This window comes from Streptomyces sp. JL2001 (genome assembly GCF_050917515.1).
Lineage (GTDB): Bacteria > Actinomycetota > Actinomycetes > Streptomycetales > Streptomycetaceae > Streptomyces.
Genome location: NZ_CP169421.1, coordinates 899,864 through 1,127,907 on the forward strand (window position 1 = coordinate 899,864; position 228,044 = coordinate 1,127,907).

The following is a 228,044-nucleotide window of genomic DNA, read 5'->3' on the forward strand; positions in this document are numbered from 1 at the left end:
CGCCGAGCGGAACATCGAGAAGATCATCGCCACCGATCTGTGACCGTCCGCCCGTGACGACCGGCCCGTGACCGCCGGTTCGTGTCGGTGCGGGCGCGTACGAAGCCGGGGCGGCCGGGATCACCCAGCGGCCCCGGGGCCGGGCTCAGCGGCCGGGCAGCACGCACACGGAGTCGAGACCGAGGACGTGGTTGAGCCGGCCGAAGGCGAGCCAGGAACCGATGCTCATGCTCAGCTCCACGATCTCGGCCTGGCTGTACCGCGCGGTCATCCGCGCCCAGAACTCCTCGTCGAGGCCGTGGTGGTCCACGGCGTAGCGCTCGGCGTACTCGGCGGCGAGCCTGGTCCGCTCGTCGAAGGCGTCGGTCGTGCGCCACTCGGTGACCGCGTCCGCGAAACCGTCCTCGACCTTCTCGCCGTCCCGTTCCGTGCGCCAGTCCAGGCAGAACGCGCAGCCGTTGATCTGTGCGATCCGCAGCCGTGCGGCCTCGAACTCGCGCAGTCCCAGCGTCGTGTGTTCGTACACGGACAGCGAGAAGTTGGCGGCGGCCATCCCGATGCCGGGGACCATGTCGCCCCACACGTACCCGATCGGCTCCTGGCCCTCGGGAATGTCGATGATCACGGTTGTCTCCTTCCGAGCTTCCCCACCGCCGGGCGCAGTGGCACGTCGAGCGCGTCGTACAGTCCCGGCTTGGCGTCCACCAGCCAGTCGATGGCGTTCACCAGCCGGCCGACCGCGGTGGCGTTCCCGCCCGCGGACCGGTTCTCGCCCTCGTCGGTCGCCTCGACCGTGACCTCGATGCGCGGCCGGCCCTCGACGATCACCCGGTGCGCGCCTGCGCCGTCCGGCGGGCTCGGCCAGTCGGGGGCGCAGGACGGGTGGATGCGGGTGACGTGCTCGACGACGATGAGGGCCTCGCCGTCGACGACGCCCTGCACCTCGAAGCGCACGGCTCCCTGGGTCCCGGCCTCGAACACACCCATGGTGCGGGTGGTCACGGTGGTGTCGAGGGCGCGCCGCTCCAGGGTCTCGCGGATGTCGTCGAGCGCGACGCCGAGGGCGCGGGCCATCAGGCGTATCTGGCCGCCCCACACCATGGTCGGCACCGACGGGGCGAGCATCAGCGGCTCGTACTCCATGGGCTGCCCCATGCCGACCAGGTACCGGACCGACTCCTCCTGGTCGTAGGTGGAGTAGTCGAAGATCTCCTGGCAGCGGATCGCGTCCACGGTCGAGCCGAGGCCGCTCATCAGCAGCGGGAGCACGTCGTTGCCCCAGCCCGGGTCCACCCCCGAGACGAAGAGCGAGCCCCCGCCCTCGGCGACGGCGGTGAGGACCGGGTCGCGGAACTCCGGCGGGGCGTTCAGCTGGTCGTAGAGCGGATACAGCGCCGGGGTGACGACCACGGCGCCGGCGCGGACCGCCGCGACGACGTCGGCGAGGGCCTCGTCGGGGCGGATGTCGCCGGAGGCGGCGTAGACGACGGCGCCGGGGCGGGTGGCGAGGACGGCACCGGCGTCGTCGGTCGCCGCGACCCCGAGCGCGCGGTCGAGGCCGGCGAGCTCGCCCGCGTCGCGCCCGGTCTTGGCCGGATCGTGGACGAGTACGGCGGCGAGTTCCAGCGCCGGGTGGGCGTCGACGGCCCGGACGGCCGCGCGCCCGACGTTCCCGGTACCCCAGACAACGGTCGGAATCATGCGCGGAGCGTAGCCTGACGGACCGTCAGTTCCTAGGGTCGTGACAGGAACCGCTCCTCACCGCCGCTCCCCACGCCCCGTCCGGCAACGGTCCGGTCGTCCCTCGCAACCCGGTCGCAACCCCCGAGGGGCTGGACTGGACCCGGACGCCGACCGTCACGGAGCCGGCCGCGAGGAAGGGACCGCCATGGACCGAACCGCACCGCGCGTGGAACTGACCCCCACCGCCGCGGAACTCGTGCGGCGGCTGCGGGCGCTGCACGGGCCGCTGATGTTCCACCAGTCGGGCGGCTGCTGCGACGGCAGCGCGCCGATGTGCTACCCGGCCGGTGAGTTCCGCACGGGTGACTCCGACGTGCTCCTGGCCTCGCTGGAGGTGGCCGGGGTGGCGGAGCCGGTCGGCTTCTGGATGTCGAAGGCCCAGTTCGAGGTGTGGAGCCACACACGGCTCATCGTGGACGTGGTGGAGGGCCGGGGCAGCGGCTTCTCCCTGGAAGCCCCGGAGGGGGTCCGCTTCCTGGTCCGGTCCCGGCTGGTCGCCCCCTGAGGGGTGTCCGGGACGCCCGGCGGTTCACCGGAATGGCGGCTGGGCAACTCCGCGGGTGCTTGCGAGGGTTGCCCCGACCCCAGGGGGACATGTGAAGGTGCCGACCGGACCCGTGCGCGCGCTGGCGGCCGGCCTGCTGGCCTGGTGCGTGGCATCGGCCGGGGCACCGGCGGGCGCGGTCTCCCCGGCCGGGGGCTCCGCCGCACCCCCTCCTCCCGTGGTGCTCGCGCCGGGGGTGACGTACCGGACCTTCGTCGTGTTCGCCTCCCACGGACCCGCCCGGGTCCATCTCGTCTCCGCCGACCTGCGCGCACCGGGTGTCTCGGTGGACCTGCTGACGCCCGGCGCCGTGGCCGCGCGTGCCCCGCTGTCGTCCCTCGCGGACGCCCGTGCCGCGGTGGCCGGCGTCAACGGGGACTTCTTCGACATCACGGAGACCCAGCACCCCGGCGTCGAGGCGACCGGTGCCTCCGTCGGCCCCGCCGTCGGCGGCGGACGGCAGCTCAAGGCGGCCGTCCCCGACGGCCAGCGCTTCGGCCCGGCGCTCCCGGCCGGCACCGACACCCGCGCCGTGCTGGGCGTCGGCACGGACGGGCGCGCCCGGCTGGACCGGCTCGCCCTCGACGGCAGCGTGACCACCCCCGACGGCTCCTTCCCGCTGGGCGGACTGAACCAGTACGCACTGCCGGTGGACTCGGTCGGCGCGTTCACCTCCCACTGGGGCTCCGTGTCACGGCTGCGGGCCACCTGCGGCACGGACGAGGACCGGGCGGCGCCGTGCGGGACGGAGACCTACGAGGTGACGGTGCGCGACGGGCGGGTCGTCGCCGCGTCGGCGGTCCCGGGACGCGGCGCGATCGCCGAGGACACCGAGGTGCTGGTCGGCCGGGAGGCCGGTGCGCGCCGGTTGCGCGCACTGGCGGTGGGCGACCGGGTCGGGGTGCGGCACCGGCTGGTCGCGGAGGACTCCCGGATCCCGTACCGCTTCGCGGTCGGCGGGTATCCGGTGCTGCGGGCGGGGGCGGCGCTGCCGGGTCTGGACCCGCTCACCTCCGCCGTGCGGTCCGCGGCCGGTCGGACCGACGGCGGAAGCACGCTCCTCTTGATGGCGCTGGACGGCGGCCTCGGCTTCCGTGCCGGTCTGACGATCGCCGAGGTCGCCGAGGTGATGCGGGACGCGGGCGCCGAGGACGCGTTCAGTCTGGACGGCGGCGGCTCGTCCACGCTGGTCACCCGGGATCTCGCCGGCTCCGCGGTCACCGTGCGCAATCACCCGACGGAGGGCGCCGAGCGCCCGGTGCCGAACGGCATCGGGGTCTTCTCCCACGGGTGACGCATCGCCGCCACGCTGCGTCACCGCGCGAAGTGAGGCCGCCGTGGCTAGCGTGGCCTCGGGAACCCCATCGAAGTGCATCACGATCGGAAGAGGATCACCGTCATGGCCACACGACCTGAAGGCACGCCGGCCTGGACCGACGCCATGTTCACGGACGTCGAGGGCGCCAAGACGTTCTACGGCGAGGTCCTGGGGTGGACCTTCGGCGAGGCGTCCTCGGAGTTCGGCAATTACACGCAGGCCTACCGCGACGGGAAGGCGGTCGCGGCCGTCGTGCCGCCTATGCCGGGCCAGGAGGCACCCCAGTCGGCCTGGTGCCTGTACTTCTCCTCGCCCGACGCGGCCGCCACGGCGGAGCGGATCAAGATCAGCGGCGGCACGCTGCTCATGGAGCCGATGCAGGTCGGGGACTTCGGTTCGATGTGCCTGGCGCAGGACCCGACGGGCGTGACCTTCGGCGTCTGGCAGCCGGGCACGCACGAGGGCTTCGAGCTGGAGGGCGAGACCGGTTCCTACTCCTGGGCCGAGGTCTTCACCCGGGAGCCCGAGCGGTCCGACGCCTTCTTCGCCGCGGTCTTCGGCTTCAACACCAAGCGGATGAAGGACGACGAGGTCGACTACAAGACCTTCGACCTCGGAGGCGAGATGCCGGTCCTGGGCCGGATGACGATGACGCCGGAGGACTTCCCCGCGGAGATCCCCCCGTACATCCAGGTCTACTTCGCCGTCGACGACTGCGACGCGGCCGTCGCGAAGGCGGAGAAGCTCGGCGGGCGGAAGGTGTTCGGGCCGATGAGCAGCCCGTTCGGCCGCTTCGCGGCGATCGTGGACCCGCAGGGCGCGGCCTTCGCCGTCATCGACCTGAAGACGACCGAGGGCGAGATGCCGGAGTTCGACTGAAGCCCCGCTCCGAGGGTGCCCGGGACCGCGACGCGCGGCCCCGGGCACCTTCGTGCGGAGCGTGCGGGCTGTTCGGCGCTCGCCCCCGTGGGCGGCGCCCGGCCCGTTCCCGGCCCGCCCTCCGGTCGGTCAGGCGCCGTCGCGTACGGCGACGATGCCGTTGAAGACGCCGACGTAGGCGGTGCCGTCGGGACCGATGGTGATCGGGGCCCAGTTGTTGTCGTAGGCCACGCCCGTCCCCGTCAGCCGCCTGAAGGCGCGCTGCCCGGTGCGGAAGTCGACGGCGGTGAGGTACCAGGCGTCGATACCGAGGGCGTTCGGCTCCTTCTCGTAGAAGTACAGCAGGCCGTTCGCGGTCGACAGTTTGGGCACCGTGGACGGGGATCGGACCGCGCTCTCCCAGACGGTGTCGCAGCCGCTGCCGTCGGGGCGGACGTCGATCCGGGCGACACCGCCGGTGACGCTGCGGCCGAAGGTGAGGGTCGTCGGGTTCTCGTAGCCGTAGTTGTTCTCCACGATCAGGCTGTCTCCCCAGCTGATCAGGGAGTTGTCGGTGGTGGAGGCGCCGGAGCGGAAGACCGGGACCTTGCAGACGAGGCGCTCGGCGGCGGGGACGTCGGCGCCTCGCCGGTAGACGAGCACGTTCATCCGGTCGTCCGCGTTGTCGGTGATCGCGACGTAGTCCTCGCGCTCGCCGAAGAGGTCGGGGGTGGTGCCCGACCCCTGGTTCACCGAGCCGGGCTTGGTGCCGGTGCCGCGGTCGTAGGTCTGGCGCCACCGGATCTCGGGGGTGCCGTCGGCCCCGGCCCCGAAGCCGTAGAGGGCGTGGTCGGAGACGATCGAGACGCCGTCCTGGGCGACGGAGAAGGAGTTCTGGATCTCCTCGCCGTCGAGCCGGATCGCGCGCAGCGCGCCGGTGCCCGGGTCGACGGTGCCGACCCGGCCGAGTCGGGTGACCCACCAGATGCGGCCGTCCCAGTCCGGCATCACGGACGTGACCGGGTCGCAGACGCCGCTGGGGAAGAGGTTGGTCCAGGAGACGCAGTCGTGCGGCACCAGGGCGGTGAGGTCCCAGTCGTTCTCCACGGTGAACGCCCAGCGGCCGTCGGCACCTCGGGAGTGGGCGATCCGCAGGACGTGCTGCCGGGAGTCGGCGAGGACGACGCGGTCCCGGTCGTCGAGGTAGAAGTAGGCGCCGCCGGAGGTGTCCTTGAAGATCCTCTCGAAGTCGAGCCGCGTGACGGCCTCGACGGTCGAGGAGCGCTGCGGCAGCCGGTACTCGGCGAGGGTGTCCAGGCTCCTCGGGTCGAGCAGCTTGAGCAGGAAGCCGGAGAAGGTACCGCAGACGGTGAGGATCCGTCCCTCGGAGTCGAAGGTGACGGTGGCGCATTCGCCGCCGAGGGCGGCGATCTTCTCGCTGGTGACCTTCGGGTCCCGGCCGAGCGGCCCGGACCAGGGATGCGTGCCGCTGCCGGCCCCGTCGGCGTGCATGCCGCTGCGGCCGTTGGGAGCGAGGTACGGATGCTGGGCCGGAGGTGTGCCCGGTACGGGCCGCGCGGTGGCGGGGGCACCGTCGTAGTGGTCGACCAGCCGGTGGCCGGGAGCGAGGGGGATCTCGTCGGCCAGGGCGGCCGGTGTCGCCCACGCGAGCACCGCGGCGAGCGCGGCGATCAGGGCGAGCGCACGGGCTCTCCTACGGGGGGTGGTCAATGCGGCTCCTCGGATGCGTACGTCGGTCGCGCCGGCGGCCGACGTTAGGTCCGAGTGCGTGAGATGTACATGGAACCGCCCCTGGTTTCACGGGCACTTCATGCCGGCGCAATGCCGCGACGCCGGCGGCGCGGTGCCCGGGACGGCGTGGCACCCGGGGAGCCGCAGGGGCCCGCTGCCCAGGGCGGTCGGCGGTTCAGGGCTTGAGGCTGCTCACGACGTTGGCGGTGGCGGCGACGCCGTTCGCGATCGTCGGCGCCATGCTCGTACCGGCGAGGAAGAAGCCGAGCAGGGCGCAGACCAGCGCGTGGGAGAGCTTGAGTCCGCCGTTGCGCAGGAAGATCACCGCCAGGACGAGCAACAGCAGCACCACGGAAATGGAAACGGCCATGGCCACACCCTCCTTGCGCCGCACGGGAATTGCGGCGTTCGGCGGCCAGTGTGGCGCAGCGGGAGCTCCGTCCGGCCGAACGGCATGCCTGCCGAACGGGTGACATTGCCGTGGGGCGGTTCGCGCACGCCCGCCGCCACGCCGGTTCGCGGACCCGCCGGGGCCGCGCCTCCGCGGGCCCGGCGGGACACCCGCCCATCCCGGCGGCCCGCCCTGACGGGGGCGGGCCGGGGGGTTCCCGGCCGGGGGCGGCGCGGTGGCGCGCGCCGCCCCCGGCGGGCTCTCCCGCCCCGGTTACGCGGGGGCGGGCAGACCGACCAGGGCCGCGATCGCGTCCTGGTGCGCGCCGGCCGAACCCAGCGCGATCTGGTCGGACTTGGCCCGCTTGAGGGCCAGGTGCGCCGGGTGCTCCCAGGTCATGCCGATGCCGCCGTGCAGCTGCACGCACTCCTCGGCGGCGTGGACGGCCGCCTTCGAGCAGTACACCTGGGCGACAGCCACGGTCAGCGCGGCGTCGGGGCTGCCCACGGCCAGGGCGTCGGCGGCGGCGCGAGCCACCGCGCGGGCGTTGACCACCTCGAGCCAGAGCTGCGCCATCCGGTGCTTGAGCGCCTGGAAGGAGCCGACGGGCCGGTTGAACTGGTAGCGCTCGCGGGTGTGCCGGACGGTCTCCTCCAGGCACCATTCGGCGAGCCCGAGTTGCTCGGAGGCGAGCAGACCCGCCCCGGCGAGCAGGCCGCGCCGGATCGCCGCACGGGAGGTCGCCGCGTCGGCGAGCCGGGTCCCGGCGGCGCCGCTCGCGTCGACCGCCGAGAGCGGACGGGTGAGGTCGAGCGGGGTCAGCGGCTCGATACGGGCCTCGGCCGCGGGGACCGCGTAGAGCCCGTCGGCCCTCGGGACCAGCAGCACGTCGGCGGCGTCGGCGTCGGCGACGCCCGTCACCGTGTCCGTCGTGGGCGGCTCCGTGTCGGGTCCCGCCGAGAGCGGCACGGCGAGGACCGCGACGGTACGGCCGCTCGCGAGCGCGGCGAGCAGCTCGGCCACCGGGGCGCTGTCGGTGTCGAGGGCCAGCAGGGTCTCGACGGCCACCACCGCGCCGGTCAGGTACGGCACCGGGGTGACCGCCCGGCCCAGCTCCTCCAGGACGACGGCCGCCTCGCGGTGGCTCGCGCCCTGTCCGCCCAGCTTCTCGGGCACGAGCAGTCCGGCCGCGCCGATCTCGCCGGCGAGGGACTTCCAGAGGCCGGGCACGTACGGACCGCCGGTCTCGATCCGGCCGAGCAGCACCTGAGCCCCGGCGCGGTCGGCGAGCAGCGAGCGGACCGCGGCACGCAGGTCGTCCTCGGTCTCGGAGTAGAGCAGATCCGTCATCGCGCGAGGTCCTTCCAGGCGACGTCCTTGTCGTTGCGGGGCTCGGAGGGCAGTCCGAGCACCCGCTCGGCGACGATGTTGAGCAGCACCTCGGTCGTGCCGCCCTCGATGGAGTTGCCCTTGGAGCGCAGGTACCGGTATCCGGCCTCGCGGCCGGTGAAGTCGACCAGTTCGGGGCGGCGCATCGTCCAGTCGTCGTACAGCAGGCCCTCGTCGCCGAGGAGTTCCACCTCCAGGCCGCTGATGGCCTGGTTGAGCCGGGCGAAGCCGAGCTTCATCGCGCTGCCCTCGGGGCCGGGCTGGCCGGCGACGAGCTGCTGGCGCAGCCGCTCTCCGGTGAGGCGGGCCACCTCCGAGTCGACCCAGAGGTCGAGGAGCCGCCGGTGGAGGTCGTGGGTGCGCAGTTCGGGACGTGCGCGCCAGGTCTCGGCGACCGGGCCGATCATGCCGCCCTCGCGGGGGATGCGGGCTCCGCCGATGGAGACGCGCTCGTTCATCAGGGTGGTCTGGGCGACCCGCCATCCGTCGCCGACCTCGCCGAGGCGATGGGCGTCGGGGATGCGGACGTCGGTGAGGAAGACCTCGTTGAACTCGGCCTCGCCGGTGATCTGGCGCAGCGGCCGCACCTCGACACCGGGGTCGCTCATGTCGCAGATGAAGTAGGTGATGCCCCGGTGCTTGGGGAGGTCGGGGTCGGTGCGCGCGATGAGGATGGCCCAGCGGGCGACGTGGGCGCTGGAGGTCCACACCTTCTGGCCGTTGACGACCCACTCGTCCCCGTCGCGGACGGCGCGGGTGCCGAGGGCTGCCAGGTCGGAGCCGGCGCCCGGCTCGCTGAAGAGCTGGCACCACACCTCCTCGCCGACCCACAGCGGCTTGAGGAAGCGCTCCTTGACGTCCTCCGTGCCGTAGGCGAGGACCGTCGGGGCGGCCATGCCGAGGCCGATCCCGATGCGGCGCGGGTCGTTGTCGGGGGCTCCGGCGGACTGGAGTTCGGCGTCGACGACGGCCTGCAGGGAACGCGGGGCGTCGAGTCCGCCGAGCCCGACCGGGTAGTGCACCCAGGCGAGCCCGGCGTCGAAGCGGGCCCGCAGGAAGTCGGTGCGCGGCGTGGTGGCGGGCGGGTGCGCCGCGAGCAGCGCCCGCGTCAGGGAGCGCAGTTCCGCGGCGTCGGGCACGGCGGTCATCGGCCGGCTCCTTCCGGGAGGACGACCAGGCGGCCGGTGGTGGTGCCGTCGGCGACGCGCTGCACGGCGTCGGCCGCCGCGGCGAACGGGACGCGCTCGCTGACCAGTGGCCTGATGAGGCCCTTGGCGGCGAGGCCGGTGAGCGTCTCGTGGCAGCGCAGGATCGCCGCCGGGTCCTTGAGGTTGTACAGCCCCCAGTGCAGGCCGACGATCGAGTAGTTCTTGACGAGGGCGTGGTTGAGCGCGGGCGAGGGGATCGTGCCGCTGGCGAACCCGACGACCACGATCCGGCCCTCGAAGGCGACGAGCTTGGCGGACTGCGCGTAGGCCGCGCCGCCGACCGGGTCGTAGATCACGTCGGCGCCGCGGCCGCCGGTGGCCTCCTTCACGGCGGCGACGACGTCCTCGGCGTGGCGGTCGACCACCACGTCACAGCCGAGCTCGCGGGCGACGGCGGCCTTCTCCGGTCCGCCGACCACGCCGATGACCGTGGCGCCGGCGGCCTTGCCGAGCTGCACGGCGGCGCTGCCGACGCCGCCCGCCGCGGCGTGCACCAGCAGGGTCTCGCCCTCCTGGAGCCCGGCCCTGCGGTGCAGGCCGAACCAGCCGGTCTGGTAGCCGATGTGCAGGGCCGCCGACTCGGCGTCGTCGAGCGCGTCGGGGGCGGGCAGCACGGCCGAGGCGTCGGCCAGGGCGTACTCGGCCAGGCCCCCGTGGGGCAGGACGGGGGTGGCGATGACCCGGCGCCCGTCCTCGGTGTCGGCGCAGATCTCCACGCCGGGGGTGAAGGGCAGCGGGGGCCGCACCTGGTACTGGCCCCGGCAGAGCAGCGCGTCGGGGAAGTTGATGTTCGCGGCGCGGACCTTGAGCAGGATCTGGCCCTCACCGGGCGTGGGCCGGTCCACTTCGTCGCACTGCATCACCTCGCCCGGCTCGCCGTTGTCGTGCACTCGCCATGCCTGCATGGGGTTCCTCCACCAGCCGTCGTCCGTACTGAGCGGTCGGTCGCATACTAAGCGGTCGCTTGTGTTGACGGAACCGTGGACTCAGGACTTCTTCGGGCGCGCCCGCACGTGCATGCGCTCCCCCTGCGGCCCGAACAGGCTCAGGAACTCCACCGGCCCGTCCGGCGTGGGCCCGAACCAGTGCGGCACGCGGGTGTCGAACTCGGCGGCCTCACCCGCCGCGAGCACCACGTCGTGCCCGCCCAGCACGAGGCGCAGCTTCCCCGACAGGACGTAGAGCCACTCGTAGCCCTCGTGGACCCTCGCGTCGACCGGCTCGGCCTTCTCCTGCACCACCTTGTACGCCTGGAGGCCGCCGGGCTGGCGGGTCAGCGGCAGCATGGTGCGCCCGTGGCGCACGATCGGCTTGGCGCGAACCCGGGGATCGCCCACGGGCGGCGCGCCGACCAGCTCGTCGAGCGCGACCTGGTGGGCGCGTGCGATGGGCAGCAGCAGCTCCAGGCTCGGCCGGCGCTGCCCGGACTCCAGGCGGGAGAGGGTGCTCACGGAGATCCCGGTGGAGGCGGAGAGATCCCCCAGGGTCGCCCCGCGCTCGCGCCGGATGCGGCGCAGCCGCGGCCCCACTTCGTTCAGCACCTCGTCGATGCGTTCGTCCTCGGTCATGCCTCCATTGCAGAAACAGCAAGAAAGTTTGTCAAGCCGGCGGACTCGGAGGGAGCCTCGGGGCATGGACACGAACGAGCGGTACGACGTGGTGGTGGTCGGCGGCGGCGCGGCGGGGCTCAGCGCCGCCCTGGTCCTGGGCAGGTCGCGGCGCCGGACCCTGGTCGTCGACGCGGGCGAGCCGCGCAACGCCCCGGCGGCCCACATGCAGGGGTACCTGTCCCGGGACGGGATGAACCCGGCGGACTTCCTCGCGGCCGGACGGCGGGAGATCGCCGCCTACGGGGTCGGCCTGACCACCGGCGAGGTGACCGAGGTGCTCCCGGACGGGGACGACGGCTTCCTCGTGCGGCTCGCCGACGGCCGGACGGCGGGCGCGCGGCGCTTGGTGGTCACGACCGGGCTGGTGGACGAACTCCCGGACATCGCCGGGCTCGGCGCCCGCTGGGGGCGGGACGTGCTGCACTGCCCGTACTGCCACGGCTGGGAGGTCCGCGGCCGGGACTTCGGCGTCATCGCCCATCCGGTGATGGGCGCGCACCAGGCCCTGATCGTCTCCCAGTGGTCCGCGGACGTCACCCTGTTCCTGCACACGACGGCGGCGCTCCCCGAGGACCAGCGGGCGAGGGTCGCCGCGGCCGGCATCGAGGTCGTCACGGGCGAGGTGGCCGGCCTCGTGATCGAGGGCGACCGGCTGACGGGCGTGCGGATGGCCGACGGCCGGACCGTCGCCCGGTCCGTGCTCTTCGCGGGTACGCGGATGGTGCCCCGGGACGGACTGCTGACGGCGCTCGGCGCGGCCACGCGTCCGACACCGCTCGGGCCTCTGGTGACGGTGGACGAGACCGGCCGGACGAGCGTGCCCGGCGTCTGGGCGGCGGGCAACGCGATCGGCCTCGCCGAACAGGTGGTGAACGCGGCGAGCGGCGGCTACCGGGCCGGCGTGGCGGTCAACACGGACCTGCTGCTGACCGATCTGGACCGGGCGGTCGCCCTGGCAGGACCGGCGCGGCCGGCTTCGATCGGCTGACCGCCCTTCAGTTCTCGCGCCCGGCGCGCTATCGATGCGGCATGACGAGCCAAGCCACGCCCCCGCCCGGACTGCCCGCCCCTCCCCCGCTCGGCGCCAGCGCGCTGCCGGCGGGTACGTACGACGGGACGGTGGTCCTGGTCACCGGGGGCGGGTCCGGACTCGGCAGGGCGATCGCCGCCGAGTTCGGCCGGCTGGGAGCGGCGTTGATGCTCGTCGGCCGGACGGCCGCGCGCCTGGACGCGGCACGGCGGGAACTCGCGGAGGAGTGCGGCACACCGGTGGCGACCGCGGTCGGGGACATCCGCGATCCGGAGCGCGTCGCCGCCGCCTTCGACGCCTGCGAGGCCGGCCTCGGCTCCCGGCCCGAGGTCCTGGTGAACAACGCCGCCGCCAACTTCCCCGTCCCGGCCGAGGAGTTGTCACCGAACGGCTGGCGCGCCGTCGTGGACGTCACGCTCACCGGGACCTGGTTCGCCACCCGGGAGTTCGCCCGGCGGCACCTGGCGGCCGGCACCCCCGGCTCGGTGGTCAACGTGGGCGCCTCCTACGCCTGGACGGGCGGCCCCGGCTTCGCCGCCTCCGCGGCGGCGAAGGCCGGCGTGAAGAACCTGGTGGAGACCCTGGCCGTCGAATGGGGGCCGTACGGGATCCGGGTGAACGGCCTGGTCCCCGGCCTGATGCCGCACGAGGACATGACGACCGACATCCGCGGCACGCTCGCGCGGGCCGGCGACCCGGACGCACGGCAGCCCGCCCTGCGGGTGGGCCGGCCCCGCGAGCTGGGCTGGGCGGCGACCTTCCTGGCCTCCCCGTACGCCCGCTTCGTCAGCGGGCACACGCTGGTCGTGGACGGGGCGAACTGGCAGCGCAGGGCGCTGGTCAACGATCCCGTCGTGCCGGTGCGCGACCAGTTGGGGCGCGGGCCGTTCCGGCCCTGACCGAGGACCGGGCGGGCCACCCCCCGGGGGGGTCGAACTCGCGCCGGCCGCCCCCGGTGTGCGGCGCGGCACTGGGCCAGGCGGATGAACCGGTCCGTGTGCGGCTGCGCGGGCCGGGTCCGGGGGCGAGGATCGGCCATGGTGGCCGGACGACCCCACAGCAGCGGAAAGGCAGGGCGCACCAGATGCTCGGTACGGACTTCACGACGGGATCACCCAGCTGGCTCGACCTCGGCAGCCCGGACGTCGCCGCCGCCGCCACGTACTACGGCGGCGTCCTCGGCTGGGAGTTCGAGTCGGCGGGGCCCGACGCCGGCGGCTACGGCTTCTTCAGGCGGAACGGCCGGACGGTCGCCGCGATCGGCCCGCTCACGGAGGACGGCGCGACCTCGGCCTGGACGATCTACTTCCAGACGCCTGACGCCAAGGCCACGGCGGAGGCGGCGAAGGACGCCGGCGGGACCGTGCGGGTCGAGGCGTTCGACGTCATGGAGGCGGGGCAGATGGCCTGCCTGACCGACCCGGGCGGCGCCGAGTTCGCCGTCTGGCAGCCGGGGGCCGTCAAGGGCCTGGAGCAGACCTCGGACACCCACAGCCTGGTCTGGGCCGAGCTGCACGTCGGCGACCCGCAGGTCGCCCTGGACTTCTACGGCCGGCTGTTCGGCTGGCGCTCGCAGGAGATGGACGCGCCCGGGATGACCTACCGGGTGCTCTCCACGGCGGAGGGCGACCAGCAGGACGCCTCGTTCGGCGGGGTGGCACCGCTGCAGGAGGGCGGGCACGAGGCGCGCTGGATCCCGTACTTCGCCGTCGACGACGCGGACGAGATCGTCGCCAGGTCGACGGGGCACGGCGGGTCGGTGCTGATGCCCGCGGCGGACATCCCGGACGTGGGCCGCATCGCGTGGCTGGCCGACCCCTTCGGCGCCCCCTTCGCGATCCTCAAGCCGTCACCGCAGATGTGAGGCGGCACGGGCCTGCCCGGAAGGCAGCGCCGCGGGACCGGAAGGCTGCGTGAGACACACCACCGGGACAGGACCTGGGTCCTGTGCGGGCGATCTTCGCGGGCCCGAGAGGAACGCCCGGGACAGGACCTGAGGGCTGTCCCGGCATTCCCCGGCGGGCGCACGACGCCGGCTACGGGACTCCCCCAGCCTTCGGCCGGGGGCCCCACGCTCCGTTGTCGGATCGCCCGAATACGCCCAGTATGAGGACGACCCTCCGCCTTGCGATGCACCGCATCCGACGCCGTGCGCCAACCCACCGCGGATGACGGGACAGCCCTTAGGGGCGTGTTGCGAAAGCGTGTGCGGCGGTGGACGTGGCGTAGTACTCCTGGGGAGACACAGAGACACGTTTGTTCTCACTTGGAGGCGCATCGATGACCGTTCGCCGTGTCGTGCCCAACATCCAGTCGGAGGCGGCGCAGGAGAGCCGGGAGTTCTATGGCCTGCTGGGCTTCGAGGAGGTGATGAACCACGGCTGGATCATGACGCTCGCCTCCCCGTCCATCCCGGCAGCGCAGATCAGCGTCATGACCAGTGACAAGACCGCGCCTGTCACCCCCGACATGAGCGTCGAGGTGGACGACGTGGATGCGGCTTATGCGGTCATGCGGGAGAGCGGTGCGGAGATCGTGCACCCCTTGCAGGACGAGGAGTGGGGCGTGCGGCGGTTCTTCGTCCGCGATCCCAGCGGACGGGTGGTCAATGTGCTGGGCCACCGCTGACGGCCTCGCCCTCCCGCACCCTGGTGAAACTCGACTTTCACAACAGTCCCTAGTACCCCTCGAACCTCGGGGGCCGGCGCGCGGCCTTCGCCGCGTACCCCTCGCGGGCGTCCTCCGAGGTGAGGGTGAGCGCCGCCGCGAGCGCGGTGCGGTCGAGGGCGGCGGCCAGGCCCTGATCCGCGAAGGCGTCGACGTTCCGCTTGATCGCGCGGACGGCGAGCGGCGCGGCGGCGGCGATCTCCCGGGCCGTGTCGCGCGCGGCCTCCTCCAGGTCGCCGGGCGGGGTGACGAGCTGCACGAGGCCCAGTCTCTCGGCGGTGGCGGCGTCGATCCGGCGGCCGGTGAGAGCCAGGTACTTGGCCCAGCCCGCACCGGCGTCGCGGGCGATCCGCAGGTCGCCGCCCGCGTCGACGGACACCCCGATCCCCGCCTCGGGCAGGGCGAAGACGGCGTCGTCGGCGGCGATGCGCACGTCCGCCATCAGGGCCAGCTCGAAGCCGAAGCCCAGGCAGTACCCCTGCACGGCGGCGAGGACCGGCTGGGGTAGCCGGGCGAACACGGCGAAGCGCTCGTGGACCCAGCGGATGCCCTCGGCATAGCGCTGGGTCCGTTCGGCCGCCGACCGCCCCGTGATCGCGCCGCCCGGGGCCGTGACGTCGATCCCGGCACAGAACGCCCGGCCCTCGGCGCGCACCAGCACGACCCGCACACGCTCGTCGAAGCGGATGCGGTCGGCGAGGACGCCCAGCTGGCGACTGGCCTCCCAGCTCCAGCCGTTGAGCTTCTCGGGACGGCACAGCGTCAGAACGGCGATCCCGTCCTCGACCCGGAGGGAGAGCCGCTCCTCCCCCTCCGGGATCTCCCGGTCGAGTGTGTCGATCACCGCGCACCCCCATCGACTGACGGAGCGTCAGATTAGCGAGGGAACCGCTCGAAGGCCACGGCCGGGCGCGCCCCGAACCGTTCGGCGGGGCGGCGCGGGCTCAGACCGAGCGGAGCGAACCGGCCAGGATCACCGAGCGGGACACGTGGCGGGGCCGGTCCGGGTTGAGCCCGCGTCGGGCCGCCAGCGTGACGGCGAGGCGCTGGGCCCGTACCAGGGCGGCCACCGGGTCGATGGCGTCGGCGGCGAACAGCGCTCCCGTCGTCTCCACCTCGTCCCGCAGCCCGGCCGGCGCGGGGCCGAGGCAGCACACCAGGCTGGCCCGGTCGCTGACGCTGATCGGGCCGTGCCGGTACTCCATCGCCGCGTAGGACTCCGTCCACACGCGGGCCACCTCGCGCAGCTTGAGGGCGGCCTCGTCGGCGAGCCCGACGGTCCAGCCGGTGCCGAGGAAGGTGAACTGGCCGCGGCGCTCCCACGCCGTCGGCAGCGGTTCGTACAGGGCGAGTTCGGCGTCCACGATGGAGGGGTCGAGGTCCACCCCCAGCCCCGCGCGCAGCAGTTGGAGGGCCGTGGTGGCGAACCGGGTCTGCACGACGGAGCGTTCGTCGGCGAAACCGAGATCGATCACCCGGTCCGCCTGGTGGGCGGCACGGCTGTCGGCCACCCCGGTCAGGACGAGGGTCGGGATCCGGCCGGCGGCACGGGCGAGCAGGGAGGCCACCTCGGTCGTCGTGCCGGAGCGGGTGAGGGCGACGATCCTGTCGTACCCGCGGCCGAGCGGTGTCTCGTCGGAGGCCGGGAAGGCATCGGTCTCGCCCTCGCCGAGGGACTCCCGCAGGGCCGCGTACGCACGGGCGATGAAGTACGAGGTGCCGCAGCCGACGACCGCGATCCGCTCGCCCCGCCGGGGCAGTACGGCGGCGTGTCCGGAGGCCGCCTCTGCGGCGCGGCGCCAGCAGTCCGGCTGGCTGGCGATCTCCGCGGTGACGTGCGTGGTCATGTCCGGGTCCTCTCCTGGGGGGTGGTCCGGACCGAGTTCTATCCGTCGCCGTGAGGAGCGAACAATGAGCAATCCGTGCTCACTGCTTGGACTTTTGCACGCGAGCTCCGCCGCAGGAGGCCCGCACCACGAGCCGGGGCCGCAGCTGGACCTGGTGCAGCGGGGAGGCGTCCCCGTCGGTCAGACGGCGCAGCAGGATCTGCGCCGCGAGCCGCCCGACCTGGAACTTCGGTGGCGACACGGCGGTCAGCGGTGTCTCGGCGACGTCCGCGAACTCGTTGTCGTAGCTGATCAGGGCGAGGTCCTGGGGGACGCGCAGCCCGGCCCGGCGGGCCGCGCCGAGGACGAGGGAGGCCTCCCGGTCGCCGAAGCAGAGGGCCGCGGTGACCCCCGCGGCGCGCAGGCCGGCGACGGCCCGGTCGGCCCGCTCCGGGGTCCAGTCGTGGTGCCCGTCCCGGACGACGGGCGGTTCGGGGAGGGCGAAGTCCGCGGTCGCGCGGGCGAATCCGGACTCGATGGGCGCTGTGGTCGGCGCGTCGGAGCGCACCAGGAGGGCGAGCTTCCGGTGCCCGAGCGACCGCAGGTGACGCACGGCGTCGTAGGCGCCGCCCTCGTGGTCGGTGCAGACGTGCTCGGTGGGGTCGCCGGGACCGTACGCGGCGAGCCGCCGTTCGACGAGGACCGCCGGGACGGGCAGGGCGAGGAGCTCCTCCGCCCGCCGGCCCGGATCGGTGGCGGTGTGCAGGGTCGGGACGAGGAGCAGTCCGTGGACGCCGTCGGAGAGGAGCCTCTCGACGGCGGCGTCCTCCTCGGCGGGGTCGTAGTGCGAGCAGGCCAGGACGAGCCGGGCACCGGCCGCGGCCAGCTCCTTCTCGATGCCCTGGAGGACGCGCGGGTAGTAGAACGCGGTGTCGGGGACGAGGACGCCGACGACCCGGCGGCCGGCCGGGCCGGATTCCGGGCGGTGGGCCGCGAAGGTGCCGGCGCCCTGGCGCCGTTCGACCAGCCCCAGGGCGACGAGGTCCTCGTAGGCGCGGCGGACGGTGGTCACGGAGAGCCCGGTCTCGGCCGCCAGCGCGCGTTCCGTGGGCAGCTTGCTGCCGGGGGGCCAGGTGCCGTCGAGGATGCCGCGCCGCAGTTCGGCCATGAGCGCGCGGAACTTCAGCTCCCGGCCCGACGCCGGAACCCCGCCCTGTGCCATCCCGGCCCCCCGCGCACGCGCCCGGCATTGCTGACTGATTGCGCCGTGAATCCTATCCCCGGGCCCTTCCCCGCAATCGCCCCCGGGCGATCAGATCTCGTCCCGGGCGAGGGCCAGCAGGCGGTCCAGGACGCGCGGCCCGCCGGCCCGGACTCCGTCGTGCTCGAACTCGTCGGTCACCCAGGTCCTGAGCCCCCGGATCGCGCGGGCCGTCCGCAGCGCGTGCTCGGTGTCCACGTACATGTCGTCGTGGTAGACGGCGGCGGCCACCGGCACCTCGTTGGCGGCGAGCTGTTCGGCGTCGTAGAGCGCGGGCCAGTCGGTGCGTTCGGCGAGGATCGCGGCGGTCTCGCGCAGCGGGCGCAGGGCCGGGTCGGTCTCGAAGTGCCAGGGGTGGACGGTCTCGCCGGTGAAGAGCAGCGGCTCGTCGCCCGCCAGGGTCTTCGCGGCGTCGAAGCGGGGGAACTCGGCGCGGATCCGCTGGGCCGCCCAGCCGGTGGGGCCCCGCCCCTGGGCGTAGATCGCCTCGTGGAGCACGGCGTACAGCGGATGACCGGCGTACGACAGGACGGCCTGCACGTTCTCCAGGAAGGCGTCCGACAGGGCGGGCCCGTCGACGGTCGGGACGAAGGCGTCCTCCAGCAGGAGGTGGAGCTGGTGGGTGCCCTCGCCGCTGCCGAGGAGGATGCCGAGGGACTGGAAGGACTCCGCGGTCAGCGTCCCGCCGCCGGGCAGTGCGGCGGGGCGTTCCAGCAGGTGGGCGGCGATCCGGCGGGCGCGTTCGACGTCCTGCGGGTAGCGGGCGTAGTGGGCTTCGACCTTGCGGGTGATCCGCGGGTAGGCGGCCCGGTAGACCTCGTCGGCGCCGGCGTCCAGGGACGGGAGCCCGCCGGTGATGAGGACGGTGTGCAGACCGGCGGGGGCGGTGCTGAGGTAGTGGGTGGCGCAGAAGCCGCCGAAGCTCTGGCCGAGGACGGTCCAGCGGGCGCCGCCGGTGAGTCGCTTACGGATCACCTCGCAGTCCTTGACGATGGAGTCGGCCCGGAAGTGCGCGAGGTACGCGGCCTGCTGCCGGGGGGTGCCTCGCAGCGGCAGGGTCTGGCGGTTGGCGGGAGTGGAGTTCCCGGTGCCGCGCTGGTCGAGGAGGAGCACGCGGAACTCCTGGACGGCCCGGCCGAGCCAGGACTGTCCGCCGGCGCCGACGAAGCGCCGGGCGCCGAAGCCGGGGCCGCCTTCCAGGTACAGCAGCCACGGCAGGTCCGCGCCGCTCCGGCCGCAGGCGACGGCCTCGCGGGCGAAGATCTCGATCTGCTCGCCGCCGGGATCGGCGTGGTCGAGCGGGACGGAGAAGCGGCGGTCGGTGAGGACGAGGCCGGGCTGGCGGTAACTGGTCAATGCTGCTCCTGTTCCTGGCGCCCCCGTGCCGTGTTCCCCCGCCTGCCCAGTGGATCACAGGGCGGGGGCGGGGGCGCAGCGGGGAGGTCGGGAGGGCCCGGGCCCGGGCCCGGGCCGCCGATGCACCCGTCCTGCTGATGGACGAGCCCTTCGGCGCGGTGGACCCCGTGGCGCGCGAGCGGCTGCCGAACGAGTTCCTGAGCCTCCAGGCCACCGTCAGGACGTCAGGCCGAGCCCGCGGACCAGGGCTGCGGCGGTACGGGCGACGGCGACGCTGTCCGACGGGGCGGCGGCGGTCGTCCGGCGGGTGAGGATCGCGAGGACGACGGGTGAGCCGGAGCCGGGGCGCACCACGGCGATGTCGTGCGCGCCGCCGTACGCACCGCTGGTCCCCGTCTTGTCGCCGACGACCCACCCCTCGGGCATGCCGGCCCTGATCCGCTCGGAGCCGGTGACGGTGGCGCGCAGCCAGTCGTTCAGCCGTGCCCGGTCGTCGGGCACCAGGGCGGGGCCGAGGGCCACCCGTTCGAGGGCGCGGCCGGCGGCGGCCGGCGTGGTGGTGTCGCGCCGCTCCCCGGGGTGCCAGTCGTTGAGTTCGGGCTCCCAGCGGTCCAGCCGGGTGACCGGGTCGCCGAGCGTCCGGTGGTAGCGGGTGAGGCCGGACGGGCCGCCGATCTCCTTCAGCAGGAGGTTGCCCGCGGTGTTGTCGCTGCGTGTGACGGCCGCGTGGCAGAGTTCCGTCACGGTCATGCCGGCCGTCCCCCTGCCCTGCGTGGTGGCCGAGCCGCTCACCTCGTCGCGCGCCGTCCAGTACACCGTCCGCTCCAGCAGCCCCGGGGAGACCCGGCGGGCCCTGTCGAGGACGGCGGCGGCCACGAAGGCCTTGAAGGTGGACAGGACGGGGAAGCTCTCGTCCGCGCGGTAGGAGAGGGTGCGACCGCTCGCCGGGTCGTACGCGTAGGCGCCGATGCGCACTCCGCGGGCGGACTCCAGACGGCGCAGCTCGGCGGCGAGCTCCGCGGCGGGCGCGGCGGAGCCCGGCGGGCTCGCGTCGGTGGCGGAGGCGGTGGCGGAGGCGGCCGGCGCGGGGGCGCCGTCGGCAGGGGCGGGGTCCGCGCAGGCCGTCGGTCCGGCGAGCAGGAGGGCGAGGACGACGGCGCTCGCGCGCACGGCGCTCCGGGGACGGGCGGCGAAGGTGCGGTTCATCGCCCCAGCTCAACAGCCCCGCGGCGGCCGTGTCCACGAGCCCGGGCGGAAACGAGCCATGCCGGAACGGCTGTGACACCCGGTCGGACGCGGAGCCGGCGGGACGTGCGGTCGGCCCGTACGGACGGCCCGTACGGACGGCCCGTACGGTCGGTCCGGGCGGTCGGCTCGGAGGAGGTTCTTCGCGTTCGGGTAGGCGCGGGCGACGTCCTCGGGCGACCGGCGCCGGCTGTCGACCTGTTCGTTCAGATGGGCCGAATCCTCGCTCCGCGCGGACGGATAGGCTCCGCGGATCCACTCGTCGCGCGCGAGGCAGTCGTCGGGAGGCGCGGTCATTCCCCCCTTACAAGCGGTCCCGCGCGCTGTCGTCGCCCCCCACCCACGAGCATGGCGCCGAATGACGCCACGACACTCTTGCCATGGCGCCACGATGGTGCCAATATGGCGTCATGGACTTGATGCCGTATGTCGACAACCTCCGTCACGAACTCGCGGTCGCCGCGGCCGCGGGCGGCGACGACGCCCGCGCGCTCGCCGAGCGGCTCACCGCGCCGCTGGAGTCGGCCGCCCGGCTGACCCTGCTCAACGCGCTGTCCGCCGCCATGGACGAGATCACCAGCGAGCTGGCACCGGGGTCGGTCGACGTACGACTGCGGGGGCTCGACCCCGAGTTCGTGGTGACGCCGCCTCCGGCGCCCGAGGCGTACGAGGACACGATGGCGGACCGGACGGCCGGCGCGGCGGGGGCGGCCCGCGCGGCCGCGGCCGCGCAGGTGGCGGCCGACGGCGACGACGCCGGCACCGCACGGATCAACTTCCGCCTCCCGGCCCCCCTCAAGACCAGGATCGAGGAGGCCGCCGGGCAGGAGGGCCTCTCGGTCAACGCCTGGCTCGTCCGCGCCGTGGCCGGCGCCCTCGAAACGGGCGAGGCGCCGCGATCCGCCGCCCGCACCACCCGCCCCCGCGGCGGCCGCAGCTACACCGGGTGGGCCCGCTAGGGCGTGTTGCGAAAGTCCCGCCTGCCTCGCGACGCCTGGCACGCACTCCCCCGTAGCCCGTCGGGCACGGGAGGGGCCCCCACGCTGCGTTGTCGGATCGTCCGAGTACGCCCAGTACGAGGGCGACCCTCCGTCTTGCGATCGCACGCACCAGACGCCGCGAGGCCCGCCCTTCGGGCGGACGCCGGTACTTTCGCAACACGCCCTGGGGCGTGTCTTCGAAGCCCCTCCCCCTGGGCTTCGCCCGGGAGGCGCCCCCAGCTCGCGGCGCCACTTCGAGGACATGACCCAGAGCTCACCCCGGGACGTCACGGGAGGCGCGCGTGCTCCCCGTGGCGGTCCTCCCCACCCACACCTTCACCCGCCCCACCGGCGGGAACACCCACGAGTGCCACGAGGACGGGACAGCCATGCCTTCTTTCGACACCCCCGAACCCCTCTCCGCCACCGTCGAGTTCGACATCGGCACGGCGCGGATCATCGCGAGCAAGCGCACCGACACGGTCGTCGAGGTCCTGCCGGCGGACCCCGCCGAGGACGCCGACGTGAAGGCCGCCCAGCAGACCAAGGTCAGCTGCTCGAACGGCCGACTGCTGGTCAAGGGACCCCGGAAGCGGTCCGTCTTCGGCCGGAGCGGGTCCATCGCCCTCACCGTCGAGTTGCCCGCCGGCTCCCGGCTGCACGGTGAGGCGCCGATGGCCGACTTCCTCTGCCAGGGGCCGCTCGGGGACTGCGACCTGAAGACCTCGGTCGGCGACGTCCAGGTCGAGCAGGCGGCCGCGGTCCAGCTGCGGACCAGTCTGGGCACGGTCGGGCTGGACCGGGCGACGGGCGACGCCCAGGTCGCCGGGAACGGCCGGATCGACGTCGGCGAGGTCACCGGGACGGCGACCGTGAAGAACGCCAACGGCGAGACCCTGATCGCCGAGGTCGGCGGCGACCTGCGGGTGACGTCCTCCAACGGCCCCATCACGGTGGGCGTCGCGCACGGCGAGGTCGAGGCGAAGTCCGCCAACGGCGGGATCCGCATCGGGGTCGCGCACGCCGGCGTCGAGGCCAGGACCGCCACCGGCGGCATCCGGGTCGGCGAGGTGGCGCGCGGCACCGTCGCGCTGCACACCTCGGCCGGGGACCTCGACATCGGGGTGCGCGCGGCGACCGCCGCCTGGCTCGACCTGAACTCCCGGTTCGGCAGCGTGGAGAGCCTGCTCGACGAGGCGGCGGGCCCGGAGGGCGCCGACGGGACCGTGGAGGTACGGGCCCGCACCGGCGTCGGCGACATCGTGGTCCGCCGCGCCTGACCACGTCGCCCGGGGAGGGCGCCCGCCCGGACCGCCCTCGGCCCGCCCCGGACCCGACGTGCCGTCGGGCCTCAGTGCTCCTGGAGGACGGAGAGGACGTTCCCGGCCGGGTCGGTGAACCAGGCGATCGCCGGACCGCGCTCGTCCCGCACGACACCCTTGTCGTCCGCCTCGAAGCCGGGGTACCGCTCGAAGGTCACGCCGCGGCGCTCCAGCTCCGCGACGGCCGCGTCGATGTCGTCGACGGGGAAGTTGAGGATCGTGAAGCCGGCCGGCGTGTGGTCGTCCTTCGGGTAGACGAAGACCCGGGCCCCGCTGCCGAGGGTGAGGGTGAGCATCCGCATGTCCCCCTCGCCGGTCTCCTCGACCTGGAGGCCGAGCGTGTCGCCGTAGAACCGCCGGGCCTCGCCCAGGTCGTTCACGGAGAACCCGCTGAACGCCTTCGTCCGTCCGAACATGCCGTCGTTCCTTCCACCGGTGAGCAGGGGGCGATCCCCCGGCGTCACCATGCTCACCGGTGGGCGCGGGCGTGCCACGCGCAGACGTCCGGATGGGCCCGGCCCGTCACCCTCAGGGCGCGAGGGGCAGCCGGCGCTTGTGGTCGGTCAGCTCGTAGCGGCGGACGATGGCGGCGAACGCGGCCTCGCTCACCGGCTTGCCCTCCAGGAAGTCGTCGATGTCGTCGTAGGTGACCCCGAGGGCGTCCTCGTCGGGCTTGCCCGGGTCGAGGGTCTCCAGGTCGGCGGTCGGCGTCTTCCACACCAGCTCGGAGGGGGCGCCCAGGACGTCGGCGACGGCGCGCACCCGCCGCTTGGTCAGCCCGGTCAGCGGGACGACGTCGGCCGCGCCGTCACCGAACTTGGTGAAGAAGCCGGAGACCGCCTCGGCCGCGTGGTCCGTGCCGACGACCAGGCCGTCGTGCGCGCCCGCGACGGCGTACTGGGCGATCATCCGCTGCCGGGCCTTGATGTTGCCCTGGACGAAGTCCTGGTGGTGGGCGTCCCGGAAGGTCACTCCGCCGTCCAGGGCGGCGGCGAGCGACGCGTCGGCGGCGGGCTTCACGTCGACGGTCAGGACGTGGTCGGCCTCGATGAACCCGAGGGCGAGCTGGGCGTCCTTCTCGTCGGCCTGCACGCCGTAGGGCAGCCGCATGGCGTAGAAGGCGGCCTCGTGTCCCGCGGCCCGCACCCGCTCCACCGCGAGCTGGCACAGCCGCCCGGCCGTCGTGGAGTCGACGCCGCCGCTGATCCCGAGGACGAGGCCGCGCAGCCCCGTGGAGGTGAGGCGCTCGGCGAGGAAGGCGACCCGGCGCTCGATCTCGGCGCTCGGGTCGAAGGTCTCGGAAACCTCGAGTTCCCGGGCGATCTGCTGCTGCAGGGCAATGGGCGCCGGGTGGGTCACGGAGTGCTCCTCGTGGGGATTCGGTCGGCGGTTCGTGCGGCGGCGGGGTCCCGTGCGCGGGAGGCGGCGGGGCCCCGTACCGGGGACGACTCTATGCCGCCCGGCGGCGGCCCGGCGCGCTGCCCTCGAGGGCACCGCTCCGTGCCGGCCGACCGCGCGCCGGACGCGCCGGACGCGGACTGTGGACCGAGACTCGGGGTAGGAGGCCGTGATGAACGAGACGAAGATCGGGCGCCTGCGCGATGCGCTGGGCCTGGTGGACCGCAGGCTGTTCGAGCAGGTGGCCCGGCGGTCCTGGCCGGGCGCCGACCGGGTACTGCCCCGGCTGAGCACGAGCGCCAACCACGGACTCCTCTGGTTCGGCATCGGCGCCGGGATGTGGGCCGTCGGCGGGGTGCGGGGCCGGCGGGCGGCGGTCCGCGCGGTCGCCTCGCTGGCCGTGGCCTCGGCGACCGTCAACACACTCGCCAAGGGCGCCGTACGGCGGGAGCGGCCCATGATCGACGTGGTGCCGGTGGTGCGGCACCTGTCGCGCCGGCCGATCACCAGCTCCTTCCCCTCGGGGCATTCCGCCTCGGCCGCCGCCTTCACGATGGGCGCCGCGCTGGAGTCCCGGGGCTGGGGCGCCGTGCTGCTGCCGGTGGCGGGTTCGGTCGCCTTCTCCCGTGTGTACACCGGTGTGCACTACCCGAGCGACGTCGTGGTGGGCGCGCTGCTCGGGATGGGGGCGGCCACGGTCCTGCGGGGGCCCTCGCCCTCCCGGACCCGTCGGCCGCCGCCGGCCAGGCCCCGGGTGGAGGCTCCGGCGCTGCCGGAGGGCGAGGGGCTGGTCGTCGTCGTCAACCCCTCGTCCGGCTCCGCGCCCCAGCTGGTCGAGCCGGCCCGGCAGATCGAGAACCTCCTGCCGAAGGCCGAGGTGATCCGCTACGACGCGTCGGTGGGCCCGCTGCCGGAGGTGCTGGACCGCGCCGCCGCGGAGGCCGCCGAGCGGGGCGGCGCCCTGGGCGTGTGCGGCGGGGACGGGACGGTCAACGCGGCCGTGACACCGGCGTTGCGGCACGGCGTGCCGCTGCTCGTCCTGCCCGGCGGCACCTTCAACCACTTCGCCGCGGACCTGGGGGTGGAGACGCTCGCGGACGGTTGCGCGGCGCTGGCCGCGGGCGAGGCCGTCCAGGCGGACATCGGGCGGGTGCGCAGGCTGTCGTCGGCGCTCACCCTGGCCCAGGACGGTGCCCCGGCGTACTTCCTCAACACCTTCAGCCTCGGCATCTATCCCGAGTTGGTGCGGCTCCGCGAGCGGTGGTCGCCCCGGATCGGCGGCACGGCCGCGGCCGTTCTCGGCGCTGCCCGGATACTGCGCTCGTCCCGCCCGCTGCGTGCCAGGGTCAACGGCAGGCAGCGGTCGATGTGGCTGCTGTTCGCCGGCAACGGCGCGTACCGCAGCATCGGCGTCGCCCCGGTGCGCCGCAAGGAGATGGCCGACGGGGTCCTGGACGTCCGCGTCGCCGACGGCGGGCGGTTCGCCCGGACCCGGCTGCTGGCCACGGCGCTCGCGGGTGGCCTGGCCAGGACCCGTGTGTACGCCGCCGCGCGGCCGCACCGGCTCAGGATCACCGGGCTGCCGGAGGGCACCTTCATGGCCTGTGACGGCGAGGTCGTGCCCGCCCCGTCGAGCATGCTGATCGACAAGCTGCCGCGGGCGCTGACCGTCTACCGTCCGGCGGACGGCTGACACCGGCCTCTCCGAAAGGCGCCGCCCGGCGCGCGGCGGACGGCTGAGGGGACGTGAACGGGGCTCGCCCGGTTCACGTCCCCTCAGGGGCGCAGAGCACCTCGACGCGCTGGACCAGGTTGTTGCCGAAGCCGCCGCGGTTCCACGGTTCCGTCAGCGGCTGGGTGTTCCCCTCGGCGTCGGTGGCGCGGACGGTCAGGTGGCGCAGCCCGGGAGTCGCCTCCCACGTGGCGTGCCAGCCGGACCAGGCCCAGGGGTGGGCGGTCTCGCGGACCAGTTCCGCCTCGGTCCAGAAGGCGCCGCCGTCCACGCTGACCTCGACGCGTGTGACGGGCCCGCGCCCGGACCAGGCCCGGCCCGCCAGGCGGACGGGTCCCGGCCGGACGACGCGGGTGCGGGACATGAAGTCGGGGAAGCCCGGCGGGATCATCAGCGCGCGGGGCGCGATCGTGTCGACCGGCTCCCCCGGTTCGTCCGGCGTCTGCCGGTAGCGGTAGGAGACGGCCTGCTGGAACCCGGTGAAGGGGGTGTCGACGAGGGTGATGTCCCGCAGCCATTTGACGTGAGCCATGCCGTACCAGCCGGGGACGACCAGCCGGACGGGGTGGCCGTGCTGCGGGGGCAGCGGGGCGCCGTTCATCGCGTACGCCACGAGGACCTCCGGCCGGGTCCCGCGGGCGACGTCCAGCGGCAGGCTGCGGCGGTAGTCCTGCTCGACACCGCGCTCGACGCCGTGGTCGGCCCCGGTGAAGACCGCCTCGACGGCCCCCGGTGCGATGCCGGCCTCGTCCAGCAGGAGGCGCAGGGGGACACCGGTCCATTCGGCGGTGCCGACGGCCTCCACCAGCCACGGCTGGCTGACGGGTCGGGGCTGGAGCCGGGCCCGGCCGTTGCCCGCGCACTCCATCGTGACCCGGTGCGTGACGGCCGGCAGGGCGCGCAGGTCCGCCAGGTCCAGGGTGAGCCGGCTGCGGACCAGGCCGCCGAGGGTGAGCCGCCACGCGTCCGCGTCCAGCACGGGGATGTCGTAGTGGACCAGGACGTAGTGCAGGCCGGGCGGGGTGAGGTCGTAGTGCAGTGCTTCCAGGGGCAGCCCGTGGTTCCGGGTGGCGAGGGCGAGTTCGGAGGCGCTGATGCCCTCGTGGGGGTCCGCCACACGCCCGGGAGCGCTGATCTCCCGCAGGGATCCGTCCATGCCTTCATGGTGCGCCGCGGCGCGGGGTCGGGCACCTCGGCGCGGCCGCTCCGGCGTCGGACGGCCCGTCACGGAACATCGTTCGCCGAATCGTGCACCGAAGGCTTTACGCCAATGTCATGCACGGGTAACTTCCCGACTCGCAAGAGGTTGCTGCAAGTTGCTGAGGGATGTTTCAGCCACTGGGCGGCCGTTCTTTGGCGTTCCCGGCCCTCGGCGGACGGGAGCGAAACGGGGCTCATCACCTGCCGCGGCCCCCGTCGCGGCCTGTTCCGGAGAAGAGACGCATGCGACGTACTCCCTTCCGGCGGTTCGGACGGGCCCCGGCCGCGGCCGTGGCCGCCGCCTGCCTCCTCGGACTGCTCTCGGCCGTCCCGCCGACCGGCCCGGCCGACCTGGCCGGCGCCCCCGTGGCCGCCGAGGCCACGACGGCGACGACGGCGACGGTCTTCTACTACACGAAGACGAAGAACTGGGCCGCCTACAACCTGCACTACGCCCCGGACGGCGGCGCGTGGACCACCGTCCCCGGCACGGCGATGGAGGCGGCCTGCACGGACTGGGTCAAGAAGACCGTCTCCCTCGGCAGCGCCCAGGGGCTGCAGGCCACCTTCAACAACGGCACCGGCACCTGGGACAACAACGGCGGCCGCAACTACGACCTGGGCACCGGCACGGTCACCGTCAAGGACGGCGCGGTGGCCCACTCCGACCCCTGCGCCGACGAGCCGGGCGGGCCCACCGGCCCCGGCCACCAGGCCACCGTCTACTACTCCACCGCCGCGCTCAGCTGGACCACCGCCAACCTGTACTACGCCCCGGCCGGCGGGGCCTGGACCACCGCCCCGGGCATCGGCATGGAAGCGGCCTGCGCCGGCTGGTGGAAGCGGACCGTCGACCTCGGCACCGCCACCACGATGAAGGCCGCCTTCAACAACGGCAACGGCGTCTGGGACAACAACAACGGTGCCGACTACGCCCTGCCGGCCGGCACCACCACGGTCAGGGACCGGGTCGTCACGCGCGACGCCGCGAACCCCTGCGCCGCCGAGGTCCCCGACACCCAGGCGCCCACGCCGCCCGCCGGACCCACCGCGAGCGCCGACGGCACCTCCGTCCTGCTGACCTGGCAACCGGCCACGGACGACCGGGCGGTGACGGGATATCAGGTGACCCGGACCGGCGGGACCGCCGGCACCGTCGTGGTCGACGTCGGCTCCACCGTGCACTCCGACACGAACCTGGCCGAGCGGACCACGTACACCTACACCGTCAGGGCACGCGACGCGGCCGGAAACGTCTCGGCCGCCTCCACCGCCGTCCAGGCCACCACCGGCACGAAGCCGCCCGTCCCCGGGACGGGCCGCCCGCTGGGCACCGACCCGCGCAAGGACCCGATCTACTTCGTGCTGACCGCCCGCTTCCACGACGGCGACACGTCCAACAACCGTGGCGGCAGCCAGCACACGAAGTCGGGCAACGCCGCGAACGGCGACCCCATGTTCCGCGGCGACTTCAAGGGCCTGGTGGAGAAGCTCGACTACATCAAGGCGCTCGGCTTCTCCGCCGTGTGGATCACCCCGGTGGTGCTCAACCGCTCCGACTACGACTACCACGGGTACCACGGGTACGACTTCTACAAGGTCGACGCCCGGCTGGAGTCGGCCGGCGCCTCCTACCAGGACCTGATCGACGCCGCCCACGCCAAGGGCATGAAGATCTACCAGGACGTCGTCTACAACCACTCCTCCCGCTGGGGCGCCAAGGGCCTGTTCACCCCGAAGGTGTACGGCGTCCGCGACAGCCAGTGGAGCTGGTACTACGACGAGCCCAACGCCTCGTTCGAGTACGACGGTCTGACCGTCGAGCCCAAGTCCGGCAAGTCGTACTATACCGGCGACCTGTGGTCGACGGCAGAGCCGTCCGGCAACACCTGCGTGAACTGGGGCAAGCCCACCGCGAACACCTCGCCCGAGGGCTACCGGATCTACAACTGCCAGTGGCCCAGCCCGACGTCCGGCATGTTCCCGTCGTCGCTGTACCACACCTGCTGGATCGGCAACTGGGAGGGAGAGGACTCCCGTTCGTGCTGGCTGCACGAGGATCTGGCGGACTTCGACACCGAGTCCCCGGCCGTGCAGAACCACCTGATCGGCGCCTACGACAAGTACATCGACATGGGGGTGGACGGGTTCCGGGTCGACACCGCCGTCCACATCCCCCGCACGACGTGGAACCGCCGCTTCCTGCCCGCGATCCAGGAGCGCGTCACCCAGCGGTTCGGCGCGGAGGCGGCGCGGAACTTCTTCGTCTTCGGTGAGGTGGCCGCCTTCGTCAACGACAAGTGGAACCGCGGTTCGGTCAACCACTCCGCGCAGTTCTACACGTGGAAGGAGCGCAAGGAGTACGACCTCGACGACGCGAAGGCGGCGCTCGAGATGTACGACTACGAGCAGCAGCTCGGCCCGGCCGGCCAGCCGACGTCGAACAACGCCTTCCTGAACGGAAACAGCTACCACGAGCCCGACCACAGCAGGTTCTCCGGCATGAACGTGATCGACATGCGCATGCACATGAACTTCGGTGACGCCCAGAACGCCTTCGGCAACGGCAAGGACTCCGACGACAGTTACAACGACGCCACCTACAACGTCGTGTACGTCGACAGCCACGACTACGGCCCGAACAAGAGCAGCGAGCGCTACGCCGGCGGGACCGACGCCTGGGCCGAGAACATGTCGCTGATGTGGACCTTCCGCGGCATCCCCACGCTGTACTACGGCTCCGAGATCGAGTTCCAGAAGGGCAAGAAGATCGACTGCGGCCCCAGCTGCCCGCTGGCGACCACGGGCCGGGCCTACTTCGGCGACCATCTCGCCGGCTCCGTGAAGGCCTCCGGCTTCTCGGCGGTCGAGTCCGCGAGCGGCGCGGTCGCGCAGACACTCGCCCAGCCCCTCGTCCAGCACGTCCAGCGGCTCAACCAGATCCGCCGTGCGGTCCCCGCCCTCCAGACGGGGCAGTACTCCACCGAGGGCATCAGCGGCTCGATGGCCTTCAAGCGGCGGTACACCAGCGGCACGACGGACAGCTTCGCGCTCGTGACGGTGACCGGCGGCGCCTCGTACACCGGCATCCCGAACGGCACCTACACCGACGCCGTCACCGGCGACGTCCGGGTCGTCACCGACGGGAAGCTGACGGTCGCGGCCCCCGGCAAGGGCAACCTCCGGGTGTACGTGCTGAACGGCCCCGGACGGATCGGGTCCGCCGGGCCGTACCTGAAGTGACGCCCCCGGGCCACGTGCGGGGACCGGCGGGCGGCGGCATCACCTGCCGCCGCCCGCCGGTCGTCCCGTCCCGGGACCGCCGATCAGCTCCCGGCGGTCCGTCGCCGGGGGTGCGGCGGGGGCCGCAGCGTGCCCGCCGCCAGCCGCAGCAGGCGCAGGACGACCTCGGGCGGCTCGTCGAGGCGGTAACGCCCGCCCATCCCCGTCCACTGGTCCAGGACGGCGAGGAGGCCCGAGTCGCAGAACGTCACCCGGGCGACGTCCAGGACCAGTTCCCTGACCCCGGTCCCGGCGGCGGAGGCCAGTATCGCCCGCAGCGGCGCACAGCTGTGGTGGTCGACCTCTCCGGCCAGCCGGACCCGCAGGCCGGTGGCACCGATGCTCGTGCAGGACTGGACGGCTATGACGCCGGGCGCGGTGTCCGCGCCCGGGTCGCACACGACGGGCAGGGGGATCGAGGTCAGTATCGGCGCGGTGCTCGTGGTACTCACCCCTCCATGAACACCGGTCGGCCCGCTCACCGGAACACGGCGCGCCGCGTGATCACCCCGGAGCGTGGCAGTGATCCACTTCCGGGGGACATCTCCCCCGGCGGCGGAGGGGCGCGGGGCGGTCAGCCGGCGGCGAGCGCGGCCGCGGCCAGTTCGGCCGCGCGCCGGTGCCAGGTCCCCGCGTCCCGGAGCATGGCGTGCCCGCCCGCCGGCATCGGGATGCCGGCCGCGTCCGCGCCCGCCAGCCGGGCCCGGCGGACGAAGTCCCAGGACTCGGCGGCCGAGGTCACCCGGTCGCGCTCGTCGTGCAGGAGCCGGAGGAGGCAGCCCGCGAGATGGCCGACCGGCTCGCCGGGCGGGCACCAGGGCGCGAGCGCCACCACCCCGCGGACCAGGGGGTCGCCGGCCGCGCGCAGCGCCGCCCTGCCGCCCATCGAGTGGCCGACGAGCACGACGGGCACCTCGCCGGCGAGCTCGCGCAGCCGTGCGAGGGCCGCCTCGGCGTCGCGGGCGGCGTCCCGGCGCTCGCCGTTCCAGCCGCGGTGGCGGTAGCGCACCTCCGCGACCAGGACGTCCGAGTCACGGGTCGCACGGGCGATCGCCGTCGCGAAGGGGCGCATCCGCAACGCGGGCAGGTTGAGCGGCGGCGGGGGTTCCAGACCGTCGGCGCGCCCGCCGTGCAGGAGCAGGACGGCCGCCGCCGGACGGGCGGGCCGGGCGCGCGGCAGCAGCAACCGTCCCTCGCCCGACGGCGCGGTGCCCCGACGGGCCGCGGCCGTCATCCGGCGACCCGGCGGGGCGGGCGGGGGAAGAACCCGCTGGTGCGGGCGGCGTAGGCCGCGAATCCGGGCCGTTCGGCCATGTGCGCCTCCAGCAGTCGCTTGCCGCTGCCCCAGATGAGCAGCGCGCTCATCACCAGCGGTGAGACGAGGGTGAGGGCCGCAGTCTGCCAGCTCGCGCAGGCCAGCAGGTACAGCCCCCACCAGACGAGGAAGTCCCCGAAGTAGTTGGGGTGCCGCGTCCAGCTCCACAGGCCGCGGTCCATGATCCGGCCGCGGTGGGCGGGGTCGGCCTTGAACCGGGCGAGCTGGTGGTCGCCGACCGCCTCGAAGAGCAGACCGGTGAGCCACAGGAGCAGCCCGAGCGCGGCCACCGGACCGAGGGCGGCGGGCAGGTAGGCCGCGGCCTGGACGGGCAGCGAGACCAGCCAGACGAGACCGCCCTGGAGCAGGTAGACCTTGCGCAGGGCGTACCACCGGGGGTTGCCCGGTGCCCGGTCGAGCATGCGGGCGTAGCGCGGGTCCTCACCGTGGCCGCGCCCGCGCCGGGCGATGTGCAGGGCGAGGCGCAGTCCCCACACGACGGTGGCCAGGGTGACCGCGAGGCGCCGGCCGTCGTCCCCGTAACCGGCCGACAGCAGCCAGGTGGTGAGTGCGACGGCGGCGAAGGCGACCCCCCAGGCGACGTCGACGATCCGGTGGAGGCCCTTCGCGACGGCCACCGCGAAGGTGACCAGCATGACCGCGAGCGCGGTGCCGGCCGAGGCGGCGAGGTTCCAGCCGAACGCGCTCCAGTCGAGCGTGGTCATCGTCCTTCCTCCGCTCGGTGCCAGTGCGGGGTCGCGGGCATGCCCGTGGCGCCGCCCGGCTCGGGGCGGACCGCGAGGATCTGGTCGACGCCCATGCGGTTCTGCGCGAACGCCAGCCCACTGCCCACGAGGTAGAGCCGCCAGACCCGGGCGGTGGGCTCGCCGACGAGGTCGACGAACTGCTCCCAGCGCTCCTCCAGGGTGCGGTGCCATGCCTCGATGGTCCAGGCGTAATGCTCCCGCAGGGCGTCGACGGAACGCACCTCGAGACCCGCCGACTCCAGCAGCTCCAGGGTCTGTCCGACGGGCCGCATGTGCATGTCCGGCGCGATGTAGGTCTCGATGAAGGCGCCGCCGCCGGGCGCGTTTGCCCCGCGGGACATCTGCTGGACGAGCAGCCGGCCGCGGGGCCGCAGCAGGCCGTGCAGCCGGGCCGCGAAGGCGGGGTACTCGGCGTCGCCGACGTGTTCGCCCATCTCGATGGCCGACACGGCGTCGTAGCCGCCGCCCGGGATGTCGCGGTAGTGCATGAGGTGGACGTCGACCAGGTCCGTCAGGCCTTCGCGGGCCACGCGGTCCCGGACGTGGTCGCGTTGGCGCGCCGAGAGGGTGACCGCGGTGACCTCGGCCTTGAAGGCGCGGGCGGCGTGCAGGGACAGCGATCCCCAGCCGCAACCGATGTCGAGCAGGCGCGCCCCGGGTTCCAGCCCGAGCTTGCGGCAGACGAGGTCGAGCTTGTCGCGCTGCGCGTCGGCGAGACCGTAGCCGGGCGCGTCGGGCCGGGCCCAGTAGGCGCACGAGTACGCCATCGACTCGTCCAGGAGGAGCGCGTAGAAGTCGTTCGACAGGTCGTAGTGGTGGCTGATGGCGGCGCGGTCGCGGGCGGTGGAGTGCAGGCGGCCGCGCAGCTCGGCGCGCGGGGCGGTGGGGGCGGCGGGCTTGGGGCCCAGCGCGCCCAGGCGCAGGGCCACGGCCGCCGCACGCGCCAGGTCGGCCGGCCGGGGGCGGACGGCGCCCTGTTCGCGGACGTACTCCCAGACCTGGGTGAGGCTCTCGCCGAGGTCGCCGTCGACGTCGATCTCACCCGCGATGTAGGCCTCGGCCAGGCCGAGTTCGCCGGGCTGCCACAGCAGTCTGCGCAGCGCCCGGGGCGTGCGGACGAGCAGGAGGGGCGCGTCGCGGGGCCCGGCCTCGCTGCCGTCCCAGGCGCGCAGCCGGACGGGGAGCGGGCCGGGGAAGCAGGGGGCGATCGCGCCGGCGAGGCGCTGGGCGGCGTACGTCATCGGGCGGTCTCCGGCGTGGGGTCGGCGGTGAGGAGGAGCTGGCGGACGTCCAGGTAGCGGGAGCGGAATCCGGCCTCCGAGTAGGCGAGGTAGAGCTCCCACATGCGGCGGAACACGGCGTCGAAGCCGAGGGCGTCGACGGCCCCGGCCTGCCGGCCGAACTCCTCGCGCCACAGGCGCAGCGTCTCCGCGTAGTGGTCGCCGTAGCCGGCGTCCTCGACGATCCGCAGTCCGGCGGCGGCGCTCTCCCGGGCGATCGCCTCGCGGGAGGGGATGAGCCCGCCGGGGAAGATGTACTTGCTGATCCAGGTGTGGGTGCGGGCGGTGACGAGCATCCGCTCGTGGGGCATGGTGATGGCCTGGAGCGCGACGCGCCCGCCGGGGGCGAGGAGCCCGCGCAGGGCGGCGAAGTAGGCGGGCCAGTACTCGGCGCCGACCGCCTCGATCATCTCGACGCTGACGACCGCGTCGAAGGAGCCCTCGACGTGCCGGTAGTCGCGCAGTTCGACGGTGACCCGGTCGGCGAGGCCGGCGGCGGCGATCCGGGTGCGGGCCAGGTCCGCCTGCTCCTCGGAGAGGGTCACGGTCCGTACCTCGGCGCCGCGGGCGGCGGCCCGCAGGGCCAGTTCGCCCCATCCGGTGCCGATCTCCAGGAGCCGGGTGCCGGGGCCGACCTCGGCGAGGTCGAGCAGCCGGTCGATCTTGCGGTGCTGGGCCGCGGTGAACGTCGCGGGCGAGGCCGGGAAGGCGGCGAAGACCGCTGCGGAGTAGGACATGCTCGGGTCGAGGAACAGCGAGAACAGCTCGTTGGACAGGTCGTAGTGGCTCTGGATGTTGTCCCGTGCGCCCTCCGGCGTGTTGCGCTGCTGCTCGGGGCGGCGGCGCACCCAGGCGCCGCGGAGCCGGCGCAGCGGGGCCGGTACCAGCTCGTCGACGTGCGAGGCCAGCACGGTGAGCGCGCCGACGAGGTCGTCGCTCTCCCACTCGCCGGCCATGTAGGACTCGCCGAAGCCGATCAGGCCGCCGGCGCCGATCCTGCGGTGGAAGGCCTCGGGCCGGTGCAGGGTGAGCGTGGGCAGCGCGCCGGTCTGCAGCGGGACGCGGCTCGCCGGGCGTCCGTCGCCTCCGTGCCGTATCCGCAGCGGGAGCCGGGTGAAGGCGCGCTCGACGATCCGCCGGGCGATCGCGGTGCGCAGCGCCGAGGTGCGGGGCGGGTGGGCGACGTCCGGCCAGCGGTCCGGGTCGACGGCCCGGTCGGCGGACGGGACGGCGCTCTGGTGCGTCGGGGGGTACGAGACGGTCACAGGATGCCTTCTTGCGTGGGGTGGGCGGGACGGGGGTGGACGGGCAGCCCACGGAGGAACAGCCGGATGCCGTGGAACCGGATGCCGGCCGAGACGACGGCCGTGGACCACGGGTGGCCGAGGGCCACGCCGAGCAGGGCGCGTGGTCCGGCGGGCCGGTGCCGGCCGCGCACGGTCGCGGTGAACGGGCGGGTGCCGTCGTCGTGCCGGAGCTGCACCGTCAGGTCGAGCCGGTCGCCGGGCAGCGGCAGGCGCATCCGGTACGAACCCTCGACCGCGAAGAACGGGGAGACGTAGAAGTCCTTGGGGACGTCGGCGGTGCCCTGGTCGTCGGGGCGCAGCAGGTAGCAGTGCCGCTCGCCGTAGGTGTTGTGGACCTCGGCGACGACGCAGACCGGTGACCCGGCGCGGTCGTGGCACCAGTAGAGGGTGAGGGGGTTGAAGACGTAGCCGAACACCCGGGCGTGGGCGAGCATCAGGACGGGGCCGTCGGCGTCGTGGACGCCCTGGGCGCGCAGGTACACCTGGAGCCCCTCCCGGATCGAGGGAGCGTGTCCGCCGAAGTGGTCGCGGGCGTCGAAGCGGGCCAGCGGGCGCAGGACGCGGGGCAGCCGGGGCAGGTCGTCGACGTCGACCAGCCACAGGTAGGTGCGCCGCCGGAAGGCGTGGCGGACGGGTGCGACCCGGGCGTGGGCGACGGTGCATTCGTAGAGCGCCGGGACGCGGGGCAGGACGCGTCGCGCGGGGCGGGTGCTCACCATCGGACCCCCAGGCTCTCGGCCGCGGCGACGCCCGCGCGGCAGCCGTCCTCGTGGAATCCCCAGCCGTGGTAGGCGCCGGCGAAGGCGGTGACCGAGGTGTTGAGGAGGGGCAGTTCGCGCTGGGCCGCGACGGATCGCGGGGTGTAGACGGGGTGTTCGTAGACCATGCGGGCGATCACGGTGGCGGGGTCGACGCGGTCGCCGGCGTTGAGGGTGACGATGTGCGGTTCGGCGGTGGTCAGCCGCTGCAGGCGGTTCATGTCGTAGCTGACCTGGACGGAGTCGGGCCGGGCCGCGCAGGAGGGGAGCCAGTAGTTCCAGGAGGCCCGGGCGTGCGGGGAGCGGGGCAGCAGGGAGGTGTCGCGGTGCAGCACGGTGGGGTTGCGGGAGTAGGTGAAGGCGCCGAGCACGCGCCGCTCGTCCTCGGTGGGGTCGGCCAGCAGCCGCAGCGCCTGGTCGGGGTGGGTGGCGACGACGACGGCCGTGTACTCCTGGGTGTCGCCGTCGGCCGTGGTCACCCGCGCGTGCCCGGCGCCGCGCTCCACGGCGCGGACGGGGGTGGCGGTGCGGACCGCCGTGAACTGCTTCGCCGCCCGGGCCACATAGGTGGCCGACCCGCCTGCCACCGTCCGCCACTGCGGGGATCCGGTCACGGACAGCAGTCCGTGGTGGGACAGGAAGCGGAAGAGGTACTGGGCGGGGTAGAGCAGGGCCGTGTCGGGGGCGCAGGACCAGACGGCCGAGACCAGCGGCACGACGAAGTGACCGACGAAGTAGTCCGAGAAGCCGCGGCGCCGGAGGAAGTCGCCAAGGGTCTGCGTGGCGTCGCCGGAGTCGAGGAGCCGGCGGGCCGCGCGGTGGAAGCGCGGCACGTCGGCGAGCATCCGCAGATGGCGGCCGCGCCGCAGGTTGTCGCCCCCCAGCAGACCGGCCGGGCCGCGCGCGCCCGCGTACTCCAGGCCGCAGCCGTCGCAGCGGACGGACATGCTCATCTCGGACTCGCGGGTGGCGACCCCGAGTTCGCGGAACAGCCGCAGCAGCTGGGGGTAGGTGCGCTCGTTGTGGACGATGAATCCGCTGTCCACGTGGACGGTGCCGCCGTCCCGGGTGGGCAGCTCGTGCGTGTGGGCGTGGCCGCCGAGGCGGTCGTCGGCCTCGTACAGCACCACGTCGTACGTCTTCTGCAGCACGTGCGCGGCGGTCAGCCCCGCCACGCCCCCGCCCACCACAGCGACTCTCCGCCGGTCCACGTCCCTCAACCCCTCGCGCTCGCAGGCCCTCGCACGGTCCGCGCGCGAGGTGCCTCACGGGTACTTCGGAGCCGGACGGCCGCCGGATGGGAATCTCGGTCCTTGGTCCGAAATCGGCTCCCCGGCGCATCCGAACGAGGCGCCGGCGCCGAAGGGTACGGTCCGCGGGCCCGGTGGGTTCAGCGTCGCGGCATGCGGATTCCGGGCGTGGTGAGCGGCGTCGTGGGACGCGGGAGGGCGGCGGGGGGCGGCGGGGGGCGGCGGGGCGGGACGCGCGGGACGCCGTGCGTCCCGTGAGGTGTCGTGCCGGGTCGGGCGGCGGGGTGGGCTCAGTGCCGGGGCGCCCCGCGCAACGCGCGGTCCAGACCGTCCTGCGGGAGCCCGGACAGGGCGCGCAGGAAGATCTCCTCGTAGGTGGGGGAACCGATCGTCTCGCGCGCCGTGGTCTCGTACTTCAGCCGCAGGGCGTGCAGCTCGGGCACGCCGCGCTGCGGGTGGCCGGTCGAGCGCCAGTACGCCTCGCCGGTGCCGGACACGTCGGCGGCGAGCTCCCCGTCCCCGTCGGCGGCGAGCGCGGCGGCGAGGACGTCGAGGCCGAGGGCCACGCCGAAGCTGTCGCCGAGCAGCCGCTTGCCCTCCAGCATCTCCCGGGCGTGGGTGACGGCCGCCGCGGGGTCGCCGTCGAGGAGGCCGATGAGGGCGAGCTGGTAGTCGAGGTAGGCGCGGGTCCAGTGCTCCTGGAGGCCGAGGCAGACGTCGCGCAGCGCGAGCGCCTCGGTGCGTGCCTCGTCGAAGCGGCCGAGTCCGGTCAGTCCGAAGACCCGGACCAGCCGGCAGCGCAGCCGGGCCGCCGAGTCGGCGGGGTCGCCGGGGACGGCGGCGAGGACGTGTCCCACGACGACGAGCGCGGCCATCGGACGCCCGGTCAGCAGCGCTATCAGGCCCGCGAGGTACGCGGCGTCCAGGGTCCGCTCCCCCGGCCGCCCGCGGTCGTCGGGTGCCCGGTCGTACTCGGCGTGACGTGCCTCGCGCGCGCACTGCTCGCTGACGTCCTGGGCGGCGCCGAACTCGCCCTGGAGGGTCAGGGTGACCCCGAGGGCCCACAGGGCGCGGGCCCGGTCCGAGCCGCGGGCCTCACTGAGCAGCAGCGCCTGTTCGAGGTAGTCGCGGGCCTCGCGGAGCCGGCCGCAGCAGGACCAGAAGAAGGCGGTCGGACCGGCGAGCGCCAGCGCGCCGTCGGGGTCGGTGCGCAGCAGCCGGTCCAGCGCGGTGCGCAGGTCGGTGTGCCGCTCGTCGAAGGTGGTGTACCAGGAGAGCTGCCGGGGGCCGAGCCATTCGGCGTCGGCGCGGCGTGCGAGTTCCAGGCAGGAGGCGGCGTGCCGGTCGGCGACCGCCTCCGTCTCGCCGAGCCGCTCCAGCCAGCCGGCCCCGTACTCGCGGATGGTGTCGAGCAGGCGGTAGCGGTTGCCCTCCTTGCGGACCACCGAGCAGCGCACCAGCGTGTCGAGGGCGTCCGGCAGGGTGTCCGGGGTGAGGGGGCCGCCCTCGCAGACGAACGAGGCGGACGCGAGGTCGAAGGGGCCCCGGAAGACGGTCAGCCGGGCCCACAGGAGCCGTTCCAGCGGCTCGCACAGTTCGTGGCTCCAGCCGATCGCGGCACGCAGGGTCTGATGCCGCTGCGGCCACACCCGCTCCTCGTGCACGAGGAGGTCGAACCGCGAGTCGAGCTGCGCACGGACGGCGTCGACCCCCTGGATGCGGATCTGGGCCGCGGCGAGTTCCAGCGCCAGCGGGATGCCCTCCAGCCGGACGCAGATCTCGCTGGCCGGCCCGGCCCGCCACTGGCCCGGAACACGCGCCGTGCCGCCGCGCCGCTGGCCGGTCGCGCGCTGCCGCAGCAGGCTCATGGCGTCCCGCCCGCCCGACGGCAGGGGTTCGAGGGAGAAGACCCGTTCCCCGTCCACGCCGAGCGGCCGGCGGCTGGTGGCGAGCACGGTGAGGCCGGGGGCGGCGGCGAGGAGGTCGGCCAGGAGGCCGGCGCAGGACTCGGCGAGATGGTCGCAGGAGTCGAGCACGAGCAGGAGGCGCCGAGGCGCGAGCCACTGGGCCAGCGCCCCGGCCGGCATGCCGGGGGTGTGGTCGGACAGGTCGACGGCGTCGGAGAGGGTCGCGACGAGCAGCCGGTCGCCGTCGAGCGGGGTCAGATCGGCCCACCAGGCACCGTCGGGGAAGCCGTCGGCGGCCTCACGCGCGACACGCAGCGCGAGCCTGGTCTTGCCGACGCCGGCGACCCCGGTGACGGTGATCAGGCGGTGTCCGGCCAACTCGGCGGAGAGCCGGTCCAGTTCCGCGCGGCGCCCCACGAAATCGGTGTTCTCGTCCGGTAGATGTCCACGCACGAGAGCAGTGTCCCCCATGATGCGCCCGAACGGAGCCCGCTCGCTCGGTCATTCGACGTTCACGACGACCGAGTGCCATCCGCTCGCCCCGTCGGGCATGGTCTCCGCGCGCCGTTCGGTCTGCGTCCGCCCGGTGCCGTCGGTCGCGCGGACCGTGAGGGAGTGCCGGCCCGGCACGGCCTGCCAGCGGTACACCCACTGGCGCCAGGTGTCGCGGCTGTCCTCGGCGCCGAGCTCGGCGTCCCGCCAGGGGCCGTCGTCGACGCGTACCTCCACGCGCCTGATGCCGCGGTGCTGGGCCCAGGCCACCCCGGCGACCATCACCGTGCCCGCCTTCGGGCGGGAGAGCGGCCGGGGGGTGTCGATCCGGGACTGGGTCTTGACCGGCGCCTCGGCGGCCCAGCCGCGGGGGACCCAGTAGGCGTCGTACGCGTCGAAGGTGGTGAGCTCGATGTCCACGATCCACTTGCAGGCCGAGACGTAGCCGTACAGTCCCGGCACGAGCATGCGGACGGGGAAGCCGTGGTCGAAGGGCAGCGGGGTGCCGTTCATGCCGAAGGCGAGGAGCGCGTCGCGGCCGTCCATCACCTGTTCCACCGGGGTGCCGATGCTCATGCCGTCCGCCGAGCGGGCGACGAGCTGGTCGGCCCGGCCGCCCTCGGAGGGCGGCTTCACGCCCAGCTCGCGCAGCAGGTCGGCGAGCCGGACGCCGAGCCAGCGGGCGTTGCCCACGTAGGGGCCGCCCACCTCGTTGGAGACGCAGGCGAGGGTGATGTCCCGCTCGATCACCTCGCGGCGGAAGAGGTCGTCGAGGCTGAACATGCGGGTCTCAGGCACGCCCAGGCCGCTGATCCGCAGGCGCCAGTCGCCGGCGTCGAGCTTCGGGACGACGAGCGCGGTGTCGACCCGGTAGAAGTCCTTGTTCGGGGTGACGAAGGGGCTGATGCCCGGCACGCGGAGCTGGGCACCGGGGGGAACGGCCGGTGCGGCGGACGCGGGCCGTGGCAGCCGGAGGGCGTCGCGGGAGGCCGCCGCGTCCGCGTCGCGGGTGCCGCCGAGAGCCCGGCCGACCGCTCCTGCGGCGGTGGCGGCGACGGCCGTGGACGCGGCGACCAGCAGGAAGCCGCGGCGGTCGGCGCCGCCGGCCCGCTCCGGCGAGGATCCGGGCCGGGGGGCCAGGAGGCGGCCGATCAGTACGTACAGCAGCGCCGCGCCCGCGACCGCGCCGACCAGCGAGGGCAGGGCGTCCACGACGGAGTCGGAGTCCGGACGGCTCACCGCGGCGACCGCGCCGATCGCGCCGAACACCAGGACGGCGGCCGCTCCGGCCCTGCGGTGGCGGAGGGCGAGCAGGCCGACGGCCGCGGCGAGGAGCGCCAGCACGACGAGGATGCCGAGCTGGAGGACGATCTTGTCGCTCTCGCCGAAGTTCCGGATCGCCCAGTCCTTGACCCCCGCGGGCGTGTGGTCGATGACCGCGCCCCCGACCGCCATGACGGGGCTCGCCTCGGGGCGGACCGCGGCGGTGACGAGTTCGGCGACCGCGAGGGATACGTAGCCGGCCAGGAGCCCGCCGAGTGCGGCGAGCAGCCGGTCCGTGCGGGTGGGCTCGCGCGGGGGTTCTGAGAGGGTCATGGTCTTGGATTCGGCACCGAGGGCGCCGCGGATGGGTGAATTCACCCGGGAGACGGACCGGAACCCGCCGGAAGCACCCCGCGGAGGGCGGCCCGCCCTGGCGGACCGCCCCCCCCTCGAAGAGGTGTGCCGCGTAGTCGCAGCGCTCGTGCAACGGTTCAGTGACCGGGCTGGGCCGCGAGACAGTGGCGCAGCCGGTGCAGTCCGCGCCGCGCGTGGCTCTTGACGGTGCCGAGCGGCATGCCGGTGCGCTCGGCGATCTGGGTCTGGGTGAGGTCGCCGTAGAACGCCATGGCCAGCACCTCCCGCTGCACGAGCGGCAGCTTGGCCAGCTCGCCGATGACGAGGACCCGGTCCAGAGCGCTGTCCGGCCGGTCGGCGGGGTCCTCCGTGAGCGGCATGGCCGCGCCCGCGGCGGCGACCAGCTCGCGGCGCCGGGTGCGGGCCGAGAGCGCGTCGGCGATCTTCCGCCGGGTGATGCCGACCAGCCAGCCCGCCAGCGGGCCGCGCTCGGGCCGGTAGCCCTCCCGGCCGCGCCAGGCGGCGAGGAAGACCTGCTGGGTGACGTCCTCGGCCTCCCGGGAGTCCCCGAGCGTGCGGGCCGCGAGCGTCTGGACGAGCCCGCCCCAGCGCCGGTAGGCGATGGCGAGGCACTGCTCGTCGCCCCGCACGAAGCCGGCGGCGACCTCGTGGTCGAGCAGGAGCTCCTCTTCCTCGGGCGGCCGCTGGACGGTGACGCAGGGTGCGGTCATGTCGACTGCTCCTCGGGCCGGGACCGGAATCGACCGGTCTGCTGACACTCCCCGAAAGTCGGGGACCCCTCCAGACTCCGCTGCCGCACCCGTCCCGCACCACTCGCATCGATTCTGCGTCGTATGGTGGAGTCATGACCGAATACGCGCACGGCATCACGAGCGGGGCCGTGGCACGGCGTCTCGGCGTCGCCCCCACCACCCTGCGGTCCTGGGACCGGCGGTACGGCATCGGTCCGGCCGCCCGGGAGGACGGCAGGCACCGGCGGTGGACCCCGGCGGACATCGCGGTCCTGGAGGAGATGTGCCGGCTCACGGCGTCCGGCGTCCCGCCCGCCGAAGCCGCACGCACCGCGCGGGCCGGCGCGGCCCCGCCCCCGCCGGGAGTCCGTGCACCGGCCGGGACCGCGCCGGCACCGTCCTCCCCCGCGCCGGCCCCGCCCTCCCCCGCCCCGGCACCCCGAGCCGGAGCCGGGGGCGGCCTGCCGCTGGGCCGCGCGCGCCAGGAGTGCCGGGGCCTGGGCCGCGCGGCCGTCCGCCTCGACGCCGCGGCCATGGACGAGATGCTGGGGAGCCTGATCGAGGAGTACGGCCTGGTCACCGCCTGGGAGGAGGTGATGGCGCCGGCCCTGCACGCGGTGGGCCGGAAGTGGGAGACCTCGGACGACCGCTACGTCGAGGTGGAGCACCTGCTGTCCTGGCACGTCTCGTCGGCGCTGCGGCGCGTGAGCACGGCCCGGCCCGCCCTGCGGGCGGGCACCCCCCCGGTCCTCCTCGCCTGCGTGCCGAACGAGCAGCACACGCTCCCGCTGGAGGCGCTGGCCGCGGGGCTCGCCGAACTGGGGCTGCCCACCCGGATGTTCGGCGCCGCCGTGCCGCCGGAGGCACTCGACCAGGCGGTGCGCCGGACGGGTCCGGCCGCCGTCGTGCTGTGGGCCCAGGCCCGCTCGACCGCCAACCCCCCGCTCGCCCGGCACGTCGCCGACACCTCGTGGGGCGTCAAGGGTGCCCGGACCCGCACCACGGTCCTGCTCGCGGGCCCCGGCTGGGCGGGCCCGCCGCCGGCCCCGGGCATGCTGCGCCCCGGCGGGCTGCGGGAGGCCCTTGCCCTGCTGCGCGCGCTCTGCGACGCGGCGGACACCGGCCCCGCGGCCGCCGGCGCGGGGCCGGCGGCGGCACGTTAGAGCGGTTTGCGCCGCCTGGCCCGCGACGCGGCCCCGCGGACCCTCAGTCCCGGCCCCGGGCGTGGCGGAAGCGGGCCAGTCCGTCGGCGAGTTCGACCAGCGGGTCCGGGTAGTCGTAGCGGGCCCGTTCGAGGCCGGGCAGCTTCCAGGGCTCGTGGACGGCGGCGCCCTCGATGCCGGCGAGTTCGGGGACCCAGCGCCGCACGTACACGCCGTCGGGGTCGTACCGCTTGCCCTGGAGAACCGGGTTCAGGACCCGGTTGGGACGGCTGTCGGTGCCCGTGCCCGCCATCCACTGCCAGTTGAGCTGGTTGTTGGCGACGTCGCCGTCGACCAGCAGGTCGAGGAAGTGCCGGGCCCCGGCCCGCCAGTCGATGTACAGCGTCTTGGTGAGGAAGGACGCGGCCAGCAGCCGGCCACGATTGTGCATCCAGCCCTCGTGGGCGAGTTGGCGCATCGCCGCGTCCACGACCGGGTAGCCCGTGCGGCCCTCCTTCCACGCCTTGAGGTCCGACTCGGCCTCGCTGCCGCCTCGCCAGCGGTCGTCGTGCGTGCGGTAGTCCTCGACGGCGGCGTCGGGCCGGGCGGCGAGGACCTGGTGGTGGAAGTCGCGCCAGCAGAGCTGCCGTACGAAGGCCTCGGCACCGGCACCGCCGCGGGACCGGGCCCGGTCGACGGCCTCGGCCGCGGAGAGTGCGCCGAAGTGGAGGTACGGGGAGAGGCGCGAGGTGGCATCGCCGGGGAGGTCGTCGTGCCGGTCCTCGTAGGCGTCGGCGTGACGGCTCAGCCAGGCCGTCAGCCGCCTGCGGCCCTCGCTCTCGCCACCGGCCGCCAGTCCCGGCGACAGGGTCGCGGCATCGGGCCGGGCCGGGAGCGGGTCGGAGCGGATTCCCTGCGGCACCGGCACCTTGCGCGGTGCGTCCAGGGGCTCGCGCAGCCGCTCGGTCGACCAGCGCCTGAAGTACGGGGTGAAGACGGCGAAGTGGTCCGAGCCGCTGGGCGTCACCGCGCCGGCCGGCAGCGCGGTGACCACGCCGTCGTGGACGTACAGGCGCCGTCCGTCCGCCTCCAGACCGCGGCGCAGCCTGTCCTCGCGGTCCCGGGCGAAGGCGCTGCCGCCGGCGGCCATGTGGACCTCGTCGGCGTCGGCCTCCCGCACGACGGCGCACACCTGCTCGACGAGGTCGCCGGTGCGCAGCACGAGCCGGCCGCCCCGCTCCCGCAGCCCGGCGTCGAGATCGGCCAGGCAGTCGGCGAGGAAGGCGAGCCGGTTGGGTGCGGCGAATCCCGCCCGGTCCACCGCCGGGTCGCGCACGAACAGCGGTACCACCTCGTCGCCCGGCCCCAGCGCCGCGCGCAGCGGCGGATGGTCGTGCACCCGCAGGTCCGACGTGAACAGGACGACGGAGACGTTCATGGTGCCACTCCCGGCTGTCGTTCACCGGGGCGGGGCGGGTCCCCCCGCGTCGCCCGGTGATCGGTGTGCGCTGACATGTGCGGTGTCCCTTCGGCCCGGTGCGGGAGGCCGGATGCGGCGCCGGGCCGGATGCCGGCAGGGCGTCGGCCGTGGCGCCGGCGACGTTCCGGCAGCCGTACGGCGCGGCACCGGCCGGGTCGTACGCGTCGGACGGCGCCCGTTCACATGCCGGACCCGCCCGCCGGGTGGTGTCCGCCGGCCGCCCGGCCGTCGGCGGACGGGGCGCCCGTCGCGAGCGCCGGGGGTTCCGCCTCGGCCGGCCGCGCCGCGTCCGCCGTCTCGGCGGTCCGTGCGATGTTGCGGGCCATGCCGCCGAAGACCACGGCGTGGAACGGGGACACGGACCACCAGTACGCGTGCCCGGCGAGGCCGCGCGGGTGGAAGAGGGCACGCTGCCGGTACCGGGTCCGGCCCCGGTCGTCCCGTTCGACGTACATCTCCAGCCAGGCGAGGCCGGGCAGCCGCATCTCGGCGCGCAGCCTCAGCAGCCGTCCGCGCTCGATCTCCTCCACCCGCCAGAAGTCCAGGGAGTCGCCGACCCGCAGGCGGGAGGCGTCGCGGCGGCCCCGGCGCAGCCCGACGCCCCCGACGAGCCGGTCGAACCAGCCGCGGACGGCCCAGGCCAGCGGGAAGGAGTACCAGCCGTTCTCCCCGCCTATGCCCTCGACGACCCGCCAGAGGGCTTGTGGCGTCGCGTCCACGAAGCGCTCCCGCTCGTCGCCGTAGAGGCTGCCGCCGGCCCAGTCGGGGTCGGTGGGCAGCGGGTCGCTCGGTGCTCCGGGCACCGAGGCGGAGGACCAGCGGGTGGTGACCCGGGCCTCGCGGATCCGCTGGAGGGCCAGGGCGAGGGCGGCGTCGAAGCTGAGCGGGGTGCCGGGCGGGTCGGGCACGTACGTGGCGATGTCGTGCTCGTCGCACACCACTTCGTAGCGGAGCGACTCCGCGAGTGGGCGGGCGATGGAGCGGGGCACGGGGGTGACCAGGCCGATCCAGTGGCTGGACAGGCGGGGCGTGAGGACGGGCACGGGGAAGATCAGGCGCCGGGGCAGTCCGGCCACGGACGCGTAGCGCCGCATCATGTCGAGGTAGGTGAGCACGTCCGGGCCGCCGATGTCGAAGGCCCGGCTGACGTCCGCGGGCATGGTCGCGCTGCCGACGAGGTAGCGCAGCACGTCACGCACGCCGATAGGCTGGATCCGGGTGCGCACCCAGCTCGGGGTGACCATGACCGGCAGCCGCTCGGTGAGGTAGCGGAGCATCTCGAAGGAGGCCGAGCCGGAGCCGATGATGACGGCGGCGCGGAGCACGGTGGTGGGCACACCGGAGTCGGCGAGGATCCGCCCGACCTCGGCACGGGAGCGCAGGTGGGGCGAGAGCTCCCGTTCGGCGATGCCGCGCGGGGTGAGTCCGCCGAGGTAGACGATGCGGCGCACGCCGGCCGCGCGGGCCTGCTCGGCGAAGGTCCGCGCGGCGAGCCGGTCGGTGCGCTCGAAGTCGCCGCCGCCGCCCAGGGCGTGCACCAGGTAGTAGGCCACGTCGACGTCCCGCAGGGCGGAGGCGAGGGAGTCGGCGTCGGTGACGTCGCCGCGGACGACCTCGGCCTGCCCCGCCCAGGGATGGTCGCGGAGTTTGGCGGGTGTGCGGGCGAGGCACCGCACCCGGTGGCCGGCGGCGAGGAGTTCGGGGACCAGGCGCCCGCCGATGTACCCGCTGGCCCCGGTGACCAGGCAGCGCAGGGGTTCGGCGGTGTGCTCCGTGTCGTTCATGGACAGCTCCGTTCCGGGTCGGAGGCGGTGGGGCGTCGCCCCGCCGCCCGGTCGGCCGCGGGCGCCTCACCGGGCTCTTCCCGGTGGGGCGCCGCGCCGGATGCGCGGACCCGGCTTCTATAGGCTGGTCGCGTGGCCAGCACAGACGAACGAGAGACCGGTGGAACCGCGCCCGAGGGCGCGCCGGGGGATCTGCAGCGTTTCGCCGTCGAGCTGCGGCGGACGAACGGCGAGATCAACCGGCTCGTCCACGGTTTCGCACTCGCGCAGGGACTGCATCCCACGGACGTCCAGGCGCTCGCGGTCGTCCTCGACAGCACGGAGCCGCTGACCCCGGGCCGCCTTCGGGAGCGTCTGGGGCTCACCTCGGGTGCCGTCACCGCCTGCCTCGACCGGCTGGAACGGGCCGGTCACGTGCGCCGGTCGCGGGAGAGCGCCGACCGCAGGGTCGTCCACGTGCATTACGTGGAGGGTGCCCGGGCCGCCGCGCGCGCCTATTTCATGCCCCTGGCCCAGGCCACGGAGCGGGCCCTGCTCCGCTTCGACGAGGCCGAGGTGGCGGCGGCGCTGCGGTTCCTCGGCGCCCTCAACGAGGAACTGGAAGAGCTGAGCCCGCCGCGCCGCTGACCCGGGCCGGTCGTCCCCGTCCCGCCCCACCGCCGTCAGTCCCCCGGATTTCCCGCGTCCGCTCGCATCCGATCGGTACCTGGGGCCGGAAGTACCCGCGGGCCGGGGAGTCCCGAGCTCCCCGGTCCGCCCGTGTCGCAGTGGCCCTGGTGCCCTGTCGTGCGGAAGCCGTGGTTCAATCTCTCTCAATCATTGAGATTGTTAATCCTTGAGATATGCGCCTGGAGCTCCCATGTCCACCACCGCACGATGGGCTCGCCGCCTCCTGCCCCTCGCCCTCCTGATCGCCTGGCTGGCGATCGGCGGGGGGCTCGGGCCGTACGCGGGGAAACTCGGTGAGGTCGCCACCAACGACCAGGCCGCCTTCCTCCCGCGCAGCGCCGAGTCCACCCGCGTCATCGAGGCCCAGCGGGCCTTCCGCCAGGACGAGACACTGCCCGCGATCGTGGTCTGGACGTCGCCGGACGACACCCGCCTCGACGCCGACGCGCAGGCCGCCGCCACCCGCGCCCTCGCCTCGCTCACGGGCCGGCCCGGCATCGTCGGCACGCCGTCCCCCGCGCTGCCGGCCGAGGACGGACGCGCCCTGCGTGGCGTCGTCCAGCTCCGCACCGACCTCGGTGACGAGCTGAGGCCGACGCTCGACGCGATCGACGACGCCGCCGCGGCCGTACCGGACACCGAGGTGTGGCTCGCCGGACCGGCCGCCACCCAGGCGGACCTGTCGAACGCGTTCGCCGGCATCGACGGGCTCCTCCTCGCGGTGGCCCTGACGACCGTCCTGGTCATCCTGCTGCTGGTCTACCGCAGTGTCCTGCTCCCGTTGGTGATCATCATCGGCGCGGTGTTCTCGCTCGGGCTGGCCTGCGCCGTCGTCTACTTCCTCGCCGATCACGGCGTCGTCCGGGTGGACGGGCAGGTCCAGGGCATCCTCTCGATCCTGGTCATCGGCGCCGCCACCGACTACGCCCTGCTGCTGGCCGTCCGGTACCGGGAGGAGCTCGCGGTCCACGAGGGCGCCCGGTACCCCGCGATGCGCGCGGCGCTGCGCGAGTCCGTCGGCCCGATCACGGCCAGCGCCGCCACGGTGGCGCTCGGGCTGCTCGCCCTGCTGTTCAGCGACCTCACCAACAACCGCGCGCTGGGACCGGTCGGCGCCATCGGCATCGTCTGCGCGCTGCTGAGCGCCCTGACCTTCCTGCCGGCCGTCCTGGTCCTGCTCGGCCGCGCCGCCTACTGGCCGGCGAAGCCCCGCACGTCCGGTGCGGAGAAGGGCGGGGAGGGGATCTGGCGGACCGTCGCGTCCCTGGTGGACCGTGCGCCCCGCAAGGTGTGGGCCGCCACGCTCGCCGTGCTGCTCGCGTGCGCCGCGTTCGCCCCCGCCCTCGACTCCAAGGGCGTGCCCCTGGACGAGATCTTCGTCGACGACGCGCCCTCCGTCGCCGCCCAGGCGACCCTCGGCCGTCACTTCCCCGGTGGCGCCGGGAACCCGGCCGTCGTGATCGCCGCGGCGGACTCGGCCGATCGGGTGATCGCCGCGGCCGAGGACGTGCCCGGAGTCGACTCCGCCGCCGCCGTCACCGCCTCGGCACGCCCGGGTGCCGGTGCACCGCTGGTCGTCGGCGGGCGGGTGCGGATCGATGTGACCCTCGACGACGCCGCGGACAGTACGCGCGCCGAGGCCGCCGTCGCCCGGCTGCGCACCGCCGTGCACGCGGTGCCCGGCTCGGACGCCCTGGTGGGCGGCTACACGGCTCAGCGGTACGACACCCAGCGGACCGCCGAGCGCGACCGGATGCTGATCGTGCCGGTGGTGCTCGTGATCATCCTGGTGATCCTGGTGGGCCTGCTCAGGTCCCTGCTGCTGCCGCTGCTGCTGGTCGCCACCGTGGCCCTCAACTTCCTGGCCACGCTGGGCGTCTCGGCACTGGTCTTCGAGCACGTCTTCGGCTTCACGGGCACCGATCCGTCGGTCCCCCTGTACGGATTCGTGTTCCTCGTCGCCCTCGGTGTGGACTACAACATCTTCCTGATGTCCCGGGTCCGTGAGGAGTCCCTGCGGCACGGGGTGCGGGAGGGCGTGCTGCGCGGCCTGACCGCGACCGGCGGTGTCATCACCTCCGCCGGGGTCGTCCTCGCCGCCACGTTCGCGGCCCTGGGCGTCATCCCGCTGGCGTTCCTGGTGCAGATCGCGTTCATCGTCGCCTTCGGCGTCCTCCTGGACACCCTGGTGGTCCGCTCGCTGCTGGTGCCGGCCCTGGTGCGGGACCTCGGCCGCGTGGTGTGGTGGCCGGGCGCGCTCAGCCGCCGCCCGGAGCCGGCGGAGCCCGTACGGGAGACGGCGGACCACTGAGGGTCCTCGCACACCGCCTGCCGGGACGGCCGTCGCCCCCTGGTTCCCGGGTCACGGGAGCCAGGGGGCGACGCGGCGTCGGCGTGTGCCGTCTCCGCCGCCGGAGGCCGGGACTACTTCGGCATCAGGACCGTGTCGACGATGTGGACCGTGGCGTTGGCCGTCGGCACGTTGCCGCAGACCACCTTGGACGAGTCGTTCACGGTGTAGCTCTCACCGGAGCCGCTGGTGGTGAGCGTGCTCTTCTCCAGCGTCTCGAAGGAGCCGTTCTCCAGCTGCTTCGGCGTCAGCTTCTGACCCACCACGTGGTACGTGAGGATCTTGGTCAGGGTCTCCTTGTCGGCCAGCACCTTGTCCAGGTCGGCCTTCGGGATCTTGGCGAAGGCGTCGTTCGTCGGCGCGAACACGGTGATGTTCTCGGCGTTGTTGAGGGTGTCCACCAGGCCGGCCTGCTTGACCGCGGACACCAGGGTGGACAGCTCCGGGTTGTTCGACGCCGCGGTCGCCACCGGGTCCTTGGCCATGCCGTCGAAGCTGCCCGCTCCGTCCGCGGGCACCGAGGCACACGCGGGACCGAACGGACCGGCCATGGGGGTGGCCGCCTCCGCGGGCGACGACGACGCCGCCTCGGGGGCCGCGGCCCGACTCTCGGACTTCTTGTCGCCGGAGTCGGAGCACGCGGTCAGCGCCAGCGGGAGGACGGCGGCGGCGGCCACGGCGACGGCGGCGCGACGGAAGGTCTGAGCGTTCATTCGTTCACTCCTGAGTCATGGAGCCCCACCCGGCGGTGAAGCACACCGCGTATTCGGCGTGCTCTCGCATCCGGATGGCTCTGTCGCCCGAAAGAGTGACGATTCCGCTCGCGACCGGGACGATTCCCGGAGCCCGGCGAGATCGGTCGCCGTGCCGACCCATCCGCCCGGCCGTCGGCTCCGAATCCCTGGCGTATCCGAGTACTTCCTGGAGGAACTCCCCGGTGAGAGAGAACGTGCACATCGGCAGAGCGCCGTCCGCGGCGCCGGACCTGCCCGAGCTGATGGGGCGGGTGGCGCAAGGCGACCAGCAGGCGTTCACGGCCGTCTTCGAGGCCGTGTCCGGACCCGTGCTGGGGCTCGTCCGCACCGTGCTGCGGGACCCGGCCCAGTCGGAGGAGGTCGCCCAGGAGGTCATGGTCGAGGTCTGGCGGACCGCGGCCCGCTACCAGCCGTCGAGGGGATCGGTCACGAACTGGGCCCTGACGCTCGCGCACCGCCGGGCCGTCGACCGGGTCCGGTCCGAACAGGCCTCGTCCGACCGCCAGAAGCGTGTGGCGCTCCTGGAACACACCACGGCCTTCGACGAGGTCGTGGAGCAGGTGGAGACCCGGCTGGAGCGCGAGCAGGTGCGGCGCTGCCTGCGCGGGCTCACCGAACTCCAGCGCCAGTCGGTGAACCTCGCGTACTACCGCGGCCTGACCTACCGTGAGGTCGCCGAGCTGCTGTCCCTGCCCCTGGGCACCGTCAAGACACGACTGCGCGACGGCCTCATCCGGCTTCGTGACTGCCTGGGGGTGGGCGCGTGAACACCGCGGATCTGCACACGCTGACGGGCGCCTACGTGCTCGACGCGCTCGACGCCGACGAGCGCGACGCCGTCGAGAGGCACCTGGCGGACTGCGCCTCCTGCGCCCAGGAGGTGCTGGAGCTCTCCGAGACGGTGACCCGGCTCGGCCTGGCCGTGGCCGTGCCCCCGAGCGCCACTCTGCGCACCGAGGTGATGCGACGGATCGGGACCGTACGGCAGGAGCCGCCGGCGACCGCGGCGACGGCGCGCGCGATGTCCGGGCAGCGGCGGTTCCGCCGCCTCACGCACTGGGCGCTGGCCGCCTGCCTCGCGGCCGCCGCCGGCCTCGGAGGCGTGTCGGTCTGGCAGTACCAGCGGGCCGAGGACGCCCGGCAGGAGGCCCGGCAGGCGCGCAGCGCGAACGACTCCGTCGCGGCGGTCCTGGCCGCCCCCGACGCCCGTGTCGGCACCGCGCCGCTGCAGGACGGCGCGGCCGGCACGGTGGTGGTGTCCGCGTCCCTGAACCAGGCGGTGTTCGCCGCCTCGGGCATGCCCGCACCGCCCGACGGCAAGGTCTACCAGCTCTGGTACGACGACGGCGGCACCATGCGCTCCGCCGGTCTCATGGACTCCGACGCCCCGGCGGCCGCCATCCTGCTGGCCGGCCCGGTGGACCAGGCCTCCGGCATGGGCGTCACCGTCGAACCCGCCGGTGGCTCGCCGGAGCCGACCTCCGAGCCGGTGGCCCTCATCGAGTTCCCGGGGGCCTGACCGGGCGGGCGACGCGGCCCGGGGGCTCCCCCATCGTCCCCGGTCCGCGCGTTCCCGCCGTTCCCGCCGTTCCCGCGGTCTCCGGCTTCGGGCGCGGTCCGCCGCCCGGACGGCCGTCACTTCGTCCCGTCGGCCTGCCCGGTGTGCTCGCCGGGTGTGGCCAGTTCGTCCACGGCGTCGGCGCCGACGACCGCACCCGTCGACTTCCTGGCCCGCCGCAGCCGTCGTTCCAGGCGGCCGGCGAAGGTGGTCAGGGCGAAGTTCAGGATGACGAAGACGACCGCGACGACGGTGAAGCTGGCGATGGTGTTGGCCCCGTAGTTCGCGCTCATCGGCCGCACCGAGGCGAGGAGCTCGGAGAAGCCCAGCATCGCGCCGCCGAGCGCGGTGTCCTTGACGATGACGACGAGCTGGCTGACGAGCGCGGGCAGCATCGCGGTGACCGCCTGCGGCAGCAGGACGTTCGTCATGGTCTGGCCCTTGCGCAGGCCGATCGCCTTCGCCGCGTCGGTCTGGCCCCTCGGCAGGGCCAGGATGCCGGCCCGCACCACCTCGGCGAGGACGGAGGCGTTGTAGAGGACGAGTCCGGTGACGACCGCGTACAGCGGGCGGGACTCGGGACTGATGTCGGTGAACTCGGCGTAGGCGGCGTTCGCGAAGAGCATCAGGATGAGCACCGGGATGGCGCGGAAGAACTCCACGATCGTGCCGGCACCCGCGCGGACCCACCCGTGCTCGGACAGCCGCGAGACGCCGAGCAGCGCGCCGAGGGGCAGCGCGACGATCATCGCGGCCACGGCCGCGATGAGGGTGTTCTTCAGGGCGGGCAGCAGGAACGTGGTCCAGGTGCGGGAGTCCGTGAAGAACGGCTTCCACTTGGCCCAGTCGAGCTGGTTCTTGTCGGCGAGCGCGGCCACCACCCACCAGACGACCCCGGCGAGAGCGACCACGAACAGCACGGTGTAGAGGACGTTGCGCCGCTTGGCCCGCGGGCCGGGGACGTCGTACAGGACGGTCGGCGTCTCCTTCATCGCTTCACCGCCACCTTCTTGGCGACCCAGCCGAGGAACAGCCCGGTCGGCAGGGTGAGGCAGATGAAGCCGAAGGCGAAGATCACCGAGATGAGGATCAGCTGCGCCTCGTTCTCGATCATCTCCCGCATCAGCAGCGCCGCCTCGCCGACGCCGATCGCCGCGGCGACGGTCGTGTTCTTGGTGAGCGCGATCAGGACGTTGGTCAGCGGGCCGACGACCGAGCGGAAGGCCTGCGGCATCACGATCAGGCGGAGCGTCTGCGGGAAGCTGAGCCCGATGGCGCGCGCGGCCTCGACCTGGCCGAGGGGCACGGTGTTGATGCCGGATCTCAGCGCCTCGCAGACGAAGGCCGAGGTGTAGGCGATCAGGCCGAGTACGGCCAGGCGGAAGTTGATGGTGGTGAAGTCCTTCGCGCCGAGATCGACGCCGAGCGTCTGGAAGAGGCCCAGCGAGGTGAAGACGATGATCACGGTCAGCGGGATGTTACGGACGATGTTGATGTAGACGGTGCCGAAGCCCCGCATGAGGGGGACGGGGCTGACGCGCATGGCGGCCAGCAGCGTCCCCCAGATCAGGGAGCCGATCGCGGAGTACACGGTGAGCTGGATCGTCACCCAGAAGGCGGCCAGCAGGTCGTACTCTTCGAGGAAGTCGAACACGGCGGCCCCTCACTTGACGATGACGCCGATCTCCGGGGCGGGTTCGTTCTGGTACTCGGCGGGTCCGAAGTTCTTCTTCACCGCCGCGTCCCAGGAGCCGTCGTCCACCATCTTGTTCAGGGCGTCGTTGATCTTGTCGGTGAGCTCGCTGCCCTTCTGGACGCCGATGCCGTAGTTCTCGTTGCTCATCTTGAAGCCGCCGAGCTTGAACTTGCCCTCGGACCCCGGCTGCGAGGCGTACCCCGCCAGGATCGAGTCGTCGGTGGTGATGGCGTCGATGACACCGTTCTCCAGACCGGTCAGGCACTCCGAGTACCCGCCGTACTCCTGCAGCTGGGCCTGCGGGGCGAGCTTCGTCTTGACGTTCTGCGCCGAGGTGGAGCCGGTCACCGAGCAGAGCTTCTTGTTGTTCAGGTCGGACGGCTTGGTGATCGAGTTGTCGTCCGCGCGGATCAGGACGTCCTGGTGGGCCAGCAGGTACGGCCCGGCGAAGTCGACCTTCTTCGCCCGCTCGTCGTTGATCGAGTACGAGGCGGTGATGAAGTCCACGTCGCCACGCTGGAGCAGCGTCTCGCGGTCGGCGCTCTTGGCTTCCTTCCACTCGATGTCGGCGGGGTCGTAGCCGAGCTGCTTCGCCACGTAGGTCGCCACGTCGACGTCGAAGCCGGTGTACGTGCCGTCCGGGGTCTTGAGGCCGATGCCCGGCTGGTCGAACTTGATGCCGACGGTGATCTTGTCGTCGCCGTTGCCGGAGCCGCTGCTTCCGCCGTCGTCGCCGCAGGCGGTCAGGGAGAAGGAGAGCGCCATCGCGGCCGCGCCGGCGACGCATGCCTTGGTGAGCCGGATCTTGTTCATGGTGATCACCCTTGGGGGCTGCGGTGCGCGGGGCGGCCGCGCTCAGTGATGGAGGATCTTGGACAGGAAGTCCTTGGCGCGGTCGCTGCGCGGATTGTTGAAGAACTCGTCGGGCGTCGTCTCCTCCACGATCCGGCCGTCGGACATGAAGACGACGCGGTTGGCGGCGGAGCGGGCGAAGCCCATCTCGTGGGTGACGACGACCATCGTCATGCCGTCCCGTGCGAGCTGCTGCATGACCTCCAGCACCTCGTTGATCATCTCGGGGTCGAGCGCGGACGTCGGCTCGTCGAAGAGCATCACCTTGGGTTCCATGGCGAGCGCGCGGGCGATCGCCACCCGTTGCTGCTGGCCGCCGGAGAGCTGGGCCGGGTACTTGTCCGCCTGGGACCCCACCCCCACCCGGTCGAGCAGCGAGCGGGCGTGCCGCTCGGCCTCCTTCTTGTCCTTCTTGCGGACCTTGATCTGGCCGAGCGTGACGTTCTCGAGGACCGTCTTGTGCGCGAAGAGGTTGAACGACTGGAAGACCATGCCGACGTCGGCCCTGAGCGCGGCCAGCTCGCGGCCCTCCGCGGGCAGCGGCCGGCCGTCGATGGCGATCTCACCGGAGTCGATGGGCTCCAGCCGGTTGATGGCGCGGCAGAGGGTCGACTTCCCGCCGCCGGACGGGCCGATGACCACCACGACCTCGCCCCGGCGCACGGTGAGGTCGATGGACTGGAGCACGTGGAGCGCGCCGAAGTGCTTGTCGACGTTCCTGAGGACGACGAGCGCATCACCACCGTCCGGAACGGGCATGGCAGCCTCCTGGTCGCCCCCGTCGTGCCGCTGCCTCCCCACGTTCATGCTCCGCCCAACATCGAGCGCGCGCACGCCGGAGCCGCCGAACGGCCGCACGGGGCCCGGACCGGGTGTGCCGTCCGGTCCGCGGGCGCCGCCGGAGGCCCCGGAGGTGCTCAGACCTCCGGCACCCGGGCGAAGCGCCCCGCCGTCGAGAGGTCCGCCTCGATCCGGGCGGCGCAGTCGCGCAGCTCGGGAAGCACCTCGGCCAGGCACTCCTCGACCGTGCGCCGGCTGCTGTGCATGGCGACGTTGACGGCGGCCACGACCGCTCCCGTCCGGTCGTGGACGGGGACCGCGAGGGAGCGCAGGCCCTGTTCGAGCTCCCCGTCCACGAGGGCGTACCCCTGCGCGTGCACCCGGTCCAGGATCGCGGCGAGCTCCTGGTGGGCGGTCACCGTGTGCGGGGTGAGGGCGGGCCGCTCGGTGCCGGCCAGCCAGCGGGTGCGGGCGGCGGGCGGGAGTCCGGCGAGCATGACCCGGCCCATGGAGGTGGCGTGCGCCGGGAAGCGGGTGCCGACGGTGATGTGGACGCTCATGATCCGCCGGGTGGCGACCCGGGCGGTGTAGCGGATGTCGTCGCCCGCGAGCACCGCGAGGGAGGCCGAGTCGTGGACCCGCCGGGACAGTCCGGCGAGGTGGGGTGCGGCGATCTGCGGCAGGGGCATGCGGGCCAGCGAGGGGAAGCCGAGGCCGAGCACCCGGGGGGTGAGCCGGAACAGGCGCCCGTCGGCCTCGACGTACCCGAGGTGCCGCAGCGTGATCAACGCCCGCCGGGCGGTGGCGCGGGCCAGCCCGGTGGCCTCGGCGACGGCGGCGAGGGGGAGCTCGGCCCTTCCCGCCCCGAAGGCGGTGAGCACCGTCAGCCCCCTGGCCAGTGACTCGACGAACCCCCGGCCGAGTTCCTGCTTCGAGTCGTGGGTCCAGCCCGCCAGACCCGACGGTGGGGGCGGCGCGTCCTCGTCGGCGCCGTTCGGCGAGGCCGGTGGGCGCAGCACCTCCTCCCAGTTCCGCACGGCCGCCGCGAGGCGGGGCAGCACCGTGTCGCGCAGGGAGGCGGCGGTGTGCCGGCTGGTGTGGCTGACGACGCTCGCCACACAGGTCACGGCTCCGTCGGCGCCCCGTACGGGCAGGGCCACGGCGACCAGGCCCGGTTCGATGAGCTGGTCGTCCAGGGCCCAGCCCCGTTCGCGGGCCAGGGCCGCGCGCGCGGCGAACTCCGTGCCGTCCGGGCCGGTCGCGGACGGCACGGCGGGGAAACCCGCGCCCAGGGGGTCCGCGGTACGGCGGGCCCGCCAGTGCGCCCAGTCCGCCGGCGTCCAGTCGGCGGCGAACAGGGCGCCGGGGGCGGTGCGTTCCGCGGTGAGCAGGTCGCCGATGCGGAAGCTGAGGGACATCGCGCGCCGGCGGGTGGACTGGTGGACGACGCGGGTGCCGTCGCCGTCGGCGACCACGAGCGAGACGGACTCGTCGAGGGCGTCGGCCAGGGCGTCCGCGTGCGGGCCGAGGAGCGCGGGGAGGCGGAGCCCGGCCAGGTAGGCGTTGCCGAGCTCCATCAGGCGCGGCGCGAGGTGGACGTCGCGGCCGTCGAGGCGGACGTACCCCATGCGGGCCAGGGTGCCGGTCACCCGGTCGACGGTGGCGCGCGCCAGGCCGGTGCCGCGTTCCAGGGCGCCGAGGCCGAGGACCCCGTCGGCGTCGGTGAGCAGCCGCAGCACGCCGATGCCGCGCACCAGCGGCCCGACGGCCTCCGGCGGCAGCCCGTCCCGGGGCGCGGAGGCGGGCGGTTCGGGCTCGACGGGCGGCACGGTGTCGGTCGCTTGCATGGGGCTCTCCCTGACGGAACGTGGAGGACACCGTAGTGAAGTGCGGCGGCGCGGGTCGCACGTGTCCACGCATGACCATGGCCGCGTCGGCGGGAGGCTCCCGCACCGGGGCCGTCGTTCCGCACCGTGCGGGGCGGGGCGGCGACTACGGTGGGGGCCATGGCCACGACCTGGGAAGCGACGGACACCGGTGTCCTCCGGCTGCCTTCCGGGCGCCTCGTACGAGGGCGCGGGCTGCGCCGCCCCGTGCCGGACGGGCCCACGCCCGGCTTCGCCGTGTACCTGCTGGGAAGGCCGCCGGCCGAGGTCCCGTGGGAGGCGCGATGGCTGCGCTGGCCCGACTTCCGGCTGCCGAGCAGCCGGGCGGAGGCGGTGACGCTCCTGCGTGAGGCATGGGAGCGGTCCGCCGTGGAGCGCGTGGAACTCGCCTGCGCCGGCGGCCGGGGCCGTACGGGCACGGCCCTGGCCTGCCTCGCCGTCCTCGACGGCGTCCCGGCCGACGAGGCGGTGGAGTACGTGCGCCGCCACTACCACCCCGGCGCGGTCGAGACGCCCTGGCAGAATTGGTACGTACGCCGGTTCACCGGCAGTTCCTGACGGTTCACGGCCGGACCCGGCGACGCACGGCCGGACCCGCTGCCGAACGGCCGGACCCGCTGCCGAACGACGCCGGCCGGCCCTCGGCCCCCGGCCGGGCCGTCCGCGCACCCGGGCCCCGCCCCCTCCCCCGTACGCGCGTCGCCCGCGGCCTCCTGGCACCTTCCCCCGGCCTCGCCCGCCGCTCCCCCTGATCCGTCCTCCATGGCGCCCGCGCGGACCGGACCCGACCGGTGCCGCCGCCCTGCGCACGCTCCCGCACCGGCGCGCCCGCCCGGTCGCGCCCCGCCGCCACCTGATTGCCCCTTGCCTGCATGAGCCCGCGCCCGCATTAGTCCGCGTTTGCATTTATCCAGCGCGTGCAACTATTGTCGACGCAAGCAAGCAATGCATGCAATCAACGGAAGGTGCTTCGCCATGCCTCTCGCGCTCCTGGCCCTGGCCATCGGGGCCTTCGGGATCGGCACCACCGAGTTCGTGATCATGGGAGTGCTCCCGCAGGTCGCGGGTGACTTCGGTGTCTCGATCCCCACCGCCGGCTGGCTGGTGACCGGATACGCACTCGGTGTGGTCTTCGGCGCCCCGCTGCTGACGGTGCTCGGCACCAAGGTGTCCCGCAAGAAGATGCTCCTCTTCCTCATGGGCCTCTTCGTCGCCGGCAACCTGCTGTCCGCGGTCGCCCCCTCCTTCGGCCTGATGCTGACCGGCCGGATCGTGGCCTCGCTGGCCCACGGCGCGTTCTTCGGCATCGGCTCGGTGGTCGCCGCCGACCTCGTCGCACCGGAGAAGAAGGCGTCCGCCATCTCCCTGATGTTCATGGGCCTGACCGTGGCCAACGTCGTGGGCGTCCCGCTGGGCACCTCCATCGGCCAGGCCGCGGGCTGGCGCGTCACCTTCACCCTCGTCGCCGCCCTCGGCGTGCTCGGCTTCCTCGGCGTGGCGAAGCTCGTCCCCTCCACGGGCCGGCCGGAGAGCCCGGACGTACGGTCCGAGTTCGCCGCCTTCAAGAACGTCCAGGTCTGGCTCGCCATGGCGATGACCGTCCTCGGGTACGGCGGCGTGTTCGCGGCGATCACCTACATCACGCCCATGATGACGGAGGTCGCCGGATACACCGAGGGCGCCGTGACCTGGCTGCTGGTCCTCTTCGGCATCGGCATGTTCCTGGGCAACATCCTCGGCGGGAGGTTCGCCGACCGCGCCCTGATGCCCCTGCTCTTCACCACCCTGACCGCCCTGTCGGTGGTGCTGCTGGTCTTCACCGCCACCGCGCACCACAAGGTCCTGGCGGCGATCACCCTCACGCTGATCGGCGCGCTCGGCTTCGCCACCGTCCCGCCGCTGCAGAAGCGGGTCCTCGACCAGGCGTCCGCCGCCCCGACCCTGGCCTCGGCCGCCAACATCGGCGCCTTCAACCTCGGCAACGCCCTGGCCGCCTGGCTCGGCGGCGTCGTGATCGCCGCGGGCCTCGGCTACACCGCCCCCAACTGGGTGGGCGCGCTGCTCTCCGGCTCCGCGCTGCTCCTCGCGATCCTCGCCGCCTCGCTGGACCGGCGGACGAAGTCCCGGACGCGGCTCGTGGCGCAGGGCGCCGCGCCCCAGGACGCCCCGGCGCAGGCGGCGCCCGCGCCGGCCGGCCGGCACTGAACCGGCACCCCGACCCTCTCCCCCACCGTTCACCGCATCACGAAGGAAGCACCATGAGCACCACCACCGCCGTCACCCCGCTGACCACGCAGGACGCCGAGGTCCTGCTGAGCGCGGCCCGCCGCGCCGCCGAGAGCGCCGGGGTGACCGTCAGCGTCAGCGTCCTCGACGCGGGCGGTCACCTCCTCGCCTTCCGGCGCGACGACCGGGCGGTCCTCGTCTCGGGCGAGACCAGCACCCGCAAGGCCTACACGGCACTCCAGCTCGACTCGGCCACCGCCGACCTGGTCGACCTGGTCAAGCCCGACGGCCCCTTCCACTCGCTGACCACGGCGCTCGACCGGCCGCTCCTCTTCATCGCCGGCGGGCTCCCCGTCCACCGCGACGGCCGGCTGATCGGCGCCATCGGCGTCGGCGGCGGTGCCCCCGAGCAGGACCACGGCTTCGCCACGGCCGCCGTCGCCACTCTCGGCTGACCTTCGCCGCTTCGGCCGCCACCCCCTCCCGGCCTTGCCGGGAGGGGGTGGCGGCGTACTCCGGCTCGCCGCCGTGGCTCAGCGGCGCAGCGGGCCCTCGCAGACGAAGGACGAGGTACCGGCCCGCCGGTCCGACCAGATCTCCACCGGGCCGAACGAGCAGTTCATGTCCGCGAAGTTGTTGCCGCCGCCCAGGCTCCGGTCCAGCACGAAGTAGTCGACCGTCTCGGACATGTCCTTGAACACCCTGTCCGGGTCACCCGCGTCGGCGAGGTTCGCCGTGACGCGCCCGGCGCACCGGAAGCGCGGCAGGACCTTGTCGGCGACCGTCGTGCAGGCGGGCGTGCTGCCCGTGGCGGCGGCGAAGGCGGACCGTATCCCCGCCGCCGTGGCGTGCCGCAGCCCGGCCGTCGGCTGGTGGCTCGTGTCCGGCACGAACAGGTCGTCCACCCGGGCGATCTGCCGGTCGAGGAAGGCGTCGTAGTCGCGCTGGGTCCCGGCGTCCCGGCCGATCCGGTCGCGCCAGGTGTCGTACCCCTGCACGTCCCCGGCGCGGAGGTACCCGTACATGGCCTGGAGCAGGGCGGGCCGCTCCGTCCACAGGTACTCGAAGAAGGTGCCGGCGTAGGGGTAGAAGCGGAAGCCGTCGCCCTCGTAGGTGGCGTGCAGGATCCGGTCGACGCTCATGCGCGGCCCGCCGCCCGCGGTGTCCCGGATGACGCCCTGGACCAGGGACTTGCGCACGGCGATGCCGTCGTCGCGGGTGGCGCCGTCGAAGAACTCGGCCGTGCCCTCGTCCATGGCGGTGGTGCGGTCGTTCTCGTACCACGGCCCCTCGCCGAAGAAGCCGGGGACGGCGTAGCGGCCGTTGAGGTAGTGGACGTACTCGTGGCGGAACAGCTCTTCCAGGGTGAGGCTGGAGTCCTGGGGGACGCGCCGCTGGTAGGTGTAGAAGGTGGCGCCCCGCTCGATGTAGACACCGCCGTTCTCGGTGCCCATGCCGGTCAGGAGCGGGTGGAAGGTCTCGTAGTCACGCCGTGAGGCGTACAGCACGACGGTGAGGACCGCGTTGGGATCGCCGGCCAGCGGCTGCTCGGTGCCGAGGACCCGGTGGAACTGCGCCTTCACCTGCTTGCTCGCGTAGTAGAGCTGGTCGACGGTGGCCCGGTCCAGTCCGGTCCTGACCTTGATGGTGCCCTGGTCGTAGGTGTACGTGTGCGGGAAGATCCGTGCCTCGATGTCGGCCTTGCAGACGCGGTACGGCGCACAGGCCTCGTAGTGGTTGAGCCAGTTGACCAGGGAGGCCCAGGGGGCGCTGCCGGTGCCGAAGCCGCTCTCGACGGGAGCCAGCAGGGCACCGAGGTCGGCGACGGTCCCGGCCCTCAGGCCGTCGATCTGCCCGAAGCGGCCGTACTCGCCGAGGGCGTCGCGCACCAGCCACTCGTTCGCCGTGCCCTTCAGATGGGTGTGGCCGGCGAAGGCCTTGAACGCGGCACGGTAGGCGGGGCTGCGTTCGGCGGCCGCGCGGAAGGCGGTGTCCTGGTTGCCGGGGTAGACGCCGAGGTAGTTCACGGAGAGCGCGGCGAGCGCCGCGCCGGCCCAGCCGGGGTCCCCGGACGTCTGCGGGTGTGCCGCGTCCATCCGGGTCAGGACCTCGGTGATCAGGCCGAGTTGATGCTGTCGCAGCCCCGGCGCGCTGGCCGCGTAGAGGGCTTCGCGGAGGGTCTGGGCGTTCTGCGGGGTGACGTCGAAGGTGTGCGGGGCGGCGGCGTACGCGGCGACGGCCGCGCGTATCGCCTCGACCGTGGGCGCGTCCGTGATGTCGATCTCGGGGCGGCCGAAGTCGTGGTAGGCGACCGCGTGGAGGTAGGTGAACATCTCGGGCAGATGGCTGGAGCCGGTGCCGTCGTGGCCGGCGGCGAGGGAACCGATCCGGGCGGCGACGGCCTGGACGTGGGCGTCCGACATCACCGGAGCGAGCCGCGCGTCCCAGGTCCAGACGAGTCCGCGCAGGCACCCCTCGGCCTGCACGGCGGGATCCGCGAGGAAGTCAGCGAGCTGAGTGGGCGTCAGGCCGGTGACGCCGTCGAGCGTGCACGGCACGCCGGTCGCGGTCACGGCCGGACGATCCGCCGCAAGGCGGGCGTTCGCCTCGTTCCCGGCGGGCCGGACGCCGGGTACCCGGCCGGCGGTGACACCGGGGGGCGCGGCGGCCGGCCGGCTCACCGGCACGGGGGCCTTGCCCAGTCGCTCGACCTCGTCGTGCGGGTTCGGGACGTACGACTTCGGCGCGGCCGGAGGGGTCTGCCGGGCCGCGAAGGCGGCGGACACCTCGCGGTCCACCGCCTGCGCGCTCTGCCCGAGGGGCGCGGTGAGGGCGGCCGCGAGCGCGGTGGCGATCAGGGTGGAGCGCAGGGCTCTGTGCTGGGACACGAGGTCTCCTGACATGGGGGGTGGGTGGGTACGCCGAACTGCCCACGGGGCCAAGGTCGTTGCGGTCTTCGACGCCCTTGGAGGCAGCGGTACGGCGTGTAACATAGCAATGTGAAATTGCACTGAGAAGCCTCATGCACCGTCAGTTTCCGTATCCGTCCCACCGGATAACGCCGGCCGGCCTTCCGCGACCCCGCCGCGCCGTGCCACGCCCGCACCGTCTCCCACCCTCAGGAGTGCCCATGACCGAGACGCCCGCGCGCCCGTACACCGCCGGTCACGACCTGCCGGTGTCCCCGGAACTCGCCGCCTTCATGACCGAGGGCTGGGCGCCCTCACCGCTGCCGGACGGCACCCGCGTCCCCGGCGCCGACCTCACCCCCGCCCGGCGTGCCCGGCTGTCCGCCCGCTTCCCCGGCGAGCGGCTGATCGTCCCCGCGGGCGAACTGCGGGTCCGCTCCAACGACTGCGACCACCGCTTCCGCCCGCACTCCGCCTACGTCTGGCTGACCGGCCTGACCGGGGAGGACCAGGCGGGCCACGTCCTCGTCCTGGAGCCGGACGGGGCGGGGCACGAGGCCGTCCTGTACATCCGGCCCCGCTCGCCGCGCGACGGCGGCGAGCGGGGCGAGGAGTTCTACCGCGACCGCCGCTACGGCGAGTTCTGGGTGGGCCGCCGCCCCGACCTCGCCGAAGCCGGACGCCTCACCGGCATCCGCTGCGCGCACCTGGACCGCCTCGCCCTGCTGCCGCCCGGGCGCGACGCCGCCACCGACCCGGAACTCGCGGCCGCGCTCAGTGAGTTGCGTCTGATCAAGGACGTCTGGGAGGTCGCACAGCTGCAGGCCGCCGTGGACCACACGACGGCCGGCTTCGAGGACGTCGTACGCGCCCTCCCCCGCGCGCTGACCCACCGGCGGGGCGAGCGCTGGATCGAGGGCGTCTTCGACCTGCGCGCCCGCGCCGAAGGGAACGGCACCGGCTACGAGACCATCGCGGCCTCCGGCGCCCACGCCTGCGTCCTGCACTGGACACGCAACGACGGCCCGCTCCACCGGGACGACCTGCTGCTCCTCGACGCGGGTGTGGAGACGGACACCCTCTACACCGCGGACATCACCCGCACCCTGCCCCTGTCCGGCCGCTTCTCGTCCGTCCAGCGGCAGGTGTACGACCTGGTCCTGGCCGCCCAGGAGGCCGGGATCGCGGCACTGCGCCCCGGCGCGGCCTACGGGGACTTCCACCGGGCGTGCGTGCGGGTCATCGCCGAGGGCCTCGCCGACTGGGGCGTGCTCAAGAACCCGCGGGGGGACCTGCACCGGCGCTACACCCTGTGCAACAGCGGGCACATGCTCGGACTCGACGTGCACGACTGCGCCCGGGCCCGGACGGCGGAGTACCGGGACGGAACCCTGGCCGTGGGGCACGTGCTGACCGTCGAGCCCGGACTGTACCTCCAGCCCGACGACGAGACGCTGCCGCCCGAACTGCGCGGCATCGGCGTCCGCATCGAGGACGACCTGGTCATCACGGAGGACGGGGCGCGGCTCATGTCCGGCGCCCTGCCCCGTACCGCCGACGCGGTCGAGTCCTGGATGGGCGGGCTGCTCGACGGCTGACGCCCGGCGAGCGGCCCGCGACGGCGGCGCGCACGGCTCCCGGCGGTGCGCGCCGTCCGCGCGGCCGGGAGTCGTGCGCGCCGCCGCCCGTGCGGCTCCCGGCGGTACGCGCGGACCTGTGGCTGCCGGGACGGTCCAAATCCGCTGCGGACGGCCGGTGTTGGGACCCTTGGCAAGCACAGTGGCATGTGAAATATTACCGCCGTGCCCACGAGACACTCCTCCACGGCGTCCGACGTCATCGTCGTCGGCGCCGGCATGATCGGCGCGGCCTGCGCCTACTACGCCGGCCGCGCGGGCCTGTCCGTCACCGTGCTCGACCGGGGTCCGGTCGCGGGCGGCACGACCGGGGCCGGCGAGGGCAACCTCCTCGTCTCCGACAAGGAACCCGGCCCCGAGCTCGAACTCGCCCTGCTCTCGCACCGCCTGTGGCGCGAACTGCCCGATCCGCTGCGGGCGCGGGCCGAGTTCGAGCCCAAGGGGGGTCTGGTGGTCGCGTCCGACGGGGCGGGTCTTGACGCCCTCCGCCGGTTCGCGGCGACCCAGCGCGCCGCGGGCGTCGAGGCGCACGAGGTCCCCGGTGACCGGCTCCACGACCTGGAGCCCCATCTCGCCGCCGGCCCGGCCGGCGCCTTCCACTACCCGCAGGACGCCCAGGTGCAGCCCGCGCTGGCCGCCGCCCGGCTGCTGCGCGCCTCGGGAGCCGTACTCCGCCTCGGTGAGGAGGTCACCGCCCTCCTCACCGGCCCCGACGGATCGGTCCGCGGTGTCCGCACCTCGACCGGTGCCTCCGTCCACGCCCCGTACGTGGTGAACGCGGCCGGAGCCTGGGGCGGCGCGCTGGCCCGGCTCGCCGGCACCGAGCTGCCGGTCCTCCCCCGCCGGGGTTTCGTCCTGGTCACCGAGCCGCTGCCGCGGCTGGTGCGGCACAAGGTGTACGCGGCCGACTACGTCGCCGACGTCGCCAGCGACTCCGCCGCGCTCCAGACCTCCCCCGTCGTCGAGGGAACCCCCGCGGGACCGATCCTGATCGGCGCGAGCCGTGAACGGGTCGGCTTCGACCGCTCGTTGTCGACCGAGGCCCTCGGCCGGCTCGCCGCGGGAGCCGCCCGCCTGTTCCCGGTGCTGGCCGGAGTGCGGGTGACGCGCGCGTACGCGGGCTTCCGTCCGTACCTGCCGGACCACCTGCCGGCGATCGGCCCGGACGCGCGGGTCCCGGGGCTGCTGCACGCCTGCGGACACGAAGGGGCCGGGATCGGGCTCGCCCCGGCCACCGGACTGCTCGTCGCACGGTTCCTGACCGGCGCCGATCCCGGCCTCGACGCCCGCCCCTTCCGCCCGGGGCGCTTCGCTCCGGACGGGGCGGACCCGCACCGGACCGGCGGGCCCGCATGAACCCCGACGCCCCGCACACCGTTCCCCGTCGACTGGGAGAGAGCATGTTCCGTCGCCTCACGGCCCGCCCGGCCCGGCACCGCACACCGCAGTCGCTCGTGGACGCGCGGACCGGACCGGCCTTCGCCCTCACCTTCGACGGGCGGCCCGTCGGCGCCCTTCCCGGCCAGTCGCTCGCCGCCGCGCTCTGGGGTGCGGGCATCACCGCCTGGCGCACCACCCGGGTCGGCGGGCGTCCGCGCGGGGCCTTCTGCGGTATCGGCCAGTGCTTCGACTGCCTGGTCACCGTCAACGGCGAACCCAACCGGCGGGCCTGTCTCGTCCCGGCCGCACCCGGCGACGTCGTCACCCGCCAGGAGGGACACGGCCGTGACGCGCTCGACCGCTCCTGACGGCCGGTCCGCCGGACCGGCGGGCGGCGCCCGTCCCGGCGACCCCGCCGAGCCGTACGACCTCGTGGTCGTCGGCGCGGGCCCGGCCGGGCTCGCGGGCGCGGCCACCGCCGCCGAGCAGGGCCTCTCGGTGGCCCTGCTCGACGGGGACGCGGGGCTGGGCGGCCAGTTCTACCGGCAACCGGCCCCCGCGCTGGGTGCCACGCGGCCGCAGGCGCTGCACCACGACTGGCCGGCCTTCGCCGCATGGCGCCGGCGATGGGAGGCGAGCGGCGGCGTCCATCTGCCGGAGCACCACGTGTGGACGGTGGTGGCCGAGCGGCTCGCCGGCCCCGCGACGGGCACCGGCGGAGCGGGCTGGGCGGTGCACGCGGCCACCGGCCCCGACGGCGAGGGCGGCCGCCCGGAGCCGGTACGGGGACGGGCCGTGCTGCTGGCGACCGGCGCGTCCGAGCGCCACCTGCCCTTCCCCGGCTGGACCCTGCCCGGAGTCGTGGGGGCGGGCGGCGCCCAGGCCATGCTCAAGGCGGGGCTGGTCCTGCCCGGCCGGCGCGTCGTCGTCGCGGGCAGCGGGCCGCTGCTGCTCACGGTGGCCTCGTCGCTGACCGCGGCGGGAGCCCGGGTACCCGCCCTGGTGGAGGCCGCGGGATACCTCGGCTACGCGCGCCGGCCGGACGTCCTCGCGGCCTCGCCCGGCAAGGCGGCCGAGGCCGTCGGGCACCTCGCACCCCTCCTGCGGCACGGAGTGCGCGCGTACGCCCGGCACGCGGTGGTCCGCGCACACGGCACGTCGCGCGTGGAGGCCGTGACCGTGGCCCGGCTGGACCGTGACTGGCGGCCGGTGCCCGGCACCGGGTGGATCGTCCGCTGCGACGCCCTGGCCGTCGGGCACGGGCTCGTGCCCCGGATCGACCTCGCCACCGCACTCGGCTGCGCCGTGCGGACCACCGCGGACGGCGCGCCGGCCCTCGTCCTCGACGCGGGTCAGGCGACCTCGGTGCCCGGAGTGTGGTCGGCGGGCGAGACGGCCGGCCCGGGTGGAGCCCGACTGGCTCTGATCGAAGGCGAGTTGGCCGCTCTCGCGGTGACACGCCGGTTGCGGGGCGACACCGCCGGGGCCCCGCCCGGGCGACTGCGGGCCCTGCTCCGGGCGCGGACCCGGCTGCGGGCCTTCGCGGAACTGATGGCCGCGGCGCACGCGCCCGGCGCGGGCTGGCGGCACTGGCTCGACGACACGACGGAGATCTGCCGCTGCGAGGAGGTCACCGCCGGCCGGATCCGCGAGGCGGTGGAGGACCTCGGCGCGGGCGACGCCCGCACGGTCAAGCTCCTGACCCGGGCGGGCATGGGCTGGTGCCAGGGACGCGTGTGCGGCGCGGCCGTGGCCTGTCTGGCCCGCGGCGGCACGGCACCGGCGACCGGCGGCCCGCCGCTGCCCGCCTCGCCCGAACGCCGCCCGCTGGCCGTCCCGGTGACCCTGGGGGCCCTCGCGGCCCTGGTCCCGCCGCGGCCGGCGCCCACGGACACGGCCACGCCCCCGGGACCCGCACCCGGCGCTACCTCCGCACCCGCCCCTGCCGACACCCGTGCCCCCGCCCCCGACGGCACGCGGCAGCCGTGAAGGCACGGACGGCGACGTCCGCAGCCCTGACCGATCGACCGCTGCACCCCGCCCCACCCATCGTCCTCCGGAAGGGACCTCCGTGACCACCTCCCCCGCCTCCCCGCACTGGACCCCCTCCCGCCCGTGGCGCGGCATCATGGTCGCCACCGCCCTCCCCTTCAGGGACGACCTGTCCGTCGACCACGACGCATACGCCGCCCACGTCCGCTGGCTCCTCGACCAGGGCTGCGACGGCGTGGTGCCCAACGGCTCGCTCGGCGAGTACCAGACCCTGACCGACGAGGAGCGCGCCCGGGTCGTCCGTACGGCGGTCGAGGCGGCGGGCGACGGGGCCCGGGTGATGCCCGGCGTCGCGGCCTACGGCAGTGCCGCGTCGCGCCGCTGGGCCGAGCAGGCCGCCGAGGCGGGCTGCGGCTCCGTCCTGCTGCTGCCGCCCAACGCCTACCGCGCCGATCACGCGGCGGTCCGGGCGCACTACGCCGAGGTGGCCGCCGCCGGGCTTCCGGTCGTCGCCTACAACAACCCGCACGACACGAAGGTCGACCTCACCCCCGCCCTGCTCGCCGAACTGCACGCGGCCGGGCACATCGTGGCCGTGAAGGAGTTCAGCGGCGACGTCCGCCGCGGCTACGAGATCGCCGAACTCGCCCCCGAACTCGACCTCCTGATCGGCGCCGACGACGTACTGCTCGAACTGGCCGTGGCGGGCGCGGTCGGCTGGGTCGCGGGCTACCCGAACGCCTTCCCGGCCTCCTGCGCGGAGCTCTACCACGCGGCGGTGGCCGGCGACCTGGAGCGCGCGCTGCCGCTCTACCGGGCCCTGCACCCGCTGCTGCGCTGGGACTCCAGGACGGAGTTCGTCCAGTCGATCAAGCTGTCCATGGACATCGCCGGCCGCACCGGCGGCCCGTGCCGCCCGCCGCGCTCGCCCCTCGCCGGTGCCGTCGCCGCCGACGTACGGGCCGCCACCGAGAAGGCCGTCGCCGACGGCCGCCGCTGACCCGATCAGGCACCGAGAGGAGTCCCCACGTTGCGCACCCGTCACGTGTTCCACGCCGTCGACTCGCACACCGAAGGCATGCCCACCCGTGTCGTCACCGGAGGTGTCGGGGTGATCCCCGGCGCCACCATGGCCGAACGCCGTCTGCACTTCCTCGAACACCTGGACCACCTGCGGACGCTGCTGATGTACGAGCCGCGCGGCCACGCCTCCATGAGCGGCGCCATACTCCAGCCGCCGACCAGGCCGGACGCCGACTTCGGGGTGCTCTACATCGAGGTGTCCGGGCTCCTGCCCATGTGCGGGCACGGCACCATCGGGGTGGCGACCGTCCTGGTGGAGACGGGGATGGTGCCGGTCAGCGAACCCGTGACCACCGTCCACCTCGACACCCCCGCCGGGCTGGTGCGGGCGGAGGTCCGGGTCGAGGACGGCGCCGCGAAGGCGGTGTCGCTCACCAACGTGCCCGCCTTCTGCGCCGCCCTCGACCGCGAGGTGAAGGTGCCGGGCCTGGGCACCGTCGCGTACGACCTGGCGTTCGGCGGCAATTTCTACGCCTTCGTCGACCTGGACGCGCTCGGCCTGCCCTTCGACCGGGAGCGCAAGGAGGACCTGCTCGCGGCCGGTCTGGCGATCATGGCGGCGATCAACGAGTCCGATCGGCCCGTTCATCCGGTCCACCCGGAGATCGGCGGGCTCAAGCACGTGTACCTCACCGCGCCCGGCTCCGACGCCCGGCACTCGCGGCACGCCATGGCCATCCATCCGGGCTGGTTCGACCGCTCCCCGTGCGGCACCGGGACCTCCGCGCGGATGGCCCAGCTGCACGCGCGCGGACTGCTGCCACTGGGACGGGACTTCGTCAACGAATCCTTCATCGGCACCCGGTTCACCGGCCGGCTGGTCGAGGAGACCGAGGTGGGCGGCGTCCCCGCCGTGGTTCCCGTCATCACCGGGCGGGCGTGGATCACCGGCACCGCGCAGTACTTCCTGGACCCGGACGACCCGTTCCCCGGCGGGTTCCTGCTGTGACGTGCGCGCGAACACGCCCTGGGCGGGATTCCGTTGCCTGGTCCCGGTCTGTCGACGACCGTGAAAACGTGACATTGTACGCTGATGCACCGCCCGGACCCGGAAGCCGGGCGGCGTGACAAGCGGAAGTCGGGGAACGGCACATGGGCCATCTGAAGACGAGCCATCTCATCACCACGCGCGAGCGGTTGCGCGACCAGGTGGCCCACGCGCTGCGGGCCGCGCTGATATCGGGTGAACTACGGCCCGGCCAGGTGTACTCGGCGCCCGGCCTGGCCGAGGACTTCGGCGTGTCCGCGACCCCCGTCCGGGAGGCCATGCTCGACCTGGCACGCGAGGGGCTGGTCGAGCCGGTGCGCAACAAGGGCTTCCGGGTCACCGAGGTCGACGAGCGCGATCTCGACCAGTACACGGACATCCGGCTGCTGATCGAGGTGCCGACCGTCGGCCGGGTCACGCTCACGGCGGACCGCGCGGACCTCCGGGCGCTGCGCCCGATCGCCGAGGAGATCGTGGCGGCGGCCCGGGCCCACGACCTCATCGGGTACCTGGAGTCCGACCGCCGCTTCCACCTCACGCTGCTCGGCCTGTCGGGGAACCAGCGGCTGGTCGAGACCGTCGGCGACCTGCGCAAGCGGTCCCGGCTGTACGGCCTGACCGCGCTGGACGAGCGGGGTGAGCTGCTGCCCTCGGCCGAGGAGCACCTGGAACTGCTCGACCTCATGCTGGCCGGCGACGCGATGGGCGCGGAGGCGTGCATGGTCCGCCATCTCAGCCATGTGCGCTCGCTGTGGGCCCGGGGCGGCTCCGCCGCCGGACCCGCGGCCCAGTGACGTTTCGTGCCCGGCGCGCGCTGAACGAAGCGTGAACACGGTGACAGGGTGGATTCCGGTGGACGGGCGACGACGCGGCGGGCGCGCACGAGCGGGCATGCGGGTGCGTGGCTGAATGTTCCGTCTCTCCCTGCGCTCCTGGCTGTTCCTCACGGTGCCCGTGGCCGCCCTGCTGGTGATCGTCGCGATGCTGTCGTCTCCGTCCACCCGGTCCCGGGGGGACACGCCGGCGCTGCCGCCCGTCCCCGCCACCCCGCTCCCGGACGCCGCGCTGCCCGGCGGCGCGACCGCCCAGCTCTCCAAGTGCCGGGTGGACGACGGACCCCGGCCCACGGCGGTCGGCGAGGGCGAGAGGGACGCGCTGCCGCAGCTGGTCTACGGGGGCTACGGCGCCGAGGACTCGGGACCGGGGCGCGGCCGGCCGCACTTCACCGTCCACATGGCGGTCGCGGTCGGACACCGTCCTCTCCTGCTCGGAGCCCCGGTGTCCGCGGGCCGGGTCACGCTCGACGTCTTCGGCCCGCACGGCGAGGGCCGGCGGGCCTCCGTCCGCGGGCTCACGGCGACGGTCGTCACGGACGGCTTCCCCTCCGAGGCGGTGCCTCCCCCGCCCGGCGGCTTCCACGTCGCCCCCGGCAAGACGCTGTCGCTCGACGTGGAGCTGCCGGCCGCGGCACTCTGCCCCGGCTACACGCTCTTCACCGTGGGCTCCTGTTCTCCGGAGCGGACGAACGACGCGCAGGACTGCCCGGTGCTGACGCTCACCCTCTCGGACCCGGCCGTGCGGGACTACCGCGCGGCGGTGACCGGCCGGGACCCTGCCTCGACGAGCGACCGGCTGGTCGCGGTGTCCCTGGAGCCGGAGATCTCCGGGGCGTGAGCCCGTGGGGCCGGCCCCACCGGCTCACGGTGCGGTCCGCCTGAGAGGACCGCGCCCGGGTGCCGGCGTCAGCCCGCGGCGGCCACCAGGGACCTGAGGGCGATGTTGAGCTTCAGGACGTTGACACGGGGCTCGCCGACGAAGCCGAGGAGGCGGTCCTCGGTGTGGCCGGCGACGAGCTTCTCGACCCGGTCCACGGGGAGGTGGTTCCTCTCCGCGACCCGGCGGACCTGGAGTTCGGCGTATTCCGGGGAGATGTGCGGGTCCAGGCCGGAGCCGGAGGACGTGACGGCGTCGGCCGGCACGTCGGACGGCTTCACCGGGTGGCCCGCGGTGGAGTTGTCCGCGACGACGGCCGCCTTCGCGTCGGTGACCCATGTGATCAGGTCCGCGTTGTCACCCGAGCGGTTGGTGGCGCCGGAAAGAATGATCTCGTACTGGGTGTTGACGCTGTTCGTGCCGAGCCCGTTGGACGGGCGCGGCTGGAACCACCGCAGGTCGGGCTCGGGCGTCTTCTGCCCGTCCTTCAGCGGCAGGTCGTACGTCTGGCCGATGAGCTCGGAGCCGACGACCCTCCCGTCGCCGTCCCTGATCGGCGACCCGTCGGCCTTGCCGGGGAAGGCGAGCCGGGCGACGCCGGTGACGGCCAGCGGGTAGAGCACGCCGCAGACGAGGGTCAGGACGAGCAGGGCGCGCAGGCCCGCCCAGAGCACGCGGCCGGTGTTTCCTACCGAGTTGTTCATGACGACGATCAGCCGATTCCGGGGATGAGGGAGAGGAGCAGGTCGATGAGCTTGATGCCGACGAAGGGGGCAACCAGGCCGCCGAGTCCGTAGAGGCCGAGGTTGCGGCGGAGCAGCCGGTCGGCGCTCGTGGGCCGGTAGCGGACGCCCTTCAGCGCGAGCGGGACCAGGGCCACGATGACCAGCGCGTTGAAGACGACGGCGGACAGGATCGCGGACTCGGGTGAGGCCAGCCCCATGATGTCGAGCCTGTCCAGCGAGGGGTAGGCGACCGCGAAGATCGCGGGGATGATCGCGAAGTACTTCGCGACGTCGTTGGCGATCGAGAAGGTCGTCAACGCACCGCGGGTGATGAGGAGTTGCTTGCCGATTTCGACGATCTCGATGAGCTTGGTCGGGTCGGAGTCGAGGTCGACCATGTTGCCGGCCTCCTTGGCGGCCGAGGTGCCGGTGTTCATCGCGACGCCGACGTCCGCCTGTGCCAGTGCCGGCGCGTCGTTGGTGCCGTCGCCGGTCATGGCGACGAGCTTGCCACCCGCCTGTTCGCGCTTGATGAGCGCCATCTTGTCCTCGGGCGTGGCCTCGGCGAGGAAGTCGTCGACGCCGGCCTCCTCGGCGATCGCCTTGGCGGTCAGCGGGTTGTCACCCGTGATCATGACCGTCCTGATGCCCATCCGTCGCAGCTCGTCGAAGCGTGCGCGCATGCCCTCCTTGACGACGTCCTTCAGGTGGACGACACCGAGGACACGGGCGCCCCGGTCGTCCTCGACCGCGACGAGGAGCGGTGTGCCGCCGGCCTCGGAGATCCGGTCGGCCAGGGTGGCGGCGTCCGGCGGGACCTCGCCGCCCTGTTCGCGGACCCAGGCGCTGACGGCCCCGGCCGCGCCCTTGCGGGTCCGCCGGCCGTCGACGTCGACGCCCGACATGCGGGTCCGGGCGGTGAACTCGATCCAGGTGGCGCCGGTGAGCTCGCCCTGGCGGCGTTCGCGCAGCCCGTACCTCTCCTTGGCCAGGACGACGACGGACCGGCCCTCGGGGGTCTCGTCGGCGAGCGAGGACAGCTGCGCTGCGTCGGCGAGTTGGGCCTCGGTGACGCCCTCGACCGGGACGAACTCCGACGCCTGGCGGTTGCCCAGGGTGATGGTGCCGGTCTTGTCGAGCAGCAGGGTGGACACGTCGCCGGCGGCCTCGACGGCCCGCCCGGACAGGGCGAGCACGTTGCGCTGGACGAGGCGGTCCATGCCGGCGATGCCGATCGCGGAGAGCAGCGCGCCGATCGTGGTCGGGATCAGGCAGACCAGGAGCGCGGTGAGCACGATCATCGAGGTCTGCTCGTCGGCGCCGGCGTAGATCGCGAAGGGCTTGAGCGTGACGACGGCGAGCAGGAACACGATGGTGAGGGACGCCAGCAGGATGTCGAGGGCGATCTCGTTGGGTGTCTTCTGCCGGGCCGCGCCCTCGACCAGGTTGATCATGCGGTCGAGGAAGGTCTCGCCGGGCTTCGTCGTGATCTTCACGACGATCCGGTCGGACAGCACCTTGGTGCCGCCCGTCACCGCGGACCGGTCACCGCCCGACTCCCGGATGACCGGCGCGGACTCGCCGGTGATGGCCGACTCGTCGACGGAGGCCACCCCCTCGACGACGTCGCCGTCGCCCGGGACGACGTCACCGGCCTCGCAGACCACCCTGTCCCCGACGCGGAGTTCGGTGCCGGGCACCCGTTCCTCGCCGGTCGTGGTGATCCGGCGCGCCACGGTGCCGGTCCGGGCCTTGCGCAGGGTGTCCGCCTGCGCCTTGCCGCGGCCTTCGGCCACCGCCTCCGCGAGGTTGGCGAAGATCGTCGTCAGCCACAGCCACGCGGCGATGGCCCAGCCGAACCAGTCCCCCGGGTCGGCGACCGCCAGGCCGGTGGTGACCACCGATCCGACGAGCACGACGAACATCACGGGCGACTTGATCATGACGCGCGGGTCGAGCTTGCGCAGTGCGTCCGGAAGGGAGGTGAGCAGGTGCCGGGGGTCGAACAGGCCCCCGCCTACGCGCCCGCCGGGGGTCGGCCGCGGTCCGGTCGGCACGTCCGGGTGGGGCGTCCGGGGAGGGGTGATGGTGCTCATGCTGCGAGCCCTTCGGCGAGCGGTCCCAGCGCCAGGGCCGGGAAGTAGGTGAGGCCGGTGATGATCACGATGGTGCCGACGAGGAGTCCGGCGAACAGCGGCTTCTCGGTGCGCAGGGTGCCCGCGCTCTCGGGGACGGACCGCTGTTCGGCGAGCGAGCCGGCGAGGGCCAGGACGAACACCATGGGCAGGAAGCGGCCGAGCAGCATCGCGATGCCGATCGTCGTGTTGAACCACTGGGTGTCCGCGTTCAGGCCCGCGAAGGCGGACCCGTTGTTGTTGGCGCCGGAGGTGTAGGCGTAGAGGATCTCGGAGAAGCCGTGCGCGCCGGTGTTCGTCATCGAGCCGGCCGGGGTCGGCAGGGCCAGCGCGACGGCGGTGAAGCAGAGCACGAGGGCGGGGGTGACGAGGAGGTAGCAGGCGGCGAACGTGATCTGGCGGGTGCCGATCTTCTTGCCCAGGTACTCGGGCGTGCGGCCGACCATCAGTCCGGCGACGAACACCGCGATGACCGCCATGATCAGCATGCCGTAGAGGCCGGAGCCGACACCGCCGGGCGCGATCTCGCCGAGCTGCATGCCCAGCATCGTGATCCCGCCGCCGAACCCGGTGTACGAGGAGTGGAACGAGTTCACCGCGCCGGTCGAGGTGAGCGTGGTCGCCACGGCGAAGATCGACGAGCCGGCGATCCCGAAGCGGGTCTCCTTGCCCTCCATCGCGCCGCCGGCCAGGTCGAACGCCGGGCCGTGGTGCGCGAACTCCGTCCACATCATCAGCGCGGTGAAGCCGAGCCAGATGCCCGCCATCGTGCCGAGGATCGCGTACCCCTGCCGGAGCGAGCCGACCATCCGGCCGAAGGTCCGCGTCAGCGCGAAGGGGATGACCAGGATCAGGTAGATCTCGAAGAGGTTGGACAGGCCGTCGGGGTTCTCGAAGGGGTGGGCCGAGTTGGCGTTGAAGTAGCCGCCGCCGTTGGTGCCCAGCTCCTTGATGACCTCCTGGGAGGCGACCGCCCCTCCGTTCCACTGCTGGGTGCCGCCCGTGAACCGGCCGACCTCGTGGATGCCGGAGAAGTTCTGTATCGCCCCGCAGGCGACGAGGACCAGGGCGCCGACCACGGAGATCGGCAGCAGGACACGGACGGTGCCACGGACCAGGTCGGCCCAGAAGTTGCCCAGTTCACCGGTACGGGAGCGGGCGAAGCCGCGGACCAGCGCGACCGCGACCGCGATGCCGACGGCCGCCGACACGAAGTTCTGCACCGCGAGGCCGCCGGTCTGCACGACGTGGCCCATGGCCTGCTCGCCGTAGTACGACTGCCAGTTGGTGTTCGCGACGAAGGAGGCGGCCGTGTTGAACGCCTGGTCCGGGTCGATGGAGGCGAAGCCGAGCGACCCCGGCAGGGAGCCCTGCACGCGCTGGAGCAGGTAGAGGAAGAGGACGCTCACCGCGGAGAAGGCGAGCACGCCGCGCAGATAGGCGGGCCAGCGCATCTCCACCGACGGATTCGCGCCGATCGCCTGGTAGATCCACTTCTCGGGCCGGTAGTGCCGCTCCGAGGAGTAGACGCGCGCCATGTGGTCACCCAGCGGCCGGTACGACAGACCGAGCGCGGCGACCAGGGCGAGGAGCTGGAGCACTCCAGCGAGGACGGGACTCATATCCGTGCTCAGAACCTCTCCGGCTTGACGAGGGCGAGGACGAGATATCCCAGCAGGGCGGCGGCGACGATCAGGCCGACGATGTTCTCGGGGGTCACAGCTTCGCCACCCCCTTGGCGATGAAGGCCACCAGCGCGAAGACCGCGAGCGTGGTGACGACGAAGGCCAGATCGGCCATCGTGGGCTCCTGAGTGAAGGACGGTTTCTCGGACAAGACGAGAAAACCCCCCTTCCCGCAGGTCGCCGCGGTCGTTGACGCCTCCCATACGCCGCGCGGTCCGGTCTTGACGCTTCCCCTACGAGCGGCCCGGGACGGGATACGGGCGCGGGATCCCGGCCGTCACCCGCCACCGTGGCCGGCCCGCCCGCCGGTCACCCGCCGCCGGTCACCCGCTGTTCGCCCGCCCGTCGTCCGTGGCCCGCCCCGCGCGGCTCAGTGCGCCGCCCGCTCCTGGAGGGTGGTCCGCCAGGCCGGGACCGGCTCCTCCGGGTCGGCCTCCGCCGGACGCCCGCCGCGCCCGAAGAAGTCGGCGAGCGGCAGGATCGCGGCGCCGACGGTGACGGCGTCCGGCCCGAGGGTGCCGAGCTCGATCCGTACGCGGGCGGCCGGATAGGCGAGGGCGTAGGACGTGGCGTGGGCGCGGACGGAGTCCAGGAAGCGGGAGCCGAGCTGGAGGCCCGCCCAGCCGCCGACGAGGATGCGCTCGGGCTGGAAGAGGTTGATCAGGTCCGCGAATCCGGCGCCCAGGTACTCCGCGGTCTCCTCCAGGACGGCCAGGGCCGTGGCGTCGGGCTCGGGAACGGTGCCGTCGGGGGCCGGGGTCGGGTACGCGGCGGCGAGCATCGCGGTCAGCGCGGTCTCCTCGGCTGCCCCGGCGGGCGGCTCGCCGCCGGCCTCCGCCCACCGCTCCAGGAGCGCCTCCGCCCCCGCGTAGGCCTCCAGGCAGCCCTGGGCCCCACATCGGCAGCGGCGGCCTCGTACCCGTACGGTCAGATGCCCCCACTCGACGGCGCGGCCGGGCCGCATGTCGTCGGTGACGACGCAGGCGCCGACACCCGAGCCGAACAGCACGACGACGGCGCTGTCGGCGCCCCGCCCGGCGCCGAACCACATCTCGGCCTGCCCGAGCGTCTTGGCCCCGTTGTCGATGTAGTACGGCACGCTCGCCGGCAGCCGCACCGACTCGCGCAGCAGACGCTCCAGCGGGACGGCGTCCCAGCCGATGGTCTGGCCGTGCACCACGGCGCCGTCCTCGGGTGTACCGGCGACGATGCCCGGGACGCCGACGCCGACGCCGAGGAGCCGCTCGGGCGCGATGCCGGCCCGGTCGAGGACCTCGGCGATGCCCTCGCGCAGGTGCCCGACGACGACGCCCACGTCGAACCGGTCGGTACGCCGCGGCCCTTCGGGCGCAAGGGGGTGCTCCACACGGGCGAGTTCCGTGAGGGCGAGGTCGAAGAGTTCGATCCGGACCCTGGTCTCGCCGACGTCCACGCCGATCATGTAGCCGCTGTCCGGACGGATGCGCAGGAGAGTGCGCGGTCGCCCGCCGGCGGAGTCGACGCTGCCGGCCTCCTCCACCAGTCCTTCGGCGACCAGTTCGGCCACCACGTTGCTCACCGAACCGGAGCTCAGTCCCGTGACCGGCCCCAGCGAGAAGCGGCTCAGCGGCCCGTCGAAGTACAACCGTTGCAACACCGCGGTACGGTTCTCCCGCCGCAGATCACGCACCGTACGACCACTGCGCACTGTCACCGTGCCCCCTCGTTGTCAGTCCCTACAGGCAACATACCTCTGCCGCACCCTGGGCGCGCCCTTCACTTGGGCTTTAACTCACATCCTAAATTAAGAGGTGCGGGGCTTCAGGAGCTGAACGCGGGGCGCTCCGCCCACGACTTTCCGGCCGTGAGCAAGGAAAGGGCCTCCGGCCCGAGGGGCCGGAGGCGGAGGGAGGGGTGGGGGCCGGGGCCGCGCCCCGGCCGTCGGGTCAGGGGAACGAGACCACCGTGGACGGGACCGTCGAGGTGCCCGAGGTGGGTGCGCCGGTGTCGTTGATGACGTGGTCGTACTGGCCGTTGCCGCTGAGCGAGACGACGAGCAGGCTGTGGAACTTCACTCCCGGTTTCACCGGTGCCTTGAACCCGTGGGCCTGAACGATGGTCGGGTCCACGTTGTAGTAGCAGTAGCTGCCCAGGCCCCAGCCCTCGTGGGTGGTGACGGAGTCGTCGACGCGGTAGGCGGCGTAGCCCTTGGTGGAGCCGTTCTGGATGGCGGCCTGGTCGGGGGCGTCGTAGGCCTTCTCGTTCTGGAAGAAGATCGTCTTGCCGCGTTCGCCGTACCATTCGACGTCGTACTTGTTGAAGTGCTCGACGAACAGGCCGGTGGCCAGGACGTCGTCGCCGTTGACGCGGACGCCGTAGTCGGCTCGGTTGGTCTCCCAGCCGACGCCCTCGCCGTGGTCGGCGCGCCATACCCAGGTGTGGTCGATGATGGTGTCGTCGTTGTTGACGACCATGCTGGTGGTGGCCTTGCCGGGGCCGGCTCCGCCGATGCGGACGTAGACGTCCTGCACGGTGGTGGGGTTGGCGGAGTGGTCGGCGGAGGCGTCGGCCGGGCCGATCTCCAGCAGGGTCGGGGAGTTGACCGGCCCGGCGTCCACGAGGAAGCCGGCGAGGCGCACGCCGTCGACGTCCGCGACCCTCATCGCGGTGACACCGTTGTCCGGGATGATGGTGGCCAGGCCGAGGCCGAGGACGATGGTGTTCGCCCGGCCGACGTCGATGGTCCGGTCGACGTGGTAGACACCCGGGGTGAACAGCAGGTGCAGGCCCTGGGCCAGCGCCTGGTTGATCGTGGCGGCGGTGGCGCCGGGCTTGACCACGTAGAACCGGCTCAGCGGGATGGACTCGCCCTGCGGGGTGCCGGTGGCCCAGGTGGTGCCGCGCGCGTTCACCCGCCTGGCCGGCGCGAAGACCTTGTACTCGTTGCCGTCGAGGTAGAGGAAGGGCTTCTCGCGGGAGACCGGGGTGGTGTCCAGCGTGGTGTACCGCGGCTCCGGGAAACCGGTGGCGGGGGCGCCCTCGACACCCGAGAAGGTCTGGTTCCAGACGCTGTTGGACCAGCCGCCGACGGCACTGTCCCGGGTGTACCACTGCTGCTGCGAGTAGTTGCCGACCTGACCGTCGATCCTGGAGTCGGCGATGAAGCCGCCACTGGCCCAGCCGTACCCGTTCGGCGCCAGATTGAGCCCGCCCCTGACGTGCATCCGACGGAACGAGGACGCCTGCGCGACCGCCCACCGGTTCGTCCCGCTCACCGGGTTGAGGGTCAGACCCTCCGCACCACGCCAGAAGTTCTGCGTCGCGTTGCCGTTGAACCAGCCCGCGTCGACGGTCACATCACCGTTGATGACCGTGTCACCGGGACGCAGACCCAGACCCGCGATCTGCGTGTAGAAGCCGATCTGCGCGTTCAGGGTCCCGTAGGTGCCAGGCTTGAACAGGAAGGCGTGCCGGCCCGAGCCGAACTGCGCCGACTCCTGCTCCCGGAACACCTGGTCCAGCGTGCCCTGGATGTTCGGGGTCGAAGGGTCGAAGACGTGGACGTTGGGGCCGAGGTCCCCGCCACCGGGCAGCGTGGGGCCGCCGCCGGAGGTGCCGTACACCTGGAACTCCCAGAGGGAGTAGCCGTACACCGTGGCGCGGGTGGTGCCGGTGAGCCGGACGTGCCGGGCGTTCCCGGTGACCGCGACGCTCTCGTTGCCACCGGCGCCGGTGGTCGTGGAGTGGGCGGTCGTCCAGGTGGTGCCGTCGGTGGAGAACTCGATGCGGTAGGCCTTCGCGTACGCCGCCTCCCAGCGCAGGTCGACGCGCTCGACGGCGGCGGTGGAGCCGAGGTCGATCTGGATCCACTGGGGGTCGGCGAAGGCGCTGGACCAGCGCGTGCCGACGTCGCCGTCGACCGCGGCGGCCGCGGGGGTGCCGCCGTTCTCCTGACTGGAGACGGTGACGGACTTGCCCTGGGAGAGCAGGACCGGCGCCGCCTGTGCGGCGGGGGTGGGAAGCAGGGCGAGCAGCGTGACGACCAGGGCGCCGACGACCGCGAGGGCCAGGGCGCCGCGGCCTGGCGCGGTGCGTCGTCCAGGGGGCGGTGCCGCCGCCACGGGTATGCCGATGAAAGGCATGAAGTGGGCTCCTTGGAAGGGGAGTTGGGGGGAACGGCAAGGTGCGCAAGAGCGTTCTCCCGCACCTTGCCCGGCTCCCCGGCCGGGGTCAATGACTCCGACACGCCTTTTCTCATGTCTTTCATTAAGCCGATGAAGGGTTGGGGCGGGCCCACCCCCATGCCTCGCCTTCGCAAAGACACCGGACCGCGGCACCGGTATTGCTGCTGACCGCCCCGCGCCCGGGCTAGGTTGTGCCGCATGAGCAACCTTGACCGTCAGGCAGTGCCGAGCGTCTGCGGTGGCCGCGGCTTCGTCGTCGCCGAGCCCGTCCGCGAGCTCCTGAGCCCCCGTCGTGTTCAGCTCGGCGGGTCGACCGAAGTCCGCCGCCTGCTGCCGAACCTCGGCCGCCGCATGATCGGCGCCTGGGCCTTCGTGGACCACTACGGCCCCGACGACATCGCGGACGAGCCGGGGATGCAGGTCCCGCCGCACCCGCACATGGGACTGCAGACCGTCAGCTGGCTCCACGACGGCGAGGTGCTCCACCGCGACAGCACCGGCAGCCTGCAGACCATCCGGCCGCGCGAGCTGGGCCTGATGACGTCCGGCCGGGCGATCTCGCACTCCGAGGAGAGCCCCAGGAAGCACGCCCGACTGCTGCACGGCGCGCAGCTGTGGGTGGCCCTGCCGGACGCGCACCGCCACGTGGAGCCGCATTTCGAGCACCACGCCGAACTGCCCACGGTCACCGCCCCCGGCCTCACTGCCACCGTGATCCTGGGCGACGTCGACGGGTCGGCCTCGCCGGGCACGACGTACACGCCGCTCGTCGGCGCCGACCTCGCGCTCGCCGCCGGCACCGAGACGCGGCTCCCCCTGGTGCCCGACTTCGAGTACGGCGTCCTGTCGATGTCCGGCGAGGTGCACGTCGACGGCGTCCCCGTACTGCCGGGCTCGATGCTCTACCTCGGCTGCGGACGGAGCGAACTGCCGCTGCGCGCCTCGTCGGACGCGGCGGTCATGCTGCTCGGCGGCGAGCCGTTCGAGGAGGAGCTGATCATGTGGTGGAACTTCGTCGGACGCACCCAGGAGGAGATCGAGCAGGCCCGCGAGGACTGGATGTCCGGCACGCGTTTCGGCGAGGTGAAGGGGTACGACGGCGACCCGCTGGACGCGCCGTCGTTGCCCGCGACCGCGCTCAAGCCCCGCGGCCGCACGCGATAGGGCGCCACCCCGCCACCCTTGCGGGTGATGGCCCGCCTGCGCCACCGGCGCCGCCCCTCCCGACCGCGGGCGGGACGGCGCCGCATGCGTGCGCACGTCCGTGCGAGGGTTCCCGCCCGCAAAACGGACGCACGACGACCGGGACAGGTAGTGGAATTTTCAATCACCCTGCGGTGTTGTCGGAGGTGACGCCCTCCGGGGCGGGAGGCACGAACGCTGCGAAGGAGACGAAGTGAGCGACACGTACTACGAGTTCGGTACGGCCGCCGAGCGCTGGGACCGCGCCCGTATGTTCTTCGGGACGAAGGAGTACCTGACGGCCGCCCGGATCCTGCGGGGCCTGGTCGCCGAGCACCCCGAGCAGACCGCCCAGCGGCTCCTGCTGGCCCGCGCCTACTACCACTCCGCCCAGCTCTCCCGCGCCGAGACCGAGCTCCGCGCCGTCCTGGACCGGGACCCGGTGGAGCACTACGCCCGCCTCATGCTCGGCCGCACGCTGGAGCGCCAGGGCCGGGCCGCCGAGGCCAGGCCGCACCTGCGGATGGCGGCGGCGATGTCCGGCGAGCAGCTCGACTGACGCGGCCGGAAGGCCGGGGCCGGAGGCCGGGAGCGACGACCGAGGACGGCCGCCGGCTCCGGCCACCGCGGGTACGCCGTTCGGCCGCCGTGAACCACCCACGGCGCGAGGGATTTCGACGCACTCGGTAGGCTCCGGGTAGGAGGTCCGAGCCGTGCACACGGGACGAGTGGAACGCAGCAGCGATCGGGCGGGATGCGCCCTGGCGCACCTGCTGCTCGTCGTGGTGCTCGCGCTCGGCGTCTTCGTGATGCACGTGGTGGGCCACCCCGAGGGCTCGTCCGGCAGCGGTACGGAGTCCGGGGCCATGACCCACACGGGCGCCGCCGGCCACCGGGCACCTGACCGGGGTCCCCTCCTCGCGGCGCCCGGGCACGGAGCGGCGGACAGCGGCACGGCCTCGGCCTCGTGGTCCGCCTCGGCCTCCTCGTCGCCGTCGTCGCACGACTCCGGCATGGCGAGGGACATGTCCTCGCTCTGCGTGGCCGTGCTCGTCGTCTGGCTGCTCGCCGGTCTCGTCCGGGCGGCACTCGCCCGGCGCCCCGACCGGCTCGCCCGTCTCCTCACCGGGCTGACGCCCGTTCTCGGGCCGAACGCACCGCCGCGCCGGCCTCCCGACCTCTCCCGGCTGTCCGTACTGCGGATCTAGAGGGTGTCTCGCCGATCAGGCCGGGCTCGCTGATCCGGCCTGATCGACAAGACACCCCCGTCCCGTCGTCGTCGCGGGCGCCTCGTGGTGCCCGCCGACCCGTGGACGCATCCGCCATCCGCGCGTGCGCGCGTTCGCGCACGCCGTACAGACAGCACAGAGGTGTGTCACAGATGCGTGCCTTCGACAAGAACTCCGTCCGCCGGCTCGTGGTGGCCGGCGCCGCCGTAGCCACCGGTCTCCTGCTCACCGCCTGCGGTTCCGGCGCCGGTGCCGGCAGCGGCCACCCCGGCGGGGCGGACCACCAGGCATCCGCCCCGGCGAGCCCGTCCGGCACCCCGGGCCGGGCGAACGCCACCGGCGCGTTCAACGACGCGGACGTGACGTTCGCGCAGGGGATGATCCCGCACCACCAGCAGGCGCTCGACATGGCGCGGCTCGCCGACGGCCGGGCCGAGGACGCCGCCGTCCGTCGGCTCGCCGCCGCGATCAAGCAGGCGCAGGACCCCGAGATCCGGACCATGCGGACCTGGCTCGCGAGCTGGGGAAGGCCCGAGTCGGCCGGTCACGCGGGACACGGCATGGCCGGGATGATGTCCGCGCAGGACATGAGGGAACTGGCGGCCGTCCGGGGCAGGGACTTCGACCGGACCTTCGCGGAGCTGATGATCGCCCACCACGACGGGGCGGTGCTGATGGCCAGGACGGAACAGCGCGAGGGCCGCGACAAGGCGGCGCTCAAGCTGGCCGACGACGTGGTGCGGGCCCAGTCGGCCGAGATCGCCGAACTGAGGAGGATCCTCGACCGGCTCTGACCGGCGGCATCCCGTGTCCGGGTGGTCCCTCCCGAGGGACCACCCGGACGCGGGTCGCTCGCCGATCCGGCCTGATCGGCAAGACGCCCCTTACGGGACGTAGCGGCGGAAGCCCTGTGCCAGGGCCTCGAAACCGCACGCCTCGTAGAAGGTGTGGACGTACGCGTCGTCCGCCGCCAGGAGCTGGACCTTGTAGCAGCCGGCCGCCTCGCCCAGGCGGACGGCCTCCTCCATCAGCCGGCGGCCGACCCCGCTCCGTCGGAAGGTTCCGGCCACGACCACGTTCTCCACGAACAGGAGGGCGCGGCCACCGCGCGTGAGGTTCGGCACGACGACGCAGTCCGCCGTTCCCGCGACCGCGCCGCCCGCATCGGCCACCAGGACCGTCCGCCCCTGCTGGTGTGAGATGGCTGCCCAGACGGCGTCCGCGGACGCCTGGGGCAGCGGCGGGTCGTCCGGGTTCAACTCGCTGTAGAGACGCAGCAATGCGGAGAGGTCCCCCTCCGTCGCCGGTCGCACGGTGATCTTCATGAGCCGAGCCTACGAGGTGTCCTGGAGCTCTTGCCGGGCTCCCGGCCGGCGACGATCTCGCCGCCCACCACCACGGTCTCGGCGACCGTGCCCGGGATCTCCTCCGGTGCGATGCGGAGGATGTCGCGGGACAGCACGACGAAGTCGGCCAGCTTGCCGACGGTGAGCGAACCCCGTTCGTGCTCGAGGAAGTTGGCGTACGCCGAGCCCATCGTGTAGCCCTCGACGGCGGTGGCGACGTCGATCGTCTCGCCGGGCGTCCAGGGCTCCCCGCCGCCGAGGGGTCGCCGGGTGACGGCCGAGTAGATGCCGACCATGGGGTCCATCTCGGCGACGTTCCAGTCGCTGGAGAGGGCGAGGACGGCTCCCGCGGCGTGCAGGCTCCGCAGCGGCCACGCCTTGTGCCAGCGGTCGGGGCCGATGTTCTCCGCCCAGTCCTGGCCGGGACCGGCGATGTCGGGGGCGGCGTGCCGGGGCTGCATGCAGGCCACGACGCCGAGTTCGGCGAAGCGCGGCGTGTCCGCCGGGTCGAGGCACTCGACGTGGACGACCTGGTGCCGCGCGTCGCGCGGGCCGTTGGCGGTACGGACCTGCTCGACGGCGTCGAGGACCGTGCGGATGCCCCGGTCGCCGGTGGCGTGGACGAAGCACTGGAAGCCCCGGGCGTCGAGACGCGTGAGCAGGCCGGCGAACTCGTCCGCCGGATAGAAGGTGTCCCCGCGGTGGTGGCCGCAGCCCGCGTACGGCTCCAGGAGCGCGGCGGTTCGGGGCTCGACGACGTCGTCGATGTACAGCTTGAGCGGACCGACGCGCAGCCGGTCGTCGGCGAACTTCCGTGCGGCGGCGGCGAACTCGTCGAGGTCCGCCTCGGTGGTGCCGCGGGGGTGGAACAGCGCGGCGACGATACGGGAGCGGAGCCGGCCCTCCGCCCTGGCGCGCTCGAAGAGGGCCAGGTCGTCGAGGGAGTTCTGGGGCTCGACGACGGTGGTGATGCCGAACCCGATGGCGTCGTCGAGGCTCCTGGCGAGCCGGCCGTACTGCCGGTCGGGGGCCGCCCACGGCACGCCGAGTTCGCGCAGCGCGCGGTGTCCCTCGCGGGAGAGCCCCTTGACGGCGAAGTCCTTTACGAAGCCGGTCGGTTCGCCGGTGACGGGGTCGGTGGCGGCCTCCCCGAAGGGCAGGCTGGTCCGGCCCCGGTGCACGCCGAGCCGGCGCAGGGCTGCGGTGTTGAGCCAGGCGGTGTGCACGTCGTAGCTGAGGACGAGGGCGGGGGTGTCGCCGGTGACGGGGTCGAGGTCGGCGGCGGTGGGCATGCGGCCGTCGGGGATGGCCGAGTAGTCGAAGGCCTCGGCCTCGATCCACTCGGCGTCGGGGTGGCTCGCCCGCCACGCCCGTATGCGGGCGTGGACGGCGTCCAGGGTGCGGGCTCCGGCCAGCTGGACACAGGCGTCGTCGGAGCCGAGGCGTACGTGGTTGTGGGCGTCGATGAACCCCGGCAGGACGAGCCTGCCGCCCGCGTCGATCACCTCCGTGTCCGGACCGGTCCACCGCGCGGCGTCGGTCTCGGCGCCGAGCCAGACGATCCGCCCGTCCCGCACGGCGAGCGCCTCGGCCTCCGGGAGGGAGGGGTCGACGGTGTGGATGCGGGCGCGGGTGAGGACGAGGTCGGCGGGGGTGGTGTGGTGCATGGGGCTGGACTCCACGTTCGGGTGGTGGTGTGCGGACGAGGTCGGGGCGGACGTACGGAGGGTGCCGGGACCGGACGGGGCGGCGGGACCGGGCGGGGTGACGGGACCGGGCGGGGTCAGGGCCGGAAGGGGGTGACGCGGCGGCGGGCGAGGAGGACGTAGACGAGGGCCGAGACGACCGCGCCGAGCAGGGTGAGGTCGGCGCCTCCGAGGGGCGCGACCAGCGGGCCCGTCCAGAGTTCGGAGTCGCAGGTGAGGGCGGCGAAGAGCATCCCGGCGAGGAGGGCGGTCGCGCCGGCCGGATGCCAGCCGCCCCGGTACCAGTAGGCACCGCGTTCGGCGGTGTGCAGCGCGTCGCCGTCGTAGGAGCAGCGGCGCAGCACCATGTCCGCGAGGAAGACACCGCCCCAGGGGGCGAACACGATGATCAGCAGGGAGAGGAAGGAGAGGAGCGAGGTGGTGAAGTCGGTGAGGAAGAGGGCGCCGAGGGAGCCCAGGGCGGTGACGGCGGCGCTGATGACGATGGCGCGGGCGCGGCTCCAGGGGATGCCGAGGACCTGGAGGTTCAGGCTGGAGGAGTAGAGCGTGATGATCGAGTTGGTGACCGAGCCGCCGAGGACCAGGGCGAGGAAGAGGGGCTGGAACCAGCCCGGGAGCAGGCCTTCGGCGCCGGCGACCGCGTCCGTCATGTCGGCCTGGGTCGCGGCGGCCACGCCGGCGACGCCGAGCGCCACGGACGAGAGGAAGCCGCCGAGCGCGCCGCTCCAGGTGAGGGACCTGAGGGAGGTGGTGCGGGGCAGGTAGCGGGTGTAGTCGGCGGGCATCGGGAGGTAGGAGAAGGGGCCCGCGAGCATGACGACGAAGGCGAGGCTCCAGCCGGCGGCGCCGGGGCCCTGGGCGGGGGCGGTGGTGTCGGCGCCGGGCAGGACGAAGACGAGCAGGGCGGCGAAACCGACGGCGAGGACGTACGCCATCCAGCGTTCGGCGAACTGGACGGTGGCGTGGCCCCAGAGGGCGACGGCGAAGGTCATCGCGAGGGTGACGGTCAGGGCGAGCGCGCGGGCGGCACGGCCGCCGCTCCAGCCGAGGTCGGCGAGGAACGCTTCGAGGGCGAGGGTGCCGACGACCGTGTTGACGATGGTGTAGCCGATGCTGACGACCCAGTTGAGCAGCCCGGCGGGCCAGTTGCCGCGCACCCCGAAGGCGGCGCGTGAGATGACGAGGGTGGCGGTGCCCGTACGGACACCGCTGAGCCCGGCGGCGCTGATGGCGAGGAAGGCGAGCCCGCCGACGACGACGACGGCGGTCGCCTGCCAGAACGAGAGCCCGAAGGCGACGGCGAGGGCGCCGTTGATCACGTAGGTGAAGGTGAGGTTGGAGCCGAACCACAGCCAGAACAGGTCCTTGGCGCTGCCGTGCCGCTCGGCGTCCGGGATCGGGTCGATGCCGTGCTCCTCGACCTGGAAGACCTCGTCGCGGCCGGTCTCGGCCACTCTCGTCGGTTGCGCCATGTCACTCCCCAGACCTTGAATGCCGTTCTAGAAGTTAGAACGGCATTCAAGATGTGCGAGACAGGGCCGCCCCGTCAAGACCTCGCGAGAGCTGCGGTTAAAGTCGTGACCCGAAGGCAGGGCGACGGGTGACGAAGGCGGTACGGGTGGCAGGGGCGGCACGACGGCGGGACGGGCACGTCACGCAGGAGCGGATGCTCGAGGAGGCCATGGCGGCCATCGCCGAGAACGGCCTGGCGACCCTGACCATGTCCGCCCTCGCGGAGCGGCTCGGCACGAGCGGCGGCCACATCCTGTACTACTTCGGCAGCAAGGACCTGTTGCTGCTCGCCGCCCTGCGCTGGAGCGAGGCGGCCCTGGCCGAGGAACGTCGCGCACTCCTCGCCCGCCGGCTCGCGGCGGAGCGCAAGCTGGACCTCTTCCTGCGCCTGTACCTGCCACGCGGCCCGCGCGATCCGCGCTGGACGCTGTGGATCGAACTGTGGGCCCGCACCCCGGCCAACGCCTCGCTGCGCGAGGCCCAGCAGGAGCTGGACAACGGCTGGCAGGAGGACCTGGAGGCCCTCGTCGCCAAGGGGGTGGCCCAGTCCCGTTTCGCCCCGCTGGACGCGACGGAAGTGACCGAGCGCGCCTCCGAACTCCTGGCGCTGCTCGACGGGTTGAGCACCCGGGTGGTGCTCGGCCCGGAGGAGGGCCGCGACCGTCGCCCGGCGCTGGAGGCGGCGCGGGCGGCCGCGGCGCGGCTGATCGTACGGGCCTGAGGCCGGGCCCCGGGCCGCACCGGCGCCGGTCCGCCCCGCGTCCGCGGCCTACGTTTCCCCCCCTCCGGCGCCGGCCGGCGTGCCGAGGCGCGTCGTCGGCCCCGTCAGCTCCGCGGGAAGTCCTGCCAGGGCCGGGGGTCGAGCGCGGTGAAGGGCCAGTCGAGGGCGTCGGGGTGGCGGTGCGCGTGGTCGGCGTTCCAGCGGATCTGCTCGACGTGCAGGGCCGGCCGGGACAGCCGCGCGATCGCCGGGTGGCAGGCCGCCACGGCCTGGGCGAGGACGAGCGTGGCCTCGGCGTCGGAGGCCGCCTCGCCGGGGTGGGGGTGCGGGATGCCGTACCACGCGGTGACGTCCGCCAGCGAACGGCGGCCGGGCCGGTAGCGGTCGGCGTGCCGGTCGAGGACCAGCGGGTCGCAGATCGGGGCGACTCCGGCCGGCAGGCGCTCGGTCAGCGGCGGTACGCCGTGGCGCAGGAGTTCGGCGTGCAGGGTGCTCAGGACGTGCGGGGCGAACCAGACCACCAGGACCTCCTTCGACGCCAGGTGGCCGGCGAGCGTTCCCGCGAGCTCCTCCAGGGCCTCGGCCGCGGGCACGCCCTCGGCGCGTGCCCGCTCGACGCCGATCCCGTGCCCCTTGGACGGGGCCACCGACACCGGGTCGGGTCCCGGGTCGAGCAGCCAGTCCTCCGCCGCGCCGTCGCTGCCCCGGACGGACGCGGCGAGGATCCGGTCCACCTCCGCCCGGTTGCCGGTGGTGGCGATGTCCAGGGAGAGCAGGCGGCGCCGGTGCCAGCCGGGCAGGTCCTGCCGTACGGGCGGGGCGGGGTCCCTCGCGTGGTCCGCGTGGTGGACCTCCCAGCCGCCGGCCGGACCGTGCCGGAGCACGCCGGTGCCGGCCGGGACGACCGCCCCGCACACGGCGCACGGCCCGTCGTAGTCGTTGACGGGGCCGCCCGGGCCGGCGCCGGGGCTCATTCCGCTCCGCCGCCGTCCCGGTACGCCTCCAGCAGGCGCAGCCACGCCTCGCTCAGCGTCGGGTACGCGGGGACCGCGTGCCACAGGCGGTCGATCGGGACCTCGCCGGCGACGGCGATCGTCGCCGAGTGCAGGAGTTCGCCGATGCCCGGTCCGACGAACGTGACGCCGACGACGGTCTCGCTGTCCAGGTCGACGACCATCCGGGCGTGCCCCCGGTACCCGTGGGCGTACAGGCCGGCGCCGGCGACGTTCGTGAGGTCCAGGTCGACGGCCCTGACCCGGCGCCCGGACCGCTCGGCCTCGGCGAGCGAGAGACCGACCGCGGCCGCTTCCGGATCGGTGAAGACGACCTGCGGCACGGCGGCGTGGTCGGCGGTGGCCGCGTGCGCTCCCCACCGGCCCGTGTCCGTGCCGTGCCCCTGGGCGCGGGCCACGATGGCGGCGCCCGCGATCCGCGCCTGGTACTTGCCCTCGTGGGTCATCAGCGCCCGGTGGTTGACGTCCCCGACGGCGTACAGCCAGTCGCTGCCGGTGACCAGCAGGCTGTCGTCCACCGGCAGCCAGGATCCGGGCTCCAGACCGACGGTCTCCAGGCCGATGTCCTCCGTGCGCGGCCTGCGGCCGGTGGCGAAGAGCACCTCGTCGCCCTCGATCTGCTCGCCGCCCTCCAGCACCACGGTGACCGGCCCGGTGCCCCCGTCGCGCACCACGGCGGCGACGGAGACGTTCGTCCGTACGTCGGCGCCGGCCTCGGCGAGCGCGTCGGCGACGTGCTCGCCGACGAACGGCTCCATCCGGGGCAGCAGGCCGGGGCCCCGGACGAGGAGGGTCACGCGCGAGCCGAGGGCCTGCCAGGCGGTGGCCATCTCCGCGGCGACCACTCCCCCGCCCACCACGACGAGCCGGTCCGGTACGTGGTGGGAGCTGGTGGCCTCCCGGCTGGTCCAGGGACGGGCGCCGGTCAGACCCGGCAGGTCGGGCAGGGCGGCGCGGCTGCCGGTGCACACGGCCACGGCGTGCCGGGCGGTCAGGAGGTGACGCTCGCCCTCGGGTCCCTCGACGGCCACCCGGCGGGTGCCGTCCAGCCGGCCGTGGCCGCGGTACAGCCGGGCGCCGATGGAGTCGAGCCAGCCGACCGCCCCTTCGTCCTTCCAGTCCGAGACGTAGTAGTCGCGGTGGGCGAGCACCGCCTCCGCGTCCAGCGGGCCCTGGACCGCCTGGCCGAGCCCCGGCACCTTGCGTGCGTCGGAGCGGGCGATCGCCGGTCGCAGCAGCGCCTTGCTGGGCATGCACGCCCAGTACGAGCACTCGCCGCCGACCAGTTCGCCCTCCACCACCGCCGTGCTCAACCCGGCCGCCCGGGCGCGGTCCACCACGTTCTCGCCGACCGGTCCCGCACCCAGGACCACCACGTCGTACTCGTGCTCCACTGCTCGCGTCATGGGCCCAGTCTGGTGGCAGGTGTGCGCCGGCTGCCACAGGGAAGGCGCCCCGGCGGCCCCGGAATAGCGAGGCTCGGCACACCGTTGTGCGGGTCGAGTCCCCGGGGACCGCGGAGACGTAGGACAGACAGGCCGGGACCGGAAAGGTTGGCAGCATGAGCACCGTTGAGCTCACCAAGGACAACTTCGACCAGATCGTGAGTGAGAACGACTTCGTTCTGATCGACTTCTGGGCTGAGTGGTGCGGTCCGTGTCGCCAGTTCGCACCCGTCTACGAGGCCGCGTCGGAGCGCCACGAGGACCTGGTGTTCGCCAAGGTCGACACGGAGGCGCAGCAGGAGCTGGCCGCCGCGTTCGAGATCCGCTCGATCCCGACGCTGATGATCGTCCGCGACAACGTGGCGGTGTTCGCGCAGCCGGGCGCGCTCCCGGAGACCGCCCTGGAGGACGTGATCGGACAGGCGCGGGGCCTCGACATGGACGAGGTGCGCAGGTCCATCGAGACGGCGAAGGAGAAGGCGGGCGAGCAGTAGCCCGGGCAGGACCCAGGAGGCGAGGGGGCGGTACGGATCACCCGTACCGCCCCCTCGCACGTCCGGAGCAGGTGCCCGGAACGGCGGTCGACCGGTACGCCTCAGCGCTCCAGGACCAGGGCCAGACCCTGGCCGACGCCGATGCACAGCGCCGCGAGACCGGTGCCCGAGCCGGCGGCGGCCAGCTGGTGGGCCACCGAGCCGGCCAGCCGCGCGCCGGAGGCGCCCAGCGGGTGGCCGATGGCGATGGCGCCGCCGAGCGGGTTCACGATCGCCGGGTCGAGATCCGGCCACTCGGCGAGGCAGCCCAGCGACTGGGCGGCGAAGGCCTCGTTGAGCTCGAAGGTCGTCAGGTCGGCGAAGGACCTGCCCGCCTTGCCGAGGGCCCGGCGGACCGCCTCGACCGGTCCGAGACCGAAGAGCTGGGGCTCGATGCCGGTGACCGCGGAAGCGCGGATGCGGGCGAGCGGCTCGCGGCCGGTCTCCCGCAGCCCCTCCTCGTCGACCAGCAGGAGGGCCGCGGCGCCGTCGTTGAGCGGCGAGGCGTTGCCCGCCGTGACCGTGCCGCCGTCGGTACGGAAGGAGGGCTTCAGCCGCCCCAGGGCCTCCATCGAGGTGGAGTCGCGGATGCACTCGTCGCGGAGCAGGTCCACCCCCTCGTAGGGGACGACCTCGGCGTCGTAACGTCCCTTGTCCCAGGCCTCGGCCGCCTTGCGGTGGCTGGCCAGGGCGAAGGCGTCCTGCTGCTCCCGGGTGATCCCGTGGCGGTCGGCGACGAGCTCCGCGCCCTCGCCGAGCGAGACCGTCCACTCCGCGGGCATCCTCGGGTTGGTCATGCGCCAGCCGAGCGTCGTGGAGTGCAGCTGCTGGTGGCCGGCCGGGAAGGCCCGCTCCGGCTTCTGCAGCACCCAGGGCGCGCGGGACATCGACTCGACACCGCCGGCGATCGCCACCGAGGCGTCACCGAGCGCGACGGCGCGGGCGGCCTGGATCACCGCCTCCAGACCGGAGCCGCAGAGGCGGTTGAGGGTGACGCCCGGGACGGAGGCGGGCAGTCCGGCGAGCAGCACGGCCATGCGCGCCACGTCCCGGTTGTCCTCGCCCGCCCCGTTGGCGTCGCCGAAGTACACGTCGTCGATCCGTGCCGGGTCGAGCGCGGGGGCGCGGTCCACGAGCGCCTTCACCACGTGTGCGGCGAGGTCGTCCGGGCGCACGGAGGAGAGGGCCCCTCCGAACTTGCCGATCGGGGTGCGGACGGCGTCGACGATGTACACGTCGCGGATGCTCATCGGTTCTCTCCCACGGGACCTGCGGTCGTGACCTGCGGTTCGGCAGCGGCTGTTGTTCGCCTGGTGAACGTTCGTTCATGAGGTGCGCGCCGAGTCTCTGCCCCGCGCGGCGTCCTGTCAACGGCCCGCGGCGGCCGGTAGGTGGGTGGTACACACGGAACGGGCAGGACGCGTGGCACGGCACCGGGCGGCCCCGCGGGCGGCCGGGGGCACGCCCGGGACGCGCCGGCTCACGGACGGGGTGCGGGCCGGATCAGCGCGGTCAGCCCGTAGTCCAGTTCGCGGCCGTCCACGAGGAGGGCCTCCACGGTGCGGGTCTCGGGGTCGATCTCGGCCACGAGGCCGTGCCCCTCGTAGCGCGGATAGCCCGAGGACCCCTGCCGGCCGGTCACCTCGACCACGGCCGAACGGACCGCGCTGTCCTCGACGGAGGCGTCGCCGCGGTCCTCCACGTGCTCGGGGACCAGCAGGATCTCGAAGCGTTTCGGAACGGTGCTCATGAACCGACGCTAAGCGCTCGGCAGGTCTCGCGCCGGACGACCCGGATGCCCCCGGCTCCCGCGCCGAGCCGGGCCCGCTCAGCTGGACTCGCGCCGGACGACCCGGGTGTCCGCGAGCTCCCGCGCCTCGGGAAGGGCCTCCGGCTCCCGCACCGCCCGGTCGACCAGCTCGGCCAGGTCCCGGCCGCGCACCATGTCCATCCGGACCGTGCTCAGCCGGGGCCGCAGCAGCCGGCCGAGGAGCAGGTCGTCCGAGCCCACCACCGCGGTGTCCTCGGGGATCGACAGCCCCGCGTCCTGGAGCGCCCGCATCAGCAGCATCGCGTACTCGTCGTTGTAAGCGAACACCGCGTCGAGCCCGAGCTCCCGCCATCGCCCGGCCAGCTCGTCCGCCGCGTCCTCCTCGTACCGCAACGGCAGCGGGACGACCGTGGCCGGCGTCCCCTCGACGGCCTGCCGGGCGCCTTCGAGGCGCGGGCCGGAGAAGAGTTCCAGACCGGGCTCCTCCGGGACCACCACGCCGATCCGGCGGCGGCCCTGCTCGACGAGGTGCTCCACGGCCGCCCGGCCGATCCGGGCCGGGTCGATGACGAGGGCGTGCGCGCCGTCGACCCGCTGCGGCCCGACGGTGAGAACGGCCTTGGCGCCCGAGCGCTTGAGGGTCTCCACGCCGTGCGGGGTCAGCTCGATCTCGCCGAGGGAGACGACGGCGACCGGCCGGAGCTCGGCCCAGGCGCGGGCCGCCTCGTCGGCGTCCAGGCCGAGGCTGCCGTACTGCACCACCGTGTAGTCGAGGCGCCGCAGCGCCCATTGGAGTTCGTCGAAGAAGCGGCTGTACAGCGGACCGATCGGCACGTGGGCGGTGGGCAGCAGGACCATGCGGCTGTGACCGGCGCGCAGGCTGCGGGCGGCGGCGTGCGGCACGTAGCCCAGTTCCTCGGCCGCCTCCCGCACCCGCCGGCGGGTCGGCTCGCTGATCCGCACGGCCGAGGTGTTGTTGAGGACGTACGACACGGTGGCGCGGGACACCCCCGCGAGCCGTGCGACGTCGGCGCTGGTCGGGACGGAACGCCCGGCGGGCTGTTCGGTTGGCTTCGTCATCGCTCCGGCATCTTTCCAGACCGATCCGAACCAGGGTCTGGCGGTTGGCCTGATTCGAGTGCTACACAATGCTTACACGCGTCAGTGACACGTGTCACCTCCCTTTCACTTCCGCTCCTCGTCCCCCTCGTCGGGGCGATCTCCCCAGGAGGGCACCGTGGCCCTTTCCTCCTCCGGCACCGGAACGACCGGCGTCGACTCCCCCGCCGCCCCGCGGCTGACGCGCGGCCTGCTGCCGTTGCTGCTCGCCGGCAACGCCGCGATGTACGCGCTGTACGTGGGCGTCCCCGGCATCCTTCTCGCGCTCCAGATCGAGGGCATCGATCCGGCGAACAAGGTGGCCAATTTCGGTCTGGTGTCCGGCGTCTCCGCCGTTTTCGCCACCGTCTTCAACCCGGTGGCCGGCGCCCTCTCCGACCGGTCGGGCCGCCGCAACCCCTGGATCCTCGCCGGCGGCCTGCTCGCGATACCCGTGATGTTCCTGCTGGGCAGCGTGGACACGATTCTGCTGGTGATGATCGCCTGGTGCCTCGGGCAGGCCGTGATGAACATCTACCAGGCCGCCCTCACCTCGGTGGTGCCCGACCGGGTGCCGCTCGCCGCGCGCGGCAAGGCGTCCGCCGCCGTCGGCCTCGGGCTGCCCGTCGGATCGACCGTCGGCGCCCTGGTCGGCGCCGCGTACGCGGAGGACTACCGCACCGGCTACCTGGTGTTCGGCGTGATCGTCGCGGCCACCGCCGTGCTGTTCTCCGCCTGCGCGCGCGAACAGCGGATGCCCGCCCGGGCGCCGCTGCCGGTCGGGGCGCAGATCGCCGCCTTCGGCAGCGCGCTGCGGGACCACGACTTCCGCTGGGCCTTCATCGGCCGGGCGCTGCTGGTCCTCGGCTACTTCGCGGTCGCCGGCTTCCAGCTGTACGTCCTCAAGGACCACACGCGGCTGCCCGCCGGGCTCTCCGCCGAGGAGGCCGTGGCGATCCTGATGCCGGTCAACAGCGTCGCCATGGTCGTCTCCACGGTGCTCGGCGGCTGGCTCTCCGACCGGTACGACCGCCGCAAGCTCTTCGTCGCCGCCTCCGCCGCCCTCGCGGCCGTCGCGCTGCTCATCCCGGCGCTGTCCGCGAGCTGGACCGCGATGCTGGTGTTCTCCGTCGTCAACGGCCTCGGCTTCGGCTGCTACATGGCCGTCGACACGGCGCTGGTCACCATGGTGCTGCCCAGGGCCGAGGACGCCGCCCGCGACATGGGCGTGCTCAACATCGCCAACGCGGGGCCGCAGATCGTCGCCCCCTTCGCGGCCTCCCTCATCGTCTCGGCGAGTGGCGGATACACGGCCCTGTTCCTGGTCGCGGCCGTACTGTCGGTGCTCGGCGCACTGGCCGTGCGCCCGATCCGCAGCGTGCGCTGAGCACGCCCGACGAAGGGGTACCACCGTGCGGCTGCACACCACCTCCTGGGGATCCGGCGACCGGGTCGCGCTCCTGGTCCACGGGATCATGTCGGACCACCGCACCTGGCGACGGGTCGGACCGGCCCTGGCCGCCCGCGGATACCGGGCGACGGCGGTGGACCTGCGCGGCCACGGCTCCAGTGGTCGCGCCGCGGGACCCGAGGGCTACACCCCGCAGGACTACGCCGACGACCTCGTCGAAACCCTGCCCCAAGGAGCCGAGTTGGCCATCGGCCACTCGCTCGGCGCGCTGGCCCTGGCCGGCGCCGTGGAACGGCTCGCACCCCGCCGCGCCGTCTACGCCGACCCCGCCTGGCACCTGCCGGCCGGGGAGGCGGGCTACCGTCCGGAGCTCTTCACCCAGGGCAAGGAACTGACCAGGGAGCACATAGGGATCCTCAACCCCCGCTGGGCGGAGGAGGATCTGGACATCGAGGCGGACGCGATCGGACGCTGGGACGAGCGGACGGCACACGGTCTGGTGCCCTGCGTCGGCGCGGACATGTGGCCCACGAGGCCCGCCGTGCCCTCGCTGGTGGCCCTCGCGGATCCGAGCATGCTGGTCGGCGCGGACGACGCCCGGACGCTCAAGGAGCGCGGTTTCGAGCTGCGTACGGTCTCCGGCGCCGGACACACCCTCCACCGGGACGACTTCGAAGGGTTCATGACCGCCCTGGACGGCTGGATCTGACGTACCTTTTGGTCATGGACGACGTCTCGATGGTGGGAATGCTCGGCCGGGTGACCGGCACCGTCGGGCCCGGTCTCGTCGGCGAGGTGATCGTCCGGATCCGCGGCGGGGCCGAGCACTTCCTCGCCTATCCGGCGACGGGCAAGGACCGGATCGGTCCCGGAACGGTCGTGATGGTCGTGGAACATCTCCCTCCACGCACCGTCTATGTCACAGCCGCGTACGACAGTTGACCGATCCATTGAGCGGCGCCCCCGCGGGGCGCACACTCCCTTCACCGGATCCGCACGGCTCCGGCGAAGGGGGAGCTGCCCATGGGCATCGGCATGCTGGCGGGCGGCGCGGTAGCCGCTCTCCTCGCTCTGTTCGCAGTGTTCAAGTTGATGTGGCGCGTCGCGGAACCCAACGAGGCTCTGATCATCTCCGGCTCCAACCACAAGATGGAGGGCCTCGGCGAGGGCATGGGCTTCCGGATCGTCACGGGGCGCGGCACGCTCGTGCTGCCGGGCGTCCAGGCCGTACGGAAACTCTCGCTGGACCTCAACGAGACCCAGCTGTCCGTCGAGTGCGTGACGCACCAGGGTATTCCGCTCAAGGTCCGCGGCGTGGTCATCTTCAAGGTCGGTGACGACTTCGTGTCGATCGCCAACGCGGCCCGTCGTTTCCTCGACCAGCAGAAGCTGATGTCGGAACGGGTGCACATCGTCTTCGCCGGTCATCTCCGCGCGATCGTGGGCGGGTTGACGGTCGAGGACATGATCCGGGACCGGGAGAAGCTGACCGGGCAGGCGCGTTCGGCCTGTGGCACGGAGATGGAGAAGCTCGGCCTGATCGTCGACTCGCTGCAGATCCACGAGATCGAGGACCCGACCGGGTACATCAAGAACCTGGCCGCGCCGCACGCGGCGGCCGTCCAGCGGGACGCCAGGATCGCGCAGGCGGAGGCCAACCGCCGGGCGACCGAGGCCGAGCAGATGGCCGCGGCCCGGATGTCGGAGGCGACCCGGGACAGCGAGATCCTGCAGGCCGGCTACCAGGCCGAGCGGGACCAGGCGTCCGCGAAGGCCCGGCAGGCCGGCCCGCTGGCGGACGCGGCGGCGCGCCAGGAGGTGGTCGTCCAGGAGACGCGGGTCGCCGAGCTCGAGGGTCACCGCAAGGAGCAGCAGCTCCAGGCGGAGGTCCGCAAGCCGGCGGACGCGATGGCGTACGAGACACGGACGCTGGCCGATGCCGAGCGCGACGCGCGGATCTCGGCGGCCCAGGCCGAGGCGAAGGAGACCGAGCTGGCGAGCGCGGCCCGGGCCACGGCGACCCGGCTCACCGGTGAGGCGGAGGCGGCGGCGCAGCACGCCCGGGGTCTGGCGGCCGCGGAGGCGACCCGTGCCAAGGGTCTGGCCGAGGCGGAGGCCATCAAGGCACGCGCCGCGGCGCTCGCCGAGAACCAGGAGGCGGTGGTCGCCCAGCAGCTGGCCGAGAAGTGGCCGGAGATCGTCGAGGCGGGCGCGTCCGCCTTCGGCAACGTGGACCAGATGGTCCTGCTGAACGGCGCCGACGGCATGGCGGACATGTTCGCCAAGGCACTGACCATGGGAGGGACCGGGCTCGGAGTGGCCCGTCAGCTGCTCGCGTCGATGAGCCCCGCCGGTGGTGCGCCCGCGCCCGCGAAGAACGGGGTGGCGGCGGCTCCCCGGGCCGAGGCGATCCCGGCCGGTACGGAGGCGGCCACGGCCGGCTCGACGGCGATCCCGGTCGACGACGACCGGGCGTGAGCACGGGGCGGGGCCCGGCGCCGTGACGGCGCCGGGCCCCCGCCCGCGGTGTGTTCGAGCGGTGTCGGTCAGTTGTGACCGAACTTCCGCTCCTTCTTGTGGGCGACCTGCTGGATGAGCGGACGCGGGGCCTCACCCGTCGGGGAGGTGGCCGCCCGTTCCTTCGCCGCGCTCTCGGTCCTCTGTTCGTGGCCGCCCGTGCGGGCGCCATGGTTCACCCGGGTCTGTTTCTTGCCCACGATCGTGCCTCCTGTAGCGGAACGTCGGACGCTGGGCCGTTCTCAGCCTTGCACGCGGCTACGGACGTCGCACGTCAGGGACGGCCCGCGCGGGGCGGGCGGTCCGGCCCCCTACGGTGGGCCCGTGACCATGTACTCGCAGTCCTCGCCGTCGTCGCAGTCCTCGCACGCCACCACCGAGGCCGATCCCCGGGAGGTCGGCCCCGTCCGGACCTCGTACGCCCCGGACCGCGACGGCGATCCGGACCCCGGGGAGATCGTCTGGACCTGGGTGCCCTTCGAGGAGAACGACGGGCGGGGCAAGGACCGCCCCGTGCTCGTGGTCGCGCGGGAGGCGGCCGGGACGCTGCTGGCCGTGCAGCTGTCGAGCAAGCGCCACGACCACGACCGGGAGTGGGTGGCGATCGGGGTGGGCGACTGGGACAGCGCGCGGCGCGAGTCGTGGGTGGATCTGGACCGCGTCCTGCGGGTCCACGAGGCGGGCATGCGCCGCGAGGCCTGCGCGCTGGACCGGCCGCGGTTCGACCGGGTCGTGGACCGGCTGATCGAGCGCTACGGCTGGTCGTAGGACCCGTCCGGAAGGGCCCGTACGGAAGGTCCCTCCCCCCGGGGCCTCGCCCGGACCGGCCCCGGGCCGGGGGTCGGGCGGGTCAGGCGGGTCAGGCGGGTCAGGCGGGTCAGGCGGCCTCGTAGACCCGCCGGAAGGCGCCCAGGGTGGTGCGGCCGTCGGTGCGGTCCAGGACCGCGAAGACGATCTCGTCGAAGTGGCCGGCGAAGCGGCCCTCCCCGGTGAGCAGCCGCCGGAACGTGCCGGCCACCTCGGCCGGGTCGTTCCGGAAGACGCCGCAGCCCCACGCGCCGAGCACGAGCCGGCGATACCCGCCCGCCACCGCCGTCTCCAGGACCCGCTCGGAACGGGCGGCGAGGGCGGCCGGGATCCGGTCGGCGAGGTGGGGCGTCCGCCGGCAAATGACGCCCGCGTTCGGTGCCGGCGAGGTGAGGAACCCGACGGTGAACGGCTCGTCCAGGAGAGCCCCGCGGTCGTCGCGGAAGACCGGCACCCCGGGCGAGTGGATGACGCGGTCCGTGTAGAAGGCGTCCCGCTCGGCCCGATGGTGCTCGTAGTACGCGGGCGCGGTCAGGAGGGTCGTGTACAGGGCGGAGGCCCGGCAGACGGCCTCCTCCTGGGCCTGGGCGCCGTTGAGGTAGCCGCCGCCGGGGTTGCGGGCGGAGGCGAAGTTCAGCACGGCGACGGGGGCGGTGTCCGCCGCGGTCAGCCTGCGGGCGGCGACCAGGCTGCTCTCGTCCGTCACCTCTATGGCGGTGTCGCGGTCCCGGTCCGGGACGACCCGGACGGGTTCGGGGCCGTACAGCGTGGTTCCGGCCACCGCGGCGGCCAGTTCCGCCTCGATGGACACCGTGCGGCCGTCGGGCGCCCGGTAGCGGCCCGCCTCCACGATCTCCTCGGTCTGTTTCGCGATCCCCCGCAGTCGTGCACTCATGCCCCTGAGCTTGATCGATCGTGTGACGGTGGGGCAACGGGATTTCCAGAGGGGCCGAAGAGGCGGTCTTGCACGCCCGTCGGAGGTGGCTTTAGGTGGAATCAGCGCCTTCCCGAACAGGAGGTTCCGACATGTCGCCGAGCGGCATACCGCACAGCGGCCCCCCTCTCACCGAGAGCGAGGCGGAGGAGCTGCTGCGATGTATCTGCTTCAAGACGGGCCCGCCCCGCACCGTCGGGGTCGAGCTGGAATGGTTCGTCCACGAGCTGCGTGATCCGCGGCTTCCCGTCCCCCCGCCGCGCCTGTCCGCGGCCATCGACGGCGTCCGGGCCCTGCCGCTGGCCTCGGCGCTCACCTTCGAGCCGGGCGGGCAGCTGGAGCTCAGCTCCCCGCCCGCCGCCTCCCTCATGGAGTGCCTCGACACCCTCTCGGCCGATCTGCGCGCGGTGCGCGGCGCGCTCGGCCCGCTCGGTCTCTCCCTCAGCGGCTACGGGGTCGACCCGTGGCACGCGCCCCGCGAGCGGATGCTGCACGAGCCCCGCTACGACGCGATGGAGCGGCTCTTCGACCGCACCGGGCCCGCGGGCCGAGCCATGATGTGCGACTCGGCCTCGGTGCAGATCTGCCTGGACGCGGGCCACGAGGAGCCGGGGCCGCTCGGGTACCACCGGCGCTGGCAGCTCGCCCATCTGCTGGGCGCGGTACTGGTCGCGGCGTTCGCCGCGTCCCCCGTCCACGGCGGCCGGCCGACCGGCTGGCGCTCGACCCGGCAGGCGCTGTGGACGGACCTCGATCCGGTGCGGGCGCTCGCGCCGGGCCCGGACGGCGACCCGCGCGCCGCCTGGGCCGCGCACGTGCTCGACACCCCGGTGATGTGCGTGCGGTCCGACGACGGGCCGTGGCAGGCGCCCGAGGGGCTGACGTTCAGGGAGTGGCTGCGCACGGGCCGGCCCCGTCCGCCCGTCGAGGACGACCTGCACTACCACATGACGACACTCTTCCCGCCGGTACGGCCGCGGGGCCATCTGGAGCTGCGGATGGTCGACGCGCAGCCGGGCGCCGACGGCTGGATCGTGCCGGTGGCCGTGACCACCGCCCTCTTCGAGGACCCGGAGGCCACGGAGAGCGTCTACCGGGCCGTCAAGCCGCTGGCCGAGTACGCCGGTACGCGTCCGGCCCCGCGCAATCCGCTGTGGCTCGCCGCGGCCCGGGACGGGCTGACGGATGCCGAACTGCACGCCGCGGCGCTGGTGGCGTTCCCCGCCGCGCTGGAGGCCCTGCCCCGGATCGGGGCGAGCACCGCCGTGCAGGACGCGGTGGCCGCCTTCCACGAGCGGTACGTGATCCCGGGCAGCTGCCCCGCCGACGAACTCCAGGAGGTGCGGTCATGACCGTGACCGACGACCCGACCGCCCTTCGGCAGCGGGCGCTGGACGCGCTCACCACCGCGCGCGAGCGCACCGCGCTGCTCACCTCCTGCGTGGAGGACGACGAACTCGTCGCCCAGCACTCTCCGCTGATGTCGCCCCTGGTGTGGGACCTGGCGCACATCGGCAACCAGGAGGAGCAGTGGTTGTGGCGGGCGGTCGCCGGCCGTGACGCGCTGCGGCCCGAGATCGACTCCCTCTACGACGCGTTCGAGCATCCCCGGGCCAGCCGGCCGACGCTGCCGCTGCTCCCGCCCGCCGAAGCCCGCGCGTACGCCTCCGACGTACGCGGCCGGGTGCTGGACGTGCTGGCCGGCACCGCGCTGGCCGGGGCGCCGCTGGTCGAGGCGGGGTTCGCCTTCGGGATGATCGCCCAGCACGAACAGCAGCACGACGAGACCATGCTGATCACCCATCAGCTGCGTACGGGGCCGGCGGCGCTGACCGCCCCGCCGCCGCCGAGGACCGACACCGGCGCTCTGCCCTCCGAAGTCCTGGTGCCCGGCGGACCGTTCACCATGGGGACCTCCGACGAACCGTGGGCGCTGGACAACGAACGGCCCGCCCACACCCGGGTCGTCCCGTCGTTCTTCGTCGACACCGTGCCCGTCACCAACGGCGCCTACATGGCCTTCGTCGCGGACGGCGGCTACACCGACGAGCGCTGGTGGCAGGCGGAGGGCTGGGCGCAGATCCGGCAGCACGGCATCGGCGCGCCGCTGTTCTGGCGGCGCTCGGGCGGGCAGTGGCTGCGGCGCCGGTTCGGCGTGACGGAGCCGGTGCCCGAGGACGAACCGGTGGTGCACGTCAGCTGGTACGAGGCGGACGCCTACGCCCGCTGGGCGGGGCGCCGGCTCCCGACGGAGGCCGAGTGGGAGAAGGCGGCCCGCCACGACCCGGCGACCGGACGGTCCCGGCGCTATCCGTGGGGCGACGCCGACCCCACCCCGGCCCACGCCAACCTGGGTCAGCGGCACCTGCGGCCGGCACCGGCCGGCGGCTATCCCGAGGGCGCCTCGCCGCTCGGCGTCCGCCAGCTCATCGGCGACGTGTGGGAGTGGACGTCCAGCGACTTCCTGCCCTACCCGGGATTCACCGCGTTCCCGTACAAGGAGTACTCGGAGGTCTTCTTCGGGCCCGCGCACAAGGTGCTGCGGGGCGGCTCGTTCGCCGTGGACCAGGTGGCCTGCCGGGGCACGTTCCGCAACTGGGACCTGCCGGTGCGCCGTCAGATCTTCTCGGGCTTCCGGACCGCGCGCGACGCGGAGCTCGCCTGATGTGCCGGCATCTCGCCTACGTCGGCGAGCCGGTGGCCCTCGGCGAGCTGCTGGTACGGCCCGAGCACTCCCTGCACCGGCAGGCGTGGGAGCCGCGGCTGCAGACCAGTGGTGTCGTGAACGCGGACGGCTTCGGGGTGGGCTGGTACGTGCCGGGCGACCCGGTGCCGGCCCGCTACCGCCGGGCCGTGCCGCTCTGGTCCGACCTCTCCTTCGGCGACCTCGCGCGGGTCCTGCGCCCCGCGGCACTGCTGGCCGCCGTCCGGGGAGCCACCCTGCCCGGCGCCGACGGAGAGGCGGCGGCGGCCCCCTTCGCCGCAGGCCCGTGGCTGTTCAGTCACAACGGCGCGGTCGGCGGCTGGCCCGACGCCCTCGCCGGCCTGGCGGCGGCCCTGCCGGCCGCGGAGCTGCTCCGGATGGAGGCGCGGACCGACTCGGCCCTCCTCTGGGCGCTGGCACTGCACCGGCTGCGCGCCGGGGACGGCGCCGGCCGGGCACTCGCCGACACCGTGCGCGAGGCCGCCGGCGCGGCCCCGGGCGCGACGCTGAACCTGCTGCTCACGGACGGCTCGGAGATCACCGCGACCGCCTGGGGCAACTCCCTGTGGTACCTGACGGGTCCCGACCGGAACGGCGCGCCGCGCACGGTCGTGGCATCCGAGCCGTACGACGACGACCCGCTCTGGCGCGAGGTGCCGGACCGCACGCTGCTGTCCGCCACCCGCGCCGATGTCACCCTCACCCCGCTCAAGGAGCCCTCCCCGTGAGCCCGTTCCAGCTGACCCGCACCCTGCCCGAGGACGCCACCGAGGCCGCTCTGCGCGCCGACGTGCACGACGGTCTGACCCGCGCGCCCAAGGAGCTGCCGCCGAAGTGGTTCTACGACGCCCGCGGCAGTGAGCTCTTCGAGGAGATCACCCGCCTCCCCGAGTACTACCCGACCCGCGCCGAGCGGGAGATCCTGATCGACCGGGCGTCCGACATCGCGGCGGCCACCGGGGCCCGCACCCTGGTGGAGCTGGGGTCCGGGTCCTCGGAGAAGACCCGTTTCCTGATCGACGCGCTGCTGCCGGACCTGCAGAGCTACGTGCCGGTGGACGTCAGCCGGTCGGCGCTGACCGGGGCGGCCGAGGCGCTGCTGGCCGAGCGGCCGGGGCTGGACATCCACGCCCTGGTCGCCGACTTCACCCGGGGGCTCGAACTGCCCGACACCCCCGGGCCGCGCCTGGTCGCCTTCCTGGGCGGCACCATCGGGAACCTGCTGCCCGACGAGCGCGCGGTCTTCCTGCGCTCGGTGCGGACGATGCTCAGCCCCGGGGACGCGCTGCTGCTCGGCACGGACCTGGTGAAGGACGAGGCGACGCTGGTCGCCGCGTACGACGACGCCGCCGGTGTCACGGCCGCGTTCAACAAGAACGTGCTGGCGGTCATCGCGCGCGAGTTGGACGCGGACGTACGGCCGGAGGACTTCGACCACGTGGCGCTGTGGGACCGGGACCGGGAGTGGATCGAGATGCGGTTGCGGGCGCGGCACGCGCTCACCGTGAAGATCCCGGAGCTGGACCTGATCGTGCCGTTCGAGAAGGGCGAGGAGGTGCGGACGGAGGTGTCGGCGAAGTTCCGTCAGGCCGGGGTGCGCAGCGAGCTCTCGGACGCGGGGCTGGAGCTGACCCGCTGGTGGACGGACCGGAAGGAACGGTTCGCGCTGTCGCTGGCGATCGCGCGCTGAGCCGCCGCGGCGAGGGCGCGGCGGTCCGGGTACCGGCCGCCGGGGAGCGGATCGAGGATCCGTACCTCGGCGGTCAGTCCGCCGGCCGTCGCGATCCGCCAGAGGGACGCGACCAGCGGGTCGTCCCCCACGAACGCGGCCGGTCCGGCGGGGCCGTAGACGAGGCGGACCGGCTGGACGCCGACGCCGATGTCGAGCGCGGCCTGGAAGGCGGCGGGCCGGAAGGCGCCCGCCGCCCGCCCGCACCAGGTGGAGCCCTCGGGGAAAACGATCACGCGGTCACCGCCGGCGAGCACGGCGCCGATCGCGCCGACGGTGCCGGGGAGGGCGCGCAGCCGGTCGCGGTCGATGAACAGCGTGCCCCCGCGTGCCGCGAGCCGTCCCAGCACCGGCCAGGACCGGACCTCGGTCTTGGCGAGCATCCGGCCGGGCAGCACCGCGGCGACGAGCGGGATGTCCAGCCACGAGACGTGGTTGGCGACGACGAGCACCGGGCCCGCGGCGGGGACCCCGGTGACCCGGAGGCGGACGCCGAAGGCGCGGACGACGGCCCGGCACCACCGGCGGGTCGCCGCCCGGCGGGCGGCGGCCGGCAGGAGCGCGACGAGGGGTGCGAGCAGGAGGCCGGTGACCACGGTGGCCAGGCCGGCGGCCAGCCGGACGACGGCCCGGGCGGGACCCACGGTCGTGGCGGCCGGCCCGGGGTGGGCGGCGCACCGGCCCGGGGTGCAGGGTGCCGTGGGCAGCCAGGGCGAGACGGCCGCGCCGGGCCCGGTGACGGCGGTCACCGGGCGGGTGCGAGGGAGAGGAAGTGGCGCAGGTAGCGGGGGTTCGTGTCGCGCAGGGACAGCAGGACGTACAGGTCGGCGACCCCGAAGTCCACGTCGTGGGCGGGGGCTCCGCAGACCCGGGCGCCGAGGCGGAGGTAACCGCGCAGCAGCGGGGGGAGTTCGACGCGGCCCTCGGGCCGGGCGACGCCCTCGGGGGTCCAGAGCCGGTGGGGCGTGACCCAGTACTCCTCGGGCGCGAGATGCCTGGTCCGGACGGTGTCCCAGGTGGCGGCGGCCAGCGCGCCGCCGTCGGCGAGCGGTATCGAGCAGCAGCCGGCCAGCCAGTTGTGGCCGGTGCGGGTCATGTAGCGGGCGAGCCCGGCCCAGATCAGGGCGATGACGGCGCCGTTGCGGTGGGCGGGATGGACGCACGAGCGGCCGACCTCGACGAGGTCGTCGCGCAGGGGCGCGAGCCGGGTCAGGTCGAACTCGCTCTCGGAGTAGAGCCGTCCGGCGATCCGGGCACGCTCGGGCGGCAGTATCCGGTACGTGCCGACGATCTCGCCGGTCTCCTCCTCGCGGACCAGCAGGTGGTCGCAGTAGGCGTCGAAGGCGTCGACGTCCAGACCGGGTTCGGGGCCGTCGAGGCGGGCGCCCATCTCGCCCGCGAAGACCTGGTGCCGCAGGCGCTGGGCGGCGCGGACGTCCTCCTGGTCGCGGGCGAGGGTGACGACGTAGCGCGGCGGGGCGCCGCCGTCGCCGGGTGTGGACCGCGGGCGGGCCCCGGGCGCGGCCTGCGGGAGGGCCGGGGCCACGGTCTCCCGGGCGGCGGGGCGGGGGGCGGCGGGGACGGCGACTGCGGACGACGGTGCGGGCATGTCGGGCTCCTCCGGCGGGCGGAAGGGGACGGTGAGGGCCGGGCCGCGCGGCGGCGGACCGGCTCCTCGTTTCTTCCGTCACCGGCTGGATTCGACGTGACCGTTCGGAGGCAGGCGGGTGTGGAGGCGCTGAATGCTATTCGGCGAGCGCCGAGCTGATCTTCGCCGAGGCCGCCTTGGCCGCCGCCTTGGGGTCCTCGCCCTGCAGGACGGCCGTCATGTAGGGCTTGATCGGGTTGTCGGCCTCGACGTCGGCCCACTGCGGGGAGTTGGGCGTGGCCCGGCCGCGTGCCGCGCCGACGGCCATCACGGAGGTGGCCTCCCGGCCCTGGACGACCGAGGCGAGACCGGACTTGTTGGGCACGTAGTTCATCGCGCGGGCGAGTTCGGTCTGCCACTTGTCCCCGGCCAGGGCCTTGACCACGTCGAGGGCCGCGCCGCGCTGGGGCGCGTTCTCCGGGATGATCAGGTCCGAGCCGCCGGTGAAGACGGCGCAGGGCTTGCCGGCCTGCTTGCCCGGTATGGGGAAGAAGCCGAGCTTCTCCTCGAGTTCCGGGTTCACCTTGGTGATGGCGGCCACGGCGCTGGGCGTGGCGATGATCTGGGCGACGTCGCCCCGGGCGAAGACCTCGGCCTGGGGCGGGGTCTGCTCGTCGGCGTCCTTGGGACCCGAGCCGAGGGCCTGCAGCTCCTTGTAGACCTCCATGCCGCGCAGCGCGGCCGGGGTGTCCAGGGTGCCGGACCAGGCGCCGCCCTGGTCGACGGCGAGTTCACCGCCCTCGTCCCAGATGAAGCCCGCGAGGGTGTACCAGTCCTGGCCGGCGAGGTAGATGCCCTGCGAGCCGCTGTCGTTGATCTTCTCCGTGTCGGCGAGCCACTTCGCCCGCGTCGTCGGCGGCTTGCTGATGCCGGCCTGTCTGAAGAGGTCCTTGTTGTAGATCACGATGCGGTTCGCCGCGTACCAGGGGATGCCGTACTGGGCACCGTCGATGCGGCCGGGTTCGGCGAGGCCGGGGAGCCACTGCTCGCCGCCGAGGTCGCGGGCCGACTCCAGGGTGAGGTCGTAGAGGCTGTCGGTCTCCGCGTACTGGGCGACCTGGGTGTTGCCCACCTCGATGACGTCGGGTCCGCCCTCCCCCTTGATCGCCCCGGTGACCTTCTTGCCGATGCCCGTCCAGTCCTGGATGGTGAACTGCAGTTTCACGCCCGCGTGCTGGGACTCGTACGCGGTGGTGAACCGCTGGAGGAAGTCCTCGCTGACGCTGTCGCGCATCAGCCAGATACTGACGGTCCGGGTCTGGTCGCCGTCGCCGGGCAGGAGCCCGCAGGCGGAGAGCGCGAGGGCGGTCACGGCGGCCAGGGGACAGAGGAGGTGGCGGTTCTTCACGTAGGTCACCTTCTGCGTTCCATGAATGGAGTGCGGCATGGGGAGCTGACCCGACGTGGGGGGACCGAACGGGTTGTTCGCGCGGGTATGTGGCCTGGATTCTGGTCTGGACCAACCGGGTGGTCAAGTCCTGGCCGGTCCCGGCGACGGCCGCCCGCGCCCGCCCCGCGCTCCGCCCGGCGCCCGACGTGTCGCGGTCCGGGGCGTGGTGGGGCACCGTGGAATGACCCCCACCGAGAGGAGTTCGGCCCCCATGTCGAACCACACCTACCGCGTCACCGAGATCGTCGGCACCTCCCCGGAGGGAGTCGACCAGGCCATTCGCAATGGCATCGAGCGGGCCGCGCAGACCCTGCGGTCCCTCGACTGGTTCGAGGTGACGCAGGTCCGCGGCCACATCGTGGACGGCGCGATCGAGCACTACCAGGTCGGCCTGAAGGTCGGATTCCGCCTGGAGGAGGGCGAGTAGCTCCGGCGTCACGGACGGGCCGCTCGCCCGCGCCGGCGGGCCGGCGTGCCCCGTCGCGGCGCCCACGACGCGCGGCGGGCGGTGCCGGGCGGGGGCGGCCGGTGCCGGCCCGGTCTCAGGTGCGGCCCTCGCCCTCCTGGGCCTGCTTCAGTTCCTCGGACGGCGCCGCCCAGCGGGCCCGGACGACTTCGAATCCGGCTGCCTCGGCCGCGTCGCACACCAGCTCGTCGTCGTCGACGAGCATCCGCACCTCGCGGTCGCGGCCGAGACGGCGCAGGACCTCCAGCTTGGTCAGGCGCGCCGGGCGGAAGTCGCGGGCGCCCCGCATGTGGATACGGCCCCCCGGCAGACCCTGTGCGGCCAGCCAGGCGACGGTGTCCCGGCGGCAGCGTTCCGGTCGGCCCGTCAGGTAGACCACCTCGCACTCCTGCGCCGCCTCCAGGCACAGGGCGACGCCCTCGGCGAGCGGCGGGTCCTCGGGAGCCGCGGCGAAGAACGCGGCCCAGTCGCGGGGCCGCGCCTCCAGGTGGTGCTGACGGTGGGCGGTCCCCGCGAGGGTGTTGTCGAGGTCGAACACGGCCACGGGCCTGCTGCTTCGGGTCACCCGCCCAGCGTAGGGGGTGTCTTGCCGATCAGGCCGGATCGGTGAGCGGCGTCCTGGGGCTTCGGATCCACGGCGGATCGGCGGCGGCGTCCGCCAGGCTCGGATCCACGGCGGAGGAGAGGACCCACGGGCCCACGCCGGTGCCGTCCGGTACCGGGAATCGTCCTCGCGCCGATGCGTTGAACCCTGTGTGACCTCTTCTCTCGACGGCATCCGGTTCTCCGTCCTCGACCGCTCCCGCACCCGCGAGGGCGAGGACGGCTCCGAGGCGTTGCGCGCGACCGTGCGCCTCGCACAGGAGGTGGAGGCGCTGGGGTACCACCGCTTCTGGGTCTCGGAGCACCACGGCGTGCCGGGGGTGGCGGGATCCGCGCCGACCGTACTGGCCGCGGCCGTGGCGGCGGCGACGTCGGCCATCCGCGTCGGCACCGGCGGGGTGATGCTCCCCAACCACCGGCCGCTGCTCGTCGCGGAGGCGTTCGGTGTCCTGGAGGCGTTGTTCCCGGGGCGGATCGACATGGGGCTCGGCCGCTCGGTCGGCTTCACGGACGGTGTCCGGCGGGCGCTGGGCCGGGACAAGGACGACGCCGGGCGGTTCGCCGAGCAGCTGACCGAGCTGCTCGGCTGGTTCACCGGCACGCAGACGGCCCACCCCGGGGTCCACGCCCGGCCGGCGGAGGGTCTGCGGGTGCCGCCGTACGTGCTGGCGACGGGCGAGGGTGCCACGACGGCCGCGGAGGCGGGTCTGCCGCTCGTTGTCGGTGATCTGCGCGGGCGCGAGCGGATGCTGGCGGCCGTCGACGCCTACCGCGCCGCGTTTCGGCCGTCGGCCTGGGCGGAGGAGCCGTACGTCGTCGTGTCGGGCACGGTGGCGGTGGCCGGGACCGAGGCGGAGGCCCGCCGCCTGCTGGTCCCCGAGGCCTGGTCCGCCGCCTGGTCCCGGACTCGGGGCGATTTCCCGCCGCTGCCGCCGGTCGAGCGGATCGCGGAGTCGGCGATGACGGCGAAGCAGCGCGGTCTGTTCGAGGCGGGGCTGACGGGGCACGTGTACGGCACGGAGGAGCAGGTCGGCGCCGAGCTGGAGCGGGTGGTGAAGGAGAGCGGCGCCCAGGAGGTGCTGGTCACGACGAGCACCCACGACCGGGCGGCGCTGCTCGACTCGTACCGCCGACTCGCCCGCGTCGCGGGTCTGACCAGCGCGAACGACGGGACGTCGACCTAGAATCGAGGGATGTCCGCGCACTCCCCCGACTCCTTCGTCCGTGTCCGCGGCGCCCGTGAGAACAACCTCCTCGGCGTCGACGTCGACATCCCGCGCGACGCGATCGCCGTCTTCACCGGGGTGTCCGGCTCGGGCAAGTCCTCGCTCGCCTTCGGCACGATCTACGCGGAGGCGCAGCGCCGGTACTTCGAGTCGGTGGCCCCGTACGCCCGGCGGCTGATCCATCAGGTGGGCGCGCCGAAGGTGGGGGAGATCACCGGGCTGCCGCCCGCCGTCTCCCTGGAACAGCGCAGGTCGTCACCGAACGCCCGGTCGTCGGTGGGGACGGTCACCACCCTCTCCAACTCCCTGCGGATGCTGTTCTCGCGCGCGGGCCGCTACCCGGAGGGTGCCGAGCGGCTCGACTCGGACGCGTTCTCGCCGAACACGGCGGTCGGGGCCTGCCCCGAGTGCCACGGTCTCGGCCGCGTGCACCGCACCAGTGAGGAGCTCCTCGTCCCCGACCCGGGACTGTCGATCCGGGAGGGCGCGATCGCCGCGTGGCCGGGTGCGTGGCAGGGCAAGAACCTGCGCGACGTGCTGGACGCGCTCGGCCACGACATCGACCGGCCCTGGCGCGAGCTCGACGCGCGGGACCGCGAGTGGATCCTGTTCACGGACGAGCAGCCGGTGGTCACCGTCCATCCGGTCCGCGAGGCGGGGCGGATCCAGCGCCCGTACCAGGGCACGTACACGAGCGCCCGCCGCTACGTGATGCACACGTTCTCCGACTCCAGGAGCGCCACGCTCCGGGCGAAGGCGGAGCGGTTCCTGACCGCCTCGCCCTGTCCGGTGTGCGGGGGCAGCCGGCTGCGTCCCGAGGCGCTCGCGGTGACCTTCGCGGGCCGGACGATCGCCGACCTGGCGGCGCTGCCGCTGACCGCGCTCGCGCAGGCGCTCCAGGCCGCGGTCCACGGCGACGGCGACGGCACGGCCGGCGGTGCGGGCGAGACGGCCCGGGTGCTCACCGCGGATCTGGTCGCGCGCATCGCCACGGTCACCGAGCTGGGCCTCGGCTACCTCAGCCTGGACCGCACGACCCCGTCCCTGTCCAACGGCGAGCTGCAACGGCTGCGTCTGGCCACCCAGTTGCGCTCGGGGCTCTTCGGCGTGGTGTACGTGCTCGACGAGCCCTCCGCGGGCCTTCATCCGGCCGACACCGAGGCGCTCCTGGTGGTCCTGGACCGGCTCAAGGCGGCGGGCAACTCGGTGTTCGTGGTGGAGCACCACCTCGACGTCATCCGGCACGCCGACTGGCTCGTCGACGTCGGGCCGCGGGCGGGCGTGCACGGGGGCCGGGTCCTGCACAGCGGGCCGCCGCAGGGTCTGGCGGCCGTCGCGGAGTCCGCGACGCGGCGCTTCCTCTTCGGTCCGCTCCCCGTGCCGGGGCGGGAGTTGCGGACGCCCGCCGGCCGGCTGCGCACGGGTCCGGTCACGCGGCACAACCTCCGTGGTCTGGAAGCGGAGTTCCCGCTCGGGGTGCTGACGGCGGTGACCGGCGTCTCGGGCTCGGGGAAGTCGACGCTGGTGGGCGCGCTCAGCGAGGAACTTCCGGGAGTGGAACGGCTGGTGACGGTCGACCAGAAACCGATCGGCCGGACCCCCCGGTCCAACCTGGCCACGTACACGGGGCTGTTCGACGTGGTCCGCAGGCTGTTCGCCGCCACCGACGAGGCCCGCGAGCGCGGCTACCAGGTGGGGCGCTTCTCCTTCAACGTCCCGGGCGGGCGGTGCGAGACGTGCCAGGGCGAGGGCTTCGTCTCGGTGGAGCTGCTCTTCCTGCCCAGCACGTACGCCCCGTGCCCGGACTGTCACGGTGCCCGCTACAACCCCGAGACGCTGGAGGTCCGGCTGCGCGGGCTGACCATCGCGGAGGTGCTGGACCTGACCGTGGAGGCGGCCGCCGTGTTCTTCGCGGACACCCCGGCGGCGGTGCGCAGCCTGGGCACGCTGCTCGACGTCGGCCTCGGCTATCTGCGGCTCGGCCAGCCGGCCACGGAGCTGTCGGGCGGCGAGGCGCAGCGCATCAAGCTCGCCTCCGAGCTCCAGCGCCTGCGCCGCGGCCACACCCTCTACGTGCTGGACGAGCCGACGACCGGCCTGCATCCGGCCGATGTCGAGGTCCTGATGGGGCGGCTCCACGACCTGGTCGACGCGGGTCACTCGGTGGTCGTCGTGGAGCACGACATGGACGTGGTGGCCACCGCGGACTGGGTGATCGACCTCGGGCCGGGCGGCGGCGACGAGGGCGGCCGGATCGTGGCGGCCGGGCCGCCGGCCGCGGTGGCCCGGGCGGCGGCGAGCCGGACCGCGCCCTATCTCGCGGCCCGGCTCGGCGGCTGACCGGTCAGGACGAGGCCGGCTCGACGAACTGGACCTCCAGGTTCACCTTGATCACGTCCCCGAGGAAGCCGGGAGCGAAGTCGAGGCCGAAGTCGCTGCGCCGGAACTCGCCGGTGGCGTCGAAGCCCGCGTGCCGGCTGCCGTCCGACGGCACGTCCACGAGACCGCCGAACTCGACGTCGAAGGCGACCGGACGGGTGACGTCGCCGATGGTGAGGTCTCCGGCCATGGTCCAGTCCCCGCCCGCGCCGTCGATGCGGGTCGAGCGGAAGGTCATCGTGGGCCGCTTGTCGACGTCGAGCAGGTCCGCACTGCGCACGTGCGCGTCCCGGTCCGCGTTGCCGGTGTCGAGCGAGGCGAGCGCGACGGTCGCGGTGATCGAGGAGTCGTCGAGGGTGGTGCCGACGACCAGCTCGGCCTGGAGGTCGTTGAAGCGCCCGCGCACCTTGGAGATCCCGAGGTGGCGGATCGCGAATCCGACGCTGGAGTGCAGGGGGTCGACGGCCCAGCGGCCGGGGGTGAGCGGAAGCGTGGTGGTGGTGTTCTGCGATTCGGTGGTCATGGCTCCACGCTGCGGCCTCGGGACGGCGCGAGGAAGGCCCGGCGGAGGCTGGTAGTGACAGGGCCACCCTCGGGGCGCCGGGTCCTCTTACGATCGGTGGATGAGCGACAACGAACTCGGTGCCTTCCTGCGCGCCCGCCGCGAGGCGCTGACGCCCGCGGACGCGGGGCTGCCGGCGGGGCCGCGGCGCCGGACGCCGGGGCTGCGGCGGACGGAGCTGGCGATGCTCGCCGGGATCAGCGTCGAGTACCTGGCGAGGCTGGAGCAGGGCCGGGACCGCAACCCCTCGTCGCAGGTTCTGGGCGCCCTCAGCGACGCGCTGCAGCTGCCGCTGGACGCCCGGTTGCACCTGCGCCGGCTGCTCAAGTCCCAGGACCACCAGCACATGTGCGCGGCGGCGCCGGCGCCGGCCCGGACGGTGCGGCCGACCGTGCGGGCCCTGCTCGACCGGCTCGGGCCGACCCCGGCCGTGGTCACCAACGCGGTCGGCGAGGTCGCCGGCTACAGCGAGGGGTACGCGCTCCTCGCCGGCCCGCTGGGGATGCTCGACGGCGACCCGCCGAGCCTGCTCCGGTACGTCTTCACCGATCCGCGGGCCCGTACGGCGTACCCGGACTGGGACCGGATCGCCGACCAGCAGGTCGCCGCGCTGTACCTGCCCGTCACGCGGTCGGACCCGTACGTCGCCGAGCTGGCGCGGGAGCTGACGGTCATCGCCGGGGCCGTGTTCTCCGAGCGGTTCGCCGCCACCGGGCTGATGCGGGCGCGTTCGGGCCGGGAGCGGCTGGTGCATCCGGAGGTCGGCGAACTGCGGCTGTCGTACGAGGTGCTCGACCTGCCGGAGACCGACGGGCAGAGCATGACGGTGCAGCTGCCCGCCGACGAGGCGACCTCCGCGGCCCTTGACCGGCTGGTCGGCCGCCGGCCGGGCACCCTGCGCGCGGTCGGCGGCTGAGCGGGCGGCGCCGGGCGCCGGGGTCTCCCGGACGCACCCGTCCGCCCCCGCGCCGTACCCGGCCCCGGTCGTGTCCCGGCCGATCGCACGGGGCCACGGTCGGCCCTACCCCCGCGCGGCCTTGCGCCGGGCCCGGAGCCACTCCCTGTTCATCGCGGCGATCGAGGGCAGCGGGATCCCCTTCGGGCACGCGGTCGCGCACTCGCCGGTCAGCGTGCAGCCGCCGAAGCCCTCCGCGTCCATCTGGCCGACCATGTCGAGGACCCGGGTCTCGCGCTCCGGGGCGCCCTGGGGCAGCACGTTCAGGTGGTTGACCTTGGCCGAGGTGAAGAGCATCGCCGAGCCGTTGGGGCAGGCGGCCACGCAGGCGCCGCAGCCGATGCACTCCGCGTGCTCGAAGGCGAGGTCCGCGTCGGCCTTCGGCACCGGCGTCGCGTGCGCCTCGGGGGCCGCGCCGGTGGGGACGCTGACGTAACCGCCGGCCTGGATGATCCGGTCGAAGGCCGAGCGGTCGACGACGAGGTCCTTGACGACGGGGAAGGCCGAGGCGCGCCAGGGTTCGACGTCGATCGTGTCGCCGTCGCGGAAGGACCGCATGTGCAGCTGGCAGGTCGTGGTCCGCTCGGGGCCGTGGGCCTCGCCGTCGATGACGAGGCTGCACGCGCCGCAGATGCCCTCGCGGCAGTCGTGGTCGAAGGCGACGGGGTCGTCGCCGCGGAGGATGAGGTCCTCGTTGAGGGTGTCGAGCATCTCCAGGAACGACATGTCGGCGGAGATGCCGTCCACCTCGTAGGTGGACATGGCGCCGTCGGCGTCGGCGTTCTTCTGGCGCCAGACGCGCAGGGTGAGCTTCATGCGTAGCTCCGCTGGGTGGGGTGGACGTACTCGAAGACGAGGTCTTCCTTGTGCAGGACGGGCGCGTCGCCGCCGTTGAACTCCCAGGCCGCGGCGTACGAGAAGTCCTCGTCGCGGCGGGCGGCCTCGCCGTCGGCGGTCTGGGACTCCTCGCGGAAGTGGCCGCCGCAGGACTCGGCGCGGTGCAGGGCGTCGAGGCACATGAGCTCGGCGAGTTCGAGGTAGTCGACGATCCTGTTGGCCTTCTCCAGGGACTGGTTGAACTCCTCGCCCGTGCCCGGGACCTTGATGCGGCGCCAGAACTCGGCGCGGATCTGCGGGATGCGCTCCAGGGCCTTGCGCAGGCCGGCTCCGGTGCGCGCCATGCCGCAGTACTCCCACATCAGCTCGCCCAGTTCGCGGTGGAAGGAGTCGGGGGTGCGGTCGCCGTCGACGGCGAGGAGCAGGTGGAGCCGGTCCTCGGTCTCGGCCAGGACCTCGCGGACCACCGGGTGCCCGTCGTCGAGCGGCTCGCTGGAGGGGTGGCGCGCGAGGTAGTCGTTGATCGTGGACGGCAGGACGAAGTAGCCGTCGGCGAGGCCCTGCATCAGGGCGGAGGCGCCGAGCCGGTTGGCGCCGTGGTCGGAGAAGTTGGCCTCGCCGACGGCGAAGAGCCCGGGGACGGTGGTCTGGAGGTCGTAGTCGACCCACAGCCCGCCCATCGTGTAGTGCACGGCGGGGTAGATCCGCATGGGCGTCTCGTACGGGTTCTCGGCGGTGATCCGCTCGTACATGTCGAAGAGGTTGCCGTACTTCTCCTCGACGGCCCTGCGGCCCATCCGGGCGATGGCGTCGGCGAAGTCGAGGTAGACGCCCTGCCCGCCGGGGCCGACGCCGCGGCCCTCGTCGCAGACGTTCTTGGCGGCGCGGGAGGCGATGTCGCGCGGGACGAGGTTGCCGAAGGAGGGGTAGATGCGCTCCAGGTAGTAGTCGCGCTCCTCTTCGGGGATCTCGCCCGCGGGCCGGTGGTCGCCCCGCTCCTTGGGGACCCAGATGCGGCCGTCGTTGCGCAGGGACTCGCTCATCAGCGTGAGCTTGGACTGGTGGTCCCCGGTGCGCGGGATGCAGGTGGGGTGGATCTGGGTGAAGCAGGGGTTGGCGAAGTGGGCGCCGCGCCGGTGGGCCCGCCACACCGCGGTGGCGTTGGAGTTCATGGCGTTCGTCGACAGGTAGAAGACGTTGCCGTAGCCGCCGGAGGCGAGCACCACCGCGTCGGCGTAGTGCGTGGAGATCGTGCCGGTGACCAGGTCGCGGGCGACGATGCCGCGGGCCCGCCCGTCGACGACGATCAGGTCGAGCATCTCGGTGCGGGCGTGCAGTTCGACGTTGCCCGCGGCGATCTGCCGGGACAGCGCCTGGTAGGCGCCGAGGAGGAGCTGCTGCCCCGTCTGGCCGCGGGCGTAGAAGGTGCGGGAGACCTGGACGCCGCCGAAGGAGCGGGTGTCGAGGAGTCCGCCGTACTCGCGGGCGAAGGGCACGCCCTGGGCGACGCACTGGTCGATGATCTCGACGGAGATCTGGGCGAGGCGGTGGACGTTGGACTCGCGGGCGCGGAAGTCGCCGCCCTTGACGGTGTCGTAGAACAGGCGGTGCACCGAGTCGCCGTCGTTGCGGTAGTTCTTGGCGGCGTTGATGCCGCCCTGCGCGGCGATGGAGTGGGCCCGGCGCGGGGAGTCCTGGTAGCAGAACTGGACGACGTGGTAGCCCTGTTCGGCCAGGGTGGCGCCGGCGGAGCCGCCGGCGAGTCCGGTGCCCACGACGATGACGGTGTGCCTGCGCCGGTTGGCGGGGTTGACCAGCTTGGCCTGGAACCGGCGGGTGTCCCAGCGCTCGGCGATGGGCCCGGCGGGTGCCTTGTGGTCGACGGCGGGCTCCCCCACCGTGTAGTCGAGGTAGCTCATGTCAGCTCACCACTCCGGTCATGACGGCGACGGGGACGGAGACGAAACCCGCGGTCAGGGCGAGCGCGAGCCCGTTCGCGAGGAACTTGAGGACGCGCTCGCGGCGGGCGTCGCCGACGCCGAGGGTCTGGGCGGCGCTCCAGAAGCCGTGCCGGACGTGCAGGCCGACGGCGATCATGGCGACGATGTAGACGAGGTTGCCGTACCAGGTGGAGAAGGTGTCCACGATGTTCTGGTACGGGTGGCCCTCCTGGAATCCGCCGGGGTGCGCGGTGCCGGTGGTCAGGTCCAGGATGTGCCAGACGATGAACAGGGCGACGATCACCCCGCCCCAGCGCATGGTGCGGGTCGCGTAGGTGGAGCGCCTCCGCCGGTGCACGTAGGCGGTGGGGCGGGCCTTGATGTCGCGCCTGCTCAGCTGGAAGGCGGACACGACGTGGGCCACGACGGCGGCGACGAGCACGATCCGGACGAGCCAGAGCGCCCAGGAGTGGTGCAGGACGGGCGCGCCCATGGTGCGCAGCCAGTGGCCGTAGGCGTTGAACTCCTCGGGGCCGAAGAAGACCTTGAGGTTGCCCATGACGTGGGCGACCAGGTAGCCGAGCATGAGGAGGCCGCTGACGGCCATGACCGTCTTCTTGCCGATCGTGGACGTCCAGAAGCCGCGTGACCGCTTCGGGGACGGCGGTCGGCCGGTGCCCCGGTCCGCCGGGGCCGTCGTCTTCGTTGCCAGAGCCATGCCGTCGACGCTAGGGCCGGAAGGCCCGAGAGGTCTAAGACATGGTCCGGCTCATCTCGATAGGCTGAGCCTATGCAGTTCCAGCAGCTCCTGTACTTCGTCGCGGTGGCCGAGACCCGCCACTTCACCCGCGCCGCGGAGCGGGTCCACGTCTCCCAGCCCTCCCTGTCGCAGCAGATCCGGGCCCTGGAGCAGGAGCTGGGCGCGGAGCTGTTCAGCCGCGCGCGGGGCAACATCACGCTCACGGACGCCGGTGAGGCGCTGCTGCCGCTGGCCCGCCGGATCCTCGCGGACACGGACACCGCGCGGCACGAGGTGCAGGAGCTGGCGCAGCTGAAGCGCGGACGGGTGCGGCTCGGAGCGACCCCGAGCCTGTGCACGGGCCTGCTGCCGGACGTGCTGCGCGCCTTCCACGACCTGCATCCGGGGATCCGGCTGCTCATCGAGGAGGGCGGCTCGCACGACCTCGTACGGGAGCTGGCGCGCGGCGCCCTCGATCTGGCGCTGGTGGTCCTGCCGCTGCCGACGCCTTCGCCGGCGCTCACGACGGTGGAGCTGCTGACCGAGGACCTCGTGGTGGTCTCGTCGGCCGCCGCGCCCGCGCCGCGCCGGCCGGTACGGATCGCGGACCTGCGCGAGCATCCCCTGGTGATGTTCCGGCACGGCTACGACCTGCGGGAGCTCACCGTCGCGGCGTGCCGCGCGGAGGGTTTCGAGCCGTCGTTCACGGTGGAGGGCGGGGAGATGGACGCCGTCCTGGGCTTCGTCCGGGCGGGGCTGGGGCTGGCGGTGGTGCCGGCCATGGTGGCGGCCCGGACGGGACGTGACCTGCGGGTCACGGCGCTGGCCCGTCCCGGGCTGCGGCGGACGATCGCGCTCGCGCACCGCAGCGACGTGGCCCCGCCCCGGGCGGCCCGCGAGCTGCAGAAGCTGCTGCTGCGCTCCGGGCGCGGCCCGGGGCGCGAGGCCTGAGCCGGCCTACCGGGGGCGCGGAGCCCCGCACCCCCGGCGCCCCGCGGCCGGCGGCGGCGCGCCGCGGCGGCCCGGCGGGGCGTTCCGGCTACACCGCGTCCGCGAGCAGCAGGGCGTGGATCCGGTCGGGGGCGCCCGGGCGGGCGTAGTACCAGCCCTGTGCCGTGTCGCAGCCCAGTTCGCGCAGCTGCTGCGCCTGGGCGCCCGTCTCGACGCCCTCGACGGTGACGGCGAGTTTCAGGCTGTGCGCCAGCGAGACGATCCCTTCGACGATCTTCAGGTCCACCGGGTCGGCCGGGTGCTGCTGCATGCCCCGGGTGAAGGAGCGGTCCAGCTTGAGGACGCTGACCGGCAGCCGTCGCAGGTTCGCGAGGTTCGAGTAGCCGGTGCCGAAGTCGTCGAGCGCGATGTCCACCCCCATCTCGGCGAGCTGGCGCAGCGGCTTGAGCAGGTCGTCGTCCGCCCCTATCAGCGCGGACTCGGTGACCTCCAGGCACAGGGCACCCGGCTCGAGTCCGGAGCGCTCCAGCACGTCGACGGTGTCGGCGACCAGGCGCGGGTGGTGCAGCTGGGTCGGCGAGAGGTTGACGTTGATCCGCAGGGGGCCGCCGTCGGAGTGCCGCGTCTGCCAGAAGCGGGCCTGGCGTACGGCCTCCTCCAGCACCCAGCGGCCGAGCGGGACGATCAGCCCGGTGTTCTCCGCGAGCGGGATGAACCGGTCCGGTCCGAGCACGCCGTGCTGCGGATGGCACCACCGCACGAGCGCCTCCGCGCCGTGCACGGTGCCGTCGCCGAGGTGCACCAGCGGCTGGTACTCGATGAAGAACTCGCCGCGTTCCAGGGCGGCCGGCAGCGCGGTGGTCAGTCCGTGCCGGGTGATCGCCCGGGCGTCCGCCTCGGCGTCGGCGAACTCGAAGCGGTTGCCGCCCGCCGACTTGGCCCGGTACATCGTGATGTCGGCGCTGCGCAGCACCTCGGCGGCGGTCCGCTCCCCCGCCGGCCCCTCGACCACGCCGACGCTGCCGCGCACGGTCAGTTCGCGGCCGTCGACCCCGATCGGGGTCGCCAGGGACGCCAGGATGCGGTTGGCCAGTTCCACGACCTCCCGCTCGGTGTGCGGTCCGGTGGTCAGGGCGACGAACTCGTCTCCGCCGAGCCGGGCCACCATCTCGCCGGGCGCGGTGGCGCAGCTCTGCAGCCGGTCGGCGACCTCGACGAGGAGCCGGTCGCCGGCCGAGTGGCCGAGGCTGTCGTTGATGGCCTTGAAGCCGTCGAGGTCGAGGTAGCAGAGGCCGAAGCGGGCGCCCTCGGCCGGGGCGAGCGCCTTCTCCAGGCGCTCGAAGAACAGGGTCCGGTTCGGCAGCCCCGTGAGGGCGTCGTGGGTGGCCTCGTAGCGCAGCCGCAGGTTGAGCAGCCGCCGCTCGGTGGTGTCCTCCATCAGCGCCAGCTGGTACTGCGGGAAGCCCTCGGCGTCCCGCAGCAGCGAGACGGTGAGGTTGGTCCACAGGACGGTGCCGTCGCCGCGGTAGTAGGGCTTCTCGACGCGGTAGTGCTCGCGTTCGCCGCGGACGAGCTCGTCGTAGAGCCGCCAGACGTGCGGGGCGTCCTCGGGGTGGGCCCATTCACTGACGTTCTTGCTGCGGACGTGGTGCTCCAGGCCGCCGAACATCCGGGTGAGGGTCTCGTTGACCTCCAGCACGTTGCCTTCGAGGTCGGCGATCGCGATGCCGATGGCCGCGCCCTCGAAGACGGCGCGGAAGCGGGTCTCGGTGGCGTGCAGGGCGACTTCGGCGGCGCTGCGGGCGGAGAGCGAGGAGCGGGCGATGGCCTCCTGCTCGACGAGGGTGCGCTCGCGCAGGGCCTGGGCGAAGCCGGCGGCCATGGCGTGCTGGAGCCGCGAGCAGCGGGCCCGCAGCTCCTCGCCGTGGGTGTCCTGCTCCGTGCCGCAGTACAGCACGAGGTAGGAGTCGATGACCCCGAGCGTGCGGCTGAGGGCGTCCGGGTCCGTGCAGTGGACGGCCACGAGGGCGGCGCCCGCGCGGTGGGCGGGCGCCGTGTCGAAGGACCGGTCGTGCAGCGCGGTACGCAACTCGCGGGCGAGGGGCAGCAGGTGGCCCTCGAACTCGGCGCGGGTCAGCGAGGTGGCGGTGACCGGGAAGATGGCCCGGCTCCAGATGGTCACGAACCGCCTGAGTCTGTCCTCGAGCCCGTCCGGTTCCGCGCCGGAACCGGACGGCTGCGACGGCACCTTCACGCCTTGCGCCCCACCCCTGCGAAGCCGGAGAAGGCGTAGGGATCCTCCTCCTCGGCCGGGCTGTCGGGCCGCCAGTCGGGCATGGAGACCAGGCCGGGCTCGACGAGTTCGCACCCGTCGAAGAAGCGGGCTATCTCCTCGCGGGAGCGCATCACGAGGGGGTTGCGGATGTTCCGGTAGACCCCGACGGCGCCGCCGGCCTGCTCCTCCGGGAGCGGTATGCCCTCGTAGGAGGCGTGGGTGAGGATCACGAGGCTGCCGGGGGCGAGCGCGTCGATGAGCTCGGCGACGGCCCGCTGCGGCTCGTCCTCGTCCTCCAGGAAGTGCAGGACGGCGACGAGCAGCAGCGCCGCCGGACGCCCCAGGTCGAGCAGCCCGGTGACCTCGGGGCTGCGCAGGATCTCCTGCGGCTTGCGCAGGTCGGCCGCGACGACGGCGGTGCCCGCGTTGCCCTCCAGGACGGCGCGGCTGTGCGCGACGGCGACCGGGTCGTGGTCGACGTAGACGACGCGGGCGTCCGGGGAGGCCGCCTGGGCGACCTCATGGGCGTTGCCGAAGGTGGGTATGCCGGAGCCGATGTCGAGGAACTGGGTGATGCCGTTGTCGACGGCGTGGCGCACGGCGCGTCGCATGAAGGCACGGTTCGCCTGCATGATCTTGGGCAGCCCCGGCATGAACTCCATGGCCTTGCGGGCCGCGTCCCGGTCGACCTCGAAATTGTGCGAGCCGCCCAGATAGAAGTCGTACATACGGGACACGCTCGGGACCGAGATATCGATACCCGGCGGGGCCCAGGCGGGACGCTCCATCAAAGTCTCCAACAAGTCGCCACGGGGGGTGCGGCCATGTGTTCGCGGCCGGTGTTCGAGCCGAGGCTACTGATCGCCCGCCAAGAGGGCGAGTAGAAACGGAAATTCGCGATCCGTTCTTGGTCACACGCCAATGGCACGTGCGATCAGAACGAAGAGATCGCGCCTACTGGCCGTGCACATTCACGTGCACGCGGACGTGCGTCCGGCCCGCCGTCACCGAGGGGGTGACGGCGGGCCGACCGGCCGGATGCGCGGCGCGGGGGACCTACTTGGGCGCTCCGACCAGCTTTCCCTGGGGCGAGACGGCGTACCAGGTGCCGCCCACTCCCTGGCCATTGGTGTCTCCGGGCTCCTCGTCGCCCGCGAAGGTGTAGAGCGGCCAGCAGTCCATGGTCTGCTGCTTGATGCCGTCAGGACGGTTGAAGGTGACGAATCCCTTGGTGCTGATGCCCTCGGTGTCCTTCTTGTCGACAGGGGCGACAACCGGCCACTTCTCCAGGCAGGCGCCGACACAGGCGGTCTTCATGGGCCAGGCGGAATCCTTCTTGAAGCGGTAAACCGTCATTCCGCGCGAATCGACCACGATGTCACCGAGCTTGGGGTCCTTTCGCACCGAGAGCCCGGCGAGGTCCGAACCGGAATCCTCACTACCGGCCTCTTCGGCGGCCGGGGCCGCCTTCTTGCCGTCGGGGGCGGCGGCGAACCAGGTACCGCCCACTCCCTGCCCGTTGGTGTCGCCGGCCTTGGTGTCCTTCGCGTACCGGTACATCGGCCAGCCGCCGATGGTGAGCTGCTTCGTCCCGTCGGCGCGCACGACCTGACCCAGTTCGGCGGCACCCACGCCGTCCGGCGCCTTGGCGCCGACCGCGCTCACGACCGGCCACGCCTTGGCGCAGTCGCCCTCACAGGTGGCCCGGGGCGGGTTGGCCGAGTCCTTGTCGAAGCGGTAGAGGGTGAAGCCCTCGCTGTCGGTGACGACCTTGCCGAGCTTCGGGTCGTCCTGGACCTCCAGCTGCCCGGCGGACTTCGCGGCCTCGGCCGCTCCGCTGCCGGACCCGTACCCGTCGTTGCCGTACCCGTTCTCGGCGGGAGCCCCGGCCGGCTTCGCGGCGCCCGCGGGCTGACCGCCCAGCGTCTGGTCGCCCTGCTCCTGGCCGCACGCCGTCGTGAGTGCGAGTACGGCCACCGCCGTCACCGCGAGTGCGGCGTTCCTCCAGGTCTTCATGTCAACTCCCGTTGATTCATAGCTTGTTGGGGTGGCGTGGGCTGCCGTTCCTGGTCATGGATACGGAGCACGCCGGCCGCGTACTCAACGGATCTCGAAACTTTTTCGCCCGAACGTCAAACCGGTGCACTCCGAGAACCCCTCCATCCGGCGAATCCGCCGCGATTCCCGGCGTGGTGAGCCCGTCCTGTGATCATGCTCGTCGGCGTGTCTCTGTACGGATCCCTTCTGGCCCGGCCCCTGGCGGCCACCGCACTGGTGTGGCTGCTGGCCGCTCCGGCACCCGCCGCCGCCGATGCCTGCGCCTACGCCGTCACCGGCCCGGGCGACTCGAACACCTCGGTCGCGGTGGCCGGCCCGGGCGCGTGCTCCCCCACACCCACGCCGCCCCCGCCGACGCCCAGCCCCTCGCCGACGCCGCCCCCGCCGACGCCCACACCACGGCCCACACCGAAGCCACCACCACCACCGCCGCCGCCCGTCACCCGCCCCGCACCCCCGCCGACGCCGACCCGGACACCGCCTCCCCCGCCCCCGGCCAGGAGGGCCCAGCCGCCCGCTCCGGCGCCGCCTCCCCCGCCTCCCCCGCCTCCCCCGTCACCCTCCCCGTCCCTGAGCCCCCGCCCGGCTCCCCCGCCCCCCGTCGCCCTGCCCGCCTACCGCCGGACCGCGCGGGCCGAGCCCGAGGGCGGCCCCTCCCTCGTGTCCATGACGCTGCTCGTCACCGCCCCCGCGGTGCTCGCGACCGCGATCCTGCGCGCCCGCTCCCGCTGAGCCCCGCCGAAGGAAGCCCACATGTCCGAATGGCTCGTCCTGTCCATCGCGATGGCCGCCGCCTGCGCCGTCGTGCTCACCATCGTCGTCATCAACCACCGGAGGATCACCGACGACGACGACCCCAGCGAGACCCCCGACGTCATCGAGTACATGACGATGATGATCGGCGTGGTGTACGCGATCGTGCTCGGCCTGGCCATCGCCGGCGTCTGGGAGGCACGCAGCGCCGCCCAGGAGACGGTGCGCCAGGAGGCCCAGGCCCTGCACGAGATCTCGGCGCGGGCCGAGGTCTACCCGGTCGACGTCCGGACCCGGATCCGCGCCGACGTCGACGCCTACGTCTCCTACGTCGTGGGGGACGAATGGCGCCACATGTCGGAGCGTGAGGAGCTGAGCGAGAGGGGCACCGAACTCCTCGACCGGATCCGCCGCGACGTGACCGACTACCGGCCCGCCGACGACCACGAGGGCCAGGCGTACCAGCCGCTGGTGGACCAGGTCGCGGTGGTCGACGACGCCCGGGGCGCGCGGGGCCAGAGCGCGGGGGCCACCATGCCCGGGGTCGTGTGGTTCGGCCTGATCATCGGCGCTCTCGTGACGGTGGGGCTGATCTTCACCCTCCAGATCCGGCGGACCGGACGCGAACTGCTGCTCGCGGGGCTGTTCAGCGCCATGATCGCGTTCCTGCTCTTCCTCATCTGGGACTTCGACGCACCGTTCGGACGGGGGATCTCGGCGACGGCGACCCCGTTCACCGACCTCTTCCCCCATCTCGCGGACTGACGGGTCCGTTCGGACACCGCGGCACGGCGTGTCGATGGGCCGGCCGGGGGACACCGGTGCCCCATTCGCGCGCCTGGGATCGCGGTTGTGATAGTGCACTCCTAGCGTTTCGGGCATCGAGGTGCATATCAGGCCATTCGTGGAAACCGCTTCCGCACCTGCTCCTCGGGACCCGGAGGATTCACCATGCGCGCGATACGTGCCGCGTCCGCCGCCCTACTGGGGGCGGCCACCCTCGCTCTGGCCGCTCCCGTCGCCGCCGCGGCGGACGGCGCCCCCGCACCGAACCCGCGGGCGGCCCGGGCCAAGGCGCCCGGCGACTTCGTCGTCTCGCCCTCGGTCGTCGCACCGGGCGGGCGGGTGACCCTGAGCGCTCCCGGCTGCGCCAGTACGGCGACGGCCTCGGCGGGCATCTTCGACACGGTGACCATCCCGCCGGGTGCCACGGCCACCGCGCTCGTGGACTCCGACGCCAGGCGGGGTGCCGTCTACACGGTCACGTTCAACTGCACCGGCGGCGTCCAGGAATCCGTCACGCTGACCATCACGGGCACGCCCACGGCCACACCCACGATCAGCTCGACGGTGCTCACTCCCCCGCGCGGGGTGCAGGGCGGCCTCGGCGGCTCCGTGGACGGGATCGACACCGCGACCCTGGCGGTCGGCTCGGGCCTGGTCCTCGCCGCCGCCACCGGCCTGGTCCTCGTCGTTCGGCGCCGGGCACAGCCCACCCGGGGCCGGCGCCACTGACGGTCGGGTCGGGTCCCCAGCGGGACCCGCCCCCCGACCCGTCCCGCAACGCCCGTCGCCCCCGGATCCTGGGATCAGGATCCGGGGGCGACGGGCGTGCGGCCGACCGGGAGGTTCGACCCGTCAGGCGCTGGTGCCGCTCATACGGCGACGGCGGACGATGAACAGACCGCCGCCGAGCGCGGCCGCGGCGACGAGCGAGCCGCCGACGGCCATCTCCGTGGAGCTCGGCGCGAGCGAGCCGCCGAGTCCGCCCTGCGAGCCCTGGCCGGCGAGCACGCGGAACGACTGCGTGAGCGTCCGGCCGTTGCACTGGACGGCCAGGTTGTACTGACCGGGCGTGGCGTTGTTGTGGATCCGGGCGGTGGCGGTGGAGACACCGTTGTTGTTGCCGGAGAGGGTGGTCGTCGGGAAGGCGTTGGACGTGACCGTGCCTCCGGCGCAGCCGCGGACGGTGATGGTGAGGGTCGAGCCCTGGTGGACGGCGAAGGGGCTGACCGTGACGCTGTTGGCGCCGTCCCCGCCGCGGTCCACCTGGTAGGGGCTGACGGTGAGGCTGGTGGGCCCGTGGGTGGCGGCGGCGAGGGGGGCCGCGAGCCCGACCGCCGCGAAAGCGGTGGCGGCCACCGCCAGAGTGCGTGCAGCACGCATGGTTGAACCTCCAGTGGAAGACGCCCCAAAGCGGTGCTCCGGGATATTCGACGAGTACGCCTTCCATGACGAACCCTCACAAGCCGGGACGATCCACGCATGTCGGCACTGGTCCACCCCGGTGAGCCGACACGCCGAGGAAAGCGGCTCGAAACTGACGGAGGCGCAGGTCACACCCCGTCAGGCCGCTTATCTGACGATTACTCGGATGGGTCATCGCACCGTCACCCCTGACGCCCCGCCCTCCTCGCCCACGAGGGAGTCCGCAGGCGGCCCGTAGGCCCCCCTCGCGTCCGGCCGCCACCCGTTCGGTCCGCCCTGATCGCCGGTCGGGCCCACCGCACTTACCGTTCTGACGACGCCACGAAGGGAGAATCATGAGCCCCAAGGACTTCAGCGTCTTCGAGCCGAGGAGGCGCCAACCGTGGGGTGTCCTGGCTCTCGTCATGCTCTCCGGCCTGGCGATGATGCGCAATGGAGTCGACGTCGAGCTCGGCCCGCCCCAGCCCGCGGCGGCCGCCCGTCCGGACACCCGGCCGATCGGGGTCCCGCCCTCGACTCCCGACGGACTGGAGCCGCTGCCGTACGCGCCCGCGTCACGGGTGAAGATCCCGGCGATCGACGTCGCGGCACCGGTGATCGACGTGGGGCTCGACGCGGACGGCTGGATCGAGGCGCCGCCCCCGCAGGACCCGAACCTGGCCGGCTGGTACCAGAACGGCATCGCGCCCGGACAGCGCGGCACCGCCGTGGTCGTCGGGCACGTCGACAACACGGCCGGACCGGCGGTGTTCTACGGGCTCGGCTCGCTGGACAAGGGCCAGCACATCGAGGTCGAGCGGTACGACGGCCGGGTGGCCGTCTTCGAGATCTACGGCGTGGAGGTGTACTCCAAGCAGAACTTCCCCGGCGTCCAGGTCTACGCCGACCAGGGCGTGCCCGAACTGCGGGTCATCACCTGCGGCGGCGGCTACTCGCGGGCGAACGGCTACGAGGGCAACGTCGTCGTCTACGCACGGATGGTGGGCTCACGCTGAGCCCGGCACGACGGGCCCCCGGCGCGCTTCGCGCCGGGGGCCCGTCGTGCCGTCAGCGTCCGGGCACCGTGATGCCGTAGCCCGAGTCCAGGAGTTCGGGCAGGTAGCGGCGCAGCGCCGCCACGCTCTGCGAGCGGTTGCCGCCGGCGTCGTGGTTGAGCACCACGGCGCCGGGCGCGGCACCGTCCCGCACGCGGCGGACGATGGCGTCGGTACCGGGCTCCTTCCAGTCGAGGGTGTCGACGGTCCAGGCCAGCGGCTCCATCCCCAGTTCGGCGCCGATCTCGAAGGAGTGCTTGTTCCAGGCCCCGTAGGGGGCGCGGTACCAGGCCGGGGCCGCGCCGATGGTCCGCTCGACGATGTCGCTGGTGGAGCCGAGTTCGTCGCGGATGCGGGAGGGCCGCAGTCCGGGGACGAGCGGGTGGGACCACGAGTGGTTGCCCACCACGTGCCCGTCGTCGGCCATCTCCCGCAGCAGGTCCTGGTTGTCGACGGCCATCTCCCCGCAGACGAAGAACATGGCCCGGCAGCCGTGCCGGCGCAGGATGGCGAGGATCTCCGGTGTGTAGCGGGGGTCGGGGCCGTCGTCGAAGGTCAGCACCAGGGCGCGGCCGATGCCGGACACCTGCAGGAAGGGGCGCTGCCGGACCGGTGGAAGCGCCCGGCGGAAGGCCGGCGGCGCGTAGGCCGTCATCGGCTGGAGCCGGTACGCGCCGGGGTTCTGCCGGACGGCGGCCGGTGGGCCGGCGGCCGGACCGGAAGCGGGAGCGCCGCCGACGGCGGGGCTGCGGCCGGGAGCCGGAGCCCCGCCGTCCGGCTTTCCGAGGCGGTCGGCGGTGAGGACGCCGACCGTGGCGGTGGCCCCCAGGGCGGCGGCCAGGCGCAGCACTGCCCGGCGCCCAGTGGGCTTCTCATCGTTTTTCATGACTAACTGCTTGCACGGCGGAGGGTCGGGGGCGGCCATCCACACCGGCCGCCGGTCCGAAAGCACCCGATGAGCCGATGGCCTCGAAGGGTGACCGGGGCTGGGAGTTCCCCGCCTAAGGGCTGTCCCGTAATCCGCGGTGGGTTGGCGCACGGCGTCGGATGCGGTGCATCGCAAGGCGGAGGGTCGCTCTCATACTGGGCGTATTCGGGCGATCCGACAACGCAGCGAGGGGCCGTAGCCGGCGTCGTGCGCCCGCCGGGGATTACGGGACAGCCCTTACTCCTCGGCCATCACCAGTCCGTCCTTCGCCGCCCCGCGGCCGAGGACGACCTTGCGGATGGTGTCCCGTACGCCGGTGTACCGGACGGCGCCGCCCTTGATCGCGGCGTTCAGGTCGACCACCCGTCCCCTGTCGGTGTCGAACCACTGCGGGACGAACTCCGCCCGGGTGACGTCCCAGCGGCTCCCGGGCGCGGTCGGCGGGGTGAAGGTGAAGCGGGCCAGGGTGCCCTGGTTGCCGCGGGGGTCGTACTCGCCCGAGTGGTTCACCATCCGGCCCGCGATCTGGTCGCCCATGCCGTAGACGATCCAGGTCCCGTTGACCTTCTCGTACGCCTGCGGGACATGGGCGTGGGTGCCCAGGATCAGGTCGATGTCCGGGCGGCCGCCGCTGTGCGAGGCGGTCAGGGACCTGCCGAGCGTCTGCTGTCGCCCGTCGGGCGCGGTCTGCCACTCGGTGCCCCAGTGGATGCTGACGACGACCACCTCGGCCCCGGCCTTCCGGGCGGCCCGGGCGTCGGCGACGATCCGCCGCTCGTCGATCAGGTTGACCGCCCACGGCTGCCCCTCGGGCATCGGGTAGCCGTTGGTGTCGTAGGTGTACGCGAGTTGGGCGACGGTCGCGTCGCCGGCCTTCAGCAGGGTGGGGCGGGCCGCCTCCCGCTCGGTCCGGGCCGATCCGGCGTGCCGCACGCCGGCCCGGTCGAGGGCGTCGAGGGTCCGGGCGAGGCCGGCGGCGCCGTCGTCCAGGGTGTGGTTGGAGGCGGTGGAGCAGGAGTCGTAGCCGGTGGCCCGGAGGGCGGCGGCGATCTGGGGCGGCGACGTGAAGGCGGGGTAGCCGGTGAAGGGGCCGCCCTCCGGGCCGTAGACGGTCTCCATGTGACAGATCGCCAGGTCGGCCCCGGAGACGACCGGCGCGACGCCCGCCAGCATCGGCGTGAAGTCGTGCCCCCGGCCGCCCGCGTCCGCGGCCGCCTGGTCGATGACCGAGCTGTGCGGCAGCACGTCGCCCGAGGCGACGAGCGTGAACCCGGTACGGGCCGAGGCGCCTCCGCCGACCGCGGAGGGCGCGCCGGGGCGTTCGGGGGTCTGCCGCGCGGGCGGGCCGGCGGGGGTGCGGACGGGACCGGCACAGCCGGCCGCCGCGGTGAGCAGGACGACGGCGACGGCCACCGCCCCGCGTCTGGTGCGCTGGATCATCGGCCGGCCTCCGCCATTCATACGATGAACATCTGACCGTATGAATTCACAGCGGATATTTTGCACAGTCAAGAGACAAAGCCGCTTCGGACGTCAAACCATGCCGAATCGGATGCAGCGATCGCCGCCGACCGTTCACCGCACCACTCGCCGCTCGGTGCGACCGTTCGTCGCACACCGTTGTCCGTTCCCTGTCCCTCGCCGCCCGCATGCGTTCGTATACGCCCCGTGGGACGACGAGCCGGCAGGAGAGGTGTGGAGCATGACAACGGCGACGACGGACGAGAGGGCCCTCGCGGAGCTGCAGCGTGAACACGGCCCGGCACTGCTCGGCTTCCTGCTCGGCCTGACCTACGGCGACCAGCAGCGGGCCGAGGACCTCGTGCAGGAGACCCTGGTCCGCGCCTGGCTGCACCCCGAGGCGTTCGACGGGCCCTACACCTCCATGCGCCCCTGGCTCTTCACCGTGGCCCGGCGGCTGGCCATCGACGCCCGCCGCTCACGGCTCGCCCGCCCCGCCGAGATCGGCGACGGCGTCCTCGCCGCCACCCCCGACCCGGCCGACGCCACCGAGTCCGCGGTCGCCGCGCTCGACGTACGCGCGGCCGTCCGGTGCCTGAGCCCCGAACACCGCGCCGTCCTGGTCCGGCTCTACTTCCACGGCCTGACCGTCAACGAGGCCGCCGCCGACCTCGGCATCCCCGCCGGCACGGTGAAGTCCCGCTCGCACTACGCGCTGCGCCAGCTCGGGCACCGGCTGCCCGGCTACCGGCCGGGCCGCAGGAGCGTTGCCCGCCCGCGGGCCGGGGCCCCACAATGACCGCGTGACGCTGACTCTCGCCGCCGCGGACAAGGTACTCGCCGACAACTTCGCCCCCTGGGTGCTCGATCTGGGGCTCTCGGTGATCGCCCTCGACGAGCAGGGGGCCGTCCTCAGACTCCCCTGGTCCGACCGGCTGGCCCGCGAGGGCGGCGGGCTCAGCGGCCAGGCCCTGATGGCCGCCGCCGACACGGCCACGGTGATCGCGGTGGCCGCGGCCCGCGGCGGCTTCGTGCCGATGACGACGGTGCAGCAGTCGATCAGTTTCCAGCGGCCGGTGCTCGGCACGGACGTCCTGGTTCGGGCCCGCCTCACCAAGGCCGGGAAGCGGATGGCCTTCGCCGACATCACCATGACGGCCGAGGGCACGGACGAGACTGCGGCACACGCCACGGCGGTCTACGCCCTGCTCGGCTGAGTCCCGGCCGGGGGCCGGGCCGGGAACCGTCCCGGCCGTGGTCCCACACGCCTCGGAGGCACTCCCGGACCCCCTCCCTCCCACCAGCACCGATCCGGCGGGAGAACGTATCCGAAACCACACAGGCGAGTTGAGTAAAGAGCGACCCGTACGCGTCTTCCTCGGTGGAGGCTCGTCCTCGGGATCCTCGCACTCTGCGTCCGGGAGAAGGTGGGAACGTTGCTGCCCGAAAGCACGAACGGCACCAGCGGAGGCGGCCTCGCCGTCCCGATGGCCTGGCTGTGTGCCGAGTTCATAGCCGACGACCTGCTGCGGGCGGGCTGTCTCGTCGAGCCCGGCTCGCTGGAGTACCGGGCCGGCCGGCAGACCCTGGCGCTCACCATCCACCTCTGCGAGGGCGCCGACGCCTCCTCCGGGGCGCGGACCGTGGGCCGGCTCGACGAGTGGCTGTCGCGGACCGCGTACGACCACCCCTGGCCCCAATGGGTGCGCGAACGGCTCACCGAGCGGGTCAGGGCGGGCGAGACCGGTCCGGATCTCGCCCTGGCCCGGGAAACCTGGCGGCAGCTGGAGGCGACCCAGTTACGGGCCGTGGACCTGGGCGGTCCGCCCCCGGGCGGAGGGCCCGGCGCCGCGATCGACGAGGCGGACCAGGTCTGGCTGCCGGCCTGGAAGCTGGGGCTCCCGCTCTGCCATCTGGCCCTGCACCTGTACTGAGCCGGCCCGGCGGACGGGCGGGCCCGGGGCCCGGGACACCCCACGGGCGGCCTCGGCCTGCCGGCCGCACGACCTCACGGGGCGGCCGTACGGTGCACACCCGCCCGGTACTTGGGGATCCGGACCGTCACCTTCATCCCCGCGCCGACCCCGGTATCGATGACGAGGCCGTACTCCGGCCCGTAGACCTGCCGCAGCCGCTCGTCGACGTTGGACAGGCCGATGCCGGACGTGGAGGGCCGCTCGCCGCGCAGGATCGCGCGCAGCACGGCCGGGTCCATGCCGACGCCGTCGTCCTCGATCGTCACCACGGCCTCCGCGCCCGCGTCCCGAGCCGCGATCGTGACCCGGCAGACGTGCACGGAGTCCTCCAGACCGTGCTTGACGGCGTTCTCCACCAACGGCTGGAGGCAGAGGAAAGGCAGGGTCACCGGCAGGACCTCGGGCGCGATCTGCAGGGTGACCTTCAGGCGGTCGCCGAACCGCGCCCCGGCCAGGGCCAGATACTGCTCGATCGACCGCAGTTCGTCGGCGAGCTGGGCGAACTCGCCGTGCCGCCGGAACGAGTAGCGGGTGAAGTCGGCGAACTCCAGCAGGAGTTCGCGGGCCCGCTCGGGGTCGGTGCGGACGAAGGAGGCGATGGCCGCGAGCGAGTTGAAGATGAAGTGCGGGGAGATCTGGGCGCGCAGGGCGCGGATCTCCGCCTCGACGATCCTGGTCCGCGAGCGGTCCAGCTCGGCCAGTTCCAGCTGTACGGAGACCCAGCGGGCGACCTCCGTCGCCGCCCGTACGAGGACGGCCGACTCGCGTGAGCCGTAGGCGACGAGGGCACCGAGCACGCCGTCCTCGCCGGTGAGCGGGGCGATCACCGCCCACCGCAGCGGGCATTCGACGTCCGCGCACCCGGCGTGCGCCGACTGGCTGCGGCCGGACGCGAGGACCTCGGCGACCTGGTCCATGACGTGGGCGCGGTGGTGGTCGTCGCCCGGACCGTCCCAGGCGAGGACGGCGGACCGGTCGGTGAGGCAGAGCGCCTCGGTGCCCAGGAGCGAGCGCAGCCGGCGCGCTGCCCTGCGGGCCGTCTCCTCGGTCAGGCCGGCGCGCAGGGGCGGGGCGGCGAGGGAGGCCGTGTGCAGGGTGTGGAAGGTGGCCCGCTCCACCGGGGTGCCCAGGTCGAGGTCGGCGGCCCGGGCGCCGCGGCGGGCGGCGAGGCGTCCCAGGGCGAATCCGGCGGCCAGCAGCAGGGCCGCGCCGGCGACCGCGGCGGCGACCGCCATCCCGGTCATCGCGCCGCCCCCTCGCGTGGGCGCCCGGAGGCGGGACCGGGGTCCCGCGGGTGCTCCGGGGCGGCGCCCGTGAACTCCTCCGGCAGGTGCAGCCGCGCGAGGAGCGCCGGCGTGCCCTGCGGGATGTGGCGGGGGGTGGCGAGGGAGACCAGGACCATCGTCAGGAACCCGAGCGGCACCGACCAGACGGCCGGCCAGGCCATGAGGGTGTGCGGCCAGCCCTCGGGCGGCAGTCCGGCCCGCGTCGCCATCACCGCGGTGAGCGCGGAGCCGCCGCCGAGCAGCAGTCCCGCCATGGCGCCGGGCGGGGTGAGCCGCCGCCACCAGATGCCGAGGACGAGCAGCGGGCAGAAGGAGGAGGCGGAGACCGCGAAGGCGAGGCCGACGGCGTCGGCGACCGGCACCTTGGAGGCGACGACGCCCACCGCGAGCGGGACGGCGGTGGCCAGCAGGGTCGCGAGGCGGAAGTGCCGTACCCCGCGGGAGGGCAGGACGTCCTGGGTGAGGACCCCGGCGACCGACATGGTCAGTCCGGAGGCCGTCGACAGGAACGCGGCGAACGCCCCGCCGGCGAGCAGGGCGCCCAGCAGGTCGCCCAGGACCCCGCCGACCATCCGGTCCGGCAGGACGAGCACGGCGGCGTCGGCGGCCCCGGTGAGGGCGAGTTCGGGCGCGTAGATCCGGCCGAGCGCGCCGTACACCGGCGGCAGCAGGTAGAACGCGCCGACCAGGCCGAGTACGACGAGGGTGGTGCGGCGCGCGGCGCGGCCGTTCGGGCTGGTGTAGAAGCGGACGGCGACGTGGGGCAGCCCCATGGTGCCGAGGAAGGTCGCGAGGATCAGCCCGTAGGTGGCGTACAGCTGGTGGCCGTCGCGCCCGCCGGCCAGCGGCTGCGACCAGCCGAGCGGATCGGAGCCGGCGGTGGCGCGCTCGGGGACGGGCGCGCCGCGGGGGAAGGAGAGCTCGGTGCCGCCGTCGACGCGGTGGGTGCCGCGGTCGAGGGTGACGGTCGCGCGGTCGTACGGCCTGGCGTCGACGCGGCCGGTGACGGTGAGCGTGAGGGGGGCCTCGACCTGGATCCGTACGGTGTCGGCGACCTCGACGACCGCGTGCTCGCGGAAGACGGCGGGTGCGTCGAAGCGGACCCGGGGCGCGTCGTCGCCGGACCAGGCGGCGGCGAGGAAGACCGCCGGCACGAGCAGGGCGGTGAGCTTGAGCCAGTACTGGAACGCCTGGACGAAGGTGATGCTGCGCATGCCGCCGGCCGCGACGATGCCGGTGACGACGACGGCGACGAGGAGTCCGCCGACCCAGTCGGGCGCTCCGGTGAGGATCTCCAGGGTGAGTCCCGCGCCCTGCAGCTGCGGGAGCAGGTAGAGCCAGCCGATGCCGACGACGAAGAGGCTGGCGAGCCGGCGGGCCTGGGGGGACTCCAGCCGGGCCTCGGCGAAGTCGGACAGGGTGTACGCCCCCGACCGGCGCAGGGGGGCGGCGACGAGGGCGAGCAGGACCAGGTATCCGGCCGTGTAGCCGATGGGGTACCAGAGCATGTCGGGGCCCTGGACGAGGACGAGTCCGGCGATGCCGAGGAACGAGGCGGCGGAGAGGTACTCGCCGCTGATGGCGGCGGCGTTGAGCCCGGGGCGGACGGTGCGGGAGGCGACGTAGAAGTCGGAGGTGGTGCGCGATATCCGCAGGCCGAGCGCGCCGATGAGCACGGTGGCGAGGACGACGGCGGTGACGGCGGTCACCGCGTAGGTGTGGTTCACGTCCGGTCCCCCGCGCTCAGCGGCCCTCGACCAGGCCGGTGAAGTCGCGTTCGTTGCGCTCGGCGCGGCGGACGTACCAGTGGGCGATGCCCCAGATCACCGGGTACAGGCCGACGCCGAGCACGATCCACACGACGGCCTCGGGGGCGGGCAGGGCGAGCAGGGGCGGCAGCGCGCCGACGATCAGGGCCAGCGCCCCGAGCGCGGTGAGCCCGGCCCGCAGCTGGCTGCGCATCAGGGAGCGGACGTAGGTGTGGCCGAGGGTGGTCTGCTCGCTGATCTCGGACCGGGCGGGAGGATGCCCGGGCCGCGACCGCGGCACCGCGGCGGGCCGTACGGCGGCCGGCGGGCCGTCGCCGCGGACCGCGGAGGCGTGGGTCACGGTCTCGCGCCGGGGCCGACGCGACGGCGGCGGTGGCTGCTCGGACGTCGGTGTCCGCTCCGGCATCTGTCGACCTCGCAGGGGCTGGGGAGGGTCCACGGAGTCTACGCAGCGGCACGTGAGGACGGTAGGTCCGGTGTCGGCGGGGGGCGGGGGCCGGGGAGGACGGGGCCTGTCGGCGGGACCGGCGGGTCTCCGCGAACGGGTCGGGGCCGGGCTCGGACGCCCCGCGACGCGCCGGTCAGCCGCCCGCGCGGCGCATCAGCAGGTCGCGGAGTTCGCGGGCGTGGCGGCGGCTGACCGCGAGTTCCGCGCTGCCGACGCGGACCGAGGTGGCGCCGCCGTCCAGGCGCAGTTCGTCGATCCGGCCGAGGGCGACGAGGTGGCTGCGGTGGATCCGGACGAAGCCGCGCGCGGCCCAGCGCTCCTCCAGCGTGGAGAGCGGGATGCGGACCAGATGGCTGCCCCCGTCGGTGTGGAGGCGGGCGTAGTCGCCCTGGGCCTCGACGTAGGCGATGTCGTCGACGGACACGAAACGCGTGACGCCACCGAGCTCGACGGGTATCTGCTCCGGCGACCCCAGGGTCGCGACCGGCGGGGGCGCGGGCGCTCCGGCAGCGTGCACCAGGTCGTGGACGCGGCGGACCGCCTCGGCGAGCCGTTCGCGGCGGACCGGTTTGAGGACGTAGTCGACCGCCTTGAGATCGAACGCCTGGACGGCGAAGCCCTCGTGGGCGGTGACGAAGACGATGAGCGGCGGCCGCGCGAAGCCGGCCAGCAGCCGGGCGACGTCGAGGCCGGTCAGTCCGGCCATGTGGATGTCGAGGAAGACGACGTCGACGGCCTCCTCGCCGTCGGGTCCCGCGTCCAGGGCCCGGCCGATCCGGCGCAGCGCCCCGGTCGCGTCGGTGGCGCCCTCGGCGCTGCGCACCCGGGGGTCGGAGCGGAGGAGGTAGAGCAGTTCCCCGAGGGCCGGCTCTTCGTCGTCGACGGCCAGTACGCGCAGCATGCGGCGGAGTCTAAGGGCTGTCCGGGAAGGAGCGCCGCCGGCCCGGCGGGGTTCTCCGGACGGGCCCCGCAGGTGTCCTGCCGGTGGGCCGGGCCCGTGGGCGGCGGGCCCGCGCCGCTACTTCAGCAGCCGCGAGAGCCTCCGGTCGGCGAGCGGCTTCCCGCCGGTCTGGCAGGTGGGGCAGTACTGGAGGGACGAGTCGCTGAAGGACACCTCACGGATGGTGTCTCCGCAGACCGGGCATGCCTCGCCGGTCCGTCCGTGCACCCGCAGGCCGCTCTTCTTCTCGGCCTTGAGCCGGCCCGCGGCGACGCCGCGCGAGCGGTCGACGGCCTCGCGCAGGGTGGTCCGCATCGCCGTGTAGAGCGTGGCGGTCTCCTCCTCCGTCAGGTTCCGGGTCGGTTTGAAGGGGGACATCCTCGCCGCGTGCAGGATCTCGTCGCTGTAGGCGTTGCCGATGCCCGCGATCAGGCTCTGGTCCCGCAGGGCGCCCTTGATCCGGCGCTGCTCGCCGGCGAGCAGCGCGGCGAAGGCCGGGAGGTCGAAGGTGTCGGCGAGCGGGTCCGGGCCGAGCCGGGCGACGCCGGGCACGTCCCGGGGTGTGCGCACCAGGTGGACGGCGAGCCGTTTGGTGGTGCCGGCCTCGGTGAGGTCGAAGCCGTCGCCGCCGGTGAGGGCGGTGCGCAGGGCCAGCGGCCCCTTGCCGGGGCGGGGGGCGCCCGAGGGCAGCGGGTCCTTCCAGTGGAGCCAGCCGGCCCGGGCGAGGTGGACGAGGAGGTGGAGCCGCGCGTCGCCGTGTCCGGTGGTGATGTCCAGGAACTTGCCGTGCCGGTCGACGGCCGTGACCTCGGTTCCCTCCAGCGCGCTCAGCGGCGGGTCGTAGGTCTTGAGCACGCTGATCGCGACGGGCAGCACGCGGGCGATCTCCTTGCCCACGAGGTGCTCGTCGAGGAACTCTCGCAGCGCGTCGACCTCGGGCAGTTCGGGCATGGCTCCACCCTGCCGCACCGTCCGCCGTGCCGCGCGCTCAGCGGCCGGGGGCGGCGGTGTCCAGCAGCTCCAGTTCGTCGGCGAGTGCCGAGGCGAGCGCGTCGAGGTCGGGCACCGCCTTGCCGTCGGCGACGAGGCCGAAGTGGACCTGCCCGCCGTACGGCGACATGGCCACGGCGAGCGACTGGCCGCGGGCGAGCGGCGCCATGGGGAAGAGCTCGCGCAGCGGCGCCCCGCCGAGGGAGAGGGCCGAGCGGGGCAGCGGTACCTGGGTGACCAGGACGTCGAAGAGCAGGCGGGCGGCGCCGGACGCGATCGGCGCGCCGAAGCGGTGGGCGAGCGGCGGCAGCTGGTCGGCGAGTACGGCGACGGCCCCGGCGCCGCGCAGCGGGCCCGCGGCCTTGTTGCGGTCCATCGCCCGCCGGACGGAGGCGAGCCGGGCCACCGGGTCGGCCTCGGTGACCGGCAGGTCCAGCAGGTAGGCGGAGAGGCTGTTGCCCGCGGCGGACGGCGCGCCGGGCCGGCGGCGGGAGACGGGCACGAGGGCGCGCGGGTCGACTCCGGGGACGGGTTCGCCGCGGCCCTCGATCCAGCGGCGCAGGGCGCCGGAGACCAGGGCGAGCAGGACGTCGTTGGAGGTGCCGCCCGCGGCGCGGCGGATCCGCTGGATCCGCCCCTGGTCCAGGGTGGCGGTGGCCACCCGGCGGGTGCCGCTCGAGCCGGCCGCGAGGGCGGCGGCGCCGCGGCCGTCGAGCCTGCTGGCGCGGACCACGGAGGCGCCGACCTCGACGGCCCGGCCGAGGTCCTCGATGCGGTCGCGGGCGGCGCCGACGAGCCGGCCGGGGCCGGGCAGCCAGGAACGCGGGGGTACGGCACGGGCGCGGCGGCCCGGGACGGCACGCCCCCGGCCGGCGGCGATCTCGTCGAAGATCCCGGCGCCGATGGCGACGGCCCGCATCCCGTCGGCGAGGGCGTGGTGGAGCTTGACGAGGACGGCGAAGGAGCCGTCGGGGGCGCCGGTGAGGAGGTACATCTCCCACGGCGGCCGGCCGCGTTCGAGGGGCCGTTCCATGAGCTCGCCGGCCAGGTGCGCGCTCTCGGCGCCGAAATCGGCGCCGGGCAGCGCGATCTCCCGGACGTGCCGGCGTACGTCGAAGTCCTTGTCGGCGGCCCAGGCGGCGCCGCCGACGGGCAGCCAGACGTCGCGGACCCGCATGCGCAGCCGGGGGATCGCGGCGGCGCGGCGGGCGAGGAGCTCCGGGAGCTCGGCCGGGTCGCCGGGTGCGGGTCCGAAGTGGGCGAGGGCGCCCAGGTGCATGGGGTGATCGGTCGATTCCAGATGCCAGAAGGCCAGATCAAGAGGTGTCAGCAGCTCGACGCTCAACAGTGCCTCGTGTCCTCGGGGAACGGCAGTTGACCGAAGTCAATCGTGCACGGTCGGTTACGGTCAAGTACGATCACTTCACACTGAGTTAACACCGTGTTGCTCGACGATGAACTCACACCAGACGCACTTGCCGCCACCGCGGGGCTCCACGCCCCACACGTCCGAGATCATGTCGACCAGCAGCAGGCCCCGGCCGGAGACCCCGGCCTCGCCCGCCTCGCGGCGCCGCGGCAGCGCGCTGGAACGGTCCTCGACCTCCACCCGGAGCCGCCGCTCGGGGCCCGCCAGCATGCGCAGGGTCACGATCGCCCCGCCGTCGGTGTGCATCAGCGCGTTGGTGATCATCTCGTCCGCGACGAGTTCGATCTCGTCGGACCGCTCCCCGGCGCCCCAGGCCCGCACCGCCGCCCGGATCATGTGGCGGGCCGAGCTGAGGGCCTCGGGATCGCTGGGGGCGACGTGCTGCTGGAGCCGGCCGCCGGACTGCGGGAAGTACACGCCCCGGCGGCGCAGGAGCAGGATCGCGACGTCGTCCTCGCCACCGCGCTCGTCCACCACCTCGCACAGGTGGTCGGCGAGGTCCTGGAGGTCCCGCGGCCCGCCGCGCACGAGGGCGGAGAGCCAGCGCATGCCCTCGGCGAGGTCGGAGCCCCGCTTCTCCACCAGGCCGTCGGTGTACAGCAGCAGGGTCTGGCCGGGGTCCAGCTCCAGCGTGGTCACGGGGTAGTCGAGGCGGCCGAACTCCGCCGAGAGGCCGAGCGGCAGCCCGCCCTCCACGGGCAGCCGGCGGCTGGTGCCGTCGGTGTCCTGGATCAGCGGGTCGACGTGCCCGGCGCGGACCACCTGCACGACGCCGGTGGCGAGATCCGCCTCGGCGTAGGTGCAGGTGGCGAAGCGGTCGGTGTCCAGCTCGTGCAGGAAGACCGAGGCGCGGGCCATCACGGTGCCCGGGGTGTGCCCCTCGGCGGCGTAGGCGCGCAGCACGATCCGCAGCTGGCCCATGACGGCTGCGGCGTGCGTGTCGTGCCCCTGGACGTCCCCGATGACGGCGCCGACCCGGCCGCCGGGCAGCGGGATGACGTCGTACCAGTCGCCGCCGATGTCACGGCCGAGGCGGGCCGAGCGGTAGCGGACGGCTATCTGCGCGCCGGGCACGTCGGGGATGCGGCGGGGCAGCATCGCCTGCTGGAGACCTTCGGCCAGGTCGTGCTCCTGCTCGTAGAGCATGGCGCGCTGCAGGCTCTGGGCGATGCTGCTGCCCAGCGCGACGAGCAGGTTGCGCTCGTCGGCGCTGAAGCCCGTCCTGTCGTTGTAGAGCAGTCCCAGGGCGCCGATCGGCCGGGCCTGGGCGATGAGCGGCAGATAGGCCGCCGAGGTGATGCCGAGCCCGCTGATGTGCGGCCACAGGACGGGGTACGAGTCGGAGAAGTCCTGCGGGGACTCGATGAACCGGGGGGTGAGGGTCCGGACCACCTCGCTCATCGGGTACGGCTCGTCCACCCGTGTGAACCGGGTACCGGGGACGAAGGCCCCGTCCGGCCCTTCGGCGACCAGATGGATCCGTCCCGCCTCCATGAGGCCCATGACCAGGCTCCTGGCGCCGAAGTACTCCAGTCCGTGCGAGTCGTTGAGCAGGTCGATGACGTCCTGGACGGTGCGGGCGTGGGCCAGGGCCGCGGTGGTGCCCTCCACGACGCTGGTGCGCTTGCGGCGGCCCTCGTCCAGGCCGAGGCGTGCGGCGTGCTCGGAGACCTCCTCGGACGCGTCGCGGACGATGCCGACGATGCGGCGCGGCCGGCCGGTCCCGTCCCGGTGGATCAGGCCCTGGGTGTGGGTCCACTGCGGGTGCCCGTTGCGCAGCCGGACCCGGAAGTAGGCGCCGTAGTGGTCGCTGCCGTCCTTGAGCGCGTGCGTGACCATCGTGTCCAGCCGGTGCCCCTCGTCGGGCGCCACGCGGGAGGAGAGGCTCGCCGGGTCGCCGTCGTACTCCTCCGGGCGCACGTCGAAGACCAGCAGGGCCCCCGCGTCCAGGTCCATCACGCCGGTGTCCAGGTCCCAGTCGAAGCTGCCCATCCGGAACTCCGTGCCGTAGTCCCGGAGGAAGCAGCCGGACGCCCCGCCGGCCCCCGGTTCGCAGCGGCACCGGTCCGCCGCCCCACCACCCCCGCTGCCCGCGCTCATGAGGCCCACGCTAGGCGCAGCCCCGGCCGCGCGCACGGCGGAGATCACCCCTCGAAGGTCTCCGGCTGGTCCGCTCCGGTGTCGCCCGGGAAGAGGTCCTCCAGCGAGGGCGCGTCCGGCTCGGGTTCGGCCGGCGGCGCCGGGGTGGGCGGCGGGGTCGGGGTGGGGCAGCCCGGCGGGATCGAGGGGTCCGGGGAGGCCGGGTCGCCGGGACCGGTCGGCTCTCCCGGCATGGCCGGGGACGTCGGGCCCGCCGGCACGGAGGGGCAGTCGGTGCCGGGCGGAGGGGCGGTCGGGTCCCCCGGAGGGGTCGGGCCGTCCGGCACGGGCGGGAGGGACTCGCCCGGGGTGACGGGGGCGTCCGGGCGCCCGGACGGAGCGGTGTCCGGCAGCGGCGTGGCGGCGGGGTCGCACGTGCCCGGGTCGCACGGCGGCGGGACGGCGGGCCGGTGGTCCCGCTCGCCGTCGGTGCCGGTCCCGCGCTCGATCCAGGTGTTGTCCACCACGTTCACGATCACCAGGCTGTTCACGATCGTCGTGGTCGGCCGGACGACGACCACCCGGTCGGGCCGGTAGCCGCTCCACGGCCGACCGCTCTGCACGGCGCCCTGGACGGCCACGGGCGAGCGCAGCGGGTTTCCGCAGGCGCACCGGACACGGGGTGCGCCGTACTGGTCGACGAGCACGGCCGTGCCGGACTGCAGGACGGCCTGGAAGGCGGTCGCGCGCCCGTCCCGGAGCCCGTGGTTGGTGACCCGGGTGTCGGCGCGCAGGTGGACGGGGGTGAGGCCGCGGAGCCAGGAGGCGACGCGGGACTCGGGGATCCCGGCGGCGTCGGCGAACGCCCGCGACGCCGCCGGGTCGTCGGCGAGGAAGGCCACCTGCCGCTCGACGTCGCAGCTGGCGACGGACCGGGTGCCGCCGTACAGGCCCGGGGTGGAGCCGGTGACCTCGCGGACGGTCCGGTCGGGGGCGGTCGTGGCGGAGGCCGACGGGTCCGGCGGCACGGTGGCGGGCGGCGGGGCGGCGGCGGGGTTCACCGTGGAGGCGGTGAACGGGTCCGGCCCCTCGGCGGCGATCGGCTGGAGGAACACCTCCCGCGGCGCGGACGTCTGCTCGCTGCCGCCTCCTCCGTCACCGCCGCTCGCGGAGCAGCCCGCCGCCAGCAGTGCCGAGGCCAGCGCGGCGACCGCGGCGCCCAGAGCTCGTCGTGGACGGCGTGTGGATGCGCGCACGTGGTTCTCCCGCCTCGAGACAGTCCTTCCTGTCTGTCGCACCGCGTCGGGCCCCGCAAGCCGGGTACGGCCGACCGGACGACGCACTTGAACACGTTCAAGGAAGGCCCTACGCTCGACCCATCGGGTTGAACACGTTCAATCGAGGGGGTCCCGGTGTCCGTCCTGGTGCATCTGATCGTGATGCTGGGCATGTTCGTGGTCGTGCCGCTGGGCCTCCGGCTCATCGACGGCCCGCAGCCCGCCGGCCTGCGCCTGCTCCGCCGCGCCTGGCCGCTCCTCGCCGTCCCGGGCGCCGTCGCCCTCTGGCTGCCGCGCTCCCCGGCGGCGGCCGCGGCGGCCGCCGTGTACGCGATGGCCACCCTCGCCCTCGCCCTGCACGCCCCCGCCCGCCGGCTCGCCACCCTCCCCCGGCCCGCGCCCGGGGCCGGAGCGCCCGCCCGGTGCCTCCCGGGGCCGTCCGAGATCGCCGTGCTCACCGCGCTGGTGACGCCCTCGGTCGCCGGCCTCGCCCTCGTCGCGGAGCGCGCCGGGTACGAACTCTTCGGCTTCGACCTCGACATCCTGGCCCTGACCGTGCCCCACTTCCACTACGCGGGATTCGCCGCCGCGCTGGTCGCGGGCCTCGTCTGCCGGACGGCCGACGGCCCCGCCGCCCGGTTCGCGGCGCTCAGCGTCCCGGTCGGCACTCTGCTGGTGCTGCTCGGCTACTTCGTGGACGACTGGGCCGAACTGGTCGGCGCGCTCGTGCTCACCGCGGGCATGTGGGCCGTCGCCCTGGCGACCTGGCGGGACGTCCGCGCCCACACGCCCGACCCGGTCGCCCGGGCCCTGCTGGCCGTCTCGGCCGCCGTGCTCGCCGCCACCATGGTGCTGGCCCTCAGCTGGGCCCTCGGCGAGGCCACCGGCCTGCCCCACCCCAGCCCGACCTGGATGGCCGCCACCCACGGCCTCGGCAACGCCCTCGGCTTCGCGCTCTGCTCGGTCCTCGCCTGGCACCGGCTCCGCGCGCGTCCCCTCAGTCCCGCACGCCCCGTCCGAACGGAGACCGCAGCATGACCCGCCTGATCCGCAGCCTGTCCGGCGCCGCGCCCGCGTCGCTCACCTACCCCGAGGTCGGCGCCACCGGAGCGGACCGCCTCCCGCCCGGGTACCACCACCTCCACCACACCCTCCGGATCGGCCGGGGCCGGGTCGCCTTCGAGACCGCGGGGACGGCCGTCACCACCTGGCGGATGCACCGCTCCTCGGGCGCCCGGATCCGCTGCGAGGCCGGGCGTGCCGCACCGGGCGTGCCCGTCGAGGTCTCGGCCGGAATCGGCCCCGTCCGGTTCACCGCTCCCTGCGAGGTGATCTGGACGGCCTACGAGGAGACCCGCACCGGCTTCGCCTACGGCACCCGGACCGGGCACCCCGAGCAGGGCGAGGAGTCCTTCGTCGTGGATCTGCACCCGGACGGATCGGTCTGGTTCACGGTCACCGCCTTCAGCCGCCCCGCCGCCTGGTACACCCGCCTCGCGGGCCCCGTGGTCCCGTTCCTCCAGCACGCCTACGCCCGCCGGCTCGGCCGCACGCTGCGGCGGATCGCCGCGACCGGCTGAGGACGGGCCGCGACAGGGCCCGCGGCGTTACGCTCCTTCTGTACGGATGTGCCCGGCGCGGACGCGGACGCGACCGCCCGCGGACACACCGATCGAGGAGGCGGTCATGCGCCGTTACGACGAGTACACCAGCCCCTCGCAGGCCGAGGGCGAACGCCTCGACGAGGACATGGACACGCAGGAGCGGATGCAGCGGCACCCCCAGACGACGCGCACGACACCCTCCCAGGCCGAGGGCGAACGCGGCACGGACGACGACGAGAAGAGCTGACCGCCGGCCCGGCACAGCCCGGGGCCCCGGCCGGGACGGGCAGCGATGGACTGGTTCACCGCACCCGACTACTGGCTGAGCCGGATCGTCTTCCAGCGAGGGCTCGCCGGGCTCTACTTCGTGGCCTTCCTCTGCGCCGCGCTCCAGTTCCGGGCCCTGATCGGCGAGCGGGGCATGCTCCCGGTGCCGGACCACCTGCGCCGGGTGGACCCCCGCCGGGCCCCGAGCCTCTTCCACTGGCGCTACTCGGACCGGCTGTTCGCCACGGTGGCGTGGACGGGCGCGGCCCTGGCCCTCGCCCTGGCGGCGGGCGCCGGCGACGCCGTACCCCTCGGCGTCTCGATGCTCCTGTGGGCGGTCCCGTGGGTGCTGTACCTCTCCATCGTGAACGTCGGTCAGACCTGGTACGCCTTCGGCTGGGAGTCGCTGCTCCTGGAGACCGGCTTCCTCGCGATCCTCCTGGGCAACGACGACGTCGGACCGCCCGTCCTCGTGCTGTTCCTGCTGCGGTGGCTGCTCTTCCGGGTCGAGTTCGGCGCCGGGCTCATCAAGATCCGCGGCGACCGCTGCTGGCGCGACCTGACCTGCCTGTACTACCACCACGAGACACAGCCGATGCCCGGGCCGCTGAGCTGGTTCTTCCACCGGCTGCCCCGGCCGCTGCACCGGGTGGAGGTGGCCGCCAACCACGTCGTGCAGCTGCTGGTCCCGGTGCTCCTCTTCACCCCGCAGCCGGTGGCGACGGTCGCGGCCGGCCTGATGGTCGCGACCCAGCTGTGGCTGGTGCTGTCCGGGAACTTCGCCTGGCTGAACTGGCTGACGATCGTCCTCGCACTCTCCGCCATGGACGGTTCCCCGCTCGTCGGGGCCCCCGCGCGGCCGGCGCCGCCCCTCTGGTACGTGGTCGTCGTCTGCGTCGCGACCGCGCTGATCCTGTTCCTCAGCCACCGCCCGGTCCGCAACCTGGCCTCCCGCCACCAGGCGATGAACCGCTCGTACGACCCCTTCCACCTGGTCAACTCGTACGGCGCCTTCGGCACGGTCGGCCGGATCAGGGACGAGATCGTGATCGAGGGCACGGACGAACCCGTACCCCGCCCGGACACGGTGTGGAAGGAGTACGGCTTCAAGGGCAAGCCGGGCGATCCCCGCCGGCTGCCGCTCCAGTTCGCCCCGTACCACCTGCGGCTCGACTGGCTGATGTGGTTCGCGGCGCTCTCCCCCGCGTACGCCCGCGACTGGTTCGGCCCGTTCGTCGAGCGGCTGCTCGACGGGGACCGGGACACCCTGCGGCTCCTCCGGCACAACCCCTTCCCGGACGCGCCGCCGGCCCTGGTCAGGGCCCGTCTCTACCGCTACCGGTTCACGACCCGGCGGGAGCGGCGCGAGAGCGGCGCGTGGTGGCACCGCACCCTCGTCCGTGAGTACCTGCCGCCGACCCGGTTGCGCTCAGGGGCCTGGCGCTGAGCGACCGACCGGCCACCCGGACCGTCCGCGGACATGCCTGTGCCCCCGGCCGGGGCGGCCGGGGGCACAGGGCGAAGCGACAGCTACGACTCAGTCGATGCCCGGCAGGATGTGGGGCTCCGCGAGGTCGTCTTCGTAGCCGGCCAGCCGGATGGGGGCCGCGTGCGCCCACACGTCGAGGCTGCCCAGCCGCTCGCCGGGCCTCTTCGGCCGGTCCGGTTGTTCGGCCGGTCGTGCTTCCTGCTTCGTCAGTTCTGGTGTCACCGCGCACTCCTTCGTGTCGCGAGCCTGTGAGGACATGGCCGTTCGGTCGCGGTGGCGCCGTTCTCCGGGCGGGACCGCGGCCTTGGTGGCAGGCCAGTCCCCGGGCCGGCCGTGAGGGTTTGGTGAAACCCCGGTGGCCGACCGTGAGCATCAGAGTAACCAAATGAGCGCGCTCATGCTCTATGGGGCTCGGAAGTGTGACGCGATCGGGTGACTTCCGGACAGATGGACGAATTCGGGGGCCCTGGCGCACCGCCGTGCGGGTGAGCCCGCGGAACGGGCCGCCCGCCGCGCCGGGACGGGCGTCACGGCCCGCCCGGGTCACTCCGGGAAGGAGGCGTGGGGGCGCCCGCCGACGCGGTCACCCGGGCGCGCCCGGGTGACCGCGGGTCGCTCGGCTGAGCGGCCGGTGCGGAACCGGCCGCCGGCGGACCTACCAGTTCGCCTGGGCGTAGTCCTTGAGGAAGCAGCCGTACAGGTCCTCGCCCGCCTCGCCGCGCACGATCGGGTCGTAGACCCGGGCCGCGCCGTCGACCAGGTCGAGCGGGGCGTGGAAGCCCTCCTCGGCGAGCCGCAGCTTGTCGAAGTGCGGGCGCTCGTCGGTGATCCAGCCGGTGTCGACCGAGGTCATGAGGATGCCGTCGGTCTGGAACATCTCCTGGGCGCTGGTCCGCGTCACCATGTTGATGGCGGCCTTCGCCGCGTTCGTGTTGGGGTGACCGGCGCCCTTGTAGCCCCGGCTGAAGACGCCCTCCATCGCCGACACGTTGACGACGTACGCGCGACCGCTGGACGCCTTCGCGGCGGCCTGGGCCATCACCGGGCGGAGCTTGCTGATCAGGATGAACGGCGCCGTGTAGTTGCACAGCTGGGTCTCCAGCAGCTCCACCGGGGAGATCTGCTCGATGGTCTGGACCCAGGTGTTGGACTCGACGACGTCCGGCACCAGGCCGCCGGCGTCGATCGCCGTGCCGTCGAGGTGGCGGGCCACGCTCGCGTTGCCGGCCACCAGGGCGAGGTCCGCGACCTTCTGCGCGTCCAGACCGCTGACACCGACGGGCAGCGCGGCCAGGCCGTCCACCGCGCCGGAGTTGAAAGCGCCGATCACGTGGTGGGCGGGCAGTTCGCCGGCCGGCAGCGGCGCGGTCTCCCCCTCCACCAGGGCGGCGTAGGCGGCCGGCAGCCGGCGCACGGTCTGCGTCGCGTTGTTCACGAGGATGTCGAGCGGACCCGCCTCGGCGACCTGGTCCGCGAGCGCCACGGCCTGGGCCGGGTCGCGCAGGTCGATGCCGACGACCTCCAGCCGGTGCATCCAGTCCGCGGAGTCCTCCATCGCCTTGAAGCGGCGGATGGCGTCCTTGGGGAAGCGGGTGGTGATCGTGGTGTGGGCGCCGTCGCGCAGCAGCCTCAGCGCGATGTACATGCCGATCTTGGCCCGGCCGCCGGTGAGCAGCGCGCGCTTGCCGGCGAGGTCGGTGCGGGCGTCACGGCGGCTGCGGTTCTCCGCCGCGCAGTCCTGGCAGAGCTGGTGGTAGAAGTAGTCGACCTCGACGTACCGCGTCTTGCAGGTGTAGCAGGAGCGGGGGCGCTGGAGTATGCCCGCGATCCGGCCGGCCTCGGTGACGGAGGACGGCAGGAGGCCCTCGGTCTCGTCGTCGATGCGCGCGGCGGAGCCGGTGGCGGTGGCCTCGGTGACGGCCTTGTCGTGCGCGGTCTTGGCGGCCCTGCGCTCCTGGCGGCGGCGCTGCTTCACCGTCCGGTAGATCCCGGCAGTGGCGCGTCGCACGGCGATCGCGTCGGGGTGGTCCACGTCCAGCTTGTCGAGCTCGTCGAGGACGCTCAGGCAGACGGCCAGGCGCTCGGGGTCGACCCCCGGGCCGTACTCCTGGGTTTCTTCGGTCACCGTCATGGCCTCTGTCGTTCCTCGATCACTCGTGCGCTCACGCGCTCCGTATCCCAAAAGCGGAATTTTACGGAGCGGAGGGCCCTGTCTCCAAACCTGTCGCCGGTGGGTGATCGAACACACAGTCTCCGCAGAGCCCGCCGCCCGGGGCCCGGTAGTAGAGACAGCAGGAGGCGCGGCGCAGCGCGGGGCCGCGGACGGTGCCGGCCAGAGCGGGGTGACCGAGGAGTCCGCCTGCGAGGGCCGCCGCGCGCTCGGCGACCTCGGGGCGCTGCCGGGCGCGGGACCAGCGGGTCAGCTCCCGCAGCGCGCCGGCCAGGGCGGATCCGGCGTTGCCCCGGAGGAGTCCGGGCGAGATGCGTCCGTCGGCGCGGAAGGCGGCGGCCAGCGGGACGAGGTGGGCGTCGACGACGGCCTCGGTCAGCTGCTCCACGGTGGCGGGACGCGTGTCCTCACCGGCCCACCAGAGATCGTCGGGCGAGGTCAGCGCCCCGTCCCAGTGCAGCCCTGCGGGGTCGAGGGCCGGGAAGCGGCCGTACAGGGCGGCCGGGCCGAGCACCGTCGACCACAGGCGCGCGGCGAGTCCGAGATGGGCGATCGAGGCGGCGACCCTGCGCTCGGGGGCGCGCAGGCGGGCGGCGACCCGGTCGACGCGGGCGGTGAGGGGGCCCGTCTCCCCCGCGTACAGCCGGGCGAGGGGCAGGTGCGCGCCGCCACCGGGAGGTGCGGCCGTCCGCAGCGCGAAGAAGCCCCCGACCGATCCGCTCTCGACGAGATCCACCGCCGCGACCGCCCTTCCCGCCCCGTTCCGGGCCCCGCTGCGGGCCCGCGTCCGGCGATCACCGTAACGGGCTTCCGGAGCGGGCCAAAGTGGCCCGGACCGGGCGCCGACTGGCTCGGGATGGGATTCCGGTCCGGCCCCGGAACGGCGGCGCCCGCTTCACCCCGGATGCCGGAAAGGTCGCGTTCCACCCCTCCTGACCTGCGGAGGCGTACGTCTCCAGGTGTACGTACGGGCCTTCTACTACGACGGCAGTACGGGCGATGGGGTTCCCAGGTACGACGACGTGAACGCCCGGAAGAGAGATCGTTGTAGGTATGAGCCCCCTCGTGCTGTCCGTTCTCCTGTCGCTGGTCTCGGCGGTCGCCTACGCGGCCGCTGCCATCGTGCAGGAGCGGGTCGCGGCCGCCGTCCCCGGCCGCCCCTACGCCCCGCTGCACAGCCCGGCCTGGTGGGGGTCGGTGCTGCTCAACGGTCTCGGTGCGACGCTGCACGTGGTGGCGCTCGCCTACGGCCCGCTCAGCCTGGTCCAGCCGCTGGGCGCCCTCACGATCGTCTTCGCCCTGCCCATGGCCGCGCTGTTCGTCGGCCGCCGGGCCGGCCGGACGGCCTGGCGCGGCGCGATCATGGCCACGGTGGGCCTGGCGGGGCTGCTGAGTCTGACCGGGAGCGCGGAGTCGCAGGCGCTGGGCGGGACCGAGCGGTGGATGCTCGCGGCCGGGACCGCGGGCGTGGTCACCGCGCTGTTCACCGTGGCGCACCTGGTGGGGCGTTCGGTGCTCCGCAGCGTGGTCCTGGCCGCCGCGGCGGGGGTGTCCTTCGGCATCGCCTCGGTCTTCACCAAGACGGTGGCCGTGGAGTGGACGGCGAGCGCGCCCTTCGCCCAGTGGCCGAGCCTGCTGGTGCTCTCGGCGCTGGCGGTCACGGGGCTCCTGCTCTCGCAGGCCTCGTACCGGGGCGCCGGGCTCGCCGCGCCGCTGGCCACCGTCACGGTCGTGAACCCGGTGGTCGCGGCGGCGGTGGGCCTGACCCTGTTCGGCGAGAGTTTCCGCTACGGCACGGCCGGCACCGTCGCCGCGCTGATCTGCGGGGCGGTGGCGGCCGGCGGACTGATCCAGCTCACGATGGACCGCCTGACCGCCGCGGACGACGGCCTGGCGGTGTCATCGTCGCGGTCAGATGGAGACTCCGCGGGCCCTGAGGTAGGCCAGGGGGTCGATGTCGCTGCCGTACCCGGGACCCGTCCGCACCTCGAAGTGGAGGTGCGGTCCCGAGCTGTTGCCGGTCGATCCTGACCGGGCGATCCGCTGGCCGCCGCCGACCCGCTGGCCCTCGCGCACGGAGAGGGCCGAGAGGTGCGCGTACTGGCTGTAGCGGCCGTCGTCGTGCCGGATGACGATCTCGTAGCCGTACGCCCCGCCCCACCCGGCGGAGACGACCTTGCCGCCGGCGACGGCCCTGACGGACGTGCCGGTCGGGACGGGGAAGTCCACCCCCGTGTGGTACCCGCTGGCCCAGGAGGAGCCCGCGGTCCGGTAGCGGGTGCCGATGGACGCGGAGACCGGGGCGCTGAACGCGTCGGTGCGCGGCTTGGCGGCGGGCCTGGACGCCGGCCGGGAGACGGGTTTCGCGGCCGGCTTCGCGGCGGCGGGCTTCGTGACCGGTTTCGCGGCGGGCTGCGCGGCCGGCTTGACCACCGGCTTCGCGACGGGCTTCGCGGGGGCGGGCTTCGCGGCGGGCTTCCGGGGTGCCGGAACCTCGGCGGCCGGCGTCCCGGTGGACGGCTTCCGTGCGGGCGCCGTCATCCGCAGGGTCAGCTTCTGCCCCGGGTGGATCAGGTCGGGGTCACTGCCGACCACGGTGCGGTTGGCCTCGTAGAGCCGCTGCCAGCCGCCCTTGACCCGCTCCTCGCGGGCGATCCGGGACAGCGAGTCGCCGGGGGCGACCGTGTACGACTCCCGGACGGTGGGCACGGTGGTCGGCGTGACGGCCGGGGTCCTGTGCCCGGCGGCCGTCCGCTGCCCGGGCAGGGACGCGGGCCGGATGTCCGGGGCGTCCTGCCCCCGGGCCAGCCCCGCCCGCGGCGCGCAGGCGGGCCAGGCACCCGGGCCCTGCCCCTTGAGGACCTTCTCCGCGACGGCGATCTGCTGGTCCTTGGAGGCGAGATCGGCCCGCGGGGCGTAGTGCGTGCCCCCGTACCGCTCCCAGGTCGCCTGGCTGAACTGCAGGCCGCCGAAGTAGCCGTTGCCGGTGTTGATGCGCCAGTTGGACGACGACTCGCAGGCCGCCACCTTCTCCCAGACGTCGAGCGAGGCGGCCTGCGCCGAACCCGCTCCCATCAGGGGCAGCGCGATTCCGGCACCGCCCGCCGTCACCGTGAGCGAGGCTCGGTTGATCCGGCTCGGCATCTGCCGGCGGTGTCGTCCGCGTACGGCCATGGGACCCCCTTGAACGCATCAGCAGTCGCCCAAGGTAAGGGACAGTCACAGGCCGTGACAAGGGACTTCGGGAAACTCCAACTCCCTTGTGTCACATGGCGGTCAGGGGCCGGCCGGACCCGGCTGGGGTTGAGGCTCGGGTTCCGGTACGGGAGCGGGCGGCGGCGGTCCCGGGACCGGGTCCGGCTCGGGTACCGGAGCCGGGCCGGGCACCGGCCCGGGCGCGGGCGGCGGGACCGGGTTCGGCGGCGGGATGGGCGACGGAGGTACCGGGTCGGGGTACGGGTGGGTCATGACGCGCCTCTCGATCGGCTGGTCCGTTGTGCACCAGGCTCTCCCGCTGCGCGTGCCCTCGCCCGCCGGATCCATTCATCCGTGACGCCGCGCGGCGGCCGCCGCCCCGGCGGCCAGCCCGCTCGCCGGGCTGGACAGCACGGGCAGCGGGGTGCGGACCCGTCCGGCGACGTCGGCCAGCGACGCCTGCGCCAGGACGATCACCCCGCCGGCCGCCGGGTCGGTCCGGTCGACGGCCGCGGCCACCGTGTCCAGGTAGCCGTCCCGGTCCCCGGACTCGAAGTACGGCCACGCCTCCTCGACGAGCAGCGTCGTGACGAACGAGGTCCGCTCCCCCGACTCCTCCCGCAGCAGGTCGATCGTGGGCGCCAGCGTCGACCGCACGGTCGCGACGACGACGATCCGCTCCGACCGCACGGCCTCGGCGGCCATCGGGCGGTCCACCCGCAGCACCGGCACGCCGAGCCGCGCGGCGGCCCGCTCGGCCACCGCGCCGATCGTCGAGCAGGTGCACAGGACGGCGTCGGCGCCCGCCGCGACGGCCTCGGCGAGGGCGCCCCGCACGTCGTCGGCCACCGCCTCGGGGCCCTCGGCGCGGGCTCGCGTCAGCAGGTCCTCACGGACGAGGTGGTGCAGGACGAGCCCGGGCCGGTCCCGGTCGCGCAGCCCGTCGAAGACGGGCACGTGGACCTGTGAGGTGTGCAGCAGCGCCAGCGCGGGCGTCGCCGTCACAGGAGTTCCGGCGTCGCCTTGAGCTGTGTCTTCGCCGCCCGGACGAGCTCGTCCGACGGGACGGGCGCCTCGTCCGGGTGCTTCTCGGCCCACTTCGCGGCGTAGGGGCAGAGCGGCACGACGGGGACGCCTTCGCGCGCGGCGATCCCGTAGAACTCGCGCACCAGGGAGCCGGCGATGCCCTTGCCCTCGTTGCCCTCCTCGACGACCGTGTGCACGGCGACGAGCGCGTGCGGCTCGGTGTCCAGGACGAAGTAGACGATCCCGCCGACGTACGTCTCGCCCTCGAACGCCTCCAGCCGCCCGGCCGCCCGGTCGTCGCGGATCTCCAGATCTGCCATGCGGTGTCTCTCCTCGTCTCAGACGTGAGCGGGAACGGCCTGCGGGCTGCGCTGCTGGTCGGTCCCGGGCACGGGCGCGGAGGCGTCCGCCCCGAGCTCCACGATCCGGTTGTCCGCGTCGACGTGCACCACGCGCGGCACCAGGGCACGCGCCTCGGCGTCCTCGACCTGGGCGTAGCTGATCAGGATGACGAGGTCCCCGGGGTGCACCAGATGGGCGGCGGCCCCGTTGATCCCGATCACGCCGGAACCGCGCTCACCCTCGATGACGTAGGTCTCGAGCCGGGCGCCGTTGTCGATGTCGACGATGTGGACGAGCTCACCGGGCAGCAGGTCGGCGGCGTCGAGCAGATCGGCATCGATGGTGACGGATCCGACGTAGTGCAGGTCGGCCTGGGTCACGGTGGCGCGGTGGATCTTGGACTTGAACATGGTACGCAGCACGAAGCGCTCCCTGAACTCGGCTCCCTGCCTGCTTTGTGCAGGTCAAGGGCAGCCTCGACTTTACACCGGCACCCCCGTCCGATGTTTGTGAGGAACATCGCTCCGGTCGGGCTGGACGGCTTCCCGCCTGGGCTTTCCCTTCGCACCGGCGTCTGCTGGGACGACCGTCCCGGAACGCCCGGGGACTCATGCTGACCCGATGCTGACTTACCTGATGAACCATCATGTATTCGGGAGACCCCTCTGCACACGCGGACGACGTACGCCCGCACACCACCGACCTGTCGGGCACGGCATCGCTCCGGTTCACGGAACACGGCTCCTTCGGCCATCAGCCGGTCGACGCTCGGCCGCCTCGGAAGCCAGCTCGCTGTCTGCCACCCGCCCGAGGCCCCTCGGCAGCGCGGAACTCGCGAGCGAGGCGGGGCCAAGGCGCCGACGCCGGCCCGCCCAGGCCAAAGCCCAGGTCACGCGCCTCTGCGCACTTGCGTGCGCCGCTCCTCCCTTCCGTACGTTCCAGCCGATGGCGAACCGCCCGCGCACACTGTGAAGGAGACCTGTTGAAGCCGACCGAGGAAGTACTCCAGGACCTGACTCAGCCCTGGAACGTCTCCGTGCACTCCGATGACGCGCTCGTCGGAAAGGTGAAGGCCGCCATCGCTGCGGACGACGAGAAGCGGAAGGAGAACGAGGACGAGCCGCTCCGCCGGAAGCCCGCCCTCGTCCCGATCCTGCCGACAGAGCTGCCCCGGCAGTTCGAAGTGACCCTCTGGGACGTGCTCCACACCCTCGCCCGGGCCACCGCTCTGTCGTGGCGTGGTGCGGGCTGGGGACTGGCGGAGCACTGGGGCGCACTCAAGTACACCCAGGCCCTGGAAGGCGGTCGCGACCCCCTTCTCGCCCTCACCGACGAGGGCTACCGCATCCGTCGAGTTCAACCACGACGCCATCGCGATCCTGGAGCGGGTGTCCGATCAGCTCAAGACGAGCGTCTACAGCCGCGAGAACATAATCTTCGGTCTGGTCACCCATCTGAACCGGCATCCGGACGACGAGACAGGCAGGGTGGGCGTCCAAGCGCTCATCCAGCGACGCAGTCGCACAGTCTGGATGGACCTCCCCGACGCCGGCTACCACGAAGCAGTCCGCTGCCACGACTCCGGCATCCCCGTGCGCCTCCGCGGGGTGCTCAACAGCCCGCCCGGTGGATCCGCCACCATGCAGGTCGCCGACTTCGGACCGGATCCGTCCTTGGGGTAGTAGCGACTTTTACGCCTCGCGGCGCCTCTTTGGCGTCAAAAAGGGCCCTACCCTCACACCGACCCGTCGGGTTCACGCTCCGACGGCATCGCGGGCAGAGCGTCTTCGAGGACCCGCCGAGCTTCTGCGAGCTGGGACTCGGCACGTTGCAGAGCAGCGATCAGCTTCGGGAGCCCTGTGCGTGCGGCGGGATCGCCATCTTCACCATCGGTGTACGCCTTGAGGGTGTGCGCCAGCCGAAGGAAGGCGTCCCGCGCCGCTCGTTGTTCGTCCGGTTCGAGATGCTCCGAGAGCTTCAACCACTTGGCCTCCTTGTCGTCGGCCTCTTGGGCAGCAAGCGCGACAATCTCACCTACCACCCCACGGACGGTCTCCTCAAGGCTCAGCGCCACCCGAAGCAGTGGTGCTCCGGCCATGTCGTCCTCACTGGGTTCACTCCCAGACGGGAACATCCGGTAAAAGCTCCAGCGGTCCCGGGGCTCGCTCAGTCGTTCCAATGCCCTGAACACGGACTCGAACGCGCGCAGCGGTGGAGTTTGGGATGGGAATGCCATCCGGTGGTCCCAGAGCGCGAGGATGACGGTCGTCGCTTCGCGGCGTGCGCCATCCGCCTCTGCTCCCGTGGCGTCCTCCGCCTGCACGATCAAGTCACCGATGCGGTGGGCCATCCAGCGGCCCAGGACATCACTCTCAGAGAGACTGTCGGCGATCTCCTTGCCAAGTTCGAGGGTCCGCTCAAAGCTCGCCGCATCTTCCGGAGTCATCGAAGAGGTAAATCTTGTAGGACCGTTCGCGTGGGGGGAGGGATTCGTCATCGTTTTGGCGGGACCTCGTCGTGTAGCTCTGCTTGTGGTCTTTGTGTGTGCGGTCGATCATCACTTCGACGATCATGCTCTGTCCGGCCAGAGCCAGCAGTTCCTGAAGGGCGTCCCGCTGAATTTCCAGCCGCCGTCCCTGAGTACCCGTCACGCGGTCCGAACCGGTCGTAGAAGTATCGTCCCAGCAGGTGCTACGAAGAGCGATATCATCAGCCCGAGTCCATTCGCGCATATCTGCGTCCGCTTCCAGCCCTAGCAGATCGATTACTTCATCAGAAGGCATATAGGGCGGGTACTTTATGCCTGCGGCCAGCGGATCCTTACTGTCCATCCCCTCACGCCCGTCAGGATCGACGATCCAACCGGTGAGCCGGAAACCTTGGACGTCGAACTGGTAGTCGCTGTCATTGGCATCGGGAATGCGATAGCCCATGTACGAAGGGGCTGTCTGCAGGGCAAGTACCAGTGCCCTGGCCCTCTCGGGAGTGACGAGGGCACTACGGATCAAGACGCTCTGCTCAGCTTCATATCCCGCGTCATCGGAGATTTCCCAGACTGTGACCCATCCGTCACCCGCCACGAGACGCTCACTGAAGTGCCTGCTGTTCAGCCGCCAGACCCAGTCGGCGTCCGGGGATTCGTTCTTTCCTCTCAAAACGCTCTGCGGTGAGGGGTCCCGTCGGTCGGCAAGCCACCTGCCGTCGTCTCGAGTGACGCGGAAATCACGAAGCCAGTCAGTGAACAGGTCCATGTCCGCCTCGCTCTCCCGGTACACGGGATGCACCTTGAGCAACTCCCCGGCCACGGTCCACAGGGCGTGAGTCGTGAGGTAGAAGTCCATGTCGTCGGCGTCCGGCCGGGTCGTACGGTAGGCGAAGGTGCTCCCGTCCTTGTACAGCCTGAGGGTGTGGCGCGGGTCGTCCTCGTGGGTGCCTCGGTAGGGGAGCCGCCAGGTGTCCGTGATCGTGCGCCCAGCGAGACCTATGACGGTCTCCTCGGAGACCCCAAAGGCTTCGCCGAGGGGCTTGCACCAGTCATCCTTGAAATCCCAGAAGAAGCGAAAGTCGCTCGGTTCGGATTCGTGGGCTTCGTCCTCCATACGGCTTCGATTTCTTGCCGCTCGTTCCTCCCACGACTCAGTGAGGATTTCCGTCGGGATGTTGATCCCGCGTACGGTGGCGAACTCCTCTGCGCTCAGGATCTCAGGGCGGGACGAGGCGAGGGCCAGACAGATCCTTTTCGCGCTCTCCTGCATCACAACGTGCGGTCCGTCGTCGAAGAGCACTCTCCGCAGCAAGGGCTCGAACTCTGCAAGGGTCCGATGCGTCGCGGGGTTCTGAGCGGCCCGCGCGAGGGCGAAGAGCAGCCATTGACGGGCGTGCCGATCGTAGAAAGGCAGACGGGCATCATGGAACGGAGTCACATCGATCGTGCCGAGCGCGAATCGTAGGAGGGCGTCAAGTTCTTCTTGGCAGTTGAGTTCGGCGAGGAGCCTGACACAGTGTGCGGCCCGCCACCTGACGTCCTGCCCGGGGTCACCCAGGACTGCCCACAGATAGCCTGCGAAGCACTCCACGACTCCGGTCGGCCCAGTGGGAAGGTCGGCGAACCCACCGTCGCCCGAATCCTCGGGGCAGAGGTCAGCCAGCATGGTGCCGAAGTCGTCGAGGACAACCTGCGCCTGCTGACCGGTAAGGCGTGGGGCAAGTCGGGCTGCCAGGTGATAGCACTCCTCGGGGGGAAGCACGGCCGACTGCGAACCGAGTTCTCGAAGAGCCGTCGAGAGCAGATCCGCATCGCGCTCGTCGGCCAGACGAGCGAGTTCGGACAGGCCGATGGGGTCGTAGACTTTGGTGGTCAGCTCCCGACTGAACCGGGTCGCGGCCGTGTTCGCGAGATGCCTCAATTGCTGGCGCGCCGCTCGTGGCAGCAGCGGCAGAGCAGCCAGCTTCTTGACCATCTGCGCGTAGTCGAAAGCGTCGAGGTTGGGATGGGACTGGAACGCGGCCAGCATGTCGTCAAGTTCACGCAGGGGCACCCTTACTGCGTGGGCTATGACCTGCTCCATATACAGCAGGTGGTCGGACGTGCGAACGAGGTGGCGGGCCTGCTCCCAGCCTTCGGCGGTGGAGAAGTCGCACTCTGCCAGGGCGTCCTCGGCCTGCCGTGCACGAGCCGCTCGCGCTGCGTCCTGCTCATTGTCCGGGGTCCATCGGCCCGAGCTGTAACCGCCCGATGCGGAGAAGGCGATGTGGCGTTTGCCAGGGGCGAGCAGCGTTCCGGAGATGTCGACGTCCAGTTCGGCGGCGGTCCGGTCGAGGCGTTCGAAGGATGCGCTGCTGAAGCGTCGTGGCCGTAGGAATTGTCCCAACGTTCCAGCGATACGCTCACCGTCGCGCGGAGTCTCGCGCAGTGCTCGTTCGACGAGACGGAGTTCATCGACGCGGTGCTCGTCGAACGGCACCAGCGCTGCGGCGGTGACGGCGGACGGAGCGAGCGGGCCGGCCTCTGCGTCGAGCAATGCCTGGATGAATGAGCCCACGGAGCAGAAGCGGCGGTCGCGCCAGCGGGAGGCGACGGTCGTCGCGGTCGTGGCACTCAAGCGGCCCATGGCGGCCAGTACCTCGGAGTGATTCGTTGCGTCCCCAAGGTAGGGTTCCAGGCTTTCGGTGAGTTGGGCGACGCGATAGGCACGACGGTCGTCGTCGTGATTGCCGTCGGATGCTCGGCGGGCGACGGAGAGGAAGGCCCGCCACAACGCGTGTACGTCGTCGCCCACGCGGTCGGTCAGATCAATCGCCTGGGTGAAGTAAGCGTGAGCTTCGCTTCTGTCGAATCGCTGGACGGCGCGAGTAAGTTTCACCATCTGCTCCGCCTTGTACTCGGCACTCTCCTTAGCCGCGTCGAGCGAAGCGGCCACGGATTCAGCGAGTTCGACGGCGATGTGCTGCAACTCAGCGACAGGAGCCGATGCTCGGACAGCGTCGATGAGGACCCCATCAGGAAGGTGCCGCTGCGCGCTTCGGTACCAGTCGAGCAATTGCTGGCGCGTTCCCTCGGACGAGCCGAAGGCTAGGATCCGGACGCCGAGCCCGGCAATGCCTCTGTGCAGGAAGTGGGGCACCTCCTCAAGGGTCCGGTGGGACGGGGTAGGGGGTACGAGTTCCGGGAAAAGACTTTCCGTGTCGCTGGCGGTTCCGACGAGGCAGTCGATCCACAGGCTCGCCCAGGCGCCGAGGGGCACGACATTCTGCTTGTGGTCGTTTGCGGTACTTGAGTACGCGTGCGGCTTCTTTCGCGCTTCCTGGACGTCTTCGCCGGCGAACTCGTCCGCGTCGAAGGGCTGTCTCCGGATCTTCGACAGCAACGCGAAGCCGCACAGCAGCGTGATCGTGTCGATGCCGCGCCCCCAGCGGCTTCCGGCTCCCCTACCCAGGTCGCCGGGGAGATTCAGCCGCAGGATCCGCTCGGCTTCCCCGTCCGAGAGAAGTCCGTGGCGCAGGCCCATCGCGACGATCCAACCGACCGCTGGAAGCTCCTTGTTCTCTGCGGAGTATCCCGGGTGCCGACGAGCGGAGACGGATCGGCGCTGGCGCTTCAGCATTCTCACCAAGCGCCGCGCAAGGGCCGCCTGGCAGACGAAGTTGGCCTGCCAGGCGGCAGAAGCGACCGCGAGCTGAAGGTATTTCAAGGACACGGCCGCAAGGCCGAGAGCCTCCAGATCCTCGGTGCGGCCCGAGTCGGCAAGCCGGGTGGCGATGATCAGTCCGGCCTCGAAGGCCACCCAGTTGGGGCTCCACCGAGCAAGATGGCTGACACATGCTTCTACACCGTCGGTGTTGAGAAGCCCGAAGGCGACCTCGGCAATATCCGTCGCGGTGACTCTGTGCCGGTTCGCATCGTCGTCGTCCGACTGCTGCACCCATGCCCTGAGCCATTCCGAGGCGCTGCGCAGCCGACTGCGGGCGAAGTCGGTCTGGCCGGCGGCGAACGAGAGAAGGGCGCCCTCGCAGTGAAGATTGGAACCGGGCCAGTCGCCAACGAGGCTGCGGTTCGCGACGATGTCCTCGATCGTGACGGCATCCAGGAACTGCCCCGCCAGATCGGTGTTGGACCGCAGCAGTTGAAGGCGGCGGGAGTGGCCGGCGGCCAGGCTGCCGGCCTTGACGGCCAGCCGGGTTGCCTCCCACTCCTTTCCCACGCGCAGTGTGGCTTTGAGAGCGAACTGGGCCCGTTGCTGGGCGATCTCCCGTTGTTCCAGGTCATCGCCCTCGGGTAGGGCGCCGTCGGTCATCGCGAGTTCGACGAGGGTGTCGACCTGGCCAGCCTCCCAGAGCAGTTGGGGCAAACTAGCAGCCACGTACGGTTCGTTGGCGGCGAGCGGGGTCAGTCGGTCGATGAAATCGATCAGGGAGCTGCCGGTGGGACGGTACTTCGTCCGGAACCAGGTCTCGGTCGGTTCGTCACGGAACTGCAGCGTGTCACCGTCGACGAGGAGCGGGCGTCCGAGATCGGCCGCGAAGCTGTGCACGAGGGCGGCCGGTACTCCGCACAGCTCGGTCAGAACCTTGACGGGCAACCTCGGCCGGAGCGCAGCCAGGGCCTCGCACAGACGGTCGATCTCCGCGCTCAGGTGGTGGGCGTCTTTGCACCGGTCCACCATGTCCTGGAGGAGTTCGTCGAAGAGGGAGCCGTCGGGGTGCTGCCTCGCCTCCCCGAGAGAGACCAGACAGGACTCGATGTCCGAGGCCATACCCAGAACGAGGGCCTGGATCCGAGGGTTGCCGCCGGTACGCCGATGGAACTCGGCCGCCTGTGCCTCCGAGACCGGCCCGAGTACCGACTCAAGATGCTGCTTGGACTCGGCCACGCCGAAGCCCTCGAGCTCGATTCTGTGCACGTTGGGCGGCGGTTTCAACAGATCGATGCGTTCGCTGCGGCACAACATCACGAGCCGCACGTTGTCCGGCAGCGTCTCGCGCAGCACGTCCGTGACGAAGGTCCGCTCCCCGCAGTCGTTCGCGATGAGCGCCGCGTTGTCGGCCGCGTCCACGACAAGAACCAGGAGCGCCCCGGGAGCGGAGGCCGTGACAGCCTCCGCAGCGCCCCGGACCCTGGCCATGAACGCCCTCGCGTAGTCGGCCGGCTGAGCTGTGCCCACCGGGATCAGCGGATCGCAAAGGGCATGCGCAGCAAGCTCGTTCGCCAACTGCACCAAACCTTGGCGATGTTGATGGCGCGGTGAACTGGAACGCCGGTACCCACCGTTTCCGAAGCAGTCGTAGACGAGTGTGACCGAGCCGGAAGGCAGATTCGGTTCGATCTGTGTCGTGAGCACCGACTTGCCCACGCCACCGGCCGCGTGAACGACGACGGGCCGCCCGATGAGTCCGACGATGTCGTCGACGATCGCGCGAGTCTGGTCCGTCACGATGACATGCCCGGGTTGGTCGATGAGCTTGGGCGCGGGCAGCACATGCTCAGGTGGGACTCCGAGAGCGGCAAGTACCGTGGAGCGTTCAACGACGTGGTTCGCCTCGAGCGAGGTCGCGCGTCTGGTGATCATCTCCTTCAGCAGCAGGGGCTGCACATCCGGCGCACCGGGAAGAAGACCGGTCAAGTCCAGCCGGAACAGCCCTTCGAGCCGCAGAAGGCCCGGGGCCGTGGCATCCACCTCCAGGCGACTGAAGAACGCGGCTTCACCGGCTACATCGTCGGAGAAGTCCGCATACTGCCTGAGGTACTTGACTTCGTGCGCATACTCACCGGGCTCTCCACCGGCTGCCAGGACCTCGATCGCTCGAAGCACGGACTCGCGGACCGGTCGGTTGGAAAGGAACTCGAAGGTCACCTTCTCTTCGAGCCCCGGGGACTCCTGACGAATCTGCCTGAACTTCTCCGCGAACCCCTTGACCGTCTTCGAGAGACCCGACACAGTCCACTTTTCCGTGGCCTGTACGGTCGAGTGCTTCAGCTGCCGGTACACCACGCGGTTGGCCTCGTGAAGGCCGGTCGCACCGTAGTACTCGGCGATGTCGACTACGTCCTCGCCAGCTTCGCCCTGGGTGTCGTCGGGCGACACACCCTCGACAGCGATCGCGGTCAGATCGGCGTCGGGAAGCAGTAGTTTCAGCGCCTGGCGAGCCGCCCAGTGGTAATGGAACTGATCACCGTCCCGGCTGGCACGCAGAAGATCAGTGTCAGGCATACCCACTCCCGACAGTCTTCACAGCGATGGAAGGGGGCAAGGGACTCCTCACATCACAGCAGACCAAGACGGTGTAAGCGCACATAGATTACCCACCCCTCTCGGACTCGGGCAACGCATCCACTGGCGCACCCTGCCTTCGGCTCCGGCGGGCGGAATAAGCCAGGGCCAGATACCCCGACCCCCGACCCCGTCCTCCAGACCGTGCTTATCACCTTCAGCACGGACGATGCCGGCAGACGACGAACCTTTAGACAGGCTCCTGCCCTGCCTACGGCAGCCACTCAGCGTGCACACGGCCGCGCCCTGAGTTGGACTGGCTCCCCCTCGCCTGTGGCCGCAGCTCGGGTCATCTCTGGGGAGAATTTGGGGAGTACGAGCAGTTACGGAGAGAGCGTGGGGAGAATCGACTACCCAAGCGGGTACGAGCCTGAAAGAACGCGAAAGAAGGATCAACGCAGGCCAGGTACCTGATCGCTCACATTTCTGCAGGTCAGGGCCACCTGGACGATGACTTCAAGAAGATCTCCTCGCCCTTGTAAGACCATGCGGCCCCTACGCGCTCGTCAGGCTGCTACCCAGAGGCCGGCGTCCAGGATCCGGGCGGCCTTGGTGATACTGCCCGGCGTCAGGTGCCGGTAGGTGCGGTACGTCTCCTCGATGGACTTGTGGCCCATCCACTCCGCCACGTCGGTGATGGGGATGCCGCTGCCGAGGGCGTTCGAGGCGAAGTAGTGCCGGAAGCCGTACATCCCGACGCCCTCCTCTGGCGGAAGGTCTGCGAAGAGTTTCCTCACCCGGCGTCGCTCCATGCCCTCGGTGAAGTAGTCGCCCGGGCCGCGCAGCAGGTAGCCGTCCTTCGTGGCGCCATGCTTGGCCTCATACCGCTCCATCGCCTCCCGCACCGACCGGGGCAGCGGCACTTCCCGGAACTCCCCCGTCTTGCGGTGCTTCAGCTTCGGCGGCCTCAGCGTGTTGGAATGGATCTGCTCCCGCACCCGGTACACGTCCTCGGCCACGACATTATGAACGCTCACCGCCCGCGCCTCACCGTTCCGCAGACCGCATTCCCGCCATCATCACGATCTCCAGCGCCAGGTCCTCGTCGGCGACCGTCGCGCCTTTGTCACGTAGGAGAGAGAGGGAATGGCAACCGTTGCCCGCACGTATTCGGGTTCCTGGACTCCCTTCACCGGGTCGTCGACCATGGCCCCCTTGGTATAGGCGTCCCGCAGGATGGTCTTCAGGACCCGGAAGATGTTCACCTGATTCCCGCGGCCGACTCCGTCGCTCTCCATCTCGTCCAGGAAGCGTTCGACCACCATCGGTGTGACCGAGTTCAGCTTCCGCGCTCCCAGACGCGGGACGATATGCACGTTGATCGAACTGTCGACGTGCTCCCCCGTGGAGTAGTCCGTCATCCTGCGTTGCCGCGGCCGCCACTGCTTCGCGTACTCCTCGACCGTCAGCTGACCCAGTTCGCGGCGGGCTGCCGCTACGGTGGGCGCCGTGGTCTTCTTCTCCGCATACAGCTGCGTGAGACGTTCGATCGCGTCGTCCTGCGTGTCGTATCCGGACTCCTCGCGCTGCTTGCCGAGCGCGTCGCGGAAACGGATCGAGTAGGGGTGAGGGCAGCGGGTGGGCTTGGCGCAGCCGCAGTCCTTGAAGAAGGAACCCATGCCGCGGGCGAGCTGTCGGGCCATGTCGCGCCCGAGCCGTCCTGGAGTTCCAGCCGCCGGCGGCCCGGCACGTGTCGGGGTGGAGCCTGCTCGTGGAGGACCTCGAAGCCGTCGCCGGCCCGGCCCGCCGCCGCCTCGCTCCTCTTGGCGCTTCGCAGAACCGTCATTGCCCCTTAACGCCGGATCGTTGACCGGCCCCCTCGCGCTTGCGAGCATCGGGGCATCAGGTCGTCGAGCTGTTCCCGCATCCCTCGGCCCTCGGTTGCCGGGGCCGCCGTGCCACCGTACGACCGACTCCCGGACCGAGGAATCCCGATGCGACCAGCGCTCATCGCGACGCCGGGCGGAAAGCCCGCCGCCGACCAGCCCGACGCCGCCGCCGTCCTGCGGGCCATCCTGCGCGGAGGCCCACTGGCCCGCACCGCGATCATCCGGGAGACGGGCCTGAGCGCGGCCGTCGTGTCACGGCACGCGGCCGAACTGCTCGCGATGGGTCTGGTCTGGGAGCCGCCCGAGCCGCACCGGCCGCCCCGGCCCGGACGCCCCCGCATCCCGCTGGACATCGAGACCGCGCACCACGTCGCGGCGGGCGTGCACATCGCCGTCCCGCGGCTCACGTTCTCGCTCACCGACCTGCGCGGCAACGTCCTCGCGTACGAGCACGTGCCACGACGGCCTCAGCACGGGGCGGTCCTCCAGGACGTCGCCGCACGACTGCCCGGCTTCCTGCGCAGACACCTCGGCGCGCGCTCCGTCCTCGGCCTCGGCGTGGCCACCGGCGGCTGGGTCGATCCCGACGCCGGGATCCTGGTCGAGAACTCCGCGCTCGGCTGGCGCGACATCCCGCTGCGGCGCTCGCTGCAGCGCGCGGTGGGACTGCCGGTCCATGTGGAAGGCCACGCCCGGGCGCTGGCCCAGGCCGAGCTGCTGTTCGGCGCGAACCGCGGCGGCGACCTGGTGCACCTGTTCGTCGGCAACGCCGTGGACGCGGCGATCGCCACCGGCGGCGTCCTGCTGCAGGGCCGGCGGTACGGCGCCGGCGGCATCGCCCACCTGCCCGTACCGGGGTCGGCGGAGCCGTGCCCCTGCGGCCGCACCGGCTGCCTCCAGGTCACGGTCTCCGACCGTGCCGTCGCGCGGCGCGCCGTCGCCGAGGGCGTCATCCCGCACCCCGATCTGCGGCTGCTCGTGCGTGCCGCCCGCGCGGGCGACGTCCGGGCGCTCGACCTGTGCCGCACCCGCCTGCGGCTGATCGCGCACGCGGTGCGGCCGCTGCTCGACCTGATCCGCCCGGACGCCCTGGTGCTGACCGAGTTCGCCACCCTCCGTCTGCCCGGGCTGCTCGACGAGCTGACCCGCGAGCTGGCGAGCGGCGGCGACCAGGTGCGGACCGGCTCCTTCGGCGCGGACACGCTCGCGGTGGCGGCGACCGCGCCGGTGCTCGCGGCCGTCTACCAGGACCCGTTCGGGCTGCGGACCAGCGGCGGCGCCCGATGAGCGGGGCAGGGCGGGTTTCTTCCGCGCCGCCAGAAAATATTGTCCGTACCGGCACGGGGCAGCACACTCATCTCATGGACGCACAGCAGAGGGCCACGATCCGGGCAGCCGCAGACCGGCACCCCGTGAACGCCTTCCGCGCGCACCACTTCGCCGGACTGGGCTGTCGCGCCCACTGACCGGCTCTCCGCCGGCGCGCGCCGCCGCGCCGGGGCACTGGGCACTGACCCCGGCGTACGCCTCCGCCGAACTCCGGCCTGACTCGCGCACGTTCACCGGCTGAAGCACGGCCGCGGCGCAGCTGAGCACCGGCCGGAGCACCGCCTGGGGCACCAGGTGGAGCTCCGGGCCGAAGCACGGCTGAGCACCGCCTGGGGCTCTGGCTGAAGTACCGGCTGGAGCACCGGCGCCGGCCCCCCTTTCCCGGTCTCGCCGCGTACCGGACACCGGCCGGGCGCCCTTCACACCCGTGAGCCCGCGCCCGGCGGGTGACCCCGCGTGCCCCGGCGCCGTCCCGGTACGCCCGGTCGCCTTCCTCACCTGCCCTCGTTCGTCATGCCCGAAAGGACTCACCCCATGAGCACGCTCACCGTCCGTCCCGTCGCCGGTCACATCGGCGCCGACATCGACGGCGTGGACCTCGCCGGCCCGTTGTCCGTCGAGACCGTCGACGAGATCAAGCAGGCCCTCCACCGTCACAAGGTCGTCTTCTTCCGGGGGCAGCGGCTCGACCACGCCTCGCAGATCGCCTTCGCCCGCCACTTCGGCGAGCTCACCTACGCCCACCCGCACGACGACGCCCCGCCGGAGGACCACCCGGAGATCTTCACCATCGACCCGCGCCGCTTCGAGGAGCGCTACGGGAAGGACTTCCGGGCGGAGTACCGCAAGCGCCAGTACAGCTACTTCGACGGCTGGCACACCGACGTCACCGCCGCGGTGAACCCGCCCGCCGGGTCCATCCTGCGCGCCGAGACGGTCCCGGAGTTCGGCGGCGACACGCAGTGGACCAACCTCGTCGCCGCGTACGAGGGGCTGTCCGCACCGGTCAGGGCATTCGTGGACACGCTGCGCGCCGAGCACCGGTACGGCGGCGACCGGCCGGTCGGCGAGGACGGCGCGTACGCCCGCCGGATCAACGACAACCTGCTCGTGTCCGTACACCCCGTGGTGCGGGTGCACCCGGAGACCGGGGAGCGCGCGCTGTTCGTCAACCCGGGGTTCACCAGCCACATCGTGGGCGTCACCGCCGCGGAGAGCCGACGGATCCTGGACCTGCTGTACGCCGAGATCACCCGGCCCGAGTACACGGTGCGCTTCCGCTGGGAGGCGGGGCACGTGGCGTTCTGGGACAACCGGTCCACCGCGCACCTCGCCCCGCGCGACCTGGAGCACCTCGACGTCGAGCGCCGGCTGCACCGGGTCACGCTGATCGGCGAGGTCCCCGTCGGACCGGACGGACAGCCGTCCGAGTCGGTCGCCGGGCGCCCGTTCACCGCCGACCACCGGGTCGCCGCCACCTCCTGACATCCGACCGGGGCCGCCGACGCCCGCGCCGCCGCTTTCCGCCGACGCCATCGGCGGCGGCCCCGCCACCCCTCGCTCCGCCCCGCCGGCCCTCCTCCCCCGGCCCCTCCCTCGCCGACCCGTGAAAGGCCCCCGAATCGCCATGTCCCTGCACACCTCAAGACCCCTGAACCGCCGGGGATTCCTCGCCCTGGGCAGCGGCGCGCTGCTGGCACTCGCGGGCTGCGCCTCCCCCGACCAGGCCGGCTCCACGCAGCTCGGCGCGCTGCCGACCGCCGCGCCCGACAAGAAGACCACCCTCCGGCTCGGAACGGCCACGACGCAGGCGCAGCTCGCCGCGAAACCCTCGCTCGGTCCGCTGCCGTTCTCCGTCGAGTGGGTCCGGCTCAACGGCGGCCCCGAGACCATCCAGGGCTTCCGGGCGGGCGCGGTCGACCTGGCGAGCAACGCCGGGATGCCGCCGATCCAGGCGCACGACATCGGCTTCGACGCCAAGATCGTCGCCATCGCGCACAACACCGCGGTCACCTACATCCCCACCACCCGGCCGGGCAGCGACATCCGGACGGCGAAGGACGTCGTCGGCAAGCGGATCGCCTTCTCCCAGGGCCAGGCGCAGGGCGTCACGATCCTCAAGTGGCTGAACGAGAACGGCGTCTCCCACAAGGACGTGACCCTGGTGCCGCTGCCCAGCGCCCAGTTCCTGACCGCTCTCCAGGGCAACCAGGTCGACCTCGCCCCGCTGACCGAGCCGTCGCTGACGAAGTACCTGAAGCAGTACGCGAAGGACGGCGCGCGCACCCTGCCCACCGACGTCCAGGACCTCCTGAGCCTGCTGTGGGCGCCCACGTCGGTGCTCGCCGACGAACGCAAGGCGGCGGCGATCCGGGCGTTCATCCCGATCTGGGTCCGGGGCAACAACTGGTCCTGGGAGAACCCTGAGCAGTGGGTCGAGTCGTACTACGTCAAGGATCAGGGCGTCACCCGCGTGGACGGCGAACGGATCGTCAAGGCCCGGAGCAAGCCGCTGTATCCCGCGAACTGGGACTCCTCGATCGCCTGGGAGCAGTCGATCGCCGATCTCATGTCCGGCGCCGGCTTCGTGAAGAAGTTCGACGTCAGCGTGCTGTTCGACCGGCGGTTCGAGAAGGTCGCGGCGGAGGCCGCGCCCGCCGCGTACCGAGGGCAAGCCTGAGATGGGCGAACACCTCTGGTACATCCCGAACACCGTCGAGCCCGGCCATCGCGGCGACGACACCGTCGAGGGCTGGGGCACGCTGGACCACTCGACGGAGCTGGCCCGCGCCGTCGAGGACCACGGCTGGGCCGGTGCGCTCCTCGGCACCGGCTGGGGCCGTCCGGACACCTTCACCGTCGCGGCCTCCCTCGTCGCCCGTACGACGACGTTCAAGCCGCTCATCGCCATCCGGCCCGGCTACTGGCAGCCGGCGAACTTCGCCTCCGCCGCGGCCACCCTCGACCGGCTCAGCGAAGGCAGGGTCCTGGTCAACATCGTCAGCGGCCTCGACGACGCCGCGTCCTACGGCGACGGCGAGTTCGACCCCGCCCGCCGCTACGAGCGCACCCTGGAGTTCCTCCAGCTGGTGCGCCGCTTGTGGAACGACGAGGAGGTGACGTTCCGGGGGGAGCACTACCGGGTGGAGAACTCCACGGTCCGGCCGCGTCCCTGGCGCGCCGAGGAGGGCCGGCACCCCCGGCTGTACTTCGGCGGCGCGAGCCCGGCCGCCGAGCGGGTCGCCGCGCAGGAGGCCGACGTCCAGCTGTTCTGGGGCGAGCCGCTGGACGGCGTCGCCGAACGCATCGACCGGCTGCGGACGCTGTCCGACAAGGTCGGGCGCGAACACCGGCCGCTGGAGTTCGGGCTGCGCGTGACGACCCTCGTGCGGGACACCACCGAAGACGCGTGGCGCGCGGCGGAGAAGAAGGTCGCCCGCATGGCGCGGCAGGATCCGCGCGCCCAGGAGTCGCTCCGGCGCGGCACGGCCGTCGGCCAGCGACGGCTGCTCGACCTGGCGGACCGGGGCGACGTCCTGGACAGCTGCCTCTACACGGCCCCAGGCCGCTACGGAGGCGGCGGCGCCGGTACGACCTGGCTGGTCGGCTCCGCGCGGGAGGTCGCCGACGCGCTGCACCGGTACCGCGAGCTCGGCGTGACCCACTTCGTGCTGTCGGACACCCCGTACCGGCAGGAGATCGCCCGCGTCGGCGACGCCCTGCTCCCGCTCCTGAGGGAGCCGGCCGCGTCCCCCGCCGGATCAGCCCTGCGGCGGCCGTCCGCCGCCCATTCCTCGGAGGCCCCCGCATGACCGCCGTCCTGCACGACACCACCTCCCTGCGCGCCGTGTACGGCGCGTTCCCCACCGGCGTCGCGGCGATCGCCGCCCTGGTCGACGGCGCGCCGGTCGGGCTGGCCGCCAGCTCGTTCACGACCGTGTCCCTCGCGCCCCCGCTGGTCTCCGTCTGCATGGCGCACACCTCCGGCACCTGGCCGGTGCTGCGCCGCGCCGGCCGTCTGGGCGTCAGCGTGCTCGGCGCGGACCAGGGGGCGCTGTGCAGGCGGCTCGCCGGTCCGGCCGGCGAGCGTTTCGCCGGGGCATCGTGGCAGGCGGACGAGGACGGCGCGGTGCTGCTGGACGGCGCCGCCGCCTGGTTCACCTGCTCGGTCGACGACGAGATCCGGGCCGGTGATCACGACATCGTCGTCCTGCGCGTCCACGACCTGCGCCTCGACCGGGACGTGGACCCCCTCGTCTTCCACGCCAGTTCGTTCCGCTCCCTCCTCCCCCGACCTCAGGAGCCTCGATGAACCTCGACCTGACCTCCCGAACGGGCGGTGGCACGGCCACCGTGACCGCCGGGCCGGAGAAGGGACCGCCGTCCTCGGCGCCTCCGGCCTCCACACCGCCGGCGGACGCGACGACACCGGACACGGCGGCGGCCGCCGGTCTGGTGCCGGCGATCCAGCGCCGCCTCGGGCGCGGCAGGTCGATCCCGTTCGGCCGGCTCCTCGGCCCGCTCCTGCTCGTCCTCGCCTGGTGGGGCGCCTCGGCGGCCGGCTGGCTGGACCCGCGCAAGCTGTCGTCACCCGCCTCGGTCGTGACCTCCGCCCAGGAGCTGTGGGTGAGCGGGCGTCTGCAGGAGAACGTGCAGGTCTCGCTGTCGCGTGCCCTGCTCGGTCTGCTCATCGGCGTCGCCGCCGGCCTGGTGCTGGCGCTGGCGTCCGGGCTCTCCCGCATCGGTGACGCCGTCGTGGACGGCACGCTGCAGGTCAAGCGCTCGATCCCCAACCTCGCGCTGCTTCCGCTGCTGATCCTGTGGCTGGGCATCGGCGAGACGATGAAGGTGGTCGTCATCGCGCTCGGTGTGACGGTCAGCATCTACATCAACACCCATGCGGCGCTGGTCTCCATCGACGCCCGGTACGTCGAACTCGCCGAGGCACAGCGCCTGTCACGCTGGCTGTTCCTGCGCAAGGTCGTGCTGCCGGCCGCGCTCCCGGGCTTCTTCACGGGGCTGCGGCTGGCGGTGACCGCGGCCTGGCTCGGTCTGATCGTGGTGGAGCAGATCAACGCCACCTCGGGCATCGGCTACATGATGTTCCAGGCCCAGCAGTACGCCCAGTCCGGGATCATCCTCGTCGGTCTGGTGCTGTACGGCACCTTCGGCTTCGCCTCCGACGCCCTTGTCCGCCTGGTGGAGGGGAGGGTGCTGTCGTGGCGACGTACGATCACCGCCTGAGCGACGGCGGCCCGGTCGCCGAGGCGGTGGACTCCGCCGCCGTCCGCGTCAACAGCCTCACCCGGTCCTTCGGTGACCGCCAGGTGCTCCGGAACGTCGATCTGACCCTCGCCCGCGGCGAGTTCACGGCGCTCCTCGGGCGCAGCGGCTCGGGCAAGAGCACCCTGCTGCGCGCGGTGGCGGGACTGGACCACACCACCGTCGGCACGGGCGGGATCCTGGTGCCGCGGCGGGTCTCGCTGGTCTTCCAGGACTCGCGGCTGCTGCCGTGGCTGAGGGTCCTCGACAACGTGGTGCTCGGTCTGCCCGGCGACGACGCCAAGGAGCGCGGCCGTGCCGCCCTCGACGAAGTCAGCCTGGGCGGGCGGGCGTCGGCCTGGCCGCACGAGCTGTCCGGCGGCGAGCAGCAGCGGGCCGCGCTGGCCCGGTCGCTGGTGAGCCAGCCCGAACTGCTGCTCGCCGACGAGCCGTTCGGTGCCCTCGACGCGCTGACCCGTATCCGGATGCACCGGCTGCTGCGCCGGCTGTACGAGCGGCACCGCCCTGCCGTGCTGCTGGTGACCCACGACGTGGACGAGGCGGTGACCCTCGCCGACCGGGTGCTGGTCCTCGACGACGGCGACTTCGTCCTGGACCTGAGCATCGACCTGCCGGCCGAACGCGACCCGGGCGACCCGCTGTTCCAGCGGCACCGCACCACCCTGCTGGGTGCCCTGGGCGCCCTCCCCGACGACCGTACGAAGGACACGAAGGAACCGTCATGAGCAAGCGCGCCGAGAAGCTCCATCTGAACGCCTTCCTGATGGGCGTCGGCCACCACGAGGCCGCCTGGCGGCTGCCGGAGTCTGACCCGTACGCCTCCTGGGACGTCGAGCACTTCCGCAACCTCGCCCGGATCGCCGAACGGGGCAGGCTGGACTCGTTGTTCCTCGCCGACAGCCCGGGACTGATGGGCGACCCCGCCCGCCGGCCCGGCGGGCGGCTGGAACCGACGGTGCTGCTGACGGCGCTCGCCGGGGTGACCGAGCACATCGGTCTGATCGCGACCGCCTCGACGTCGTACAACGAGCCGTACAACCTGGCCCGCCGGTTCGCCTCCCTCGACCACGTGTCCGGCGGGCGGGCCGGATGGAACATCGTCACGACCGCCGGAGCGGACGCGGCCCGCAACTTCGGCCTGGACGACGCGCCCCTGCACAAGGAGCGCTACGAGCGCGCCGACGAGTTCCTCGAGGTGTCCACCCGGCTGTGGGACAGCTGGACGGACGACGCGATCGTGGCCGACAAGGACGCCGGTGTCCACGCCGACGCCGCGAAGGTCCGCAGGATCGATCACGCCGGGCGGTTCTTCCGGGTCGTCGGACCGCTGAATGTGCCCCGCTCGCCGCAGGGTCATCCGCTGCTCGTGCAGGCCGGTTCGTCGGAGGACGGCAAGGCGTTCGCGGCGCGGTGGGCGGAGGCGGTGTTCACCGCGCAGCAGACCCTCGAAGAGGCACAGGCGTTCTACGGCGATCTCAAGAAGCGGGCCGTGGCGCACGGCCGCGATCCGCAGGGCATCAAGATCCTGCCCGGGATCGTGCCGGTCATCGGTGACAGCGAGGCGGAGGCGGAGGAGCTGGACCGCGAGCTGGACCGGCTGATCAGCCCGGAGTTCGCCAAGCGGCAGCTCGCCCGGCTGTTCCGGATCGACCCGGACGCGCTGGACCTGGACGGGCCGCTGCCGGACGACCTGCCGTCCGAGGACGAGATCGAAGGCGCCAAGAGCCGGTACACGCTGATCGTGGAGCTGGCCCGGCGGGAGAAGTTGACTGTACGCCAGCTGATCGGCCGGCTCGGCGGCGGCCGCGGGCACCGGACGTTCACCGGCACGCCGGTGCAGGTGGCCGACGCGATCGAGGAGTGGTTCGACGGCGACGCCGCGGACGGGTTCAACATCATGCCGCCGGTCCTGCCGACCGGTCTGGAGGCGTTCGTCGACAAGGTGGTGCCGATCCTCCAGGAGCGCGGCAGGTTCCGCACCGAGTACACCGGCGGCACGCTGCGCGACCACTACGGACTGCCCCGCCCCGCGGGCTCGCTCACGCAGGCCCTCGGAGCGTCCGCGTGACGGTCGCACCTTGTCGCACCGCGGACCGTACGTCCCCGGCGTCACCCGGACCGGCCGGCGCGGGCTGGGTGCGCCGGCTGGTCCGGTACTGCCTGGCCCACCGCGTCGACCTGGCCTGGGCGTACGGCGCCGCGCTCGTCGCCGCGGTGGCCACGGCCGTACTGCCGCTGGTCCTGCGCCATGTCGTGGACGGGGTGGCGTCCCCCTCGGCCGTGCTGACCCCCTGGGTGGTGCTGCTGCTCGGTCTCGGCGCGCTGCGGTTCGGGGCGAGCTTCCTGCGTCGGTACTGCTCCGGCCGGGTGTCCCTCGGCGTGCAGTACGCGCTGCGCAACGACGTCTTCGCCGCGCTGCTGCGGCTCGGCGGCCGCCAGCAGGACAAGCTGCACACGGGCCAGGTCGTCAGCAGGGCCGTCTCCGACGTGACGCTCGTCCAGATGCTGCTTCAGTTCCTGCCGAACATGTTCGGCAACGCGCTGATGTTCGCCCTGTCGGTGGCGCTGATGTTCGCGCTGACGCCGCAGCTGACCCTGGTCGCCCTCATCGTCGGCCCGGTGCTGTGGCTGATCGCGTACCGCAGCCGCCGCCACCTGTTCCCGGCCAACTGGCACGCGCAGCAGGAGGCGGCCGAGGTCGCGTCGACCGTGGAGGCGGCGGTCACGGGCGTCCGCGTGGTCAAGGGGTTCGGACAGGAGGAGCGTGAACTGGCGGAGCTGGAGCGGCGGTCGCGCGGGCTGTTCTCCTCGCGGTTCCGGGTCGCCCGGCTCACCAGCAGGTACAACCCGGCGCTCCAGGCCGTGCCGGTCCTCGGGCAGGTCGCCGTGCTCGCGCTGGGCGGCTGGCTGGCGCTGCGCGGGAGCATCTCCCTGGGCACCTTCGTGGCGTTCAACGCCTATCTCAGCTCGTTCGTGACGCCCGTGCGCCAGGTGGCCATGCTGCTCACCGTCTGGCAGCAGGCACGCGCCGGGGTGGAGAGGGTACTCGACATCGTCGACACGGCTCCCGAGATCACCGACGCCCCGGACGCCGTCGCCGTGCCGGACGGGGCGCCGGCCCTGGAGTGGGACGGTGTGGTGTTCGGCCATGACGCCACGGCCGCCCCGCTGCTCGACGGGTTCACCCTGAGGGTGGAACCCGGGGAGACGCTGGCCCTGGTCGGTGCGGCCGGGTCGGGCAAGTCCACGGCGGCGGCGCTGCTGCCCCGGTTCTTCGACCCGGCCGCCGGGACGGTACGGGTCGGCGGCTTCGACGTCCGCGGACTGCGGCTCGCCGAGCTGCGTGCCCGGATCGGCTTCGTCTTCGAGGAGCCGCATCTGCTGTCCGACACCATCGGGGCGAACATCGCCTACGGGCGTCCCGACGCCGGGCCGGCGGAGATCCGCCGCGCGGCGCGGCTGGCGCAGGCCGACGCGTTCATCAGCGCCCTGCCGGACGGCTACGACACCGTGATCGGCGAGCAGGGCCTCACCCTGTCCGGCGGGCAGCGCCAGCGCATCGCCCTGGCCCGGGCGATCCTGCCCGACCCCGCCCTCCTGGTGCTGGACGACGCGACCTCCGCCATCGACGCCCAGGTGGAGGCGGCCATCCACGCCGGTCTGCACCAAGTGGCGCGGCAGCGCACCACGTTGGTCATCGCCCACCGGGCGTCCACCCTTGAACTGGCCGACCGGGTCGCCATCCTGGACCACGGCCGGGTCGTCGACATCGGCACGCCCGACGAACTCCGGGAGCGCAGCGCGCTGTACCGGTCGCTGCTGTCTCCCGATGAGCAGCCCGGCGAACTCGGCGTGGACGAGGCGTCGGCCGCGGAGCCGCCGCGGCCGCGCGGTGTCACCGAGGAGCTGTGGCTCCCCGCCCCGGACGCCCCGTCGGCCGGTCCGGACGTCGGGGCGCGGGTCGCCGCCGCCTACGCGCAGGCCGCCGCGACGTCCGGGCCGGGCCGCGCGGGGCCGGGCGGAGGGCTGCTCGGCGGAGCCCCGGCCGGCGAGGAACTCCGGGAGCGGCTGGCGGCGTTGCCGCGCGTGGACGTGGATCCGAAGGTCTCGCCCGAGCAGGCCCGCGCCTGGGACCCGGACTTCGGACTGCGCACGCTCGTACGGCCCTTCCGGCTACCGCTGCTCGGCGGTCTCGCGCTGGTCGGCGCGGACGCACTCGCGCAGCTCGCCGTACCGGTCCTGGTGCGGCACGGCGTCGACAGCGGCGTCAGCCGGTCCGCACCGGCGGCGCTGCTGGCGACCTCGGCCGTCGCGGCGGTGGTCGTGCTGCTCGGCTGGCTGGTGAACGTCGCCCAGGTGCGGGTGACCGGCCGCACCGGCGAACGTCTGCTGCACACGCTGCGGGTGCGGACGTACGCCCAGTTGCAGCGGCTCGGTCTGGACTACTACGAGCGCGAGCAGGGCGGCCGGATCATGACCCGGATGACCACGGACGTGGACGCGCTGTCGGCGTTCCTGCAGACGGGTCTGGTGACCTTCGTGGTCTCCCTGCTGACGATGCTCGGTGTGCTCGTCGCCCTGCTCGTCATCGACGCGGGGCTCGCCGTCACCCTGCTCCTCGCCCTGCCGATCCTCGTCGCCGCCACGGCGGTGTTCCGGGCGCGATCGCTGCCCGCGTACCTCGACGCGCGCGAGCGGGTCAGCGCGGTCAACGCCTCCCTCCAGGAGAACGTGCCCCTGATCCGGGTCACCCAGGCCTTCGGCCGCGAGGCGCGCAACGCCCGCGACTTCGCCCGCCTGGCCTGGGCGTTCCGCGACTCCAGGCTGCGGGCGCAGCGGCTGATGGCGACGTACTTCCCGTTCATCGAGTTCCTCAGCACGGCGGCGACCGCCATGGTCCTGGTGATCGGCGCCGGGCAGGTGCGCGATGGCCGGCTCACCGCCGGTGTCCTGATCGCGTTCCTGCTCTACATCGAGCTGTTCTTCTCGCCGATCCAGCAGCTGTCCCAGGCGTTCGACGGCTACCAGCAGGCGGTCGTGGGCCTGGGCAGGCTGCGCACGCTGATGCGCGAGCCGGTCGGCACGCCGGTCGCCGAGCGCCCGGTGCCGGTGCGCGAGCTGCGCGGCGAGATCGAGTTCGACCGGGTGTCGTTCGGCTACCGGGGCGGGCGTGAGGTACTCCACGGGGTCAGCCTGCGGGTCGCCGCCGGGGAGACGGTGGCCCTGGTCGGGACGACCGGCGCGGGCAAGTCGACGATCGTCAAGCTCGTCGCCCGCTTCTACGACCCGACCGCCGGGACCGTACGGATCGACGGCACCGACCTGCGCGCCCTGGATCCGGCGGGATACCGGCGCCGGCTCGGGGTCGTCCCGCAGGAGACGCACCTGATGGGCACGACCGTGCGGGACGCGATCGCGTACGGCCGTCCCGACGCCACCGACGCGGAGGTGGAGGCCGCGGCGCGGGCGGTCGGCGCGCACGCGATGGTGGCCGGGCTGCCGCACGGCTATCTGACCGAGGTCGGCGAGCGCGGCCGGGGCCTGTCCGCGGGCCAGCGGCAGCTGCTGGCCCTGGCCCGGGCCGAACTCGTCGACCCGGACGTGCTGTTGCTCGACGAGGCCACCGCCTCGCTCGACCTGGCCAGCGAACGCCGGGTGGCCGCGGCGACGGCGGCGCTCACCCGGCGGCGCACCACGCTCGTCGTGGCGCACCGGCTGACCACCGCCGCCCGCGCGGACCGGGTGATCGTGCTGCGGGACGGCACGGTCGCCGAGGCCGGCACGCATCAGGAACTGCTCGCGGCGCACGGCCCGTACCGAAGGCTGTGGGACGCGTTCCGCGCCGCCGGCGGGGCGGCGAGCGTCGACCAGCTCGCGGAATCCGGGACGCCACCCGGACGACGGTCCGTCTCCGCGGCCACGGCCGCCCCCACGCCCATTCCGACAGCCATCCCCACGCCCATCCCCGCGACTGTCCCCACGGAAGGAACGTCATGACCATCCCGTACCGGCCCTTCGGCCGCACCGGCGTGCAGGTGAGCGCGCTCGCCCTCGGCGCGATGAACTTCGGCGCCCGAGGCAACCCGGACCACGAGGACGGGGTCCGTATCATCCACCGCGCCCTGGACGCCGGGATCAACATCGTCGACACGGCGGACGTGTACTCGCAGGGCGAGTCGGAGGTGATCGTCGGCAAGGCCCTCGCCGGTCGCCGGGACGACGTCTTCCTGGCCACCAAGTTCCACGGCCGCATGGGGGACTACGTCAACCGGTTCGGCAACTCGCGCCGGTGGATCCACCGTGCCGTCGAGGACAGCCTGCGGCGTCTCGGCACCGACCACATCGACCTCTACCAGGTGCACCGGCCGGAGGAGGACACGGACTTCGACGAGACGCTCGGCGCACTGACCGATCTGGTCCGCCAGGGCAAGGTCCGCTACCTCGGCACGTCCACGTTCCCTCCGTCGTGGATCGTCGAGGGGCAGTGGATCGCGGAGAGGCGGGGCCGTGAGCGGGTGGTGGCCGAGCAGCCGCCGTACTCGATCCTGGCGCGCGGCGTGGAGGCGGAGGTGCTGCCGGTGGCCCAGCGGTACGGCTTGGCGGTGATCCCCTGGAGCCCGCTGGCCGGCGGCTGGCTGACCGGCCGCTACCGGGCAGGCGGGCCGCAGCCGGAGTCGAGCCGGGCGGCCCGCCAGCCCGGCCGCTTCGAGATCGGCAGCGCGGAGAACGCGGCCAAGCTCGAGGCGGTCGAGGCGCTCGGGGTCCTGGCCGAGCAGTCGGGCCTCACCCTGATCGACCTGGCCCTCGGCTTCGTCCTCGCCCACCCGGCGGTCACCGCCCCGATCATCGGCCCGCGCACCCTGGAGCAGCTGGAGTCCCAGCTCGGCGCGGCCGACAGGCCTCTGCCCGCGGACGTCCTGGACGAGATCGACAAGATCGTTCCCCCGGGCACCACCCTGTCGTCCCAGGACGCGGGCTACGCCCCGCCGTCCCTGCGCGAGCCGGCGAACCGCCGCCGCCCCCTCGGCTGACGGAGACGGATCAGGGCGGGCCCGGCCCGCCGACGGCTCGGCGAAGCCGCTCCGGGGGCCGCGGCGATCACCGCGGCCCCCGGGAGCGATGAACCACGCACAGGCGCTGCCCGGAGGGCGGAAGGTCAGCAAGCGGAGACAGCGCTGCGGACTCCGGGCACGCGTGCTCGGAGAGCAGTCACTTACGGACGGGACACGGCCGCGACACGCGGTGGAAACGGGCCGTCCCTAATTTCTGTCAACCGACAGGAATTCGCAGGGACGACTCACCTCCGCGACAGGGGACCGCCATGACCGTGACCACCGATCCCGTACCGCCGACACCCCCACCGCCCGGAGGCGGGGACGCGCTCGCCCCGTTCGGCTATCCCCAGGAGCTGCGACGGCGGATGGGAAGGTACGCCTCCTTCGCCGCCGGGTTCTCCTTCATCTCCGTGCTGACCACCGTCTTCCAGTTCTTCTCCCTCGGTTACTCGTTCGGCGGGCCGCTCTTCTTCTGGACCTGGCCCGCCGTCCTCGCCGGGCAGCTCCTCGTCGCCGCCTGCTTCGCCGAACTCGCCGCTCGCCTCCCCATCGCCGGGGCGATCTACCAGTGGGCGAGCCGGCTCGGCAGCCCGGCCTTCGGCTGGTACGCGGGCTGGATCATGGTCATCGGACGGATCGTGGTGGTGGCGGCAGCCGCGCTCGCCCTCCAGGTCGTCCTGCCCGCCGTCTGGCCCGGCTTCCAGATCGTCGGCGGCGACCCGACGCCCACGACGGCCAGTGGCGCCGCCAACGCCGCTCTCCTCGGCCTGGTCCTGCTGGCGTTCACCACCCTGCTCAACGTCCTGGACAACCGCGCGCTGTCGGCCGTCAACACGATCGGGGTCACCGCCGAGATCGCCGGTGTCGCCCTGATCGTCACCCTCCTGGTCACCCATGCGGAGCGCGATCCCGGGATCACCCTGCACACGGGCGGCCAGGGCGGCCTGATCGCGGCGCTTCTGGTGGGCTCGTTCACCGCCGCGTACGTCCTGATCGGTTTCGAGAGCGCGAGCGAGATGAGCGAGGAGACCGTCAACCCCCGGCGCACCGCGCCGCGGACGACGCTCACCGCCCTCACCACCTCCGGCGTCTGCGGCGGGCTGCTGCTCCTCGGCGGCCTGCTCGCCGCACCCAGCCTCACCGACGGACGCCTGGCCACGGAGGGGCTCGGCTATGTGCTCACCAGCACCCTCGGCGACGGAATCGGCAAGGTCCTCCTCGCCGACGTGGCCGTGGCCGTCTGTGCGGCGACCCTCGCGATCCAGACCTCCGCGACCCGCATGCTCTTCTCCATGGCCCGTGACGGCGTCCTCCCCCGGTCGGCGGCGTTGGCGCGGGTCCCGGCACGGACCGGAATGCCCGGCACGGCGGCGCTGGTGGTCGGCGTCGGCGCGGGGCTGCTGCTCCTGCTGAACCTCGCCTCACCGCAGGCCCTTCTCGCCATCGGCACCACCTGCATCGCGATGGTGTACCTGGCGTACGCCATGGTCACGGGTCCGATGCTGGTCCGGCGGCTGAGGGGCGAGTGGCCGCCGCCGGCCGACGGCGAGCGGGACGAACTCGGCCGCCCGCTCTTCTCCCTCGGCCGCTGGGGACTGCCCGTCAACGCGCTCGCGGTCGCCTACGGCCTCTTCATGACGGTCAACCTCGCCTGGCCGCGCGCCGAGGTGTACGACCCCGCGGGCGGCCACTGGTACTTCCGGTGGTTCACCGTCCTGGTCCTCGCGGCCACGGTCGCGACGGGTGCGACGTACCGCTGGTACCGCGACCGGGAGGGCTCCGCCGGGCGGCCTGACGGGGCGGGACGCGGGGGCTCCGCGGCATCGGATCCGGAGCCCGCGACCGTACGCGCCTGAGACGAACGGCGGCCCGGAGGCCGTGGATCAGACCTGTGCCGCGAGGAGCTCCCGCCCCTCGCGGCGCAGTCGTGTCAGGGAGCGCTGCGGCACGCCGGCCACCCGCAGCGCGGCGTCGGCCGTCGCCGCCGCGAGGGCCACGGGGTCGCGGCCCGGGCCGGCGCGCCGGATGAGGATCACGCTCTCGGTGAGGCCGAAGAGCAGGTCGGCACGGAGCGCGAGCTCCTCGGGGCCGAGGGTCGCACCGGGCTCGGTGGCGGCGAGCAACCCCGCGTAGGAGTCCTTGAGTTCGGCCCTGAGCCGATGGAAGACGGCGAAGCGCTCCGTCTGCACCTCGGGCAGCAGGTAGAGCGCGCCGAGGTTGTACGGACCGTCGCACAGCAGCGCCGCGTCGGAGTGGCACAGCGCCCACAGGCGCGCCGCCGGGGACGCCTCCCCACGGGCGACGAGGCGTGCCGCCACCTCCAGCGAGGGACGCACGGTCCCCTCCAGCAGCTCCGCGAGGATCGCCTCCTTGCCGTCGAAGTAGTGGTAGAGGGACGCCTGCCGCAGCCCGGCGCGCTCGGCGATGGACCGGGTGGAGGTCGCGGTGTAGCCGCGGGTGGTGAACAACTCGGCCGCCACGGCCAGGACTTCGTCGCGCGGCTCCGGGCCGCCGGCCGGGCGCTCCTGGGCCCGCGGGCGGCCGACTCTCCTGCTGGTGGGCGTGTTCGGCGTGCTCACTCCGTGATCCTCGCACAGCGCCCGCGGTTCCTCCGGGCCGAGCGATCGGGGTGAGTTCCCGGTAACCGAGCGGAAACGCGCGGGCAACGGGCGCGAAGCGGCCATTGCCTAATTTCTGTCGAGCGACAGAAATTAGGCCAGAGGCGAGAGCCCGGACCGGAGGTCGAGCCATGGGGAAACCCTCAGTGCCACCGTCAGCGACCGCGTCGACGCACGGCGCCCGCGAGCACGCCCGTGCCCAGGAGGGCACGACGACCGACGCCATGCCGATCCTCCCCGCGAGCGACTTGCCGGAGCCTCCCGAGGACGTGGCCGCCGGGGACGTCGTGTGGGCCGAGACCGTGGCGGGCGGCGGCTACACCCACAAGGTCCTCGCCCGCGGTACCGAGCTGCGGCTGACCGACCTCACCGGCGACGCCTGCGCGCACCTGCTCCTCCACAGCGCCGACCGCCCCTGGGAACGGCTGAACACGGCCGACACGGTGAAGGTGCTCTGGAACGCCTACCTCGGCGAGGGGCACCTGCTCCTCTCCGACCAGGGCCGGGTGCTCGCCTCCGTCACCGAGGACACCTCCGGTCGGCACGACGCCCTGACCGGCACCTCCACCCTCGTGCGCAACACCGCCCGGTACGGCGACGGCACCCCGCAGTCCGCCTCTCCGGCGGGACGCGAGCTGTTCAAACTCGCCGCCCTCAAGAACGGCCTCGCCCCGCGCGACCTCCCGCCGTCCGTCTCCTTCTTCCAGGGCGTACGCGTCGCCGAGGACGGCACCACCGAGTTCACCGGATCGGCGGGCCCCGGCGCCTCCGTCACACTCCGCGCCGAACAGGACGTCACCGTCCTCCTCGCCAACGTCCCGCACCCGCTGGACCCTCGCGCGGACTACACCACCGGGAACCTGCGGGTGCTGGCGTACCGGTCGCGTCCGACCGCTCCGGACGACGCCCTGTGGGACGCCACCCCCGAAGGCCGCCGGGCCTTCCTCAACACCGTCGACCACCTCACCGCCCGGGGGCTCGCATGACCGTCACCGCCCTTCCCGGCCGCGTCGTCTCCGACGAGACCGTCCCCGCCCGCGCCGCCTGGTCCGGGTTCGTCCGCAGGGGACAGTTGCTGACCGTCACCGACCTGCACGGCAACCAGGCCGCCGACTTCCTGCTCTACGACGCGCACGACACCTCCGTGCGCTACAGCGCCCCCGACACCGTCCAGGCCCAGGGCAACGTCTTCCTGACCGCGGGCTCGGTCCTGCTCTCCAACGAGCACACCCCGCTGATGACCGTCGTCGAGGACACCTGCGGACGGCACGACACCCTCGGCGGCGCCTGCTCCAAGGAGTCCAACACCCTCCGCTACGGCCATCACACCTGGTCGCAGCACGCATGCGTGGAGAACTTCCTCGCCGAGGGCGCCCGGCACGGCCTCGGCAAGCGCGACCTGGTCTCCAACATCAACTGGTTCATGAACGTGCCCGTCGAGAAGGACGGCACGCTCGGCATCGTCGACGGCCTCTCGGCCCCCGGCCTGAAGGTCGTGCTCCGCGCCGAGACCGACGTCCTCGCGCTCCTCTCCAACTGCCCCCAGACCAACAACCCCTGCAACGGGTTCGACCCGACGGCCGTCCGGATGATGATCAGCGAGCCCGGCGAGAACGACGAGGACGGCACACGATGACGTTCGACACCCTGCTGGTCGCCAACCGCGGCGAGATCGCGGCCCGCGTCATCCGCACCGCCCGGACACTCGGGCTGCGGACCGTCGCGGTGTACTCCGACGCCGACCGCGGCACCGAGCACGTCCGGCTGGCCGACGAAGCCGTCCGGCTCGGCCCCGCCCCGGCCAAGGAGTCCTACCTCGACGCCGACCTGGTCCTCAAGGCCGCCAAGGACACCGGCGCGGGGGCCGTTCACCCCGGCTACGGCTTCCTGTCGGAGGATGCCGACTTCGCGCGCCGCTGCGCGGACGCCGGCCTCGTCTTCGTCGGCCCCACCCCCGAACAGCTGGAGCTGTTCGGCGCCAAGCACACCGCCCGGGCCGCCGCCGAGGCGGCGGGCGTGCCTCTCGCCCCCGGCACCGGCCTCCTGGCCGACGTGACCGCCGCCCTCACCGCCGCCGACGCGATCGGGTACCCGGTGATGCTGAAGGCGACCGGCGGCGGGGGCGGCATCGGCATGCGGGCCTGTCACGGCCCCGCCGAACTCGCCGACGCCTGGGACCGGGTGCAGCGGGTGGCCGCGGCCTCCTTCTCGTCCGCCGGTGTCTTCCTGGAACGCCTGGTGGAGCGGGCCCGCCACGTCGAGGTGCAGGTCTTCGGCGACGGGCGGGGCAAGGTCGTCACCTTCGGCGACCGGGACTGCTCGCTCCAGCGCCGCAACCAGAAGGTCCTGGAGGAGGCCCCGGCACCCGGCCTCCCCGAGCACGTCCGGCGCCGCCTCGCCGAGGCCGCCCGCGACCTGTGCGCGTCGGTGGACTACCGCTCCGCAGGAACGGTCGAGTTCGTGTACGACGCCGCCCGCGAGGAGGCGTACTTCCTGGAGGTCAACACCCGCCTCCAGGTCGAGCACCCGGTCACGGAGGCGATCTACGGCGTCGACCTCGTCGCCTGGATGCTGCGCCTCGCCCAGGGCGACACCGCCGTCGTCACCGAGCCCCCGACGCCCCGGGGCCACGCCGTCGAGGCCCGTCTCTACGCGGAGGACCCCTCCCGCGACCACCGCCCCAGCGCCGGCCTGCTGACCCGGGTCGCCTTCCCGGAGGACGTCCGCGTGGACGCCTGGGTGGAGACCGGCACCGAGGTCACCACCGCCTACGACCCGATGCTCGCCAAGGTCGTCGCGCACGGCGCCGACCGCGCCGAGGCGCTCGACCGGCTGGACGCGGCGCTCGCCGCGACCCGCGTCGACGGCATCGAGACCAACCTCGGCCTGGTGCGCGCGGCCCTCCGGGACGCCGACGTCCGCGCCGCCGGCCACTCCACCGCGACCCTCGCCGGAGTCACCGATCCGACCCCGCGCATCGAGGTCGTCGCGGCGGGCACCCTGACCACCGTGCAGGACTGGCCGGGGCGCACCGGCTACTGGCAGGTCGGCGTTCCGCCGGGCGGACCGATGGACGACCTCTCCTTCCGGCTGGGCAACACCGCGCTCGGCAACGACGAGGGCGCCCCCGGCCTGGAGTGCACCCTCCAGGGCCCCTCCCTGCGGTTCACCCGTCCCACGACGGTCTGTGTCACCGGCGCCCCGGCCCGCGTGACGATCGACGGCACCGTCGTGCCGCAGTGGGAGCCGGTGACCGTCGACGCCGGACAGACCCTCGCCGTCGACGCACCCGCCGGACACGGCCTGCGCACCTATGTCCTGTTCGCGGGCGGCCTCGACGTGCCCGAGTTCCTGGGCAGCGCCGCCACCTTCACCCTCGGCCGGTTCGGCGGGCACGGTGGCCGCGCCCTGCGCTCCGGTGACGTCCTGCACGGCGGCGAGGTCCGTACGGACACCCCCGTCGTCCCCCTCGGCGAACGCCCGGCCTTCGGCTCCTCGTGGCAGATCGGCGCCGTGGAGGGTCCGCACGCGGCACCCGAGTTCTTCACCGAGGACGACATACGCGACTTCTACGCCGCGGACTGGAAGGTCCACTTCAACTCGGCCCGCACCGGTGTCCGCCTCGTCGGCCCCAAACCGCGCTGGGCGCGGACGGACGGCGGCGAGGCGGGGCTGCACCCGTCCAACATCCACGACACGCCCTACTCCGTCGGCGCCGTCGACTACACCGGCGACATGCCGGTCCTCCTGGGTCCCGACGGACCCTCGCTCGGCGGCTTCGTCTGCCCGGCGACGGTCGTCACCGGGCAGCGCTGGAAGCTGGGCCAGCTCCGGCCCGGCGACAGCGTGCGCTTCGTGCCGGTGACCGCCGGGGCGGCCGCCGCACTGCGCCGCGCACCCGCCGCCGAGCCGCGCGCCGACCGACCGCCGCTCGTCGACGGGGGCGTCCTCGCCCGCCTGGAGGAGACCGCCGACCGGCCGTCGGTCACGTACCGGCGCAGCGGCGACGACAACCTCCTCGTCGAGTACGGGCCGATGCAGCTGGACCTGGCGCTCCGCATGCGCGTGCACGCGCTCGCGGAGGCGCTGGCCGCCCGCGGGCTCCCCGGCGTCCTCGACCTCACGCCGGGCATCCGCTCGCTCCAGATCCAGACCGACCCGGACGTGCTGCCCCAGCGCGACCTGCTCGACGCCGCACTGCGCGTGGAGGAGGAACTGCCGCCCACCGACGACCTGGTGGTGCCCAGCCGGATCGTGCACCTGCCGCTGTCCTGGGACGACCCGGCGACCCGCGAGGCCATCGACCGCTACGTCGCGGGCGTGCGCGACGACGCCCCCTGGTGCCCGTCGAACATCGAGTTCATCCGCCGGGTCAACGGCCTGGACACGGCCGACGACGTGTACCGCACGGTCTTCGACGCCGAGTACCTGGTCCTCGGCCTCGGCGACGTCTACCTCGGCGCCCCCGTCGCCACCCCGCTGGACCCCCGGCACCGTCTCGTCACCACCAAGTACAACCCGGCCCGCACCTGGACGGCGGAGAACTCGGTCGGCATCGGCGGAGCGTACCTGTGCGTCTACGGCATGGAGGGCCCCGGCGGCTACCAGTTCGTCGGCCGCACGACCCAGGTGTGGTCGCCGTGGCGGCAGCGCGGTGCCTTCGAACCGGGCAGGCCGTGGCTCATGCGCTTCTTCGACCGGATCAAGTGGTATCCGGTCGGGGCCGAGGAGCTCCTGGAACTGCGCGCCGATATCGTCTCCGGCCGGTTCGTCCCGAGGACCGAGGAGGGCACCTTCTCACTGGCCGCGTATCAGGACTTCCTTCAGGCGAATGCCGCGTCGATCGCCGACTTCCGGACCCGGCAGGGCGCGGCCTTCGGGGCCGAGCGCGACGCCTGGGAGGCGGCCGGCGAGTTCGCCCGCGCCGAGGCGGCGGCCGAGACCGTCCCGCCGGTCACCGACATCGAGGTGCCCGAGGGCGGCCGACTCGTCGAGGCCGACTTCACCGCCTGCGTCTGGCAGGTCAACGTCGAGATCGGCGACCGGGTCTCGGCGGGTCAGCAGCTGGTCGCCCTGGAGGCGATGAAGATGGAGTCACCCGTGGCGGCCCCCGCCGAAGGCGTCGTCGCGGAGATCCTGATCAGGCCGGGAAGCCAGGTCGAGGCCGGAACCGCCCTCGTCGTCCTCGCTCCCGTCGAGACCGCGGAGGCGGCCGTATGAGCACCGCGCTGGAACGGGTGCGCGCCGCGTACGCCCGCATCGCCCAGGTGGACCGGCCCGAGGTGTGGATCGGCCTCCGTCCGCGGGAGGACACGGAGGCCGAGGCCGCCGCGATCGACGCACGGACCGCCGCCGGTGAACGGCTGCCCCTGGCCGGAACGGTCTTCGCCGTCAAGGGGAACATCGACGTCGCCGGGCTCCCGACCACCGCCGGCTGTCCCTCGTACGCCTACCGGCCCGACGTCGACGCGCCGGCGGTGGCGCGCCTGCGGGCCGCCGGATCCGTGGCCCTCGGCACGACCAACCTGGACCAGTTCGCGACCGGCCTGGTCGGCACGCGCAGCCCGTACGGAGCGGTCCGGAACGCCGTCGACCCGGCGTACGTCTCCGGCGGCTCCTCGTCCGGCTCGGCGGTCGCGGTCGCCCTCGGCCTCGTGGACCTCGCCCTGGGCACGGACACCGCGGGCTCCGGCCGGGTGCCGGCCGCCTTCAACGGCGTCGTCGGACTCAAGCCGACCCCCGGCCTGGTGCCGACCGAAGGCGTCGTCCCGGCCTGCGCGTCGCTCGACTGCGTGACGGTCTTCGCCCGCACGCTCCCGGAGGCCGAGCACGCACTGTCCTTCCTGGCGGCACCGGCGGGACGCGCGCTCCCGCCTCTGGAGCAGCGCCGCCCCGGCCCGTGGCGGATCGCGGTCCCCGACGCCGCGCAGCTCGGCGAGCTGGACGAGGGCTGGGCGGAGGCGTTCGGAGCCACGGCGGCCCGACTGGCCGACGCGGGCGCCGAACTCCTGCCCGTGGACCTGGAGCCGTTCACCGAGGCGGCCTCGATGCTGTACGAGGGGGCGTTCGTCGCCGAGCGCTACACGGCCGTCGGAGCCTTCGTCGACAAGCACGCCGGCTCACCGGACCTCGACCCGACGGTGGCCGGGATCATCTCCGGGGCGCGCGACGTCCCGGCCCACCGCCTCTACGCGGACCGGGAGAAGCTGTCCGCCCTCCGCGCCCGCGCCCTGTCCTCCCTCGGCGACGCGGACGCGCTGCTCCTGCCGACCACGCCGGGGCACCCGACCCTCGCGGAGGTCGCGGCCGACCCGCTGGGCGCGAACGCCCGGCTCGGCCGGTTCACCAACTCCACCAACCTGTTCGACCTCGCGGCGGTCGCCGTCCCGGCGGGCGCGGTGGCCGGACGGCCCTTCGGCGTCATGCTGATCGGTCCGGCCTTCACCGACGACCGGCTCGCCCGCGTCGCCGCCCTGCTCACCTCGCCGCCCCTGCACGTCGCGGTGGTCGGCGCGCACCTGTCCGGGCAGCCTCTCAACGGACAGCTGCTCGCCCTCGGCGGCCGGTTCGTCCGCACGACCACGACGGCGCCCGTCTACCGGCTGTACGCACTGGACACGACACCCCCGAAACCCGGTCTGGTCCGGGCCCGCGCGGGCGGTGCGGCGATCGAGGCCGAGGTGTGGCGGCTCCCCGCCGAAGGGCTGGGCGCGCTGGTGGCCGCCCTCCCCCGCCCGATGGCCCTCGGCAGCGTGGAACTCGCGGACGGCACCTCCGTGCCCGGCTTCCTCTGCGAACCCGAGGCCGCCGACGGCGCCCACGAGATCACGGCGCACGGCGGCTGGCGCGCGGCGCTCGACGCCCTCGCTCACCCTGACGCGCCCTCATGAACGAGGTCCGGGGCGTCCTCGGGCGGTGCGCGCCACGGCGCCGTCCGTGGCGGCGGCCCGCCGAGAGCTCGGTCAGCTGACGGTCGAGGAGTACGCGAAGCAGTGGCGGCAGCGCAAGATGACGGACTACTCCATAAGCACATGATGCCGCTGACCTGCGGCAACGCCATATGGCTAGATCGTCGACCTGAACATCGCACGCAGCACGAAGCGCCACCTGAACTCGGCTCCCTGCCTGCTTCCCGCAGGTCGAGGGCGGTGGCCGATGCGATTCGCGTGTCCGGTCAGCAGTCCCCAGGTGTTGCAGAACTCATGCTGACCGCCTGCCGACTTGCGCGACGGTCATTGCCACGACGCGCTTGGCCACCCTGCCTCAGGCATCTCTGGATTCGCGCCGGCCGAGGTCGCCATACCCGGTTCGACACGCGTCACAGATCGTCCGGAGTGCCGTCGACGGCCGGGCCGCAGCCCTCGGGGAGGTTGGCCGCGATCAATTCGTATGCCTCTTCCACGGTCCCGGCCATGCCGACGAGCGTACGGTCGGACTCGCGCCGCACGCGGTAGCCGCCGGCGACCTGAGGGAAAGCGGTCGGCACGTCGTGTGTCCACGGGTACCGGGTGCACCGGCTCAGGTAGAGGACGCCGTGGCCGACCATGGGGAACAGCTCGCGCAGGCTCGGATGGCCGTAGGCGGTGCGGGGCACAATCGGGTCGACGCGTTCCGGGCCGTAGGCCAGAACGGTCGCCCATTCCGCGGCCACGATTTCTCGTGCGCTCGGGGTCTTCTCGGCGTCGGTCATCAGTCAGTGTTCCTCAGGTGATCGGGGAGTTCGTTCCTCAGACTCTCCGGAAGCTTGGACAGGTCCGGCATGATCTCGGGAATGTTGGGCCTGGGTACCTTGATCTCCTTGTACCCCCCGTTCTCTTCATCACGGGTGTACCACTGGATGTCGTCCCAGGACCGACCGGAACGCTGCTCCTCGGGATCCTGCCACGCGGTGTCCCCATCGTATCTGCGCACCGCGTAGGCCACTTCACTCATCTCCCACGCGGTTCCATCACCGCGCCGAGGATAGTGATCCTCGTGCCGGCTGTTGAACTGGGCTCCGTGCTGCGCCGCCGTCTGGAAGGCGTCCACGATGTCTTCGGGGGTGCTCCAGTTGCCCACCTGACCACGACTGTTCGGCATTCCGTCCAGGGTGATGGACAGGGTGGTGTTGCGGTCCCCGACAGCAGCCATCACGTTCGTCATCCAGACGGGGCCTCCTGCCTCCTCACCGGCGTAGTCAGGCCCGTTGTACGTGTGTGCCCCGGGGTCGCTGTCGCGGCGCGGGTCATGGCCCGGCTCGGCCGGGTTGTTGCGAAGGAAGCGCGCGAGCGACTCCGACGGGTGATGCGGTGGCACATCCACTCCGAGGACCACGCTGTGCCGGGGCCTGTCCGCGCCCCGGTGGGGGCAGCCGGCCAGACCCAAGGGGTCGGTCCAGGTCGTCGGGTTGTCGACGTAGGCGACTGCGTTCGGTGCCGGGACCAGGCCGAGAGGGTCCGGGGAGACATAGCGGCCGCAGTCGGGGTCGTAGTGGCGGTGGCGGTTGTAGTGGAGGCCGGACTCAGGGTCGAAGTACTGGCCCGGGAAGCGGAGCGGCGTGTACGCCGTCGCGCCCCGCTTCCAGGTGGTGCCTCCCCAGAGCGTCGCGCGGGCGCGCCATGCGACCTCGCCCTGTTCGTCGACGAGCTCGCACGGGGTGCCGATCAGGTCGGTGACGACGGCGAAGAATCGGCGGTCGACTTCAGCTTGTCCCAGGAGCCGCCGTTCGACCTGCGTGACCGGCTTCGCTCCGTCGTGGTCCCAGGTGAGGGTGATGGACTCGGCGGAGTCAGGTGCACCGCTCGTCTGTTCGCAGAGGAGGTCGCCGTCCCAGGTGAAGCGCGTCTCCTCGGCAACCGATGTGCCGTCCGCCGACAGGCGCCGCTTCGCGACCCGGCGTCCCATCGCGTCGTAGAGATAGCGCCAGCGTGTGCCGTCCGGGGTGGTGACCGACACGAGGCGGTCCTCTGCGTCCCAGCCGTAGCGCCAGGTGTCGGGCTTCCGGGAAAGGCGGGTCTTCTGGCGCAGGACGACGCGGCCCTGGGCGTCGTACTCGTAGCGGACCCGGCCCGCTCGGATGACGCGGGTGCCGGTGTACTCGCGCGAGCCGGTGGCCGCGTCGCTGCCCGGCAAGTCCGCCTCCGTCTGGTTTCCAGCCTCGTCGTAGGCGTACCGCTCGCTCCAGCCCTCCGCGGTCACGCCCGTGACCCGGCCGGCCCCGGTGAGCTCCAGCTGCCGACGGCCCGCGAGCCGATCGTCGACCGACGTGAGGTGTCCGTCGGGGCGGTAGGTGTACAGGCGCTGTTGTACGGTCCGATCTCCCGCGCCGCGCACCCTCTGGCCGGTCAGGCGACCCAGCGCGTCGTAGGCGTTCTCCATGGCCAGGGTGTCGCCGATTCGGCGGGAGATCTCGCGGCCCGTCTCGTCGAACTCGAAGACCACCCGGTGCCCCGAGGTGTTCAGTTCGGCGGCCAGGTCCGTCGGGAAGGACCAGGTGCTCACAGCCCCCGAGGGAGTGGTGCGGCGCACGCGACGACCGGACTCGTCGTAGACGTGGGTCAGTTGCCGACCGTCACAGCTCTCCCGCAGGATCCGGCCCGTCGGGTCCCGTACGTACGACAGCTCGGCGTCGGGACCGATAGCGCTCGCCAGATGGCCGTGGATGTCATAGCTGAAGCGGGTGACGGCGCCCTCGGCGTCCTTGGCGACCACGCGGCCCGCCGCGTCTCGCTGGTAGCAGACCGTCTGTCCGAGGCCGTTCGTCCGTGCGGTGAGGCGGCCCAGCGCGTCATGGGCGTAGGCAAGCGTGCGGCCGTCGAAGTCCGTCTCCGACGTGAGCCGTCCTGCCGGGTCGTACGTGTAGGTCCAGTTCAGCCCCTGCGGGTTGGTGACGCCTGCGAGGCGCAGCTCCGTGTCGTGCTCGAACTCGTGCCGCGCCCCGTCCGGTGTGGTGCGGGCGGCCACCAGGTCGAAGTGGGTGTATTCGAACCGCGTCTCGCCGCCGAGCGCGTCGATGTGGACCAGACAGTTGCCCTCACCGTCGTAGGTCCAGGACTGCTGGGAGCCGTCCGGGGCCGTGTGGCGGGCGAGCTTGCCCTCGACGGTCCACTCGAGCGCAGTGCTGCGGCCCTGCGCGTCAGTGATGCGGACCGCGCGGCCGAACGCGTCGCGGGTGTAGCGGATGAGCGCTCCGAGCGGACCGCGGGAAGCCAGCGGCAACCCGGCGGGGTCACAGCGCAGTCGGTCCAGCGCCCCGAGGGAGTCGTCGATCCCGGTGAGGTGGCCCGAGCCGTCATGGGTGAGCCGGGTCGTGGAGCCGTCCGGGCGGGTGAAGAGCGTCGGGTTGCCGCGCTCGTCATACTCCTGCCGGGAGATGGCGCCGTCGGGGCCGGTGACGGAGACGAGCTGGTGCCGCTCGTTGTAGGTGACCTCGGCCGTGGAACCGTCCGGGTGGGTGACCCGGGTGAGATTGCCGTGCTCGTCGTAGGTGTAGTTCGTGGTCAGGCCGAGCACGTCGGTGCGGGAGAGCAGCCGGTCATCGCGGTCCCACGCCTGGTGGCTGGTGTGTCCGAGCGGGTTCGTGACCGCGGTCAACTGGAGGCGGTGGTTGAGGTGGTATGTCTTCGTGGCCCCGACCGAGTCCGTGTAGCGCGTGATCCGGTCGCCCGTCTCGGCGTGAACGTCGTAGGTGAACGTGGACGACAGGAAGCCGTCGGGGCCGACCGTCCGGACGACCCGGCCTGCGCCGTCGTAGACATAGCGGAATGTCGAGTCGTTGCGGTCGGTCCAGGAAGTGATCCGGGCGTCCGAGTCATAGGTGAGGCGGAGCGGCAGCCCTGAGGAGTTGATGACGGCGTCGAGGTTGCCCTGCGGGTCGTAGCCGTAGCGCATGACGGTGACCGGCCCGTCCGGCGTGCGCAGCGCAAGTTCCCGTATACGGGCGTCCTCGACGGCGAGCGTGACCAGATAGCCGCCGTCGTGGGCAACGGCCGTCGGGGCGCCGTCGGACAGGCGGGTGACGGCGATGCGGTTGAGGTGACGGTCGGCGATCTCGGTGAGCCAGTACGAAGGCGACGCCCGGTACGGGCCCCCGGTGAAAGACCGTGTCAGGCCGGAGTGCGGGTCCGTGATCCGGTACGTCGTCTCGGCGTTCTCCTGACCGCCGTGGACGAGGGGCAGTCGCGCGCCCTCCAGGGGCAGGACGCCGTCGGTGTCGTCCGGCAGCGGCAGCCGGGGGTAGATCAGGAGGGAACCGTCCTCGCGGGCCCAGACCGCGCCACCACCGAGCGGGTCGAGCTCGATCCGCTCGTCCAGGGTCGAGGCCCAGCTACGCCCGAACCAGTGCCCGTAGCGATACTCCGAGAGGTGCGTCCGGCGCAGGACGAGCGGCAGGGTGCCAGGCAGCGACAGGTCGGTCTGCGTGAGCGTCATCTCGCCGGTTGCGACGTCTACCGGGTCGTTCTCGCAGGTCTTCTTCTCCAACGAGATGCCGTTGCGGCGGGGGTCGGCCTTGGCGTCCTTGAGGAGATTCGGCCTGGTGCGGGCGGAATCCCGCCGGTCGGGTCGGGAGCCGGAACCGGCGGAGCCACCGTCGACCCCGGCGTCCGGGTCCTTGCGCTGCCCGGCGAACCGGTTCTTGATGTCCTGGTCGATCTTCTTCTGATTCTCGGATATCTCCTTGACCGCCTTCGGCAGCGTCTTGCCGAGGTGGTCGCCCATCTCCTTCGTGGCCTTGCCCAGGGCCTCCATCGCCTTGTCGACCACGGGGTCCAGGGCATCGGCTATGTCGTCCCTGCCACGGGTCCGGCTGTGATGAGATCGGGCCTTCGTCAGCTTGCCCGAGGTCTTGCCGTGGACGCCGACGCTGACCAGGTTCAGCTTGGTGCCGGCGCGGTCGTGTTCGGAGTGCTCGATGTGCACCCCCTTTCCTGCCCCTCGCGGAAGGCCGGCCGAGGTACCGGCAGAAGCGAGATGCAGGGCGTCCTTGGCCCCCGCCACACCCTCGTGGAAGCCGTCCTTGCCGGCTTGGCCGACCTGGTTCACGTCCACGCCGTCCTGAAGACCGAGAGCATCCGCCCCGAGTTGCACCACCAGGTCCGCGGCCATGTTCTCCAGAGCGGCGACGGCCGGTTCGGTCATCGCGGAGACGATGTAGGCGACGACCTCCTCCAGGCACTCCTTGATGACCTTGCGGATGGCCTGTTGGGCGATCCCGATCGCCACGCCGCCGATGAGCATGGACAACCCGCCGGTGACCGGGATCAGGGCGATCGAGACGCCTGCCTTGCCGGCCAGCACACCCAAGTGTCCGAGTGCCACGTACTTCATGGCCTCTATCGCCATGGCGGCGTTGTCCAAGGCGCCGGCAATGATGCGGGCGGCTCCGGCGATGTCCTTGATGTGCTTGTCCTTGACCTTGCCCCAGTGGCCGTTGACAGCATCAATGGCCTCGCCGTGGCCTGATGAGAGCAAACGTTGCACATGCTGGTTCGCAAGGTGACCGTCGTCCTCTATGTCCCCGGCGAACTCCCTCAGCGAGTCCGCCATGTCCCGATAGGCGTCCTCGTCGACGTTCGGCCAGTTGACGCCGATGACGTCAAGAAGGGTGTCGGCCCAATCGGGCACAGTTACAGCCACAGTTCGAAGTCCCCCCGCATGAGACAGCATTCGCTGAACGCATATGCGAATAGACTCTCACGGTGACAGTTCGTCAATCAATCGCGATCCACGCGGCACGCACCCTGGTTCCATACCGGCCATATGCTCACCTGGACCGCGACAGCGCAGCTCCGACCTGTGGGCAGCAGCTCTCGCGCGGACCCCGTCTGGTGGAGTCGCCCTTGCCCTGTACCGCACACCGTCATCCTGCACTGCCCGGGCCGCCATCGCTTCACGTATTCCGCGACCCTCGGAAGATCGAGTTCCAGGCGGGCCTCGGCCCCTCGGGTCAGCTGTCGAGCCACGTATGAAACCCTCTGCGCAGGGCGCCGCACGCCGCAGTCGACCTCTGCCACGGATACGGGTCCGCAAGCCCGGACACCCTCCGGTCTGGTGCTGAGCACGAGTGCCCCGGGGGGCGACACTGGCCTGCTGACAAACCTGGACACACCTTGTGTGCATGGTCAACTGTCCCTCAGGTCTGGCCCGATTCGCGCTGATCAGACCCCGAGCCCGCTTACATGGTCAGCCAGCATCTTCGCGTGGCGTGAAGGGCCTGAGGATGCCGAGACGCTGCAGGTCGACGATGTGTTCTGCCGTGCGTCGCGGTGCTTCACCGCCTGTCACCAGCACACCCGCCTCGATGTTGCGTCGTGCAGCGGACTCGGTCAGATTGGCGCTGCCGAGCAGGAGGGTGCGGCGGTCGGCGACCGCCAGCTTGGCGTGCTGGCGCGAGCGGCCCTGCTCGGCCGGGTCGCGTGCCCAGACCCACAGCAGCACCGTTGATCGCGGCGACGACCGGCCTGCCCAGCGTCTCCGGGACCCGCAGCGCGCGCTTGACGCGCATCCCAGCCTCGAGGGAGGCGCCGGCGGTCTCGGGTGTGACGGACTCCGGATCGCGCAGGTCGCCGCCGGCGAGGACGCTCCTCTTGGCAGAGGTGAGGATGACGTCGCGGCGTTCCGCCAGCCGCGCCGCCACGGCGTCCAGCGATTCGATATGAACCTGAGGTTCGTCGCGCAGGCTCCGGGGCGGCCGGGGCGTCGTCGGACGCACCGCACCCCCGGAGGCGGGCGGCGCGGGCAACCGGTCGTAGGAGGCGGGGCCGGGCGGCGGGAGCCGCGCAGCCGGATGGCGCGGACCACAGCCCCGTCGGCGGGCGAGGCCGGTCGCCCGCGCCCCCGCGGCCGGGGCGATCGCCGGACGGACGGCGCCCCGCCCGTCCGGGCCCGGCGGCGTGTCGCCGTGGCGGGTCCGGACGGACGGGGCGCCGGAGCCGGGCGCGCGGCCGCCCGGGTGGTGCGTCAGGCCGTGTGCAGCGTCAGCCCGTAGCGTCCGAGGATCTCGTTGATCGGCTGGAACCAGGTCTCGCCGCCGGAGGAGCAGTTGCCCCAGCCTCCGGACGTGACGCCCTGGGCCTGGTCTCCGCTGATGAACGCGCCGCCCGAGTCGCCGCCCTCCGCGCAGACGCTGGTCTTCGTCATCTGGTAGACGGCGCCCTGGCTGTAGTTGACCGTCTCGTTCTTCGCGAGGACGGTGCCGCAGTGCCAGTGCGTCGTGGAGCCAGAGCGGCAGATCGACGCGCCCACGGGAGCCTCGGCCGAGCCTCGGACCAGGCGGTCCGAGACGGTTCCCCAGCCGAGCACCACGGGCACCGTCCACCAGCCGCTGTGAATGCCGACGTACGCGTAGTCGTCACCCGGGAACGAGGAGCCCTGGAAGGTGCCCTGGGCCGACCCGTCCCAGCCGCGCACCGCGGCCCCGGCCCGTCCGCAGTGCCCGGCGGTGACGTAGCCGCCGTACACGGAGAAGCCGATGGAACAGCGGACGTTGCCGGTGTAGTAGGGGTCGCCGCCGACGGTGCCCGCCGCGTAGGTGCGCGGCGCGGTGGCCGTCTCGGCGACGGTGACGGGACCGGTCCGGCGGGCCTGCTCGACGAAGGCGTGCACGGCGGGGGCGGTCCGGTCGGCGCGGACGACGGTCACGACGACGCTGTTGGCCTTCGGGTCGACGTGCCAACCGGCCACTCCGGCGGGGGCCGAGAGCCCGTCGAGGCGGGACTTGGCCCGGTCGAGCGCGGCGGCACTGTGGCGGACGAGCCGGGTGTCGGCGCCCAGGGCGCGGACGTCGGCCTCCTCGGAGCGGTCGGTGAGGCCGACCACGAGCCGTCCGGTGGCCGGTTCGAACCAGGAGCCGCCGTACGTGGAGCCGGCGGTGCGCCGGGCGTCCGCCTCGACGCCCGCCGCGGCGCGCTCCGCCCGTATCCGCTCCTCGGCCTGCCGGGGCGTCAGGCCGAGGTCGTTCCGCATGGCGTCGAGGAGTCCGGCCGAGGCGGTGGGCGCGGAGCCGGCGGGTGCGGCGTTCGCGGTCCCGGCGTGGGCACCGCCGAGTCCTACGGTCAGCAGGAGCGCCGCGACGGCGGCGCGCAGGGGGGTGGTGCGTTTCACGGGGCCTCCTGGTGGGGGATCGAACGCGTTGAGAGCGCTCTCACAGAGTGTCGACGTCACGCTAGCGGCGATCGATTGTCAGGTCCATACCAAGAACCGGCCGTCGGTCACGGCACCGTCCGGACCGCTGCCGGACAGGCGGAAGCCCCCGGCGCCCGGGCCGATGCCCGTGCGCCGGGGTTCTCGGGCGCCGCGCGGCTCGAACCGCGCGGCGCCCGGACCGGCCTACGGCTTCTCGCCCGCGTGGAGCGCGGCCACCTCCTCGGAGGAGAGCGCCTTGTCGTAGGCGTGGACCTGGTCGACCGACCCGCGCCAGAAGTCGACGTTCCCGCCGCCCCACTTGGCACGGCCCACGGAGAGCGGCCCGGTACTGACGTCGGCCGGCCCGGAGGCAGCCGTGGCGACGAGCGCACCGTCGACGTACAGCCGGATCTCGTTGCTCGCGGCGTCGCGCACACCCACCAGGTGGTACCAGCGGCCCGTCTCCGGCGTGGTCACGAAGCGGGCGCGGTTCCCGCCGGGCGTGCTGAAGGCGAAGGCGCCCTGTCCGTACTGGAGGTAGAAGGGGTTCTCCTGCCGGCGGCCGTCCTGGCTCACGACGGTCGCGTAGTTGCCGGGAAGGGCGTCGAGCGTCGCCCAGGCGGAGACGGAGTAGCTCGTGGTGGTGTCGAGCACGGGCCCGTCGGTCTGGGCGTACTGCCCCTGGCCGTCGAACTTCAGCGCGCTGCCGCTGACTCCGGGCGTCCAGGTGGTGCCCTCGGTGAGCGTCAGGTTCTCGGCGTTGGGGCCGGTGTCCCGCGCGGTGGTGCCGCTGCCCTCGTCGAGGGCCCAGGAGCCGCCGCCCTGCAGCCGGTCGCGCTCCCCCGCCGCGGCGCCGGCCGCGATGATCCTGCGGTTGACCTCACGCACCCGCGCCGGGTCGACCTTGATGTCCCGGCGGTCGTACGTGTAGAGGCCGTTGAGCTCGTTCTCCAGGTCGGTGATCTGGGTGTAGACGGAACCGGAGAGTTCGGCCCCGGCGGCCTCCAGGTAGAACTTCTCGGTGTTCTCCACGTACTTGCGGGTCAGCGCCTCCTTGTCGGCGACACCGCTGTAGATCACCGTCGGGGCGCCCGGCCACATGTGGCCCGGGGCGCGCAGGGTGAAGCCGCCGTGCTCGCCGTCCATCGCGGCGCGATGGTCGGGGAAGGCCGGGTCGGTGTTGTTGTAGTCGTGGTGGTCGAGGATGTCGCCCTTGCCGGAGTCACCCTTGGAGTTGCAGCAGTTGACACCGCTGTGGGCGTTGACGACACGGGACGGGTCGGCGGCCTTGACGGACTCGGTGATGCGGCCGGTCTCCTCGCGGTTCCACTCGCCCCAGCCCTCGTTGAAGACGATCCAGCCGATGACGGCGGGGGAATCGTGGTGCTGGCGCATCATCTCGCGGCCCTGGTCGACGAAGGCCCGGTGTCCCGTCTCGTCGGTGAGGTCGCCCGAGACGAAGTCCTGCCAGACCAGCAGACCCAGCCGGTCCGCGTGGTGGAACCAGCGCGGCGACTCCACCTTGATGTGCTTGCGCACGGCGTTGAAGCCGAGCTTCTTGTGCGCCTCCAGGTCGAAGGCGAGCGCCTTGTCGCTGGGGGCGGTGTAGAGGCCGTCCGGCCAGAACCCCTGGTCGAGCGTGGCCAGGGAGAAGATCGGCTTGTTGTTGAGCACCAGCTTCCGGAAGCCGCCGACCTTCTCGATCCCGATCTTCCGCATGCCGAAGTAGCCGTCGACCGTGTCGGATGACTTCCCGTCGGTGAGCCTCACCTGGAGGTCGTACAGGTACGGGTCGTCCGGGCTCCACAGGTGCTGCTTCGTCACCGGCAGCCGCAGTTCGCTGTTGGCGGGGCCGCTGACCCGGCCGACGACCTTGCCGCGGGTGTCACGGGCGACGGCCTCGACGCGGGCGCCGGCGCCGGCGTCGTCCGACGCGACCGTCACCGCCAGGCTGCCGGTGTCGATGTCGGGCGTCGTGACGACGTCGTCGATGGACACGGGGGCGACGGGCTCCATCCACACCGTCTGCCAGATGCCCGACGACTGGGTGTAGAAGATGCCGCCCGGGTGGGTGGACTGCTTGCCCGTCGGCTGGTTCGCGCCGCCGGTGTCGGTGACCGCGACCACGATCTCCTGCGGCCCGGTGCCCTTGAGCGCGTCGGTGACGTCGGCGCTGAAGGCGTTGTAGCCGCCGGTGTGCTCGGCGACCTGCTTGCCGTTCACCCAGACCCGCGCCTGGTAGTCGACCGCCCCGAAGTTGAGCTTCAGCCGGTTGCCCTTGCCGGCCGCGCCGACCTTCCAGTCCCTGGGCACGTCCACCAGGCGGCGGTAGAACATGTGGTCCTCGTGCCGCTCGAGTCCGGAGAGCTGCGACTCGACCGGGAACGGCACGATGATCTTCTCGTCGAGGTCCTTGCCGAACACCGGCTGCTCGCCGGCGGCGGCGCCGGCGAACTGCCAGGCCCCGTTGAGGTTCTTCCACTTGGCACGTACCTGCTGCGGGCGCGGGTACTCCGGCAGCGGGTGCTTCTCGTCGAGCTTGTCGCCCCACTCGGTGGTGAGCCGGTGGGTGGACGCGTTGGCCGCCGAGCGCAGGATCTGCGGGACGGTCTCGTCCCCGTTCCTCAGGCCGCCCCGGCCGTCGTAGACGACCCGGACCCGCTGGTTCTTCTGGATGGGCTCGGCGAGGGTGACGAGGGCGGTGTTCGGGTCGTCCGGCGCCACCGCGACGGAGCGGATCGGCATCGGCGTGGTGTCGGCCTCGACGGTGAGGTGGTCCTTGACCGCCGCCAGGCCGGACACCCGGCCGTCGAACCGCAGGCGCAGCTCACGGCCGCTCGCCGGGACGGTCGGCTCGACCGGATAGACCTCGAAGTCGGCCGGCGGGGTGAAGGCCGACTCCGGGACGAGCTGCTTGGGCATCGTCGGGCTCGACCAGCGCAGGAACATGTTGGCGCCGCCGACGTCCTGGAACATCTCCAGGCGGAAGTCGTGCTTCTCGCCGGCGGTGAGCCGGACCGGCGCGCTCGTCTGCTCCCTGTCCCAGTCCGGTATCCAGTGGTCGATGACCGGCTTTCCGTCGATGAGGAGCCGGAAGCCGTTGTCGCCGATGCCGTGGAAGGTGTAGTCGCCGGTGGCCGGCGCCTCGATCCGCCCCGTCCACCGGGCGGTGGTGTGCTCGGACCGCCCGGTCAGCGACTGGAACGTTCCGGTCAGGCCGGAGAAGTCGATCTGCGGGTCGAGGGAGGTGCCGCCGAGCTCGGCGAAGTCCCGGGCGCCCGGTGCCGACATGCTGAAGTACTCGCCCTTCAGGCCGTGCACCTCGACGGCCGCGTCCTCGGTGTCCTGGGCGGCCTCGGCGGCATGTGCGGAGGCGGCGGGTACGGCCGGCTCCGCGGCCGACGCGGTGGGGATCAGGGTGCTCGTGGGAAGCACCAGGGCCGCCGCGGTCAGCAGCGCCCACATTCTGGTTCGGGGGCGGGTGTGTCGTCGTGTCATCGAATCTTTCCTCGTAGAGAGGGGAATCGGAGCCGGAACCCGGAACAGGCGTGACGGCCGGAGTGCCCCGGCGAGGCGCCGTGTTCGCCTCCGGGGCGCGGGCGCCCGGCGGTTGCCGCACAGTCGCGCCGGCGGGCTCGGCCGACGGCGTCACGGTCGGGCGCGCTGCCGGCGCAGGAGGTGCCAGCGGCGACGGCCGACCGTCATTCCAACGTTGGAAAACTGTGTGCAGCGGAATGACAGCACGCCGTCCGGCGGCTGTCCAGACCCCCCGCGCCGACTCGGCCGACGCCCCGTCATGTCCCGTGCCCCGTCGGGCGACCCGCCTCCCCGGACACATTCCGGAAACCTCGCGCCGGACTCTTGCCGCGCTCGGCGCGACGCGGTTATAACGTTGTAAAGCCGGAGTCGCCGACCTGCCGGCCGGCTGCTCCGCACCTTGATACGCCCAGGTCAGGGCTCCCATCTCGCGAGATCGGGGCCGTGCCGCCCCTGGTCTGCCGGCCCGTCGCGGCAGACCGGCTCCGCCTTCCCACACCGCGCGACCGCACGCCACTCGGCGGTGCTGTCCCCCGCCAAGGAGTGTCCCGAGATGACCCTTCCGCAGAGATCCCGCACGCTCGTCGTCGCCTGCGTCGTCGCCGCCACCGCGGCGCTGGCCCTCTCCGGCTGCGCCAAGTCGGAGACCACGGACAACGCCGGCGGCGACAGCGGCCAGGGCGCGCAGACGGTCCAGACCCCCTCCGCGTCCGCCGGCCCCGGCTGCACGCTCACCACGTACGGCGCCCCGAAGCTGGACCTCAAGAACGCGGTCGTCGGCTTCTCCCAGTCGGAGAAGGAGGCCAACCCCTTCCGCATCGCGGAGACGCAGTCCATCAAGGACGAGGCCGCCAAGGTCGGCGTCAAGAAGCTGCTCACCACGAACGCCCAGTCGCAGCTCTCCAAGCAGATCAGCGACATCCAGGACATGCTGGCGCAGGGCGCGCAGTTCCTCATCGTCGCCCCGCTCAACTCCGACGGCCTGGAGCCGGCCTTCCAGGCCGCCGCGGCCAAGAAGGTCCCGGTCCTCACCATCGACCGCAAGGTCAACGCCTCGGCGTGCAAGGACTACCTGGCCTTCCTGGGCTCGGACTTCGTCGAGCAGGGCAAGCGGGCCGCCGACGCGATGATCAAGGCCACCGGTGGAAAGGGCAAGGTCGCCATCCTGCTCGGCTCGTCCGGCAACAGCGTCACCACCGACCGCACCAAGGGCTTCGTCGACCAGGTCAAGGCCCAGGCCCCCGGCCTGGAGATCGTCGCCCAGCAGACCGGGGAGTTCGCCCGCGACAAGGGCCAGCAGGTGATGGAGCAGCTGATCCAGTCGAAGCCCGACATCACGGCGGTCTACGCGGAGAACGACGAGATGGCGCTCGGCGCCGTCACCGCGCTGAAGGCGGCGGGCAAGGCCCCGGGCAAGGACATCAAGATCGTGTCCATCGACGGCACCCGCAACGCCGTGCAGGCCCTCGCCAACGGCGAGCTCAACGCGGTCATCGAGTCCAACCCGCGCTTCGGCCCGCTCGCCTTCGCCACCGCCCAGAAGTTCTACTCCGGCGAGGGCATCCCCGAGGACGTCATCATCTCGGACCGCGCCTACGACCCGGCGAACGCCAAGTCGTCGCTCGGCGGGGCGTACTGACCCGAGGACACGCCCCGGGCCGCCCGCGGAGCCCCCGCGGACCGCGGCCGGCCCGGGCCACCTCCCGGGCCGCGGGGCCGCCCGCCGGCCTCCCCGCCCCCGGCGGCCCCGCACCCACCCACACGATCCATCTCCGGAAGGCCACGTTCATGGCACCCCCCGAAGCGGCAGCGTCCGCGGCGAGCGGCACCGAGCCCTCGGCCGCGCCGACGGTGCTGGAGGCCCGCGGCGTCGGGAAACGCTTCCCCGGCGTGGTCGCCCTCGACGACGTCTCGTTCACCCTCCGCGCCGGCGAGACGCACGCGCTCGTCGGCGAGAACGGCGCGGGCAAGTCCACCCTGGTCAAGGTACTGACCGGCGTGCACCGGCCGGACAGCGGCGAACTGCTGCTGTCCGGGGCGCCGGTCCACTTCTCCCGCCCCTTCGAGGCCCAGCAGGCCGGCATCTCCACGATCTACCAGGAGGTGAACCTGGTCCCGCTGATGAGCGTGGCCCGGAACATCTTCCTCGGCCGCGAGCCCAAGAACCGCTTCGGCCTCATCGACTTCGGCCGCATGCACGCCGAGGCCGGGAAGCTCCTCGACGGGTTCGGCGTCACCGTCGACCCGCGCCGGCCGCTGCACACCCTGGGCATCGGCACCCAGCAGATGGTCGCGCTCGCGCGCGCGGTGTCGGTCGAGGCCCATGTGGTCGTCATGGACGAACCCACCTCCTCGCTGGAACCGCGCGAGGTGGAGACCCTCTTCCGGGTCATCGGCGACCTGCGCCGGAAGAACATCGCGGTCGTCTACGTGAGCCACCGCATGGACGAGCTCTACCGGATCTGCGACCGCGTCACCGTGCTCCGCGACGGCCGGCACATCCACACCGGCGACCTGGCCGAACTGGACCGCATGCAGCTGGTGTCCATGATGCTCGGCCGGGAGATCTCCGAGGTGCGCAGGCACGGGGTGACGAGTTTCGGCGACGAGGGCCACGACATCGCCCGCAAGCCCGTCCTGACGGCCACCGGCCTGCTCAGGAAGCACCAACTGGACGACGTGTCGCTGGAGCTGCACCCCGGCGAGGTCCTCGGCCTCGGTGGCCTGCTCGGCTCCGGCCGCAGCGAGACCGCGAAGGCACTGGCCGGCGCGCTGCCGCTGGACGCGGGCGAGGTCCGTGTCGACGGCACCCCGCTGGGACGCCTCTCCTCCGCGAGCGCCATCCGCGCCGGGATCAGCCTGCTGCCCGAGGACCGCAAGGCCGAAGGCATCGTGCCCGGACTGTCCGTCCGCGAGAACATCGTGCTCGCGGCCCTGCCCCGGCTCTCGCGCGCCGGCCTCGTCTCGCGCGCGCAGCAGGACCGGGTCGTCGAGGTCTTCATGAAGCGACTGCGCATCAAGGCGTCCAGCCCCGAGCAGAAGGTCGGCGAACTGTCCGGCGGGAACCAGCAGAAGGTGCTCCTGGCCCGCTGGCTCTGCCTCGAACCCAAGGTGCTGCTGCTCGACGAGCCCACCCGCGGCATCGACGTCGGGGCCAAGGCCGAGGTCCAGGCCCTCATCGACGAACTCGCCCAGGAGGGGCTCGCCGTCCTGCTCATCTCCTCCGACATCGAGGAGCTCGTCGAGGGCTCCGACCGGATCGTCGTCCTCAGGAGCGGCGCCACCGCCGGAGAACTGACCGGCGACCGGGTGTCGGAGGACGCCCTGCTGGCCGTGCTCGCCGACCACTCCCCCGCCGCCACGCCCGCGGCCGACCCCGCCGAGGGCGACGACGCCCCGGCGGCCGCACCGCACGTCCCGGCCCCGGCCGCCGCCGGCAAGGAGGACCCCCGATGACCACCCAGGCGACCGCGGCACCGACCCGCGGCACCGCACGGCCGAGCGCCCCCGCGTGGTTCCAGGAGTACGGCGTGTACGCGGCGGTGGCCGCGCTCCTGCTCTTCAACGCGCTCTTCACCGAGCACTTCCTCACCGTCGACAACCTGCGCACCCAGCTCATCCAGGTCGCCCCGATCGTCATCGTGGCCCTCGGCATGGCCCTGGTGATCGGCACGGAGGGAGTCGACCTGTCGGTGGGCTCCGCCATGGCGCTGGCGGCGGCGCTGCTGCCGCTGTACCTGGGCTACGGCCTCGTGCCGGCCCTGCTGATCGCGCTGCTCGCCGGCGCCGTGGTCGGCGCGGTCAACGGCGCCCTGGTGTCCGTCGTGGGGCTCCAGCCCATCGTCGCCACCCTGGCCCTGTTCGTCGGCGGGCGCGGCCTGGCCCTCGTCATGGCGGACGGTCAGCTCAAGCAGATCGTCAACCCCGACCTGCTGTCGCTGGGCACCGGAAGCCTGCTCGGCATCCCGCTCGTGGTCCTCGTCGCCGGCGTACTGGCCCTCGCCGTGGCCTTCCTCGTGCACCGCACCACGTTCGGGCGCCAGATCGTCGCCATCGGCGGCAACCGCTCCGCCGCCGCCCTGGCCGGACTGCCCGTCAAGCGCGTGCTGACCGGCGTCTACGTCCTGTGCGGGGTGCTCGCCGCGCTCGCCGGCGTCCTCGCCACCGCCCGGCTCACCGCGAGCGACCCGTCGTCGCTGGGCACCCTCATGGAGCTGTCCGCGATCACCGCCGTCGTCGTCGGCGGGACCCCGCTCAGCGGTGGTTCCATCCGCGTGCTCGGCACCGTCGCCGGCGCGCTGCTCATGCAGCTGCTGCGCGCCACGCTCGTCAAGCACGACCTGCCCGACTCCACCGCCCAGATGGCCCAGGCGGCCATCATCATCGCCGCCGTCTACGTCGCACGGGAGCGCCGATCCCGATGAACCTCACCTCACCCCTGACCTCCTCGGGGACGGGCGCCCCGGCGCCCGCGCCCACGAAAGGCACCCCCGTCACGGACCGCGCGGGCACCGAGGTCTCCGGCCGGGAACGCCTCGCCTCGCTCGTCCAGCGCCAGGGCGTGCTCGCCGTCCTGCTCCTCGTCGTCGTCATCGCATCGTTCGCCTATCCCACCTTCGCCACCCTCGACAACGCCCGCGGCGTGACGGTGCAGGCGTCGTTCCTGGCCATCGTGGCCCTCGGCATGACACTGGTGATCATCACCGGCGGCATCGACCTGTCCGTCGGATCGGTCTTCGCCCTCGGCGGCGTCCTCGCCGCCTGGGCCTCGCAATGGGGCCTGCTGCCGGCGCTGCTGGTCCCGCTCGTGGCCTGCGGAGCGATCGGCTGCCTCAACGGACTGCTCATCGCCCGGGCCGGGATGGCCCCCTTCATCGTCACCCTCGCCTCCCTGCTCGGCGCCCGCGGGCTGCTGCTCGCCCTCACCGACGAGGGCGCCACCACCTACCTGGTCCCCAAGGACTCGGCCTTCGCCACCCTCGGCCAGGGCAGCATCGCGGGCTTCGGCTACCCGATCCTCGTCGCGCTCGCCCTCTTCGGCGCCGGCGGCATCGTCCTCCAGCGCACCTCCTTCGGCCAGACCCTGTTCGCCGTCGGCGGCAGCAGCGACGCCGCCACCCTGATGGGCCTGCCCGTCGCCCGCGCCAAGATGACGGTGTACCTGCTCAGCGGCCTGCTCGCGGGCTTCGCCGGCGCGGTCAACGCGGCTCGGCTCTCCTCCGGCGTCACCATCATCGGCACCGGCATGGAACTCGACGCGATCGCCGCCGTCGTCATCGGCGGCACCCTCCTCGTCGGCGGCGCCGGATCGGTCGGCGGCACCCTGTGGGGAGTGCTGCTGCTCGCCGTCATCCAGAACCTGATCAACCAGATCGGTTCGCTCAACTCCTCGTACCAGTCGGTGGTCAGCGGCGGGTTTCTCATCCTCGTCGTCGTCGCACAGCGGTACGTTTCACGCAGCCGAAGAACGCTCTGACACGGGAAGCACCCCACCCGGACGCCCGGCCGCCGGGGTCCCGGTACACGGAGCGCCCTCCCGGGCGCCCCGACCGCACCGGGGACCCCGCACCGCCGGCCCCCAGCCGATCAGAGCCGAACCAGAGGAGTTCCGTGGGCGTCAGCCTCAAGGACGTCGCGCAGCGGGCGGGCGTGTCGATCAAAACCGTGTCCAACGTGGTGAACAACTATCCCCACGTCACACCACAGATGCGCGCCAAGGTGCAGCAGGCCATCGACGAGCTCGGCTACCGTCCGAACCTCACCGCCCGGCACCTGCGCAAGGGCCGCACCGGCATCATCGCCTTCGCCGTCCCCGAACTCGGCAACCCCTACTTCGCGGAACTGGCCGGCGCGGTCATCGACGCCGCCGCCCAGCACGACTACACCGTCCTCGTGGACCACACGGCAGGACTGCGGGAGCGGGAGCTGCTGGTCTGCCAGGAGTTCCGCTCCCACGTCATCGACGGGCTGATCCTCAGCCCCATCCACCTGGAGACCGCCGACCTCCTCGCCCGGCAGGAGACCTCGCCGCTGGTGCTGCTCGGCGAGCGCGAGTACGACGCGCCCTACGACCAGATCGCCATCGACAACGTCGCGGCGGCCCGCACCGCGATCCGGCACCTCCTCGACCTGGGCCGGCGCCGCATCGCCTTCCTCGGCTCCCGCACCGGCCGCGAACGGCAGCCCGCGCACCTGCGGCTGCGGGGCTGGCGGGAGGAGCTCGTCGCGGCGGGCCTGGAGCCCGACGAGGCGCTGGTCGTGGCCACCGACGGGTACGGCCGCACCGACGGAGCCGCGGCCATGGCGGCCCTCCTGGAACGCGGGGCCCGTCCCGACGCCGTCTTCGCGTACAACGACCTCATCGCCCTCGGCGCCCTGCGGACCCTCAAGGAACGCGGTCTGCGGGTCCCCGAGGACATCGCCGTCGTCGGCTTCGACGACATCGAGGAGAGCCGCTTCGGCGCGATCAGCCTCACCACCGTCTCGCCTGACAAGCAGGCCATCGCCCGCCTCGCCGTCGACCGGCTCGTCGAACGGCTCGGCGGCGCGACCGTGTCCGAACCGCGCCGGATCAGACCCGGATACCGGCTCGTCGTCAGGGAGTCCACCGGGGGCGACCACACCGTCGCACCGCAGGGCGGCGGCGAACCGGCCGCCGACGGCTGACCCCGTCCCGCACCTCCCCGCCCCGGCTCCGGCCGGCCATCCGCCTGCCCCGAGGACTCATCATGCCCCGACCCACCATCGGCCACCGGCCCTTCGGCACCGCCCCGAGCGGACACGACGTCGACCTGTGGCGGCTGGAATCCCGCTCCGGTGTGTACGCCGAGATCCTCACCTACGGCGGCATCCTGCACACCCTGGGCGTGCCCGACACCCGGGGCCGCACCGACTCCGTGGTCCTGTCGCTCCCCTCGCTCGACCAGTACGCCCAGAAGAGCCCGTACCTCGGCGCGCTGATCGGCCGCTACGCCAACCGCATCGCCCACGGCCGCTTCGTCCTCGACGGCGCCGCCCACCAGGTGCCGGTCAACGACCGCGGCCACGCCCTGCACGGCGGCCCGGAAGGCTTCGACACGAAGGTGTGGCGCGCGACCCCCCTCACCGACGGGGACACGGCCGCGCTCCGGCTGGACCTGCACAGTCCGCACGGGGACATGGGGTTCCCCGGCGCCCTCGACGTCACGGCCACGTACACCCTCGACGCCGCCGGAACACTGTCGCTGGAGTGCACGGCGACCACCGACCGGGCGACCGTGGTCAGCCTGAGCAACCACGCCTACTTCAACCTGGCCGGGCACGGCGACGTCCTGGGGCACACCCTCCAGGTGGACGGTTCGGCCTACCTGCCCGTGGACACCGAGGGCATCCCGCTCGGGCCCCTCGCGGAGGTGGCGGGCACCCCCTTCGACCTGACGTCGCCCCGGCCGCTCGGCGAGCGCGTCCTGGCCGACGGGGACGCGCAGATCCGGCGCGCCGGCGGGTTCGACCACTGCTGGGCCCTGTCCGGACGGGGGACGGGGAGGCTGCGGCGCGCCGCCCGGCTCGCGGCTCCGGCGGAGACCCGCGTGATGGAGGTGTGGACCACGGCTCCGGGCGTGCAGGTGTACACGGCCAACCAGCTGGACGGCTCGCTCACCGACGCCACGGGGCGGCCGCTGGAACGCCACGGCGCGGTGTGTCTGGAGACCCAGCACTTCCCGGACGCCCCGAACCGGGCCGACTATCCGAGCTCCGTGCTGCGCCCGGGGACGACCGACCGCCGCCGCACCGAATTCCGCTTCCCGCACCTCGCGAGGGGGACGGAGAGGGGGAGCGGGAGCGGGGATGCCGCCGGGACGGGCGATGGCACCGGGATGGGCGATGGCACCGGGACCGCCACGCCGAACTTCTGACGTCGGGGGGGGCGGGGGCGGGGGCGGCCCGAGGGGTGGGCGCGCTTGGGGGTGCGGGTCTGGGGGCTTGGGGTGGGCCGGTCTCCGTTTGTTTCTGGTGGTTGGCCGCCCTCTCTCCGAGTGTGGCGGGTTACGGCGCCGCTTCAAGGGCGCTCCTTCGTCGCGTCGGCTTCGCCGATTTCGCTTCGCTCCACCCTTGACCCGTCGCCTCCACCCGCCTTTTCACACTCGGAGGGCGGCCCGGGGAGGGGCATCCGCTCCGGGGCCCGGTGCCTCTCGGGCGCCGTCGGCGTCCGACAGCTTTCGGGGTGGCTTCCCGCACCCATTGAATGGGGCGGTCGGGCTTGGCTTAGCGGATGCCGCTCGTCTGTCGGCTGGGATTCATGCCCCGCTGGTCATTCCCAGTGGTGGGTGAAGCCGAATCCGGAGCCAGCATCGCCGGCTCGGGTCAGGGGGCACGGGTCGCGCGGGGCGGCGGGCCGTACGGATCCCATCCGCCCCACCCATCCCATCGCCAATCCGGGATCGGCTGCTCAATGACGCTACGGCGTACATTAAGCCCCCCGAGGGTCCGATATGCCCGTGAAGTCCCTTACCCTGTCGGTGTTACCGCAAGTAATGTACGCGCTAGCGTCATTCGGGATGACTCCGCATGGTCGGGAGAGACCGGATCGCCCGGCCTGGTGCCTCGACTCTCCAAGTCCTCCTCGGATCCGGCTGCACCCACCACCGGGAGTGACCAGCGGGGCATGAATCTCCGCCAAGACACGAGGGATTGCCGCTAAGCGCCGCCGCGTCACCCCATTCAATGGGTGCGGGAAGCCACCCCAAATGCCGAGGCCGCCGACGGCGCTGCGCGCCGCCCCAGCCCCCCGCCTGGCCCCTCCCCGGGCCGCCCTCCGAGTGTGAAAAGGCAGCCGGGGCCGGGCGGTCAAGGGTGGGCGCAGCCCATCGCGCAGCGACGCGACGAGGAACGAGGAGCGCCCTTGAGGGCACGGACCCGGCTGCCACACTCGGAGAGAGGGCGGCCAACCACCCGAAACCACCCAAGACCGGCCCACCCCAAGAGCCAGGACCCGCACCCTCAAGACCCGCCCACCCCGAGCCCCCCACCCCCAAGCCCCTCCCCCCCACCCCACCTCCCCCACCCCCCAGTAAGCGCTTTCTGAAAGTCCTGCGCGAAGCATTGACGAACTCTCCACGCCCCCTTAGCTTCATCGACGTTGCACTTCGTACGTCATATATGAGACGCGATACATGAGATCTGAGAGTGCGTCATGAACTTCGCCCCCAGTCCCATCCCGTCCCGCACCCAGTTCGTCCTGGAGGCGATCAAGCACGACATCCTCACCGGCGGCCTGAGACCGGGGCAGGCCCTGGTGGAGACCGAACTCGCCGCGCGTTTCGGGGTGTCGAAGACGCCGGTGCGGGAGGCCCTCAAGACGCTCGCCGGCAGCGGGCTCGTCGTGATGAGCCAGTACAAGGGCGTCACCGTGCGGATGGTGGACGCGGACATGGCCCGCGAGGTCTACGACGTGCGGCTGCTGCTGGAGCCGGAGGCCGTGCGCCGCACCGTGGCGACCGGGGCCTCGCTCGACGCTGCGCACGACGCGCTGCACCGGGCCGCCGGCGCCGAGGACCAGGCCGAACGCTCCCTGGCCAACCGGGATTTCCACCGCGCGCTGTACCTGCCCTGCGGCAACCCGCTGCTCGGCCGGATGCTCGACGAGGTGCGTGACCAGGCCGCCCTCGTCTCGACGGTGGCCTGGGCCGCCGTGCCCTCCTGGGAGCGGGAGGCGGCCGAGCACGAGGAGATCCTGCGGCTGGCCCGCTCGGGCGACGTCGCCGGAGCGGGTCGCGCAGTCCACGACCACATCGCCTCGTTCGTCGAGCGCGCCTTCCCCCGGAGCAGTGAGTGACCATGACGTTCGAACGCATGAAGGCCGCCCTCGCCGACGTCGTCGCGATCCCCGTCACGCCGTTCACCGCGCAGGGCGCGCTCGACACGGCGGCCCATCGCACCCTCCTGCGCCGGCTGCTCGACGGCGGCGTGCGCACCCTGACCCCGAACGGCAACACCGGCGAGTTCTACGCCCTGACCCCCGACGAGCGCCGTCGGGTGACGGAGCTGACCCTCGACGAGGCGGGCGACCGGGCCACGATCCTCGTCGGCGTCGGTCACGACGTCCCCACCGCGGTCGAGGCCGCCCGGCACGCCCGCGCCGCCGGGGCGCAGATGCTGATGGTGCACCAGCCCGTGCACCCGTACGTCTCGGAGGGCGGCTGGGTGGACTACCACCGGGCCATCGCCGAGGCCGTGCCGGAGCTCGGCGTGGTGCCGTACATCCGCAACGCCGCGCTCGCCGGGGAGCGGATGGCGGAGCTGGGCGAGGCTTGCCCGAACGTCGTGGGGGTGAAGTACGCCGTCGCGGACGCGGCCCGGTTCGCGGGCTTCGCCCGGGACGCGGGGCTCGACCGGTTCGTCTGGGTGGCGGGGCTCGCCGAGCCGTACGCCCCCTCCTACTTCGCCGGCGGTGCCACCGGTTTCACCTCGGGGCTGGTCAACGTGGCCCCGTCCGTCTCGCTGGAGATGCTGTCCGCGCTGCGGGCGGGCGACTATCCGGGGTCGATGAAGGTCTGGGAGCAGATCCGCCGTTTCGAGGAGCTGCGGGCGGCCAACGGCAGCGCGGACAACGTGACCGTCGTCAAGGAGGCCCTGTCGTCGCTCGGTCTGTGCCGCCGTGACATCCGTCCGCCGAGCCGGGAGCTGCCCGAGTCGCAGCGTGCCGAGGTCGCCGCGATAGCCGCGGGGTGGCAGGCGTGAGCGGGCGCGAGGACCTGGACCGGGAGTCCGGGGACCGGGGCCGGGTGCGTGCTCCCGAGGAGCTGCGCAGCCACCAGTGGTACGGGACGGACGGGCTGCGTTCGTTCAGCCATCGGGCGCGCACGCGGCAGCTCGGGTATCTGCCGGAGGAGCACCTGGGCAAGCCGGTCGTCGCGATCCTCAACACCTGGTCGGACATCAACCCCTGCCATGTCCATCTGCGCGATCGCGCGCAGGCGGTGAAGCGGGGGGTGTGGCAGGCGGGTGGCTTCCCGCTGGAGTTCCCGGTCTCCACCTTGTCGGAGACCTTCCAGAAGCCGACCCCGATGCTCTACCGCAATCTGCTGGCCATGGAGACCGAGGAGTTGCTGCGGTCCTATCCGGTGGACGGTGCCGTGCTGATGGGCGGGTGCGACAAGTCGACCCCTGCGCTGCTGATGGGTGCGGCGTCGGTGGACCTGCCGACGGTCTTCGTGCCGGCGGGTCCGATGCTGCCGGGCCACTGGCGCGGGGAGACCCTGGGTTCGGGCACGGACATGTGGAAGTACTGGGACGACCGGCGGGCCGGTCTGATCGGGGACTGCGAGCTGGCCGAGCTGGAGAGCGGTCTGGCCCGCTCTCCCGGGCACTGCATGACGATGGGGACGGCGTCCACGCTGACCGCGGCGGCCGAGACCCTGGGGGTGACGGTGCCGGGCGCCTCGTCCGTCCCGGCGGTCGACTCGGGGCACGACCGGATGGCGGCGGCCTCGGGCCTGCGGATCGTGGACCTGGTGCGGCGGGACGTCCGGCTGTCCTCGATCCTGACCCGGGAGGCGTACGAGGACGCGGTCGCCGCCGTGCTGGCCCTCGGGGGTTCGACGAACGCGGTGATCCATCTGATCGCGATGGCGGGCCGCTCCGGGGTGCGCCTGACCTTGGACGACTTCGACCGGATCGCGCGGACGGTGCCCGTGCTCGCCGACCTCCGTCCGGGCGGCCGGTACCTCATGGAGGACTTCCACTTCGCGGGTGGCATGCCCGGGTTCCTGTCCCGGCTCGCCGACCGGCTCCATCTGGACCGGCCCACGGTCTCGCACGCCACGCTGCGCGAGCAGCTCGACGGGGCCCTCGTGCACAACGACGAGGTGATCCGGGTGCGCGAGCGGCCCCTGGCGCCGGAGGGCGGGGTCGCGGTCCTGCGCGGCAACCTGTGTCCCGACGGCGCGGTGATCAAGCACATCGCCGCCGAGCCGCACCTGCTCAAGCACACCGGCCCCGCGGTCGTCTTCGACGACTACCGCACGATGCAGCGGACCATCGACGATCCGGCGCTGGGCATCACGGCCGACCATGTGCTGGTGCTGCGCGGGGCGGGTCCGAAGGGGGGGCCGGGGATGCCCGAGTACGGCATGCTGCCGATTCCCCGCCACCTGCTGGAGCAGGGGGTCCGCGACATGGTCAGGATCTCCGACGCCCGGATGAGCGGGACGAGTTACGGCACCTGCGTGCTGCACGTCGCGCCCGAGTCGCACGTCGGCGGGCCGCTCGCCCTGGTCCGCAGCGGCGACACCATCACCCTCGACGTCGAGGCCCGCTCGCTGCACCTGCACGTGCCGGACGAGGAACTGGCGCTCCGGCGGGCGGCGTGGACACCGCCGCCGGAGCGGTACGAACGGGGCTACGGCGCCCTGTACCAGGAACAGATCACCCAGGCCGACACGGGCTGCGACTTCGCCTTCCTGGCCCGGCCCGGGACGACCCCGGACCCGTACGCGGGCTGAGCCGCCGGCGACCCCGCCCACGCCGGCGGCCGCGCCACCGCACACCGCCCGCGAGGCACTTCACACGAGCCGTACCGAGAACGGAGCCACCGTCATGGCCTCAGCCGTGGCCCAACCGCCCAAGGCCCCCCGGGCCACCCCGGCCCCCGAGGCATCCGGCCGCCGCCGCACGGGATCGACGCCCCGCCGTCTGCCGTACCTGCTGATCGCGCCCGCCGCGCTGCTCATGCTGGGCTTCATCGCCTATCCCGTGCTCAGCGTCTTCTACTACAGCCTGCAGCACTACAATCCCACGAAGCCGTGGCGGAACGGTTTCGCGGGCTTCGACAACTTCACCCGGATCTTCACGGAGGACCCGCAGTTCTGGGGGACGCTGACCTTCAGCCTGAAGTGGGTCGCCGTCGAGGTGACCCTGCAGCTGCTGTTCGGTCTGGCGCTCGCGCTGATCGTCAACCAGACCTTCGTGGGACGCGCGCTGGGACGCGCGCTGGTGTTCTCGCCCTGGGCGGTCTCCGGTGTGCTGACCTCCGCGATCTGGGTGCTGCTCTACAACTCCCAGACGGGCATCACCCGCTACCTCGCGGATCTGGGGATCGGCGAGTACGGCACGTCGCTGCTGTCCGACACGTCGACCGTCTTCTCGGCGGTGGTGGTCGCGGACCTGTGGCGGGGTGTCCCGTTCTTCGCCATCCTCATCCTGGCCGACCTGCAGTCCGTGCCGAAGGACCTGTACGAGGCGGCCGAGGTCGACGGGGCGGGACGGCTGCGGCAGTTCTTCCACATCACGCTGCCGCACCTCAAGGACGCGATCGTCCTCTCCACCCTGCTGCGGGCGGTGTGGGAGTTCAACAACGTGGATCTCCTCTACACGCTGACCGGCGGCGGGCCGGCGGGCGAGACGACGACGCTGCCCCTGTACATCGCCAACACCAGCGTCGACGCGCACAACTTCGGCTACGCCTCCGCCCTGACGACGGTGGCGTTCGTGATCCTTCTCTTCTGCTCGATGGTCTATCTGCGCCTGAGCAAGTTCGGAGGCGAGAGCAAGTGATGGCCCAGGACATCCGCACCCCGGCCGCGGAGGCGGCGGCGCAGGCCGCCGTGCCCCCGGCCCCCGTCCCGCCGACCGCACCCCGCGGGCGCCGTCGGGCGTGGGACGAGGTCCCGCGCTGGCAGATCTACCTGCCGCTCGGCGTCTACCTGCTCTTCACCCTCGTCCCCTTCTACTGGATCCTGCTCTTCGCCGTGCGGCAGTCGGGATCGACCTCGCTCGTGCCGTGGCCGATGACGACCGAGCACTTCGAGAAGGTGTGGACCGAGCGCAGCTTCGCCACGTTCTTCCAGAACAGTCTGCTGATCGGTCTGGCGACGCTGGTGATGACGACGGTGATCGCGCTCGCCGGCGGATACGCGCTGGCCCGCTTCGACTTCCGCGCCAGGAAGGGCTTCATGCTGGCCCTGCTGTGCTCCCAGTTCGTCCCGGGCGCGCTGCTGCTGGTGCCGCTGTTCCAGATCTTCGCCAACCTGCGGATGATCAACTCGCTGGGCAGCGTCATCATCGCGGAGACCGTCTTCCAGCTCCCGCTGTCGATGATCCTCATCAGCGGTTTCATCAAGAACGTGCCGTACTCCCTGGAGGAGGCCGCCTGGGTGGACGGCTGCAGCCGCTTCGCCGCGTTCCGCATCGTGGTGCTGCCCCTGCTGCGGCCCGGTCTGGTGGCCGTCGGCTCCTTCGCCTTCGTGCACGCCTGGAACCACTTCCTGTTCGCGCTGATGTTCCTCAGCAGCCAGGAGAAGCAGACGATCCCGGTCGGGCTGAACACCCTCATGGGTGCGGACAGCGTCGACCTGGGGGCCCTCGCGGCGGGCGGTGTCATCGCGGCCGTACCGGTCGTGGTCGTGTTCGCCTTCATCCAGAAGTGGCTGGTCACCGGCTTCAGCGCGGGGGCGGTGAAGGGATGAGCACCGTACGCACCCCGTTGCCCGTCGTCCTGGCGGGCGCCCGTGGCCACGGCCGCACCCACCTGCTGAACATCCGGCGGCTCGAACGCCTGGGCCTGGTGCGCCTGGCCGGCGTCTGCGAACTGCGCCCCCTGGACACCGCGGAGCTGGCGGGCCCGGGCGCACCGGAGCAGTCCGCCGACCTCGGGGATCTGCTGGCCGCCACCGGGGCCCGGATCGCGGTGGTCTGCACGCCGATCCAGACGCACACCGACCTGGCGCTGACCGCGGCCGGGCACGGGGCGCACCTGCTCCTGGAGAAGCCGCCGGCGCCGTCGTTCGCGGAGTTCCGCCGGATGGCGGACGGCGTCGCGGCGGCGGGCGTGGCCTGCCAGATCGGCTTCCAGTCGCTGGGTTCGCACGCCGTTCCCGCCCTCCGGGAGCTGATCGCGGACGGTGTGGTCGGTGAGCTGCTCGGCGTCGGCGCGGCCGGGGCGTGGGTGCGGGACGAGGCGTACTTCCGGCGTTCGCCCTGGGCGGGGCGCCGGCGCATGGACGGTGTCGACGTGGTCGACGGCGCGTTGACCAACCCGCTCGCGCACGCCGTGGCCACGGCGCTCGCGCTCGCCGGCAGCACCCGGGCCGAGGACGTGGTGTCGATCGAGCCCGAGCTGCTGCGGGCGTACGCGATCGAGTCCGACGACACGTCGTGCGTGCGGATCAGGACGGCCCGGGGTGTCCCGGTCACCGTCGCGGCGACCCTGTGCGCCGAGACGAACTCCGAGCCGTACGTGGTGGTGCACGGCACCCGGGGCCGCATCACCTTCTGGTACAAGCAGGACCGGGTGCTGCTCCAGCGGGGCGGGTACGGGCCGGAGGAGACCGTCCACGGCCGCACCGACCTGCTGGAGAACCTGGTCGGTCATGTGACGGACGGCGAGGCGCTGTGCGTGCCGCCCGAGAAGACCGGCGCGTTCATGCGGGTGGTGGAGGCGATCCGGCTGGCGCCGGACCCGGTGCGGCTGCCGGACGCCTGCTGGCGCGTCGACGCGTCCGGGGCCGCGCCGCGGCGGATCGTCCACGGCGTCGACGCCCTCGTCGACGCGAGCGCCGACACCCTCGGCCTCTACTCCGAACTCGGTGCCCCGTGGGCGCTGCCGACCACGGTGGAGTCGCGATGAAGCCGGCCTCGATCGAGCTGTGCTGTGCCGGCCGCCCGGTGGCGCGGTACGTCACCCGGCCGGAACTGGATCCGCGTCACGCCCCCCGGCCGTACCTGCACCCGGTCACCACTCTGGGCGGGGTCCGGGTGACCGAGCTGATGCCCGAGGACCATCCGCACCACCTGGGTGCGGGCGTGGCCGTGCCGGATGTGGCGGGGCACAACTTCTGGGGTGGGCGGACCTTCGTCCGCGATCACGGACCGACGGCCCTGGACAACCACGGGGAGCAGCGGCACGAGGGCTTCCGGCGGTCGGGAGCCGGCGGATTCGTCGAGGAGCTGAGCTGGTCGGCCGGGGACCGGGTGCTCCTGCGGGAGACCCGGACCGTGGCGACGGCGGAGGTGGGCGAGGCCGCCTGGGCGCTGGACCTCACCTTCTCGCTGACCGACGTGTCGGGCCACGGGCTGTCGCTGGGCAGTCCCGCCACCAACGGACGCGCGGGCGCGGCCTACGGGGGCTTCTTCTGGCGCGCCCCGCGGGAGGCGACCGCTCCGAAGGTCTTCGGCGCGGACGCGGCAGGCGAGCGGGCCGTGCACGGGCGGCGGTCGGAGTGGGTCGCGATGGCCGGCGAGGGCTGGACGCTGGTCTTCGCGGGGGCGACCGAGGAGACCCGGCGCGATCCGTGGTTCGTCCGGGCCGCCGAGTACCCGGGTGTCGGTTCCTCCCTCGCCCACGCCGACCGGCTGGTCGTCGCGCCCGGCGGAACGCTCGTCCGGCGGGTGGTCGTCGTGGTGGCGGACGGCCGGCTCGACCGGGCCGGCGCCGCGGCCGCGGTGCGCGAGGCGGTGGCCTCGTGACGGGGGCCGTGCGCACAGGAGACCTCGGGAACGGGACCTACCGCAATCCCGTCCTGGCCGCGGACTGGTCCGATCCGGACGTGCTGCGCGTCGGCGAGGACTACTACCTCACCGCCTCCAGCTTCGGCCGGGTGCCCGGACTGCCGCTGCTGCACTCCCGGGACCTGGTCAACTGGTCGCTCGTCGGGCACGCCCTGGACCGGCTGCCGCCGGAGGCCGCGTACGCGGTCCCCCGGCACGACGGCGGGGTGTGGGCTCCCTCCCTGCGCCACCACGACGGCCGGTTCCGGATCTTCTGGGGCGACCCGGACCACGGCATCTGGCAGGTGAACTCGCCGTCGGTGCGCGGGCCGTGGAGCACTCCGAAGCTGCTGAAGGCGGGTCGTGGACTCATCGACCCGTGTCCGCTGTGGGACGAGGAGACGGGCGAGGCGTATCTGGTGCACGCCTGGGCCAAGTCCCGTTCGGGGGTCAACAACCGGCTCACCGGGCACCGGATGAGTCCGGACGGCGAGCGGCTCCTCGACGGCGGGCGGACGATCGTCGACGCGGACCGGATTCCCGGCTGGTTCACGCTCGAAGGGCCGAAGCTGTACCGGCACGACGGCTGGTTCTGGATCCTCGCCCCGGCCGGCGGTGTGGCCACCGGCTGGCAGGGGGCGTTCCGCTCGCGCTCGTTCTTCGGGCCCTACGAGGAGCGGATCGTCCTGGAGCAGGGGGACACCGAGGTCAACGGCCCCCACCAGGGCGGCTGGGTGCGGACGCAGCACGGCGAGGACTGGTTCGTGCACTTCCAGCAGTGCGGGGCGTACGGGCGGCTCGTCCATCTCCAGCCCATGCGCTGGGGTGCGGACGGGTGGCCGGTGCTCGGCGCGCGGGGTGTGCCCGTGCCGGTGCACGCCAAGCCCGCCCTGCCGGAGCAGCCGCTGTCCGCGCCCGCCACCGACGACATGTTCCCCGGGGGCCGGTTCGGACGCCAGTGGCAGTGGGCGGCCAACCCGCTGGACGGCTGGACGACCCACCATTCCGGCGACGGGCTGTGGCTCGACTGCGGCCGCACGGAGCGGATCGACGATCTCCGTGCGCTGCCGCACCTGCTCACCCAGCGGCTGCCGGCCAGGGAGGGCACGGTCGAGGTGGAGCTGCGGCTCGTGGACGGGTCGCCGGGCGCCCGCGCCGGGCTGGTGGTGCTCGGCGACGCGTACGCCTGGATCGGGCTGGAGCGCTCCGCCGACGGCTCGGCCCGCCTCGTGCACCGGTTCGCGCCGGCCAACGCCGAGGAGGAACGGGACGCGGCAGCCCCGCGGCCCGCTCCCGGCGACCGGGTCAGGCTGCGGATCGAGCTCCTGTCCGGAGCGCGCGTCCGCTTCTCGTACGCCGCGGCGGACGGAACGGACTTCACGGTCTGCGGACAGGTCTTCGCCGCCACGCCCTGGCGCTGGGTCGGGGCCCTGCTCGGCCTGTTCGCCGCAGCTCCCCCGGGTACCGGCGCCGCCGGCACCGCCGCGTTCACCTCCTTCCGCGTCAGCCCCTGAACCCGCCCGGACCACCGGGCGCACCCCGCACCCCCGCCTCACCGAGACCCCGTCCCCGTCCGCTCGGCACCCCCGAGCGGCCTTCAGCACACCCCTCACGCCCCATCACCCCCGCAAGACCCGAGAGAAGAGAGCCGATGATGACCATCTTCCGCAACGGGCGGCGCAGAGCCGCTTCCGCCCTGGCCCTGACCACCGTGCTCGCCCTGACCGCCACCGCCTGTGGTGACGACGGCAGCGGCGCGGCCGGCGACAAGGGCAACGAGGGTGCGGGCAAGGGAGAGATCACCTTCTGGGACAACAACGGCGGTGTGCGCACCGAGGTCTGGAAGGAGATCATCAAGGACTTCGAGCAGAAGAACCCCGACATCAAGGTGACGTACGTCGGGATCGCCTCGACCGAGGTGCAGTCCAAGTACGACACGGCGATCCAGGGCGGCGGCCTGCCGGACGTCGGCGGCGTCGGGGCCGCGATGCTCGCCGGCATCGCCGCGCAGAACGCCCTGGAGCCCCTCGACGCCCGGATCGACGGCAGCTCGCTGAAGGGCAAGCTGAACGCGGGCATGGTCGACAGCGTGAAGTCCGCGGGTGGCCAGGGGAAGATGTTCACCGTCCCCACCTCGGCGAGCAACGGCGTCCTCTACTACCGCACGGACCTCTTCCAGGCGGCCGGCCTCGAGGAGCCCACCACCTGGTCGAAGTTCTACGCGGCGGCCGACAAGCTGACGCAGAAGGACAAGAACCGCTTCGGCTACACGATCCGCGGCGGCGCGGGCTCCATCGCCCAGGCCCTGGACGCCATGTACGGCCAGAGCGGCATCAAGAGCTTCTGGAACGGTGACCGGACGACCGTCGACGACCCGGCGAACGTGGCGGCGCTGGAGAAGTACGTGGGCCTGTTCAAGAAGAACACCCCCGCGGCGGACGTCAACAACGACTTCACCAAGATGGTCGCCCAGTGGGACAGCGGCGAGATCGGCATGCTGAACCACAACCTGGGCTCGTACAAGGACCACGTGAAGGCCCTGGGCACCGAGAAGTTCCGGGGCATCCCCAACCCGACCATGGACGACGGCACCCGGGTGCAGGTCTCCAACCCGGTCGACGGCCTCGGGCTCTTCTCGTCGAGCAAGAACAAGGCCGCGGCCTGGAAGTTCATCGAGTTCGCCGCCTCGCACGCCTCCAACAGCAAGTGGAACGAGTCGGCGGGCGCGATTCCGGCCAACACCGAGGCGGCCGGTGACGCGTGGCTCGGGAAGGCCGAGCCGACGAAGCTCGCCGCCGAGGCGCTCTTCAGCGGCAAGGCCACGATCGTGCAGCTGCCGTACTACCTGCCCGACTGGAACACCATCTCCAAGGCCGACAACGAGCCCGCCTTCCAGAAGGTCCTGCTCGGGAAGTCCACGGCGAAGGAGTTCCTGAGCAGCCTGGCCGAGCAGCTGAACGCGGCGCAGGCCGAGTGGAAGTCACAGGCGAAGTGACCGTCACTCGCCGCCGGTTGGTCACGGCCGGGGCGGGCCTCGCGTTCGCCCTGGCCGCGGCCCCCGTCACGGCCGCCACCGCGGCCGCGCACCTAACCCGAGGACCCCGCCGTATGCGCACCGTCCACCTCGCCGGCGACTCCACCGCCGCGCAGAAGTACGCCGACGCCGCCCCGGAGACCGGCTGGGGCATGGCGCTCCCCTTCTTCCTGCACAAGGGCGCCGAGGTCGCCAACCACGCCGTCAACGGGCGCAGCACCAAGAGCTTCCTCGACGAGGGGCGGCTGGACCCGATCCTGGCCGCGATCCGTCCGGGCGACCTGCTGCTGGTCCAGTTCGGGCACAACGACCAGAAGACGGAGGACCCCAGCCGGTACACCGATCCCTGGGGTTCCTACCAGGACAACCTGCGTCTGTTCGTCGAAGGCGCCCGGGAACGCGGGGCGCTGCCCGTGCTGGCCACCTCCGTCGAACGGCGCAGGTTCGCCGCGGACGGTACGGCCCTGCGGACGCACGGGGAGTACCCGGCCGCGATGCGGGAGGTGGCCCGGGAGGAAGGGGTCGCCCTGCTCGACCTCCAGGAGCAGTCGCTGGCGCTGTGGCAGAAGCTCGGCCCGGAGACGACGAAGGCGTACTTCAACTGGACGCCGACCGAGCAGGACAACACCCATTTCAACCCGCCGGGCGCGATCGCCGTGGCCCGGCTGGTCGCGGCCTCGCTGCTGCACACGCGTGTCCTCGCACCGGGCGACACGCGCCGACTCGACCAGGAGATCCCCACGGAGTGGATCACCTGGCCAGATCCCGAGGAGAGCCGAGCATGAGACACACGCAGACATGGGTGGTGGGCGCCACCGCCATCGTCCTCAGCGTCACGGGCGGACTCGCCACGCCGGCGGCGGCCCACGGCGGGCACGACCCGGCCCGCCAGACCCTGCCGGCGCAGGACGGCTGGGCGTCGGAGGGCACCGGGACGAGCGGCGGGGCGGCGGCCGTCGCCTCGCGCGTCTTCACCGTCTCCACCTGGGAGGAGCTCCGGACCGCGCTCGCGGTCCCCGGCACCGAGCCCCGGATCGTGAAGGTGCGCGGCACGCTGAACGCCACCGCCGCGGGCTGCGCCGCCTTCGAGGCCGCCGGCTACGACTTCGCCCGCTACCTCGCCGACTACGACCCGGCGGTCTGGGGGTACGAGACCGAGGTCAGCGGCCCCCAGGAGGAGCTGCGGGCGGCGTCCGCCGCGGCCCAGGGCAAGGCGATCAAGGCGTACGTCCCGGCCAACACCACGATCGTCGGGGTCGGCCGGAACGCCGGCATCACCGGGGGCAGCCTCCAGATCCAGGGCGTCGACAACGTCGTGATCCGCAACCTCACGCTGGAGAGCCCGCTCGACTGCTTCCCGCAGTGGGACCCGACGGACGGGGCGACGGGGGCCTGGAACTCCGAGTACGACAGCATGGTGGTGTACGGCTCCACCCATGTGTGGGTGGACCACAACACGTTCACCGACGGCGCCCACCCGGACAGTTCGCTGCCCTCGTACTACGGCGAGGTCTACCAGCAGCACGACGGTGAGCTGGACGTCGTGCGCGGCGCGGACCTGGTCACGGTCTCCTGGAACGTCTTCGCCGACCACGACAAGACGCTGATGATCGGCAACAGCGACAGCGCGGGCGCGACCGACCGGGACAGGCTGCGGGTCACGCTGCACCACAACCTGTTCTCCGACGTCGGCGAGCGGGCGCCCCGGGTCCGCTTCGGCAAGGTCGACGCGTACAACAACCACTTCGTGGTGCCCGGTCCCGGCTACGTGTACAGCCTGGGCATCGGGCAGGAGTCCCAGCTCGTCGCGGAGAGGAACGCGTTCACCCTCGGCCCGGACGTCCCGGTCGGACAGATCCTGAAGAAGTGGAAGGACGCGCCGGTCACCACGAAGGACAACTTCGTCAACCGCGCGCCCGTCGACCTGCTCGCGGTGCACAACGCCCAGTACCCGGCCGAGATCCTGCGCGAGGGCGCCGGATGGACCCCGGTCCTGCGGACGCGGGTCGACTCCCCGCAGGCGGTGCCCGGGCTCGTCGACCACCGGGCGGGCGCCGGCCGACTGCGCTGACCGGGCGCCGGCCGAGGGCGGCGCCCGGGGCGTACCCCCGAGACCGGTCCGACCGACGGCACGCTCTCGCGGTCCACGGCCCGTTCGCCGCTCTCCGCCCGCCGGCTCCCCGCGTCGCGCACCTCCCCCGTGGAGCCCGTCTCTCCCTCCCCTCTCCTCACGCCCAGCGAAGGAGGTTCCGCATGCCCGCGGATCCCGCACGGGCGGCCGTCGGCCGCCGTTCCCTGCTCGGTCTCGGCGCCGGCGCCGCGCTCGCCCTCGCGCTGCCCGCGGCGCCGGCGGCCGCGCACCCCGGCGGCGCGCCGTTCGGCCGCTTCGGTTCCCCCGCCGCCCGGCGGGACGCGCGCACGCTGTACGTCCATCCCGGCGGCCTCGGCGACCACACCGGCGTCCAGGCGGCGGTGGACGCCACGAGCGGCGCCGGCTGGACGCTGGTGATCGCCCCGGGCGTCTACCGCGAGAGGGTCGCCGTCGGCACCGCGCGTACCGGCATGACCTGGATCGGCGCGACCGGCGACCCTCGTGACGTGACCGTCGTCCACGACACGGCGGCGGGCACGCCCCGGCCCGACGGCGGCACGCACGGCACCTCCGGCTCCGCCACCACCACCGTCCAGGCGGACGGCTTCACCGCGCAGGGCGTCACCTTCGCCAACGACTTCCTGCGCACCGACCTCCCCGGGAACCCCGGCACGCAGGCCGTCACCCTGAAGGTGCAGGGCGACCGGTCGGCGTTCTTCCACTGCCGCTTCCTGGGGCACCAGGACACGCTCTACGCCGACTCGACGGCGCTCGCCACCGTCGCCCGCCAGTACTTCGCGCACTGCCACGTCGAGGGCGACGTCGACTTCGTCTTCGGCCGGGCCCGCGCGGTCTTCGAGCACTGCCGGTTCCGCGCCCTGGACCGGCCGGACCTGACGGCCCCGCCCTTCGGTTTCGTCCTCGCCCCGTCCACGGCGCGCGACAACCCGTACGGCTTCCTGGTCAGCCGCTGCCGGGTGAGCAGTGCGGCTCCCGACGGCTTCCACAAGCTGGCCCGGCCCTGGGTGCCGAGCTCGGACCCGACGGCGTGGCCCTCCCTCGTCGTGCGCGACAGCGTCCTCGGCGCCGGCATCGACGCGGTGGCCCCGTACGCGAACATGCGGGACACCGCTCCGTGGCAGGAGCAGCGCTTCGCCGAGTTCCGGAACACCGGCCCGGGCGCGCGGATCACCGTCCCGGAGAACCGGCCGCAGCTCTCCCGGACCGCGGCCCGGTCGGCGACGCGGGAGACGTACCTCGGAGACTGGCGCCCGGCCCCGGTGCGGTGACGTCAGCCGCCGGCCGGGGGCTCCCGGACCGCGAACGCCGCTGCCGCCCCCACGCTCCCGTCCCTCGTCCCTCGTCCCCCGTCCCCCGTCCCCCGTCGGGAGGGTCAGCCGTCGAACGCCCTGCCGGGCAGCCCCTGGCCGATGCCGGGCAGGACGAGGAGCGAGCCGGCGGGCTCGGGCGCGCCGGGAAGCCCGGTGCGGGCGGTGGTGACGTACAGGTCGCGCAGCCCCGGGCCGCCGAAGGCGCACGCCGTCGGGCGGGCGACGGGCAGGTCGACGGTGCGGTCGAGCGCGCCGCCCGGGGTGTAGCGGCGGAGCTGCCCGCCGTCCCAGAGGGCTATCCAGACGCAGCCGTCGGCGTCCACGGTGAGGCCGTCGGGGAAGCCCGCGCCGGCTTCGAGACGGGCGAACTCCCGGCGCTCGCGGACCCGTCCGTCCACGACCCGCAGGGTGTCCACCCGGCGGGTGGAGCTGTCGACGTAGTACGCGAGCGTGGTGTCGTGCGGGCTCCAGCCGATGCCGTTGCTGACGCCGACGCGGTCGATGAGCGGGGTGGGGGTGCCGTCGGGGGCGATGCGGGTGAGGCCTCCGCCGTCCGGGGCCTCGTCGTAGCGCATGGTGCCGGCCCACAGGCTGCCGTCCGGCGCGACGGCGGCGTCGTTGCCCCGGCGGCCGGGCACCGGGTCGTGCAGCAGCCAGGAGAAGGTCCCGTCGGGCGCGTACAGCCCGGCCCCGTCGCGGAGGTTGGCGACGAGCCCGCCGCCGGAGCGGGGCTTGGCCGCGCCGACGTGCTGGTCGACGCGGAGCGTGGCGGTCCGGCCGGTGCCCGGTGCGTAGGTGTGGATCCGGCAGCCGAGGATGTCGACCCAGATCAGGCGGTCCCCGGCGGCGTCCCAGGTGGGTCCCTCGCCGAGTTCGGCGGCCGCCCGTACGGCGATCTCCGGTGTCACCGGGTGCACCGGTGACCGAGCCGGAGCGACAGGTCGTGGGCGCCCTTGGCGGCGAGGGCGGCGAGTTCGTCCTCGCGCTCGCGGCTCCAGCGGATGACGGGCACGGAGATGGACAGGGCGGCGACGACCTGACCGGAGCCGTCGCGGACGGGCGCGGCGACGCAGCTGACGTCGGGGTTGGACTCGCGGTGTTCGAGGGCGGTCCCGCGGGCGCGGATCTCGGCGAGCGCGGTGCGCAGGGCGTCGGGGTCGGTGATGCTGTGGGGTGTCATCCGGGCCAGTTCGCGGCCTTCGACGCGGGCGTCGAACTCCGCCTCGGGCAGGAAGGCGAGGAGGGCCTTGCCGACGGAGGTGCAGTGGGCGGGGAGCCGGCGGCCGGCCGCGGAGACCATGCGGACGGCGTGGGTGGAGTCCACCTTCGCGACGTAGATGACGTCGAGGTCCTCCAGCAGGGCGACGTGCACGGTCTCGTCGCAGGTGTCGGCGATCTCGCGGGCGACGGCCTGCCCTTCGGCGGCGAGGTCGAGCTGTTCGGCGAAGCGGCTGCCGAGCTGGTAGGTGCGTACGCCGAGGCGGTAGCGGCCCGGCTGCTGCGGGATCTGCGTGAGGTAGTTGCGGGCGGCCAGGGTGGTGATCAGCTCGTGCGTGGTGGTGCGGGGCAGCCCGAGCCGCCGGGTGATCTCGGGAGCGGAGAGCGTCTCCTCGCCCTGGAGGAACAGTTCCAGGATGTCGAATGCCCTGGTCACCGCGGGAACCAGACGTCCCATGAGCGTCCACCCACCCTCTTCGTTCGGTATGACGATCATTGATCGATATCGCGAACATAGGCTAACCACAGGCTTGTTCACCGGGCAATGGCCCGTGCGCGGGCCATTGACACCCGTCGAGGCCCTGATTACGGTCGCGCCACCATTTCGAACGTGTGACGAAATATCGAACGACCTGGAGGCAACGGGCGTGCGGATCACGGGAATCACCACACATGTCGTCGGAACGCCCTGGCGCAACCTGACCTACGTCCAGGTGCACACCGACGAGGGTCTGACCGGTGTCGGGGAGACCCGCATGCTGGGCCGCACGGACGCCCTGCTCGGCTACCTCCGCGAGGCGGAGGCCAACCACATCGCCGGCTCCGACCCGTTCGCGGTCGAGGACCTGGTCCGGCGGATGAAGTACGGCGACTACGGGCGCGCCGGCGAGATCGTGATGTCCGGCATCGCGGTCGTGGAGACGGCCTGCTGGGACATCAAGGGCAAGGCGCTCGGCGTGCCGGTCTGGCAGCTGCTCGGTGGCAGCGTGACGGACCGGGTGAAGGCGTACGCCAACGGCTGGTACACCACCGAGCGGACCCCGGAGGCGTACCACGAGGCGGCGAGGGAGGTGGTGGCGCGCGGCTACCGGGCCCTGAAGATCGACCCGTTCGGCACCGGTCACCTCGAACTGGACGCCGAGCGCTCGCGGTACGCGGTCTCGCTGATCGAGGCGGTCCGTGACGCGATCGGGCCGGACGTGGAACTGATGCTGGAGATGCACGGCCGGTTCTCGCCGGCCACGGCGATCCGGCTGGCGCGCGAACTCGCGCCCTTCCGGCCCGCATGGCTGGAGGAGCCGGTGCCGCCGGAGAACCTGAAGGCGCTGCGGAAGGTCGCCGAGAAGGTCGATCTGCCGATCGCGACGGGGGAACGCATCCACGACCGGATCGAGTTCCGGGAGCTCTTCGAGTCGCAGGCGGCGGACGTCATCCAGCCCGACCTCGGGCATCTCGGCGGCATCCTGGAGACCCGCAAGCTCGCCGCCACGGCCGAGACCCACTACGTGATGGTCGCCCCGCACAACGTGGGCGGCTCGGTGCTCACCGCCGCCTCGCTCCAGCTCGCCGCGTGCACACCGAACTTCAAGATCCTGGAGCACTTCAACGACTTCGCCGACGCGGAGATCAAGAAGGTGGTCCACGGCGCTCCCGAGGTCGATCCCGAGACGGGCTGCTTCGCGGTGTCGCACGCCCCGGGGCTCGGCGTCGAGCTGGACGTGGACGCGGCGGCCGAGTTCCCGCAGCGTCGGGCCCGTTTCGACCTGTGGGCCGAGGGCTGGGAGCGGAGGGCGCCGAAGTGAGCGACACCGAAGGGCGCCGTGGCGCCGGCCGGGCCGGACCCGGGGGGACGCGCGGGACGGGCCGCGGCCCGGCGGCCGCCGGCCGGGCCGTCGTGGTCGAGGCGCCCGGGGAACACCGGCTGGTCGAGGGGCGGGTGCCCGAGCCCGGCGCCGGCGAGGTCCGGCTGCGGGTCGCCGCCGCGGGGATCTGCATGAGCGACCGGGAGGTGTACGAGGGGCGCCGCGACCCGGGTTACGTGCGCTACCCGATCGTCCCCGGCCACGAGTGGTCCGGCACGGTGGACGCCGTGGGCGCGGGGGTCGACCCCTCGCTGCGGGGCCGCAAGGCGGTCGCCGAGGGCTTCCGCGCCTGCGGCGTCTGCGCGCGGTGCCGTGCCGGGGAGACCAGTCTGTGCGTCGCCGGGTACGCGGAGACCGGCTTCACGGAACCGGGCGCCTTCGCCGACCACGTGGTGGTCCCCGCCCGGCTGCTGCACCCGCTGCCCGACGACGCCGACCTGCGCGCCGCCGCGCTGCTCGAACCGGCCGCCGTGGTCGCCGCGGCGGTCCGGGCGGGCCGCCCGCGCCCGGGCGAGCGGGTCGCCGTCGTCGGAGCCGGCACCCTGGGGCTGCTCGCCGTCCAGCTGCTCGCCGCTGTCACTCCCGCCGAACTGGCCGTGGTCGAGCCCCGCGCCGCCCGCGGCGAGCAGGCGCTGCGGCACGGCGCGAGCGAGGTCCTGACGCCGCGCGAGGCGGAGACGGCGGCCGGCCGCTTCGATCTGGTGGTGGAGACGGCCGGCGCGCCGACGACCGCCGCCGCCTCGTGCCTGCTGGCCCGCCGGGGCGGGCGGGTGGTGCTGACCGGGATGTTCACGCCGGGCGCGACCGGCATCGACCCGGTGCACCTCTCGCTCAGCCAGCTGGAGGTGCGCAGCGTCTTCGGGGCGTCGTCGTCGGCCTGGACCGACGCCGTGCGCGCGTTCTCGCTCGGGCTGCTCGACCCTGCGCCGCTGATCAGCCACGAGTTCCCGCTGGAACGCTTCGCGGAGGCGATCGCCCTGGTCGGGGGTGGTGACGCGAAGACGGGCAAGGTCCTGCTGCGCCCGTGAGCCGCGCGGCCCCGCACTCCGGTTCCCGCCCGCCCTCCCTTCCGAACCTTGTCCGGTATTTCGAACAGAGGCAGAGGACATCTGTGACCGCACCGTCGACACACCCCCGCCGCCCGGCCGCCGAGGCGCTCGCGCGGATCGACCACCCCTCCCCCGCGACCTCGCCCGAGGACGCCTCCCCGCACCGGTTCCCCGACGGCGGCGCCTGGCGCACCGAGATCCCGTCCGTCGAGGGACCGGAGGCGCTCGCCGTCGTGCTGGACGAGAGCACCCGGCTCGGCCTGCCCGTCCACCGGGTCAGCCAGGGCAGCGGCGTCTGGATGCTCACGGACGACGAGATCACCGAGATGGTGCGGGCCTGCACCGAACGCTCGGTGGAGCTCTGCCTGTTCACCGGTCCCCGCGGCACCTGGGACATCGGCGCGGCCACCCGTACCGACTCCGGCGGCGCGGGCCCGCGGGCCCGCGGTCACGACGCGCTGGCCGGCTGCGTCGAGGACGCGGTGCGCGCCACCGGGCTCGGCGTGCGCTGTCTGCTGGTCGCCGACGAGGGGGTGCTCTGGACGCTGCACCGGTTGCGTACCGCGGGCGTGCTCCCCGCCGACACCACGCTCAAGGTCTCCGCGCTGATCGGGCCGGTCAACCCGGCCTCGTACAGCGTGTACGAACAGCTGGGCGCCGACTCGCTGAACATCCCCTCCGACCTCTCCCTCGCCCATCTGACCGAGATCCGGCGGTCCAGCCGGGCCCCCATGGACCTCTACGTGGAGGCGCCCGACGACCTCGGCGGGCACGTGCGGATGTACGAGGTGGCCGAGCTGGTCCGGCGCGGCGCGCCGCTGTACCTCAAGTTCGGCCTGAGCAGGGCGGCCGGGATCTACCCGTACGGCGCCCATCTGCGCGAGCACGCCCTGGCGACCGCCCGCGAGCGCGTCCGGCGCGGGCGGCTCGTCCTCGACCTGCTGGCCCGGCACGGCGCCGACGGCGGCATGTCGCCGCTCGGCTCCCGGCTGCCCGGCACACTCCGGCGCTTTCCCACCCCCGAAGGGAACTGACACATGCGCACCCGCACGCTCGGGGCGGCCTCCCTCGCCGCCCTGCTCCTCCTCACCCTCACCGCCTGCGGCCAGGAGGCCCGCGGCGGCAGCCGCTACCGGCCCGACGCGGGCAAGGGCGGCACGATCGGCCTCGCCATGCCGACGAAGTCCTCGGAGCGCTGGATCGCCGACGGCGAGAACATGGCCAAGCAGTTCCGCGAGGCCGGCTACGACACCGACCTGCAGTACGGCGACGACAAGGTCGAGAACCAGATCGCCCAGATCGAGAACATGATCACCAAGGGGCGCCGGCTGCTGGTGATCGCCGCGATCGACGGCTCGGCGCTCACCGAGGTCCTCCAGCGCGCCCACGACGCGGGCATCCCGGTGATCTCGTACGACCGGCTCATCATGGGCACCCCGAACGTCGACTACTACGCCTCCTTCGACAACGAGCGGGTCGGCGAGCTGGAGGCCCGCTACATCGTGGAGCGCCTCGGGCTCGGCTCTCCGGCGAAGGGCGGCGGCAAGCCGTACGACATCGAGCTCTTCGCGGGCTCCCCCGACGACAACAACACCCGCTACTTCTGGAGCGGCGCCGTCAAGGTGCTCCAGCCCTACCTCGACAGCGGACAGCTCGTCGTCCGCAGCGGCCAGACCAGGATGAACCAGGCCACCACCCTGCGCTGGGACGGCGGCACCGCCCAGAAGCGGATGGACGACCTGATCAGCAAGAACTACGGCGAGGAGAGCGTCGACGCGGTCCTCTCCCCCTACGACGGCATCTCCATCGGGATCATCTCCGCCCTCAAGAGCGCCGGTTACGGCACCCCCGACCGGCCGCTGCCGGTCGTCACCGGGCAGGACGCGGAGCTGGCGTCGGTCAAGTCCATCATCCGGGGCGAGCAGACCCAGACGGCCTTCAAGGACACCCGCAAGCTCGCCGCCCGGGCGGTGGCGATGGGCGACGCCGTCCTGAACGGCAGGAAGCCCGAGGTGAACAACGTCAAGGACTACGACAACGGCAGGAAGACCGTCCCCTCGTACCTGCTCGACCCGGTGAGCATCGACCGGACCAACACCGATCTCCTGGTCCGCGAGGGCTACTTCACCGCGGGACAGCTCTCGTGACCCGGCCGCCCGTGCTGGAGATGCGCGGGATCACCAAGACCTTCCCCGGGGTCGCGGCGCTCAGCGACGTGCACCTGACCGTACGGGCCGGCGAGGTCCACGCCCTGTGCGGGGAGAACGGCGCGGGCAAGTCGACGCTGATGAAGGTGCTCAGCGGGGTGCACCCGCAGGGGAGTTACGAGGGCGACGTCCTCTTCGAGGGCGAGCGGGTGTCCTTCCGGGACATCCGCGACGCCGAGCGCCGGGGCATCGTGATCATCCATCAGGAACTGGCACTGGTACCGCACCTGTCGATCGCGGAGAACATCTACCTCGGCAACGAGCGGGCCCGGCGCGGCGTCGTCGACTGGAACGCCACCCTGCACGGCGCCCAGCGCCTGCTCGCGCGGGTCGGGCTGCGCGAGCATCCGCACACGCCGGTCGCCGACCTCGGCGTGGGGCGGCAGCAGCTGGTGGAGATCGCCAAGGCGCTGTCGAAGGAGGTGCGCCTGCTCATCCTCGACGAGCCCACGGCGGCCCTCAACGACGAGGACAGCGCGCATCTGCTCGCCCTCATCCTGGAGTTGCGCGAGCAGGGTGTCGCCTGTGTCGTCATCTCGCACAAGCTGAACGAGATCCGGCGGATCGCCGACACGGTGACCGTCCTGCGCGACGGCCGGACCGTCGAGACACTGCCCGTCCGCACGGCACCGGACGCCGAGCCGGAGGTGTCGGAGGACCGGATCATCCGCGGGATGGTGGGACGCGACCTCGACCACCGCTTCCCGGACCGCACGCCCTACCCGGGCGAGGACGCGGACCGGGTCGCGCTCGAGGTGCGCGGCTGGACCGTGCGGCATCCGGTCGACCGCCGGCGCAAGGTCGTCGACGACGTGTCGCTGACGGTACGGCGGGGCGAGATCGTCGGCATCGCCGGGCTGATGGGCGCCGGCCGCACGGAGCTCGCGATGTCGGTCTTCGGCCGCTCGTACGGCCGCCACGTCGCCGGCACGGTGGAGGTCGACGGGCGGGAGGCGGCCACCGGGACCGTCCCGGCCGCGATCGCGGCCGGTCTCGCCTACGTCACCGAGGACCGCAAACGCTACGGCCTCCACCTCGACGACACCGTCCACCGCAACGTCTCGCTGGCCTCGCTTCGGTCCCTGCGGCGGCGCGGGGTCGTCGACCAGCACCAGGAGCGGAAGGTCGCCGAGACCTACCGGTCCAGCATGAACATCAAGACGCCGACGGTGCTGGAGCAGGTCGGCCGGCTCTCCGGCGGCAACCAGCAGAAGGTCGTCCTGAGCAAGTGGATCCACGCGGACCCCCGGGTGCTGATCCTGGACGAGCCCACGCGCGGCATCGACGTCGGGGCGAAGTACGAGATCTACACCGTCGTCGACCGGCTCGCGGCGCAGGGCAAGGCGGTGCTCCTCATCTCCTCGGAGCTGCCCGAACTGCTGGGGATGTGCGACCGGATCTACACGATGGCCGAGGGCCGGCTGACCGGCGAGGTCACCCGCGACGAGGCCACCCAGGAAACCCTGATGCGCCACATGACCATGACCGTGAGCAGGAGCTGAGGCCCGCCATGACCACCACGACCCCCTCCGCGCGGGACACCGCGCCGGCCCGGCCCGAACGCCCGTCCTCCGGTGCGCTGCTCGTCCAGGGCGTGCGGGCGAACATGCGCCAGTACGGCATGCTCGTCGCGCTCGTCTTCCTCGTCGTCCTGTTCCAGATATGGACCGACGGCACCCTGCTGCTGCCCAACAACGTCTCCAACCTGATCCAGCAGAACAGTTACATCCTCATCCTGGCCATGGGGATGATGATCGTCATCATCGCGGGCCACATCGACCTCTCCGTGGGTTCCCTGGCCGCGTTCGTCGGGGCGCTGTCCGCCGTGATGATGGTCAGGCACGACATGCCGTGGGTACTCGCCCTGGTGCTGTCCCTGCTGGTCGGCGCCGTCGCGGGTGCCTGGCAGGGCTTCTTCATCGCCTACCTCGGCATCCCGTCGTTCATCGTGACGCTCGCCGGGATGCTGCTGTTCCGGGGACTGACCCAGATCTTCCTGGAGGGCCGTTCGCTGGCGCCCTTCCCCGACGGCTTCCAGAACATCGCCAAGGGCTTCATCCCCGAGACGGGCCCGTACACGCAGTACCACAACCCGACCCTGCTCCTGGGTCTCGTCGCCGTCGTCTTCCTGCTGCTGCGCGAATGGCGTGACCGCAGGCGGCAGGAGGCGTACGAGCTGGAGCCGCTGCCCGCCGGGCTGTGGGCGCTGAAGTGCGTGGCGATGACGGCGGCGATCGTCGCCTTCACCCTCACCCTGGCCAGCTTCCACGGGGTGCCGGTGGTGATGCTGATCATGTGCGTGCTGCTGATCGGGCTCGGGTACGTGATGCGCAACGCGGTGGTGGGCCGGCACGTGTACGCGCTCGGCGGGAACAAGGCGGCGGCGAAGCTGTCGGGCGTCAAGGACCGCCGGGTCACCTTCCTGGTCTTCGTGAACATGGGGGTCCTGGCGGCGCTGGCGGGCTGTGTCTACGCGGCGCGGCTCAACGCGGGGACGCCGCAGGCGGGGCTCAACTTCGAACTGGAGGCGATCGCCGCTGCGTTCATCGGCGGCGCGTCCATGAGCGGCGGTGTCGGCACGGTGCAGGGCGCCGTCATCGGCGGCCTGGTGCTGGGCGTGCTCAACAACGGCATGTCGCTGGTCGGCATCGGCACCGACTACCAGCAGGTGATCAAGGGCCTGGTGCTGCTCGCCGCGGTCGGCTTCGACGTCTGGAACAAGCGGCGCGCGGGGCGGTAGGGAGCGCGGCGTACGGCCGTGTGCCGCACCCCGGGCGGGTGCGGCACACGGCCCGGTTCGCGTCCGCCGGTACGGTCCTCAGGCCGCGCCGCGCTCGGCGACCGCCGCCGGAAGCCGCTCCACCACCTCGTCCGCGAGCCGCTCGAACTCCGCCCGCAGGAACGGCGCGGCGAGCCGGGCGAGCCCCTTGAACCGCAGCGACGCCCGGTAGGTGAGCCGGGTCACGGCCGGTGACCGGGCCTCGAAGAGGAGCTCGTCGTGCGCCGTGACGGTCTTGTTCTCGCCGGCGAACTCGAGCCGGTCGGTCTCGCTGCCGACCAGCCGGTACTCCAGCTCGGTCGTCCGTCCGCGGAAGCGCGAGGTGTTGTGCCAGGTCGCGCCCGGCCGGAGCGGGCCGTCGTCGGTCCGGACGCAGCGCACCGTCCCGGGGTCCCAGCTCTCGGTGTGCCCGAAGTCCTCCAGATAGGCGACCAGCTCGTCCCGGGGAAGGGCGACGAGGAAACTCCGCTCCACCTTGATCACTGCCTCGGCCTCCCGCCCGCGGGCCATGGGCCCCGTCCGTTCGCTGTCACACAGCCTGATGGACTCCCTTCCGCTCGTACGGGGCTCGCGGATGCGATCCGCGGGCACGAGGTGCATCCCCCGCCGCCCGCGTCGCCGAAGAGCATGTGAGGGTGCGGCAGGCAGGGAGGCCGGGACATGACGGCGATCGGCGGGGACGACCCGGTGACGGGGCGCGGCGCGCGGCCGCGGGAGTCGGTGTGGGACTATCCGCGTCCCCCCAGGGTGGAACGCGACACGCGCCGGGTGACCGTCCGGCACGGCGACGCGACCCTCGCGGACACCTGTCACTCCCTGCGCGTCCTGGAGACGAGCCATCCGCCGGTGTTCTACGTCCCGCGCGCCGACGTCCGCGTCGACCGGCTGACGCGGTCGGCGAGCTCCACCTTCTGCGAGTGGAAGGGGCCGGCGGTGTACTGGAGTCTGCGGACCGACGGGCTCGTGGTGCCGGACGTGGCGTGG

195 protein-coding genes and 2 pseudogenes (2 of these 197 running past the window's edge) are annotated in these 228,044 nt (G+C 73.0%); 103 read left to right on the forward strand and 94 right to left on the reverse strand.

Annotation, left to right across the window (positions count from 1 at the left end):
* Positions 1-43, forward strand: partial view of a GMC oxidoreductase gene (locus ACE1OA_RS03965; protein ID WP_384868170.1) — the end only. Its footprint begins 1,517 nt before the window's first position; 43 of the gene's 1,560 nt are visible here — the last part of the coding sequence; the start codon falls outside the window, past its left edge; its stop codon occupies positions 41-43.
* Positions 44-145: 102 nt separating this feature from the next.
* Here the strand turns inward: ACE1OA_RS03965 and ACE1OA_RS03970 are convergent, their stop codons facing one another.
* Positions 146-625: a carboxymuconolactone decarboxylase family protein gene (locus ACE1OA_RS03970; protein WP_356601836.1), complete on the reverse strand. Its 480-nt coding sequence runs from the start codon at positions 623-625 to the stop codon at positions 146-148.
* Entirely contained in the window at positions 622-1,701 is a 1,080-nt protein-coding gene (locus tag ACE1OA_RS03975) for an NAD(P)H-dependent amine dehydrogenase family protein (RefSeq protein ID WP_356601834.1), read from the reverse strand. Before ACE1OA_RS03975 ends, ACE1OA_RS03970 begins: the two co-directional genes overlap by 4 nt.
* 187 nt (positions 1,702-1,888) lie before the next feature.
* Here ACE1OA_RS03975 and ACE1OA_RS03980 point away from each other — a divergent pair, with 187 nt between their 5' ends.
* The 3 genes from ACE1OA_RS03980 to ACE1OA_RS03990 all read left to right on the forward strand — a co-directional run bounded on the left by ACE1OA_RS03980 (position 1,889) and on the right by ACE1OA_RS03990 (position 4,484).
* Positions 1,889-2,248: a DUF779 domain-containing protein gene (locus tag ACE1OA_RS03980; RefSeq protein WP_356601832.1), complete on the forward strand. Its 360-nt coding sequence runs from the start codon at positions 1,889-1,891 to the stop codon at positions 2,246-2,248.
* Between the two features lie 97 nt (positions 2,249-2,345).
* Positions 2,346-3,581 carry a phosphodiester glycosidase family protein gene (locus ACE1OA_RS03985; RefSeq protein ID WP_384868173.1) on the forward strand — a complete coding sequence of 412 codons (1,236 nt, stop codon included), beginning with the start codon at positions 2,346-2,348 and terminating at the stop codon, positions 3,579-3,581.
* A gap of 105 nt (positions 3,582-3,686) precedes the next feature.
* Positions 3,687-4,484 carry a VOC family protein gene (locus ACE1OA_RS03990; RefSeq protein WP_356601830.1) on the forward strand — a complete coding sequence of 266 codons (798 nt, stop codon included), beginning with the start codon at positions 3,687-3,689 and terminating at the stop codon, positions 4,482-4,484.
* A gap of 129 nt (positions 4,485-4,613) precedes the next feature.
* On the opposite strand, the gene ACE1OA_RS03995 is transcribed toward ACE1OA_RS03990, so the two are convergent.
* The 6 genes from ACE1OA_RS03995 to ACE1OA_RS04020 all read right to left on the reverse strand — a co-directional run bounded on the left by ACE1OA_RS03995 (position 4,614) and on the right by ACE1OA_RS04020 (position 10,771).
* Positions 4,614-6,194, reverse strand: coding sequence for a hypothetical protein (locus ACE1OA_RS03995; protein WP_432752276.1), 1,581 nt, complete (start codon positions 6,192-6,194; stop codon positions 4,614-4,616).
* Between the two features lie 196 nt (positions 6,195-6,390).
* The gene (locus ACE1OA_RS04000) at positions 6,391-6,585 is read right to left on the reverse strand and encodes a hypothetical protein (RefSeq protein ID WP_147981985.1); all 195 of its coding nucleotides are present in this window, start codon (positions 6,583-6,585) and stop codon (positions 6,391-6,393) included.
* Positions 6,586-6,879: 294 nt separating this feature from the next.
* The gene (locus tag ACE1OA_RS04005) at positions 6,880-7,956 is read right to left on the reverse strand and encodes an acyl-CoA dehydrogenase family protein (protein ID WP_384875753.1); all 1,077 of its coding nucleotides are present in this window, start codon (positions 7,954-7,956) and stop codon (positions 6,880-6,882) included.
* Complete coding sequence (locus tag ACE1OA_RS04010; protein ID WP_432754032.1) at positions 7,953-9,134, reverse strand: acyl-CoA dehydrogenase family protein; 1,182 nt, start codon at positions 9,132-9,134, stop codon at positions 7,953-7,955. The genes ACE1OA_RS04005 and ACE1OA_RS04010 overlap by 4 nt, the downstream gene beginning before the upstream one ends.
* 5 nt (positions 9,135-9,139) lie before the next feature.
* Positions 9,140-10,108 (reverse strand): NADPH:quinone oxidoreductase family protein, encoded by a 969-nt coding sequence (locus ACE1OA_RS04015; RefSeq protein WP_384875750.1) that lies wholly within the window; start codon positions 10,106-10,108, stop codon positions 9,140-9,142.
* Between the two features lie 81 nt (positions 10,109-10,189).
* Entirely contained in the window at positions 10,190-10,771 is a 582-nt protein-coding gene (locus tag ACE1OA_RS04020) for a helix-turn-helix domain-containing protein (RefSeq protein ID WP_147976438.1), read from the reverse strand.
* Positions 10,772-10,835: 64 nt separating this feature from the next.
* On the opposite strand from ACE1OA_RS04020, the gene ACE1OA_RS04025 reads away from it, so the two are divergent.
* The 4 genes from ACE1OA_RS04025 (at position 10,836) to ACE1OA_RS04040 (ending at position 14,471) form a co-directional block, all read left to right on the forward strand.
* Entirely contained in the window at positions 10,836-11,801 is a 966-nt protein-coding gene (locus tag ACE1OA_RS04025) for an NAD(P)/FAD-dependent oxidoreductase (RefSeq protein WP_432752277.1), read from the forward strand.
* A 41-nt stretch (positions 11,802-11,842) separates the two neighbouring features.
* Complete coding sequence (locus ACE1OA_RS04030) at positions 11,843-12,742, forward strand: SDR family oxidoreductase (protein ID WP_356774239.1); 900 nt, start codon at positions 11,843-11,845, stop codon at positions 12,740-12,742.
* Positions 12,743-12,927: 185 nt separating this feature from the next.
* Positions 12,928-13,707 carry a VOC family protein gene (locus tag ACE1OA_RS04035; protein WP_356601784.1) on the forward strand — a complete coding sequence of 260 codons (780 nt, stop codon included), beginning with the start codon at positions 12,928-12,930 and terminating at the stop codon, positions 13,705-13,707.
* A gap of 416 nt (positions 13,708-14,123) precedes the next feature.
* Positions 14,124-14,471 carry a VOC family protein gene (locus ACE1OA_RS04040; protein WP_356601782.1) on the forward strand — a complete coding sequence of 116 codons (348 nt, stop codon included), beginning with the start codon at positions 14,124-14,126 and terminating at the stop codon, positions 14,469-14,471.
* Between the two features lie 49 nt (positions 14,472-14,520).
* Here ACE1OA_RS04040 and ACE1OA_RS04045 read toward each other — a convergent pair whose 3' ends face one another.
* The 4 genes from ACE1OA_RS04045 to ACE1OA_RS04060 form a co-directional block, all read right to left on the reverse strand.
* Positions 14,521-15,354: an enoyl-CoA hydratase/isomerase family protein gene (locus ACE1OA_RS04045; RefSeq protein ID WP_432752278.1), complete on the reverse strand. Its 834-nt coding sequence runs from the start codon at positions 15,352-15,354 to the stop codon at positions 14,521-14,523.
* A gap of 100 nt (positions 15,355-15,454) precedes the next feature.
* Positions 15,455-16,357: an SIS domain-containing protein gene (locus tag ACE1OA_RS04050; protein ID WP_356601778.1), complete on the reverse strand. Its 903-nt coding sequence runs from the start codon at positions 16,355-16,357 to the stop codon at positions 15,455-15,457.
* A 79-nt stretch (positions 16,358-16,436) separates the two neighbouring features.
* Positions 16,437-17,558 carry a substrate-binding domain-containing protein gene (locus ACE1OA_RS04055; RefSeq protein ID WP_384874391.1) on the reverse strand — a complete coding sequence of 374 codons (1,122 nt, stop codon included), beginning with the start codon at positions 17,556-17,558 and terminating at the stop codon, positions 16,437-16,439.
* A gap of 90 nt (positions 17,559-17,648) precedes the next feature.
* Positions 17,649-18,953, reverse strand: a complete 1,305-nt coding sequence (locus tag ACE1OA_RS04060; protein WP_356774228.1) for an alpha/beta fold hydrolase — start codon at positions 18,951-18,953, stop codon at positions 17,649-17,651.
* Between the two features lie 101 nt (positions 18,954-19,054).
* On the opposite strand from ACE1OA_RS04060, the pseudogene ACE1OA_RS04065 reads away from it, so the two are divergent.
* Positions 19,055-19,174 (forward strand): annotated as a pseudogene (locus ACE1OA_RS04065) (ABC transporter ATP-binding protein); the annotation flags it as partial.
* On the opposite strand, the gene bla reads toward ACE1OA_RS04065, so the two are convergent.
* Both bla and ACE1OA_RS04075 read right to left on the reverse strand, forming a co-directional pair.
* Positions 19,170-20,159 carry a class A beta-lactamase gene (bla, locus tag ACE1OA_RS04070; protein ID WP_384874394.1) on the reverse strand — a complete coding sequence of 330 codons (990 nt, stop codon included), beginning with the start codon at positions 20,157-20,159 and terminating at the stop codon, positions 19,170-19,172. The pseudogene ACE1OA_RS04065 and the gene bla sit on opposite strands and share 5 nt — an antisense overlap.
* 261 nt (positions 20,160-20,420) lie before the next feature.
* Positions 20,421-20,495: pseudogene (locus ACE1OA_RS04075) on the reverse strand (ABC transporter permease); the annotation flags it as partial.
* A 113-nt stretch (positions 20,496-20,608) separates the two neighbouring features.
* On the opposite strand from ACE1OA_RS04075, the gene ACE1OA_RS04080 reads away from it, so the two are divergent.
* Together ACE1OA_RS04080 and ACE1OA_RS04085 are read left to right on the forward strand one after the other, a co-directional pair.
* Complete coding sequence (locus ACE1OA_RS04080; protein ID WP_386545636.1) at positions 20,609-21,157, forward strand: hypothetical protein; 549 nt, start codon at positions 20,609-20,611, stop codon at positions 21,155-21,157.
* Positions 21,158-21,567: 410 nt separating this feature from the next.
* Positions 21,568-22,458: a DUF4097 family beta strand repeat-containing protein gene (locus tag ACE1OA_RS04085; protein ID WP_384874400.1), complete on the forward strand. Its 891-nt coding sequence runs from the start codon at positions 21,568-21,570 to the stop codon at positions 22,456-22,458.
* 71 nt (positions 22,459-22,529) lie between these two features.
* Here ACE1OA_RS04085 and ACE1OA_RS04090 read toward each other — a convergent pair whose 3' ends face one another.
* Positions 22,530-22,916: a VOC family protein gene (locus ACE1OA_RS04090; protein WP_386545632.1), complete on the reverse strand. Its 387-nt coding sequence runs from the start codon at positions 22,914-22,916 to the stop codon at positions 22,530-22,532.
* 112 nt (positions 22,917-23,028) lie between these two features.
* Positions 23,029-23,859, reverse strand: coding sequence for an ammonia-dependent NAD(+) synthetase (gene nadE / locus ACE1OA_RS04095; protein ID WP_384874406.1), 831 nt, complete (start codon positions 23,857-23,859; stop codon positions 23,029-23,031).
* Positions 23,860-24,070: 211 nt separating this feature from the next.
* Between nadE and ACE1OA_RS04100 the strand changes: the two genes are divergently transcribed.
* Entirely contained in the window at positions 24,071-25,591 is a 1,521-nt protein-coding gene (locus ACE1OA_RS04100) for a bifunctional phosphatase PAP2/diacylglycerol kinase family protein (protein ID WP_356601763.1), read from the forward strand.
* Between the two features lie 73 nt (positions 25,592-25,664).
* On the opposite strand, the gene ACE1OA_RS04105 is transcribed toward ACE1OA_RS04100, so the two are convergent.
* Positions 25,665-26,786 (reverse strand): sulfite oxidase, encoded by a 1,122-nt coding sequence (locus tag ACE1OA_RS04105; protein ID WP_432752279.1) that lies wholly within the window; start codon positions 26,784-26,786, stop codon positions 25,665-25,667.
* Between the two features lie 287 nt (positions 26,787-27,073).
* On the opposite strand from ACE1OA_RS04105, the gene ACE1OA_RS04110 reads away from it, so the two are divergent.
* On the forward strand, positions 27,074-30,073 hold the full coding sequence (locus tag ACE1OA_RS04110; protein ID WP_432752280.1) for a carbohydrate binding domain-containing protein: 3,000 nt from the start codon (positions 27,074-27,076) through the stop codon (positions 30,071-30,073).
* A gap of 83 nt (positions 30,074-30,156) precedes the next feature.
* Here ACE1OA_RS04110 and ACE1OA_RS04115 read toward each other — a convergent pair whose 3' ends face one another.
* From ACE1OA_RS04115 to ACE1OA_RS04160, 10 genes are all read right to left on the reverse strand, one after another.
* Positions 30,157-30,564 (reverse strand): STAS domain-containing protein, encoded by a 408-nt coding sequence (locus ACE1OA_RS04115; RefSeq protein WP_356601758.1) that lies wholly within the window; start codon positions 30,562-30,564, stop codon positions 30,157-30,159.
* A 122-nt stretch (positions 30,565-30,686) separates the two neighbouring features.
* Positions 30,687-31,346, reverse strand: coding sequence for an alpha/beta hydrolase (locus tag ACE1OA_RS04120; protein ID WP_356601756.1), 660 nt, complete (start codon positions 31,344-31,346; stop codon positions 30,687-30,689).
* Positions 31,343-32,152 carry a DUF1295 domain-containing protein gene (locus ACE1OA_RS04125; RefSeq protein ID WP_356601755.1) on the reverse strand — a complete coding sequence of 270 codons (810 nt, stop codon included), beginning with the start codon at positions 32,150-32,152 and terminating at the stop codon, positions 31,343-31,345. Before ACE1OA_RS04125 ends, ACE1OA_RS04120 begins: the two co-directional genes overlap by 4 nt.
* A complete protein-coding gene (locus ACE1OA_RS04130) occupies positions 32,149-33,435 on the reverse strand; it encodes a class I SAM-dependent methyltransferase (RefSeq protein WP_384874420.1) in 1,287 nt (428 codons plus the stop codon). The genes ACE1OA_RS04125 and ACE1OA_RS04130 overlap by 4 nt, the downstream gene beginning before the upstream one ends.
* Positions 33,432-34,739, reverse strand: coding sequence for a class I SAM-dependent methyltransferase (locus ACE1OA_RS04135; protein WP_384874423.1), 1,308 nt, complete (start codon positions 34,737-34,739; stop codon positions 33,432-33,434). The genes ACE1OA_RS04130 and ACE1OA_RS04135 overlap by 4 nt, the downstream gene beginning before the upstream one ends.
* Entirely contained in the window at positions 34,736-35,500 is a 765-nt protein-coding gene (locus tag ACE1OA_RS04140) for a DUF1365 domain-containing protein (RefSeq protein ID WP_384874426.1), read from the reverse strand. Before ACE1OA_RS04140 ends, ACE1OA_RS04135 begins: the two co-directional genes overlap by 4 nt.
* Positions 35,494-36,750: an NAD(P)/FAD-dependent oxidoreductase gene (locus tag ACE1OA_RS04145; protein ID WP_356774206.1), complete on the reverse strand. Its 1,257-nt coding sequence runs from the start codon at positions 36,748-36,750 to the stop codon at positions 35,494-35,496. Before ACE1OA_RS04145 ends, ACE1OA_RS04140 begins: the two co-directional genes overlap by 7 nt.
* A 329-nt stretch (positions 36,751-37,079) precedes the next feature.
* The gene (locus ACE1OA_RS04150; RefSeq protein ID WP_384874429.1) at positions 37,080-39,167 is read right to left on the reverse strand and encodes an ATP-binding protein; all 2,088 of its coding nucleotides are present in this window, start codon (positions 39,165-39,167) and stop codon (positions 37,080-37,082) included.
* A gap of 30 nt (positions 39,168-39,197) precedes the next feature.
* Complete coding sequence (locus tag ACE1OA_RS04155; RefSeq protein WP_384874432.1) at positions 39,198-40,784, reverse strand: molybdopterin-dependent oxidoreductase; 1,587 nt, start codon at positions 40,782-40,784, stop codon at positions 39,198-39,200.
* Between the two features lie 158 nt (positions 40,785-40,942).
* Positions 40,943-41,536 (reverse strand): sigma-70 family RNA polymerase sigma factor, encoded by a 594-nt coding sequence (locus tag ACE1OA_RS04160; protein WP_356774200.1) that lies wholly within the window; start codon positions 41,534-41,536, stop codon positions 40,943-40,945.
* Between the two features lie 134 nt (positions 41,537-41,670).
* Here ACE1OA_RS04160 and ACE1OA_RS04165 point away from each other — a divergent pair, with 134 nt between their 5' ends.
* Entirely contained in the window at positions 41,671-42,720 is a 1,050-nt protein-coding gene (locus ACE1OA_RS04165; protein ID WP_432752281.1) for a MerR family transcriptional regulator, read from the forward strand.
* Positions 42,721-42,763: 43 nt separating this feature from the next.
* Here ACE1OA_RS04165 and ACE1OA_RS04170 read toward each other — a convergent pair whose 3' ends face one another.
* Positions 42,764-44,137 carry a cryptochrome/photolyase family protein gene (locus ACE1OA_RS04170; RefSeq protein WP_384874439.1) on the reverse strand — a complete coding sequence of 458 codons (1,374 nt, stop codon included), beginning with the start codon at positions 44,135-44,137 and terminating at the stop codon, positions 42,764-42,766.
* 221 nt (positions 44,138-44,358) lie between these two features.
* Positions 44,359-45,963 carry an SDR family oxidoreductase gene (locus tag ACE1OA_RS04175; RefSeq protein ID WP_384874442.1) on the reverse strand — a complete coding sequence of 535 codons (1,605 nt, stop codon included), beginning with the start codon at positions 45,961-45,963 and terminating at the stop codon, positions 44,359-44,361.
* Between the two features lie 132 nt (positions 45,964-46,095).
* Here ACE1OA_RS04175 and ACE1OA_RS04180 point away from each other — a divergent pair, with 132 nt between their 5' ends.
* Positions 46,096-46,590 (forward strand): MarR family winged helix-turn-helix transcriptional regulator, encoded by a 495-nt coding sequence (locus ACE1OA_RS04180; RefSeq protein ID WP_356601735.1) that lies wholly within the window; start codon positions 46,096-46,098, stop codon positions 46,588-46,590.
* A 232-nt stretch (positions 46,591-46,822) separates the two neighbouring features.
* Positions 46,823-48,943: an MMPL family transporter gene (locus ACE1OA_RS04185; RefSeq protein WP_432752282.1), complete on the forward strand. Its 2,121-nt coding sequence runs from the start codon at positions 46,823-46,825 to the stop codon at positions 48,941-48,943.
* Between the two features lie 113 nt (positions 48,944-49,056).
* Here the strand turns inward: ACE1OA_RS04185 and ACE1OA_RS04190 are convergent, their stop codons facing one another.
* Entirely contained in the window at positions 49,057-49,695 is a 639-nt protein-coding gene (locus ACE1OA_RS04190) for a fasciclin domain-containing protein (protein WP_356601731.1), read from the reverse strand.
* A 224-nt stretch (positions 49,696-49,919) separates the two neighbouring features.
* On the opposite strand from ACE1OA_RS04190, the gene ACE1OA_RS04195 reads away from it, so the two are divergent.
* Positions 49,920-50,504 carry a sigma-70 family RNA polymerase sigma factor gene (locus tag ACE1OA_RS04195; RefSeq protein ID WP_356601729.1) on the forward strand — a complete coding sequence of 195 codons (585 nt, stop codon included), beginning with the start codon at positions 49,920-49,922 and terminating at the stop codon, positions 50,502-50,504.
* Entirely contained in the window at positions 50,501-51,256 is a 756-nt protein-coding gene (locus tag ACE1OA_RS04200) for an anti-sigma factor (protein ID WP_356601727.1), read from the forward strand. Before ACE1OA_RS04195 ends, ACE1OA_RS04200 begins: the two co-directional genes overlap by 4 nt.
* A gap of 116 nt (positions 51,257-51,372) precedes the next feature.
* Here ACE1OA_RS04200 and ACE1OA_RS04205 read toward each other — a convergent pair whose 3' ends face one another.
* The 5 genes from ACE1OA_RS04205 to ACE1OA_RS04225 form a co-directional block, all read right to left on the reverse strand.
* On the reverse strand, positions 51,373-52,287 hold the full coding sequence (locus tag ACE1OA_RS04205; RefSeq protein ID WP_356601725.1) for an amino acid ABC transporter permease: 915 nt from the start codon (positions 52,285-52,287) through the stop codon (positions 51,373-51,375).
* Entirely contained in the window at positions 52,284-52,949 is a 666-nt protein-coding gene (locus tag ACE1OA_RS04210) for an amino acid ABC transporter permease (protein WP_356601723.1), read from the reverse strand. The genes ACE1OA_RS04205 and ACE1OA_RS04210 overlap by 4 nt, the downstream gene beginning before the upstream one ends.
* A gap of 9 nt (positions 52,950-52,958) precedes the next feature.
* Positions 52,959-53,804: a glutamate ABC transporter substrate-binding protein gene (locus ACE1OA_RS04215; RefSeq protein ID WP_356601721.1), complete on the reverse strand. Its 846-nt coding sequence runs from the start codon at positions 53,802-53,804 to the stop codon at positions 52,959-52,961.
* A 42-nt stretch (positions 53,805-53,846) separates the two neighbouring features.
* Positions 53,847-54,602 carry an amino acid ABC transporter ATP-binding protein gene (locus ACE1OA_RS04220; RefSeq protein ID WP_356601719.1) on the reverse strand — a complete coding sequence of 252 codons (756 nt, stop codon included), beginning with the start codon at positions 54,600-54,602 and terminating at the stop codon, positions 53,847-53,849.
* Between the two features lie 158 nt (positions 54,603-54,760).
* A complete protein-coding gene (locus ACE1OA_RS04225) occupies positions 54,761-56,470 on the reverse strand; it encodes an IclR family transcriptional regulator domain-containing protein (protein ID WP_432752283.1) in 1,710 nt (569 codons plus the stop codon).
* Positions 56,471-56,629: 159 nt separating this feature from the next.
* Between ACE1OA_RS04225 and ACE1OA_RS04230 the strand changes: the two genes are divergently transcribed.
* From ACE1OA_RS04230 to ACE1OA_RS04240, 3 genes are all read left to right on the forward strand, one after another.
* Entirely contained in the window at positions 56,630-57,067 is a 438-nt protein-coding gene (locus ACE1OA_RS04230; protein ID WP_432752284.1) for a protein-tyrosine phosphatase family protein, read from the forward strand.
* A 417-nt stretch (positions 57,068-57,484) separates the two neighbouring features.
* Positions 57,485-58,714 carry an MFS transporter gene (locus ACE1OA_RS04235; RefSeq protein WP_356601714.1) on the forward strand — a complete coding sequence of 410 codons (1,230 nt, stop codon included), beginning with the start codon at positions 57,485-57,487 and terminating at the stop codon, positions 58,712-58,714.
* 53 nt (positions 58,715-58,767) lie between these two features.
* Positions 58,768-59,190, forward strand: coding sequence for a GlcG/HbpS family heme-binding protein (locus ACE1OA_RS04240; RefSeq protein ID WP_356601712.1), 423 nt, complete (start codon positions 58,768-58,770; stop codon positions 59,188-59,190).
* A gap of 78 nt (positions 59,191-59,268) precedes the next feature.
* On the opposite strand, the gene ACE1OA_RS04245 is transcribed toward ACE1OA_RS04240, so the two are convergent.
* Positions 59,269-61,623, reverse strand: coding sequence for a collagenase (locus ACE1OA_RS04245; RefSeq protein ID WP_432752285.1), 2,355 nt, complete (start codon positions 61,621-61,623; stop codon positions 59,269-59,271).
* A 242-nt stretch (positions 61,624-61,865) separates the two neighbouring features.
* Here ACE1OA_RS04245 and ACE1OA_RS04250 point away from each other — a divergent pair, with 242 nt between their 5' ends.
* From ACE1OA_RS04250 to ACE1OA_RS04285, 8 genes are all read left to right on the forward strand, one after another.
* The gene (locus ACE1OA_RS04250) at positions 61,866-63,242 is read left to right on the forward strand and encodes an aminopeptidase P family protein (RefSeq protein WP_384874461.1); all 1,377 of its coding nucleotides are present in this window, start codon (positions 61,866-61,868) and stop codon (positions 63,240-63,242) included.
* Between the two features lie 204 nt (positions 63,243-63,446).
* Positions 63,447-64,637, forward strand: a complete 1,191-nt coding sequence (locus tag ACE1OA_RS04255; RefSeq protein WP_432752286.1) for an NAD(P)/FAD-dependent oxidoreductase — start codon at positions 63,447-63,449, stop codon at positions 64,635-64,637.
* A 44-nt stretch (positions 64,638-64,681) separates the two neighbouring features.
* Positions 64,682-65,029, forward strand: a complete 348-nt coding sequence (locus ACE1OA_RS04260) for a (2Fe-2S)-binding protein (protein ID WP_384875768.1) — start codon at positions 64,682-64,684, stop codon at positions 65,027-65,029.
* Entirely contained in the window at positions 65,007-66,650 is a 1,644-nt protein-coding gene (locus ACE1OA_RS04265; RefSeq protein WP_432752287.1) for an FAD-dependent oxidoreductase, read from the forward strand. The genes ACE1OA_RS04260 and ACE1OA_RS04265 overlap by 23 nt, the downstream gene beginning before the upstream one ends.
* Before the next feature lie 139 nt (positions 66,651-66,789).
* Positions 66,790-67,653, forward strand: coding sequence for a dihydrodipicolinate synthase family protein (locus ACE1OA_RS04270; protein WP_356602110.1), 864 nt, complete (start codon positions 66,790-66,792; stop codon positions 67,651-67,653).
* A 30-nt stretch (positions 67,654-67,683) separates the two neighbouring features.
* Positions 67,684-68,685, forward strand: a complete 1,002-nt coding sequence (locus ACE1OA_RS04275; protein WP_432752288.1) for a proline racemase family protein — start codon at positions 67,684-67,686, stop codon at positions 68,683-68,685.
* A gap of 143 nt (positions 68,686-68,828) precedes the next feature.
* The gene (locus ACE1OA_RS04280; RefSeq protein WP_356601701.1) at positions 68,829-69,518 is read left to right on the forward strand and encodes a GntR family transcriptional regulator; all 690 of its coding nucleotides are present in this window, start codon (positions 68,829-68,831) and stop codon (positions 69,516-69,518) included.
* Positions 69,519-69,633: 115 nt separating this feature from the next.
* Positions 69,634-70,398: a hypothetical protein gene (locus ACE1OA_RS04285; RefSeq protein WP_432752289.1), complete on the forward strand. Its 765-nt coding sequence runs from the start codon at positions 69,634-69,636 to the stop codon at positions 70,396-70,398.
* Positions 70,399-70,466: 68 nt separating this feature from the next.
* Here ACE1OA_RS04285 and ACE1OA_RS04290 read toward each other — a convergent pair whose 3' ends face one another.
* The 6 genes from ACE1OA_RS04290 to ACE1OA_RS04315 form a co-directional block, all read right to left on the reverse strand.
* A complete protein-coding gene (locus tag ACE1OA_RS04290) occupies positions 70,467-71,141 on the reverse strand; it encodes a potassium-transporting ATPase subunit C (protein ID WP_432752290.1) in 675 nt (224 codons plus the stop codon).
* Between the two features lie 8 nt (positions 71,142-71,149).
* A complete protein-coding gene (kdpB, locus tag ACE1OA_RS04295; protein WP_432752291.1) occupies positions 71,150-73,258 on the reverse strand; it encodes a potassium-transporting ATPase subunit KdpB in 2,109 nt (702 codons plus the stop codon).
* Complete coding sequence (kdpA, locus tag ACE1OA_RS04300; RefSeq protein WP_432752292.1) at positions 73,255-74,919, reverse strand: potassium-transporting ATPase subunit KdpA; 1,665 nt, start codon at positions 74,917-74,919, stop codon at positions 73,255-73,257. Before kdpA ends, kdpB begins: the two co-directional genes overlap by 4 nt.
* 8 nt (positions 74,920-74,927) lie before the next feature.
* Positions 74,928-75,017 carry a K(+)-transporting ATPase subunit F gene (gene kdpF, locus ACE1OA_RS04305; protein WP_356606524.1) on the reverse strand — a complete coding sequence of 30 codons (90 nt, stop codon included), beginning with the start codon at positions 75,015-75,017 and terminating at the stop codon, positions 74,928-74,930.
* 335 nt (positions 75,018-75,352) lie between these two features.
* Entirely contained in the window at positions 75,353-76,675 is a 1,323-nt protein-coding gene (locus tag ACE1OA_RS04310; protein WP_384866573.1) for an ROK family protein, read from the reverse strand.
* A 232-nt stretch (positions 76,676-76,907) separates the two neighbouring features.
* Entirely contained in the window at positions 76,908-79,103 is a 2,196-nt protein-coding gene (locus ACE1OA_RS04315; RefSeq protein WP_432752293.1) for a discoidin domain-containing protein, read from the reverse strand.
* A 240-nt stretch (positions 79,104-79,343) separates the two neighbouring features.
* Between ACE1OA_RS04315 and ACE1OA_RS04320 the strand changes: the two genes are divergently transcribed.
* The 4 genes from ACE1OA_RS04320 to ACE1OA_RS04335 all read left to right on the forward strand — a co-directional run bounded on the left by ACE1OA_RS04320 (position 79,344) and on the right by ACE1OA_RS04335 (position 82,350).
* Positions 79,344-80,309 (forward strand): pirin family protein, encoded by a 966-nt coding sequence (locus tag ACE1OA_RS04320; protein WP_384866569.1) that lies wholly within the window; start codon positions 79,344-79,346, stop codon positions 80,307-80,309.
* 232 nt (positions 80,310-80,541) lie between these two features.
* A complete protein-coding gene (locus ACE1OA_RS04325; protein ID WP_356780556.1) occupies positions 80,542-80,886 on the forward strand; it encodes a tetratricopeptide repeat protein in 345 nt (114 codons plus the stop codon).
* Positions 80,887-81,040: 154 nt separating this feature from the next.
* Positions 81,041-81,535 carry a hypothetical protein gene (locus ACE1OA_RS04330; RefSeq protein ID WP_356606514.1) on the forward strand — a complete coding sequence of 165 codons (495 nt, stop codon included), beginning with the start codon at positions 81,041-81,043 and terminating at the stop codon, positions 81,533-81,535.
* A 173-nt stretch (positions 81,536-81,708) separates the two neighbouring features.
* Positions 81,709-82,350: a DUF305 domain-containing protein gene (locus tag ACE1OA_RS04335; RefSeq protein ID WP_386541755.1), complete on the forward strand. Its 642-nt coding sequence runs from the start codon at positions 81,709-81,711 to the stop codon at positions 82,348-82,350.
* A 90-nt stretch (positions 82,351-82,440) separates the two neighbouring features.
* Here ACE1OA_RS04335 and ACE1OA_RS04340 read toward each other — a convergent pair whose 3' ends face one another.
* The 3 genes from ACE1OA_RS04340 to ACE1OA_RS04350 all read right to left on the reverse strand — a co-directional run bounded on the left by ACE1OA_RS04340 (position 82,441) and on the right by ACE1OA_RS04350 (position 86,080).
* On the reverse strand, positions 82,441-82,881 hold the full coding sequence (locus ACE1OA_RS04340) for a GNAT family N-acetyltransferase (protein WP_356606510.1): 441 nt from the start codon (positions 82,879-82,881) through the stop codon (positions 82,441-82,443).
* Positions 82,878-84,569: an amidohydrolase gene (locus ACE1OA_RS04345; protein WP_432752294.1), complete on the reverse strand. Its 1,692-nt coding sequence runs from the start codon at positions 84,567-84,569 to the stop codon at positions 82,878-82,880. Before ACE1OA_RS04345 ends, ACE1OA_RS04340 begins: the two co-directional genes overlap by 4 nt.
* A gap of 116 nt (positions 84,570-84,685) precedes the next feature.
* Positions 84,686-86,080, reverse strand: coding sequence for a purine-cytosine permease family protein (locus ACE1OA_RS04350; RefSeq protein WP_384866563.1), 1,395 nt, complete (start codon positions 86,078-86,080; stop codon positions 84,686-84,688).
* A 146-nt stretch (positions 86,081-86,226) separates the two neighbouring features.
* Here ACE1OA_RS04350 and ACE1OA_RS04355 point away from each other — a divergent pair, with 146 nt between their 5' ends.
* The gene (locus ACE1OA_RS04355; protein ID WP_356606538.1) at positions 86,227-86,841 is read left to right on the forward strand and encodes a TetR/AcrR family transcriptional regulator; all 615 of its coding nucleotides are present in this window, start codon (positions 86,227-86,229) and stop codon (positions 86,839-86,841) included.
* A gap of 104 nt (positions 86,842-86,945) precedes the next feature.
* Here ACE1OA_RS04355 and ACE1OA_RS04360 read toward each other — a convergent pair whose 3' ends face one another.
* Both ACE1OA_RS04360 and ACE1OA_RS04365 read right to left on the reverse strand, forming a co-directional pair.
* The gene (locus ACE1OA_RS04360; protein ID WP_384866561.1) at positions 86,946-87,815 is read right to left on the reverse strand and encodes a 3'-5' exonuclease; all 870 of its coding nucleotides are present in this window, start codon (positions 87,813-87,815) and stop codon (positions 86,946-86,948) included.
* Entirely contained in the window at positions 87,812-89,260 is a 1,449-nt protein-coding gene (locus tag ACE1OA_RS04365) for a dihydrolipoyl dehydrogenase family protein (protein ID WP_384866559.1), read from the reverse strand. Before ACE1OA_RS04365 ends, ACE1OA_RS04360 begins: the two co-directional genes overlap by 4 nt.
* A 155-nt stretch (positions 89,261-89,415) precedes the next feature.
* On the opposite strand from ACE1OA_RS04365, the gene trxA reads away from it, so the two are divergent.
* On the forward strand, positions 89,416-89,793 hold the full coding sequence (gene trxA / locus ACE1OA_RS04370) for a thioredoxin (protein WP_147980096.1): 378 nt from the start codon (positions 89,416-89,418) through the stop codon (positions 89,791-89,793).
* A 101-nt stretch (positions 89,794-89,894) separates the two neighbouring features.
* Here trxA and ACE1OA_RS04375 read toward each other — a convergent pair whose 3' ends face one another.
* From ACE1OA_RS04375 to ACE1OA_RS04385, 3 genes are all read right to left on the reverse strand, one after another.
* Entirely contained in the window at positions 89,895-91,082 is a 1,188-nt protein-coding gene (locus ACE1OA_RS04375; RefSeq protein ID WP_432752295.1) for a thiolase family protein, read from the reverse strand.
* A gap of 230 nt (positions 91,083-91,312) precedes the next feature.
* Positions 91,313-91,582, reverse strand: a complete 270-nt coding sequence (locus ACE1OA_RS04380; protein WP_356606498.1) for a hypothetical protein — start codon at positions 91,580-91,582, stop codon at positions 91,313-91,315.
* A gap of 78 nt (positions 91,583-91,660) precedes the next feature.
* Positions 91,661-92,683 (reverse strand): LacI family DNA-binding transcriptional regulator, encoded by a 1,023-nt coding sequence (locus tag ACE1OA_RS04385; protein ID WP_384866555.1) that lies wholly within the window; start codon positions 92,681-92,683, stop codon positions 91,661-91,663.
* A gap of 157 nt (positions 92,684-92,840) precedes the next feature.
* Between ACE1OA_RS04385 and ACE1OA_RS04390 the strand changes: the two genes are divergently transcribed.
* The 4 genes from ACE1OA_RS04390 to ACE1OA_RS04405 all read left to right on the forward strand — a co-directional run bounded on the left by ACE1OA_RS04390 (position 92,841) and on the right by ACE1OA_RS04405 (position 96,590).
* A complete protein-coding gene (locus ACE1OA_RS04390) occupies positions 92,841-94,088 on the forward strand; it encodes an MFS transporter (RefSeq protein ID WP_356606494.1) in 1,248 nt (415 codons plus the stop codon).
* 25 nt (positions 94,089-94,113) lie between these two features.
* Positions 94,114-94,821 carry an alpha/beta fold hydrolase gene (locus ACE1OA_RS04395; protein ID WP_432752296.1) on the forward strand — a complete coding sequence of 236 codons (708 nt, stop codon included), beginning with the start codon at positions 94,114-94,116 and terminating at the stop codon, positions 94,819-94,821.
* Between the two features lie 14 nt (positions 94,822-94,835).
* Positions 94,836-95,054: a hypothetical protein gene (locus tag ACE1OA_RS04400; RefSeq protein ID WP_356606490.1), complete on the forward strand. Its 219-nt coding sequence runs from the start codon at positions 94,836-94,838 to the stop codon at positions 95,052-95,054.
* 81 nt (positions 95,055-95,135) lie between these two features.
* On the forward strand, positions 95,136-96,590 hold the full coding sequence (locus ACE1OA_RS04405) for an SPFH domain-containing protein (RefSeq protein ID WP_356780536.1): 1,455 nt from the start codon (positions 95,136-95,138) through the stop codon (positions 96,588-96,590).
* 68 nt (positions 96,591-96,658) lie between these two features.
* Here ACE1OA_RS04405 and ACE1OA_RS04410 read toward each other — a convergent pair whose 3' ends face one another.
* Positions 96,659-96,829 carry a hypothetical protein gene (locus ACE1OA_RS04410; protein ID WP_356606486.1) on the reverse strand — a complete coding sequence of 57 codons (171 nt, stop codon included), beginning with the start codon at positions 96,827-96,829 and terminating at the stop codon, positions 96,659-96,661.
* A 130-nt stretch (positions 96,830-96,959) separates the two neighbouring features.
* On the opposite strand from ACE1OA_RS04410, the gene ACE1OA_RS04415 reads away from it, so the two are divergent.
* On the forward strand, positions 96,960-97,397 hold the full coding sequence (locus tag ACE1OA_RS04415; RefSeq protein WP_432754033.1) for a type II toxin-antitoxin system PemK/MazF family toxin: 438 nt from the start codon (positions 96,960-96,962) through the stop codon (positions 97,395-97,397).
* 109 nt (positions 97,398-97,506) lie between these two features.
* Here the strand turns inward: ACE1OA_RS04415 and ACE1OA_RS04420 are convergent, their stop codons facing one another.
* Positions 97,507-98,331, reverse strand: a complete 825-nt coding sequence (locus ACE1OA_RS04420; protein ID WP_432752297.1) for a TIGR02452 family protein — start codon at positions 98,329-98,331, stop codon at positions 97,507-97,509.
* A 131-nt stretch (positions 98,332-98,462) separates the two neighbouring features.
* On the opposite strand from ACE1OA_RS04420, the gene egtA reads away from it, so the two are divergent.
* The 4 genes from egtA to egtD are packed head-to-tail and all read left to right on the forward strand — an operon-like array spanning position 98,463 to position 102,764.
* Positions 98,463-99,722 (forward strand): ergothioneine biosynthesis glutamate--cysteine ligase EgtA, encoded by a 1,260-nt coding sequence (egtA, locus tag ACE1OA_RS04425; RefSeq protein WP_356606482.1) that lies wholly within the window; start codon positions 98,463-98,465, stop codon positions 99,720-99,722.
* A complete protein-coding gene (egtB, locus tag ACE1OA_RS04430; RefSeq protein ID WP_432752298.1) occupies positions 99,719-101,035 on the forward strand; it encodes an ergothioneine biosynthesis protein EgtB in 1,317 nt (438 codons plus the stop codon). Before egtA ends, egtB begins: the two co-directional genes overlap by 4 nt.
* Complete coding sequence (egtC, locus tag ACE1OA_RS04435; RefSeq protein WP_384866542.1) at positions 101,035-101,802, forward strand: ergothioneine biosynthesis protein EgtC; 768 nt, start codon at positions 101,035-101,037, stop codon at positions 101,800-101,802. Before egtB ends, egtC begins: the two co-directional genes overlap by 1 nt.
* Complete coding sequence (egtD, locus tag ACE1OA_RS04440; protein WP_356606476.1) at positions 101,799-102,764, forward strand: L-histidine N(alpha)-methyltransferase; 966 nt, start codon at positions 101,799-101,801, stop codon at positions 102,762-102,764. The genes egtC and egtD overlap by 4 nt, the downstream gene beginning before the upstream one ends.
* Here the strand turns inward: egtD and ACE1OA_RS04445 are convergent.
* The 3 genes from ACE1OA_RS04445 to ACE1OA_RS04455 form a co-directional block, all read right to left on the reverse strand.
* The gene (locus ACE1OA_RS04445; RefSeq protein WP_432752299.1) at positions 102,659-103,552 is read right to left on the reverse strand and encodes a lysophospholipid acyltransferase family protein; all 894 of its coding nucleotides are present in this window, start codon (positions 103,550-103,552) and stop codon (positions 102,659-102,661) included. The two genes, egtD and ACE1OA_RS04445, sit on opposite strands and share 106 nt — an antisense overlap.
* Positions 103,549-104,412, reverse strand: coding sequence for a GNAT family N-acetyltransferase (locus tag ACE1OA_RS04450; protein ID WP_356606472.1), 864 nt, complete (start codon positions 104,410-104,412; stop codon positions 103,549-103,551). Before ACE1OA_RS04450 ends, ACE1OA_RS04445 begins: the two co-directional genes overlap by 4 nt.
* A 136-nt stretch (positions 104,413-104,548) precedes the next feature.
* Positions 104,549-105,799, reverse strand: a complete 1,251-nt coding sequence (locus ACE1OA_RS04455) for an extracellular solute-binding protein (protein WP_432752300.1) — start codon at positions 105,797-105,799, stop codon at positions 104,549-104,551.
* A gap of 89 nt (positions 105,800-105,888) precedes the next feature.
* Here ACE1OA_RS04455 and ACE1OA_RS04460 point away from each other — a divergent pair, with 89 nt between their 5' ends.
* Positions 105,889-106,026 (forward strand): hypothetical protein, encoded by a 138-nt coding sequence (locus ACE1OA_RS04460; protein WP_356606468.1) that lies wholly within the window; start codon positions 105,889-105,891, stop codon positions 106,024-106,026.
* Between the two features lie 26 nt (positions 106,027-106,052).
* The gene (locus ACE1OA_RS04465; protein WP_147980108.1) at positions 106,053-106,268 is read left to right on the forward strand and encodes a dodecin; all 216 of its coding nucleotides are present in this window, start codon (positions 106,053-106,055) and stop codon (positions 106,266-106,268) included.
* A 115-nt stretch (positions 106,269-106,383) separates the two neighbouring features.
* On the opposite strand, the gene ACE1OA_RS04470 is transcribed toward ACE1OA_RS04465, so the two are convergent.
* On the reverse strand, positions 106,384-106,872 hold the full coding sequence (locus tag ACE1OA_RS04470; RefSeq protein ID WP_356606466.1) for a hypothetical protein: 489 nt from the start codon (positions 106,870-106,872) through the stop codon (positions 106,384-106,386).
* Between the two features lie 190 nt (positions 106,873-107,062).
* Here ACE1OA_RS04470 and ACE1OA_RS04475 point away from each other — a divergent pair, with 190 nt between their 5' ends.
* Both ACE1OA_RS04475 and ACE1OA_RS04480 read left to right on the forward strand, forming a co-directional pair.
* Positions 107,063-108,094 (forward strand): LLM class flavin-dependent oxidoreductase, encoded by a 1,032-nt coding sequence (locus tag ACE1OA_RS04475; RefSeq protein ID WP_384866536.1) that lies wholly within the window; start codon positions 107,063-107,065, stop codon positions 108,092-108,094.
* 9 nt (positions 108,095-108,103) lie between these two features.
* On the forward strand, positions 108,104-110,476 hold the full coding sequence (locus tag ACE1OA_RS04480) for an ATP-binding cassette domain-containing protein (RefSeq protein WP_432752301.1): 2,373 nt from the start codon (positions 108,104-108,106) through the stop codon (positions 110,474-110,476).
* 4 nt (positions 110,477-110,480) lie between these two features.
* Here the strand turns inward: ACE1OA_RS04480 and ACE1OA_RS04485 are convergent, their stop codons facing one another.
* On the reverse strand, positions 110,481-111,038 hold the full coding sequence (locus ACE1OA_RS04485; protein WP_432752302.1) for a YceI family protein: 558 nt from the start codon (positions 111,036-111,038) through the stop codon (positions 110,481-110,483).
* A gap of 100 nt (positions 111,039-111,138) precedes the next feature.
* Here ACE1OA_RS04485 and ACE1OA_RS04490 point away from each other — a divergent pair, with 100 nt between their 5' ends.
* Entirely contained in the window at positions 111,139-111,993 is an 855-nt protein-coding gene (locus ACE1OA_RS04490) for a helix-turn-helix domain-containing protein (RefSeq protein ID WP_356606458.1), read from the forward strand.
* A gap of 105 nt (positions 111,994-112,098) precedes the next feature.
* Here the strand turns inward: ACE1OA_RS04490 and ACE1OA_RS04495 are convergent, their stop codons facing one another.
* From ACE1OA_RS04495 to ACE1OA_RS04505, 3 genes are read right to left on the reverse strand one after another with little or no spacing between them, the layout of a single operon-like run.
* Complete coding sequence (locus tag ACE1OA_RS04495; RefSeq protein WP_356606456.1) at positions 112,099-112,848, reverse strand: succinate dehydrogenase/fumarate reductase iron-sulfur subunit; 750 nt, start codon at positions 112,846-112,848, stop codon at positions 112,099-112,101.
* Positions 112,845-114,788 (reverse strand): fumarate reductase/succinate dehydrogenase flavoprotein subunit, encoded by a 1,944-nt coding sequence (locus ACE1OA_RS04500; RefSeq protein ID WP_356779567.1) that lies wholly within the window; start codon positions 114,786-114,788, stop codon positions 112,845-112,847. Before ACE1OA_RS04500 ends, ACE1OA_RS04495 begins: the two co-directional genes overlap by 4 nt.
* A 1-nt stretch (position 114,789) precedes the next feature.
* The gene (locus tag ACE1OA_RS04505; RefSeq protein WP_432752303.1) at positions 114,790-115,527 is read right to left on the reverse strand and encodes a succinate dehydrogenase; all 738 of its coding nucleotides are present in this window, start codon (positions 115,525-115,527) and stop codon (positions 114,790-114,792) included.
* Between the two features lie 72 nt (positions 115,528-115,599).
* Between ACE1OA_RS04505 and ACE1OA_RS04510 the strand changes: the two genes are divergently transcribed.
* Positions 115,600-116,499: a LysR family transcriptional regulator gene (locus tag ACE1OA_RS04510; protein WP_356606450.1), complete on the forward strand. Its 900-nt coding sequence runs from the start codon at positions 115,600-115,602 to the stop codon at positions 116,497-116,499.
* 88 nt (positions 116,500-116,587) lie between these two features.
* Here the strand turns inward: ACE1OA_RS04510 and ACE1OA_RS04515 are convergent, their stop codons facing one another.
* From ACE1OA_RS04515 to ACE1OA_RS04525, 3 genes are all read right to left on the reverse strand, one after another.
* Positions 116,588-118,753 (reverse strand): putative bifunctional diguanylate cyclase/phosphodiesterase, encoded by a 2,166-nt coding sequence (locus tag ACE1OA_RS04515; protein WP_384866527.1) that lies wholly within the window; start codon positions 118,751-118,753, stop codon positions 116,588-116,590.
* Complete coding sequence (locus ACE1OA_RS04520; protein ID WP_356606446.1) at positions 118,750-119,562, reverse strand: SAM-dependent methyltransferase; 813 nt, start codon at positions 119,560-119,562, stop codon at positions 118,750-118,752. The genes ACE1OA_RS04515 and ACE1OA_RS04520 overlap by 4 nt, the downstream gene beginning before the upstream one ends.
* 268 nt (positions 119,563-119,830) lie before the next feature.
* Positions 119,831-120,790: an SCO0930 family lipoprotein gene (locus ACE1OA_RS04525; protein WP_356606444.1), complete on the reverse strand. Its 960-nt coding sequence runs from the start codon at positions 120,788-120,790 to the stop codon at positions 119,831-119,833.
* A 207-nt stretch (positions 120,791-120,997) separates the two neighbouring features.
* Between ACE1OA_RS04525 and ACE1OA_RS04530 the strand changes: the two genes are divergently transcribed.
* From ACE1OA_RS04530 to ACE1OA_RS04540, 3 genes are all read left to right on the forward strand, one after another.
* Positions 120,998-121,564: a hypothetical protein gene (locus ACE1OA_RS04530; protein WP_432752304.1), complete on the forward strand. Its 567-nt coding sequence runs from the start codon at positions 120,998-121,000 to the stop codon at positions 121,562-121,564.
* Positions 121,565-121,585: 21 nt separating this feature from the next.
* Entirely contained in the window at positions 121,586-122,350 is a 765-nt protein-coding gene (locus tag ACE1OA_RS04535; protein ID WP_356606440.1) for a DUF4239 domain-containing protein, read from the forward strand.
* Between the two features lie 186 nt (positions 122,351-122,536).
* A complete protein-coding gene (locus ACE1OA_RS04540; protein WP_356606438.1) occupies positions 122,537-123,100 on the forward strand; it encodes a hypothetical protein in 564 nt (187 codons plus the stop codon).
* 123 nt (positions 123,101-123,223) lie between these two features.
* Here ACE1OA_RS04540 and ACE1OA_RS04545 read toward each other — a convergent pair whose 3' ends face one another.
* On the reverse strand, positions 123,224-123,751 hold the full coding sequence (locus tag ACE1OA_RS04545; protein ID WP_356606436.1) for a hypothetical protein: 528 nt from the start codon (positions 123,749-123,751) through the stop codon (positions 123,224-123,226).
* A 377-nt stretch (positions 123,752-124,128) separates the two neighbouring features.
* On the opposite strand from ACE1OA_RS04545, the gene ACE1OA_RS04550 reads away from it, so the two are divergent.
* Positions 124,129-124,788: a class F sortase gene (locus ACE1OA_RS04550; protein WP_356606434.1), complete on the forward strand. Its 660-nt coding sequence runs from the start codon at positions 124,129-124,131 to the stop codon at positions 124,786-124,788.
* 52 nt (positions 124,789-124,840) lie between these two features.
* On the opposite strand, the gene ACE1OA_RS04555 is transcribed toward ACE1OA_RS04550, so the two are convergent.
* Positions 124,841-125,713: a polysaccharide deacetylase family protein gene (locus tag ACE1OA_RS04555; protein ID WP_356606432.1), complete on the reverse strand. Its 873-nt coding sequence runs from the start codon at positions 125,711-125,713 to the stop codon at positions 124,841-124,843.
* A gap of 279 nt (positions 125,714-125,992) precedes the next feature.
* The gene (locus tag ACE1OA_RS04560) at positions 125,993-127,195 is read right to left on the reverse strand and encodes a CapA family protein (RefSeq protein ID WP_432752305.1); all 1,203 of its coding nucleotides are present in this window, start codon (positions 127,193-127,195) and stop codon (positions 125,993-125,995) included.
* A 262-nt stretch (positions 127,196-127,457) separates the two neighbouring features.
* Here ACE1OA_RS04560 and ACE1OA_RS04565 point away from each other — a divergent pair, with 262 nt between their 5' ends.
* The 3 genes from ACE1OA_RS04565 to ACE1OA_RS04575 all read left to right on the forward strand — a co-directional run bounded on the left by ACE1OA_RS04565 (position 127,458) and on the right by ACE1OA_RS04575 (position 129,150).
* On the forward strand, positions 127,458-128,015 hold the full coding sequence (locus ACE1OA_RS04565; RefSeq protein WP_356606428.1) for a sigma-70 family RNA polymerase sigma factor: 558 nt from the start codon (positions 127,458-127,460) through the stop codon (positions 128,013-128,015).
* Between the two features lie 4 nt (positions 128,016-128,019).
* A complete protein-coding gene (locus tag ACE1OA_RS04570; protein ID WP_356779572.1) occupies positions 128,020-128,433 on the forward strand; it encodes a PaaI family thioesterase in 414 nt (137 codons plus the stop codon).
* A gap of 219 nt (positions 128,434-128,652) precedes the next feature.
* Positions 128,653-129,150: a hypothetical protein gene (locus tag ACE1OA_RS04575; RefSeq protein WP_356779573.1), complete on the forward strand. Its 498-nt coding sequence runs from the start codon at positions 128,653-128,655 to the stop codon at positions 129,148-129,150.
* Positions 129,151-129,224: 74 nt separating this feature from the next.
* Here ACE1OA_RS04575 and ACE1OA_RS04580 read toward each other — a convergent pair whose 3' ends face one another.
* From ACE1OA_RS04580 to ACE1OA_RS04615, 8 genes are all read right to left on the reverse strand, one after another.
* A complete protein-coding gene (locus ACE1OA_RS04580; RefSeq protein WP_432752306.1) occupies positions 129,225-130,436 on the reverse strand; it encodes a sensor histidine kinase in 1,212 nt (403 codons plus the stop codon).
* Complete coding sequence (locus ACE1OA_RS04585; RefSeq protein WP_432752307.1) at positions 130,433-132,205, reverse strand: cation acetate symporter; 1,773 nt, start codon at positions 132,203-132,205, stop codon at positions 130,433-130,435. The genes ACE1OA_RS04580 and ACE1OA_RS04585 overlap by 4 nt, the downstream gene beginning before the upstream one ends.
* Before the next feature lie 16 nt (positions 132,206-132,221).
* Complete coding sequence (locus ACE1OA_RS04590) at positions 132,222-132,653, reverse strand: hypothetical protein (RefSeq protein ID WP_356606418.1); 432 nt, start codon at positions 132,651-132,653, stop codon at positions 132,222-132,224.
* Between the two features lie 175 nt (positions 132,654-132,828).
* The gene (locus ACE1OA_RS04595) at positions 132,829-133,596 is read right to left on the reverse strand and encodes a LytR/AlgR family response regulator transcription factor (RefSeq protein WP_356606416.1); all 768 of its coding nucleotides are present in this window, start codon (positions 133,594-133,596) and stop codon (positions 132,829-132,831) included.
* 117 nt (positions 133,597-133,713) lie between these two features.
* Positions 133,714-134,586, reverse strand: coding sequence for an Fpg/Nei family DNA glycosylase (locus ACE1OA_RS04600; protein WP_384875368.1), 873 nt, complete (start codon positions 134,584-134,586; stop codon positions 133,714-133,716).
* A 37-nt stretch (positions 134,587-134,623) separates the two neighbouring features.
* Positions 134,624-135,970, reverse strand: coding sequence for a wax ester/triacylglycerol synthase family O-acyltransferase (locus ACE1OA_RS04605; RefSeq protein ID WP_384875365.1), 1,347 nt, complete (start codon positions 135,968-135,970; stop codon positions 134,624-134,626).
* A 78-nt stretch (positions 135,971-136,048) separates the two neighbouring features.
* Positions 136,049-138,154, reverse strand: a complete 2,106-nt coding sequence (locus ACE1OA_RS04610; RefSeq protein WP_386541066.1) for a SpoIIE family protein phosphatase — start codon at positions 138,152-138,154, stop codon at positions 136,049-136,051.
* A gap of 44 nt (positions 138,155-138,198) precedes the next feature.
* Positions 138,199-139,389, reverse strand: coding sequence for a DUF6777 domain-containing protein (locus ACE1OA_RS04615; protein WP_432752308.1), 1,191 nt, complete (start codon positions 139,387-139,389; stop codon positions 138,199-138,201).
* 156 nt (positions 139,390-139,545) lie between these two features.
* Between ACE1OA_RS04615 and ACE1OA_RS04620 the strand changes: the two genes are divergently transcribed.
* The 4 genes from ACE1OA_RS04620 (at position 139,546) to ACE1OA_RS04635 (ending at position 142,728) form a co-directional block, all read left to right on the forward strand.
* Positions 139,546-140,448, forward strand: a complete 903-nt coding sequence (locus tag ACE1OA_RS04620; RefSeq protein WP_432752309.1) for a YndJ family protein — start codon at positions 139,546-139,548, stop codon at positions 140,446-140,448.
* The gene (locus ACE1OA_RS04625) at positions 140,445-140,990 is read left to right on the forward strand and encodes a DUF1990 family protein (RefSeq protein WP_356606404.1); all 546 of its coding nucleotides are present in this window, start codon (positions 140,445-140,447) and stop codon (positions 140,988-140,990) included. The genes ACE1OA_RS04620 and ACE1OA_RS04625 overlap by 4 nt, the downstream gene beginning before the upstream one ends.
* A gap of 106 nt (positions 140,991-141,096) precedes the next feature.
* Entirely contained in the window at positions 141,097-141,261 is a 165-nt protein-coding gene (locus tag ACE1OA_RS04630; protein ID WP_356606402.1) for a hypothetical protein, read from the forward strand.
* Between the two features lie 45 nt (positions 141,262-141,306).
* Positions 141,307-142,728 (forward strand): lipase maturation factor family protein, encoded by a 1,422-nt coding sequence (locus tag ACE1OA_RS04635; RefSeq protein ID WP_386541061.1) that lies wholly within the window; start codon positions 141,307-141,309, stop codon positions 142,726-142,728.
* 90 nt (positions 142,729-142,818) lie between these two features.
* On the opposite strand, the gene ACE1OA_RS04640 is transcribed toward ACE1OA_RS04635, so the two are convergent.
* The 3 genes from ACE1OA_RS04640 to ACE1OA_RS04650 all read right to left on the reverse strand — a co-directional run bounded on the left by ACE1OA_RS04640 (position 142,819) and on the right by ACE1OA_RS04650 (position 145,676).
* Positions 142,819-142,992, reverse strand: coding sequence for a hypothetical protein (locus ACE1OA_RS04640; RefSeq protein ID WP_356606398.1), 174 nt, complete (start codon positions 142,990-142,992; stop codon positions 142,819-142,821).
* Between the two features lie 433 nt (positions 142,993-143,425).
* A complete protein-coding gene (locus ACE1OA_RS04645; protein ID WP_356606396.1) occupies positions 143,426-144,901 on the reverse strand; it encodes an SDR family NAD(P)-dependent oxidoreductase in 1,476 nt (491 codons plus the stop codon).
* Between the two features lie 61 nt (positions 144,902-144,962).
* Positions 144,963-145,676 (reverse strand): (2Fe-2S)-binding protein, encoded by a 714-nt coding sequence (locus ACE1OA_RS04650; protein WP_386541060.1) that lies wholly within the window; start codon positions 145,674-145,676, stop codon positions 144,963-144,965.
* Positions 145,677-145,993: 317 nt separating this feature from the next.
* Between ACE1OA_RS04650 and ACE1OA_RS04655 the strand changes: the two genes are divergently transcribed.
* Positions 145,994-146,971, forward strand: coding sequence for a DMT family transporter (locus ACE1OA_RS04655; RefSeq protein ID WP_356606392.1), 978 nt, complete (start codon positions 145,994-145,996; stop codon positions 146,969-146,971).
* Here the strand turns inward: ACE1OA_RS04655 and ACE1OA_RS04660 are convergent.
* From ACE1OA_RS04660 to panD, 4 genes are all read right to left on the reverse strand, one after another.
* Positions 146,852-148,114 (reverse strand): transglycosylase family protein, encoded by a 1,263-nt coding sequence (locus ACE1OA_RS04660; RefSeq protein ID WP_384872132.1) that lies wholly within the window; start codon positions 148,112-148,114, stop codon positions 146,852-146,854. The two genes, ACE1OA_RS04655 and ACE1OA_RS04660, sit on opposite strands and share 120 nt — an antisense overlap.
* Before the next feature lie 369 nt (positions 148,115-148,483).
* Entirely contained in the window at positions 148,484-149,140 is a 657-nt protein-coding gene (locus ACE1OA_RS04665; protein ID WP_432752310.1) for an aspartate/glutamate racemase family protein, read from the reverse strand.
* Positions 149,137-149,481 (reverse strand): GNAT family N-acetyltransferase, encoded by a 345-nt coding sequence (locus tag ACE1OA_RS04670; RefSeq protein WP_356606386.1) that lies wholly within the window; start codon positions 149,479-149,481, stop codon positions 149,137-149,139. The genes ACE1OA_RS04665 and ACE1OA_RS04670 overlap by 4 nt, the downstream gene beginning before the upstream one ends.
* A gap of 18 nt (positions 149,482-149,499) precedes the next feature.
* Positions 149,500-149,925, reverse strand: a complete 426-nt coding sequence (gene panD / locus ACE1OA_RS04675) for an aspartate 1-decarboxylase (RefSeq protein ID WP_356606384.1) — start codon at positions 149,923-149,925, stop codon at positions 149,500-149,502.
* A gap of 966 nt (positions 149,926-150,891) precedes the next feature.
* Here panD and ACE1OA_RS04680 point away from each other — a divergent pair.
* Positions 150,892-151,185 (forward strand): hypothetical protein, encoded by a 294-nt coding sequence (locus tag ACE1OA_RS04680; RefSeq protein ID WP_384872122.1) that lies wholly within the window; start codon positions 150,892-150,894, stop codon positions 151,183-151,185.
* Between the two features lie 53 nt (positions 151,186-151,238).
* On the opposite strand, the gene ACE1OA_RS04685 is transcribed toward ACE1OA_RS04680, so the two are convergent.
* From ACE1OA_RS04685 to ACE1OA_RS04700, 4 genes are all read right to left on the reverse strand, one after another.
* Entirely contained in the window at positions 151,239-151,949 is a 711-nt protein-coding gene (locus ACE1OA_RS04685; RefSeq protein WP_432752311.1) for a hypothetical protein, read from the reverse strand.
* Positions 151,921-158,211, reverse strand: coding sequence for a hypothetical protein (locus ACE1OA_RS04690; RefSeq protein WP_432752312.1), 6,291 nt, complete (start codon positions 158,209-158,211; stop codon positions 151,921-151,923). Before ACE1OA_RS04690 ends, ACE1OA_RS04685 begins: the two co-directional genes overlap by 29 nt.
* A 566-nt stretch (positions 158,212-158,777) precedes the next feature.
* Positions 158,778-159,272, reverse strand: coding sequence for a tyrosine-type recombinase/integrase (locus ACE1OA_RS04695; RefSeq protein WP_432754034.1), 495 nt, complete (start codon positions 159,270-159,272; stop codon positions 158,778-158,780).
* An 18-nt stretch (positions 159,273-159,290) separates the two neighbouring features.
* Positions 159,291-159,914, reverse strand: coding sequence for a hypothetical protein (locus ACE1OA_RS04700; RefSeq protein ID WP_384872113.1), 624 nt, complete (start codon positions 159,912-159,914; stop codon positions 159,291-159,293).
* Between the two features lie 291 nt (positions 159,915-160,205).
* Here ACE1OA_RS04700 and ACE1OA_RS04705 point away from each other — a divergent pair, with 291 nt between their 5' ends.
* The 11 genes from ACE1OA_RS04705 to ACE1OA_RS04755 all read left to right on the forward strand — a co-directional run bounded on the left by ACE1OA_RS04705 (position 160,206) and on the right by ACE1OA_RS04755 (position 175,623).
* Positions 160,206-161,387 (forward strand): ROK family transcriptional regulator, encoded by a 1,182-nt coding sequence (locus ACE1OA_RS04705; RefSeq protein ID WP_386541008.1) that lies wholly within the window; start codon positions 160,206-160,208, stop codon positions 161,385-161,387.
* Between the two features lie 576 nt (positions 161,388-161,963).
* Entirely contained in the window at positions 161,964-162,914 is a 951-nt protein-coding gene (locus tag ACE1OA_RS04710) for a TauD/TfdA dioxygenase family protein (RefSeq protein ID WP_386541007.1), read from the forward strand.
* A gap of 142 nt (positions 162,915-163,056) precedes the next feature.
* Entirely contained in the window at positions 163,057-164,109 is a 1,053-nt protein-coding gene (locus ACE1OA_RS04715; RefSeq protein ID WP_384872105.1) for an ABC transporter substrate-binding protein, read from the forward strand.
* Between the two features lies 1 nt (position 164,110).
* A complete protein-coding gene (locus ACE1OA_RS04720; RefSeq protein WP_432752313.1) occupies positions 164,111-165,241 on the forward strand; it encodes an LLM class flavin-dependent oxidoreductase in 1,131 nt (376 codons plus the stop codon).
* Complete coding sequence (locus ACE1OA_RS04725; protein ID WP_384872099.1) at positions 165,238-165,741, forward strand: flavin reductase family protein; 504 nt, start codon at positions 165,238-165,240, stop codon at positions 165,739-165,741. Before ACE1OA_RS04720 ends, ACE1OA_RS04725 begins: the two co-directional genes overlap by 4 nt.
* Positions 165,738-166,673 (forward strand): ABC transporter permease, encoded by a 936-nt coding sequence (locus ACE1OA_RS04730; protein WP_356606372.1) that lies wholly within the window; start codon positions 165,738-165,740, stop codon positions 166,671-166,673. Before ACE1OA_RS04725 ends, ACE1OA_RS04730 begins: the two co-directional genes overlap by 4 nt.
* Positions 166,649-167,437 carry an ABC transporter ATP-binding protein gene (locus ACE1OA_RS04735; protein ID WP_432752314.1) on the forward strand — a complete coding sequence of 263 codons (789 nt, stop codon included), beginning with the start codon at positions 166,649-166,651 and terminating at the stop codon, positions 167,435-167,437. Before ACE1OA_RS04730 ends, ACE1OA_RS04735 begins: the two co-directional genes overlap by 25 nt.
* The gene (locus ACE1OA_RS04740; protein WP_432752315.1) at positions 167,434-168,780 is read left to right on the forward strand and encodes an LLM class flavin-dependent oxidoreductase; all 1,347 of its coding nucleotides are present in this window, start codon (positions 167,434-167,436) and stop codon (positions 168,778-168,780) included. The genes ACE1OA_RS04735 and ACE1OA_RS04740 overlap by 4 nt, the downstream gene beginning before the upstream one ends.
* Positions 168,777-172,709 carry an ABC transporter ATP-binding protein gene (locus tag ACE1OA_RS04745; RefSeq protein WP_384872089.1) on the forward strand — a complete coding sequence of 1,311 codons (3,933 nt, stop codon included), beginning with the start codon at positions 168,777-168,779 and terminating at the stop codon, positions 172,707-172,709. The genes ACE1OA_RS04740 and ACE1OA_RS04745 overlap by 4 nt, the downstream gene beginning before the upstream one ends.
* Positions 172,706-173,743 (forward strand): aldo/keto reductase, encoded by a 1,038-nt coding sequence (locus ACE1OA_RS04750; RefSeq protein WP_432752316.1) that lies wholly within the window; start codon positions 172,706-172,708, stop codon positions 173,741-173,743. Before ACE1OA_RS04745 ends, ACE1OA_RS04750 begins: the two co-directional genes overlap by 4 nt.
* A gap of 290 nt (positions 173,744-174,033) precedes the next feature.
* Positions 174,034-175,623, forward strand: coding sequence for an amino acid permease (locus tag ACE1OA_RS04755; protein ID WP_432752317.1), 1,590 nt, complete (start codon positions 174,034-174,036; stop codon positions 175,621-175,623).
* Between the two features lie 27 nt (positions 175,624-175,650).
* Here the strand turns inward: ACE1OA_RS04755 and ACE1OA_RS04760 are convergent, their stop codons facing one another.
* Positions 175,651-176,346 (reverse strand): TetR/AcrR family transcriptional regulator, encoded by a 696-nt coding sequence (locus tag ACE1OA_RS04760; RefSeq protein ID WP_356606364.1) that lies wholly within the window; start codon positions 176,344-176,346, stop codon positions 175,651-175,653.
* A 185-nt stretch (positions 176,347-176,531) separates the two neighbouring features.
* Here ACE1OA_RS04760 and ACE1OA_RS04765 point away from each other — a divergent pair, with 185 nt between their 5' ends.
* The 4 genes from ACE1OA_RS04765 to atzF are packed head-to-tail and all read left to right on the forward strand — an operon-like array spanning position 176,532 to position 183,275.
* Positions 176,532-177,371 carry an urea amidolyase associated protein UAAP1 gene (locus ACE1OA_RS04765; protein WP_432752318.1) on the forward strand — a complete coding sequence of 280 codons (840 nt, stop codon included), beginning with the start codon at positions 176,532-176,534 and terminating at the stop codon, positions 177,369-177,371.
* Positions 177,368-178,021 carry an urea amidolyase associated protein UAAP2 gene (locus ACE1OA_RS04770; protein ID WP_432752319.1) on the forward strand — a complete coding sequence of 218 codons (654 nt, stop codon included), beginning with the start codon at positions 177,368-177,370 and terminating at the stop codon, positions 178,019-178,021. The genes ACE1OA_RS04765 and ACE1OA_RS04770 overlap by 4 nt, the downstream gene beginning before the upstream one ends.
* On the forward strand, positions 178,018-181,605 hold the full coding sequence (uca, locus tag ACE1OA_RS04775; protein ID WP_432752320.1) for an urea carboxylase: 3,588 nt from the start codon (positions 178,018-178,020) through the stop codon (positions 181,603-181,605). Before ACE1OA_RS04770 ends, uca begins: the two co-directional genes overlap by 4 nt.
* Positions 181,602-183,275 (forward strand): allophanate hydrolase, encoded by a 1,674-nt coding sequence (gene atzF, locus ACE1OA_RS04780; protein WP_432752321.1) that lies wholly within the window; start codon positions 181,602-181,604, stop codon positions 183,273-183,275. Before uca ends, atzF begins: the two co-directional genes overlap by 4 nt.
* A gap of 428 nt (positions 183,276-183,703) precedes the next feature.
* On the opposite strand, the gene ACE1OA_RS04785 is transcribed toward atzF, so the two are convergent.
* From ACE1OA_RS04785 to ACE1OA_RS04805, 5 genes are all read right to left on the reverse strand, one after another.
* Complete coding sequence (locus ACE1OA_RS04785; RefSeq protein WP_432752322.1) at positions 183,704-184,075, reverse strand: DUF6193 family natural product biosynthesis protein; 372 nt, start codon at positions 184,073-184,075, stop codon at positions 183,704-183,706.
* Complete coding sequence (locus ACE1OA_RS04790; protein WP_432752323.1) at positions 184,075-189,000, reverse strand: RHS repeat-associated core domain-containing protein; 4,926 nt, start codon at positions 188,998-189,000, stop codon at positions 184,075-184,077. The genes ACE1OA_RS04785 and ACE1OA_RS04790 overlap by 1 nt, the downstream gene beginning before the upstream one ends.
* Before the next feature lie 546 nt (positions 189,001-189,546).
* Positions 189,547-189,801, reverse strand: coding sequence for a phospholipase D-like domain-containing protein (locus ACE1OA_RS04795; protein WP_432752324.1), 255 nt, complete (start codon positions 189,799-189,801; stop codon positions 189,547-189,549).
* A gap of 522 nt (positions 189,802-190,323) precedes the next feature.
* Entirely contained in the window at positions 190,324-191,466 is a 1,143-nt protein-coding gene (locus tag ACE1OA_RS04800) for a S1 family peptidase (RefSeq protein WP_361313701.1), read from the reverse strand.
* Between the two features lie 225 nt (positions 191,467-191,691).
* The gene (locus ACE1OA_RS04805; RefSeq protein WP_432752325.1) at positions 191,692-194,985 is read right to left on the reverse strand and encodes a LamG-like jellyroll fold domain-containing protein; all 3,294 of its coding nucleotides are present in this window, start codon (positions 194,983-194,985) and stop codon (positions 191,692-191,694) included.
* 592 nt (positions 194,986-195,577) lie between these two features.
* On the opposite strand from ACE1OA_RS04805, the gene ACE1OA_RS04810 reads away from it, so the two are divergent.
* The 18 genes from ACE1OA_RS04810 to ACE1OA_RS04895 all read left to right on the forward strand — a co-directional run bounded on the left by ACE1OA_RS04810 (position 195,578) and on the right by ACE1OA_RS04895 (position 217,903).
* Positions 195,578-196,663, forward strand: a complete 1,086-nt coding sequence (locus ACE1OA_RS04810) for an ABC transporter substrate-binding protein (protein WP_384872062.1) — start codon at positions 195,578-195,580, stop codon at positions 196,661-196,663.
* 149 nt (positions 196,664-196,812) lie between these two features.
* Positions 196,813-198,480, forward strand: coding sequence for a sugar ABC transporter ATP-binding protein (locus ACE1OA_RS04815; protein WP_432752326.1), 1,668 nt, complete (start codon positions 196,813-196,815; stop codon positions 198,478-198,480).
* The gene (locus ACE1OA_RS04820; protein WP_356606346.1) at positions 198,477-199,448 is read left to right on the forward strand and encodes an ABC transporter permease; all 972 of its coding nucleotides are present in this window, start codon (positions 198,477-198,479) and stop codon (positions 199,446-199,448) included. Before ACE1OA_RS04815 ends, ACE1OA_RS04820 begins: the two co-directional genes overlap by 4 nt.
* Positions 199,445-200,500, forward strand: a complete 1,056-nt coding sequence (locus tag ACE1OA_RS04825; protein ID WP_384872055.1) for an ABC transporter permease — start codon at positions 199,445-199,447, stop codon at positions 200,498-200,500. The genes ACE1OA_RS04820 and ACE1OA_RS04825 overlap by 4 nt, the downstream gene beginning before the upstream one ends.
* A gap of 134 nt (positions 200,501-200,634) precedes the next feature.
* Positions 200,635-201,690 (forward strand): LacI family DNA-binding transcriptional regulator, encoded by a 1,056-nt coding sequence (locus ACE1OA_RS04830; protein WP_356606342.1) that lies wholly within the window; start codon positions 200,635-200,637, stop codon positions 201,688-201,690.
* Between the two features lie 62 nt (positions 201,691-201,752).
* Positions 201,753-202,919, forward strand: coding sequence for an aldose epimerase family protein (locus ACE1OA_RS04835; protein WP_432752327.1), 1,167 nt, complete (start codon positions 201,753-201,755; stop codon positions 202,917-202,919).
* Between the two features lie 1,277 nt (positions 202,920-204,196).
* Positions 204,197-204,838 carry a GntR family transcriptional regulator gene (locus ACE1OA_RS04840; RefSeq protein ID WP_432752328.1) on the forward strand — a complete coding sequence of 214 codons (642 nt, stop codon included), beginning with the start codon at positions 204,197-204,199 and terminating at the stop codon, positions 204,836-204,838.
* A gap of 2 nt (positions 204,839-204,840) precedes the next feature.
* Positions 204,841-205,743 (forward strand): dihydrodipicolinate synthase family protein, encoded by a 903-nt coding sequence (locus ACE1OA_RS04845; protein ID WP_356599994.1) that lies wholly within the window; start codon positions 204,841-204,843, stop codon positions 205,741-205,743.
* Complete coding sequence (araD, locus tag ACE1OA_RS04850) at positions 205,740-207,506, forward strand: L-arabinonate dehydratase (RefSeq protein WP_386544706.1); 1,767 nt, start codon at positions 205,740-205,742, stop codon at positions 207,504-207,506. Before ACE1OA_RS04845 ends, araD begins: the two co-directional genes overlap by 4 nt.
* 94 nt (positions 207,507-207,600) lie before the next feature.
* Positions 207,601-208,557 (forward strand): carbohydrate ABC transporter permease, encoded by a 957-nt coding sequence (locus ACE1OA_RS04855; RefSeq protein ID WP_356599997.1) that lies wholly within the window; start codon positions 207,601-207,603, stop codon positions 208,555-208,557.
* Positions 208,557-209,468 (forward strand): carbohydrate ABC transporter permease, encoded by a 912-nt coding sequence (locus ACE1OA_RS04860; protein ID WP_432752329.1) that lies wholly within the window; start codon positions 208,557-208,559, stop codon positions 209,466-209,468. Before ACE1OA_RS04855 ends, ACE1OA_RS04860 begins: the two co-directional genes overlap by 1 nt.
* Positions 209,465-210,628, forward strand: coding sequence for a Gfo/Idh/MocA family protein (locus tag ACE1OA_RS04865; protein WP_432752330.1), 1,164 nt, complete (start codon positions 209,465-209,467; stop codon positions 210,626-210,628). Before ACE1OA_RS04860 ends, ACE1OA_RS04865 begins: the two co-directional genes overlap by 4 nt.
* Positions 210,625-211,467, forward strand: a complete 843-nt coding sequence (locus ACE1OA_RS04870) for a PmoA family protein (protein WP_432752331.1) — start codon at positions 210,625-210,627, stop codon at positions 211,465-211,467. Before ACE1OA_RS04865 ends, ACE1OA_RS04870 begins: the two co-directional genes overlap by 4 nt.
* An 8-nt stretch (positions 211,468-211,475) precedes the next feature.
* A complete protein-coding gene (locus ACE1OA_RS04875; protein ID WP_432752332.1) occupies positions 211,476-213,002 on the forward strand; it encodes a family 43 glycosylhydrolase in 1,527 nt (508 codons plus the stop codon).
* Positions 213,003-213,142: 140 nt separating this feature from the next.
* A complete protein-coding gene (locus tag ACE1OA_RS04880; RefSeq protein ID WP_356780320.1) occupies positions 213,143-214,483 on the forward strand; it encodes an ABC transporter substrate-binding protein in 1,341 nt (446 codons plus the stop codon).
* Positions 214,480-215,307 carry a rhamnogalacturonan acetylesterase gene (locus ACE1OA_RS04885; protein ID WP_432752333.1) on the forward strand — a complete coding sequence of 276 codons (828 nt, stop codon included), beginning with the start codon at positions 214,480-214,482 and terminating at the stop codon, positions 215,305-215,307. The genes ACE1OA_RS04880 and ACE1OA_RS04885 overlap by 4 nt, the downstream gene beginning before the upstream one ends.
* Positions 215,304-216,593: a pectate lyase family protein gene (locus ACE1OA_RS04890; RefSeq protein ID WP_432752334.1), complete on the forward strand. Its 1,290-nt coding sequence runs from the start codon at positions 215,304-215,306 to the stop codon at positions 216,591-216,593. Before ACE1OA_RS04885 ends, ACE1OA_RS04890 begins: the two co-directional genes overlap by 4 nt.
* Before the next feature lie 182 nt (positions 216,594-216,775).
* Positions 216,776-217,903, forward strand: coding sequence for a pectinesterase family protein (locus ACE1OA_RS04895; protein ID WP_432752335.1), 1,128 nt, complete (start codon positions 216,776-216,778; stop codon positions 217,901-217,903).
* Between the two features lie 104 nt (positions 217,904-218,007).
* On the opposite strand, the gene ACE1OA_RS04900 is transcribed toward ACE1OA_RS04895, so the two are convergent.
* Together ACE1OA_RS04900 and ACE1OA_RS04905 are read right to left on the reverse strand one after the other, a co-directional pair.
* Positions 218,008-218,853: an SMP-30/gluconolactonase/LRE family protein gene (locus tag ACE1OA_RS04900; protein ID WP_356780303.1), complete on the reverse strand. Its 846-nt coding sequence runs from the start codon at positions 218,851-218,853 to the stop codon at positions 218,008-218,010.
* On the reverse strand, positions 218,850-219,620 hold the full coding sequence (locus ACE1OA_RS04905) for an IclR family transcriptional regulator (RefSeq protein ID WP_432752336.1): 771 nt from the start codon (positions 219,618-219,620) through the stop codon (positions 218,850-218,852). Before ACE1OA_RS04905 ends, ACE1OA_RS04900 begins: the two co-directional genes overlap by 4 nt.
* Positions 219,621-219,810: 190 nt before the next feature.
* Here ACE1OA_RS04905 and ACE1OA_RS04910 point away from each other — a divergent pair, with 190 nt between their 5' ends.
* From ACE1OA_RS04910 to mmsB, 6 genes are all read left to right on the forward strand, one after another.
* On the forward strand, positions 219,811-220,965 hold the full coding sequence (locus tag ACE1OA_RS04910; RefSeq protein ID WP_384871974.1) for a mandelate racemase/muconate lactonizing enzyme family protein: 1,155 nt from the start codon (positions 219,811-219,813) through the stop codon (positions 220,963-220,965).
* A gap of 92 nt (positions 220,966-221,057) precedes the next feature.
* Positions 221,058-222,053 (forward strand): zinc-dependent alcohol dehydrogenase, encoded by a 996-nt coding sequence (locus tag ACE1OA_RS04915; RefSeq protein WP_432754035.1) that lies wholly within the window; start codon positions 221,058-221,060, stop codon positions 222,051-222,053.
* 83 nt (positions 222,054-222,136) lie between these two features.
* Positions 222,137-223,108: a hypothetical protein gene (locus tag ACE1OA_RS04920; RefSeq protein ID WP_432752337.1), complete on the forward strand. Its 972-nt coding sequence runs from the start codon at positions 222,137-222,139 to the stop codon at positions 223,106-223,108.
* 3 nt (positions 223,109-223,111) lie between these two features.
* Positions 223,112-224,221 carry a multiple monosaccharide ABC transporter substrate-binding protein gene (gene chvE, locus ACE1OA_RS04925; RefSeq protein ID WP_432752338.1) on the forward strand — a complete coding sequence of 370 codons (1,110 nt, stop codon included), beginning with the start codon at positions 223,112-223,114 and terminating at the stop codon, positions 224,219-224,221.
* A gap of 20 nt (positions 224,222-224,241) precedes the next feature.
* Positions 224,242-225,783, forward strand: a complete 1,542-nt coding sequence (gene mmsA, locus ACE1OA_RS04930) for a multiple monosaccharide ABC transporter ATP-binding protein (protein ID WP_384872001.1) — start codon at positions 224,242-224,244, stop codon at positions 225,781-225,783.
* An 8-nt stretch (positions 225,784-225,791) separates the two neighbouring features.
* On the forward strand, positions 225,792-227,021 hold the full coding sequence (gene mmsB, locus ACE1OA_RS04935) for a multiple monosaccharide ABC transporter permease (protein ID WP_356600019.1): 1,230 nt from the start codon (positions 225,792-225,794) through the stop codon (positions 227,019-227,021).
* Positions 227,022-227,099: 78 nt separating this feature from the next.
* Here the strand turns inward: mmsB and ACE1OA_RS04940 are convergent, their stop codons facing one another.
* The gene (locus ACE1OA_RS04940) at positions 227,100-227,570 is read right to left on the reverse strand and encodes an SRPBCC family protein (protein ID WP_384871964.1); all 471 of its coding nucleotides are present in this window, start codon (positions 227,568-227,570) and stop codon (positions 227,100-227,102) included.
* A gap of 150 nt (positions 227,571-227,720) precedes the next feature.
* On the opposite strand from ACE1OA_RS04940, the gene ACE1OA_RS04945 reads away from it, so the two are divergent.
* On the forward strand, positions 227,721-228,044 hold the 5' portion of the coding sequence (locus tag ACE1OA_RS04945; RefSeq protein ID WP_432752339.1) for a DUF427 domain-containing protein. The gene runs 189 nt beyond the window's last position; 324 of the gene's 513 nt are visible here — the first part of the coding sequence; it begins with the start codon at positions 227,721-227,723; its stop codon lies beyond the right edge, outside the window.

Excerpts from the sequence above, each read along its gene's own strand:
- ACE1OA_RS03975 (WP_356601834.1), bottom strand. The coding sequence starts at position 1,701 with ATGATTCCGACCGTTGTCTGGGGTACCGGGAACGTCGGGCGCGCGGCC.
- ACE1OA_RS03980 (WP_356601832.1), top strand. The coding sequence starts at position 1,889 with ATGGACCGAACCGCACCGCGCGTGGAACTGACCCCCACCGCCGCGGAA.
- ACE1OA_RS03990 (WP_356601830.1), top strand. The coding sequence starts at position 3,687 with ATGGCCACACGACCTGAAGGCACGCCGGCCTGGACCGACGCCATGTTC.
- ACE1OA_RS04000 (WP_147981985.1), bottom strand. The coding sequence starts at position 6,585 with ATGGCCGTTTCCATTTCCGTGGTGCTGCTGTTGCTCGTCCTGGCGGTG.
- ACE1OA_RS04005 (WP_384875753.1), bottom strand. The coding sequence starts at position 7,956 with ATGACGGATCTGCTCTACTCCGAGACCGAGGACGACCTGCGTGCCGCG.
- ACE1OA_RS04015 (WP_384875750.1), bottom strand. The coding sequence starts at position 10,108 with ATGCAGGCATGGCGAGTGCACGACAACGGCGAGCCGGGCGAGGTGATG.
- ACE1OA_RS04020 (WP_147976438.1), bottom strand. The coding sequence starts at position 10,771 with ATGACCGAGGACGAACGCATCGACGAGGTGCTGAACGAAGTGGGGCCG.
- ACE1OA_RS04025 (WP_432752277.1), top strand. The coding sequence starts at position 10,836 with ATGGACACGAACGAGCGGTACGACGTGGTGGTGGTCGGCGGCGGCGCG.
- ACE1OA_RS04030 (WP_356774239.1), top strand. The coding sequence starts at position 11,843 with ATGACGAGCCAAGCCACGCCCCCGCCCGGACTGCCCGCCCCTCCCCCG.
- ACE1OA_RS04035 (WP_356601784.1), top strand. The coding sequence starts at position 12,928 with ATGCTCGGTACGGACTTCACGACGGGATCACCCAGCTGGCTCGACCTC.
- ACE1OA_RS04040 (WP_356601782.1), top strand. The coding sequence starts at position 14,124 with ATGACCGTTCGCCGTGTCGTGCCCAACATCCAGTCGGAGGCGGCGCAG.
- ACE1OA_RS04050 (WP_356601778.1), bottom strand. The coding sequence starts at position 16,357 with ATGACCACGCACGTCACCGCGGAGATCGCCAGCCAGCCGGACTGCTGG.
- ACE1OA_RS04055 (WP_384874391.1), bottom strand. The coding sequence starts at position 17,558 with ATGGCACAGGGCGGGGTTCCGGCGTCGGGCCGGGAGCTGAAGTTCCGC.
- bla (WP_384874394.1), bottom strand. The coding sequence starts at position 20,159 with ATGAACCGCACCTTCGCCGCCCGTCCCCGGAGCGCCGTGCGCGCGAGC.
- ACE1OA_RS04080 (WP_386545636.1), top strand. The coding sequence starts at position 20,609 with ATGGACTTGATGCCGTATGTCGACAACCTCCGTCACGAACTCGCGGTC.
- ACE1OA_RS04085 (WP_384874400.1), top strand. The coding sequence starts at position 21,568 with ATGCCTTCTTTCGACACCCCCGAACCCCTCTCCGCCACCGTCGAGTTC.
- ACE1OA_RS04090 (WP_386545632.1), bottom strand. The coding sequence starts at position 22,916 with ATGTTCGGACGGACGAAGGCGTTCAGCGGGTTCTCCGTGAACGACCTG.
- ACE1OA_RS04100 (WP_356601763.1), top strand. The coding sequence starts at position 24,071 with ATGAACGAGACGAAGATCGGGCGCCTGCGCGATGCGCTGGGCCTGGTG.
- ACE1OA_RS04105 (WP_432752279.1), bottom strand. The coding sequence starts at position 26,786 with ATGGACGGATCCCTGCGGGAGATCAGCGCTCCCGGGCGTGTGGCGGAC.
- ACE1OA_RS04110 (WP_432752280.1), top strand. The coding sequence starts at position 27,074 with ATGCGACGTACTCCCTTCCGGCGGTTCGGACGGGCCCCGGCCGCGGCC.
- ACE1OA_RS04120 (WP_356601756.1), bottom strand. The coding sequence starts at position 31,346 with ATGACGGCCGCGGCCCGTCGGGGCACCGCGCCGTCGGGCGAGGGACGG.
- ACE1OA_RS04125 (WP_356601755.1), bottom strand. The coding sequence starts at position 32,152 with ATGACCACGCTCGACTGGAGCGCGTTCGGCTGGAACCTCGCCGCCTCG.
- ACE1OA_RS04130 (WP_384874420.1), bottom strand. The coding sequence starts at position 33,435 with ATGACGTACGCCGCCCAGCGCCTCGCCGGCGCGATCGCCCCCTGCTTC.
- ACE1OA_RS04140 (WP_384874426.1), bottom strand. The coding sequence starts at position 35,500 with ATGGTGAGCACCCGCCCCGCGCGACGCGTCCTGCCCCGCGTCCCGGCG.
- ACE1OA_RS04150 (WP_384874429.1), bottom strand. The coding sequence starts at position 39,167 with ATGGGGGACACTGCTCTCGTGCGTGGACATCTACCGGACGAGAACACC.
- ACE1OA_RS04155 (WP_384874432.1), bottom strand. The coding sequence starts at position 40,784 with ATGACCCTCTCAGAACCCCCGCGCGAGCCCACCCGCACGGACCGGCTG.
- ACE1OA_RS04160 (WP_356774200.1), bottom strand. The coding sequence starts at position 41,536 with ATGACCGCACCCTGCGTCACCGTCCAGCGGCCGCCCGAGGAAGAGGAG.
- ACE1OA_RS04165 (WP_432752281.1), top strand. The coding sequence starts at position 41,671 with ATGACCGAATACGCGCACGGCATCACGAGCGGGGCCGTGGCACGGCGT.
- ACE1OA_RS04170 (WP_384874439.1), bottom strand. The coding sequence starts at position 44,137 with ATGAACGTCTCCGTCGTCCTGTTCACGTCGGACCTGCGGGTGCACGAC.
- ACE1OA_RS04175 (WP_384874442.1), bottom strand. The coding sequence starts at position 45,963 with ATGAACGACACGGAGCACACCGCCGAACCCCTGCGCTGCCTGGTCACC.
- ACE1OA_RS04185 (WP_432752282.1), top strand. The coding sequence starts at position 46,823 with ATGTCCACCACCGCACGATGGGCTCGCCGCCTCCTGCCCCTCGCCCTC.
- ACE1OA_RS04190 (WP_356601731.1), bottom strand. The coding sequence starts at position 49,695 with ATGAACGCTCAGACCTTCCGTCGCGCCGCCGTCGCCGTGGCCGCCGCC.
- ACE1OA_RS04205 (WP_356601725.1), bottom strand. The coding sequence starts at position 52,287 with ATGAAGGAGACGCCGACCGTCCTGTACGACGTCCCCGGCCCGCGGGCC.
- ACE1OA_RS04215 (WP_356601721.1), bottom strand. The coding sequence starts at position 53,804 with ATGAACAAGATCCGGCTCACCAAGGCATGCGTCGCCGGCGCGGCCGCG.
- ACE1OA_RS04220 (WP_356601719.1), bottom strand. The coding sequence starts at position 54,602 with ATGCCCGTTCCGGACGGTGGTGATGCGCTCGTCGTCCTCAGGAACGTC.
- ACE1OA_RS04225 (WP_432752283.1), bottom strand. The coding sequence starts at position 56,470 with ATGCAAGCGACCGACACCGTGCCGCCCGTCGAGCCCGAACCGCCCGCC.
- ACE1OA_RS04230 (WP_432752284.1), top strand. The coding sequence starts at position 56,630 with ATGGCCACGACCTGGGAAGCGACGGACACCGGTGTCCTCCGGCTGCCT.
- ACE1OA_RS04235 (WP_356601714.1), top strand. The coding sequence starts at position 57,485 with ATGCCTCTCGCGCTCCTGGCCCTGGCCATCGGGGCCTTCGGGATCGGC.
- ACE1OA_RS04240 (WP_356601712.1), top strand. The coding sequence starts at position 58,768 with ATGAGCACCACCACCGCCGTCACCCCGCTGACCACGCAGGACGCCGAG.
- ACE1OA_RS04250 (WP_384874461.1), top strand. The coding sequence starts at position 61,866 with ATGACCGAGACGCCCGCGCGCCCGTACACCGCCGGTCACGACCTGCCG.
- ACE1OA_RS04260 (WP_384875768.1), top strand. The coding sequence starts at position 64,682 with ATGTTCCGTCGCCTCACGGCCCGCCCGGCCCGGCACCGCACACCGCAG.
- ACE1OA_RS04270 (WP_356602110.1), top strand. The coding sequence starts at position 66,790 with ATGGTCGCCACCGCCCTCCCCTTCAGGGACGACCTGTCCGTCGACCAC.
- ACE1OA_RS04280 (WP_356601701.1), top strand. The coding sequence starts at position 68,829 with ATGGGCCATCTGAAGACGAGCCATCTCATCACCACGCGCGAGCGGTTG.
- ACE1OA_RS04285 (WP_432752289.1), top strand. The coding sequence starts at position 69,634 with ATGTTCCGTCTCTCCCTGCGCTCCTGGCTGTTCCTCACGGTGCCCGTG.
- ACE1OA_RS04290 (WP_432752290.1), bottom strand. The coding sequence starts at position 71,141 with ATGAACAACTCGGTAGGAAACACCGGCCGCGTGCTCTGGGCGGGCCTG.
- kdpB (WP_432752291.1), bottom strand. The coding sequence starts at position 73,258 with ATGAGCACCATCACCCCTCCCCGGACGCCCCACCCGGACGTGCCGACC.
- kdpA (WP_432752292.1), bottom strand. The coding sequence starts at position 74,919 with ATGAGTCCCGTCCTCGCTGGAGTGCTCCAGCTCCTCGCCCTGGTCGCC.
- ACE1OA_RS04315 (WP_432752293.1), bottom strand. The coding sequence starts at position 79,103 with ATGCCTTTCATCGGCATACCCGTGGCGGCGGCACCGCCCCCTGGACGA.
- ACE1OA_RS04320 (WP_384866569.1), top strand. The coding sequence starts at position 79,344 with ATGAGCAACCTTGACCGTCAGGCAGTGCCGAGCGTCTGCGGTGGCCGC.
- ACE1OA_RS04335 (WP_386541755.1), top strand. The coding sequence starts at position 81,709 with ATGCGTGCCTTCGACAAGAACTCCGTCCGCCGGCTCGTGGTGGCCGGC.
- ACE1OA_RS04340 (WP_356606510.1), bottom strand. The coding sequence starts at position 82,881 with ATGAAGATCACCGTGCGACCGGCGACGGAGGGGGACCTCTCCGCATTG.
- ACE1OA_RS04345 (WP_432752294.1), bottom strand. The coding sequence starts at position 84,569 with ATGCACCACACCACCCCCGCCGACCTCGTCCTCACCCGCGCCCGCATC.
- ACE1OA_RS04350 (WP_384866563.1), bottom strand. The coding sequence starts at position 86,080 with ATGGCGCAACCGACGAGAGTGGCCGAGACCGGCCGCGACGAGGTCTTC.
- ACE1OA_RS04360 (WP_384866561.1), bottom strand. The coding sequence starts at position 87,815 with ATGAGCCCCGGCGCCGGCCCGGGCGGCCCCGTCAACGACTACGACGGG.
- ACE1OA_RS04365 (WP_384866559.1), bottom strand. The coding sequence starts at position 89,260 with ATGACGCGAGCAGTGGAGCACGAGTACGACGTGGTGGTCCTGGGTGCG.
- trxA (WP_147980096.1), top strand. The coding sequence starts at position 89,416 with ATGAGCACCGTTGAGCTCACCAAGGACAACTTCGACCAGATCGTGAGT.
- ACE1OA_RS04375 (WP_432752295.1), bottom strand. The coding sequence starts at position 91,082 with ATGAGCATCCGCGACGTGTACATCGTCGACGCCGTCCGCACCCCGATC.
- ACE1OA_RS04380 (WP_356606498.1), bottom strand. The coding sequence starts at position 91,582 with ATGAGCACCGTTCCGAAACGCTTCGAGATCCTGCTGGTCCCCGAGCAC.
- ACE1OA_RS04385 (WP_384866555.1), bottom strand. The coding sequence starts at position 92,683 with ATGACGAAGCCAACCGAACAGCCCGCCGGGCGTTCCGTCCCGACCAGC.
- ACE1OA_RS04400 (WP_356606490.1), top strand. The coding sequence starts at position 94,836 with ATGGACGACGTCTCGATGGTGGGAATGCTCGGCCGGGTGACCGGCACC.
- ACE1OA_RS04405 (WP_356780536.1), top strand. The coding sequence starts at position 95,136 with ATGGGCATCGGCATGCTGGCGGGCGGCGCGGTAGCCGCTCTCCTCGCT.
- ACE1OA_RS04415 (WP_432754033.1), top strand. The coding sequence starts at position 96,960 with ATGTACTCGCAGTCCTCGCCGTCGTCGCAGTCCTCGCACGCCACCACC.
- ACE1OA_RS04420 (WP_432752297.1), bottom strand. The coding sequence starts at position 98,331 with ATGAGTGCACGACTGCGGGGGATCGCGAAACAGACCGAGGAGATCGTG.
- egtA (WP_356606482.1), top strand. The coding sequence starts at position 98,463 with ATGTCGCCGAGCGGCATACCGCACAGCGGCCCCCCTCTCACCGAGAGC.
- egtB (WP_432752298.1), top strand. The coding sequence starts at position 99,719 with ATGACCGTGACCGACGACCCGACCGCCCTTCGGCAGCGGGCGCTGGAC.
- egtC (WP_384866542.1), top strand. The coding sequence starts at position 101,035 with ATGTGCCGGCATCTCGCCTACGTCGGCGAGCCGGTGGCCCTCGGCGAG.
- ACE1OA_RS04450 (WP_356606472.1), bottom strand. The coding sequence starts at position 104,412 with ATGCCCGCACCGTCGTCCGCAGTCGCCGTCCCCGCCGCCCCCCGCCCC.
- ACE1OA_RS04465 (WP_147980108.1), top strand. The coding sequence starts at position 106,053 with ATGTCGAACCACACCTACCGCGTCACCGAGATCGTCGGCACCTCCCCG.
- ACE1OA_RS04480 (WP_432752301.1), top strand. The coding sequence starts at position 108,104 with ATGTCCGCGCACTCCCCCGACTCCTTCGTCCGTGTCCGCGGCGCCCGT.
- ACE1OA_RS04485 (WP_432752302.1), bottom strand. The coding sequence starts at position 111,038 with ATGACCACCGAATCGCAGAACACCACCACCACGCTTCCGCTCACCCCC.
- ACE1OA_RS04490 (WP_356606458.1), top strand. The coding sequence starts at position 111,139 with ATGAGCGACAACGAACTCGGTGCCTTCCTGCGCGCCCGCCGCGAGGCG.
- ACE1OA_RS04495 (WP_356606456.1), bottom strand. The coding sequence starts at position 112,848 with ATGAAGCTCACCCTGCGCGTCTGGCGCCAGAAGAACGCCGACGCCGAC.
- ACE1OA_RS04500 (WP_356779567.1), bottom strand. The coding sequence starts at position 114,788 with ATGAGCTACCTCGACTACACGGTGGGGGAGCCCGCCGTCGACCACAAG.
- ACE1OA_RS04505 (WP_432752303.1), bottom strand. The coding sequence starts at position 115,527 with ATGGCTCTGGCAACGAAGACGACGGCCCCGGCGGACCGGGGCACCGGC.
- ACE1OA_RS04510 (WP_356606450.1), top strand. The coding sequence starts at position 115,600 with ATGCAGTTCCAGCAGCTCCTGTACTTCGTCGCGGTGGCCGAGACCCGC.
- ACE1OA_RS04520 (WP_356606446.1), bottom strand. The coding sequence starts at position 119,562 with ATGGAGCGTCCCGCCTGGGCCCCGCCGGGTATCGATATCTCGGTCCCG.
- ACE1OA_RS04525 (WP_356606444.1), bottom strand. The coding sequence starts at position 120,790 with ATGAAGACCTGGAGGAACGCCGCACTCGCGGTGACGGCGGTGGCCGTA.
- ACE1OA_RS04535 (WP_356606440.1), top strand. The coding sequence starts at position 121,586 with ATGTCCGAATGGCTCGTCCTGTCCATCGCGATGGCCGCCGCCTGCGCC.
- ACE1OA_RS04540 (WP_356606438.1), top strand. The coding sequence starts at position 122,537 with ATGCGCGCGATACGTGCCGCGTCCGCCGCCCTACTGGGGGCGGCCACC.
- ACE1OA_RS04545 (WP_356606436.1), bottom strand. The coding sequence starts at position 123,751 with ATGCGTGCTGCACGCACTCTGGCGGTGGCCGCCACCGCTTTCGCGGCG.
- ACE1OA_RS04550 (WP_356606434.1), top strand. The coding sequence starts at position 124,129 with ATGAGCCCCAAGGACTTCAGCGTCTTCGAGCCGAGGAGGCGCCAACCG.
- ACE1OA_RS04555 (WP_356606432.1), bottom strand. The coding sequence starts at position 125,713 with ATGAAAAACGATGAGAAGCCCACTGGGCGCCGGGCAGTGCTGCGCCTG.
- ACE1OA_RS04560 (WP_432752305.1), bottom strand. The coding sequence starts at position 127,195 with ATGATCCAGCGCACCAGACGCGGGGCGGTGGCCGTCGCCGTCGTCCTG.
- ACE1OA_RS04565 (WP_356606428.1), top strand. The coding sequence starts at position 127,458 with ATGACAACGGCGACGACGGACGAGAGGGCCCTCGCGGAGCTGCAGCGT.
- ACE1OA_RS04580 (WP_432752306.1), bottom strand. The coding sequence starts at position 130,436 with ATGACCGGGATGGCGGTCGCCGCCGCGGTCGCCGGCGCGGCCCTGCTG.
- ACE1OA_RS04590 (WP_356606418.1), bottom strand. The coding sequence starts at position 132,653 with ATGCCGGAGCGGACACCGACGTCCGAGCAGCCACCGCCGCCGTCGCGT.
- ACE1OA_RS04595 (WP_356606416.1), bottom strand. The coding sequence starts at position 133,596 with ATGCTGCGCGTACTGGCCGTCGACGACGAAGAGCCGGCCCTCGGGGAA.
- ACE1OA_RS04600 (WP_384875368.1), bottom strand. The coding sequence starts at position 134,586 with ATGCCCGAACTGCCCGAGGTCGACGCGCTGCGAGAGTTCCTCGACGAG.
- ACE1OA_RS04610 (WP_386541066.1), bottom strand. The coding sequence starts at position 138,154 with ATGAGCGCGGGCAGCGGGGGTGGTGGGGCGGCGGACCGGTGCCGCTGC.
- ACE1OA_RS04625 (WP_356606404.1), top strand. The coding sequence starts at position 140,445 with ATGACCCGCCTGATCCGCAGCCTGTCCGGCGCCGCGCCCGCGTCGCTC.
- ACE1OA_RS04630 (WP_356606402.1), top strand. The coding sequence starts at position 141,097 with ATGCGCCGTTACGACGAGTACACCAGCCCCTCGCAGGCCGAGGGCGAA.
- ACE1OA_RS04635 (WP_386541061.1), top strand. The coding sequence starts at position 141,307 with ATGGACTGGTTCACCGCACCCGACTACTGGCTGAGCCGGATCGTCTTC.
- ACE1OA_RS04645 (WP_356606396.1), bottom strand. The coding sequence starts at position 144,901 with ATGACGGTGACCGAAGAAACCCAGGAGTACGGCCCGGGGGTCGACCCC.
- ACE1OA_RS04655 (WP_356606392.1), top strand. The coding sequence starts at position 145,994 with ATGAGCCCCCTCGTGCTGTCCGTTCTCCTGTCGCTGGTCTCGGCGGTC.
- ACE1OA_RS04660 (WP_384872132.1), bottom strand. The coding sequence starts at position 148,114 with ATGGCCGTACGCGGACGACACCGCCGGCAGATGCCGAGCCGGATCAAC.
- ACE1OA_RS04670 (WP_356606386.1), bottom strand. The coding sequence starts at position 149,481 with ATGGCAGATCTGGAGATCCGCGACGACCGGGCGGCCGGGCGGCTGGAG.
- ACE1OA_RS04685 (WP_432752311.1), bottom strand. The coding sequence starts at position 151,949 with ATGACTCCGGAAGATGCGGCGAGCTTTGAGCGGACCCTCGAACTTGGC.
- ACE1OA_RS04690 (WP_432752312.1), bottom strand. The coding sequence starts at position 158,211 with ATGCCTGACACTGATCTTCTGCGTGCCAGCCGGGACGGTGATCAGTTC.
- ACE1OA_RS04700 (WP_384872113.1), bottom strand. The coding sequence starts at position 159,914 with ATGGCCCGACAGCTCGCCCGCGGCATGGGTTCCTTCTTCAAGGACTGC.
- ACE1OA_RS04705 (WP_386541008.1), top strand. The coding sequence starts at position 160,206 with ATGCGACCAGCGCTCATCGCGACGCCGGGCGGAAAGCCCGCCGCCGAC.
- ACE1OA_RS04710 (WP_386541007.1), top strand. The coding sequence starts at position 161,964 with ATGAGCACGCTCACCGTCCGTCCCGTCGCCGGTCACATCGGCGCCGAC.
- ACE1OA_RS04715 (WP_384872105.1), top strand. The coding sequence starts at position 163,057 with ATGTCCCTGCACACCTCAAGACCCCTGAACCGCCGGGGATTCCTCGCC.
- ACE1OA_RS04720 (WP_432752313.1), top strand. The coding sequence starts at position 164,111 with ATGGGCGAACACCTCTGGTACATCCCGAACACCGTCGAGCCCGGCCAT.
- ACE1OA_RS04725 (WP_384872099.1), top strand. The coding sequence starts at position 165,238 with ATGACCGCCGTCCTGCACGACACCACCTCCCTGCGCGCCGTGTACGGC.
- ACE1OA_RS04730 (WP_356606372.1), top strand. The coding sequence starts at position 165,738 with ATGAACCTCGACCTGACCTCCCGAACGGGCGGTGGCACGGCCACCGTG.
- ACE1OA_RS04740 (WP_432752315.1), top strand. The coding sequence starts at position 167,434 with ATGAGCAAGCGCGCCGAGAAGCTCCATCTGAACGCCTTCCTGATGGGC.
- ACE1OA_RS04750 (WP_432752316.1), top strand. The coding sequence starts at position 172,706 with ATGACCATCCCGTACCGGCCCTTCGGCCGCACCGGCGTGCAGGTGAGC.
- ACE1OA_RS04755 (WP_432752317.1), top strand. The coding sequence starts at position 174,034 with ATGACCGTGACCACCGATCCCGTACCGCCGACACCCCCACCGCCCGGA.
- ACE1OA_RS04770 (WP_432752319.1), top strand. The coding sequence starts at position 177,368 with ATGACCGTCACCGCCCTTCCCGGCCGCGTCGTCTCCGACGAGACCGTC.
- uca (WP_432752320.1), top strand. The coding sequence starts at position 178,018 with ATGACGTTCGACACCCTGCTGGTCGCCAACCGCGGCGAGATCGCGGCC.
- atzF (WP_432752321.1), top strand. The coding sequence starts at position 181,602 with ATGAGCACCGCGCTGGAACGGGTGCGCGCCGCGTACGCCCGCATCGCC.
- ACE1OA_RS04785 (WP_432752322.1), bottom strand. The coding sequence starts at position 184,075 with ATGACCGACGCCGAGAAGACCCCGAGCGCACGAGAAATCGTGGCCGCG.
- ACE1OA_RS04805 (WP_432752325.1), bottom strand. The coding sequence starts at position 194,985 with ATGACACGACGACACACCCGCCCCCGAACCAGAATGTGGGCGCTGCTG.
- ACE1OA_RS04810 (WP_384872062.1), top strand. The coding sequence starts at position 195,578 with ATGACCCTTCCGCAGAGATCCCGCACGCTCGTCGTCGCCTGCGTCGTC.
- ACE1OA_RS04815 (WP_432752326.1), top strand. The coding sequence starts at position 196,813 with ATGGCACCCCCCGAAGCGGCAGCGTCCGCGGCGAGCGGCACCGAGCCC.
- ACE1OA_RS04820 (WP_356606346.1), top strand. The coding sequence starts at position 198,477 with ATGACCACCCAGGCGACCGCGGCACCGACCCGCGGCACCGCACGGCCG.
- ACE1OA_RS04825 (WP_384872055.1), top strand. The coding sequence starts at position 199,445 with ATGAACCTCACCTCACCCCTGACCTCCTCGGGGACGGGCGCCCCGGCG.
- ACE1OA_RS04835 (WP_432752327.1), top strand. The coding sequence starts at position 201,753 with ATGCCCCGACCCACCATCGGCCACCGGCCCTTCGGCACCGCCCCGAGC.
- ACE1OA_RS04840 (WP_432752328.1), top strand. The coding sequence starts at position 204,197 with ATGAACTTCGCCCCCAGTCCCATCCCGTCCCGCACCCAGTTCGTCCTG.
- ACE1OA_RS04845 (WP_356599994.1), top strand. The coding sequence starts at position 204,841 with ATGACGTTCGAACGCATGAAGGCCGCCCTCGCCGACGTCGTCGCGATC.
- ACE1OA_RS04855 (WP_356599997.1), top strand. The coding sequence starts at position 207,601 with ATGGCCTCAGCCGTGGCCCAACCGCCCAAGGCCCCCCGGGCCACCCCG.
- ACE1OA_RS04860 (WP_432752329.1), top strand. The coding sequence starts at position 208,557 with ATGGCCCAGGACATCCGCACCCCGGCCGCGGAGGCGGCGGCGCAGGCC.
- ACE1OA_RS04865 (WP_432752330.1), top strand. The coding sequence starts at position 209,465 with ATGAGCACCGTACGCACCCCGTTGCCCGTCGTCCTGGCGGGCGCCCGT.
- ACE1OA_RS04870 (WP_432752331.1), top strand. The coding sequence starts at position 210,625 with ATGAAGCCGGCCTCGATCGAGCTGTGCTGTGCCGGCCGCCCGGTGGCG.
- ACE1OA_RS04880 (WP_356780320.1), top strand. The coding sequence starts at position 213,143 with ATGACCATCTTCCGCAACGGGCGGCGCAGAGCCGCTTCCGCCCTGGCC.
- ACE1OA_RS04890 (WP_432752334.1), top strand. The coding sequence starts at position 215,304 with ATGAGACACACGCAGACATGGGTGGTGGGCGCCACCGCCATCGTCCTC.
- ACE1OA_RS04895 (WP_432752335.1), top strand. The coding sequence starts at position 216,776 with ATGCCCGCGGATCCCGCACGGGCGGCCGTCGGCCGCCGTTCCCTGCTC.
- ACE1OA_RS04905 (WP_432752336.1), bottom strand. The coding sequence starts at position 219,620 with ATGGGACGTCTGGTTCCCGCGGTGACCAGGGCATTCGACATCCTGGAA.
- chvE (WP_432752338.1), top strand. The coding sequence starts at position 223,112 with ATGCGCACCCGCACGCTCGGGGCGGCCTCCCTCGCCGCCCTGCTCCTC.
- mmsA (WP_384872001.1), top strand. The coding sequence starts at position 224,242 with ATGCGCGGGATCACCAAGACCTTCCCCGGGGTCGCGGCGCTCAGCGAC.
- mmsB (WP_356600019.1), top strand. The coding sequence starts at position 225,792 with ATGACCACCACGACCCCCTCCGCGCGGGACACCGCGCCGGCCCGGCCC.
- ACE1OA_RS04940 (WP_384871964.1), bottom strand. The coding sequence starts at position 227,570 with ATGGCCCGCGGGCGGGAGGCCGAGGCAGTGATCAAGGTGGAGCGGAGT.